Raw genomic sequence first — 184,436 nt, 5'->3', positions numbered from 1 at the left:
GCCTGGGGCCGAGAGGGGTCGGATCGGATCTGTGAGTCAGCGACCTCTCCGCAGAGCGACTGCGAAAAGGTCATCACAGCGAATCGACGTGAAAACCAGTCGAAACACCACAACGATCATATACTAGGGTCGGCCGCAGGATGCGGTCGGGGAGGGTTGGTGAAACCATGTTGGCACGGTCCATTTCTAACACTGCGAGCCCCACCCAGAGCCGGCTGCCGCCGACTCTGACCTCCCCAAAGGGGAGGTGAAATCGGCTTTATCCTCCCTCCGGGAGGGTCGACCGCAGGATGCGGTCGGGGAGGGTTGGTGAAAGCATGCTGGCACGGTCCATTTCCAATACAACGAGCCCCACCCAGAGCCGGCTGCCGCCGGCCCTGACCTCCCCAAAGGGGAGGTGAATCTAACCCACCCTCCCTCCGGGAGGGTCGGCCGCAGGATGCGGTCGGGGAGGGTTGGTGAAGCCATGCTGGCACGGTCCATTTCTAACACAACGAGCCCCACCCAGAGCCGGCTGCCGCCGACTCTGACCTCCCCAGCGGGGAGGTGAAATCTATTTCCCGCCACGCTCGAACCACAATCGCAGAAGTCGCCTGCTAGGCGGGAGCGTCGAGCTCGATTTCTACGGGGCGGAACGGGACGTGACGAATCGCGGCGCCGCCGTTGAAGAATTGCATTTGCTCGTGCTCGAAACCACCGATCAAACGATGCGTGTGACCGAACACCACACGCCGCGTCCCGCTGTCAGGCCCCAAGTCGTGCAGCTCTAGAAATCGGTTCAGTTTTCGAATCGCCATTTTGTTGCGATGTGCCAACGCCGCGGCGACTTTATGCGCCCGCGCTGCGACGATCGCATCATATCCGGCGAACCGCCATAACGCCGCTCGCTTCTTGTCGGCCCACTTCTTACGGTAGCTCTCAAAACGCTGCATTGTCCCGCGGCCTTCGATTTGATCGCCGTGCAGCATCACCGTGTCGCCGATGCGAAGCACGTCACCGGCAAACGTAAAATTCGACTCCGAGTCGGTCTGCTGTCGCAACTCTCGCAAAAACAACGGACTGGCGTCATGGTTCCCGCACAAGAAAACGAATTGCTTGTCGGGATAGTCATTTCGCCACTGCTGCAAGTAATCGAGCGAAAAGTCGACCGCCTCGATCTCGCTGGAAAAACGCGACCATCGGAAATCGAACAAATCGCCACCCCAGACCACCATCTCGTTACGCTCGATCAACGAGGCAATCTGAGTGTGATGCTGCTCTGCCGTGCTCCGCGTGCTCATCAAGTGCAAATCCGAGATAAACACCGCTTGCTTGGGCATTTGATCGCGAGGCCAAGTGTGGATCATGTTCGTTGCCTTATTTCCATTGGCGATAACGCTGGATCAATCCATTGGTGGAACTATCGTGCGACAGCGCCGCGTCAGCGGATTGCAATTCGGGCATGATCTTTTTGGCTAGCACTTTGCCAAGTTCAACACCCCATTGGTCAAACGAATCGATATCCCAAATCACGCCTTGCGTGTACGTGCTGTGTTCGTACAGTGCGATCAGTTTACCCAGCACATTGGGTGTCAACTGCTCGATAAAGATTGTGTTGGACGGACGGTTGCCTTCGAACACGCGGTGCGGCACCAATTCATCCGCCGTCCCCTCGCTCTTGACCTCTTCCGCAGTTTTGCCCATCGCCAACGCTTCGCCTTGTGCGATCACATTGGCCATCAAGATGTCTTGATGATCGCCCAGCGGATTTAGCGATTTGCAGAACGCGATGAAGTCGCAAGGGATCAAATGCGTGCCTTGATGAATCAATTGGTAAAACGAGTGCTGGCCATTGGTCCCCGGTTCCCCCCAGAAAATCGGACAGGTGTCATAGTCGACGCGGTCGCCCGAAAGCGTGGTCGATTTCCCGTTGCTCTCCATCGTCAATTGCTGCAAGTACGCGGGGAAGCGTTTTAGGTATTGATCATAGGGCAGCACCGCAACCGTTTTCACATCAAAAAAGTTGGTGTACCAAACGTTCAGCAGTCCCATCAGTGCGGGCAGGTTCTGCGCAAGTGGCGCGGTGCGAAAGTGCACGTCCATCTCATGGAACCCGCCAAGCATGTCACGAAAGTTATTGGGACCAATCGCCAGCATCGTGGACAACCCGATCGCCGAATCCATGGAATAGCGACCGCCGACCCAATCCCAAAATCCGAACATGTTTTCAGTATCGATGCCGAATTTCGCAACTTCGTCTGCGTTGGTCGAAACCGCCACAAAATGTTTCGCCACCGCCGACTCGTCACCGCCGAGTCCCGACAGCAACCAAGTGCGGGCGGTGCGGGCATTGGTCATCGTTTCTTGAGTCGTGAACGTTTTAGAGGCCACGATGAACAGCGTTTCGGACGGATCGAGATCCTGAGTCGCCTCGGCGAAATCGGTACCGTCGACGTTGGAAACGAAGCGGAAATTGAGTTCACGATTGCTGTAATAACGCAGCGCCTCGTACGCCATCACAGGGCCAAGATCGGATCCACCGATCCCGACGTTAACGACATTGCGAATTTTCTTGCCGGTGTGCCCTTTCCACTGGCCGCTGGTCACGCGGTCACAAAACGCCGCCATCTTGTCGAGTACCGCGTGCACATCGGGCACCACGTTTTCGCCTTCGAATTCGATCTTGGCATCACGTGGGGCACGCAGTGCGGTATGCAGCACCGCCCGATCCTCGGTCGTGTTGATCTTTTCGCCCGTGAACATCGCTTCGATGCGATCTTTCAAGTTCGCGGATTCCGCCAACGCAACCAACAATTGCACGGTTTGTGACGTGATTCGGTTCTTCGAGTAGTCGAGGTACAACCCGAGTGCTTCGATGCTGAGCGTCTGGGCTCGCTGAGGATCTTCGGCAAACCACTCACGGAGATGTTTGTCCTTAATTTCCGCGTGATGTGATTGCAGAGCTTGGTAGGCGTCGCGAGAAGTCAGACCGTGAGCGGCAGTGCTGGTACTCATCCCAAAAAATCCTTCGATGAATCATGTTCGTAAAGTGGTCGCCCTCATTCTCTACGAAGATTCACAGCCAGGGAACCTTGGGTACCCCCAGTTTTTTAATGTCGTTGATCGCTCCGCGATCAAAACGAGTTCATGGCCGATAAGTTAGGACGCAAAACGCCAAGATCGCGGAGCGATCAGCGACAATTAGCCAAACAAGCCTTTTCGGGGCAAAATCGAATCGGACCGGCCGAGCGACTTTTCTGATTTCTTGACCTGCTTGCGGATCGCTTTGTCGGTGGCCGCCTCGGGCACATTGGCAAACACGTCGGCGTATTCTCGCAGCGCCGCTTCGTGGTCGCCTGTGCCGGCATACGATTGAGCCAACATCAAAAACAATGCGGGTTCGTAATTCGGCGAAGGATGCCGCAGTGACTCCATCTGCTGACCGGCCGCCTTGGGTTGGCCCGCTTCTAGTAAGTTGATGGCCGCGATGCGAACGCAGGGCGGATACTCCGGATCCAGTTCGATCGCTCGTTGGAAACATTCCTCCGCCTCTGCTTTGCGTCCCTGGTTCTCGTACCATCCACCGATCCCCAATTGGACATCGATATCGTCTTGATGCGAATTCAACGTCGCCGACGCCAAATCCATCGCCTCCTCAGGCCGATTGAACACCGTCAACGTCCCCAGCAACTCGATCGCCCGCTGCGGTTCATCCGGTGCTTCGGCAAGCTTTGCCATCCCCGTATCAATCGCCTCTTCGCGAAGTTGATTCCATTGATGCAGCGGCATCACGCGGTGACGACGACAATTGGAACAGTCACCAAGAATCTGCTTCTTGCCCATCGGAATCAGCGGGATGAACAAGACGACAAAATAGTAACCGGTTTCATAATCGGTCATCTGACAATGGCTGCCACACGAATCACATCGATCATGATAGATCCGCGGATGCTTCTTTCCGTAGTATTGCGTCCCAATACCATTGATCGTGGTCGGCATAAAGAGCTTTCGGTTCAGGCCAGGGGAGAGACAAGGAGAGTGGGAAAGCGAGTTTTCGTTAATTTAGCGGGTTGATAGCACCGCCGCAAATTTTGACGGTCTGTTTTTTTGCTGCGACGAACATCACTGCGATCTGTGTTTGTTGGGCTAGGTGGCGGAGCGTGATCGTGGGTGATCATTGGGGTAGAAGAATCGATGCGGTTCGCCCCTTGGCTTATTACCGTTGGCTCCGCACCGGAGTCTGCATCCTCAACACGTGTTCACAAAGGTTTTGCTTGATGAAGATCGTCCCCACACTTGCCATGGCTGCCTTGGCCATTTGCACCACGTTTGCCGTCCCCGCCGCAGCACAGTCAACCACACGGGATCCCGTTGCCAATGCAAAAACGACGCTGGCCCCCGGCACTCAAGCCAAAGACTTTCAGTTGCACGCGATTGCTGGCGAATTGTCGGGCGACGTTCAACTGAGCCAAGTCAACGCGAACGGCCCGGTCGTCGTCGTGGTGCTGCGCGGTTTTCCCGGACGCCAGTGTCCGGCGTGTTCGGCACAGGTGGGCAACATCATCAAAAACGCGGACAAGTTTGCAGCGAAAAACGCGCGAGTGCTGTTGATTTACCCTGGTGCAAAAATGCAGCTCGGCCAGCACGCGGACGATTTCCTGCAAGGCACGAAGTTGCCCAAGCCGCTGACGATGTTGTTGGATCCCGACTACGCCTTCACGAATCTCTATGGATTACGCTGGAACGCCACCAACGAGACCGCCTATCCCACGACGTTGGTGATCGACGAATCAGGCAAAATCCGCTACACAAAGGTCAGCGAAACCCACCGCGGCCGCGCCACCAGCGAAGAAATCCTGGCAGCGCTGTAGTTGCTTTGCAACAGCTCACCGATACGGGGCATTTCTAATGTCGCCGATACTCAACGCCGCATCGTGTTCGCTTTAGCGCGGTGCGGAGCTGGTGGGAATATCAAAAGCGTTTTCATTCACCTTCTTGCCAAAGCCCCCACCAAAGTCGCTCCGCTACTTCGAGATAATCCATCGAGACAAGAAGTGTCTACGGGCGACTTGTCGCCGTCAGGCAGACAAACAACCAGGCGTATTCCATGATTTCTAAAGTGGATTCCACGGCAAGCAGATTACGAAAAATACATGAACTGAATTTTTCGGTTGTTGCGACAAGCCTCTTGAAGGTACCACCTCATTCCGGCTAGGTCGCGGACGGCTTTGACTCGGGCATCAGGGTATTCTTTGCAGAATTCGCGGTCTTTCATCCCTACCAGACGATCAACCAAACTATCGATGTCACGAATCGCGACCTCGGCGTCGAGCCAATCGTCTGCTTCATCCTCTTCATCGAACACGTACTTGCCTAGTTGGACGAGCCCCAACTTTTCAGACAGCTTGTCGAGATAAGGATAAGTCCAGGACAAGTCGGGGAACTCGGGATCACTATCAAGCCCTTCGACAGGCGGATCACACCGAAGGCAAAAGTCAGCGGACATCGTTTACGTCTCCATTTTCGTCAACGCTCTGCCGTTCATGCAGAGCAAACCACTCGGTTATTAAGCTGAGCCATTTCAAACGAACCGCAAATTGCGGCACATTGATTTTAAGTACGCTGATCGACGTCGATCATTTTCTCGGCTGATTATACAGCAGCCCCAAACGTCGACGCAAGCAATTGTGACTCAACGTCTCGCTCGTCGATGAAAAGCATGACCTCCTGCGATGCACTTCGCTTGCGACCTTCACGCACAAGTCTTGCTCCGTATCCATTACGGTTTTCTTGATGGGACCACAAATTAAGCCCCCCCTTTATGTGATCCGACGCCCGATGCAGCGAGGATGCCAGCCAAAAGAACGGAACATTTCAGCGACGATCACAAGCTAGGATCGACGATGCCTTTTTCGTGTCCCATCTTGGCAGTTGTTTTATCTATCAAGCGTGACGCGGGAAGGCGGAATTCGACGGGGGCGGGCTGGTGACGTAGACTAACGGAACCCAATGCGTAACGCGGGCCTAAGCTGTCCCAAAACACTTCCGCCGAACGCTTGACTTTAATTCTTCTTTTTACATGCAGGATGGTGTTGTGACGGACTCGGTTGACCAAGATTTACAAACGCAAACGTTTAAACAACGCGTGTCCAAATTTTGGCAATGGTATCCCACGGTCGCGGAACGTTTCTATCAAACCATCGAAGCTGGCCAATGCGGCGATCTGGTCGACGAGGTCGCCGAGTTCTGCGAAGCGACGCTGCCCGGTCTAAGCTGGGTGTTTGGCCCCGGTGAGAATGGCGGACACTCGTTCACACTCTCCGGCGAAGGCCAGGTCGCCAAACAACTGCTGGCGGAGTATTGGCGGCAATGCGCTCCGGAGATTCCCAAATGGACTTTCCATGCCTCTCGCCAAGCCACTCCCGCTGGATTCGTCAAAGGATTCGCGATCGCTGTCGACAATGGCAAGCGAGTCGACGTGGATAGCTTCCAAGTTCGCACCCAAGTCGATGACGAACGGCAAAAGATCGATATCGTCGCCTGGCATCCTGCGCTCCAGTCCGTTCCTAAAACAAAACACTTCACCATCCTGTTCCTGCTGGTCGATGAAGTGCTTGGTGAATTCGGCACCCAGATGTGGCTGGGCCAAATCAAGATCGAACCATTCACCCCGGACAGCTACACGCGGTCGCTTTCGGAGCTGCCCGAATTCATCTCACAAGTCAACACGTATCACCAGTGGGAGAAACTGCCGCCGCTTGAGACCTATACCGTTTATCAGTTGCGCGAGAACAAGCCGTCACCGCGAGGCGATACGGTGATCGGATCAAGCTTGATTCCCCAGCTGGTGTTTGACTGTATCGATAACGAGGGCAAACTTGATGAAGATCCACTGCAAAACACCGGCGCGGAACTGGTCTACGTTGCCATCGATGGCTCGATTTTCCCCGATGGCCAACAATCCGATGTTCGCGCTAACATCGAAGACATCTTGAGCGATTCGCTTCGCAAAGAACTCAGCGGTCAAACACTCGGTGGAGCGTTTGGATTGAACGAAAGCTACATCGACCTACTGCTACTTGATGGCGAAGAGAGTCGCCGGATTGTCAGCGAGACACTAGCGCTGTTGCAATTAAAAAACCGCTTCCGGATTGAATCGTTTGTCAATGACATGAGCCACCACAGCGATTGAGCTCGAAAATGGGTTTGCGGCAACGTACAAGCACGTGGGTTCGGTGACAACAAATTCGTCACCGTCTTTGCGTTCGCTGCGTCGGGGTCGCTTGATGCAACTTTGCCCCACTCGACGTCGCTGGTAACGCAATTCACGTCAACTCTTTACCGAATCTCAACCCGCTCTAGACGGCTGGTTGACTTAGTGAAGTTTCCTGCGGCAAGGGGTGTAGGATGGACTTCCTAGTCCGTCAATGGTGGATTCGACGGACTAGGAAGTCCATCGTACGACTAAAACAACAAGCCGTTGACGGGTTCCACTATAAGGGGCGCTGCCGTAACGGTTCTTGGCTGGACGGGCTTCTTGGCTGAACGGGCTTCTTCGACGCTCGACTCGTTGACTTTTCTTGGTCTTCGCAGCACGCTAGTGGCACCACGGCAGTTGACATTGTCATGGGGACCGGTTGCCGAGCGAATCAACGCATCATGATTGGTCGCTTTTGGGCGGAATACAGAACCGCCACGACGTCACTGCGGGGGGTTGCTTGTCGCCTAAAATCACAGAAGACAGTCTCACGATGATCCTGGGGCGCGAGACAAGGGCGAGAAGCGATCTCGGATATACCGGTTACATACGGGCCCTCGCCCTCCCACAACCAGCAAGATTTACTTTCAGCAAACTGGGTTTGAATGATGACAAATGCAGATAATCCGTCGCTCCAATTGGCGACCTTTGGCAATGGCTGCTTTTGGTGCACCGAAGCCATCTTTCAACGACTCGCGGGCGTCCAACAGGTGATGTCAGGCTACTCCGGTGGCGACGTCGACAATCCCACCTACAAACAGGTCTGTACCGGCACGACCGGACACGCCGAGGTCATCCAAATCCAATTTGACCCCAGCGTGATTAGCTTTGAGGAGCTATTGGAAGTGTTTTGGAAAACCCATGACCCCACGACGCTCAACCGCCAAGGCGCCGATGTCGGCACGCAGTACCGATCCGTGATTTTCTATCACAGCGAATCACAAAAACAGCAGGCGGAACACTTCAAGCAAAAACTCGACGAAGCGGGGGTCTTCTCAGCCCCGATCGTGACCGAGATCAGCGAATTCACAAAATTCTATGCCGCCGAAGCCGACCACCACAATTACTTCAACGAACACGGAAACCAAGGCTACTGCCAAGCCGTGATTCGGCCCAAGGTGGAAAAGTTCACCGAGGTATTCCGCGACAAACTGAAACAAGACTGACCTGCGACGCCCGCTCGCCTACCGCACCGCTGCCACCATGCGTTTGAATCTTCACGATCGTTTTAACAAGCAACTGACCGCTGACCCGGTGCAAACACTTTCGCGACGCCAAGTCAGCGGGGCGGCATTTTCATTTGTCACGCCACGCGTCCCTAGCAACCCACGGCTGCTGCACGTCGCCAACGACGTTGCCGAGATGCTTGGATTGTCCGCAGAAGACCGTGACAGCGACGAGTTTCGCGACGTCTTCAGCGGCGGCAAAGTCATGCCAGGAACTCGCCCTTACGCGATGTGTTATGGCGGTCACCAATTTGGCTCGTGGGCGGGACAGCTCGGCGATGGACGCGCGATCAATTTGGCCGAAGTCGAGCATGCCGGTAAACACTGGACGCTGCAGCTAAAAGGGGCTGGCGAAACCCCTTATTCACGCACTGCCGATGGGCTGGCCGTTCTTCGATCTTCGGTCCGCGAACACCTGTGCAGCGAAGCGATGCACCACCTGGGGGTTCCCACCACGCGATCGCTATGTCTATTGACCACGGGCGACCAAGTGCTGCGAGACATCATGTACGACGGGCATCCCGAAATGGAAACCGGTGCAGTGATTTGCCGCGTCGCACCAAGTTTCATTCGCTTCGGCAATTTTGAAATCTTTGCTTCGCGTCACGACTTGAAAATGCTGCGTGAACTGACCGATTACACGATCCGCCATTACTACCCGGAAATCGAAACCGGCACCCAATCCGGTTACGGCGATTTTTTTCATGAGGTTTGCCAACGCACGCTGAGAATGATGGTGCATTGGCAACGCGTCGGATTTGTGCATGGCGTGATGAATACCGACAACATGTCGATTCATGGCGACACGATCGATTACGGCCCGTACGGTTGGCTCGAAGGCTACGATCCCAACTGGACTCCCAACACAACGGACCGCATGCATCACCGCTATGCATTTGGGAACCAGCCGCAAATTGCCCTTTGGAACTTGGTTCAACTAGCCAACGCATTGTACCCCTTGGTCGGTGAAGCGAGTCCATTTGAATCCGCGTTGCAACAATACCAACATGACTTCAATCGCGAGTTCACGCGGATGCAGGCCGAAAAGATCGGGCTTACCGAAGTGATCGCCGGCGACGAAGAACTGCTTGATCAACTCGATGCCGTGCTGCAAATCACTGAAACCGACATGACAATCTTCTTTCGTTTGCTCGGCAATGTCAAAAAGTCCGAGGACGCTAGCAGCGACAGCGAATTTTTGGCGACCATTCGCGATGCCTTTTACGCTCAACAGCCACTTGGCGATGAAGTGACCGAGCAGTGGCGTGATTGGTTTTCAAAGTATTTGCAGCGACTCAACGCCAGCGATGAACCGGACGCGACACGCCGGGAGCGAATGAACCGAGTGAACCCAAAGTACGTACTGCGCAATTACATGGCTCAAACGGCGATCGACGCTGCCGAACAAGGCGACACATCGCTGATCGGCGAACTGTATGAACTATTGCGTGCCCCCTATGACGAGCAACCCGAACACGAACGGTGGTTTGCCAAACGCCCCGAGTGGGCACGTCACAAAGTGGGCTGCTCGATGTTGTCGTGCAGCTCTTAAAGGCCGTGCAGCACTCGAAGGCTGGCTCGCAGATTTTAAAAACCGACGTACCGTTCAGACCGGTTTAGTTCTGTTTTAGCTATTTCCGCAGCTTGCCTAGTGCTAGTTTCCGAAGAAAAAACTCGAAGTTGTTAATTTAGGCTGACTCGGACCTCGCGGGATCTTGCACCGCGAGGAGATTCAGCTAAACTCTATAGACTTGACCTCAGCACCTTCAAAGGACGGTGCGATCGCGATGCAGCGTGAAACCTCAGTGATTTCGGCCACCCCGTCACGTTCGGGATAAGGCTAAAATACATCCCATTGGCGGATTTCCGTTTGCGCTTTTCAACTTTTCAGGACGCCCAGCAGATGTCAACCATCGCCAAACCAACGAAACTTTCACTGCAGGGGATCGTGCCTCCGTTGGTCACGCCTCTTACCGCTCGCGACACGCTGGACCACGAAGGCTTAGAGCGGTTGTTGAGTCACGTGATCGAAGGCGGCGTATCGGCTGTGTTCATTCTGGGGACAACCGGTGAAGCCCCGAGCTTGAGCTACCGTCTGCGTCGCGAGATGATTTCCGAAACGATTCGCATCGTCGAGAGACGCATTCCGGTGTTGGTGGGGATTGCGGACACGGCGTTTGTCGAAACGGTCAACCTTGCCCGCTACGCCGCCGATTGCGGAGCGGACGCGGCCGTATTGACGACACCTTATTATTTTCCCGCCGGGCAAACCGAATTGACGTCCTATGTGCAGAACATTGCACAGCAGGTCCCATTGCCGATCATGCTGTACAACATGCCGGGATTGACGAAGGTTTGGTACGAGATCGAAACGCTGCGAACGCTCTCTAGCATTCCGTCAATCATCGGGGTCAAGGACAGCAGTGGTGACTTGGACTACTTTGGCCAAGTTTGCCAATTGAAACTCGATCGTCCCGATTGGACGGTGCTGCTAGGCCCCGAAGCCCTGTTGCAGGAGGCTCATCGATTGGGCGGCGACGGCGGCGTCAACGGCGGGGCGAACGTGATGCCGGAACTGTTTGTCCAGTGCTACAACGCGCTGCGTGACGGCGACGAAGCGACCGTGACCGAGCGGCGTGAACTGATCTTGGAGTTCCAAAAGATCTACGAGGTCGGCAAGTACGCATCCCGCCACATCAAAGCGACCAAGTCGGCTTTGTCGTTGATTGGAATCTGCAGCGACCTGCCTGCGGATCCATTCCATCCATTCCTTGCCCCTCAGCGTGAACGTGTTGCCGAGGTATTGCGAGGGGTCGGGGCTCTGTGATTGCCGCTGTTTTCTTTACCGGGGTCGACTGGTTCGTACTGCTGGGCTACTTCGTTGCCATCATGGCATTGGGGTTGTTTTTCTGGCGACGCAATAACACTGCGGACCAATTTACGGCCGGAGGGCGGACGTTGCCGGGATGGTTATGTGGCTTATCCATCTTTGCCACGTACCTAAGCAGCATCAGCTATTTGGCATTACCGGGCAAAGCGTTTGTCGACAATTGGAACGCGTTTGCCTTCTCATTGGCGCTGCCGTTTGCTGCCGCTATTGCGGTTCGATTCTTCCTGCCTTTGTATCGCCGCTCGGGCGAGGTGTCGGCCTATTCGTTGCTGGAACACCGTTTTGGTTTATGGGCACGGCTGTACGCGAGCTGCTTTTACCTGCTATTCCAGATTGCCCGCATCGGGGTGGTGATGTACTTGATGGCGCTGCCGATGGCGGTGCTGTTTGGCTGGGACATCCGCATCGTGATTGTGGTGACTGGGATTATCGTGACGATCTATTCGTTTGTTGGCGGAATCGTCGCGGTGATTTGGGCCGATGCGATTCAAGCCATCGTGTTGTTGGCCGGAGCCCTATTGGCGCTTGGCATCCTGCTGTTTGACATGCCGGGCGGGCCGAGCGAAGTGATCGAGGTGGCCAACCGTCACGATAAATTTTCACTCGGCAGCACATCGCTGTTGGCGATATCGCAACCGACGCTGTGGGTCGTATTGGCGTATGGGCTGTTCGACAACCTCCGAAACTTTGGCGTCGACCAAAGTTATGTCCAGCGTTACATCGCGGCCAGCACGGATCGTGAAGCTGCCAAAAGCGTTTGGGTCGGAGCCTTGTTGTATGTGCCCGTTAGCGCATTGTTTTTGTTTATCGGTTCGTCGCTTTTTGCTTACTACGAGAGCCACCCTGAACAAACGCAAGAAGTCCGCTTGATCGTCGCCGAACAGAAGATGATGCAGGCCGGGATCACGCCGGATGCACCGGAGTACGCTTCGCGGCTGAACGAGACGATGGACGGATTGACCGAAACCGACCTTGGCGACCGCGTTTTCCCTCATTTCATTGCCTCGAATCTGCCAATGGGAGCCCGCGGATTGTTGATCGCGGCGGTGTTTGCCGCGGCAATGAGCACCGTTTCGACGTCGCTGAACTCATCCGCAACGTTGGTGATGAGCGATTTCTACAAGCGATTGCTTCGCCCTGATTCCTCGGACACCGAACACGTCCGCGTGCTGCGTGGATCGACGATTGCATGGGGAGCGATGGGTACGATGATGGCACTGGCGCTAGTCCGGCTGACCGAAAGTGCGCTGGATATTTGGTGGATACTATCGGCGGTACTTGGGGCGGCCATCATCGGATTATTCCTACTTGGCATCATGGTCCCCAAGATTCGCGGCGGCGCGGCGGTGTTCGTGTTGCTCATCGGAATGACATTGATCGCATGGATGGCCGCATCCAAAACCGACTACTGGCCTTCGCAGTACAGCGGGCTCGCCAGCCCGTTTCATCCGCTGCTGGTGATCGTGGTCGGCCCCACCGCAATCGTCCTGCTCGGTTGGCTGGTGACAAAATTCCTCAGCAAAAAACCGAACGAAGTCACGGGCGATTAGGTTCACTGCGACGGCTACCAAGCCGAGCGTCCCACCCCAAACTCCCTATCTCTGCGGACGATGAGAGAGACAAGCTAAATGTGCCCCACCAGGACCCAAACCTTCTCCGCGATCCTCGCCTTGCTGGCGGGAATGTTGACCAGCGGAATTGATTCGCCACTGATGGCCGGAGAACGCCCGAACATCGTGTTCATCTTGGTGGACGATTTGGGTTGGTCGGACTTGGGGTGTTATGGTCACCCATGGCATGAAACACCGCACATCGATCGTCTGGCGAGCGAAGGCATGCGGTTTACGAGTGCCTATTCGCCGGCACCGATCTGCTCGGCAGCGCGGGCCAGTATCTTGACGGGTAAAGCCGTCCCGCGACTCGGTTTCGAATTTGTCACCAAGGAAGAACCAGGCCATCAGCGGATCGAAGGAGACGTCCCGCTGACAACGCCGCCGCTCACCCTGAATCTGCCGCTTGCCGAAACCACGATCGCCGAGCGAATGGCGACGCAGGGTTACCAAACCGCGTTTTTCGGCAAATGGCACGTCAGCCAGCATCATCGACGTTACCTAGGTTGGCATCCCGAGTATGGTCCTCCGAAGCAAGGTTTCGAAGTCGCGGTGGAAGACTTTGGCGACCATCCCTACGCCTGGACCAAAGCGAATCGCAAAATCGAGTCCGACGCGGGGGTCATCCCCGACGATTCGATGGTGCAAAAGGTAACCGATTTTATCCGCCGCTCTCACGACCGCCCCTACTTTTTAATGGCATCGTCGTTTTATGTTCACACGCCGGTAAAGAATCGCTGTCGTTGGCTAGTGGAAAAATACGACGCCAAGCTTCCTGCAACGATTCCACAGCGTGCGAAGCGACTGCAGTACGCAGCGTTTGTGGAAACGTTGGACCATCATGTTGGCGAGATCCTTGCTGCGATCGACGAATCGGGACAACGGGACAATACGTTGGTCGTATTTTTGTCAGACAATGGCGGTCACCCCGAATACTGTGGCAACGCTCCGCTGCGAGGATCCAAGTGGAACCTTTACGAAGGCGGCATTCGCGTGCCGATGATCGCTCGCTGGCCCACAGCCGTCACGGCGGGTGCAACCTGCGACACCGCCGTGATCGGCTACGACCTGCTGCCCACCTTTGTGGACATCAGCGGTGACGATGCCAATATCGCGACCCAAAACAATGTCGATGGTGTCAGCATCCAACCTTTGCTGGATCACCCCGAGTTACAATTGGACCGCAGCCTGATTTGGCATTTTCCGTACTATCACCCCGAGACTGGTTTTCGCGATGCCAAGGCGACGATCGGGGTGAACGATTTTGCGGTTAGCCAAACGTGTCCGCAATCAGCACTTCGCCACGGACGCTACAAAATCATTCATTTTGCGGAAAACGATCGTATCGAGTTGTACGATCTTCAAACCGATCTTGCCGAACAGCACGATATGAGTGCCTCGCATCCCGAGATCGCCGCGCAGATGCGTGTTAGACTTCAGACTCATTTGACCACGATGAACGCCCGCCGAGCCCTACCGAAAGAAAAGAAATGAAACGAACGAACTTAATTGTCTATTGTTGGATGTGCGTGATGACGCTTGGTTCCTTCGCCACGGCGGAAGAGCCTCAGTGGAAACTGCAACCATTGCAGTACAACAATCCAGGCTTGAAGGTCGATCTCGGCGTGGGGTTGTGGGCGTTTCCGCTGCCGATGGATTACGACAACGACGGCGACCTGGATCTATTGGTCAGTTGTCCGGACAAGCCTTCCAATGGCACGTATTATTTCGAGAATCCGTCACAGGATCCAAACGAGAAGATGCCGGTTTTCAAAGCAGGCGTTCGCATCGGTCATGGCAGTCATTTCATGCAAATGAGTGTGGTCGACGGTGAACCGATCTTGATGCTGCCGGCAAAAGAGTTTCGCCGTGACGCCAAAACGGGGGAATTCAATTTTTCGAAACCAACCAAGATCAACGCCCACGCCAATCCGAACCATCACACCAAAGGCAACACCCGCGCGAACATGTGGCGATACGTCGATTATGACGGCGACGGAGATCAAGACATTGTCGTCGGTAGCGGTGACTGGACCGATTACAGCTGGGATCACGCCTATGACAACCACGGCAATTGGCGAAACGGGCCACTACATGGCTATGTTTACTTGATCGAAAACGAAGGCAGCGACGACGAGCCGAAGTATTCATCGCAGCCCGAGCGACTGCAGGCCGGCGGTGGTGAGATCGATGTCTACGGATGGCCAAGCCCGAACTTTGCCGACTTTGATAACGATGGTGACTTGGACTTGTTGTGTGGTGAGTTTTTGGACGGATTCACCTATTTTCAAAACATCGGCACACGAACGCAGCCTAAATACGCAGCGGGTCAAAAATTGAATGACGTCAGCGGGGAACCGCTGGTGATGCATTTACAAATGATCACACCCACGGCGATCGATTGGGACGCCGACGGCGACCTCGATCTGATCGTCGGTGACGAAGACGGACGCGTTGCGTTGGTGGAAAACACCGGCGAGCTTCGCGACCACCAACCGGTTTTCAAAGCACCACAATACTTTCAACAGCAAGCCGATACGCTCAAGTTCGGCGCACTGGCGACTCCGTTCGCTTACGACTGGGACAACGATGGCGACGAAGACATCGTGTGCGGCAACACCGCTGGATCGATTGGTTACTTCGAGAATCTTGGCAAAGCAGAAAATGGGTTGCCCAAATGGGCTGCTCCGAAACTGCTAGAGGTCAAACAGAGCGATGGTTTCCAGAAACCGTTTCGCGTGATGGCGGGCCCAAGTGGTTCGATCCAAGGTCCGGCGGAAGCCAAGTGGGGTTACACCACGTTGTCGGTTGCCGATTGGGACGGCGATGGCGATGGCGACATCGTTTACAACTCGATTCTGTCGCAACTAGGCATGTTGATCAACGAATCCGGAACGTTGGTCGAAAAGAACTTTGACACCGGACAACGCGAAGCGCCTCCGAAATGGTATTGGTGGCAAACCTTGTCCAGCGACGCATTGACTCAGTGGCGAACCACACCGATGGCGATCGATTTCGACGGCGACAAGAAACTCGATTTGGTCATGCTGGACCAAGAAGGCTTTCTGACGCTTCGCTCCGGTGGCGGAGCCGCAGAACGGATCTTCGTTGACGAAGCCGGACAACCGCTTCAACTGAACACGGGAACATGCGGTCGATCCGGGCGAGTCAAGTTGGCTGTGGTTGATTGGGACGGCGATTCACGATTGGACGTGCTGGTGAATTCCGAAAATGCGACTTGGTACCGCAATTGTGCGGATGTCGATGGCAAGGTAATGCTGAAAAAGGTCGGCAACTTGGCCAAACGAAACGTCGCCGGACACACGTCGAGCCCCACCGTGTGCGACTTTAACAACGACGGCAAACCGGATTTGTTAGTCGGCAGCGAAAATGGCCGGATCTACCACATTGCTCACGATGATTGTGTGACCTTCAGCGATGAGGAAATGATGCCGAGCGAACCGAAACCTGCTGCCGAGCCAGCATTCCCAGGACTGATTGCGAGCGAATTCATTTTCGAAGATGCGCCATTCAAAGCGTGCCACGCGTCAACGATTTGCCAAACGTCTCGCGGGCTGGTTGTTTCTTGGTTCGGCGGATCTCGCGAAGGGAACAAGGACGTTGTGATTTGGACCAGTTTCCATGATGGATTGAAGTGGTCGCGGCCCTTGAATGTTGCCGATGGAATTCAGCACGACGGAATGCGTCATCCGTGTTGGAACCCGGTACTGTATCAACCTCCTGGCGATGCTCCGTTGTTGCTATTTTTCAAAGTCGGACCACGACCGCACAGTTGGTGGGGCGAGGTGATGACAAGCTATGACCGCGGCCGCACGTTTACCGACCGCAAACGATTGCCCGAAGGCATTGATGGTCCGGTTCGCTGCAAACCCATTTTGCTCAGCGATGGCAAAACACTGCTCTGCGGTTCATCCACCGAAAACGAAGGATGGCGAGTCCACTTTGAAAAGGTCACATTGGTCGATGGTGAACCGAGCGGCACCTGGAAACGCATCGGGCCGATCAACGACGGGACGGAATTCAAGGCGATTCAACCGACGATCTTGACGTATCCGGATGGCCGGCTTCAAGCCCTTTGCCGCACCCAAGAAAGTGTGATTGCGTCGACCGAGTCGACCGATGGCGGCGAGACATGGTCGAAATTGGTGGCAACCAACATGCCCAATCCGAACTCGGGAATTGATGTCGTGACGCTCACCGACGGTCGTCAATTGATGATCTACAACCATCTCGGATCATCCGACAATGGCTGGGGTAAACGAAGCTTATTGAACCTTGCGATTTCCGAAGACGGAATGGATTGGACCGAGGTAGGGGTGCTCGAGAAGGAAAAATCAGGTGAGTTCAGCTACCCGGCAATCATCCAAACCGATGACGGGATGGTTCACATGACCTATACCTGGAAACGGCAATTGATCAAGCACGTGGTGGTCGATCCGGCCCAACTGAAACCGACGCAGTCGAAATAAAGGAACGGTGATGAACGCAACTGCCACTGAAAAGCCGCGCGCCGTCGGCCCGGTCGCGCTCGGATTGGACTTTGGAACGGAATCGGTGCGGGCGATTTTAATCGATGCCGCGGGCAACCAACTCGGGCTGGCTTCGCGTGATTACGCCAACGGCCAAATCACTCAGACGTTGCCGGGTAGCGATGTCCTGTTACCGCCGCGGTACGCGCTGCAGGCACCTGGCGACTGGATCGCCTCGGCCGCCGAAGCGACGCAGGCTGCGATTGGCGAAGCCGGACTGGATTCCGCGACGATCGTTGGGATCGGTGTCGATTTCACCAGTTGCACGATGCTGCCAACCACGCTCGACGGCACGCCGATATGCGAGCTTGCAAAGTTTCGGTCGACTCCGTTGGCATGGCCGAAGCTTTGGAAACATCATGGTGCACTCGAGCAAACCGAGCGGATGAATACGGTGGCCCGAGCACGTGATGAAGCATTTTTAAAGCGTTACGGTGGCACGATCGGATTGGAGTGGTTCTTTCCAAAGATGCTCGAAACGATCGAAAATGCTCCGGAGGTTGCCGCAGCGGCCGAAGTTTGGCTGGAGGCCGGAGACTGGTTCGTGTGGCAGTTGGTGGGAGGGCCCGCCGACTCATTGACCCGCTCGACATGCCAAGCGGGGTACAAGGCGATGTGGTCCGCGACGGATGGCTATCCATCGAGCGAGTACTTTGCTGCGGTCCATCCGCAATTGGCCGAGGCGGCAAGACAGCGCTTGCCTGGAGTGATGCGATCACCTGGCGAACCTGCCGGAGGCTTGACTGCGGCGATGGCCAAGCGATTCGGGCTTCGCAAGAACATTCCGGTTTCGACTGCGATTATCGACGCGCATTCCGCGGTACCGGGAGTCGGCGCCGCTGACCCCGGAGCCCTTGTGATGGTGATGGGAACGAGCAGTTGTCACATGCTAAATGCCACCACCGCAGCCGAAATCCCTGGGATTGCGGGTGTGGTCGAGGGAGGCATTTTGCCAGGCATGTTTGGATACGAAACGGGTCAAGCGGCGGTCGGTGACGCGTTTGCGTGGTTGCGGCGATTGCTTGGACTCGATTCCTTTGACTCGCTGGCGGAATCAGCACTGCGATTGCCACCGGGGGCCGAAGGGGTGATGTGCATGGACTGGATGAATGGTTGCCGCACACCGTTGATGGACGGCAGCCTACGGGGTGCGTTTACCGGACTAGGCCTTGAGCACGGTCCGGAGCACTTGTATTTGGCGTTGATGGAAGCCTCGGCGTTTGGACTCCGCTGGATCGTCGAAATGCTTCGCGACGGCGGTGCCCCGATCGATCGATTGATTGCCACCGGAGGATTGCCACACCACAACCGCGCGTTCGTCGAGGTGTATGCCGACGTGTTGGGAATGAAGATTGAAATTCACCCCTCCACGCAAGGTCCGGCCGTCGGTGCGGCGGTGTTGGGAATGATTGCAGCGGGGTCGGAAGCGAGCGGTTTTTCGAGTGTCAGCGAAGCGGCGACCGCGATGGCGGGGGTTCCCGAAGGCAAACAAGACATTGTCCTGCCAAGAGAGGAACGGACCGCAGCCTATGACCGGCTGTACACCGAGTACCGCAAACTTGCTGCGATATTGGCCGAGCGCTAGGCTCTGTCTGAAAACCGTAGCGGAAGTCGCGGGCGGCTTGTTGATTTAGCGAAGTTGCCTGCGGCAAAGGGTGTATGATGGACTTCCTAGTCCGTCAATGGTGTATTCGACGGACTAGGAAGTCCATCGTACGACTAAAGCAACAAGTCGTCTCGACTTTCGGCAGCATGGCATCGCCCCATTGGGAAATCGAAATTCTTCACGAATTCCGCTACCAAGTTTCCGCCTCGGATGCGTTCTCAGACAGTGCCTAGTGCCCACCGCATCGACTTTTTTTGGGAAGTGACGGTGCGACTTGAAAGCCCGCTGTTACTTTCTAATCACAACTTTACTCTTAATTCTAATCATCACCCACTTACACCCGAGACGGGTGATTGCAGCGGCGGGAGTAAGATTAAGAGCAGAAGTTGGACTCAAGCGAAACGACGCGGATGCTTAGGCTTCGCCGTTTTCGTTTTCGTCGATTTCGATCAACGAGACTTTTAGTCCGTTACGGATGTGGGCAGCGGCAGCTTCGCGAGCGGCTTCGGCGTCATGTTTCTTGATCGCTCGAAAAATCTTCTGATGATCTTTGCACGTGCGTTTCATCGCAACGACATCATGACGGTGTCGGCGGATGGCAAACACTCGGGTTAAGACTTGCGACTGCGATGCCGTGTGAACCAGCGCTTGATTGCCGGTCGCTTCGATAATCAACATATGAAATTGATAATCGGCCTTGTCAAACTGCCCTTTGATCCGCTTGCCCGCGTACTGGGCCGAAGATTTCTCTTGCTTCGCGGTCAACTCTTCCATCCGCTTCAATTCGGCTTGAATCTTGGCGATCTGCTCGGGTGTGGCTCGCTCAGCGGCCCGTGCTGCGGTGTAGGGTTCGATGACCTCACGAACCTCGTAGATATCGATCAACGCGGATCGATCCAGCGACCGGACGATGGCACCCATGTTGGGCACCAAATCGACCAGGCCTTCGTTGGCAAGCTGACCGGCGGCTTCCCGCACCGGCGTCGCACTGACGCCGATTTCTTTGCCGATCGGACCATACAACAGACGAGCGCCCGGTTCAAATTCACCCGAGATCAACTTGTTTCGTAGATGCTGATACGCACGGCTGGCGTTTGTTTCGGTGCTCATGTTGGGAACCCAATTTACTAACAGAAAAGAATTGGTCGTTTCGACGACCTCTATTCTAACGTTTACGAATCGTTTAGCAGAGCCGAGGTAAGTCGAAAATTACGAGGCGGTTACGACATCGCCTGGGCGAGGACGATTTACCTTTGGATCTGCGAAGGTGAACCACGGCTGCGGCCAGTGGATTTACCAAAAATCAAACATACGTTCACTGGTTCGATCGTCGATTTACCGAAAACCGTGCTGGAATGATGGGACAGTGCAAGCAAGTGGAACTGGCCAAAATCGCCACGGGATCAGCAGGTCGCCGCGACGCGTTTTCCGTCAAGGGATGCTACGACGTTGTCAAGCGAACGGATCCACTTCCTCGCTTTCGGTCGACCTTGCCCAGGCTGTCGTGACGATCACGCCCCCGAAGCGAGACGAACCTTCGACGGCGAAGCACGAAACTCGGTAGACCTTCTGCTGACCTCGTTGCTCATGTGACCGACCGGAACAAGTTATCCATTTAGCGATCCCCAGTGATAGGATCTGCGACAAAACGCCTTTCTCCCCTCTGATTCGCTACACTGTTCTGCTTCGGTGACGGTGTTCGGCTCCCCCCGGCGTCGGCAGCCTGATCTCGCTTTTGATTTTTCGTCCCACCTTCGAATTGCTTTTTCTTGGAACCCGTTCGGATGCCGCATTTTCGCGTTCTTTGTACCGTTGCCGGATTCGCGGTAGCGTTGCTTGTCTATGGATTGTGTATCACCGCGTTTCAGCTTTCACATCCCGCGGCGGTCACGGCAGCCGTCACGTCGCTGTGTGGTATTTGGTGGTGCACCGAAGCGGTTCCGATCCCGGTCACGTCGCTGGTCCCGTTTGTCGTGTTTCCGTTTGCGGGGGTGTTGGACCACCGCCAACTCGCCGAAGCCTATGGAGACAAGTTTGTCTTGTTGTTCATGGCTGGATTTATGATCTCGCGAGCTGCCGAACACTCGCAAACCCATCTGCGCGTTTCGCAAGGCTTGATGAAATTGACAGGCACAAGTTCCCAGCGGCGTATCGTGCTCGGCTTCTTGGCCGCGTCGGCGTTTTCGAGCATGTGGATTTCAAACACGGCAACAGCGCTGATCATGTTGCCTGTGGCGATTGCGGTGCTGCACGAACAAAAGGATTCGCGGCTGCATGTCCCCCTATTGTTGGCGGTGGCATATGGATCGAGCATCGGCGGAATTGCGACGATTATCGGCACGGCTCCCAATGGAGTGTTTGTCTCGATTTACGAACAACAGAGCGAACGCACCATCGATTTTTTCTCGTGGCTTAAGATCGGCGTTCCGGTTGCCGCGACAATGTTATTGGCGACAGGCCTTTGGTTGACACGTGGCTTGTCACGAAGTTGTTCGATGCAGCTTGAGGACCTTGGCGTTTGGACGAGTGCTCAGCGGCGTGTGTTGGCCGTATTGTCCGTAACCGCACTGCTGTGGATCACTCGCAGCGCCCCCTTTGGTGGATGGTCAGCGTTGTTGGATGTTCCGATGGCACACGATGCAACCGTGGGCTTGGCTGCCGTGATCGCACTTTTTCTGATCCCCAGCGGAACGACGACTGTGCATCGCAGCGAAAACGGGGACGGAGACGATTGTGTTCAAGCCAACCGGTTGCTCGATTGGGAAACCGCGTCTGACATTCCATGGGGAATCCTGATTTTGTTCGGCGGCGGGTTGGCGATTGCCAAGGCCGCCGAAGTGACAGGGTTATCTGAAATCATCGGCAACCAATTTTCGCACCTCTCGGGACTCCATCCACTTTTGATCATCGCTGCCATCTGTCTGACGGTCACCTTTTTAACCGAGGTCACATCCAACACCGCCACGACGACATTGTTGATGCCAATCTTGGGCGCGGCCGCCGAGGGTGCGGGCTATGATGCTGCGTTTCTGATGCTTCCGGCAGCGTTGTCGGCAAGCTGTGCGTTCATGTTGCCGGTGGCAACGCCGCCTAATGCGATCGTGTTTGGATCGGAACATTTGACCGTCCGCGAGATGGCCAAAACCGGATTCGTACTGAATTTGATCGGGGTCGTTGTGATTTCGCTGGTGTGTTATTTCGTCGTCGACTTCCAACATGGCATTGGCCGCCCTGGTCCGGCACCGGCTATCCAAGCCGAACCGACACCGACTCGCTAAGCCGATTAGGATGAGTCATCCCCCACAACCATCCGAGCCGATGTCGCCCGCGGCGGCGAGCGTTAAGATTGCCGGGAACGTGCCGGCGGCTCACATCAAGATGGACGTTGGCCCATTTTTTATCCCGCGGGATGTCGATACGGAGCTCGATAGGGGCGCCGCAGCAACTTTGTCGCTTCCTCATCTCCGACAACGGTATTCGTCTGCGGATCAAATTCCAAGGTTCGGCCCAGCGTGAGTGCGTTGTTGGCCAGGATACACGAAGCACTGCTGATGTGCCCTTGCTCAATATCCGCGACGGGTTTCGAGCGATCATCGATGGCCTTGAGAAAGTCCCGCATGTGCCCGCGAATCGCCGACGCGACGTGCAATTCTAATTTCCATTTTTCGGCATCCGATTGATCGCTGGGATATTTGTCGAGTTCGATGACGGCGTTGCCCGATAATTTCTGGCCGCCTGAGCGTGGGATGAACTCGTACTTCTGCACACTTAGCTTCAGCGTTCCTTTGGATCCATAAATGATTCCCGCCCAAGGAAAATCGGGATCGGGTGGCGAACCCCAACTGCGGTGGGTCCAAACCACTTTGAGATCGTCAAAGTCAAACGTTGCGGTTTGCGTATCGGTGATATTGGCGATCGATTCGGTATCGACCAAGATGCCCCCGGCACTGCTGATGCGGCGAGGCCAGCCCAGGCCAAGCTGCCAGCGAACCATGTCCAACATGTGAACGCACATATCACCCACGATACCGTTGCCATATTCCATAAACGCCCGCCACGAGCGTGGATGAATCAGTTCGTTGTACGGACGCAGCGGTGCGGGCCCCGTCCAACGATCGAAATCCAACGATGGCGGTGGAGCGATGACAGGCGGATTTTTCTTGGCACGCATGTGGTAATAACAGCACACTTCCGCAAAGGCGACGTCGCCAAGCAATCCGGCGTCGACGACTTTCTGTTTCGCTTCGATCAAATGGGGCGTGCTGCGTCGCTGGGTTCCAACCTGCACCACTCGCCCCGTGCGTCGAGCGGCATCCAACATCGCTCGACTCTCGAGCACATCCACCCCGGTGGGCTTTTGCACATAAACATCAGCCCCGGCCTCGACCGCCGCAATCATCGGCAACGCATGCCAATGATCGGGCGTGGCGATCAAGACGATGTCGAGGTCTTTCTCGGCAAGCATTTCTTGGTAATCGGCATACGTCCGAGGTCGCTTTTTGGAAACTTGCCGCGATTCGATCAGCCCCGCCGCTTCCTCGAGCATCTGAGAATCCACATCACACAGCGACACCACCTCGACCGGTTCGATGTTGATCAGCTGCAGCAAATCGCATTTGCCGTACCACCCACAACCGATCAATCCGACACGACGCGGCGACGCGACAGCGTAAGCGGACTGGGCGGCCGTCGCAATCGAGGCCAACGCAGCAGTACGGGTGAGAAAGTTTCGGCGATCCATGGTGCTTCGTTTCCAAACCGAGGAGAGAGGTGTTGCTTTGACTCAAACGCAGCGATCGAACCCTTCGACGCCGTTGGCCATCTTAACACACTCGCCCGAGTAACGGCTCGCGAACCTGCGAAGTCTCCGTCGACAATCTCAGCCGCGAGCGGATCACAAAGCAGTGTCTTTTTTCTCGGGCCACAAGGCCAGGATGTTGGCCAGCAAGACGAGCGATCCGCCAATCAGCAGCGGAACACTGAATTGTTCGTTGGCATAATGGACCGCGCACCACGCGCTAAGCATCACCGGAACAAACATGGCCCACGTCGACGCAAACAGAGGCTCGCACGTGTAGATCACCGCGGCTTGTCCTGCGGTCAATCGCGGTTGGTACTTGTTCATCCAAACAAACGCGACCAACGACGGAAATAAACACAACACCCCAAGTAGCAGATAGAACCGTGGTTGAATCGCCAGCGCGGTCCAGCCCCCGGTGGCGGTCTCGGGCACCTGCAGATTCAGCCCCGCAAAAACGATCAGTGCCAACACCGCAGTGGTTCCAAACATGCTAGGTGTGAACAACACGGACTCATAGCGTTTACCAAACACGTCTACCAACAAGATTTGAGCGCTAAAGAACAGCGTCCCCAACGTGGTCAGCGAATCGCCGATGGTCCACTGCGCCAACGCATTGCTGGCGAGCGACACATGCCCTTCGTCGAACACGATCAATCCGGTCAAGACCGCCACGCCGGCCACTGCCACCAACGCGCCAAGCATCACACAAAGCCGCGGCAATTGTTTCCGCAGCACGGTGTTGATCAGCGGAGTGATGATCACCACGAGGCTAGTCAAAAATCCACTTCGTGAGGCGGGAATCGTGGCCAAGCCGATGACTTGCAACAACAGGCCCAAGAAAAACATGACCCCAATCGCCGCGCCGGCCAACAGATGAGGCGTTTGAACACGTCGCAGCGTTCCACGCAGCAAAATCGCGAACAAACCGAACGCAATGGCAAACCTTAATCCGATCAACCACGACGCCGAACTGGTCCGCAGCCAACCCGACGCGGTCCACTCGGTGACACCAAAATGATCATCGACTTGAAGGTTCAAACACTTCATGATCGGAAAGGATGCCCCCCACATCGCGTTGACCAACACCAACGCAATGATCGCTTGACGGCGTTCGTTTGGGGTGCTGCCTTGGTTCATGATGGTTTGGATTTGACCGATGAGATGTACGCTGGCCTTCCAAAGCCGTCGATTTTGTTAGCGGTACGGCGCGAGCCGTCCGGTGGTAGCGAGTAAAAAAGTTCGAATTCAACCGGGCGGCTGGCGTCGCTCCGCCACAAAAACCCCCGTTAGGGGCAAAGTGGGCCTGGCTGGGCGACGGCCTTGAAAAACCATCCAACAAGACTCCGAAACAGGCCGATGCTTCACGCGACGCAGTCCAAAGCGTATATTCCGGCACTTCGTTTGTGAATGAGCTTTCCCCCTTCTCTGTCAGGAGTCCCGTCGTGTCGACCGATCTACCCAATATCCTTGCATCGCGTTACGCAAGTGAAGCGATGGTGAAAATCTGGTCGCCCGCAAACAAGGTGGTTCTTGAACGTGAATTGTGGATTGCCGTATTGGAGGCTCAAAAGGACCTCGGGGTTCACGTCCCCGATGGGGTGATCGACGCCTACCGCTCGGTCATCGACAAGGTTGATTTGTTTGCCATCGACGCTCGCGAACGCGTTACCAAACACGATGTCAAAGCTCGTATCGAAGAATTCAACGAATTGGCGGGGCACGAGCATATTCATAAAGGAATGACATCGCGTGACTTGACCGAAAACGTCGAGCAGCTGCAAATTCGTTCCGCTCTGAATTTGGTTCGTGATCGCATTGTCACCGCACTTTCGTTGGTGGCCGAGCGAGCGGCAGAGTACAGCGAATTGGCCATTGCCGGTCGCAGCCACAATGTTCCCGCGCAGGTCACGACGGTCGGCAAACGGTTCGCCAACATCGCCGAAGAGTTGTTGGTCGCCCACGAGCGAATTGAGAACTTGTTGGTCCGCTACCCGCTGCGAGGCATCAAGGGCCCTGTGGGAACCCAGCAAGACATGCTCGATTTGTTCCAAGGCGACGCTGGCAAACTCGACCAATTGGACAGCCGGATCGCAAAATCACTGGGCTTTGAATCGTGTTTCGATTCGGTCGGGCAAGTGTATCCACGATCACTCGACTTTGATGTGATCTCGGCACTGACCCAGCTATCGTCGGCGCCAGCCAACTTTGCTCGCACATTGCGATTGATGGCGGGAGCGGAATTGGCGACCGAAGGATTCAAACCGGGCCAAGTCGGATCGTCGGCGATGCCCCACAAGATGAACGCACGCTCGGCGGAACGGATCGACGGATTCAACGTGATTTTGCGTGGTTATTTGACGATGGTTGGCGGATTGCTCGGCGATCAGTGGAACGAAGGGGACGTCAGCTGCAGTGTCGTCCGCCGCGTGGCGATTCCGGATGCGTTCTTGGCGATCGACGGACAACTTGAAACGTTCCTCACCGTGCTGGTCGATTACGGTGCATACCCGGCCGTGATCGATCGCGAATTGCGTCGCTACCTACCATTTTTGGCGACGACCAAGATCCTTGTCGCCGCCGTCAAATCGGGCGTGGGGCGTGAAACGGCACACGAAGCGATCAAAGAACACGCCGTTGCCGCGGCGCTTGCCATGCGTGAAAGCGGCCGCGATGACAACGATTTGATCGCACGCTTGGCCGCAGACGATCGCATCCCAATGGACGCCGAAGCTCTGAATGCGGCGATCGGAGACCCGAAGCAATTCATCGGCAATGCATCGACTCAGGTGCAAAACGTGATCACGCGAATCGAAGCGATCACTCGCAAAAATCCGGAAGCGGCCAGCTACCGCCCCGGCTCAATCTTGTAGCAGGCTTAATCTTGTAGCCGGCTCGATCCTGTAGACAGCTCGATCTTGAAAACGCTCGATCATCGCCCGGTGGTTCTCGGAACCCCGTGGCGATGTTAGCGACGCTTGTACTGTGATGGAGAACAGTTCATCCGCCGGCGAAAGCTGCGGCTGAAGTGAGCGTGGTCATAGAATCCGCAAGCGTGAGCGATTTCGGATACCGTTTGCTCAGTTTCTCGCAACAGCTTCGCTGCGTGCTCGACCCGCACGCGAACCAAATATTGTCGAGGCGACGCGCCAAACGCATGGCGAAAACGTCGCTCGAAATGGCTGACGGACAACCCCGCCATATCAGCAAGCTGCTGCGTGGAAAGATTGTCAGCAAAATGAGTGTGTAGATGCGCAATCACATTGGCAAACGCGTCGACGGTCCCCGAGGGCGTTTGGATCCGCTCGATCTGGCGTGAAAATCCCGCCACTCCGATCACGCGACCCCGCCGATCCCGCAGCGGAACCTTGCTGGTCATCACCAAACGAGGCGACCCGGCGTCTTCGGGTGCACTTTCGACACGATTGACGATCGCTTCACCCGATTGCATCACCGCAACATCATCGGCGCGGTACTCGTCGGCACGCGATTTGGGAAAGAAATCGTGATCCGTTTTGCCAATCGCCTCGGCTTCGCAAACCACTCCGCAATACTCACATCCGCGGCGGTTCAGCGCCATGAATCGACCGCGACGGTCTTTGACGAAAAACGACAGCCCAGGCAAATGGTCAAACAACGCGAACGCTTGGTCGCTCGGACCGAGTCGAGCAAAAAAGTCCTCTCGCATCCTGGTATTTTCCATGGCTTAATTTTACACAAGATTGAGTCTGGCGTGCAAGACAATTCGTGTTGGGAAGACCAGAATGAAGCAGCGTGAATGAGCCGAAACCTCGCCTCGACGCTATCAAAAACGTTGGTTTGAATTCCATCTTCGTCCTATCACGAGTGCTCCGCCCCTGATGTTACGCACCGCACTTTTCACGTTGCTGAGCGGCTTATCGGTCGTCTTAGCGGCCCCCGGCCTATCGGCAAAAGAGCTCGATTTCAACCGCGACATCCGTCCTATCCTGTCGGACAAATGCTATTTTTGTCACGGCCCCGACGCCAACACGCGTGAGGCGGGTTTGCGGTTGGATTCCCGCGACCAAGCGATCGACGTGATCGAATCAGGCGACCTTGTCGACCGGATTACCAGCGATGATCCCGACATGTTGATGCCGCCGCCGGGATCGAAGATCGAGTTGACGGAACAAGAAAAAGCGACGATCCAAATTTGGATCGAGCAGGGCGCTGCGTACGATCGTCACTGGGCGTTCGAGCTGTTGCCGGATGCGGTAGACGTTCCTGAGGTAGCCGAAGCGGGTTGGTGCCGAGAAACGTTGGACCGGTTTGTCTTGGCCCGCTTGGAAAGTGAGCACATGGCGCCTAGCCCCGAAGCGACACCGCTGCGTTGGCTGCGACGGGTCACGTTTGATTTGACAGGGCTGCCGCCAACGGCCGAGCAAATCACCGATTTTCAAGCCGCGTTGCAAACATCGGGTGAACAAGCGTACGAAGACGCCAGCGAATCGCTATTGAATTCGCCGGCATTTGGCGAGCACATGGCAGTCGCGTGGCTTGATGCCGCTCGCTATGCCGATTCCTACGGTTACCAATCGGACAAACTCAATACGCAGTGGCCTTATCGCGATTGGGTGGTCCAAGCATTCAACGAGAACCTTCCTTACGACCAATTTTTGACATGGCAAATTGCCGGCGATCTGCTTGAAAATCCCACTCGCCAACAACGGGTCGCCACGGCGTTTAATCGCATTCACCGGCTGAACAACGAGGGCGGTGCGGTGTTTGAAGAATGGCGAATCGAAAACGTTGCCGATCGCGTTCATACCTTCGGCACCGCGGTACTAGGATTGACGATGGAGTGTTGCCGATGCCACGACCACAAGTACGATCCGATCCCGATGCGTGACTACTATTCGATGTCGGCTTTCTTCAATTCGATTGATGAAAGCGGGGTGTATGACCGCACTGAAAAAGTTCCGTGCCCTTCGCTGCTGTTGCCAACGGATGAACAGCAGTTAGCGTTTGAGGCCACGAAACGCAACTTGGCTGAGGCCGAGCAAGCGTACCAACGTTCACTCGCCGAAGCACGCAGTCGCTGGGAATCATGGATGCCCGAGTCGATCGAGCGGCTTCAGATTCCTGATCTTCGGTTGGCCCTATCCTTTGACCGCGACTTCGACAACTCGCTCAAAACCATCTATCACCCATCGCAGTTGGACCGAGCCTGGACCACGATGCCGGAATTGGTCGAGGTCCACGATGCACCAGTCGCCCGTCTCGATCCGCATTTGGCCGCGGACACCCAGGATACCAAAACGCCACCGCCGCGACGGGCACTGAAACTCGATGGCGAGCGTGGGGTGACAACGCACGGGATCACTCCGTTTGATCGCTGGTTGCCAATGTCGGTGATCGTGACGATGCGTGAGACGAAACGCAGCCCGCTGCGGAGCTTGATCGCCCATCACACTCGCGGTACCGATTGCGGATACAACGGCTGGGATTTGACGATTGAAAACGGTCACCTCGAATCGAGGATGGCGCGAGTTTGGCCAGGAAATGCGATCAGCGTCCGCACGGTCGATCCAATCCCGCAGGATGTTTGGCACCAAGTTACCGCCACCTACGATGGATCGTCGACTGCGGCGGGACTGAAGCTATACCTCAACGGTCAACCGCTGCAGACCACGATCGTACGTGACCGCTTGAAGAAAAGCTGCAACGTAATCGTCGACCACGGCGGCGAATTTGTTGTCGGCCAACGATTTCGAGCTCGTGGTTTGGACGGTGGTTTGATCGATGATGTCCGCATTTACGACCGTGCCTTGACGGAATTGGAAATGCAAACTCTGGCTGGACAAAACGACAAAACCGACCGCGACAAACCAAGTTTTCAGTACTATGCGTCCGCGATTGACGAAGCGACCCGCGCGGCAATGCAATCGTTGACCGATGCTCGCAAGGCGTTTGTGATGGCTGAAGAGGTCATGAATGAAATTCCCATCATGGAAGAAACCGATGAACCGCGAGCGGCATACGTGCTTGCCCGTGGCGAGTATGATGCGCCGCAAACCGATGAAACGCGAGTCACCCGAGAAACACTTTCCGGGATTCCGCTGGCGTTTCCTGAGCATGCCCCACGGAACCGCTTGGGATTGGCCCGCTGGGTAACCGACCCCAAACATCCGCTCACGGCACGCGTGGCGGTCAACCGATTGTGGGGCAATTTCTTCACAGCCCCACTGGTGCGGACGCCCGAGAACTTTGGTTCCCAGGGCGATTTGCCGACGCATCCCAAACTGCTCGATTGGCTCGCACGTGACTTCATCGAGCATGGATGGGATGTCAAACGATTTTGCAAAAACATTGTACTCTCGGCCACCTATCGCCAGGATTCGGCTGCCGCGCCGGTGCAGATCGAAGCGGATCCAACGAACCAATTTCTAGCCCGCGGACCGTCCCATCGCTTGGCAGCCGAACAGATTCGCGATCTAGCGTTAACCGCTTCGGGGTTACTGAACGACGAACTTGGCGGGCCTCCGGTATCACCGTATCAACCCGGCGTGGATCTTTGGAAAGAATCCAATGGCATGTCGCCGCCGTACCAACAATCCGTTGGCAAGGCACTGTACCGCCGCTCGCTGTACTCGGTTTGGAAACGAACTGCTCCGCTGCCGAACATGATGGCGTTCGACACGACCACCCGCGAAGTGTGTACGGTAAAACGTTCGCGAACCAATACGCCGCTACAAGCACTGGTACTGCTGAACGACATCCAGTTCATCGAAGCATCGCGAGTGTTGGCTCAGCGGCTGCTCAAAGACCACGCCGACGCTCCACTAGACACGGCGTTCCTGAGATTGACGGGACGCGAACCGGATGCTCTCGAGCGAACGATTTTACAGAAACTGTACGCGGACGAGCAGCAGTTTTACCGCGAAAACCCGTCGGCCGCGACGGAATTGTTGTCGGTGGGTGAAGCCAAACTGGCGAACGACGTCGCCCCCATTCAACTCGCCGCGCTGACAAACGTATGTCAGGCAATCTTAAACCTCGATGCCACCATTTGGAAACGATAAAGCCATGTCACTGGATCCCTTGGCCGTGAACCGGCGTCATTTTTTCAAGCACAGCTGCACCGGAGTCGGGGTGGCGGCGTTGGCGAGTTTGTTAGGCCGTGAGACGCTTGCGACCGCCGCGCCGCATCGCGGTGCGACCGGCCCCCACTTTGCCCCCAAAGCGAAGCGGATCATCTATCTGTTTCAATCGGGCGGACCCGCGCAGCAGGATTTGTTCGATTACAAACCGCTGCTCAATAAAATGAATGGCCAGGAATTGCCGGCCGAAGTCCGTGGTCAACAGCGGTTAACGGGAATGTCCGTCAACCAATCGTCGCTGCCGATTGCGGGATCTCATTTCAAGTTTTCTCAGCACGGCGAAAGTGGTGCTTGGCTGAGCGATCTGCTGCCCTATCATCGTGATATCGTGGATGACGTCTGCTTCGTCAAGTCGATGCATACCGAGGCGATCAACCATGACCCGGCGATCACGATGTTTCAAACCGGTTCTCAAATCGCAGGCCGGCCATCGCTCGGATCGTGGCTGTCCTACGGATTAGGCAGCGAGAACGAGGACTTGCCCGCGTTCATCGTGTTGGTCTCGGCCAATCAGGGCGGCCAACCGCTGTACGCGCGTTTGTGGGGCAATGGATTTTTGGATTCCAAATACCAAGGCGTCCAATTTCGCGGCGGTAGCGACCCTGTGCTGTATTTATCGAATCCGTCCGGCATTCCCTCGTCCCGTCGCCGCGCCCAATTGGATGCGATTAAAACGCTAAACCAACACCAATTCGAGAAGGAATTGGATCCCGAAATCGAATCGCGAATCTCGCAGTATGAAATGGCGTTTCGAATGCAAACCAGCGTGCCCGATGCCGCCGATTTTTCGGATGAGCCCGAATCGACGTTTGAACTTTATGGCGAAGACGCCAAGAAACCGGGCACGTTTGCGGCGAACTGTTTGTTGGCAAGACGTCTAGCCCAACGTGACGTGCGATTCATCCAGTTGTACCATCAGGGCTGGGATCAACACTCGAACCTGCCGAAACAAATCAAGGACCAAGCTACGGAAACCGATCAAGCATCTGCTGCCTTGGTGAAGGACCTAAAACGGCTCGGACTGCTCGACGATACGCTGGTGATTTGGGGCGGCGAGTTCGGTCGCACCTCGTACACCCAAGGCGTACTGACCCACGACAACTATGGCCGAGACCATCATCCCCGCTGCTTTACCACGTGGTTGGCTGGCGGCGGCATCAAACCAGGAATCACGTATGGGGCAACCGATGAATTCGGCTACAACGTCGTCGAAAACGGCGTTCACGTGCATGATTTCAACGCCACGCTTTTGCATCTCATGGGCATCGACCACGAACGACTAACCTACAAATACCAGGGTCGACGTTTCCGATTGACCGACGTTCACGGTCATGTACTCGACGACATCATTGCTTGACGGTTGGTTCGGCAAGATCATCGATCGCGTACAACAGATCAATGTTGGTCCATGCCGCACCGACATGACGGAACATGTTGATCAATTGAGCACGGTGATGGGTGCCGTGCAAAGCGAGATGCGGGATGGATTCTCCGACACGAAAACGCGTGTGGGGACCACCGGCGGCGATCTCGACCACTCGCTGCGCCTCGTTGTCATCGACCGTGGCGATAAACGCGTTCCGCTGCGAGATGAATTCAGGCCATGTTTTACTTAACTCCGCCACGCTTGTGCTTTCGGGAGTGTGGGGAAACGGCCGAGGCCCTTCGTTCCAATTCGTGATCCACCATGCCTCGGCATCCATCAGGTGCAAAAGCGTCTTGCGAATCGAACCTGGGCCGATCACGAAATCACGATCGAGCTGTTCATCGGTTAGCGATGCCGCAAATTCCAACACCTTTTGAGTTGCCCAGTCGTTGTATTGAAATAGGCGAGTATTCCACTGGGCGTCCCACGGACATCCCTTGTCGCTAGGCTCAGAAACCTCTAAGCCATAGGCTCGTAAACTTGCCTCTGCTTCGGGGCTTTGAGCCACGGCATGTTTGGAAAGTCGATAGAACAGATAATCAATTCCGGCGACCACGGTACGATCGAACTGTTTCAGGTAGTTCAGCGCTTGGGCCCGGTGATGAACACCATGATTGACGACGTGAAGTAACAAATCGCTCAAGCAATGGTCATAGGGCGTTTGTTTGCTATCGCGATACTGAACACGGCGGCTCCAGCGGCTCGCACGTTCGGCGTCGATCAGTTCGCGTCGCTGCTGAGCGACCTGTTTTAGTGCGTCTGCGATCGCCGCGACGGACATTCCCTCGGGATCTTTGGGAAACGGCCGCCACGGTACACCCTGCCACCGTTCCATCCAAATCACTTCGGCGGTCAGAATATGAAACAGCGTCGCGCGAAGGGATCCAAACCCCATCTGACGTGGACTATCAAGCTGTGCATCGGAAAGGTCGCTGCAAAGTGCAATCACCTTGTCGTTTGCCCAATCGTTGTAGGCGTAAAGATCGTCCATTAATCCCGGCATAACGAGTGTCTCTGTGAAGTTAGAGTCAAACGTGGTTGAAAGCAAAAAGAATCGGTTTTGGCGATGCTGATGACATCATACTGAACCCCAAGAACAATTTGAACACGATTGACGAACGTCTTCGCCGGACATCAATTGCAAAATCGTCGATTGACATCTGCCAAGGTTGCCCTAGTCTGTGCCGCAGGTTCACACTTTGATTTGAACAGACTTGCCCAATGTGACAGGGTTGATCCCCCGTACGTTCGCGTTGTCCGCAGCCAAAACTTTGATTCATAGCGTGTCCATTCTCTGCAGCCCACGTTCAACGGAGGGATCGCTACGATGTCACTACACAACCACGCCGATTTTCGATCGGTTTTATGGGTCGCTCTCGCCATTACCTTGGTGGTGATTCAGTACAGCGATCCGAGTTGGGTGATTTATTTGAGTCCAATCAGCTGCTATCTGGCGATTGCGTGTGGGACGATCTCTCATAATCACAATCATCGCGCCACTTTCAAATCGCCGCGTTGGAATCATTTCTTTGGCCATATCCTGACCCTTTTCTATGGCTACCCGACGCTGATGTGGGTCCCGACCCACAACTTGAACCATCACCAATTCGTAAACCGTCCCGGCGATGCGACGGCGACGTGGCGTTACACCAACAAACACAGCATCTGGGTCGTCCTGAGTTATCCGTTTGTCTCCGGCTATTTTCAAAGCTTTCCGATTCGCGAGTACATCGAAAAGGTCAAAACCCGCAAACCCAAATTGTACGCCCGCATCCGTTTTCAATACGTCGTTTGGATGGGCGGTTATGTCGGGCTTGGCGTATTGGCCGCCGTGCTCTACCACAATCAACAAACGGGGCTCGGTTTGTACTTGTGGTTCTTCTCGGTGATCTTGCCGGCGATTTTGTCGAGCACGGTGATCATGTTCTTTAATTTCATCCAACATATCCACACGGATGCTTGGTCCGAACATGACCATTCGCGAAATTTCACCGGATGGTGGTTCAATTTTCTGTTCTTCAACAATGGCTACCACACCGCCCACCACGATCACCCCGGAATGCACTGGAGTGAATTACCAAGTGCACATGCCGCGATCGCGGCGACAATTAATCCTCGACTAAACGAACGAAATCTGTTCTGGTTTGTGTTTCGCCAATATGTCCTGGCGCCGCTGTTTCCCTCGCTGGGCACTCACCAAATCGGGCCCGTTCCAGGCGAAGGCCACAAGCCAAAGACGCCGCAAGTGGAGCTTCCCGAGCCGACCGCTGAGGTCGTGGGCCGTGATGCGTAAGTAATCCTTGGCCTGAAGTCCAAGGCGATCACAGAAGGCGCCTCCGGCACGAGAAAACCGGAGGGAGTGAATGTGTCAGTGACTGATTTGACGTCCCCGACAATTCCCGTAAGCAACGAAACGCTTGACGGCTTGTTGATTTAGTCGTACGACGGACTTCCTAGTCCGTCGAATACACCACTGACGGACTAGGAAGTCCATCATACGACCCTTGCCGCAGGAAACTTCACTAAATCAACAAGCCGTTGACGAGTTTCGCTGCGAGTTCGTTTACCTTAGCCGAGATGCAGTGCGGCTCGGGCTAGCTGCAGCCAACTGGTTCCTGCCACGTCGACTTCCATGTCGTAGTCTTTGGTCGGGATGTAGGCGCGGCGTTGATCGACGATACGGATTGCGATCGAACTCTGTCGCACCAGTTGATCGATCCGTTTGCGGTCGGTGTAGTGCAGCACGATGAAGCGAGCATCCGAAGTGATCGATGCAATTTGCCATGCAGCGGCATCGAGTCGCAACTCGGCAAGTTCGAGCATCCGCTTGGCGGGCTCGGGAAGCGCGCCGAATCGGTCCCGCAATTCGGTACGCACCTCTTTGATCTGCGACGCATTTTCGATCTTTGCGATGCGGCGGTACAGATCAATCTTATGACGCAAATCCGGCACATAGTCTTCGGGCAAATAGGCCTCGACCGGCAGATCGATATCAACATCGGCCGACAATTTCGGCGGTAACTTCTGTGCTTGGCGAACGGCGTCTTCGAGCAACTGGCAATACATCTCGTAACCCACCGCGGCGATATGTCCACTTTGTTGGCTACCCAACAAGTTACCGGCACCACGAATTTCAAGGTCGCGCATCGAGATCGCAAACCCAGCCCCCATGTGACTAAATTCTTCGATCGCACGAAGCCGTTTGGATGCTTCGGGGGTGAGATGTTTGTGGGGTGCGACCATCAAGTAAGCGTAGGCTTGATGTTTGTAGCGTCCCACGCGGCCTCGCAACTGATGCAGATCGCTTAAGCCGTAGCGATCAGCATCGTCGATAAAGATCGTATTCGCATTAGGAATATCGATCCCGCTTTCCACGATCGTGGTCGCCAACAGCATGTCAAATTTGTGCTCGATAAAGTCCACCATCACGCGTTCGAGTTCGCCTTCGCCCATTTGGCCGTGACCGATCCCGATACGGACTTCGGGGACGATGCGGCGGATTTTTTCCGATACCGTGTGCATGTCACCGATGCGATTGTGAATAAAGAACATCTGGCCGCCGCGATTCAACTCTCGCACGATCGCCGTGCGAATCATTTGATCTTCCCAACGGGTGACCTTGGTTTCTACCGCCATGCGTTCGGCCGGCGGGGTTTCCAAGTTGCTGATGTCTCGGACACCGACCAACGCCATATGCAGGGTTCGCGGAATCGGCGTCGCCGAAAGCGTCATCACGTCGACGTTGCTGTGCAGCGTTTTGAGTCGCTCTTTGACCGCGACCCCAAAGCGTTGTTCTTCGTCCACCACGACCAACCCGAGGTTGGCAAAGTCAACATCCTTGCTGGCCAAACGGTGGGTACCGACCACGATATCGACTTTGCCGCGGCGAATGTCTTTGACCGTTTGTCGTTGTTCAGCCGGGGTGCAAAACCGGCTCAGCTTTGCGATTTCAACGGGAAACTCGGCCATCCGTTCGCAAAAACTGTGGTAATGTTGTTCGGCCAGCACGGTGGTCGGTACCAGCACGGCGACTTGAAAACCGCTGGTGACCGCTTTGAACGCAGCCCGCATCGCCACTTCGGTCTTACCAAACCCAACGTCACCACAGATCAGCCGATCCATCGGCTTGGGGGTCTCCATATCCATTTTCGCCGCATCGATCGCGGTGACTTGGTCGTCGGTTTCGATGTAGGGAAAACTGGCGTCAAATTGGCGTTGCCAAGCGGAGTCCGAATCAAAAGCGATCCCACGGCGTGACGTTCGCTCGGCTTGCATTTCCAACAATTCGCTTGCCATGTCGGTGACAGCCGACTCAGCTGCTTTGCGTTGACGTTGCCACGCTTGGCTGCCGATTTTGGCAAGCCGCGGCTGTGTTTTGGTGCCGCCGACGTAGCGTTGGACCAAGCCAATTCGTGAGGCAGGCACATAGATTTTGCTGCCGCCATCGAATTCGATCGTCAGATGCTCGAGATGCTGCCCATTTTTTTCAATGTGCTGTAGACCGCGATACAACCCGATGCCATGCGAGAGATGAACGACCAGATCGCCCACTTCGAGTTGCAACAGATTCGCAATCGGTTTGCTGCGTGCTCGCGTTTGCCGGCGCCGAACCGGGCTACGATGAAACAGCTCGGCCCCGGTCAACACCAAGATCTCGGCGTCGGCCAAGCGGAAACCGCCGCTCAGCTCGGCGACGGTCAAATGCAAACGGCCTTGCATTTGTGCATTGGTGTCGCGAAGCAGTTCCGACAAACGCTCGCTATCGGCGGCAGTGTCGCCGACCAGAATGATGTCGTGGTTATCGGCGATCGTGTCGATTCGCTTACAAGCTTCGTCCAGCGTGACGGCGAACCCGTCGGCGCTGGACGAACGCAAATCGACGACGGCGCCGTCGACCGCCTCGTTCAACGAACTCGCCATCGCGATGGGAAACCGCTGCAGCGAGCCCATCAAATCGTCAAACGAGACAAAACGAGGATCGTCCCCTGAGCGATCAATGATCGCGTCGGCAGATTTTTTGCAGTCGTGAGGATCTACCAGCACGACGAGGGTGTCGTCGGGCAGGTAATCGGCCAGCATCCCAAACGAATTCGTTTCAGCGTCGGTCTTTTCTTCGATGTCTTCGCCGCTGATCGCGGTGATTTCGACTTCGCGGATCGATTCGATACTACGCTGGCTGGCCAGATCGAAGCGGCGGATCGATTCAATCTCGTCCCCAAACCATTCGATCCGTAGCGGATTGGGTTGATCGGCCGAAAAGACGTCCAAGATGCCGCCACGCGTGGCAAATTCACCTGGGAATTGGACGGCGGTGGTCGCGGCAAATCCGGCTTCGGCAAGCCAGCGACGAATCGTCTCGGGATTTACCTCTTCGCCTACCTTCAGCACTCGTGTTGCCGAATCGAGTCGCTCAGGCGACGGGACTCGCTGCATCGCACCGCCGATGAACGCAGTGACCAGCAGCGGATGGGGATCTTCGGCGGTTCGATCCTGCAGTCGCTGCAATACTTGCAGCCGCTCGGCAAATTCGGCGTCGCGATGATGGTGATTGCCCGAGGATTGACCACCGGAGGACAGCGGCAGCGAAATCGAATCGGTCAAACCAAACGCAATTGCGTCGCCGGCGACGATATCCGCGTCGGCCGCGTTGGGAAGCAGCACCAACACATTGGATTTGTGGCGTGCAATCGCGGCGGCTAGCAGCCCGCGAATTGAGCCCCAAACGCCGTCAAATGCCAACGACAGGTTCGTCGTACGACGCGAGGGTTTGCCCGAAGCCAGTTTTCGAGGGCGAAGTTTCTGGACATGCGCAGCGATCCCCGCCGCCTCGTCGATTAAACGGGGCAAGTCATGCAAACTCTTGGCGGTCGTGACAGCGGCGTCAGCCAAGCAGGCACCGTGATCGCAGGTGGTAAAGAAGCTATAGAAAAAGTATCGTGTGAGGGCAAATCTGGAAACACCACCAAACAAACATTCCCCCCACTACAGAAGCGAAAACAATGACGATTGGGATTGGCATTATCGGTTGCGGCATGATCGCAGGCTTTCACTCCAAAGCAATCAAGGACGCGAAAGGCGCCAAATTGGTGGGATGTGCCACTCGAAATCCGGAGCAAGCGGCTGCGTTTGCCGAGAAAAACGGCTGCAAAGCGTACGAATCGATCGAAGCAATGCTAGCCGATCCGGAGATTCAAGCGGTTTCAGTCTGCACCCCTAGCGGTGCTCACCGCGACCCCGCCGTGTTGGCCGCCCAGGCTGGCAAGCATGTGATCGTCGAAAAACCGCTCGAGATCACGGTCGAGCGTTGCGATCAAATCATCCAGGCCTGTGAAGAGGCTGGCGTTCGGCTCGCTGTGACGTTCCAAAGCCGCTTTCATGAGTCGAGCAAAATCATGAAAAAGGCGGTCGAAGAAGGTCGCTTTGGCAAGATCACGATGGGCGATTCGTACGTCAAGTGGTATCGCACCCAGGAATACTACGACAGCGGAGCATGGCGGGGCACTTGGGAACTCGATGGCGGCGGGGCGCTGATGAACCAAGCAATCCACAGTGTCGATCTGCTGCTGTGGTTGATGGGCGACGTTGTCGAGATCAGCGCGATGATGGACACGATGACTCACGAGCGAATCGAAGTCGAAGATGTGGTGGTTGCCAATTTGCGATTCGCCAATGGGGCACTTGGGGTGATCGAGGCGACGACCACTGCCTATCCCGGGGCGCTAAAACGAATCGAAATCAGCGGCAGCGAAGGCACCGCCGTCTTGGAAGAAGAAGACATCCTGGCGTGGCAATTCGCTAACGAAACGGAAGAAGATGCCGAGATTCGCAGGACGATGGCGGGCAAGACCGAAACTGGTGGCGGAGCGGCCGATCCATCGGCGATCGGGCACCATGGCCACACGATGCTGTTCGAAGAATTCGTCGCATCGATCCACGAAAATCGGCCCTGTTCGATTGACGGTCGCGAGGGTCGTCGCAGCATCGAAGTGATTCGTGCGATCTACGAAAGCGCCAAGACCGGCAAACGAGTGAAGCTGGGATCGTAGAGAAGCCAACGAAGTACGAGGGCATATCCGTAGTGGATCTTGCTAAAGATCCTCTTCACGCAGCGTCCACCGCATCGTCGCCCAGCTTTCCAAGCTGGGTGCGTTGCCATTGTCGCCCAGCTTTCCAAGCTGGCAGCGGTCGGGGGAACCTTCGGGGTGATTGGAACGCGAAGGCTTTCGCGTCGACGGTCAAGCATGACGCACGCTAACGGCTTGGAAAGCCGTGCGACTATTCGAGGCATCACACCATTGTCGCCCAGCTTTCCAAGCTGGAAGCGGTCGGGGGAACCTTCGTCGTGATTGGAACGTGAAGACTCTCGCTTCGACAATCAAACGTGACGCACGCTAACGGCTTGGAAAGCCGTGCGACACTTCGAGACATCCCGCCATTGTCGCCCAGCTTTCCAAGCTGGGAGCGGTCGGGGGAACCTTCGTCGTGATTGGAACGCGAAGACTCTCGCGTCGACAATCAAACGTGACGCACGCTGACGGCTCGGAAAGCCGTGCGACTATTCGAGGCATCACGCCATTGTCGCCCAGCTTTCCAAGCTGGAAGCGATCGGGGGAACCTTTGTCGTGATCGGAACGCGGATACTTTCGCGTCGACGGTCAAACGTGACGCACGCTAGCGGCTTGGAAAGCCGTGCGACACTTCGAGACATCACACTATTGTCGCACAGCTTTCCAAGCTGGCAGCGGTCGGGGGAACCTTCGTCGTGATTGGAACGTGAAGACTTTCGCGTCGACCGGTCAAGCGTGATGCACGCTGACGGCTTGGAAAGCCGTGCGACACTTCGAGACGTCACACCATTGTCGCCCAGCTTTCCAAGCTGGCAGCGGTCGGGGGAACCTTCGTCGTGATTGGAACGTGAAGACTCTCGCTTCGACAATCAAACGTGACGCACGCTAACGGCTTGGAAAGCCGTGCGACTATTCGAGGCATCACAACATCGTCGCCCAGCTTTCCAAGCTGGCAGCGATCGCGCGAACCTTCGTCGTGATTGGAACGTGAAGACTCTCGCTTCGACAATCAAACGTGACGCACGCTAACGGCTTGGAAAGCCGTGCGACTTTTCGTGACATCACACCATCGTCGCCCAGCTTTCCAAGCTGGCAGCGGTCGGGGGAACCTTCGTTGTGATCAGAACGTGAAGACTCTCGCCTCGACGGTCAAACGTGATGCACGCTGACGGCTTGGAAAGCCGTGCGACACTTCGTGACATCCCACCATTGTCGCCCAGCTTTCCAAGCTGGGTGCGGCGCGGGTGACGCAAACCGGCAATCAGCTGCTGCTTTTCAGATCGGCTAGCTGCTTGCGTTCGGGCATCGCTTTGTAGAACGGGTCCAGCGGGTAACATCCGCTGACGATGCCGTTTCGAGGTGCGGTCGTACAGTCACTAAACGTACGGCAGATCTTTTTTCGTGTCATCGCTTTACCATCGATCACATCGGCTGGCAAATCGGGATAGGACAACACCATGCGTCCCAAGCCGATCGAATCGGCCATCCCGGTTCGCACGACCGCCTGCGCCACGTTGGGCAACCAGTCTTGTAGGTAGCTGTATCCCGATCCCACGATCGTCAAATTGGGATGCATCCGTTTGATTTCTGCGGTCGCCTGAATTTGACGCACAACACCGACCAACGGATCCTCAGGCGGTTGATAACCGTCACTCGGCGGAAAGTATGCCGGCCTCTGGATATGGGGGTTGTAGTACGGGCTTCCCGCCGTCGAACAGACCAATTCGATCCCCAGCGATTCAAACAACGACATCAATCGCGATGGATCGCTCAGATCGATCCCGCCGCCACTGCCATCGCCACCGAACATCAAGCGAGGGTCGGCATTGGGTTCCGGAACCCCCACTCGGTCATCGCCAGGCTTGTAGGGAACAAAGTCAAAAATGCTGACCCGAACGCCGATCTCAAGCTGCGGTGCTTCCGAGCGAATGCCTGCGACAATCTCACGCAAAAAACGGGTACGGTTTTCAAACGAGCCCCCGAATTCGCCCACTCGATCGTGTCCGCCTAACAACTCGTGTCCGAGGTAGCCATGACAATGTTTTACATCGACAAAGTGATAGCCGCTCTGTTGGGCTCGCACGGCCGCCGCGATGAAATCATCAATCAATTTTTTTAGATCATCATCGCTCAGCAGTTTTGAATCGTCGGTGATAGCGAATCGTGGGTCGAGCGCGGGGTTCCGCTGAGCGATCAAGGGTTCCGCACGCGACTTGTCATTCGGACGGGCAAAACGCCCCGAATGAGTTAGCTGCAGACCGACGAGCAGATCATCACTGCGACCAAAACGTTCTTCATGAGCGTCAACCAGCTCGTGCCGCAGCGATTCGATGGACGACTGGTTTTTGTCGGTCATGACCAATTGGTTGGGATTGGCCCGCCCGTCATGTCGCACCGCAACGGCCTCGCCACCCCAGATTAGCTTAGCACCGCTGATACCGAAATTTTTCCAGCGGCGACGCGTCAGCTGCGTCGGTTTGCCATCGGCAGTACCATCCCAACCTTCCATTGGCAAGATACAAAACCGATTCCCAATCACCCCCTGATCCCGCTGGATCGGCTGTGCAAGCGGCGATTGTGCACCCTGTTCGACGGCTTCGTCACTTGGCAAGTCAAGCTCTAGTTCCGCGAGCCGGGATTTGAACTGATCGTGCGTTTTGAAACTTGCGATGCGTGGGTAAGCCATGGGTGATTTTTCTCTGAAAACAAACTGGTCGACAGTCAGCGTAACAAGATACTCGATTCATCACCCATTGTCTCGATCCAATCGGAAACCGAGTTTAGCCCCATTTACCGACAGCCATTTAAGATGGAATCAATCGACGAATGATCGATGTCGCTTCCTCTAGCTTCATCACCCGAGCATAGCGATCACGAAGCGTTGACAACGAGGCCTCGTGCAACTCAGGAGTCACCGTTGCGCAACAATCTTCGATCACCGTGACCAGATACCCTAGATCGCACGCATCGCGAACGGTGGTTTCCACACACTCGTTGGTGTAAACGCCGACGATGAACAACGATTCGATGCCCAAATTCTTCAAAACGTAATGCACGTTCGTCGACGAAAACACACCGCTGGCGGTTTTATTGATCACGATTTCATCTCGCTCTGCAAGCGGCGCGACGACTTCGAGAAAATCGGCGTCTCGGGATCCCGGTGCGGCCAACAAATTCAGTCGTTTGTGCCCTTTGCCACGGTCCCGCCCGTCTTGAGTCAACGATTGAATCCGCGTGTGAATCACCTCCAAATCATGACTACGAAATGTATCTTGCAACTTTCGCACGTTCGGCAAGACCATCGAATCGAGTCGGTTAAAATAGTACTCTTGGGCTTCGGGCGAGACGCCGCTGTTAGCAGCATCTCGAAACACTCCGTGACCGGGTGCGGCATCGAGGTATTGAAGGTCGATACACAGCAGCGCCGTGTTATGGTCCACCATGAATTCACGATGCGCCGGATTATCGATGAACGACTCGTGGTAAACGTCTTTCAGAGGATCGATGTGTTCGGTTGCGTCGCGATCGGTTGGATTGAAATTGTTCATAAATGGTTTTAGCAGAATAGGAATTCGGTAAGAGCGTTACGGAAAGAATCGATACGACGAAGTTAGCTCTGAGATAGAGACGCAAGCGTTTGCAGCATCACGTTGGCCCCCGCTTCGATATCGGACCACGCGGTCCATTCGGCGGGCGAATGGCTTTGACCATTTTTACTAGGGACAAAGACCATTCCGATCGGCACGATGCTGCCCATGATTTGTGCGTCATGCGCCGCACCGCTGGGCATGGTTTGATAGTCGAGCCCGAGCTGCTTGGCCTGGGTTTGCAATTGCTGGACCACGTCGCTGCTGCAAGCGACGGGCGCCAGGTAACTTTTTTGCTCGAATTCGAACATTAGATTTCGTCGCCGGGCAATGGCCGAGAGCGCTTTGCGAAAGGCGATCGAAAGTTCTTCCAAGACCACATCGGAAGTGTCTCGCACATCGAGAGAGAACTCAACGAGCCCGGGAACGGTGTTGGCAGCGCCGGGCAAAATCTGGGCTTTGCCAATCGTTGCACGACTGCGGTCGCTGCCATTTTCTTCCAAGATACGAGGGACTTCGTGAGCAAAATCGGCCAGTCCCATGAAGGCATCATTTCGCATGTCCATCGGCGTGGTACCTGCGTGGTTTGCTTCGCCACGCAACCAGACCGACCATGTGAACAACCCCGTGATTTCGTCAACAATGCCAATCGTTTTTTGCAAACGATCTAGCACCGGTCCCTGTTCGATGTGCAGTTCCAAGTAGTGGGCGATCGATTCAGGATCGCGGGCGGCGTCTAGCGCGGCAAACGGATCATACCCATGCCGCCGCATTTCATCGCTCAGCAGCACGCCGTCAAGGTCACTCATCGTTGCCAATCGCTCGGGATTGATTTTGCCGGCAACCGATTGCGAACCAAACATGCCACCAAATCGCCCCTCTTCATCACTAAATGCAATCAATTCAAGCGTTCGCTCGGGCACGAATTTCTCTTCGTGCATCCGGCGGAGGCATTCCAAGCCGACGACCACGCCGAGGGTTCCATCGAGCGCCCCGGCACAAGGAACCGTATCGATATGAGACCCCACCATCACTCGCGGCTTATCGGTCGATCCATTGAGCGTTCCCGAGACATTGGCTGCCCCATCGGTGCTGAGCGATAACCCCGCGTCTTCGATGCGGCCGGACAACCAACGCTTGCCCTCCATATCGGCATCGGTAAAGGCCATCCGATAGATCCCGCGGTCCTCGCGATTTTGGCCAATTTCGGCCAATGTCAAAATATCCGATTTAATCCGCTTGAGGTTAACTTTGAGGGTTGAGCAGTCGAGCATAGATAAGAAGTCGTATTCGCGTTGGTGTAGTCAGGACGTGAGCTAGATGACGTCGTGGGCATGACGAGGACGTGGTTGGGCGATTATCCCGAAATTCGAATCAGGCTAATCCAATTGGCCAAAAATTCGGTTCGAAACGCGGCCACGATGAATGCAATGAGTGGATTTGGAGCTGCGTTTGGCCGAGACCGATCGAAAACTGCCGCGTTTCCACGCATTTTCCCGCCAATATCACCGCCACAGCTCTACCTTAACACGAAAGAACTGGGGTTGGTCTAGACGGGGTGGCTGTGTTAAACGGTCAAGATGCAGCTTTAATTCCATCGGATCCAAAATCCGATCGCCTTTTACCTTTCGAGAAATTGCATGACGATCTGCAGAAAACGCATCACGTTTTCCAGTGGCATATCGTTTTTGATAGCGTCGATGCTTTGCTGCCTGGGCGGTTGCCAAGACGGGCCTCTGTACGCGCTGAAAGCGGTGAATCCCTATTTCGTCATGAAAGAATGGCGTGAGGACGACGCCTACGGGGTGACCGACCACGATCGGCGGAAGCAGCTTGCCAAGCTGGCGGATTCGATTGAATATTACGCTCCAGAACGTCAAGAGTATTGGGCCAGCCATCTTCAACAAATTCTCGAAAATGACGATAGCGCCGAGATGCGCCGTTTAGCCGTGCTGGCGAGCGGCAAAATCAATTCGAGTCGCAACTTGACGTTGATCGAAAAGGGCTTGGACGACGATAGCGTCAAGGTACGAATGGAAGCATGTCGGGCACTGAGCCGGATCGACAATGAATCATCGTCGCGATTGTTGGCGTCGATGGTGGGTAAAGAGTCCAACCAGGACGTTCGCAACGCTGCGATCCAATCGCTTGCGAAACACAAGAACGCGATCTCATTGAATTCATTGCGACTTGCGTTGTCCGATCGAAATCCCGCGACCCGAGATCTCACCATGGAATCGTTGCGGGGAGCCACCGGCAAAGATCTTGGAAACGATCCTGATGTCTGGATCGCCGAACTCGAGAAGAACGATCCCAATGAGCCAAACCAATCCGGAACGATGCTCCGCTAGCTCGCTGTCGCGTCGCATGTCGTTGCGACAGTATGTTTGGATCCCAATTTTTCTTGCCTCGCTCGTGATGGCCACGCCCACGACAGCGAGTGAACCGGTTCGCATCTGGGTTGACCAATCGGGTCTGCATGCGATCGAAGCGATGTTGATTAGCATCACCGATGAAGTGGCGTTTCTAAGACGTCCCGATGGATCAAAAGTCAAGATTGCGGTCGACCAACTAAGCCAAGCCGACCAGGACTACATTTCCAGCTGGAGCGATCGCTCTCATTTTTCGGAAAACCACCTTCGCTGGACGCCTCCGGTGCTGCCCAGATTTTCCGCGCGACCGCTGTTGGATTTACCGGCCGCGACGAGTTTATTGAACGACGGCGACGCGCTTGCGGCGGTCCGCGGGTCGCTGGCACCGCTGAAAACAACATTGCCATCGGTCTGCGTCCCCGATCCGCAGCCCTTTTCGTACAACTTGGCGTTCGGCAAGCAAACCATCGGGGACATTCAGCCCTATGACTCCGTTTCACGTCCGCTCGTCATCGCGACTGAGAGCCAAACGTTTTTAGCAGCATCGATTTCCACCGGATTGAACTCGAATCAATCCGCAACCTCTAACCGCATCGTTTGCTACGAGCCGGCGACCGGCAAAGCGTCAACGGTTTTTCAATCCAAGGTTCCAGTAACGATCCTTGACCATCACCAACCGAGCGGTCGCACGTTGGTGCTGTACGGACATCGTGTGATGGGGCATGGAGGACAGTTGGCCGTCGCCAAGGGATGGGAGGATGACCAATTAAGCATCAAGTATTTCCGGTCGCTGCCGATGATCTCGTCCTCTACCAGTGCCGTCGGCACCCAGGGCAAACAGGTGCACTGGGCGCGGTGGATCGACGATGAACACGTGGTCGCTGCCATCGATACCGAGATCGCGGTCTGGAATCTGTTCTCGGGGGAATGCGTCCATCGCATCTGCCGCATCCCATCGGCATGCGAACCGGCAATCTCGACCGGTCGACGCTACATCGCAGTGCCGCGACCCGGTGTGGTTGAACTTTACGAAACCGAAAGCGGTGCATCCTTGGGAACGATTCCAATCGAACCGGGCCAACGATCTTACGTCAGCTTCTCACCGCGTGGCGATTCCTTGGCCATTGCAACGACGTCGCGACTGCGTGTTTGGGAATTGTCGTCCGCCTCGTTGCGGGGCGAAGCGACCTCGCGGCGAAGCCTTGGCAAAGGGGCTCCGGTATGGATCGACACTGACTTGGTGTTGTCGTCCAACGGGGTGCTGTTGAGCATCTATCGAGGCGTTCCGGTTTGGCGTTACGAGTTGTCGGGATCCACGATCGCCTCGTTCGGTTTTACGACCGAACAACAGGGCGTGGGATTGGTGACGCGGCGTCCGCATGGCCAGATTGCCTATGTGGAAGTGCCTCACGAAACCGTGCAACGTGCAGTGCCGTGGGTCAACGATCGCTTGGCATCCGATGCCGACAACGTCTGGGACATCCCCGGCAAAAGTGTGCTGGGCGAATATGGATGGACCGACCGCGAATTGCGATTCACTCAGTTCGAGCAAGCATCACGCTAATCCATCGCGATCGTAGCGGCAAGCGAAGGCCGCCTTCCATTTCGCGTCGTGCTTTGGCGTCTAACTAACCGCCGCAGGAACCGATTCTGGTTCAGGTTTGGTGCGGTGACGCGTCCACAGTTTGCGAAGGGCGTTGGTGATCGGCTGCTCGATTCGATGAGTTACGATGATGGCCAACGAAAAGGAAAACGCCACTGCCATCAGAAAACTGATGTTCGACGGAATCCCCGAATGGTTCAGTCGATACATCAGGATGCAGCCCAGGTTGTTGTGACACAGATAGAGTGCGTAGGAGATCGTACTGATATAGACCAGCGGTCGAAGCCGCAGCAGCGGCATTTTGCCGTAAGCACACAAGGTCACCAGCGTGACGATCAACACGGTAGCAACGGGGTTATGTTTGCCGTGGTCGATGCTGTGGAAAACACCGCACGCAAGCAAGATACCCAGCATATTCTGCCAACGTTTTCCTGTTCCGGTTTTGATCATGTAAAGTAGAAAACCGATTGCAAAGAGCGGCACGAAATCGAGCAACATCAACAATCGCAGACTCGAGAGCAGCGAGAACCAACGTGCGTCTGCATATTGATCCGCGTAGGCATCCAACATCGGACACGCGATCAGCGACAGTGCACACAACGTTCCCCAGCCGATGAAATATCGCCGCAACGCGCCGATCTTAAACAGCACCACCAACGTGATATAGAACATCATCTCGACTTGCAGTGTCCACATCACGGGATCGACACATTCATAGCCGAGCACGCGAGGAAGCAGCGTCAAATTCGCAAAGAACTGTTCCGCGCCGAGCGGTTCGCCCGACAACGGCATCTGCCGCGTGATCCAAAGGTTTGCAACGATCACGATTAAAAAGAACGGGACGATGCGAATCATCCGAGCGGCAACGAAATCGACCGGTTTCCCCCGCCGCAGCAGCGACATGCTGTTCACAAATCCGCTGAGGATAAAGAACATCTCGACGCCGTACTTGCCAAACGGCCAGCTCCATCCAAGTGGTGAAACAAAACCGTATTTGACCGCGTACACGTACGACAGGTGAAACAGCAGCAAATTGATCGCCGCCAACGCGCGAAGCGCATCGAGTTCGACGATACGTTGATGGGGTTTCAGAATGGATTGAGTCGACTCAGACATTCGGGCGCAACAATTTCCGGGATGAAGGACAACAGCGATAACATCAATGCTGCTGTCGGTTCAATCATGGGTTGCAACGGCGAACGAGGTCGAGTTGCCCACAGAGCGACGACGAAATGGTGATCGGCGATGACAAGGTTTGACGGTCGTAGCGATTACGCCGACACGTCCGGCGTCAAGAGAGGACGCAAGCGAAGCGGCGTCCTACCCCATGAACGACGGGCAACGACGCTTGAACGTCCCAGCCGCTGGGCATCAGGAAAGCGGGGCGTTTGGGTCGACCGCCGCCCTCAGCAGCAACGCGGTGCAATCATCGCGATCGGCGCCGATATGCTGGATGTTTTCAAACAGCGAATCAATCACGTCGCGGAGCGTTCCCTGGTTACAGCGAACCGCTTTTTCAACGACATGATCAAACGATTGATAGGCCGTGTCGGGAGAAACCGAGTCAAGAATTCCGTCGGTGAACATCAACAAGGTCGATTCGGGAAACCCGCTGGCGACCTCGTGAGTGACGTAGTCCATCGTGTCAACGATCCCCAATGGCGGTTCCTTGGACGCCAAGGCACAAACCGATGCATCAGGGCTAATCACGTAGGCCGGGTGTCCCGCACTGGCATAGCGAATCGTTTTTCGTTCAGGGCAGAGAAAGCCGAGAAACATGGTCACGAAATAACGCAACTGCACATCGCGGCAAAGGATTTTATTTGCGCTACTAAGAATCGTTCCTGGATCGTCGCACATCATCGCCATCGCGCGAAGGATCGCTCGCGTTTCCATCATCACCATGGCCGGCACTAGGCCATGTCCACTGACGTCCGCGATCACAAAGGCCAAACGTCCATCGGGCAACTCCATCAAATCATAAAAATCACCTCCGGCCTGTTCGGCCGGTTCGCAACGGCCACACCACTGAACGCCGGCGAAGCAATCCGATGGATCGGGCAGCAACATTTGCTGGATACGATGGGCCAGCGCCAACTGGTTATGAAAACCGAGCAGTGACTTTTCGGCCAACCGTCGTCGACAACGTTCGATCGCCAAATCGATCGGCCGCGTCAAATGCTCGGGGCTGGCGACTTCGTCCTTCAGCACATAGTCTTCGGCCCCGCTGCGAACGGCAAGAATTGCCATCGAACGATCGGCGTGCCCACTGAAAACGACGATAGGCACATCGTTGGCCACCGCTTGAATTTGATTCAAACTTTCCAGCCCATGCGAATCGGGCAGATTTAAATCGAGCAGGATCAAATCGGGTAATCGTCCCGCTAGCACCTGGACTGCGGCGCCGAGTGTCTCAGTCACTTCTAGCTCGTAGGCCGATTCACTCTTTGCTAACCAGCGGCGGACCGCTTCGATATCGTCGAGACTGTCTTCCACCATCAAGATAAATCGGGATGGGGTATCCTTCACACCGACGACTCCTCGGCAACAGGCGATTCCTGCACATCCGAGACGCAACGTTTGATCATCGTGATCTCGTTCCCTTTTTCATTGTGCTTCACTTCATCCATGAATGTGTTGATCAACAGCAGCCCACGTCCGCCTTCTTTGTCAAGATTGCTGGGGTCGGTCGGATCGGGAACATCGTCCAAACAGAACCCAGGTCCCTCATCGCGAATCGTAAACATCACCCCTTCGCGATCGGCGACCAAGCGGAAATAGACGCGGCGATCGCCATACGGTGATTCGTTCATGCGTGCGTCGATCATGTCCAGATAGGGTTGCCCATCCTCCATCCGCCGCAGTTCCGAGTCGATTTCAAGATTCCCGTGGATCATGGCGTTGACAATCGCTTCGTCAAGCGCCATCGCAATCTGCATGTGTTGGCCAGGATCGTAGTCGGCCAACTCGTTCAGAATCGATTCGACACGGCCGATCAAATCAGGGACCAGCGATTGGTCATTGGTCAGCGCCCAGGACATCTCGGTGCGATCGAGACAACTCGCCAATAATTGGTTGGTTTGAGCTGCTTTCTGTAATTCGAGTGTCCGCCGCACGGTCGGCAGCAAGATGGTCGCCAGCGCGCTTTTGGGAACATAGCTTGCAGCACCGGCGTGCAGCGCTTGGGCCGCGATCAGTTCGCTACCGGCGGCAGTGGTCAAAATCACCGGCACCGGCAACTGCTGTGTCGTGATCTCGCGGACGAGTTCCAAACCGTCCATGTTGGGCATTTGCAAGTCGGTGACGACGAGATCGGGCATTTGCTCTTTGACCTTCGCAAGCGCCTGCACTCCGTCGGTTGCGACACTGACCTCGTAACCTGACGTTTCTAAAAGCATGCGAATTTGAATCAACTGTGTCGCGCTATCGTCGACGACAAGAATTCGGTGCTGGTCAGCCATGAACGGTCCTACAGGGAAGGGTAATCATCAAGTTTGCCGCGGATCGAGGTCACCGCTGCGATGCCATTTCGATTACTTTTTTTTCTTAAACGACAAGATTGCTTTGGGCGTCGAGTCCATGATATGCAGCAAGGTTCCGTCCAGATTAGTCACTTGAAAAGCCATTCGCACCATCGGCGTCATGTTACAAAGTCGCAACTCGCCATTTTCGCTTTGCACATAATCGCTGCAGCGCAGCATGGTGGTAATGAATTCGGATGAGATTGCTTCAACGTCTTTGAAATTGATCACCAAACGTGCGGGCTTGGTGGATTGGATAAACGCGATCAGTTCTTGTTGCGTTTGTTGGATGAGTTCACGATCAATAAATTTGCTCGACGTCAGAAAAACAACGGGCACCCCTTCGGAAGCACTTGTTCGAATGTTTTTAAAAGTCGCCATCGCTGTGTCCGTCCCAATCCGATTAAGTTGAGATGGGAGTGCGTGAGCTTGGCACTATGAAACCCGCCCAACTCCTTCCCATCAGTATAAGCGATGGCTAGGAAGCAAGGGGAACGAAGCAGACCCTTCCCTAAAAAAACCAAGCCAAAAGTCCGGCGTCCGAAAATTCACGGTGTCATCGTCCACGAACGAGACGACGACAGAAAAAGCGTTCACCCGGAAACATGCCGGTCAAACGGCGTTACAACGGAAACGCTTCGATCTCGTCGTACAGCGGCAGATAGCGATAGTAGATCTCGAGAATCATCGCCGACATCGCCGTGGTATAAAGTCGGCCGCCGACATCGCCGAATTCATCGGGGAAGTGCCAACTGCCCGCCTCGTGCCCCGCAGTGGATTGGGTTCGCACCAAATGGTCGCGAACACGAGCGTTCCAGCGGTCCCAACCGGGATGTCGCGAATGATGCAGCGCCAACGTTCCGTAATAATCATGATAGACGTTGGTCAACTTCGGCCCCCGCGACGCCATCGCTGTCAACGCCTGTTGCATCGGGGTTTCGCTAGGCGTTTTTCCCAAGTACATCAACAACGTCAAACCGATCGCCGTGTTGGTGGTATCGGGTTTCATCCCCGGTTTGTACGCAAAAGCGTAATGGGCATCGACCGACGTCGACAATACATAGTCGCGGGCATGCGGCAGCGTGTGGTAATGCAGTGGAATCTTGTTTCGTCGTGTCGCTAATAGCGACAAAACCTGCCATCCGGTAAGCGTGGTATCACCTGGTTTGCCCGGCAGGTAACCCCAGGAACCATTGGCATGCTGAGCATACGTCGTGAACGTCATCGCTTGCGTCACCAGTTCGCGGAGATCCGAATCGCCTTGCTCGTTGGCAGGATTTCGCGACATGTAAAGTGCCTCGGCGACCGCCATCAACGCGATCCCTTGGCCATACATGCTGCCTTGTTGCCAATCAACGCCAGCGTCAGCGTCGGCAGCGGCCGATCGCAAATAATACAATCCGTCGCGAACCACATCTTCATACTTACCGCCTTGGTGCGTGTAGCCGGCGCCTAGAAACGCGAGCAGCGCTAGCCCCGTCGCTCCGGTCGACGGTGTCGCGGTATCCGAGTTTTTCTTGCTGTGACGGCAGCGTCCGTTGCAAGGATCCAGTTCAAGGTTGAATGACCAAGATCCGTTAGGACGTTGATGGTTGGCAAGCCACTGCAGCGCGTTTTCGACCGCTTGTTCACTTTCGGCAGTCGCGCCAAAACGTTCCCCCAATTGTTTGCGTCCTTCGGGAGTGCGTCCCGACAAGCCGCCACCGCTGGGGATTCGGCTCAACAAGACGCGAGCGCTAGGAGCGTCGGCGGTACTTAATTGCTTGAGCGATTCATCCGGCAGCGGCGCCGAACGAGGCTCGTGGCTCACCGGCGATGCGATCTCACTCGGTTCAGCCCACGCGATTGCGACCGAGGTCGGACGCTCGGCCAGTGACGCTTCGGTCGTCCGTTGATCGTCTTGCTTTGGCAACGCTTCGAGCTTGACCACCGGGGTCGCTTCGCCTTGCCGAGCTCGAATCGAGAACGATTCCCGAACGTCCACAGGCAGCGTCAACAGCGCAAAGAGGATCAACACCACCGTGTGCAAGATCGTGCTGACCAGTCCCGGAATGACTCGTGGATCATGGGCCAGACGTTTTTTCGATTCGGGTGCGGATGTTACCGACTGTAACGAATCGTCCAGCTGCTGCGGCGGCTCGGTCTCAATCGGGGGCGCGGCGCAAATCGTCTCCGCCACCCAGTGCACCGGCGGTGCACTGGCAATCGGAGGGGTTGTGCCGGTGATGTCAGTTTCGCTTGCCAAAATGAGAGACCCTTATCTCTCGACTATAGCTCAGCCTGACCGAAAAACGTAGGAATTCTGCGGCTACTCGGCAATTTGGTAGGCTCGCGATCGGAACAGAAAATCGATCAGATTTCCTTCGTGAGGCTGCAACCAATTCAATCGATTCGTCGGAATCGGCCCGATGTTGAGTCGGTCGATGTCGGTACTATTGCCAGCCGCTTTGATCAGGTCGCCATCACGCGTGATCACGGTACCGATCAAGGTGGGACCGATCCGATTGAGCATCTCCGATTGCGGGCACTGCACCACCGAAACGAAGGGGAACATGTACTCTTTTGATGCGACTTGGCGATCGGGTGAATCGGCAAGTACGACCATCGGACGCAGGTAAGCACAATGATCTCGTTCGATCAACTTTTCGCCATATTCGGCGGTCAAATCGGTGACGCCTGATTCGGCGAGGTCTTGTTGGACCATCGCGTAGGTGCCTGTCGCCATCGCTGGCACGGTGAAGGCAGCAAGCTGTGCGTTATCGTCGGCTGGCGGCAGCACATCGACGGGACCGATTCGCTTGGCAATCGCTTCGCCGATTTCGCGAGTATGGCGGCTCGCCCAAATCCCCGAGCAATTGATACAGCTGCGTCCCGAATTGCTCAGCACGCTTTCGACCATTAGGTCCAAGTAATCTTCCCAATCATCCACGACATCGTCGCCAAGCAAGATTTTTGAGAAACCGGGGCCATGCGCTTGCACTCGAGGATTTCCGGCATGCTGAGCCAACGTTTGGGCGCTGCCGAAAATCATGCTTCGCGACGTTTTGGTCATGATCGCACCGCCAACATCATGATCGCCCGGGTACAGCGAAAATGCTTCGGCCGGGATTCCCGCTGCGATAAACGCCGAGATCATTCGGTACGGCGTCCATGGCTCTTGCGAACCTGGTTTAAGCGCCAAACCAATTTGCAACGGCACCGCAGGCAACCACAACGTATGCACGCCAGGTGAATTGTTGGGCAACACGGCACCTAGTACCGGAGTCTGCACCTGATAGCTGACGATCACGCCACGTCCCTCTTCGCCGTAACCACGCGAAAGGATGGACAGATCAAGCCCGCGAGTCAAACAATCGAGAATCTCACCCATGTTGGCGAGCACAAAACTGTTTTTAGCCATGTTCGATCGGCACATGTGCTCGGGCAATCCCGTACTTGCCGATTGCTGATGCACAAAGTCGTCGACGGTTTGCGTTGAGTCGCCGACACTCAGGTCCCCCTTCTCAAACAGCTCTGCTGCTTTTTTGCAACGCTCGATCAAATCGTCGGTTGAAAACTGCAGCAGTGCTTCGCGTGCCAAATGAGATTTTCGCATATCGCGACCGACGATACCGCCGCCAACGGTACCAACGCGAGCAATTGGCGCCCCGGTATCGAAGTGGACAACGTCTTTGAAATCGAGCGACTCGTAGGGTTTTCCCCAACGCAGTGGACTAAGCGTGATCATGAACTTGTGCTTCTTTGTGTTTCGATGGTTCTCGGGTCGTTTTGTTTCAGCCAAACATTCCCCCGAGGTCCGTAGACCTCGGATAAATGCCACTACAGTATCGCCATCCGCCAGAGTGCGGTTTTAGGCTGACTGCGGTTCTAGTAAACGCCCACGGTGGTGGCGCTGGCGAGTTCGTGGAACGGACGCACTCCGCTGACACCATCCCATGGGTACGTCTCGAATGGGGCTTCACGCTCGCCTTCGTCACGCTCCATAAACCCGGGCACAAAGAACTCATCGGTCAACGTGTAAAGCTTGACACGACCGGTTTCGCCGAACCCGACCACTTGGTTGTAATCATCAAAACGAACCACTTCGGTCGCCGCACGAGGCTGGGGGGCGTAGTAAGAGATCTTGTAACCGTCGGCTGCTGTGATCGGTTTACTACATGCCAATCCCATCAACGTATTGCCGTAGGTGGGAGTCATGTAGACGCCGCTTTCCTCCGGTGGACCGCCCAGCAACTCTTCGACACAAAAGCGTGTCCACTGTGGCGTGAATTCGGTACCACCTGAAAAAATCCCGGTGATGCCCACTTCCTGCAGACTCGTCCCTCGCTCTTCGAGTGCCTCCCCAAGCGACTCGATCAACTTTGGCGTTCCGAACATGCACTTCACATCGTGGCCAGCGGTCAAAATGGTGATCGCCTGATCGATACAGTGCTTCTTGTATTCTTCGAGATGTTCCATCCATCCCTTTTTGATCAACTTGACAACCCAGCGAGGGTCCAAGTCGATGCAGAAACAAATGCCATCGCGGTGCTGTGCGAGATGCTCCACTGCCAAACGCAAGCGACGTGGTCCGCTTGGCCCCAACATCAACCAATTCGCTCCCTTGGGAAAGTACTTCTCGGGCAGCGTGTTGCTGAACAACTCGTAATCTTTCCAGTGGTCCTCGATCACCATACGGCTCTTGGGAATCCCCGTGGTGCCTCCGGTTTCAAACACGTAAACCGGTTTCCCTGCATGCCCCTTGGGAACCCAGCGTCGAATTGGGCCGCCCCGCAACCACTCGTCTTCAAAGAGCGGGAACTTTTTCAAGTCGTCAAACGACTTCACATCCTTGAGCGGATCGAAATTCAACTCACGTTTCTTCTCGAGCCAGAAGGGGCTGCCGGTGTCGTCGCTAAAGTGCCAATGAACGGTTTTCAGCGTGTGCTCGTTCAGCTGATCGCGAGCCTCGGCGGCTTGCTTTGCCACTTGCTCGCTGATTGGTTTATCCACAGCAGACATGAAAATTCTCGCTAAAGAAGTCAAGAGGATTGGAGGTAGGATCCATACCGCCACGCTTTGCATTGGGCAACATGAGGGCGAGGGTTCAACATCATATCAACAATCGTCGATCCCGTAATCCGGTGACGATGCAAAGCAGCGGTGGGCCGGAGAAATGGTCTGACGTGGACGCGGCGGAAGCGGTCGCACGCAGCGCTGTGCAGCACACCTTGGTAGCGATCTTCGCCCCAAGGGGGTGATTGGCATTCGCGTGTCAACGACCCAAGTTTTTCCAAACTCGGGTCAGCGTTGCGGCGGATCGCAAATGCCCTCATTGGCAGGCGACACTTCCTTTATCCCGTCAGTGAGCAAGAGCGGGTGGTTGGTGAAAGGCCCACAACGGCGAAATGGCAATAAAAAAACCACGGCCGGAGCCGTGGTTTTCGTTGATTCAGTGTTCATCGCCAAGTTAAACCCGGCGGAACCTTTTCTCGCAAGCAGTTTACTGCACAGGACTGAGGGGAGTTGGGGGAGTGATCACAGGATTGTCATCATCATCAATCGAGACAGCGATCAACCCGCCGATCGCTGCGAGACCGGCAATCCCACCGAGTCCGCCGCCACCAAAACCGCCTCCTCCGCCGCCACCACCGTAGCCGCCGCCATAACCGCCACCGTAGCCGCCGTATCCTCCACCAGGAACGTAGCCACCATCGAGAGGCGTACCAAAGCCATCGACGGCGATTCCGCCATCACCAATGATTTCGCCAGGAACGCCGCAACCACAGCCGTCCACGATCGGTCCGCCATCGACGATTGCTTCGTCACAGCAGTGAATGATTTGTGGCATCGGGGCAACTTGCATTTCGAATGACGCACAGCAGTGCTTGTGGTGACCAAAGATCTTGATCAGTTTTTCCTTGTCATCGCCCACTGATTCTTTTTGAGGCTCTTCGCCGACCAATTCGAAGCCAGCCAACCCAACACCTGCCGAACCGACAGCAAGAAGCGAGTATTCGCCTGCGGGCAGTTCAGCGATTTCGAAGCTGCCTTCGCGGTCGGTGACGGCACGTGCAACGGTTTCGCCATTCTTGACCACAAACACGTTGGTAAGACCTGCGGCTTCTAAATCGCCACCGGCAAGACGAAGGCTGCCCTTCATTCCGCCTTCGCTCTGCATGACTCGAAGGTATTGGTCACCACAAACTCGTTTGGCGACTTCGCCCAATTTCTCAGTGGGCAGAACCACCGCAGCCTCTGATACTCGAGCGGGCAAATAACGAATCACCGCGGTTTTGACCAATGTATAGTCGACATTGGCCGCAGCGATTTCGACTTCGCTGGGGAAGTTTGCCTCCGCGGCTGCCTGAGGATCCAAGACATGCATCGCACAACATGCAAACACGTCTTTGGCTTTGGCCGTCACCGAGTAAATGCCGGGCTTGATGTTGGCCACCGAGAACTTACCAGCCTCATCGGAGGTGGCTCGCCACACCTTTCCATCGCTCGAGAGCAAGGTGACCTTGGCATCTGCGATGGCTTTCGCTTCTCCATTGACCGACGGTACAACCACACGTCCGGTCAACGAATCCGACGATGCCATGCTAACCCATTGGCTAATCGTCAGATGGTTGATCTCGTTTTCGGCGTGCACGCGAGGCGCTGCGACCACCATTGCGAGTAGAAGTGAAAGTGCCGTTACGTAAAGTCTCATATCGTTTGCCTTGGAGTGTGTTTTTCTTGTGTTGAGACGTAGCCGACTCGATTGCAGTATTTCAATCAAGGAAGCTTGGGCAACATATATAGTTGCAATGGTAAGTCATCCGATTGCCGTAAACAAGCCTATAATCGTTATCTTTGCTAGCACTTCTCGTCGGTATTTAGCGGCGTTCGGACTGCCGAATCGCCCGTTTCCAACAAACGTGCACAAAAAACCACCCACCCAACGTCTGATCACCAACCGTACAGGGCAGCGTCAGGCAAAATCAGGCCCGCAATGGGTCTTTTTCACAGCTGGCAATCTTCAGAGGACCGCACCCGTGATGCGAGCCGATTCGTGACCAATCCTTTTGAGCCTCCGGCAGAACTACCTACCGAACGAGGGGTGTTTGGAGACCACGCCACCTTGATCACCCGTCGGTTCCTGTACCGCGTGATTCATTATCAACGCCCGTTCACCGGGACGTTGGTCTACAGCGGCTGGTGGTTTCGCCAGAAAGTGGAGATCAACGGCGTTGTGGTTTGGTGGAAAGTCAGCTGGCTGAACATCAGCCCAAGTGTCTCGTTCACCGTTCCGGCGGAAGCCTGGCACAACTCGCAAACCACCACGCAATCCACCCAGCCTGCGACGCATGAAAACGAGGCGCTACCGAGCGAACCCATCGCTGGCCGGATCGAGATCCAATTCACACGAGGATTGAGGATCCGCCGTTTCCGCGTCTGGTTTGACCAGCAACTTGTCTACGACGAGCTTGCCTAAGCGAGCGAGTCAGTGTGCTTGGTCGAACGACTCGCTACGCAAACGTTCAACCAGGCAAACGTGCTCCGCTAGGGAATCTCAACCACCACTCCGGATGGACCTGCATTGAGCACCAGGGACGATCCGATATGCACCTGCTTGCCCCAGTCGCTGTGGATATGGCCACAGACGACCAATTTGGGTTTTCTTGCTTCGACGATATCACGAATCGCTTGGCTGCCACGGACGCGTCCCCCGGTGTCGTGATCAACGCTATCGATTGGCGGCGAATGAACCACCAAGACGCCCCCTTCGGGACATCCCTTGAGCATCTCGGCCGCCTGTTCTTCGTCAAAGTCGTAGCTCCAGGCACCAAATGGGGTCACGGGGATCCCGCCGCCGACACCCCAGAATTGGACCCCAAGGGCTTCACATCCATCGCCGTGCAAGACAGTGGCGGTTTTCCACGAGGCTGCGGCCTGCTTTAACTCTTCGGCGGTTTCTCCATTTCCGGGCACGAGAACGGATGGTTTCTCGATCGCCGCCAAGATATTCAACGTGTCGGAGATTCCACGATGCTGGTTCGCAAAGTCGCCTGCACCGATCACGACGTCGACGTTCTCGGACATCGCCACCAATTTTTCCGCGGCCGCCGTGTCACAGTGCAGATCGCTAAAGCAAAGGTATTTCATTGTTTTCTCTCGAATTACGTCGGCATTTGGCTCTCCGCGTCGACCATGACCACGGGGCGGTGGCATTGTAGCGACTCGGTCGCCGGAGTCTCAATCGGTTCCGCAAACCAAGGTTACCGTCAACGCCCCTAGTAACTAAAGTGACGGCTGACCAACCGCCAGTTTCTTGTTTTTGATTGCTGATTTCGGCATGTCCGCAACGCTCCCTCCAAATTTCCGTCGCCCACTGTTGTTGGTGCTTGCGATCGCGCTGCTGTTGGGCAGTGCGACGGCATGGTGGTTGGGCGGGGAGAGTTCGAGCAAATTCGCCGCTGCGGCGATGGGACGCATCGGGTTGGTGCTGGCCGCGTTGTGGTTGGCTTGGCCGTCACTACGTCGGCCGGCGCGATGGTTTCCGCCGGCGGTGGCAGTCATCGGAGTCGTCTCGCTAATGGTATTGGCGGCACAGCCTCGGTTGATCTTCGCCGTTGTTCCTGCGGCGGCGACGCTGATCTCGATCACGATGATGGTTCGTGGATTTCGCGGGCCTCCCAAACGCTAGCTTGTCGCAAACAAAACCGATCGCACTTGCGTGGCCCTGCGGCAGAGGGGCAGCTGACTGTGAAACATCGGTTTCACGCCGCACTTCGGTGTAAAACACAAGTTTCACGGGGCCAGCGGCACCGAATAACCGTAATCGGCGACAAAATTGGAAAAAACCTACCTAACGGACCTCCAAATGGCCGAAACAACCAACAACACCGGTCTGATCAGATCGGTCGGAGGATCAGTTACCACCGATGGTGACATCCTAAAATCCTTGTCGCACCGGGCGACTGGGCCTCCGACTGGTTATTCGCATCGGAGCGATTTAGCACTGTAGGGAGGCATTTCCATGCGACGGACGTATTTCGGATTGGCGATTGCCGCGATCGCCGCTTTAGGACCTATGCAGGTCTTTGGCGGCGACCGAGAAATCGCTCAGCAAATTATTCAACGGTTGAAAGTCAACCGTGACTCGGGAGCGTTGAAGGACTTCACGCTCGACATGAAAGTTGACAATGGCGTCGTGCTGTTCCGCGGCAACGTCAGCCAGTCGGCGCAAAAAGATCTCGTCCTGAAGACTGCTTCAGGCATCGAAGGGATCCAAAACATTGTCGACGAAGTGACGATCAACGGTCACGCCCCCGAGGCAGAAAAGGCGACCGCAGTGGTCGTCAAACCAGCAAAGAGCGTTGCGGTTGTAACCCCCGCCCCTGCGATTGAAGAATCAGTCAAACCTGCGAAAGCGGATTCGACTTCAAACGCAGTCGCGAAATCCAATCGCAACCAACCCCGTGAATCGAACTTTTCGTTCAGCCAAGCTTTGGCTGCGAAAGCCGCTGCGATTCAAAAACAAGAAGTGAAGGAAGAATCGTCATCGGTTAGCGAATCGACGATCGTTCAAGCTGCCATGCCTCACTTTGAGGCCCCTGAGGCGATGCCAGGCGAAATTCGCCCGACTGCCGCAGTGGAGCTGAACGCGTCGCCCATTCCAAGCGAAGACGAGCAAGTGGTTTCGGCCGTCGTCGGAGCTCTCGGACAAGCCCAGAAATCGGGCAAACTCCGTGGCTTTGGTGTCGATGTGACCAGCCATGGTGGTGTCGTTCACTTGAAAGGACGCGCCGCTTCGCAGAGCCAACGTGATGCGATTATTCGTATCGCCGAGTCGACTCCAGGAGTCGCAGGCGTGCGTGACACGATCGAAGTCGCTCAAGCCGAGCTGCCTCATCTGCCAAAACCGCCAGCGTTGCAAGCTGCACCGGCACCGCAGATGCAAGCTCGTATGGCGGCCAACCAAGGCCCCGCCCCAGCCATGGCGGCTCCTTACCGCATGAGCCAGCAACCACAACCGGTCCAAGCGGCCCCGGTCGGTTATGGCGGCGTGCCAGGAGCTCCTGTGATGGGACAACCTGTGCCAATGGCTCCTTACACTGGCGGTGGAGCTCCGCGGTACGATGCACCTAACTTGCCCAACTATGCTTGGCCAGGTTACGCGTCTTACCCCAACTATGCTGCTTTGACTTACCCACAGCAGTACAGCCCATCGGCATGGCCTTACATCGGCCCGTTCTATCCGTACCCACAAGTACCGCTGGGATGGCGTAAGGTTAGCCTAGAATGGGACGATGGTTGGTGGTTCTTGGACTTCACCGATCGCTAAGATGGCAACGGGTCGACGATCCGCTAGCTAATCGCTCTGAGTAACAAAGCTCGTGTAACAGTTCGCTGTTCACGAGCTTTTTTTATTGATCAAGAGCTTTTTCTATTGATCGATTGCGAATCCGCGGCACCGCGATCGCGCTACCGCCGGATCGCGAAGAAATCACCCAGCGATCCCAGAAATCGGTGGCGATCCATCGCTCGCGGATCAACACGAAATTGTCGCAGCTGCGGCGGCTGAATTGCAGACATTTTTGACTGATAACCCCGCTTCACAGTGAGGCGATGACAACGTCGCCAAAACCGTGCGACGTGGACGAAATTGCGGGTTTTAGCGAGCCGGCAACGCATTTTGGTGACGAATCGGCCGGATTCTTTTCTGCCGTTTTTCGGAACTTTCGGAATTACCCGCAAGATCCTCCCAAGTTCACACGATATTAGAACTACGCAGATCGCTGGTTGCGATCAATCGTAAAAGAAACCCCGGAAGGTTGCTCGGATGAAGACTCCTAAAACAACATGTGTACGGCCCACCAACCGCGATGGGGAAAGCACAGCATGTGTTGCCAGAAAATCGCACGCCCCGCGAATCGCATTTTGCATGATTGCAATCATGGCGATTGGTTCCACCGGATGCTACGGAATCGGAGCCTCCAACATCAACCTGGGCTTTCTAGGCTACCCCCTTCCCGTTAGCCCTTACTTCCAACACAAGCAAGAAGAAAAGTTCTGGAAGAAAGAACGCTACGACCGTGTTCCAATCTTGGGCCCCACCACGTCCGGCGGTACCGCAGTGGCACTTGACCCACCGAGCGACGACGAAGTGATGCACGCCCTCGAATCGGCTCGTCCGGTCCAAGGTGGCATTCCGTTGATTTGGGAAACGCAACGCAACAACGTGCGAATCATCAAAGAAAAGATCGCCGATTACGTTGACCCACCACGCTTTTATCCGCTGATTGGCCCTGCCCAACTGCACCACGCACACTACAAGTGCTCGATCTACTTCGACGAAAAAACCATCATCGGTTACCCCGTCCCGCACACGCTGCATGACCGCGACGCAATCGAAGTGGTTTACATTGACCACAACCACTTCCACATGGTGGGTGACGTCGAACCGTACACGACACCGAACCTGTAAAACGCTCCGCAACCAGCATCGCAATCAACCGAACGAAAGGCTAGCTCCGCAACGAGCTAGCCTTTTTTCGTTTCCGCGGGTCGATTGCATCATGGCCCATTTACAAACCCGACGGTCTCGTGAGTGGCCCGGGTGGATGGAAGACCGCTTCATCGACCTGCCGCTCTAGAAAACAACTTGTGCGAAATCTTGTCCAAGAGCCGCTACGTTGAAACGTAGTTTCGATTCCAACCGCCATTGACTTGTACCACTTGGCCGCTGAAGAACGAGTTTTCGGGATCCGACACAAATGCGATCGCTCGGGCCACATCCTCGGGGGTACCCCAGCGTTTCATCAGCGATTGATTGCGGGCGCGGCCGTCCCAGTAGTCATTCGCTGCCTGGCCCCATGAAGTTTGGATCCAGCCTGGGGCGATGACGTTCACGCGTACTCGAGGTGCCAACGTCTGAGCCAAACTGAGGGCGAATGCGGTGATCGCCGCCTTGACGGTTCCAAACATTTGCCCTGCGTCTCCCTCCATCCCAAACGCCGATTGATCCCACCCGATAAACGCCATCGACGGTGGCAACGCAAACGTCTCGCTGGTCATTCGCGGTGCGATTTGGCGAGCCAGATGGATCGTGCCGATCACATCGACCTGGATCAACTGCTGTAGCTTTGCCGTGAAATCAAGCTCGGCGAACTCGCCCGTCAACACATCCGCTCCGGCATTGTTGATCCACGTATGAATCGATCCGAGTTCACGATAACACTGCTCGGCAAACGATTCCGCGGCGGCCAGATCAGCCAAATCGGCTGCCAGCAGGAGGGGCTCGGTTCCATGTTGGCGGCACGCTTCGGCCGTCTGCTGAGCCCCTGCGACATTATGTCGATAGTGAATTACGATCCGCTTGACGCCGCGTCGAGCCAGAGCGATTGCGATCGATTGCCCAATACCGCTCGAGGCCCCCGTAACGACGGCATGCGTTCCGCGAAATTGCAACTCCACCACGTGATCCTTTTTGCTTGATTCATCCCTCGCCGGTGCTGCGTCGCCCGGCACCGTTTGCCCCATTCGCATCGCGATTGGTTGATCGGTTTCCCGCAGCGTAATGCAAACCTTTGACGGCTCGAAGAGGCAGGCTAGGGTACCGAAAAGAATCTTCTCATATTGCTGGATTCTCGCTTCCTGCAGAGTCGATCACTCCAATGGCGAATCCACGATGGACGCCTGCTTCGCGTGACCAAAATGCGTTAGAATGGAGAACGGCGAGACATACCCCATCTGGGGCATTCCCGTTCTTGTTTTTCCTAGGCATGATTGCTGCTCATCATTTGTCCACTCGCGGGGTCCCCCTTGGTTCGCTGCATGGTAAGACAATCCGCCAATAATTGCTCGCCCTTGCCGTATTTACCCTAATCCGGCTAATCTGCACGCTCAGACGAATCATAATAGACTCGCACAAAAAAACGGCCGCACAAAATTGAGTGGTGCGATTACGGGACAGCCCAGTAATAGAAAGAAGAAATTGAATATGACTGACTCAAAAACTGTCGCCCAGAACGAAGTCGATCAGCATCTTGGCGAATTGGCTCCCCCCGCAGCCGAATTGGATTTGGATGCCGCGGAAACACAAGAGTGGTTGTCGTCACTCGACTATGTGCTGAAGAGCAAAGGCCCGGATCGTGTTCGTTTCCTGATCGAACAGCTTCGCGATCGCGCTGCCGAAGAGGGGATCCAATCGGCCCAAGACACCAACACCCCCTACGTCAACACGATCCCCACCAAAGACCAACCAGCCTACCCCGGCAATCGCGAAATCGAACGCCGCATCAAATCGATCGTTCGCTGGAACGCGATGGCAATGGTCGTGCGAGCGAACAAACGTCCCGGCGGCGTCGGCGGACACATCAGCACGTTTGCATCGAGTGCGACGCTTTACGAAGTTGCCTTCAACCACTTCTTCAAGGGACGCGGCGAAGACGGTTACTCGGGCGATACGATTTACTTCCAAGGGCACGCTTCGCCGGGGATGTACAGCCGAGCGTTTGTCGAAGGCCGCTTGAGCGAAGAGAACCTCGAGAACTTTCGTCGTGAACTTGCCCCTGGCGGTGGACTGTCGAGCTACCCGCATCCATGGTTGATGCCTGATTTCTGGGAATACCCCACCGTTTCGATGGGCCTCGGTCCAATCATGGCGATCTATCAAGCTCGCTTTAACGAATACCTCCGCGACCGCGGGATCAAAGACACGTCGGGACAAAAAGTCTGGGCGTTCCTTGGTGACGGCGAATGTGACGAACCGGAAACGCTTGGCGCGATCGGACTCGCTGCCCGCGAGAAACTTGACAATCTGATCTTCGTCATCAACTGCAACTTGCAACGACTCGACGGTCCGGTTCGCGGTAACAGCAAGGTGATCCAAGAGCTTGAATCGATTTTCCGCGGTGCCGGATGGAACGTGATCAAAGTCGTCTGGGGTGACGACTGGGATCAACTGCTTGCCAAAGACACCACTGGTCTATTGGCCAAACGGATGAACGAAGTCGTCGACGGCCAGTACCAAAAGTACACCGGGATGCCGGGCAGCTACATTCGCGAACACTTCTTTGGCAAGTACCCCGAACTGCTGAAGTTGGTCGAAAACTACTCGGACGAACGACTCGAAAAAATGCGTCGCGGTGGCCACGACCCTGAAAAGGTATACGCGGCCTACAAGATGGCGACGGAACTGAAAAACGGCAAACCGACCGTCGTTTTGGCCAAGACCGTCAAAGGCTATGGACTTGGCGAAGCGGGCGAAGGCCGCAACGTCGCGCACAACCAAAAGAAAATGAACGAAGAGGAACTGCTCGAGTTCCGCACGCGGTTTGGCATCCCGATCAGCGACGAAGAGGTTGGCAAGGCACCGTTCTATACGCCGCCGGCCAATAGCCAAGAAATCAAGTACATGAAAGAACGCCGCGCCGCTCTTGGTGGCCCGGTACCTAGCCGCCCCACGACACATCCGACGATGGAAGTGCCGACGGTTGCGGACTACAAAAAATTGATCAGCCGGCTCGAAGACAAGAGCTGCAGCACGACGTTCTCGGTTGTGCAAACGTTGATCGCGTTGTGCCGTGACAAGAAGGTCGGTAAATACATGGTCCCGATCGTGCCTGATGAATCACGCACCTTTGGGATGGAAGGGATGTTCCGCGAGTTCAGCATCTACGCTCACGCCGGACAGCTGTACGAGCCGGTTGATTCGTCGCTGATCACCTACTACAAGGAATCGCAAGACGGCCAAATCCTCGAAGAAGGGATCACCGAAGCGGGATCGATGAGCAGCTTCAACGCGGCCGGAACCGCGTACAGCTCGCACGGCGTCAACATGATTCCGTTCTTTATCTACTACAGCATGTTTGGCTTCCAACGCATTGGCGACCTGATTTGGGCCGCGGCGGACATGCGAGCCAAGGGCTTTTTGATCGGCGGTACCGCTGGCCGAACCACGCTCAACGGCGAAGGACTTCAGCACCAAGACGGACACAGTTTGCTCAACGCGATCGCGTTCCCGACCGTGCGTGCTTACGATCCTGCGTTCGCGTACGAAGTCGTCGTGATCATCTTGGAAGGCCTCAAACGGATGTACCAAGATGGCGAAGAGTGCATGTATTACTTGATGAGCGAAAACGAGGAATACTTGCATCCTGCGATGCCCGAAGGTTGCGAAGAAGGCATCGTCAAAGGGATGTACAAGTTCCGCAGCCGCGACGTCGAAGGTGCCAAGGCACGCGTTCAATTGTTCGGCAGTGGAGCCATCCTCAATTGCGTCTTGAAAGCCCAAGAGATGCTTGCCGAGAAATACAACATCGCGAGCGACGCTTGGAGCGTGACCAGCTACACGCAATTGCGTCGCGAAGCCGCCGACTGCAGCCGCTGGAACATGTTGCACCCGACCGAAACGCCCCGCAAGAGCTACCTCGAAGAACAGCTCGAAGGCGTCGAAGGCCCGTTCATTTCGGCAAGCGATTACGTCCGAGCTCTTGGTGAACAACTGCAACCTTGGATCCCAGGCGACTACTTTGTACTGGGTACCGATGGCATGGGACGCAGCGAAACTCGCGAAGCCTTGCGACGACATTTCGAAGTCGATGCGGAATGCGTTACCTACGCAACGCTCACCCGGTTGGCCAAAACAGGCCTATTCACCGCCGCGGAACTGGCCGATGCGATCAAAGATCTTGGCATCGACCCTGACAAACCCAATCCGTACTTTGCCTAGTTCGAGGCCAATGTCCGAGACGCCTGTGTTGAAGGCGTCTCCTTGCCTGAGACAACGTACGTTACAAACATCCCACTGAAATCTGCTTACCAGAAACTCTTTTATGGCAACTGAAGTAAAGCTTCCCGAATTGGGCGACGGCATCGAATCTGGTGACGTTCTGGAAATTTTTGTGTCGGTCGGCGACGTGATTAGCAAAGGCCAAGACATCGTCGAAATGGAAACCGACAAAGCGACCGTGCCGGTCCCGGCATCGGTCGGTGGAAAGGTCACCAAGATCCTTGTCAGCGAAGGCGACTCGGTAGCCATCGGTGGCGTGATCCTGGAAGTCGAAGCGGAAGCGGCCGCTCCGGCTGCAGACCCTAAACCCGAAGCCCCCGCTGAACCCAAGGCCGAGTCCAAGCCAGAAGCCAAGCCCGAAGCTCCAGCGGCTCCCGCAGCTGCGGCGCCATCGCCGGCTCCGGCAGCACCAGCACCGGCCACTCCCGCTCCGGCACCTCCGGCTGCCGCCGCACCGCCACCGCCTCAAGCGGCTCCCGCACCGGCGCAACCCGCTGCAGCTCCCGTCGCGACCACGACCGCACCGGGTCAAGTGATCCCGGCTGGGCCTGCGATTCGCCGCTTTGCCCGCGAAGTCGGCGTCGATTTATCGTCCGTTCAAGGCACCGGTGAATCAGGCCGAATCACTCGCGACGACGTCTTGGCGGTCGTGCGAACGGCAAACCAGGCGGCACGAAACAGCGGCGCCGCAGCCACTACGACCTCGCCCACCGCCGCCAGTGCGCCAAGCCAAGCGGCAGCCCGCGTGTCGTCGGCACCCGGCACCGCCAGCAGCGATGAATTCGGCAGCGTGCATGTCGAACGCATGAGCAAGATTCGCAAAACGATCTCAAAACAGATGCACGCCAGTTGGTCGACCGTTCCTCGCGTGACCAATTTTGATGACGCCGACATCACCGACCTCGAACGGCTTCGCCAATCGAGCAAAGATGATTACGCGGCGCAAGGGCTGAAGTTGACCACGATGCCGTTCTTGATCAAAGCGGTTGCCACGGCACTGCGACATCACCCCAGCATCAATGCGGTGATCGACGAGCAAAACGAACAAGTCATCTACAAAGACTACGTCAATGTCGGCATCGCCGTGGATACCGATCGCGGCTTGGTCGTACCGGTGATGCAGAACACCGATCAACGCGGCATCCCTGAAATCGCTCGCGGATTGGCCGAAATGGCGGGCAAGGTCCGCGGTGGCCAGTTCGCTGTCAGCGATTTGAAGGGCGGCACGTTTACAATCAGCAACCTCGGAGCGATCGGCGGCCAATACTCGACGCCCATCGTCAACGTACCCGAAGTAGCCATTTTGTTGGTTGGCCGTAGCCGCAAACTGCCCGTCGTGATGCCTGACGACAGCATCCAACCTCGTTTGATGATGCCGCTAAGCCTGTCCTACGACCACCGCTTGGTCGATGGCGGAACCGCGGCACGCTTCCTAAACGATGTGATCGGCTACCTCGAAGCACCAAGCCGACTGCTGTTGGCGCTGTAGTCAAACCTGCGAGACTTCATTCGCAATACAAGAAACCGTCGCCTCTCGTTCTGTGCGAAAGGCGACTTGATCGCATCTTTTAGAAACCCTCCGGTGACGCGTGGGCCGTTCCGCCAGAGCGTTACTAGGATGGGAGTTGGTCGCCGTCAGCTTCGGAGGTAGTGGACGAGGCAACGAGTCCAGCGACTTCGTGGCGCGACGGGACTCGTTGCCTCGTCCACTACAGAGAAAACCCTTCAGCCGCGTGATCCTCCCATGTTTGCATTAGCAATGCAGTGGGGCGTGTCGAGCCGGACAAGAACAACGAAAAAGGGCCACACTCGGTGAGTGCGGCCCTTTTTTTCGTTTGCTATTTTGGCCGGACATGGATTCGCCGGCCATGGATCCGCCGGCAACCGGATCGCTCAGCCACCTAGCCGACTACTCATTTGCGACGTTGACAAAGACCTTTAAGGCGTCTTTGTCTTCGACCAACAACCGCATCATCTCTTTGTAGTTGTCCAGACCATCGACGGGATGCGTCAAGATTTTCTCGAGCACGCCGGGGTACATCATCTCGCCCAATGCGAGGTCGCGAATCCCCATTTCAAAGTGATTGCGGTTTGCATTCACACTGCCGAGCAGCAGTTTGTTGCCGAGCACGAATTGCAAGTTGATGCTATCCGAGGGAACTTCGGTGACCTTGTCGCCTCCGGTGATTCCGGTCCAAACGACAACGCCGTTGTGCCCCAAGTGCTGCATCGACTCGAACGCCAATTGGCTGCTACCGGTTGCATCGACGATCAAATCCGGCTTGCCAGTAATTTTGACAAGCTCGGCCATCGACGTTTCTCGAGTGCTGATGTAATTCGCTTCGAGTCCCGTGACGATCTCGGCTTTTAAGTTCGGCGCCTCACCCCGAGCGAGCGTGTAGACCTCCAGACCGCGAAGCTTCAAGATCAACGTGGTCAGCAAACCGATCTGCCCGGCCCCCAGTACGTAGGCGACGCTGGGACGCCACACCTTCATGCGGTGCTGGGCTTCATAGGCTTGGTGCACTGCCTTTGCAGCACAGCTCATCGGCTCCTGCAAGACGTGCAAGTGTTTCAGCCCCTCGGGGACGCGAACAATATACTCTTCTTCGTCAACGAAATATTCGGTCAAAAAACCGTGCCGCAGATTGATGCCGCGCTCGTAGTACTCTTCCTCGCTGGTCATATCGTTGGTGCCGATCATGTCATAGATCGACCCACCAGGACGGCGAACGGTTGCCGTGACATAGTCACCCGGTTTGACGCGGCGAACGTTGTCTCCCACCGCTTCGACGATGCCAAAGCACTCGTGTCCGATGACCAGATGCTTGTCTCCGGTCGGCGCATTTCCGTACAAAGCGTCATTGATTTCACGATCGGTGGCGTCCACTCCGACCTTCAACACTTTGACCAAGACCCCGTTGCCGTTGGGAACTTGGTCCAGGGTTGGCTTGGCAATTTCTTCGAGATGGACGCTATTAGGGGTGCCTGGCGTAACGGCGACGGCCTTCATAATTGACTCGATCAGCGGTTAGGGGGGTGGAGGGTATGCGACGGTTCAAAGCATGAGTATGTTGTTACTCGACAAACCACAAGAGCGGCAAATGATAACAATTCATCCGCATGCTGCTCAGGGGGACTCTGTGCTCCGGCGGCGAGACTCTACTCAAATCATGCGGTCGCCTTGGCGGCATCTATTGCCCACTCTAGGGGCCTCAAACCGGCGTTGATGTGCCCATGATCGCCATTGAACGCATTTTTGACAACAGCGGTTGTCAAAAATAGGTTTGCTCCCAATAATGACTGTGTTGCGTTGGTATTTTTGCTGATCGCACGCTTTTCGTTACGTTTTTTCGTTACGTCCAACCAAGTTGTCCATGACGTCGTCTTCAGTCCCATCTGCTGCCATTGATGAACTCCGGTCGGTTGATCGCGAATTATTGATGGCAATGCGTAGCGGGGACGCGTTTGGCATTGGGGATTTGACGGAACAGCTCGGAGTGACGGCGACTGCAATTCGCCAGCGGATTGAGCGGTTGCTTGAATCAGGGCTGATTGAACGCGAGAAGATTGTTGCCGGACGTGGCCGACCGACATTCCAGTATCGATTGACAGTGCGAGGACATCGACGTGCCGGGGCGAACCCCGCCGAGTTGGCCGAGGCAATGTGGCAAGAGATATTGGCGATCCCGGATCCCAAAATTCGCCAACAGTTACTTAGTTCGGTGGCAAACCGGTTAGGACGTCAGTTTGCGACTCAGGTCGATCGCGAAGTCGATCAGGACCAATCGTTTGAGTCACGGATGATCAAATTGTCGGAAATGTTGACCGATCGTCACATCACGACAGAGATTTCCCATGCGGGAGACTTGCCCGTGCTTGATATCTGCGCGTGCCCGTACCCATCGCTCACGGACACATCGGACGAACGTGCGATGTGTCGACTCGAAGAAGAAATGATATCCGAGGCGCTTGGTCGCCCGGTCCACCTCAGCAGTTGTCGACTCGATGGAGACCACTGTTGCCAATTTGCTGCGACGGGTGAGCCGTCGGACTCAGCAAATTAAACGACATGGTGCTCTCGATACAACTTACAACGATTCCCTTCCTTTTGAATTTTTGCAATCAAGCATGACACACGTACTGCAGATCAAGAACCTTCACGTTTCGGTTGGCGACAAGCCAATCCTTCGCGGCGTCAACTTGACGCTCAACCATGGTGAGACGCACGCCTTGATGGGTCCCAATGGTAGCGGCAAAAGCACGCTTGGCTTGGCGATCATGGGTCATCCGGGCTACGAAGTCACCGACGGATCGATCACGCTTGATGGCGAAGATGTGTTGGCCATGTCGCCCGATGAACGTGCTCGCGCGGGAATCTTCATGGCGTTCCAACGACCGATGGCGGTCCCCGGTGTGAAGATGGCGGACTTCCTTCGCCATGCAACCACCAACGTTCGTCGCCCCGACCGAAAGGAAGGCGAGGAATTGATCCCGATGCGTGAGTTCCGTAAGGAATTGAAGGAAAAGATGGCACATTTGCGAATGGACGAAGAATTCGCACGCCGCTATGTCAACGACGGCTTTTCCGGTGGCGAAATGAAACGCGCCGAGATCCTGCAACTTGCCATGCTGCAGCCCAAGTTTGCGGTTCTCGATGAAACCGACAGCGGTTTGGATGCCGACGCAGTGCGTTTGGCGAGCGAATCGATTGCGGAAATCGGACACCAGAAAATGGGTCTGCTGATCATCACGCACCACGACAAACTGCTCGAACACAATCCACCTCAATACACCCACGTCATGTTGGGTGGCCGATTGGTGGAAACCGGTGGCTCGGAGTTGGCCGAAGAACTACATCGCCACGGTTACGACCGCATCCGCAAAGCGTACCCCGAAGCGGAAGCGGCCAACCAAGAGATGCTGGCCGAAGAAGCCGCGGTGTAACCGCGACCTTTGCAAGGCTAGTGAGAAACGGAAGGCTCGTGAGCAATCACGGGTTCGCAAGAATCGGCAAGCGTCGCCATCGCTTCACTTGGCTTGCTTTTGAAGCTTGCTTGCGAGGCGACCGAGGATGAGAGGCTAGCTGAACTTTGGCTGGGCAACCTTGCCTAAACGCAGGCGTTGCCTAAACGGGCCTACCCCAAAGGGTCCTGCCTGACGGCGGGCTAGGGTCCGAGAAACGAATAAAACTGCACTTTGAAATTTGAATACGTTAGGAAATACGATGTCCACTGATGTGACCGAAAAGTCTGACATTGGCGAAATTAACAAGTACAACTTCCGCACGGAAACCACCGGCGTCTTTCGTGCTGAAAAAGGCTTGAATAAGGATGTCGTGAATCAAATTTCCGACATCAAAAACGAACCCGACTGGATGCGAGAATTCCGGCTCAAGTCGCTGGAAATCTTTGAATCCCGACCGATGCCAAAATGGGGCGGGGCAATTGATATCGATTTTCAAGATATCTATTACTACCTCAAACCGACCGATCATCAGGGCAAGACCTGGGACGACGTCCCCCAAGAAATCAAGGACACGTTTGACAAGTTGGGCATTCCCGAGGCTGAGAAGAAATTCTTGGCGGGGGTAAAGGCTCAATTTGAAAGCGAAGTGGTTTATGGATCGCTCGAAGAAGACCTCGCCAAACAAGGCGTGATCTTTACCGATACCGACACCGCGGTTCGCGAGCATCCTGATTTGCTGCGTGAACACTTTGGCAAAATCATTCCGCCGGAAGACAACAAATTCGCAGCGCTCAACAGCGCCGTGTGGTCCGGCGGATCGTTCATCTACATTCCCAAGGGAGTTCACATTGACTTCCCACTGCAGGCGTATTTCCGCATCAACGCCGAAAGCATGGGGCAGTTTGAACGAACGCTGATCATCGTCGATGAAGGGGCCAGCGTGCATTATGTCGAAGGCTGTACCGCACCGATGTACAGCACCGAAAGCCTGCACAGTGCAGTCGTCGAAGTGGTCGTCAAACGCAACGCACGTTGCCGCTACACGACGATCCAAAACTGGGCGAACAACATTTACAACCTAGTCACCAAGCGTGCGTACGCTTACGGCGACGCGACGATGGAATGGGTCGACGGCAACCTCGGCAGCAAGTTGACGATGAAGTACCCCGCGGTCCACATGATGGAACCGGGTGCTCGCGGTGAAATCTTGTCGATCGCATTCTCGAGTGCCGGCCAGCACCAAGACGCCGGTGCCAAGCTGGTCCATTGTGCTCCGAACACGACCGGTCAAATCATTAGCAAGAGCATCAGCAAGAACGGCGGCCGCAGCAGTTACCGTGGCTTGGTCCGCGTCGAGCCCGGTGCTCATAACAGCAAAAACAATGTTGTCTGTGACGCATTGATCTTGGACCCTGAAAGCCGCAGTGACACTTACCCCTATATCGAGATTGCCGAACAAGACGTTCAGATTGGTCACGAGGCGAGTGTGTCGCGCATCGGCGAAGAACAAATGTTCTATCTGCTCAGCCGCGGGCTTACCGAACAAGAAGCGAGCACGATGATCGTCAACGGTTTCATCGAGCCTCTCGTCAAAGAGTTGCCAATGGAATACGCGATCGAAATGAATCGCTTGATTCAGCTGCAAATGGAAGGCAGCGTCGGCTAAGCCGCCTACCCGCCTTTCCTTTAGTCGTAGCCAAATCACGTCACCTGATCGGGCGATTGCACCCGCCCGATCGTTCGCGCCGGCGACCTTGGCTACCATGCCTCTCATTCCTCCACGTGGCACGCGTGTCTGCTTGCCGCTTCAAGCTAACTAAATTCAGATGACGCAAACGACAACTTTAACGTTCGATCAAGCCGGTTTCGATTCATTTTTGGCGGCCCAAAGCGAACCCGATTGGCTGACCCAACTTCGCCGTGATGCTTGGCAGCACTTCGAAAAAATGGGCTGGCCCGATCGACGTCACGAAGAGTGGATCCGCACCGATATCCGCGCCTTCCAATTGGGCAAGTTCGGAATTCCAGCGACCGAATCACGCGACGCTCCGACCAAGGCACAGCTTCGCAAAGGCGTCGAGCTTGGCGGTTCGATTGAAACCGTCGATAGCTACGTTGTTGGCGAAACGCTTGATGAAGAGCTGGCCGCCAAGGGAGTTGTGTTCGGCAGCTTGTCGCGAATGTGTGCCGAGCATCCTGAATTGGTTCGGCCTCATTTATTCACCGCATTTGATCCCGACTACGACAAATTCGCGGCACTGCATGCGGCGTTTTGGGCGGGCGGTCAATTCTTGTACGTCCCACGTGGTGTCGTACTCGACAAACCGCTACACATCGGTTCGATGATGACCGATGGCGGCACCGATACGACCCATACGTTGATCGTGTTGGATGAAGGCGCCGAAGCAACCGTGCTGCACGAATCCAATGGCGTCGGCGAACAGAGCAAAGGTCTGCATGTTGGTGCGGTCGAAGTGGTGCAAAAGGCCAACTCGCATCTTCGCTATGTCAACTTGCAAGAATGGGGCTACGGCACCTACCAATTTGCTCATCAAAAAGCATTGGTCGGCAAAGACTCGACCCTGCAATGGACGATCGCGGCGATGGGTTCATTGCTATCCAAAGTCAACCAATCGGTTGATTTGGTCGGCCCTGGGGCCGACAGCCAAGTCAACGGCGTGATGTTCACCGAAGGTCGCCAACACCTCGCTTACCACACGCTGCAGCATCACCGGGCTCCGAGCTGCCACAGTGACTTTTTGTACAAGTCGGCTCAACAAGACAAGAGCCGCACCGTTTGGCGTGGCATGATCAAAGTCGATCCGATCGCCCAGAAAACCGATGGCTATCAACGCAACGACAACCTTGTGTTGTCCGAATCATCGCGAGCCGACTCGATCCCTGGATTGGAGATCGAAGCGGACGACGTGCGTTGCACGCACGGCAGCACGACGGCGAAGGTGGACGAAGAGCAGATTTTCTACGCCCGCTGCCGTGGCTTCACTCGCAAAGAAGCCACTCGAATGATCGTCAGCGGCTTCTTTCAACAGATTTTCGATCGCATCACGATCGAAAGTGTTCGCGACGCGCTTGGTGCGGCGATCGCCCGCCAAGTTCGCGAGTACGAATAGTCTACAAAAGCCCAGCTATTTGGTACAATCGACAAGACTCGCGACAACGTGAGTCTTTGTTTCCGTTCACTGATCACTTATTCCACCCCCCGTCCGATAGGTAGCGATCACCATGGCACTTGCTGAAGACAAAGTCCGTGAAGCGCTCAAGCAGGTCATCGATCCTGAGCTTTATGTCAACATTGTCGATCTCGGATTGGTTTATGAAATCCGGATCAACGAGGAACAGGAAGACGGTCGTCACAACGTGGAAATCGACATGACGATGACCAGCCCAATGTGTCCCGCTGGTCCTCAATTGGTTGCCGGAACCAAGGGGGCTGCCGAAGGACTTGACGAAGTCAACACGGCCGAAGTCAAAGTGGTCATGGACCCGCCGTGGTCTCCCGATAAGATGACGGACGAAGCCCGCGACCATTTGGGCATTTTTTAGTCGCCGATTGACGGCATGACGACGGCGGTCTTCGGACCACCGAGTAAGCGGTGCAGGCAACCGAGCCCAACATTCACTGTGGTCGGTTTCGAAACCGTTTTTCTAGGCATCTCCATCCATTGCAATCGACCAACCCGGTTGCATATTGAATGATAGACAGCTCATCGACCGGCTCGTTTTGTGAACGACACGTCGAAAGCTTACCCACCATTTATCAGGCTCACAGCAAGCCATATTAGCGGATCGAATTCATGCGTATCTTTGTCGGCGAGTACGTCTGTGGTGGCGGCCATTCAGAGAAAGAACTGAACACGATCCCCGATTCGCTGCGAGACGAAGGTGCGGCAATGTTGCGGGCCATCGTGAGCGATTTGTCGGAATTTGCCACGGTCACGGTGCCATTGGATCCGCGGCTGAACATCGAGGTTGATGCAGCGGAAATCGTTCCAGTGCATGCCAATGATTCCATCTACGGACAATGGGTTGCAGCGGCGAAGAACTGTGACGCCGCGTTGATCGTGGCCCCCGAAAGCAACGGCATCCTGGCCAAATCGGTGGCCATGCTGCGAGCCGGCGGAGTGGATGTGATCGCAGGCAGCGGCGATTTTCTTCGTGTGGCAAGCGACAAGATGCAAACGGCCAAATGTTTGCATTCCGCAGGCGTTGCCCACCCGCTGTTTGTCACGCTCGCGGATGATCGCTACGAGCAAGAGATCCAGAACTTCAAACGCTTTGTGATGAAGCCACGCGACGGATGTGGCACCCAGGAAATCCGGACCTTCGACTCCTATGCCGAAGCCAAATCGCTGTTGACCGACGATCTGATCCTGCAGCCTTGGATGCCGGGGCTGGCGATCTCGATTGCTTTGATTGCCTCGGGCACCAATTTGACGTTGTTGCCGGCAGTGCGACAAGAACTCCAGGATCAATCTTGCGAATATGCCGGAGGGCAAGGCCCGTTGGATGATGAAGCCCAACGTCGCGCCGCCGTGTTGGCGTCGCGAGCGATCGCGGCGATGCCGCCGACCGCTCGCGGGTTTGTTGGAATCGACATGCTGCTGGGCGATTGTTCAAGCGAAGACTACGTGATCGAAATCAACCCCCGGCTGACGACGTCGTACGTTGGACTTCGTCAAATGATCCATGGCAATTTGGCCGCTCGGCTGTTTGACCTGGAAACCGGACCGGTCTCGTGTAATGCCGCAGTCGACTCGGTGCGATGGACTCCCTCGGGAACCGTTTGGATCAACGATACAGTGATGCAGTCGACGTGATAGTCGGAATCGATATCGGTGGCGCCAACCTAAAGTTTGCTAGCGAGTCGAAGCAGGCGCACTCTTGTTTTTTTCCGATGTGGCGTCAACCGGAAACGCTCAAGGATTCGCTCTGTAGCGCGCTTGGCATGTATCAAGACGTCACGGCAATCGCCGTCGTCATGACCGGCGAACTTGCCGACTGCTTTATCGACCGATCCGAAGGGGTCTTTCACATCGTCGACCACACCCGGCGGGCCGCAGCCGAACTCGGTATTAACGCCTGCTACTTCTATGGTGTCGATGGTTTGTTTCGCGAGCACGTGGTGGCCGACGACGTCGACCGGATTGCCGCAGCAAACTGGCATGCACTTGGAAGCTATGTCAGCCAATCCATTGCCCCCAATGCCTTGCTGATCGATATCGGATCGACCACGACCGACATCATCCCGATTCGCAATGGAAAAGTGGCGACCAAAGCACAAACCGACTATGACCGTCTCTGCGAAGGTTCGCTGGTGTACGTCGGCTGCCAACGGACCCCGGTCTGTGGGCTTTGTTCGTGGATGACGTATCAAGGCAATCGCATCCCGGTGATGAACGAATTTTTTGCCACCATCGACGACGCTCGAGTGATGCTTGGATTTGTTCCAGAGGACGCTAATGATTTTGAAACCGCCGACGGAAAGGCTCGCACCAAAGAATTTGCATCCAACCGTTTAGCAAGAATGATCGGCTTGGACCGCCGCAATGTGTCGCTTGACCAAGCAACTCGAATTGCCGAACAAGTTGTCAGCGCGGCGCAACAACAGATCGCTTATTCGGTGCAACGGCTGCTGTCCAAAACAGCCTTCAAACCGACCATCTACGTGATAAGCGGCCACGGAAACGATCTGTTGAAAATCCCACGCGAAGTGGAAGTGATCACGATGACCAAACAGATGGGGGACGAAGCGGCACGTGGCGCCCCATCGTACGCGGCTGCAAAACAACTACGACGATTTCTCGAGTCGAATTCCAACCATGGGCTCTAACACTCCATTGCGATTGCCGATCCAACCAAATGCCAAGCGTTGTCTTGCGGCCCTCGTGATGCTGTCATGGTTCGGACGGAACTAATGCGGCGAGTCATTAAAATTGGCGGCAGTCTGATGTCACGCCCCGACCTGCCTAGCTGTCTACCCAAGCTGCTAGACGCGATCGCGGCCCCAGACCAGCCCGCGACATTGTCGCCCGAGACTGTATTGCCAGAGACATTGTCGCCTGAAACGTTGGTGATTGTCGGCGGCGGTGAGCTCGTCGATTCGCTGCGAAGTTGGGACCAACTTCGGTCGCTCGATCCTGTGAAAACGCATTGGCAATGTATCGATTTGCTGCAGTATACTTTCGAGGTGATCAGCGATTGGTTTCCTGCGTGGCACCGAGTCGACACGGCGGCCTCGCTTCAGCAATCGATGACACAAGGATTCTCGACGACGGTCCCGAATCTAATCGCGGTGCGATGTTTCTATGACCGTGGCAACCAAGGCAACCTGCCACACGATTGGCGAACCACCAGCGATTCGTTAGCCGCTAAATTGTGCAGCGACACCGACGCCGATGAATTGGTTCTACTGAAATCATGTGAGGTCGATCCATCTTGGGACCGGCAAAGCTTGATTTCGCGTGGTGTGATTGACGAGGCGTTCGCTGCATTTGATCATGCCGATTGGAAGTTACGCATTGTTTCGGCCAATGCCGTCGCGTGACCGCAACATCGATTTGCCCAGCGATTCGCCCCGTTACCTTAGCCCGATCAACAATCTCTATATCCCTCAGCCTCTGAATACACGGAGTTTCCGATGCCAGAATTCAACAAACTCACCCCTGACGAAGCCCGCGTTTTGCTAGAAAAAGGGACCGAGCGTCCTGGGACCGGTGCGCTGTTAGACAACGAAGCGGAAGGCGTCTATCTGTGCCGCCGCTGTAACGCCCAACTCTATCGTTCGCAGGACAAATTCCACTCTGGATGTGGTTGGCCCAGTTTTGATGACGAGATCGAAGGGGCCGTTCGCCACGAAATCGATGCGGATGGACGCCGCGTCGAAATCTTGTGCGAAAACTGTGGCGGCCACCTAGGACATGTTTTCAAAGGCGAGCGGCTGACCGAGAAGAACACCCGCCACTGCGTCAATTCGCTATCGATGCGTTTCATCCCGGCCGGTCAAGAAATTCCGGCCGTCATCAAACCCGACGCCTAACTCGAGTGCGGCAACCGACCTCAGTCGGATTCGGATTTTTGAATCAAACGAGCGCGGATTCGATTGCCGTGTTCCTGGATGTCGCCCGTGTGCTTGTAAAGCTCAACGGCTTGATCATCCTTTTCAAGATGTTCAATCGTGCGACCCAGGTTATAGCGAGCGGCAGGGGACCAATGTGATAGTTGAGAATCGTCGAGCACTCGTTTACGGAACCACGTTTCCGCAGTGTCGTAACGCCCATCGTCGTATTGAATCAAACTAAGCCAATAGGTTGCGGTTTGTTTACCGAGCCGGATCATCGCTTGAGCCTGCTGGACTTGACGATCATACACTTCGGGTGCCATTCCTAATTCGCGTCGGATCCCGTAAGCCTTTTGCAGATCGACATCGATACGAAGATCGGCAATCTCGAATTCAGGTTTACGCTGGCTCAGGTAAAGCGGCCGAGCCCCTTTTTGACTCGCTTCGTCATCATTGTCAAATTGGCCGTGCAAATGTCGCCATCGCGCTAAGGAAAACAGTCGCGACGATTCAACGTCGGCATCCATGATCGCCCATCGCGAGAAATACCAAAACCCAAGCAGTGGATCTCGCTGGGCCGCTTGCTCGAGCGCCGCATGGTAGACCTCGGCTAAAATCGGCACCTCCCAAATACGAACGCCGGCAATCCCAGCCGCCGCATCCAGCCGCTCTGCGACTTGATCCACATCGGTATAGACTGTCATTCGACGATCGCCTGCCAACCTGGATTCCAAATGTCGCATGCGTGAACTGATCCCGACCGGCAACACATTCAACAACGCAATGTTCTGCTGAACGTCTTGCTTGCTGAAGGGATAGTCGTAGAAGCCGGGGATATTCAGCCGACGCATCACGGCCGCGTCGGTGCGAGCCTGGGCCAACGTGGCGATCCCGATTTGATCGGGGCCAGGAACAAAAATGCCCAACGCGGGTTCGAACAAGTAGACATTCTCACCGACCAAAACGCCGACGGCCCACGGTTTCAATTGGCCGGTTTCCGTCGACTGGATCGCCAACATGGCTGCGGTGATTCCGGCCTGGCGACACAATTGCGTGAACACGCCGGTTCGCTGCAGTGCGTCGCCCGTCCCCCGCCAAACACTCTCGTAATCGGTTTGTCGATAACCGGCGCCTTGGAAAACCATGCCCAGCGGCAATTCAGGTGGCGTGATCTGTAACGCAGGCGGAGCCACAAATGGTTCGAGCGCCACATTGCGAATCGTCCAATCAAAGAAGCGACATGCCGTCCGCAGCCGGTTCGCTTCGTCTGCACCTAATTTCTGCTCTTGATCGGCCAACCATGTCGTCAACAGCGGATCGTCGCTTTGCGGTGAATCGACCCATTTAGCGATCGCCCCAAACAGGTAGGCATCACGCAGATGGCTGACGTCGGAGCGTTGAAATCGGTCTCCGAGCACAAGTTCGTCGACGCGTTCGCTGGGCAACAAATCCGAAATGGTTTTCAACAACTCCGGCTTCGCAGCGTTGTCGGACATCGGAACCGATTCGAGCCAACGGTTCAGATGATAGGTGATTTGCCGACGTGATTCGTCCTGATTCAACTCGATCAAACGAGTTAGCAAGCTGTGGACTTCACCCAAATGGTCCTGTTTTGTCTCGGTTTGTAGCCGTGCTTGACGTTGAACCTGGATTTTTTGCACAACGCTCGCGTCGTCACTACAACCGATCACCGCCAGCAGCAACAGTGGGGCAATCGCGAAACGGACGATGCGAAGCGGCGAAACGAAAGTTCGATATCGCTTGAACGAGCGAGTTTGTGAGGCCATAGGTGGTTTTGAACAGGGGATGCTTTAGGCCGAGATTTCAGCACAGGCCGCGCGGAGCCTGAGCAAACGATCCATCATCGGTCCAAACGCGTCCAATGGAATCATATTGGGCCCGTCGCTGGGAGAGGTCTCAGGATCTGGATGCGTTTCAAAAAAGACGGCGTCGATACCGATTGCTACGGCAGCCCGTGCCAAAGGTTCGACCATTTCTCGATTTCCCCCTGTAGCGCCGCCCAGACCACCAGGCCGCTGGACGCTGTGCGTGGCGTCAAAAACCACCGGCACGCCGAGCGACCGCATGATCGGCAGCGACTGCATGTCATTGACCAACCGTCCGTAGCCAAAAAAGGTGCCGCGTTCGCACAGCATCACGCCCCCATCACCGCTGGCGTGAACCTTTTCGACGACATACCGCATGTCCTCAGGAGCCATAAACTGCCCCTTTTTCACATTCAGCGGGCGGCCGGTTTTGGCAGCCGCGACGACAAGATCGGTTTGCCGAGCTAGAAAAGCGGGGATTTGCAGCAGCGCACACACCTCGGCCACCGCGTCGACTTGATCGGGCAAATGGACGTCCGTGGTCACCGGCAGCCCGCAATGCTGATGGACTTGTTCGAGCATCCGCAGCCCTTCGTCGATGCCCGGACCGCGTTTTGCATTAACGCTGGTCCGATTCGCCTTGTCAAAGGAAGCCTTGAAAACCACGTTGACGTCGGCACGCTGCTGCAGCGCCGCCAACTCATCCGCGATCGAAAACGCAAGCTCTTTGGTCTGCAGGACGCAGGGCCCCGCGATCAACAGAAGGGGTTGGCCCGGCCCGCATTGGTAAGGACCGACCGATACAGAGGCGACAGGGTTGTTTGGGGATAAGTTGCTCATGCCTGTATCATCGGCAATCACGCTGGTTTCGACAATCGCCCCGAAAAATCGGCGGTGACGGGCATTCGCAAGCAAACACGGCCTGGCAGCGTCCTGATTTCCAGCGGTAAACGACCGACATAGTCTCCATCCAATTGGTAAGCCACCCGCGATTTCGATGTCATCACCACACGACGGGCTCGTTGGCGTCGGACGTCCGCGAAACCGAGATGGCGACCTGTGAAAATTCCCGCAACGTAGCGTAATCCGCTCAGAATCGTCCCCTGATAAAACGTGATCACGTCGAGCAAGCAATCATTCTCGATCGCATCGGGTTCGATGCGAAGCCCGCCGCCATAACAAGGAATGTTGAACACCATCGCCCAACAAGGTTGCCACGACAAATTGGGCTCAGAAGAATCGGGCCCAGAGGAATCGGGGGCAGACGACTCAGGCTCAGAGGTGGATGCCGGCGAATCTGCCGCCGCGGCATCCGTCACCGGAGCGACCGGCATTGGTACCGCCGGTTCAGCAGCTGGCTTGATGGCGTCGCGGTGCGATTCGCCAGCGTCATTCGAGACGTTCTCATCGGACTCGATCCGCAAATCAATTTTCGGAAATCGGTAACGTGACATCGCGCGAAGGATCGGACGCAGGTAGCTCAGCCGTTGGATGTGGCCTCGCCGTCGCAAATGGACATCTCGGACGACCTCGGCGTCGAAGCCGCACGAGGCCATCACCAAGAACAACCGACCGTTGGCCGAGCCCGCGTCGATGCGAAAGTCATGCCCTTGGAGAATTGTTTGGACCACGTCATCCGCATTGCCGGAAAACCCGAAATGCCGGGCCAACAGGTTCTCGGTTCCCATCGGCATTGGCACGATCGGGATTTCCGGTGTGGCCAAATCGGCTAACAAACTGATGGTGCCATCCCCCCCACAAGCGACCAAGATCAGCGAATGATCCGAGTTCGACTGGAACCGCAAAATGTGCTGGCGTATCACTTCAATCGAATCGGTCGCGATCGCTTTGATGCCATGTTCGTTCAAGCTCGCAACCAGCTTGGGAATTTCCTCGCGTCCTTGCCCTCGGCCTGCTTTGGGGCTGGCGCAAACGAGCACCGTGACGGGTTTGATCGCATCGGACTTATTCACAGCGTCGGCGGCAGGAGGGGGCGGCGCGGTCATTTTTTTGACAATTGCGTGTAGAGCACTATTTCTAACCTATCGTTTTAATGATCGTGCGATGATTCGGTGTGACGGAGAACCCGAGACACCGAACAAGCCGCACGATCGTTCAAAACGTTAAGAGCCCACCGAATCCACGATCATACGCGATCGCGATCCCGGCGAAGGGCAAAACGGGGTAGATCATTTCCGTCGATTCAATAGTGCAAGAGAACTAGGCCGTGAGCTTCTTTCGTCGATACTGGGCAGCCGCGTTGATCTTAGCCATTGTCGTCGTCCATGCGGCGGTGATCGGCTATGTCCGTAGCCGAGTCGCGCGGTTGCAAAACATCGAATCGAACACGTTCGATATGGGGCGTTACCGTTTCCAAAACGTATCGGATCCCTCCCGAGTCTATCAGTTTCAGCTGCATGCAGTGCTTGATCCCTCGCGCCGCCACGTCGGTCGCGAACTGCTTTCGCAACAAACCATGGAAATCCACGAGGAAGCCGAACATCTATTGCGTCAAGTCGACACGACGTGGCTGCGAGACCCCGAGCAGAGCGAACTTCGTGATCGGATGATGGAAATTATCGGCAAACACCTCGAAGAACCGATCGTACAGCGTTTGTTGATCACCGATTGGTTAGAACTTCCCGTGCCTGAATCTCGTGTCGATCTGCGACCGTCTACCGGCAATCAGATCACGCTGAATCCTTGATGGACGGTCATGCGGATGGACGGGCTCACGCTTGATGGACTCACACTGAATCCACTGCATCGGGCCGTCTTGGGGCCAACATTGCGTCCATCGAGACGGAGTCGATCGATCCTCCGCCGCCGCGTCCATCGCATCGCCACCTTGAGCTATCGCGAAAAACGCGGCACACTTTTGTATTCGTGATCGAACTGATCGAGCTGACGATTGATCGATCGATGCATATCGCCTGTCCCTTTGCTCTCTCTCCCTATTTTTTCTCATGTTGCTGATCGCGGTGGACGAGGCCGGGTACGGTCCGAAACTAGGCCCGCTGGTGGTGACAGCGACGGCATGGCAATTGCTTGATGGCGTGATCGATCCCGACCGATCACTCGCGTCGACCGACGCGGCGATCGCCGCCTTTTTTGCTCCGCTGTCGGATCCCGTCCGTTTCGGCGACCTGAAACTTGTCGTCGACGATTCCAAGAAACTGTTTCAATCGCGTAGCCATGATCCATTGGCGGTCTTACACGCGGTCGTCAGTGTTTGTAAAGCTTGGTGCGGTGATGGCGAGCTGAAGCTAAAACCGTGGCTAAAAAAGATCGCCACTCGCGAGGGGACCGCGTTAAAACACCCCGCTTGGCTGCGGAATCTGCAATCGGCTCCGTTTGTTTCTCGCAGCGACGCGCAACCGGTCATCGATCACTGGCAAAAAAACGGTGCCTTGTTGACCCAGGTCGCAACGCGGATTGTCACGGCTGAAAAATTCAACCAAATCATTGACCGCGGATTCAACAAATCGGATCTACTCTCGGACACCAGTCTTCGGTTGATCGCCGATCTTATCGACCCGCCGCTGGACACATCCGTCCGCTCGGATCCCAGCGATGCTGAACCGAACATCCTTGTCTATTGCGATCGGCACGGCGGACGTCAATTTTACGGGGCGGTGTTACAGCATATTTGGCCGGACGCTGCGCTTCGCATCATCAGCGAATCGCGACGCGAAAGCATCTATGAATTGGTTTCGGATCACCGCACAATCCAGATTCGCTTTACGGTCAAAGGCGACTCGTTTCCGCCGGTCGCCATGTCGTCGATTCATGCGAAATACCTGCGGGAACTATGCATGAATGCCTTCAATTGCTATTTCCAAAAACACGCAACCGAAGGACAAATCCTGCGTCCGACCGCGGGTTATCCCGTCGATGCGGAACGTTTTCTCGGCGACGCGGCCGCCACGATTCAGCGACTCGAAATTGATCGCAGTCGCTTGGTTCGCAGCCGCTAAGAATAGGGGCAGACTGCCGTTGGGCAGTGGAATTGAGTTCTTGTCGCCATTTCCCAGTTCTAAAGCTGCGGCACGGATTCGAACCAGTTAAAATGAGGGCCTACTCATTCCCAAACAGGCTGCAATATGAATGACCATGCCCTTCGGTCCGCGACGGCACTAGAGCCGTTTGATCCTTCGGTTCGAGCGATCATGGACCGAGTTTCGGATGTGGTGTGGTCCTCGACCGTCGATGGCAATCTGCTGCTCTATTTGAACCGGGCTGCCGAAAAAGTCTTCAATATTTCCTACCAGCCGTCCAAGCCGATCGAACTGCGGCAGCGTGCGATTTACACCGAAGATCGAATCGAAGTCCGCCGCAACATGGTCAACGTGCTCGAAGAGGGCACGCTGCGGCATAAATATCGTGTGGTCGACTCGTTAGGCGAGATCACTTGGCTTGACGAGCAATTGACCGTGGCCAACAACGCCGATGGTCATCCCACGCGAATTGATGCCATCGCGCAGATCATTTCGCCCAAAGATTTCTCGCTGCCCACCTCATTGGAATCCGTCAGCAAACACCAAACGTTACGCGAGCATGTGCAACTGAACGTCACTCGCAAGGACAAACGGGGACGGATTCAATATGCCAACGAAAACTTTTGCAGGACGCTCGGCAAAACGCTCGAGGAGATCGTGGGTAAAACCGATTTCGATCTCTACCCCGCCGAACTGGCAAAATCGTATGTGGACAATGACCAAGCGGTAATGGAGAGCGGCAAACCCGAACACTTGGTCGAAGAGAATCGCACCGCCGATGGTAGCACCGTTTACGTCGAGGTCCTCAAATTACCCACCCTCAACTCCAAAGGAGCGGTGGTGGGGATCCAGGTGATTTTCTGGGACGTCAGCAGCCAAAAAGCAACCGAGTTTGAACTTCAACAAACACGGTTCCTGATGGACACGTTGCTGGAAAATGTTCCCGATGCAATTTACTTTAAAGACAAGCAAAGCCGGTTTATCCGCATCAGTCGTGCTCATGCCCAATTGTTCCAACTAGCCGATCCAGCCGAAGCGATTGGAAAATCGGACGCCGACTTCTTTGGAATCGAACATGCCCGTAATGCCTTGGCGGACGAACGGCATATCATGAAGACCGGCGAGGCGATGGTTGCCAAAGTCGAACGTGAAACGTGGCCGGACCGTGAGGATACATGGTGCTCGACCACCAAATTGCCGCTACGAAACCCGAACGGAGAAATCATCGGGACATTCGGCATATCGCGGGATGTGACGCAACAAATGCGAGCGGAATTGGAATTGGCACGCGAGCGAGATCTGTTGAAAACGATCACCAACAACATTCCCGATTTGATCTATGTCAAAGACCGCTTCGGACGCTTCGTCACCGGCAACACGGCGCTAGTGAAAATGCTGAATCTGAACAGCGTCGAAGAGGTTGTCGGCAAAACCGATTACGATTTCCTGCCGCCTGAATTGGCCTGCAATTACGTTACCGATGACCAAAACGTGGTCCGCTCGGGCATTCCGTTGATTGATCAAGAAGAGTCATCGCTGGATGCCGAAGGAAACAAGCGTTGGTTGTTGACGACCAAGGTTCCGCTGCGTGACGAAAACGGCGACATCGCTGGCATCGTCGGAATCGGACGTGACATCACCGCACGGAAAATCGCCTCCGAAGAACTGCGAACCGCCATGGAAACGGCCGATGCAGCCAATCGGGCCAAAAGCGATTTCCTGGCCAACATGAGCCACGAGATCCGCACGCCGATGAACGCGATCATCGGCATGACCGAACTATTGCTCGATACCAAGCTGGATGCAACCCAGCGTGGCTATTTGAAAATGGTTGGCGAATCCGGCGATTCGTTGCTGGCGATCATCAACGACGTTCTTGATTTCTCAAAGATCGAAGCGGGCATGCTCGATATCGACAGCATGCCGTTTGATCTGCGTGAAACGCTCGGCGACACGATGAAAACGTTGGCCGTTCGCGCGCACTCCAAAGGACTCGAACTTGCATTTCGTGTCGCTCCCGAAATCCCTCCCTACGTCGTCGGTGACGCGGGACGCATTCGCCAAGTGTTGATCAATCTAGTAGGAAATTCGATCAAGTTCACCGAACACGGCGAAGTCGTGGTGGACGTTGAACTGAAATCAAAAACCGACGACGAGATTGAATTGTGCGTCTGTGTTCGTGATACCGGAATCGGCATCCCCGAGCACAAGTGCGAATCCGTGTTCAACGAATTTGAACAAGTCGATACGTCGACGACACGGCGTTATGGCGGCACCGGGTTGGGGCTCGCGATCTCTTCGAAACTTGTGGCCATGATGGGAGGCACCATTTGGGTCGAAAGCGAAGTCGGCGTGGGCAGCCAATTCTTCTTTACCATCCGACTGGAAATCGCCGACGAAGATGTGCAAACGATGAACCAACGTGGCATGGTCGTCGTTGGCGGCACCCGTGTCCTTGTCGTCGATGACAACGAAACCAATCGCTTGATCTTGCACGAAATGCTGACCAATTGGGGCATGCATCCGACATTGGCCAGCGGCACCGAAGAAGCCATCACGGAAATCAAAGCAGCAATCGATACTGAGGCCCCATTTGGATTGACCATCGCCGACGTCAACATGCCCGAACAAGATGGGTTCGAATTTGCCAAACGCGTTCGCAATGAACAGGGCATTGATGACATGCCGATCATCATGCTGACATCCGGCGGACGACTCGGCGACAAAAAACGGCGAAGCGAATATCGAGTCACCGACCGCTTGATGAAACCGGTCAAACAATCCGAACTGTTCGATTCGGTCGTCCGCGCCCTTGGCGTCAATGTGACCGAAGATCATCACGAACAACATCGCGGCGAAGTGTTTGACCTGCGTCCGCTGAATATCCTGCTCGCCGAAGACAATGTCGTGAACCAAAAACTGGCCGTCGGCGTGCTGACAAAATACAACCACAAGGTCACCGTCGTGGGTGACGGACAACAAGCGGTCGATGCGGTCCGCAAAAACACCTATGACGTTGTCTTGATGGATGTACAGATGCCTGAGATGGATGGATTGACGGCGGCAAAGAAAATCCGCGAAGCCGAACAGTCAACCGGGGCCCATGTTCCGATCATTGCCATGACCGCGCATGCGATGAAGGGAGATCGCGAAGGTTGTCTCGAAGCGGGGATGGACGAGTATGTTCCCAAACCCATTCGGATCGCCAATCTGTTCGAAAAACTCGCGCTCGTTCTAAACCGAACGGATTTCCAAATTCCTCCCGACGAAGCCGAGTCTTCAAATCAAGAGATTTGTGAACAAGCACAGCAAGCCGAACAAGCACAACAATCTCAGCAATCCGACGGCGAAAACACAGCCGATTCGAGAGCCGCTTACGATGACGCGGCAGCCACGGATACCACGCCAGCCACCGAAACCGCGTTAGCCACCGAAACCGCGGCGGACGATGACAGCGAAACGCAAACCGATTCGGCCACTTGGATTGATTGGGACAAACTCTACAACACGATTGGAAACAACCCGCCACTGATTGCCGAATTGTTCAAAGCGTTTGCTGAAGAAAGCGAAACGTTGATCGAGCAAATTGACAAAGCGATCAACGATCGCAATGTCGACTTGCTGAAAAGTTCAACACACACACTCAAAGGGGCTTCGATGGCGATTGGTGCCACTCAATTGTCCGAGTGCACGATGGAAATCGAAAAGGCAGCGAAAAACAACCAATTCGATAACGTCGATGCCGATCAGCAGCGGCTTCATCAATTGCTCCGAGACACCCTTGGCGAAACCAACGAGTTTCTCAGCAACGCAGTCAAATAACACTTCAAATCGCACGTTGGGAAGATTGCAAACGAAGCAGAGGTAGCGTGGATGTCGCCGGGATTTTCGATTGCGAACTATCTTGGCTCGTCTTGTGCCTTTACAATTTCCAGTACTGCGGCGGTAAACCAAACACCCCGACAAGGCCCTAAATTATGGAAAGCACGATGTCGCGTGTTCTATTAGCAGAAGACAGCCCCACTCAAGTCATCATGCTGCGTGCTCTTCTCGAAGAAGACTCACATGAAGTGATAGTGGCCACCGACGGTGCCAAGGCGCTCGCGATGATGAGCGAGCAACTTCCGGACATTGTTGTCACCGACATGCAGATGCCCAACATGAACGGGCTTGAACTGGTCCAGGCCATTCGCGCCCAATATGCATCGGTCCCCGTGATCTTGATCACAGGTCAAGGTAGTGAAGAACTTGCCGCCCAAGCGTTGCTTGATGGCGCCGCCGCCTACCTTCCCAAGTCGGTTGTCGATGAGCAATTGCTGGGATCGATTGAGCACGTGCTCGGATTGCTTGACACTTCGATGAGCTACCAGCACCTTATCGATCGCCTGGACTACAACCAATTTCAATTCACCCTCGAAAACAATCCCGACTTGGTGCCGCCGCTGGTCAATCTGATGCAACAAATGGTCGGCGGCATCCACCTTTGTGACAAAGTGACGCGTGCTCGGATCGGCATGGCGATTGAACAAGCGATACTGAATGCCATGATCCGAGGCAATCTAGAGATCAGTCACGAGGAACAATTGCAGGACGAAGAACTGCACGTTGCAAATGAGTTAACCTTTATCGAAAAAAGACGCTCGGAGTCGCCCTACGGTGATCGCCGCGTGATTTTCCGGGCTCACCTAGGCCGCGAACAACTCGCCTTTATCGTCAGCGACGAGGGCAAGGGATTTGATACCGAGTCGTATCTCGAAAACCATACCGATGATGTGACCGATGCCAAAGAGGGACGTGGGCTGGTTCTAATCCGATCGTTCATGGACGAAGTTCGTTTCAACGAATCGGGAAACGAAATTGTCATGATCAAAAACATCCAAGTGGGCGAAGGTTGACCCCGCTTGGTGCTGCGGCCCCCCGCCGATGAATTTTCCTTGTGACCACGTAACGCGTCATCATCAAATCATCAGCTCGACGTGCTTGGGCATCGACGACGTTTCGCAGGGATCGCCCGCCGGTTTACGCCACGCTTGCCACGATCGCAGCGGATGCAAAACGAGTCCCGGTGCCACGGTGATGGCCATCATCAACCAAGTCAATCCCATCACGACACCCGCCAACGAACGGCGGTAGACGGCTCGACCAAAAACGTCGCACTCTCCCACCGCCGGATGGACCGCCGGTGCGATCGGCATCGCATATTGCTCGGCAATCGATTTAGCGTCGACGACATTGATCACGGGCACGTTCTTGGCCAACATTCGCGCTGCAACACAGTTCGGCAGCGGTTGGTCGTCCGCGACGTCGGTGTGCACGCCAGGTGCCCATCGTTCGTTGCCCTCGGTGCCACCAATCGACGCCGATCCGCCACCAATGTTCACGTAGGCCGCATACGAGTCGGATTGGATTTCCGATTCATACAACGCCATCCGTTCATCGATCAAATCCCGCAAACCGGTGGACGACAGCATTGGAACCCCGTTGCGTTCCATTGCATCGGCGAGCAATTGTCGCGTCTGCTCGGGCATTCCCGAAGCCCGATCATACAACCCGCCGTAGGTCCCTGCTTTTGCACGGAACGAAATCAGGTTGGCGTCATGCAAATGTTTTTCCATATCGACCCACATCATTTCCGGCCGGTTCGCACCGTACTGGCTCGAGGCTGCCGACAAGATGATGGTCGGTTTTAACTGCAACGTCTCGGCGGCCGCATAGACCGCGATATTCAGTGCCGGCCACGAACCGCTTGCACCGATCGCCACCCGATCGCCCGGCTTGACGCCGGCCTCTTCAAACCATTTCACCACCACGGCGGCAAAATTGGGATTGATCGATGTCTGTTTCGACTCGAGCGAGCCTAGTTTGCTGGTCACAAGCGTCATCGAAGGACCGATCAAGTGCGATCGTTGCGGATCCAACTTGGCGACCGCCGGAAGCCCTTGCTGTTGATGGACGTCGGAGATCACTTTCAGTGCCGATTCGGCTTTTGACGCTGCGGCAATCAAGGGTTCGCGATGTTCCGGTGAAACCTTTGCCGGCCAAAATTGCACCAGTGCCATCCCTGAGAGCGACACGATCATGCCGGCCCACAATCCCGCACGCGAAAGCCGTTTGGGCCGCCAATACATCACTTGAAACGGAGTTTTACTCGCTTCGGAATTTTGGTTGTGCTCGTTCATCCAATGACCTCCACGCCAACAAGAATCAAGGTCAAACGCACCAGGACCGCCGATGACATCATCGGCGACAATGTTTCAATGAACCCTTGGCGTTCAAACCACAATGCGATTAAACCGGGAATGATAAATCCAATCATCACGATCGGACTGACGACGTCGTCGCCTGCGTCGCCCACCGTCGCGATCGATAGCGCGTTGGCGGCTAAACGAATTGCCATCCCCACCGCAAAACCGAACATCACCGTCAACACCACGCGGCGACGACCAAACAAGATCGCCCATTGGGACACCATCCGTACGATCCCCCAAGTGATCAACGCTGCGAGAATCGTCAATATGACTGCCACCGGCTGATGCAGCGACAATGCGATGTACCCCGGCACGATCATCCCGCCGACACTCAGCCCTAGCAACTCGGTGACCACCAAACTGATCAACAAACCAATCGCGATGGCAAGCAAGGTGACGTCAATATCCATCAAACTCATCAGGCCGCTCCTACGGGAATGTGATCCGCAAACTGAAGACGTTGCATTTGATCCGCCTTGCGAAAATAGTCCAATAAATCCATCCCAGGACCGGCGATATTTCCCATCCCCATCACCATCGATGAACGTCCCGATTGGTCTCGCAACAGGTTGACCAACTGCGTTGCCGGTTGGGATTCGGCACAGGTCAATCGGTCTCGCGACAAGCCGCTCTGAATCACACGTCGTGCGAACACCTCGGTCCCCGTGCCGGATAACACGTAGTGATCCGCCGGATGCCATCGCATGCAGGCTTCGGCCAATTGCAACGAACGATCGACTCGGTCTTCACGACAATTGAAAAGTGCGATCCGTCGCTCGACCCCTTCATACCGCTGGACCAGAGTATTCCAGCTGTGCCCGGTCGACTCGGGATCGTTTGCGGCAAAGGCATTCACGAACACCATTTCTTGGTTTTGTTCGGCGATCCGGAACAAACGCATCACACCGGGATCCGCGTCGGCCGCCCACATGCCCTGCAGCGCAACATGCCGCGGAACCCCTAGGTCGCGACAAATTTGCAGTGCTAAAGCTAAGTTGTCAGGATGTTCGATATGCGAAAAACCAGCCAGTTCTTCCCAGGTCACCTCACGTACGGCATCGTCAAGAATCGATACCACCTCGCTTCGGCGATCGTTTGCCGCATCAGCAATCACTTGCAACGTTTCGGGACGTTGTTCGGCCGTATACACCTTTCCGTCGACTGGAACCGTGCCGCATAACGCCTTGGCGACGCCGACTACATCCGGCCCCATCACGTCCAAGTGATCAGCGCGAGCATTGGTGATCACCCCGTGGGTCGACTTGACCAATTTCAGTTCGCAAATCGATTGAAGCTGAGGCTGAAGCGCCATGCACTCAATCACAAGCGCTTCGGCTTTCAATTGAACGGCCGCATGCACCACGCGTCGCTGTTCCATGATGTTCGCTCGCGACGGACGAAACACCGAAGCTTCACTGCCATCGGGAAAGATCATGCGGGGTACCGTACCGGTGGTCTTTGCACACGTACGTATCCCGCCCGCTCGCAATCCCGCTGCAATTAAACGCGTTACACTTGATTTGCCTCGAGTCCCATTAACGTGGATCCTAATGGGGATCTTCGAGAGATTACGTTGATGCCATAGCGACTCAGCAATTCCAACCGCTGACAACGCGAGTGCACCGCCACTAACCAGCAGAGTCCCGTACATGAACCCTCCATTCTTTTTCAGCTTCGGTTTCAGAAACGACAGATATTAGGACGCGAGAAAAGTAAGATCAAAAAATAGACCGGTAGCCATGCAAACCATGAAGCGTTTGTAAAAATGACTCGAGTGTTGGTAAGCGTTACAAAATAAAACGTCGCCTACCAACCGCCACACACCATCATTGGTCACAAAACTGAGTGAACAAAATCATCCCGGTCGAACAGGATGAATCAAGAAAAGAGCAAAAGACGTGTTCACTTTCCTTTCGGGAAATGACTGAACCGTCAGACTAGAACCTCACCATACACAAATGCCGTGCCCGCAATCAAGAGCGTTCCCAAAGGGACGTCGACATTCAACCTCGTCGGGTAGCCGACGCCCGGATTGTTGCATTTTTTGCCTCCGTGCATACGCCCCCCGCTATCCTTCTATCGCCGTTTTTTGGGTTTCGCGGAAGGAATTAGAGTGTTTTTCTAAAACATCGTTGGCAGCGATTACGCGAAGAGGAAACGCGGTTCCCAAATCTTCCGCGTTAGCATCGATTTTGCCGGGTCAAAGCAGTTTTCAAACCCGCAAATCGTCTCGAGTGCCGCAATCGAAACGGCATCGTCAAGGAAGCATTCGACGCCACAAAGCGTCACTTAGGGCGGACTGCCCCGCATGCAGGAACGTCAAACTCAAGTGTAAATTTTTGATAAATCAACCATGTGTTTGATCTTATTCACTGGACACTTAACTCGCGCGTTACGGATAACCGAACACCGCCCCCGCTGATTGGGCCGGTCGATTAACGCAGTGGGATGGCGAGTGCGACTGGGCCAAGTAAGCTGCTCGTTTTAAGCAGCGACTCGACGCATCCCCCGCTGCCTTACCGCCCGCGGCTCACCACGCCACGATCAGTTCGTAGGCTGATCAAACCCGAATGAGCGTTCTCAAACCGACATCGGCAGAGACCGACGCTTGCCGTTGGACTTCAAACGCGAATCGCCCGCGACCGAGCGGATGCTCTGTCTGCGGGCGACGTGGTCGGCCTGTTACAAGGGCGCGTTACTTCAACTTGTAACACATCAATTTATCTTGCTCGCGAAGGTACAACTTGCCATCGGCGATCACGGGGTGCGCCCAAGTTTTTCCCTTCTGGAACGCGGGCTTGATCACACTAACGACATCAAACTTCTCCGGCGTTGCTTTGGTCAGCAGGATTGTGCCGTCTTCGCGTCGATAAAGGATGTGGCCATCGGCATAAACCAAGCTGGTTTCCCCTTTGCCTGCGGCGCGTTCGGGTCCCCAAGCGATTTCGCCTGTCGCCATCTCGACGCAGATGGGCATCCCGTTGCCGTTGCCATGGCCGCAATAGATGTAACCATCAACCAGCGTCATCCCGCCATGTTTGTTCTGGAGTTCACGTCCGTCGAGCCAATACTGCTCGCTTGCCTTGACACCGCCACGTCCATCGGATGTCAGCTTCAGGAGCGCCGAACCGGTACCATACCCCGTGCTGGTAAAGACATAGTCGCCATCGACAATCGCAGTGGGAATGTTGGCGGTGGTGTTGGCCACTCGATTGTATTGCCACAACAATTTACCATCGCTTGCACGAACTCCGATCAACCCGCGGCCGACCAATTGGATGTACTGTTTCACCCCACCGCCATGCGAGATCACGGGCGACGAATAGCCAGCACCGTCCTTGACATCCTTTCCACCGGTGTCTCGCTGATCCGCAGCGAGTGTGCATGCCCAGATTTCATCGCCATTGTTTTTGTTCAACGCGACAACCAAACCCGACGATCCACCAGGGGTGCAAACCACGCGGTCACCATCGACGAGCGGCGATTCACTGAATCCCCAACCGCTCATCATTTTGCCATTCCAATCTTTGAAGTCGCGACTCCAAACTTCGGAGCCATCTTTTGCATTGAGACAAACGATGCGGCCGTCGCTGCTGACCATATACAAACGATTGCCGTCAACCGTGGGCGTGGTCCGACTTCCCTCGTAGCCATGTTTTGGTGGCCCGCTTGCAATCGCCTGTTTCCAAAGGATGTCGCCGGTGTTTGCATCGATCGCGACCGCCGATTGGCTGTCGTCAAAATTCCCAGTGGTGTAGATTCGATCTCCAGCCACCGAGACGCTGGCATACCCCTCACCGATCCCTTCGGCCATCCACTGCAGTGACGGCCCGTTGGTTCCCCACGACTTGAACAAACCGGTTTCGGACGAACGGTTGGCTCGATCGGCACCACGCCACTGCGGCCAATCCTCTGCAAGGGAAATGGAAAAGCTAAATACGATGGTGAACACCACGGGCAAACTGGCCCGAAACGACATCAATGGCATGAATCGATCCTGAAATTGCTGGAAGGAAAGGTTGGGTTCTCAAAAAGGTAGGCCGTCGGGACGCTCTGCGAAACACGCGTTGCGAAACCCCTCCGATTGTACGCCGACGGGATCGCAAAGTATGCAGTGGAACGCGATATCTCGGTTGGTCCGTCGAAAAATACAACGTCCCCCCCTCACTCGATTTTTCGCAGACTAACTGGGCAGACCTCGCACCTTCAAAAAGGCCGAAATTGCCACAATCACACAGGCCAACACGACAACCACTTTAAGCCATTTCGCTCGATTGTTCCGCATGCCCTCGAACTTTGGACTTCGTCCGACCAACACCGACGCAATGAAAAAGATGACAAAGGCGAGGATCATCTTGGTGCCGACCATGCCGTGGTAGAGACCATCGCCTTTGTGCCCCGGAATCGCTTGCATGTAGTTGTAGATGCCGCTGGCCAGCAGCAGCAGAATCCCAATGTGGACAAAACGCTTCCAGCGTCCCAAGACCGCCTTGCTGAGCGATTGTCGCGGCAGCTCGTCGAGCCCCTGAGACGACGGCAACAACACAAACAACAAAAACATCGTTCCGCCGACCATCGTGATTGCAGTGCCCACATGGGCAAATCGAGACAGCACATCAAGAAAAAACATTAGCCCATCGCTCCTAAATACACGTGATAGTTTTAGACGCGATTAGAAGTCATCCGGAGGTGTTGACCAAGCCCACGGCCGATGCCGAGAGCTAACTTAAACGCCCATCGCGAGACGGCGTTTCCTCCCACGCGGCGGCCGGTCAACCGGCACAATGATTGACACGCAAAACCCTACAAACGGTACAATCCAACAAAGACCTACAGTCGACGCGACCTCACCAATCGCCCCCAAGTCCATCTAGTTTACTGAAATTGGCGAGAGGCAGACCGCCTGGGTCGGGATTGTGAACTAGCCTCGGATCTTGCGACGCGACCAACGAGTAACGACGAAGTCAAGCATTGGTTATTAGACACCGCGATTAGGCACTGCGTTGAACGCCCCTTCCACCCGTAACCCTCAGCGACCATCCTCAACCCTCGGCGAACGTCTTCGTGACGATGATCCGAGGTCGCTGCTGACGTCGATCGCTAAACGCTGCAGCGATCGCAACGAATTTATTCGCCAATTGGCTCAGCACTTGCAAAGCGAATTCGCGGTGGGGATCGTCGCGGTCGTCGCGTTAGACCACGACCACCCAATGATGTTGGTCGCCGATGAGCCGCTCGGCAGCCGCATTGATCGCGGATCGGTACGCCAAAATCTCGAAATGGCCACTCCGACACCGACCGCCAGCGACGTCGCCTTGCTCGAATCAGGGAAGAACCGTCAAACCGTTTGCGAGGAAACGGCTGCGGGGCCTGCTTCCGAGAAAAACGAGCTGTCGGAAACGGTTCGCGGGTTCCGCGTGGAATTGATGTCGGCGCCTCATCGTTTAGCCGTCTTAATCGTTCACCGTATCGGGCAGCGTCCTACAGCCGCCCAGCAACTCGAAACGCTTCGCCGACTGAACGCCTACGTCGAATCAGTCGGCCCGTTTGATCGAACGGGTAACACTTGGCAGCGATCCAATGTTAACAGCGAGATTCAGTCCCCGCAGGGTGAGACGTCGACTCGATCGGCGTCGGAATCGTTTGCCAATACCAACACGTCGCCGAGCATCACGCGGATGCAACTTGCCGGCAACGAGACTCGCGCGCAACGTGCCGCCTTGCTGCATCTGCATCGCAGCCTATCGATCCCGCGGACCGCATCGGCCATCGCCAACGAAAGCCGACGCTTGATCGGTTGCGATCGAGTCGCGGTGCTTACCCGACGTGGCAAACATTTCCGAGTTCAAGCGATCAGTGGGGTCGCGGTGGTCGATAAACGCAGCAACGCGACTCGCAGCATCGAACGATTGGTCCAACGTGCCGTCGTTTTACCAGGCCCGGCAATGCTTCCCGGCTCGGAAACCCTGCCGCCGCAAATCCAAGCCCCACTGGACGAATACCTCGATCAATGCGGAACCACATCGGCGGCTTTGTTACCGCTGCGGGTTGTCGACGAGCCATCGGACGGTTTTTCGTCCGACGATCCAGTGGATGATCCTACCTCGTCTCGCGGCGAAATCGTTGGCGTCCTATTGGCTGAGTATTTCAGCGGAGAGGGCCCTGAAACGATCACTGCATCCATGCAGATGGTCGTAGGCGACTCGGCCGTGGCCCTGCGAAATGCAATCGAGCACGACAGCATTTTTGCATTGACGCTTTGGAAATCGATCGGACGCGTGAAACGCACGGGCAAGTGGGTCTGGGGAATCACTGCCATCGCGATCGCCATGATGCTCGGCATCGCCTCGCTATTCATCCAAGTCGACCACTATGTGATTGCGACCGGTTCGCTCGAACCGACACAGCGACGCCACGTGTTTGCATCTGTCGACGGAGTCGTCAAAACGCTGCATGTCGTCGATGGACAGTCCGTCACCGCCGAGTTACCGCTACTGGAACTTGAAAACGCCGACCTGCAGCGGAACAGCGAAACCATTGCAGGGCAAATTCAGACGACGTTGCAGCGTTTGGCGTCGATCAAAGCGGTTCGACTGAGCGGCGATGCGAAACAAAATCCTTCGGACCGTATGGCTGTCGAACAGCAGCAACTTGAAACCGAACTAGCCAACTTGCGATCTCAACAAGCGATCATCGAGGCTCAGCAAGCGGACTTGATCGTAAAAAGCCCAATCCAGGGAACGGTGGTTGGATGGCAGCTCGAACAGCGACTCGCCCGCCGTCCGGTGTCGCGAGGCAATCTACTACTCAGTGTGGTCGATGAAACTGGCCCCTGGGAACTGAAACTTCAAATTCCGGATCGCGATGCCGGGGCGATGCTCGAATCGTTTGAACAAACCTCTGCACTGCCAGTGACGTTTGTCGTGGCAACCCAGCCCGATCGGTCTTACGCCGCAGTGTTACTCAGCGTTGCAACTGCCGCGCGCATCGACGAACGACAAAATGCAGTGATCGACGCAACCGCCCGCGTCCAACGATCGAACCGTCAACAATCCGGTACCGATGTTTTTGATCCTCAGGATGTCCGTATCGGGGCGGATGTCACTGCACGCGTCTATTGCGGCCACCGCACATTATTGCGAAGTTGGTTCAGCGACGTTTTTGACTTCGTCAACCGCAACGTGTGGTTCTATTTCCGCTAACGATCTCGTCTATTCGCACCGCCACATCAACCGATGTCATCCATCACCCGTTCATCGAGTAACGCGATCGGCGTTCGCATCCGCCCGGATGTGATTGCAGTGCAAACGCTGCATCAGAACGAGTCGGCCTATGTGATCAAAGATCCGATCTCGATGACGTACCATCGGCTTCGCGCGGATGAGTATTTCGTTTTAGAGCGTCTTGACGGCCGCTGCAGTCTCGACGACTTGCAACGCGAGTACGAAACCAAGTTTCATCCACAAAGGGTATCGCACCGTCAATTGAATCAACTGTTGTTCCGATTCCACCAGAGCGGGTTGACGGTTTCCGATGCTGCCAATCAAGCGATCCCGCTGGAACATCGCGGACGCCAGGAACAGCGACAAAAGTGGCTGCAACAACTCAGCAGCTTATTATTCATCCGCTTTCCCGGTGTCGATCCCGAACCGTTTCTCCGCCGCACCTACCCGTGGATCCGTCCACTACTGAGTCTGCCGGCAATCACGATCGCGGCGTTCCTATGCGTTTCTGCCGCCATCGCTTTCGTCACCCGCTGGGATACATTCGCTGCAGAATTTCCCACCATCGGGGTTTGGCTAAGGTTCGAGTCGCTACTAATGCTCGCTGCCGTGATCGGCGGCACCAAGGTTTTGCACGAACTTGGCCATGCCTTTGTTTGCAAACATTTTGGCGGCGAGTGCCATCAAATCGGGCCGATGCTATTGGTGTTTACCCCGGCGTTATACTGTGACACCTCGGATTCGTGGATGCTCCCGAATCGCTTTCAGCGAGCGGCGGTGGGACTTGCCGGAGTTGCGACCGAGATCGTTCTGGCAGCCGCGGCAACATGGATTTGGATCGTCACGGCTGAGGGGATGGTGCATTCGATTGCCATGAATGTCATGCTTGTCTGTGGCATCAGCACCGTTGTGTTCAATGCCAACCCGCTGCTGCGTTACGATGGCTACTATGTCCTTTCGGATCTCTGCGACACGCCCAACTTGGCCGAGCGATCACGACGATTGTTGTTTGCTCATCTAAACCGAATCGTGTTGGGAGTGGACGAACTTCCTTACGAAACAATCACCGCATTTGGTCGATTTTGGATGATCGCCTACGCTGCCTTGGCCACGGTTTATCGCTGGACGCTCACGCTACTGATTCTGTGGTTCGTCTCACTGATGCTTCGCCCCTACGGCCTCGAATCGATCGGACGCACGCTGTGTTTGTTCGCAATCGCCGGAATGGTCTATAGCCTTGCACAAATCCCCATGCGTTTCCTTAAAAACCCAGTTCGACGAAGCCAGGTCCGATGGGGACGTTTGCTTCGCTTTGGCTGCACTTGCGCAATTTTGGCGGGCTTGATGATGTGGCCTCTGCCGTCATCGATCTCGACGACAGGCCGATTCACACCTCGCAAACAGACCCCGGTCTACATTTCGACTCCCGGTATCCTGCAGCGACTCGGTGCGTCCCCCGGCGACTCGGTTCGTAAAGGCGACACGATCGCCACGCTCGTCAATCCGGACGTGCAGTATGAATACGTCAAAGCACTCGGGCGAGTGGAAATCCAAGCCGCCCTCGTACAATCGCTTCGTCAACGTCGCTACCAAACTCCGGAAACCGGCGACGAACTTCCGGCGGCCGAGGCTTTACTGGCGGATTTGAATGAACAATTAGAAACACGCCGTGAACGCCGTGACGCCCTGGTCATTCATGCGGCCGCCAGCGGAAAGTTGCTCGAGGGCTCGCGGCGACCGACCGCCACGTCCTATGGAAACGATGACGCGTTCCAGCTTGTGAATTGGTCGGGCTATCCGACGGACCCTGAGAACGGCAAAGGCTATTTTCAATCCGGCACCGAACTGATGTCGATTGTCGAGGGCGAAGACTGGGACGTCGAAATTGTGATGTCGCAATCCGATGTTCAACGAATTGCTTTCGGATCGAAAGTCAAACTTGCGTTGCGATCGGATCCCGGAAATGTTTTTTCGGGGGTCGTCACCGACATCTCGCGTGCCCAGTGGACGCCGGAATTGAACACGCCTCGATGGGACGATGTGAACGCCACACGCCAACAGGCTCCGGCCGCCACGTCGTACGTGGTACGCGTCGCGGCGAAACTTCCCGATTCAATCCATTTTCGAGCCGGATCCACTACCATTAGCCGCATCGAAGCCGCCCCGATCTCGATCGCCGGCCGCATCCTTCGATCGCTCAATGGACTGCTGCGATTCCGCTAACAAGGTGTTCCTGAGACTCGCGGCTTCGACTTGATGCGACCCCAACGGCGATGTAACAGGCTTGTCCCCTGCAGATCAAATATCGAAACCGCTCTCGGAGATTGCGATGCCCAAAGAACGGCAAGTATTCGATCAGCTCTCCATCGACACGCCACAGACGTTTCCACTGTCATCGAATTCAACGCTAATGACGTAATTGGTTACGTCGTCCGGCAAGGTGAAGTCGAAGGTGTCGATCCCGTCATCGTCCTCCTCGCTCCAATGAGATTGCAAAACAAGAATCTCGAGAACTTGTGCCGGTTCTGGCCGCGGAACACCGCAGTGTTTCAGCCAGAACTCCTCACCGAGCTCGTCAAGGTGGTGCGAAACGAAAAGCGTCACGCCATCTTCGTCCGCAGCGGTTCCGTGGACACGGCGAATCGCCTCGATTGCAGCGTTGCAGCGACGTTGGACCTCATCAGAAGATGCAGCCATAAAAGGATTTCCAATCGAGTAAACTTTGTCAAACAACAGTGATTTTGAACGGTGATATTGAACGCCTGTTCGATTTCGATAATCCGTTCGACAACGTCGAGGCCTTCGCCCATCGCCAAACAGCAAAAACGTTCGCCGGTTTGCACTCGAGTTGCACTCCACCGAAGCGATTGAACCTTGCCCACCGAACGTTTCGCCAGCGACGACCGCCGCAACCTTGCGTAAAGACCATATCATCCGCCCCCTACTCCAGATAGAATTTTAGAGCAGCCAGCCGTATCTGGGTTTCACGTCTAATAACGAAGTCAACGATTGGCTTGATGATGAAGGCGAGAAATCGAGGTTTTGCCTCAAAGTAATAGCGATACGTCACACGGACCACATTGCTTTCAATCTGCTTCTGGCGAATTGAAGCGGCGAAATTGCGAAGGAAGAAGGGGGCACGCGTCATTGAGACAGCAGCGACGGATGGACGCAAAAAGGATATGTATTCGGTATCCATTGCAAGCCCACCGACGGCATTGCGCGCGACGCACCTAGAAACGACGCCAACGTCTGCCCTTCTCGCTCCGTTCAAAAGAGTTGCCTCGCGGAGAAACGGGTCCCACTCAAGGCGACAAGAATAGTCGTGGATCAAGTCGAATATCACCGCAGAGTCGGCACCAATGTTAATTTCTACAGATGTTGCAGGCATTGAGATGCCTCCAGATGACAAACCGCAAAGACTCAAACTTGTTAACCGCTGAGTCGCACAACGAGTTTTTCGGTCGACGCCACCCCTGATCGATGCGAAAGACGTTGGCCAGCTAAATGATTATACAACGAGAGTCCGCCTGGAATGAAGAAAGAAAGGCGTTTGCGGCATGAACGCCGCAAACTCAGCGACCACAAATCGTTAGGTGCCACCCAAGCCAGCTTCCGCGAACAACCGTTCGCTCAAGTATGCGGCAAACGACGCTTGAAACTGAGTTAGGCCCTTGATGGCACGATGAAGCTGAGGGATCACGTCATGCGTCACTGCCGCATACGCGGTCCCATCGACAGGTGAGTTGCACCAAATTCCGACGGGCACACCAGAAGATTGGACGGCAGCGATGTATCGCTGAGCGTCTGGATCGGATGGGACTTCCTGCTCGTTCACGGTAGACGTTGGGAACGCCAAAAACGTCCAGTGACAGGCACCGTTGGCGGCGAGCGAGTCGAGGTCGATCAACGTATCGAGGTCGATTGATCCAGAATACTTCATAGAAGCACCCACGACCTGTGGCAAATAACGGACGTATGTATGACTCGGTGTCGTATCTTTATGGGAAGGAGACTCCACGCTGGAGACTCGCTTCTAATCGCCCCGATTCTATTCCATTGTTGCTGGCAAGACACTGTGGATGGCTAATCAGTTCAGTGTGTTGGAATTGACCTTGTGAAGCATCGCTTGATCAATCAAGCAAAGGTGAATTTACAGGAAGATGAAGGACAGAAAAATGGTCAGCCCCCAACTTACAGAATCATCATTTTCCTGTCACCCATTTTCCTGTTTCCTTCTGAACACGAGACAATTCGGACCTCAACAAAGAAGCTCATCGAAATGCTCTGACTACATCATCGCAACTCTACGCTATAATGCCGGAGACGAGAACCAACCTGGCCCAAACGCCCAGCCGCATCCTCGCCACAAAGCGACTCGTCCGGAACAGGGACCGAGAGGAGCGACCACCGGCCGACGTGATCATGCGATCGTTGCAAAAACATGAAATCTCGATCAGTGTCCATTCGTCGAGACTAGTGTTCAGCGCAGCCAAAGCAGAGGGAGCACTAATCGGCAATATGTATCACTAGTAGGAACGGCGAGTCCTACCAAAACTTGAGTCGCCCAATGGCTGGCATGCCCGTCACCGCCCGCGCCGTGTTAATGAGAAAGGATCGCTCAAGCACTGGTTTTCATCATGTCAAAACATCCACTCGATGTGCCATACTCCAATCGGTCGCCGGCGTGCGTGAAAACGAGGATTGATCTCTCGTGAACCTATGCCCCGTCGTTGTCGCCGTTACCAAAACGCACGACCTTAAGTTACCAATAATTGCAGTGAACCGGACGTAGTCAATAGACCGAAACGGCGAATGCGAAGCATCCTTGCCGACATGTTTTGTTGTGTGCCACTCAATCGTCAGTCATTGATTCCAAGATTTCCGAAGCCTCATTTCGTATCCATTCGTTATCCGATTGGGTCGCTCGCTTAAGTGCCTTTCTTGCAAGTGAGTTATCCGCTCCAATCGACGCGAGTGCCTCCATGAAAATTGGCACGTCGAATTCATCTTGGTGTGGATCTTCGATCAGGTCGACTAGTTCAGGGATTCCGCAAACAGCATTCGGTCCAATCTGGCCTAAAGCGGTTGCCGCCTCTGTTCTTACTTCGTTGTCAGCGTCGTTTAGGTAAACGCGAATGGATTCAATCTGGGACTGATCGCCTCCATCGATCTTGTAAATCGCAAAATGCGCCCAAACGCGTACTCGATGGTCCTCATCGTCGAGTGCGGTCCGAAGCGGCTCAATCGTATTGGAACCATTCACTCCAAAATCTGCCAAAAGTTTTGCGGCGTGCATTCGCTCGGAAGCCAAACGGTACGAACCGAATTTCGTGAGTGCCTCAATGTAGCTGTTAACCGCGTTCCCGTTGTCGTCGGATTGCAGTAAATCTAACTCATCGAGGACGCCAGTGGCGAAGTAGAATGCGCTCGTTTCTTCTGACTCAGTGATGGGTTCTCGGTCTGTCCATAAGGCGCATTCTTGCTGAAGCTCAGGAGTAAACAGCTCGCCGAATCGACGGGCGTCATCCATTTTGACTTGATCCGACCGGGCAACTTCTAGGCGAGCAAGGATCTCTTCGTTGCCAATTGCCGTCCATCGTTCGACATACGGCACAAGAGGACGCAGAAATCCGGGGACCTTGCTGATATCCATGGCACATAACGGAGTGTTATAAAACAATGAGTCCTACTTTAGGATCGCGAGGCTCCACGCTGGAAACTCGCAGAATGAACTTATTATTTTAGTCGATATTTTTTGACGAGTCACAGTAGGTTGCTGTAAAGTTCAGTCGTACAAGAATCGGCTTCGCGATCCGCTGCTTCCTTCATCCGTCAAGCGAAGGTGAATCCACAGAAAGATTAACGCGACAGAAAGATGGTCAGACCTAAATTGCAGTATCATCATTTTCCTGTCGCTCATTTCCCTATTTTCACCTGAATGCGTCTGAGAGCTGTTTTCAATGCAGCACCTCAACTTGGATCTCTGAATGCATGGGGGGGGCCATGCCCTTTTCAAGTTCGGTCACGTCAATGGAAGTAGCTTTAACGATCCAGCCGCCTCCGCCACGAAGCGGATCGCCTTGAACATGGGTTTGGGATCAGGCTCGTCCCTCGCTGCCCCCAAATCCGAAGAAGTTAGGTGACGCGGGAATCTTCGAGATAGTGATGCTCCACATGCCCGCTGTGGATGTCCACGCTCCCGGAGTCAGGATTGACGTAGATTTGGTGCAACATATAGCCAGCGGACGAGAATGCCCAACGAAACCAGCCGGCCCCACGGTGATTGTCGGGTAGAAAATCGGCGATCGGCGAGGTGTAGAAGACAGGCGAAAGGTCGTCGACAGCACAGCCGATGCCACCATACAGCCGGTTGGGTAACGCCAGAATTTCAGAGTGAGTTAGGTCAAACAGCGACGAAACATTTGGAACCGAACAGCAAACGCCAGATTCGCGGACCAAACGTGAATACAAGGTCCAGTCAGTCGCGGAAATCGCAACGGGTTGGTAGTAGACGTCGATCCGTTTGGCGTCAACGAACGATTGCAGGTCGCGGAACCCATCGAGGATAACGTAGTCGCGAACGGTTGCATGGGTGACATTGAGCGTGATGCGTGAGTTGCCAGCAAGTTCAAGCTCGCAGCCAGAGGGAGCGTCGTGAATAGCTACAAGTTTGAATGGCATGGACTGCCCCTGAGACGACTAGCGTCACCTAACCGGTTGTGTGGCCGACGCCGCCCTAGACAAAGTGAGCGATGCATGAACTACGAAGAATTGTATCAAGGCCAGGGCCCGTTGCCAAAAGGCCAACGTGTGCCCGAAGGCCCTCAGCGTAAAACCATGTTGTCGGTCACCCGAACTTGATGTTTTTCGCTGGATCGTCGGTAAACGTGACCTCGCCTTCGGGTGACAACCTGCGAACGATGTCCCAACACATTGAAGCATGGCCGCCAGACGTAACACGAAACCGTTTGTTGTGCCGTGGTTCAGTACAATCGTCGGCATCGAGCGCGAAGATGTCCGTTGAACCGCATTCGAGACAACGAGCAGGCGATTCGCGATGAGACCGCCAAGAGCGGCGTATCGGTAGGGTAATCCGTTCGCGATCAAGCGCGGCCCGACCAAAGCCCACCAACAGGATGTGGTTGGGATCGTCGAGATCAGCAATGCGCGCATCCAATGCCGCAAGAGATGGCACGTGTTCGGCGGCAACGACCATCGAGCAATCGTAACACCACGCTCCGGTCTGCTCGACAGAGAGCGAAACGCCGTCGTCGAGTTGGTATTTGCAGTCCCAATGCAGGTAGACGTCTGCGGGATCGCGTTCATTGATGATGTATTCGGTGAATGACGCCATCTGTGACCGACAACGGAAGGTTCATACGATACCGTCCTAGACGAAGCGAGTGACTGTGTGGAAGTGAGATTGTACCAATGCCATCGCTCGTTGCCAAAGAGCGAAGGTGCTCGCGATGCGACTCTGCGTAAAAACCGTGTTGCACGACTTACACGCGGCCCCGATTGTTTAGCCCGTGCCTCACGGCTTCGATACGTGATTGAACCCAATCGTCATTTGTGGCGTCATACTTGTCGAGGTGTAAAGAGATGTATTCGACAATAGATGACATTGTGCGACGCAATGACTCAGTGAGATCGCAGCGATTGCAGACACATGAGACCGATGTAAGTACACCTGACGCAAATTCCCAGTCATTGACGGAGTCGGAACTCTGCAAATATTTCAACGCAGCTGGAAGGTAATAATCGAGTGCGAAGATGGACATGTAAGAGATGTCTTCGGTTATGTAGCCGCCGCCGTCGGCGAAAATCCGATACGCGTCCTCGACGCTCTTTCCGAGAAAGTGTTCAATTACATATCGCTCATCCAATCCGTCACCGTCAACCAGCTGCTTTTTCGATGGGATGGCCATGTTGGTCATGCAACGGAACGTTTTTACAACAGCGTCCTGAACGAAGCAGACGATGTCTGAACTGCAAGAAATTGTACCAAGGGCATGGTCCGTTGCCAAAGAGCCAAGGTGTGCCGAAGGGCCTGAGCGTAAAAACCATGTTATCCGCCCGCTTCAACGTCCATCTCGTCAATGTCGCTGATTTCGTTGGGGTAGTCTTCGTATCCAGGTTCCGGTTTCCATGTAAAGCGACCAAAGACGGCCCACATGAATCCGGGGTAGCCGAACACGATCAGGCCCATCAACGCGTTGAAGGCGGTTGAGGATGATTGGCGACCATCACCAAACCACTGGCCCTCGGCGATCATTGCGATGAGGTAGGCCAAGTAGCCACCAGCGATGATGCCGCCAACCGCGCGCCAGCACCACCAAAAACGTTCTGCATTCCAAAGGCCGATGAGAACGAAAAGGCTGAGCAGCACGAATGCGGCAAGGATTCCCCAACCAGTTGGCTCCGGTGGTCGAGCAAGCAGCGGAAGAAGGACGATCGTCGCCACCAGAAATGGCGAGGTGCACCAGAACATGAAACGTGACGGCGGGGGAAGGTCTTGCACTTGCATCGGAACGAATAACGGAGTTGTGGACGACTTGATGTCGTACTTTAACGGGAGGAGACTCCACGCTGGAGACTCGCTTCAAATTACCCCGATTCTATTCCATGGTTGCTGGCAAGACACTGTGGCTTGCGAATCAGATCAGTCTGTAGGAATTGACCTTGCGAAGCATCGCATGATCGATCAATCAAGCAAAGCTGAATTTACAGGAAGATGAAGGACAGAAAAATGGTCAGCCCCAAATTGCCGCATCTTTATTTTTCTGTCACCCATTTTCCTGTATTCCTCTGATTGCAGGACATCATCAGGGGCAAGGCGATGCATCGAACTGCACTCCCCACTAGCGTTTGGTAGTGACAAACGACGTCGCTTTAACAATCCAACCACCTCGCGCCGCGAAGCGGCTCGCTTTGAACATCGGCTTTGGGATCAGGCTTGTCCCTCGCTGACCCCAAGCCGTAAGAAGTTGTGCGTCCGTCAGGAAGTGGTGATAGGACGAACAAACCGATGGGCATAGGTGACACAACGGAAGGGTTTTACGACACCGCCCTAAACGAAGCGAGCGTTGCCTGAACTATCGGAAATTTTACCAAGGCCAGCTCGCGTGACCAACCAAGGAAGGTGTGCCGAAGGCCTAGCGTAAAAAACATGTTGTGCGACCGGTCGGCCTGCGTTTGATGTTCTATGTGAACCAGTGCCGAAGGAACCACAGAGGAGCACGAAGGATGTCAGTCCATTTGAAATCAAGCTTGATGTAGTCAAAGCGGATAGCTGCACGGTTCGTCTCGGCGTCGTAGTGGCCGAACGTGTCCACAACGAAGTCTGGATAAAGGATATTGCGAATGCGATGGCAGCCAGGATGCCAGAAACCTTCGGTTTGTGTGATCGCGTGCCCGTCCAGTGGCGTGACAATGTAGGCGGTCCAGAACATGTCGGCGAACTGCGGGTCCGTCAGTGTTGCCAACGGTTCGTCGCGTACGGAAAGCACGTGCCAGCCAAAGTCACGCCCGTAGCTGGCGTCGGCGATAGCGATGCGATCAGAAAGTGTTAGCTGCGCTGGTTCCACGATTTCGCTAGGTCGCCCAACGGGTTGTGTGGCCGACGCCGCCCCTGATCGAAGCGAAAAAACGTCGGCCGACTAGAAGATTATACAACGAGCGCCCGCGTGGAATGAAGAAGGAAGGCGTTTACGGCATGGATGCCGCAACTCAGCGGCCACACATTGTTGTCGGACCGGACCATCACCGAACGATTTGATGCTGGAGAACTTCGGCATCGGTCTTTGGATCGTAGTCAGACATGTAGCTCACGCCCTTGAGATTGTGAACGATACTCCAGACAAGATTGTCAGTGTCATCGGGGTTACGTCCGTCGATCCCAAGATCAGGGCAAATCCGTAAACAGTCATAGAGCAACGCGGTGATATACGAGCGATCGCAGGGCAATGGAAGTGTGTGGCAATCACAAGCGAACAGGCATGCAACAACATCGTACCAGTGTCTTGTGAGCGAACTGTCACGGAGAACATCTAGCATCGCGTTCAGGACCGGCTGCCACCCCACATCGGACGCAAGGGACGCGACGGCATCGCTGAGATCGTCATCCACAAAGTCGTCGTGGAAGTGTGGATCGGCGAGAAGTGCTAGGATTTGCTGGTACACGGTCGGCACGATCGTTGACCTAGGTCCGACAACGGGTTGTGTGGCCGACGCCGCCCCCGATCGAAGCGAAAGACGTTGGCCATCGGGACGATTATACAACGAGAGCCCGCGTGGAATGAAGAAGGAAGGCGTTTGCGGCATGGATGCCGCAACTCAGCGGCCACACAGTGTTGGCCGCCGCTACGGGCGATGTGGAAATTGCCCAATGGGATTGACCGCAACAGCAATGTCAGGATCCGGTCCCCAAGCGGCGTTGATGTAGCGGACCGGATCGGCCGCAAATTGCGCCCAACTTAGATTGGGATACATCACGAGAGATTCGTGATCACAGTCGAATGAAGCATAGGTGGCCAGTTTCGGCACAAAAACGAATAGGCCTTCTGGATCATAGCCATCGCAGTCAGCAAGCAAATCGAAAGCATCCACAATGTAATGGCCCTCGCCATTGTGCGGATCGTCAGCGATCCAGTCGTCGCCGTGCGTGCTGAGTAGAAGTTCGATCGTGCGGACATCGGCTAGACGATGGAACGAGAAACGCCCGATCTCGCAATCGGACGAATCGTAATCGAGATGGTGATCACCCGAAAGAAACGTGAGCAAATCAGCGGGCAGTTCGTGGTGAGTCATTGCCAATTTCGAGCGGCCAACGGAAGGTTTTTACGACATCGCCGCAACTGAAGCGAAGATGTTCTGAATCTGATTTGATTGTATAATGGAGCCGCGGCCAAAACCACGCCGAAGATGTCCCCGAAGGGGCCTTACACAAAAACAATGTTCTACGACCAACATCGCTGCCGAGCCAGTCAAAATTGAGATAGTCATGACAGCAGAGATCCCAAGCGATTTAGTCCCCTTTGTTCAACGAATGGTCTCCGAAAAGAGATTCCTGAACGAATCCGATGTACTTGCGGAAGGGTTGCGTTTGTTGCAGGCAAGGGAAACGCTTCACGCTGAAGTACGAAAGGGATTCGATCAGTTGGACGCCGGGAAAGGTATTCCGGCCGAAGATGTCTACCGACGTGCGGAAGAGCGTATTCGAGAAATTGAGAACGGTAAAGGCTAATGGCGAACGTCATCTATGCACCGGAGGCAGACGACGACTTATTCGGCATTGTTGAATCTATTGCGAGGGACAAGCCGGAGGCGGCACGTGAATGGTTACGCAAGATTCGGGAGACGTGCGAAACGATTGCGACCCAGCCTGAAATGGGCGAATTGCGGCCAGGATTTGGAGTGCCATTGGAGCGCCAGGGGCCCGTTCATTCAGCGTCGGCAATTACGTGATCTTCTTCCGCGCGACCGAACGCGGCATCGAGGTGTCTCGCGTCATTCACGGCAGTCGTGACATGCGAAACATATAGGACGCCTAACGGAGTTATGTACGACGCGGTGTTGTACTTGACAGAGGCGAGACTCTACGTTTGAAGGCTCGCGTTTGATTACCCCGATTCTATTCCATTGTTGCTGGCAAGGTATTGTGGGTTGTTAATAAGTTCAGTGTGTAGGAATTGACATCGCGAAGCATCGCTTCATTGATCAATCAAGCAAAGCTGAATTTACAGGAAGATGAGGGACAGAAAAATGGGCAGCCCCAATATGCAGCATCTTCATTTTCCTGTCACCCATTTTCCTGTATTCCTTCTGAATGCCACACGCCATCCATGGCACTGCGATACATCGTGCTGCACTCCCACTAGCGTTTCGTAATGCCACACGACGTCGCTTTAACAATCCAACCACCTCGCGCCGCGATGCGGCTTGCCTTGAACATTGGCTTTGGGATCAAGCTTGTCCCTGGCTGACCCCAAGCCGTAAGAAGTTGTGCGTCCGTCAGGAAGTGGTGATAGGACGAACAAACCGATGGGCATAGGTGACACAACGGAAGGGTTTTACGACACCGCCCTAAACGAAGCGAGCGACGTGTGAACTACGAGAGATTGTACCAATGCCATGGCCCGTTGCCAAAGAGCCAAGTCGTGCCCGAAGGGCCTCGGCGTAAAAACCATGTTGTACGGCCCGGTTGCGCTACAGGGCGACTATACGATGGGATTGCCCCGTGACTGATGTAATGTTGGCGGCAACCTCAGCGACGATTCTGGCAGCGGTATCCTCGTCAATGCCGTCGCCCTCGAAGCACACCTGAAAGCCGGGATCTTCGTCCGAGAACGAGATATCGGTGTCACCGATGCGGATGCGATGCGTGCCCCACCCGTCCACTACCGAGAAGTCAAAGGTCGACGGATGCAGCATCTCGGGAATCTGGTCGTAGTGGAAGTCGAACCATTGCCCATCATCGCGGAGGATCAGGAATTCAATCATCGCTAGGTCGTACTACGGAAGATTTTTACGACACCGCCCTAAACGAAGCAAGTGATGTCTGAACTACGAGAGATTGTACGAATGCCAGCCCGCGTTGGCAAAGTTGGAAGGTGTGCCCGAAGGCCTCAGCGTAAAAAACATGTTGTGCGACCGTTGCACTACGCTGCGGCCAAATACAGGGATTCGTCATCAGCAAGACGGTCGAGGTGCTCAGAAAGCAGATCAAGGCCCGTACCGCTGACAGCGAGACCGGCGGTGTGGCCGCCCGGAACATTGTCAATTTCGCGTTGATACCAATGAACGATTACGAGCGTAAGAGAAACGGTAGCCACAGCACCAAGGTCCGTCGATGTCCACGTCGTCCGGTCATTCAGCCGGGTCTTCCCAATCAATGTGAAAACGGAACCGACAGGTATGTCGGTATTCTCGTTGCGTCCGAGTATCAGCGATGACTCATTGATTGAATCGACGAAGAATCTCATTGGATGAGGTCGCACAACGGAAGGGTTTTACGAAACCGCCCTAAACGAAGCGAGCGTTGCCTGAACTGTCGGAAATTTTACCAAGGCCAGCTCGCGTGACCAACCAAGGAAGGTGTGCCGAAGGCCTAGCGTAAAAACCATGTTGTTTGCCGCTACTTGCGAGTTCGGCCGTACTCCACGTGCGGCGAGACATCGCTCCAGAGTTCCATGAGTTCTGCGCGGGGGACAGTCATCGTCGCAATAAACCGATCGAGAATTTGGGACGGAGTGAATGCGGTATGATTGCCATGGAAACGCAATTCCCAGTCCCATTGGTCGTTGGCGTAACCAACCATCATGCGAAACAGAAGCGCACCATCGGCCCATAGAGTTACGTAGAGGTGTCCGCCGAAAGAATCTGCCGCCGCGAGTAGCCATTCACCGTCATGATCAACAAGCGATCGCGTGATCGTCCAATGCGAGTATTGCTTGATACGGCGTGAATTTTCACAGAACGTCTCAGCGACGCTCATAAGTTTCGGGTCGCCGAAGTGAGTTAAAATTGCCATTTCGATCGACTGCTGCGGACAACGGGTTGTGTGGCCGACGCCGCCCCTGATCGAAGCGAAAAAACGTTGGCCAACGAGAAGATTATACGACGAGAGCCCGCGCGGAATGAAGAAAGAAGGCGTTTGCGGCATGGATGCCGCAACTCAGCGGCCACACATTGTTGTGTGCCACTTGGCCGTGCTTAGTCCGTGTCTTCATGGTATCGGAACGCATTACATTCGGCACATCGAAATCCATAGTAAGTCAATGAGCCGTAGTCATGGTGAGCGACAGAAGACCAATCGGGACACCTGAACCACGCGGCGATGTGGGCACTTGGCGATTCGGCTGCAGGGGAGACCGCAGTCGCTGGAAGCCTGCCCAGAAACACACACGGGCGTCTACAGCAGAATTGCCAGTGTTCTCCTTGCCATGCTAGATATGTCGGCGTTCGCACCAGTTCAAGAAGGAACTCGGTCTCAATGCGAACGTGAAACCACGTTTCTTCTGGGAACTTCGGATCGACTGGATGAGGAATCAACTCGTAGTCACTGAGGATTGACGGATCGCTGAGTGGAATTCCGTGTGTGAGGCCTTTTTGCGCGTCTTCAACGCGAACCATTCCAAATTCGGTATCAACAGTGTGTTCGACGCCACCATTACGAAAGCATTTGTAGCACGCACCGGAAAAACGAACTGATGCAGGTCGTCCACACATCTCGCAAGAACCCGCGTCGTCAACCGCCGCGTGAGCGACAGGAGCGAGAAAGAGTGGAAAGGGCATCCCAAGATCGTCGAACGTATTCATAAACGATGAACCTGTGGCACACAACGGGAAGATTGTCTGTCGCCGCACGCCACCGAAGCGAACGGCGCTGAACTACGAATGATTGTAGCAAATCGGACAGCGTTTGAATTGATAAGCGGCGATCGCGCAGCGACCATGCAGACAATCTGTGTTGGTTGTTGGCACGGTTACCTACTCGTCGTATACGGAGTACGTACCGTCACCTAGTCGAATCTCCGTCGATTTGCCGACTCTTTTTGCACGAAGCACTGACCGAATGATGGCGAGTGCCTTATCGGGATCAGTGATCGTAAAACTGATGTCGAAGTAAGGCCGCTCGCCAAGCCCCGTGCCAGCACCGGTCCATTCACCAACCCCGTCTCTTGACAGGGCATCCACTAACGCGTCCTCGACTTCTGATCGATCATCGTAGGGAAAGTCGTCACGGTAGAGAACGATGAAGACTTGATCGTCTTGATTCTCGACCTGTCTGAGCAACTCTTCTTTGTCGATTTCGACCCACTCACCAGCCTTGACCCCGTGCTCGGCTAGTTCGCTCTCGTCACGACGCCCAGCCTCAACGTCTTCAGCAAGACGCATGATCTCGTGTTTGGATAGCTTTGGATCAGGAGTCACGTTTGGATCCTCGGTCGAGCAGGAAGAAAGGAATAATACGCAAACGGCAATCGCAAGCGCGGTCACGCTGATAATTGACGAGTTAACCGTTTGAGGACGAGACACTGAGAGCAACCAACGGAAGGTTTTTACGACACCGCCCTGGACGAAGCGAACGACGTCTGAAGTGCGAGAGATTGAACCAAGGCCATGGCCCGTTGTCAAAGAGCGAAGGTGTGCCCGGAGGGCCTCAGCGTAAAAACCATGTTGTGCGACCGGGGGACGCGTTAAAGCTGTCCATCTGAAACAGCGTGAAACCAGTCATTCATGGCCGCAACCACTTGCTCGCGGTCTTTCGTGCGAATTTCATGCAATAATTCGCCATGAAAGTCGCCAGCGTACAGAACGAGTTTGAATGCGCCGTTGTCCCAATCGCCTTCCGGCGTCCAGCCGAGGTCAACCAACCGATCGTAGCGCTGGTGGCGCGCTTGGTACATGTCCTGTTTGAACCACAATGAGAGATTGTCAGCAAAGAGCTCAGGCGTCGGATCGACAGCATGAAATTGATGGTAGCCGACGGCCCAACCGGATGTAACGATCAGGTCTTGGAGCGGGAAGGTCACAGTACGGTAGGCCGCCCAACGGAAGGTTTTTACGACACCGCCCTAAACGAAGCGAACGATGTCGGAACTGAGGAAATTGTACCAAGGCCAAGGCCCGTTGCCAAAGAGCCAAGGTGTGCCGAAGGCCCTTGCTTAAAAACCATGTTGTCGGGCACTTGAAGCGAGATAAACCGCCGCCATCGCGCAAGGCGTGTTAATACACCAGCAACCGCATCAGATTGAAGCGGACTGCAAGAATGCGACCCGTGCAATGTACAGCAAGAGTATGGAACCGCAGAACAGCCAGATCGTGCGCCGCTGCACCAGTTTAAACTCGTCACTCCGGTTAGCGGTCGAAAAAAGTAATGTGACCGAGGTAAAGAACGGGTCAGAGCGTTCAGTGTCTGTTGGCTCGGCGATGCGTTTGAGCGAAGCAAGTGATCGCACGCCCGCGACAAACAACCCAATGGCAATCAGTGTGAGAACGGCTGGCATCACGAATGACTAGTGCCCGACAACGGAAGTTTTTTACGACACCGCCCTAAACAAAGCGAGCGATGTTTGAACTACGAGAGATTGTACCAAGGCCAAGGCTCGTTGCCAAAGAGCCAAGGTGCGCCGAAGGCCTAGCGTAAAAACCATGTTGTGCGACCGGCAATCTACGGTTGAGGCCCGCCATATCGTGAACGGTACCAAGAGTCTAAGCGAAGAGCGACCAACACGGGCCAGCAGAAAAAGCCAAACACCCAAACGATCGGATCACGCCATGAGTAGCCGGGATTGCCGAAGTCGGGCAGTTCACTCTCGTCGATGGGTGGAACGTGCAAGTGATCGTTGCGATGCACAAACCATCCGCCGATAGAGAGAACGCAGAGCGAGCCCCAAAGGCAGATGAGCCCGACAACGAAGAGCGCAATGATGTGCGGCAGAATATGTATCGCATCGCCTCACGGTAGGTCGCGTAACGGGTTGTGTGGCCGACGCCGCCCCTGATCGAAGCGAAAGACGTTGACCAACGAACGGATTATACAACGCAAGCCCCGTTTGAGTGAAGAAGGAAGGCGTTTGCGGCATGGATGCCGCAACTCTGCGGCCACACATTGTTGTCCGCAGCTAGCCCCGCGATTGATTCTCCACATCGAGGTCAAGAGCACCGGGATATGCAGCACGGAAAGCCTCCGAGACGGAAGCACCAGCACCAATCATCAGTGTTGCGGACGAATCCCAGCACACGATCTCGAATTCAGCGCCCGGAAACTGCGGTTTGGGCGCCCCGTGCCAGAAATCTGGATTTCCGTCGGCGCTGGGTACAGAATCGAGCATGGTGGGGTCGAAGTCCGCGTCGGCAGGCAACGCGGACAGTACCGACCAAACAAACTGCGGGCGCCCAACTGCGAAGTCGTAAAGCGTGTCACCATCAATCAGGTAGCGGCCGTACACATTGTCGGGAACGGGTAGTTTTCTGTTGATCTCAACGTCAGTCCAAAGCCACCGACGACTGCGAATCGTCGATTCAACCATCGAAAAGAAGGGAAACAGGTCGGAGTACCAGTTAATCGTCGGCGATGTTTCGATGATTAAGTTTGCCATCGTTTGACCTGCGGCGGACAACGGAGTTATGTACGACTCGGTGTCGTACTTGATGGGGAGGAGACTCCACGCTGGAGTCTCGTTTTCGATTTCCTTGATTTTAATCCATTTTTGATGACGAGGTACTGCTGGTTGCTGCAAATTTCGTTCGGCTTGTGGAATGGATTTCCAGTTCCCCGTTGCCCTCGTTGCGAAACCGCAGCCAGCTTGTATGCGATCACGACGGTCTTTTCCGAAGCTTGCCGTTGCAACAATCAGCAACCGCTTACTTCGGTGGCGAGCGTTGGGGGAGCTTCAAATACCGACCGGTGATATGCATTTGTAGCATTGTGAAAAATTCTGCGGTGGCAAACCGCTCTTGCTGTTCTCTTGTGAGCCAGCGAAGTGAGTCGCTCCACTGCTCCTCCGGCGGAATCGATAGCGTCACAAATCCTGGTCGCTTCATCGTCGAGGTGATACCGGGGCTCGAGATCTTGGGACTGTAACTGTTGCTCTTGATCCGGTTTGAGCAAGCTTCGCTTGATCGGCAGACATTCGAGGGAAGTTTAGGGTTAAGAAACGAGGCGAATTGCGATGGGGGTTGAGCGTCGACGGGTAACGCTGCTGACTTGCGTTCGCCTGGGCACGCGGATTGTTGCATTCGATGCGGCAGTGCGAGTGGTGGATTGCTCGCCGTTGGTGCACGTGTGGTTGCAATGAACGACTGCCGATGAAGCGGTTTTGCTGCGAGTGAAGGAACGCAATCGGCTTGGAAAGCCGAGCGACAATGAGTTACGCAAGTCTGGTTGCGATAGCGATGCCCGCAAGTCTTGTTCGCTGCTGCCGTCGCTATCGCGACTGAGATCGTGGGAAAGGACAGGGAGAGGCGAATCGTTGCTCTGGATTGATTCGTTTGTCCTGCTCGCAATCATGAAACTAACGGCGGAGTGCCGATCAAGCGGTTTGCTGCGAGTGAATAAACGCAATCGGCATGGAAAGCCGAGCGACAATGAGGTGCCCAAGTCTTGTTGCGATAGCGAGGCCCGCAAGACGTTTCTGCGGGCTGACGCCCGCAGCTAGGTACTTTCGTCGCTATCGCGACTGAGATCGTGGGTAAGGACAGGAAGAGTCGAATCGATGCTCTGGATTGATTTGTTTGTCCTGCTCGCAATCATGAAACTAACGGCAGAGTGCCGATCAAGCGGTTTGCTGCGAGTGAATGATCGCAATCGGCTTGGAAAGCCGAGCGACAATGGGCTGATCAGGGAGATTCGCTGACGTTACTTTTTTGTTAGCGTTAGGGTGTACTCGACGAGGTTGACCAGCTGATCGGCGGTCATCAATCGCTGCAGATCTTGGGGCATCAACGACTTGGATTGCTTTTGAAAGATTTCAATTTCATCCTTGCTGACCGTTTGATCGATCCCCTCGGCGTTGCGTAGTGTGACCGATTCCGCGGTATCGCTGACCAACAATCCGGTGATCGCCGAACCGTCGTCAGTGAGCAGGCTGTAGGTTTCGAAGTTGTGACTGACCGCCGCGCTGGGGTCCAGAATCGAAACGTACATCGCTTCCCGCGATAACTTGCTGCCGATCTCGGACAAATCCGGCCCGACTTCCTTTCCTTCGCCATTCACTTTGTGACAGTTGATGCACGTCCCTGTTTTTCGGAACACCTCGGCGCCGGCAGCCACGTCACCTCGTCGCTTGACAAGCGTTCCTAGCGGCGGCAACGGTTGGCTGTCGGCGGTCGCAGGAAGCTCTAGATATTTCGCCGCTTCGTTGCGAATCGCTTCCTCTTCGGTCGATAACAGCACGTTCGCGGCTGCAAACCTTAAGTCATCTGGCAATTTTCGAGTGACGACCAAGTCGAGCAGTCTTTTGCGACCGTTGGGACGTCGCGAGATTCCCTCTAGCGCCGCGACACGCACTTCGTTGGGCAAACCATCCGTCGTAACCAGCGGCAACAACAACGAGACGGCTTGATTGCGTCCCGCATGCCCCACCAACGTCACCGCCGCAACACGCCGCTTGATGTCATCGCTTTGCATTGCATCGAGCAGCAACGATTGACGATCCATCGAAAACAAGATCTCCGCGGCACGGACACCGCTGGTTTGGTCGTGGTGCGTCAGACTGAACTCGACCAAGTCGTCCGCCATTTCGCTGAATTTGAAACGCCTTAACAAATCGAAATACGCGTCCGTTCCAGGCTGGGCACGCAAATAGCGCAGTACCGAATGTTTCGCTGGACCGCTACCTTCAAAGTCGAAATCACCAAGTCGCAAAACCGCTTCGACCACCAACTTGTCTTTCTGGTTTCCCGCGGCAACGGTGGAACTCGCGGCTGAAATGACCAAACGTTTCAGCGACTCCTCTTTCTCCGTTGCCTCATGGAAATCCAGTGCGCGAAGGTAACGTGCTTGATCTGCTTCGCTGGTGGCTGGATCTTGCAAAAGTTTCGCCAGATAGGCAGGTGCCAATGCGGATCGACTTCGCCAAACGATGTCACGTCCTGCACGCGAATCCCAATGCTCACCCACCTTTTCGAGCCAAGCGGCGAAACAGGCGTCCGCGTCAGTATCGGATGCCAATCCAAGTGCTTCGAGGTACCAGCGGTCGTGGCCGTCATGTTGCAGCGCCAGCTCGGCCCACCAATTTGCCTTTTGAGCCGCGTTGGTATGGCGAAGCGCGACCAACAATTCACGACGTACTTGAGATGAATCGTCCTTGATCAACCGGGGAACGTAGTCACTAACATCGTGATTCAATTGACGCGCTAAGCGGACGCCGACGATGCGAATATTGGGATCATCGTCCGCGATCGCTGCGGAAACGGTTTTCTCACCACGCCCCTCGATCTTGCCCAGCAACCAAAACGCGCGAGCACGATAGATCGGATTTTTTGACGACGCCAGCTTCGCGAGTGCCGATTCGGCATCCGCTCCTCGCTTGTGCAGCGATTGCCAAGCCATCGCGCGAACCGCGTAGTTCGGGTTCTTGAGTCCCTCGATGGCCCCGTCGATGTTGGTGAAATCAAACTTTGGCGTTTGGTATTTGCCGTCGTGATCACTCGGCACGATTCGGAACAAGCGACCTCGATCGAGATCCCCCATCCCGTGGCCGCCGACGCCAGGATCGTACCAATCGGCGATCACTAACGATCCATCGGGAGCCACCTTTACATCGGACGGGCGAAACCATTTGTCGCGTGTACCGGTCAAGATGTCACGGATTTCGGCCCGATAACCAGCGCCGTCATTTTCCAGTAGGTAACCGCGGCAGACATTGGGTCCCGCGTCACAGTGAATCAAATCGCCTCGAAACATCGGCAACAAATCACCTTCGTAAACCGTGATCCCGGTGGGCGATCCTGCGCCGGTCAACAGCAGGTTCGGAACAACGCCTGGATCGTTCAAATGCCAGTGCTGTTCGGGAATCGCGGTGCTCATCCCCGTCCGAGGTGAGCGCCATCCAGCACCTGTCTTTTCGTCTTTGTAACCGTAGTTCCCAAATTCCATCACGTAATTGATTCGCACGCCTTTGTTGCCATCGTCATCGTTATCGGATTGCCAAATGGATCCGTACGAGTCGACGGTGACCATCCAGTTGTTACGAAAGTTCCAGCCGAGCGTTTCAAATTCGCTGCCATCAAGATTGCAGCGGAACACCATCCCCTCTTGATAGGGTTGCCGTTTCGCAGCGACTTCGTTTCCGGCGGCATCGATGATCGGATTGCCGTCTTTGTCTTTGATTTGGTTTCCAGCATTCCCAAAGTTGAAATACAACTTGCCGTCGGGTCCAAACGTAAACGCATGGATGCCGTGGTCGTGTTGGGTTCCGGAAATGCCGCTGAACAAGACCTGCTTGTCGTCCGGTTTGTCGTCACCGTCCGAATCGGTAAACAGCAGAACTTTGTCACCCGCCGACACGATGACTTTATCGCCGAGCACACAAACCCCATGAGGCGAATCGATATCGGTGCCTTGGTAGAACACCGTTTCCGTATCGGCTTGCCCATCGCCGTCGGAATCTTCGAGAATCAAGATCCGGTCTCCTTCGGCACGTTTTCCTTTGTGACGACGGTAGTTAACGATTTCACAAACCCAAACGCGGCCGCGATGATCGATGTCGATGTTCGATGGGCTTAGCAGTTGTGGTTCGGCCGCGAACAACGTCGCCGCCAAACCATCGCCGACATCCAAACCGTCCAGGGCGTCGGCCACCTCATGCGATCCTGACGCTTCGTTACGCCCCTTGGTCGGCAGTGCCGGCTTGGCGGTGTAGACGAGAAATTCAACTTCCGCAGCGTCGCCACCACTTTGATCGGTTCCACCGTTGTCCAACCCGCCTGTGGCAACGAAGCGGTCGTAGCCCTCGGGCAGATCAAACGCGATCAGCGAATTGGCGTGGGTGCCGATCCCATAGGTGACCGCATTACCCGCGATCTTTAGCGGTCCGCCGCCTGCGTTTTTATTGACGCGGACCTTGCCCCACTGAGCCGATGCGTCTTTCCACTGCAGATCGGTTAATTTCTTTTCACCCTTCGGTCCGACCAAGCGGGGTTCGGCCCAGTCCGCCCAGTCACAAGAGAATCCATTTCCAGCGTCGGTAACGACAAGGTACAGCTGTTTCGCGGCACCGAGAGGGACATCGATCGCAACGGCATGTCCCGGAGTCCGTTTCGAAACCGGTGAGCTTTTGAAGATCGGTTTTACAGAACGGCTGGCTACCGCGTTGGCTTGCGATCGTTTGATCGCGGCTGGCCTGTCAGACTTTTTTTTTTCGTCTTGGCGTCGGCTTTTGCGGCCGGCTTTGGCTCGTCTTGGTTCGCTTCGAGCTCGTCCTGCGACGGGTTGCTGGTGGTGACACCGTGTTCGGGCACTTCGCCGTGTGCGGTCCAGACGATCGCGTTGAGCATCACTTTGCGAAAGCTCTCGTCGCCCCAATTCCAGTGAAAATGGCCTCCGGTAAAACCGAATCCGCGGCCGCCGCCGTCACGTTCGGCAGCCCACGCCATATGCTGGACTTCCTTGTTTGCGATCGCTTTGCGAACCGCGGGATTACCGCTGTGGGGTCCGTCAGGGCGGCGAAGTGTGTCTTCGGGCGGCAGCGCCGACAAAATCGGGGTGACGCCTTTCATCCCCTCGCGAAACCGCATGTGATAGTACCATTCATCATTGATCGCAAACGGTTTGACACCGCGGCTGATCGGATGGTCCGGAAACGTTTCGTATTTGGCAACCCAGTGCGGATTGACCGACCAACCCGCTTCAAAATAGCCACCGATCCAATCCAAGAATGCGTCTCCGGTCTTTCCGGCGGGTGTCTCGACGCCGTAGTGAACACAAACGAGGCCTACCCCCTTTTTCATCAGCGGGTCAAGTTCGTCGATGTGCGGATTCAACAAATGACGTTTACCACCGTCGCAATAGACAACGATCGTGTCGGCCCCTTCGAGTGCTTTGACGCCTTCGCTGGGCCATCCGTGCTTGATGACTTCGACATCAAAATTTGGCATCGCCTCTTTGAGCGTATTGGCAAGCAACAGAGATCCCGCGTAGTGCTCGTGCGCCCCATAGCCATGGCTCGGCGGTCCTGAAATGAAGACCACTTTTTTTCGATCTGACGAGCTGGAGTTGGATTCAGCGCGAACTTGGCTCATCGGGAGCATCAAGCTGGTCAAGAAACAGATCAGGCTCAGCATTCGCATCAGAAGTACCTATCAGAGGGAGAGAGAGTGAGTCAGAGCACGAGGGCAGGGAAAACGCGGCAGAACTTGCTTGATATCCGCCGGCCACTTGTCGGTCCCGAGTGATTGGGGTGGTCATGGACAGCTTAGACAGTGGCAAGATCGGTCACGTGCCGGGTGGCAGGCGGGAGAACAGCACGCTCAGAAAGCGTAATCGATCGGAAATCGCCGGTCAACTTTCCCGCAATAGACGCCCGCCAACACAGCCTTCGCCCCCATTGCGCCGACGCGGCTATTTAGCCATCGTCTGGCGTAAAACCTGGCACATTGCATCGTCGCGCTGCAGTTGTTCACCATGCTGAGGGCAAAAGACGGAAACCGGATCGAAGTACCGCCGCTGGATCGCCAGCGACAGCAGGTCTTCGGCCGAAAGCGTCTGCCGGCCGGCCCGCTTGGTCAAGGTGAACACCATGCCCCCGATCCCTTCAAACGCCCGATACACGACTTCGGTGCAAACCAATCGGTCCGACCGAGTAAAGTCGAAATCAAAATCGTAGGGTTTTCCTACATGAGCCTTCGCTCGTTCGATCCCTTTGGCAATGATCGCCGGATCGAGCTGAGGACGAATGACCGCGACGGCATCGTTGCCAAACGGCGAAATCATCGATCGTACTCGCACGCCGTCTTTGAGCGACTCGATCACTTGGTCGTCACCGATATAGAACGCGGCGTGCGGCCAATATCCTGGCAGGAAATAATTCGTCAGCGCGGTGTCTTTGCGAGTGACGAAGATGTCGCCTGGACGCAGCAACGTCGACAACTCAGCCGAAATCAACGCGGGCAGTTGAGGAATGTGGCTTGGGTTCGTGCTAATCGCACTGACGGCGAGCGATCCCCACTGCTGCACGGTGTAAATCAGTTGTCGCAAACTTCCTGCCAAAATACGTTCGCGAAAATCGCGTCGACGTTCGGCAATTCGCGAGCGAATGTATTGTCGAGGTCCGACTTGCACTCGCTGCAAACGAGTGTCAATCACGCTTTGGACTTCCTGCAGATCAGGGTGGCCGGCAGCCGTCTCAGCAAGCGAATCGTGATGGTCGATGTAAAAATGATTCGCTCGGTTCAGTTGTGTCGCATTGGATGGCGACGTCAACGTCAATTGAATCGCGTCAAAGCTGCCTGCGGGAATTCCGTACGCATCAAACGACTCGTTTAGCTTGCGACGCACGAGCGCGTTATTCGAGAAAAGATCTCGCAAACATCGCGCGGCATCCACCAGCACAACGGCGGCTGCGTAGGCACACAAAAATTCGCCGGGATGATCCTCGACGTCCCTACCAACCGATTGGCGAGTTGAGTGAATCAATTCCAACAGCGCGTTACGAGCCTTATGATAGGACACCCACAGGTGCGTCACCTGATCATCCTCGCTGGGTGTGAAGTACCCGCGACTAAGCGTCGTGCAAGTCTGCTGGAATTGGACCGCTTCGCCTCGTAGTCGCGTCATGTGCTGAGACAAATGAACGACGGTTTGGCAAGCGGCCTGGAGTTCGAAAGGTTGCATCCCGGCATTTTAGCCGATCCGAGACGCGTCATTGCATCACAATGACTTTAAATATTCGATTAGGTCGGCTGCCTCTTGTTCGGTTAGCTCCGCTTCGCCGTTGACCTTTTCGGGACTGTGCAGATCCGTGATGACCCGCTCGAGCGTTTTAGCTCGGCCGCTATGCAACCATCGCACTTTGCGGTAGGTCCCTCGCAGCGACGGCGTGTTGTAGCCTTCGTAAAAGTCGTCTTTGGAATTAAGGCCGACATCGTGAATTTCGTTGTCCGTCAAATGGGGGCCGAGGTGACAATCAGCACACGCCGCCTCGGAGCTGAAAAAGACTTGGCGTCCACGGGCGGCCGATTCCGACAATTCGCCATTGGGGTTCCGATATGGATTGGGGGGCAATTCGAGCGAGGCGAGATAGGCACGCACGGCCTTTGTCTCGCTTGCCGACGGCGGCTTGCCGATCATCGTAGACGTGAACGAATTGGCAATTGAATCATCCAAGCTCTGCTGCCAACCATGCCATGTGTACGGCTTTGTCTGCTGGACGCCAAACAGCGGCAACACGGTTTTGACCGTCAACTCGGTACCATCGTTCATGGTATCCATCGGCAATGCATTGGAACCGCCCTCTTGGTGACACGAATGACAGCTATACCACTGGTCCAAGCTTCGCGTCGCGTCGTGAAAGATCGACATTCCTTGGCGAGCAAGTGACATCGAATCGGAGCCTCCCAAATCGATTTCGTGCAGCAATTTCCGCTCGACCAAATCAACCACTTGCACCGAGTTGTTCAAATAGTTGGCAATGTAAGCAGTGCGATCATCGCTTGCGATTTTGATTCCAAGCGGACGTCCGCCGAGCGGAATTCGGTCGAAACGTTTTCGATCATACTGCAGTTCACGCTCGATCAAATCGCCGGGGCCACCGGCACCGATGAAGGGCAAGTCGGGCAATCGATAGAACAGCAATTCGTGAGTCCCACCTGCGGTGACAACCATTTGTTGCTCATCAGACGTGATCGCGATTCCATACGGATCGCCAATCGCCAACTCAGGCACGTCCAACGAAATCGCTTCACGATAGGCAGGCCCATCCAACCGGACTCGTCCAATCCGACTGGCCAACACCCAGCCTCGTTTGATGTTGCCAATGGTGATCGGATTCGAGCGATAGACCATCCACGGAAAATAGACTTGGCTGCCGTCCCGCGAGGCAACCATGTGCCCGAGATTGATCCCGCCCACGAGAGGCTCGTCATACAGTTGTTCAAACGACGCGGTGTCGACGACGACGATTTTGCCTTCGCCGCTACAACCGACCGCCAACCGTTTTCCGTCGGGCGAAATCGCAAGGTTTTTGGGCCAATGCCCGACATCCAATCGACGCGAGATCTTATTTTCGACCAAGTCGACTTCGACCAATTCCCCCGATGCAACCAGTCCAACGTAGGCGACCGAAGCGTCTGGTGACAACGCGACCCCCGCGGGTTCGAACCCCAATTGGATCCGTGCAACTTCCTGGATCGCTGCCGACCGCGAAGCCTTCTCAGCAAGCGATGATGAACCAGCGGGAATGTCGGATTCCCGAGTGTCCAGCGGAATGAGTCGATAGACGACCAATTCGCCGGACCACGCACAGGTCACGACGAAACGGTCATCGTCGTTAGTAAAAACAATGTCGGTGGGATGGTCTCCGCAAACAACTTCGTCCACGACGCCGCGGGATTCGGTTGAAACCAGCGAAATCGAATCCGAGGTCTGATTGACGGTCACAATCCATTGGCCTGCGGGCCACGTGGCAGCCGGATTGATCGCCAAATCAACGGGCGACCGGTCGATTTTGGAGTCGATTGTCACGTTTTCGGAGGACAATCGAGTGAGGTTTGTTGGATTTTTCGCGTTCGCTGGCGAATCCGCCCACGCTGGGATCGACGCGCAGCACCACAAAACCGCAACGAAACACACTCGAAACGGCAAATCCATGGACTTTGTCGCCATCACGCTCATGCGGGTCACGCGGAACCTTGTCACACGCGGCAAGCCGTTTTTCGCTGAGTATTTTGCCACCGTTGAATCCTAATTTCGTTGAATTGGCCTAAATCGGTTCGCTTATCTTATCCACCCCGTCGCCCTCGTATCAGCCCGGCAGGCCCCGCATCAGCCCGGAGGCAGCAAGGACGGAAGTCGATTGTCGGGAGAACGAGTCTGCAGATGTCCACTAAAAATGTGCATTCGATTTGCATGTCCCACTACCCCCGTGGGACTTTTCTGTCCGCTATAATACCGCCTTGCCTGCGATTCGGTGATCCCGAAGCGTTGCCTAAGCCCACTTCAACTCGTAGCATGCGAGAGTCATCCCTCCTGCCAAAGACGCTTTGATGGATCGCCACCGCGTGGATCCCGAAGCGAAAAAATTTTAGACGACCAACAAAACGGTGGCGGATAAGTCACCCCGATCGTCATTGCTTGGACAGCAGTCTGTGATGACGACCACTTTTAGATGATCCAATTTGCGGAAGATTCAAAACTGTTGAAACCATGCCGAGTGAGCATGGCGACAATGCCCCCCTTTTGATGAGGATATAGAATGAAGAACTTTTTAGTGCTCGGTTTGGCTTTGGCTCTCGTCTCGGCGACCACCGCAACTGCGGAACAGCCAGCGAAGAAAGGTGGATTGAAGAGCGGTTTGCAACCGGGTGAAAAGGTAGGTCCGTTCTACGTCACCAAATGTGCAGGCGCTGAAGACGACGGTGTCGCCGAAGGCAAAAACTTGTGCTACCGCTGCCGCAACGGCTCGAAGCCCCAAGTCATGGTTTTCACTCGCAGCAACGACCCGAAGGTTGCTGAGTTGGTCAAGAAGCTTGACGAAGCAGTAGCGTCGAACGAAGAATCCAAACTTCGCGTTTTCGTTAACGTTTTGAACGAAGACAAAGACGATGCATCGGATATCGCCAAGAAGTTTGTTTCGACCACCAGCGTCAAGAACATTCCTTTTGTCGTTCCTAACGAAAACGCAAACGGCCCTGACAACTACGGCATCAACCCCAAAGCCGACGTCACGGTCGTGATGGCAAACGAAGGCAACGTGAAAGCGAACTACGCCGTCGCTAGCGCCAAGAAGCTAAACGTTGACGCTGTTATCGCCGACCTGAACAAGATTCTTGATTAAGAATCATTGGGCTAGGTAGTAACAAAAAACAGAACGACGACGGTAAATGCCGTCGTCGTTTTTTTGTGGATAGAGTGATAGAGATGGCAACGTACAAGCACCGTGCCACCAGCCCTCGCCGAAAATCTCGCTGAAAGTTCGATTCTCGCCCCTCTCAACGCAAGTTGGCAGGATTAATCAATTTGTTGCAACTGCCTATCTAAAAACGGACGCGTCATTCGCAACGGCACCACTGATCTAATAGAGAGCTCTAATAGAGAGCTTTGATCGCTAATTGGCTCCACGTTTCCAATTGCTCGATGTCCGCTTTCAACTCGTCGATGCTGACGAAACCGCCTTCGGCTAGATCCGCTTCATTGCTTTGCACCTCAGGCGATTCCAGGACAAAACGATGAACGACGCCCAAGTGGACCTTGCCCACTTCGTTGGATGGGTCGTAGATCAAACCTTCTTGCGTCTCCTGGTAGTGAGAGCGAAGCTGGATCTCTTCTTCGATCTCGCGATGCATCCCGGTGGTATACGGATTGGCTCCGTCGGCGGCATCTTCGCGGCTGATGTGGCCTCCGATCCCAACGCTGCGTTTGGCATGCAAGCGTTTTTCTCCGCCGCCACCGCCGCGAGTGTAGGTGAACAATTTCTTCGTCCCGTCGCTCTCGGTCCATTCCAGCAGCACGTACGGAATCAACTGTTTAAAGCTAGGGTCGGTCTCCATCGGCGTCCGCGGTTGGAACGACAATTGGTCGCTGGCAAGAATGGGCAGCAAGAAGCGATCGACATCCGATTCAAAACCGTCAATCACGCCGATTGAGTTGATCACTGACTCGGGGATCACCAGGATGTGTTCTTCAGTAGACATAAATAGCGGGTCGCGATTTGCGGAAAAGAGTAAGCCATGGCAGCGCGACAATGAACGTCGCTCATGACGTTTGAACAATCAGCGGTCTAGACTAACGCTGCGAAGCATTTTTTTCGTAGTTACCTTCGCCAGAAGGTGGTAACCCGTATTCGCTGGCAACCATCCACGCTCTGGCGAGCGTAGCTACGAAACGCAAATGCCGCAATTCGCCGTCTCTGAAGACCTCACAACGTTTGGTCTAGACGATCAACATGGCGTCACCGTAGCTAAAGAAGCGATATTCGCTTTCGATGGCTTTTTGATACGCCTCCATAATCAATTCGCGTCCCGCAAACGCGCTGACCAAAACCAGCAAACTGCTGCGAGGCAGATGAAAATTGGTCATCAACGCGTCGACGACTTTGAATTGAAACGGCGGCTTGATGAACAGGTCCGTCGCGCCGGTCCAAGGCTCGAGTTTTCCTTCGGCGTTTCTCGCTGCACTTTCGAGCACGCGGACGCTGGTGGTGCCGACGGCGATGCAGCGACCATGCGCTCGGCGGGCGCGAATCGTCTCGGCGGTGGCCGCATCAATTTGGCCCCACTCGCTGTGCATCGTGTGCTCGTCGAGCCGATCGACGGCGATCGGACGAAACGTGCCGATCCCAACGTGCAGCGTCACTTCTTGGATATCGGTGCCACCGGTGCGGATGTACTCGAGCAGTTTGTCGGTGAAGTGTAATCCGGCTGTCGGGGCCGCCACACTGCCGCGATGCTCGGCGAAAACGGTTTGATAATTTTTCACGTCGGCGTCGACCATTTGGCCATCGCGGATGTAGGGCGGCAGCGGGATTCGGCCGTAACGTTCAAGCCAATCGGCCGGTTCGCGAGGCCACTCGGATTCGTCTCGGCCAGGCAATCGCGGCGTCACCAACAAGTGCCCATCGTCGGTCCGCGAGACCACCACCAACTGCATGCTGGGACGACCTTCGCGGTCTTTGATCGTGATCGCTTCGCCTGGGCGGAGCGTGCCGCGAGTTTTGGTCAGCACTTCCCAAACCCCGGTCGCCGCATCGGCTCGCAAAAACAGCCCCTGCCACTGGCCGCTCGTTTCGGCGCGATAACCGACCAACTTCGCTGGAATCACACGTGTGTTGTTGAGCACCAATGTGTCATCGGCTTTCAGCAGCTCGGGCAAATCGCGAACGTAGTGATGATCAATCGTGCCCGCTTTGCGATCCACCAGCATCAATCGAGCATCGCTGCGAGTCGCCAATGGTTCTTGGGCAATTCGCTCGCGAGGCAGGTCGTAGTCGTATAGTTCTATATCGCTCATCGCGGACAGTGTAGTTTTTGTCGAGCGTGCGCGGCAGCCCCCAAAGCGACTTTGAAAAAGCGGGGGGGGATGTCGAAAGCCTCGACGGCTTGTTGATTTAGTGAAGGTTCCTGCGGCACGGGGTGTAGGATGGACTTCCTAGTCCGTCAATGGTGGATTCGACGGACTAGGAAGTCCATCGTACGACTAAATCAACAAGCCGCCCGCGAATTCCGCTGCGGAAAGGAGGACTTCCGCTGCGGAAAGATTGGGCGACTGACGAAACTCTTGGCGAGTTTCGCTACGGGAACAATCACAGCACGTTAGGCGCTGGCGTCGGGCCGCTTGACCTTCATGTGCTCCCACGCTTTGTGGGTTGCCATCCGCCCACGACGTGTTCGCACGATCATCTCGGTGCGGAGCAAGAACGGCTCGACTTCGTCTTCGAGCGTGTCGCTGCTGACGTTCATCGTATGGGCGATCGCCTCGAGTCCCGCCGGGCCTCCCAAAAAGACCCGCATCAACGTATCGAGGTAGCCGCGGTCTTGCTTGTCCAGCCCCAACGTATCGATCCCGATCATATCGAGCGCCGCGGCGGTGACCGCCGCATCGACCTTCCCATTGGCTTTGCTTTGAGCGTAATCGCGGACCCACAGCAAGCGATTGTTCGCCAACCGCGGCGTGCTGCGACTTCGCGCGGCAATCACGCCTGCGGAACCATCGTCGATGGCGATTTTCAGCTTATTGGAATTGCGTTGCACGATCTCGCACAACTCCGATTGATTGTACCAACCGAGATGTTCGCGAATTTGAAAACGGTCTCTCAGCGGAGCACTCAACATCCCCGCCCGCGTCGTTGCTCCGATCAACGTGAACGGTCGCAATTCGTAATTCAGCGTCCGCGCGCTGACGCCTTCGCCAAGGATGATGTCGATGCGAAAATCTTCCATCGCCGTGTACAAATACTCTTCGACCGATTTAGGAATCCGGTGAATTTCATCGATGAATAGCACAGCGCCGGCGGAGAGATTCGTCAGATAGGGCAGCAGATCCTTGGGGGCTCGCAACCCCGCACCATTGGCCATTTCGACCGTCGTCCCCATCTCGGCGGGAATCACGGTGGCGAACGTCGTCTTACCGAGTCCCGGCGGGCCATCAAACAAGATATGACCGAGCGGTTCGCCGCGGCCCTGGGCAGCGTCGATTGCGATCTTCAACCGTTCGATGACGTCCTGCTGGCCGACCATTTCGTCCATCCGCCGAGGGCGCAGCGAATTGTCCTGCTCTTTCGGCATCAACGCTTCGGTTTCCGACTCAGGTTCGGTTTGTTGGTAGACTGCTTCTCTGGCCATGCATTACACTCCCTTGGTTGACTTAGCCCTCCTACTTTAACGATATCCCGTGGTTTGGCGTACCGCAAATTCTCTCGACTCTCGCGATGACTTCACGAATCACTGATAAACCACCGCAATTTCTCGGCAATCCCCCACTCACGCTCGAAAAAACCAGCGTCGCTGCCCCCCCCGAAAGCCAAAATTTTCATTGGCACGGGTTCACTCAGATGGCCGATTTCCAGAATATCGTCATCGATCACGCCGAGGGATGCTGGCTGACGACGACCTCTGGACAGCGACTTTTTGACGGTGTCGCCAGCCTGTGGTGCAACGTCCATGGCCACCGTCATCCGAAAATGGATGACGCGATCCGAACTCAGCTCGATCGTGTCAGCCATATCACCACGCTGGGCATGTCGGCCGATATCACCGAGCGGTTGGCCGAGCGATTGGCCGAAGTCACCCCCGGCGATTTGAAACACGTTTTCTTTAGCAGCGATGGGTCCTCGGCCGTCGAGGCGGCGCTAAAGATGGCGTTGCAGTATTGGCATTTGAAACACTCCACCACGACGCCCGCTTCGGAGCCATCCTCGACGACAAGCTCTACCTCGACCTCCAAAACTCGCTACTTGGCACTGTCGTCGGCCTACCATGGCGACACGACCGGGGCAGTCTCGCTGGGCGGAATCAAGTACTTTCACCAACTGTTTGCCCCGATCGTTTTCACCCCGGTTCGAGGGCCATTGCCGTGCAGCTATCGGTTGCCCGATGGCGTTCGCTGCGACGATGCTTGTGATTTTTACGCGGGCAAGATTGAATCGCTACTAAAGCAACACCACACCGAACTTGCCGCCGTCGTGATGGAACCGTTGGTCCAGGGGGCGGCGGGAATGATCACGCATCCACCTGGCTTGCTCGCTCGCGTGCGTGAGCTTTGCGATCAATGCGACGTGCTGCTGATCGTGGACGAAGTTGCCACCGGATTCGGCCGTACCGGACGCATGTTCGCGTGTGACCATGAAGGGGTCACGCCAGATATCCTGTGCATGGGCAAGGGGATCACCGGCGGGTACCTGCCGATGGCCGCGACGATCGCGCGGCCTCATGTGTTTGAGGCGTTTCTAGGAAAGTCATCCGAGCGGAAACAGTTCTACCACGGCCACACGTTCGGCGGAAACCCGCTTGCCGCCGCGGCCGCCATGGCGTCGTTGGATCTGTTCCGCGAGACGAACTTGACCGCCACCATCGACGCCAAAAGCCGATTTCTACGCGGTTGTTTGGCTCCGCTGGCCGACCATCCTCATGTCGGGGATGTGCGTGGCCGCGGTTTGATGGTCGGAATCGAATTGGTGGCCGATCGCGAAAGCAAAACCCCGTTTGACAGCGACCAACTCATCGGACGCAAGGTGTGTGAGCGTGCGACTGAACTCGGCGTCTGGATCCGTCCGCTCGGGGACGTCATCGTGCTGATGCCGCCGTTGGTCGCATCGGACGACGAACTGCGTTTTCTGGCAAAAACCGTCACCCAAGCCATCGAAGAAGTGCTCGCAGAGATCGGCTAAAATATGCGGCGGATCAACCGCAAGTTAGCACGCGAGCCATGTTTTGCGTTGCGGCTGCGTGCCACGCTCCCCGAGAACCCAACACTGTGATGCCAGACTCATCGATGCCGGACTCATCGGACTCCGCAGACCAAACACCGATCGACACCTCCGATCCGGCGATCGTCGCTCGCTATGAACCGTACCTTCGCATGCTTGCGCGAGTGCAGATGCGGCGGGCGCTGCAGGCCAAAATCGGGGAATCCGACATTGTCCAGCAAACGATGCTGCAAGCGGTCCAGGCAATCGATCAATTCCGAGGCACCGGCGAAGCAGAGTTTCGCGGCTGGCTTCGACAAATCCTTGCCCGTCACCTTTGCCATCTCGATCGTGATTTCCATCGCGACAAACGAGACGTTCGACGCGAACAATCGATGCAGCAACAATTGGCCAAGTCATCGATGCGGCTCGAAGCACTGTTGGCAGGCGACGGTCCCACGCCGAGCCAGAATGTGGCATTCGGTGAAAACGTGGTAAGAATCGCCGTGGCGATCGAGCAGCTGCCCGAGGCTCAACGCGAAGCCATCCGATTGCACTACATCGAAGGCATGAAATTGAGCGAGGTGGCCGCGCAGCTGGACAAGTCCAGCGGCGCAATCGCAGGTCTGCTGCACCGAGGCATGAAGGCGTTGCGTGAACAACTCGGCGAGTCATAAACTCGGCTCATACGGCGACCACGTCCCCTCCCACCGACACCGCCCTCGCAGCGCCGCTGGCACCCCCAGGCAAGTCAAACATTCATCGCATCTTCTTGGATTGGTCCCTGCTTCTGAACATCCGGCTCCTATAACTCGGCCCGCGAAGGAGTTTTTTGTTAGTCGCAATGTCGCGGCCCCCTTTGCGTCAAGAGCTGTCTGGACCAGGAACACGATGAATGTTGAGTTGCATGTCAAATAAGAATCGCCGCCGCGGGTTTACGCTGGTGGAACTATTGGTGGTTATCGCCATCATTGGCGTTTTAGTCGGATTACTGCTGCCCGCCGTGCAAGCCGCACGCGAAGCGGCGAGAAGAATGAGTTGTGGGAATAACTTCAAACAACTTGGCTTGGGGATTCACAATTACCACGCCGCGTACAACCAATTACCGACACACAAAACGGGGACGGGGTTGGCAATGGCGACCGGGTGGGACCAATCCAACCTAAACGGCAATTGCCAAGAACTCAGCATGTTGGTGGCGCTAACCCCGTTTGTCGAAGCCCAGGCGTTGTGGGAACAAATCAGTAATCCTATGCCTGGTTTCCAGAGCATGGGGCCAACACCGGACGTCACGACGTATTCGCCGTGGGTGACCGAATTGCCCACGCTGCGTTGCCCCAGTGATCCGGGTGTCGGTAGCCCCGGCCTTGCCCGCACGAACTACGCCGCGTGTTTGGGTGACAGTGCTTATTCGATGACGCATGGGCCTCGATCCAATTTACTGACACTCAGCAGCACTGCTGCGGGTGCGGCTCGAGCAAACCAACGAGGCGTGTTCGTTCCGCGTGACAAAGCGGCATTCCGAGACATCCTAGACGGATTGGCCAACACGATCATGATGGGTGAAATCGCAACCGATCTTGGAGATCGCGACACGCGCACCGCGGCCAAGGCGGCTGGCGCCCTGGTCGGTGGACTCGGGATAAATCCAGCCGATTGCAGCACGGGCAAAGACAACAATCGCCCGCAATTTTGGGCGTCGGGCACTGCCACGATCCTAGACGGTGGAAACGCTGCGTTTGGTCGCGGCTTTCGCTGGGCCGATGGCAACCCCGTCTACTCGACGATGCAAACGATCTCGCCACCGAACTCGCCCGCATGTTCGACAAACCAAGGCATCATTGACGGCTCGGGCGCGCTAACGTCCTCAGCGACCGCTGATAAAAACTATGGTTTGATGCCCGCTGGCAGCCGACACCAAGGCGGTTGCCACGTCTTGATGGGCGATGGATCGGTCAAATTCATTACCGATTCGATTGAAGCCGGCAGCCAATCGACTCGCATGGTCAGCAACATCGAAGGAAACGCTGGTCCGCCATCGACGTTGCCTGGATCCGCAAGCCCTTACGGTTTGTGGGGTGCATTGGGAACGCGTGCTGGCAAGGAAGTCGTTTCCGGCGACTTCTAGACAAATCGATCAAATCAATTCCCACGTTCATCCGCGCCGTGTTTGCTAAGGCAAATGCGGCGTTTTTCGTTGACACGTTCAGCGCGTACAACGTGCCGCCACAAGCATGCTAATATGCTTTGCACCGCCAAAGCGTTGCAGATTGGTGATTCGTCCACTACGCAGGGAACTCGATTCATGCTCGCGGAAATCCAACGTCGGCTGATCTTCATCATTTGTTTGGTCATGTTGGTTCCAACGACAGCCCTGGTCGCGGAGGAACTAGACCCTCAGGTCGCGACCTCCGTCATCGAGGGCTTCACGCCGATTGAAACGGTCAACCGTCCCGCGACGTGGAATCGATTTCGCATCTTCGTATGGCAGTTTCATACGGATGCTACAAAAGACCACAAGCTCTACGAGCAGGTCGGGTTGAATGCATTTCACCTAGACCGAGGCGAGGGAAAACAATCGATCACCCGTTGGTCCAACGAACATAAATGGCCTTACTACGTCGATCATGCCGCTGGCAAAGGGGTGTTGCATCTGACCAACGCGACGGGGTTGTCGAACCTAAAAACCGATGGTTCGTTGCAACCACGACCGCAGAGCTTGATCACAGCGAAATCGATCGATTCATTGTGCCGAACGCTTGATGTGAATCTCGCGGTTGCGAACCAAGGACAGATCGCGGCGGTCGCACTGGACGACGAAATCAGTTTGGCGTCGTTTAACAATCCGGTCGAAGTCGATGCCTCTGCCGAATCGATCAATCTTTTTCAAACCTGGCTCGAGTCGAAATATGGCTCCATTTCAAAGCTGAACCGGCAATGGAATTCCGATTGGAAACATTTTTCTGAAATTCAACCGACGTCCTTTGAAACCATCCGCCCATCACTAGAAACCACCGCATTTGCCGATTGGAATCTTAGTCCTTGGATCGATTGGCGCACTTACATGGATGACCAATTTAGCAGTGCGATTGCTCGTTTGGTCCGGCATGGCTCGGAACGCTCCGCCGGCGTGCCGGTCGGAATCGTGGGCGGGCAACAACCAAGTCCCTTCGGCGGCTACGACTACAGCAAAATCACCAACGCGGTGCAGTGGATCGAATCGTATGACATCGGCGGCACCAATGAATTGCTAACCTCATTTTGGAGCGAATCGCGCAAACCGATCGTGCAAACCTTTTTTGCCACTGGCGATATCGCAACCGACCAATGGATGCTGTGGTACTACTTGGCTCATGGCAACGCGGGCGCCATCGCATGGCCTGACATCAAGGGGCGACCATGGTTCGGTGCCGGATCGATTCACCCTGCGGTCAAAGCACTGCAGTCGACATTTCGTGAAGTCCAAGCTCCAAAACTTGCGTTTCTAACCGATCCTAAAACTCGCCGCATTCACGACCGAGTGGCAATGGTGTATTCGCACGAGAGCGTTCAAGCATCGTGGGCCGCCGACGCATTGGTACACGGCAAAACGTGGCCGCGACGATCATCGAGCCTCGACAATGCCTGCTCAAGTGCGGGCAAGAACCGTGTGGCGTGGAACAAATTGCTCGAGGATCTCGGCATTCAAGCACAATGGATCCGAGTGGACGACCTCGAAAACGGAATGCTGGACCGCTCGGATTTTGACGTCGTGGTCCTACCACGAACGATGGCGATCAGTGATGCGGCCTGTAATCGCATCCAAGCCTTTGTCGATGGCGGCGGCTTCGCGATTGCCGACTACTGGACCGCGATTTTGGATTCGCATGGAAAAGCGAGAGTCGACCCCAAAGGCCGATTGCACGGCAAACTTGATCATTTGTTTGGCATCCAACGCGATGAGTCCCGTGGCTACTTTGATGGCCACACCGTCAGCGAAATCAACGGCGAAAAGTACAACCAGCCCTTCCTCGAGCGATTGCCCGCGGACGCTGAAAAGCAGGCGGGCGGCATGATCGTCGAACGAGGGACCTCAGCCAACATCAACTCACCCCACGCCGACCTGGATAATCCAACCAAGCCCCCCATCACGTTTTATGCAAAGCAACGTGGTCGTGGTCGCACTCTGTATATGAATTTGTCGTTGCTCGCCTATTTTGACAACACGTACCGAATATCGAGCGAAGGCGACCAATTGAGGAAAGCGATGGCAAACGCGATCGGCAATCGACTTCGCATCAAAGCCACATTGCAATCAAGCGAGTCCGCCGCGATGGCAGAGATCCTTCATTGGCGGCGTGGCGACGAAGACTACCTGGTCATCATTGGCAATCCGTCTCGCCAAGCGAGTGTCAACGACGCGGGATCGACGAAATTGGTGTTTCGTCCCCAGCGAGTCACGCTGAAGCCTCATTTTTCTTATACACGTGCAATCGATATTCGCAGCGGCAACGAGTACGATCCAGGGCAACCGATCCTATTTGATTGGCATCCCGAGTCCGCCACGGTATTGCGGTTCACGGGAATGCAGTCACGCTAACCGCCCTAGTTCATCGTATGTTAAAGAATGTTTCCTTACCGAGTTTCCGTGATGAGTTGCCTGCCGACGAACATTTCGAATTGATTGAAGAAGCGAACTCGCGAGTGGATGCATTCACCCGAAATCGCCGAGACACGATTCACAACTTTGTCGTATCGGATTTCGAATTGGTCGGTGCCGCCATCCGCTGGTTGGTTGAAAACCGACTCGCTTGCGGCGAATCATTTTTGGAATGGGGCAGCGGTTTTGGTGTCGTCACGATGTTGGCGGCGATCGAGGGTATGGACGCAGTGGGAATCGAAGTCGAGCAGGACTTGATTGATCAATCGCGGCGTCTTGCGGACGACTTTGACATTGACGCCGAATTTGTCGAGGGCAGCTTTTTGCCCGAGGACCGCAGCATCATCGAATCGATCATCCACGATTTTGAAAACGTCGATATCGACAGCCCGAGTGCCTACGAGAGGTTGGGAAAGTCCATCGACGAGTTCGATTTGATTTTCGCCTTTCCATGGCCGGGCGAGCAGCAGTATTTCGCAGCCATCTTTGACCAATTTGCCGCCGACGGTGCGTTGCTGCTAACGTACGACGGACGCAACCAATTGCGACTTCAGCGACGCGAATAAAGGACGCGAACGGTGAAACCGGTGACTGTCATTCGGCTTCCGATACGGCGGGCGTTTCGCTGTTTTGGTGACACGTCAACACGATGCGAATCGCCTCGTAAGAGACCTTGCCTTCAAAAAATTCGAACATCGGTTTGATTCGTCCTTCTGCGACCAATGGCAAATTGGCGAGAATCGAATCACGCGTTGACTTGTCCACCCAAGGCGATGGGTCCGTGATTTTTTCTTGACGCAAAAAATCCTGCAGATACCCCACCACGGTCGAAACCGCTCTCCCCAATTTTTCAGCGACCTCTTCGATCGACTCGCCACGGCGGAAATGATCGAATGCCGAAATCGAATTTGCGTTGGGCAAGACCGCGCGAGGTGCAGTGGCCAATGGGGCGGGAACGGTTTTCACATCCATTTCGAGCTGGTGCGTTTCACTGTACGCACGAATCGGCTCGAGAAACGTTTCGCCAAAATCGGCCAATTTGCGATCGCCCACGCCTTTGATCTTGCCAAACGCCTCGAGCGTTGTCGGACGAACGCGAGCAAGTTCACGCAGCGTGGCATCACCAAAGACGATGTAGGCGGGCACGTTATTTTCCGACGCGATCGCACTTCGCTTACTCCGCAATGCTTCGAACAACCCGCGATCCACTCCGTCCCACGAATCGACCGACACGGCGCGGCTGCGTGAGCGTTTGGCTTTACCAGGGACACTCAATCGTGGATTCCCATCGCGGTGCAGCAACCGACGACCGGATTCGGAAAGTGAAACAAGTTGGTATTCCCCGGTGCGCTGCAAATACGATTGTTGGACCAATTGATCAATCCACATCCGTACCGCGTCCAATCCGTCGTCGGCCAACAACCCATGGGTGCTGAGTTTATCGTGACCGAGCTGGACGATCCGCTGTTCCGTGGATCCGACGAGGACCTTGGCAACATGTGAAGCGCCGAAGCGTTCTTTCACTCGCAACACACACGACAATATTTTTTGGCTCAAGGTGATGGGATCGTCAACGAGTTGAATCTCATCAAGACAAACGTCACAAGCCCCGCAATTTTCGTGCGGATAAGGCTGGCCAAAATACTCAACCAAAGCTTTGTGGCGGCACACCGGGCTACCGCACAACTGATTGATCGCTTCGAGCGATTGTAGCGCGCCGCCCGCGGTCGCTTGAGCATCGCCCTGCATGATCTTTTTCCACGTGACGACGTCGCCACCGGAGTAGATTAAAACGCATTCGGATTCCAAACCATCTCGCCCGGCACGACCGCTTTCTTGTTGGTAATGCTCGATCGACTTTGGCATCCCCGCGTGGACCACAAATCGGACGTTGGATTTATCGATCCCCATCCCAAAAGCAACCGTGGCGACGATCACATCGCACGTTTCTTTGATGAATGCGTCTTGGCTTTGTTTGCGATCCTCGTCACTCATGCCGGCATGGTAGGGCAGGGCAACGGTGCCCAATTGATTCAGCGCTGCTGCGGTTCGCTCGACCTCTTTGCGGCTAATGCAATACACGATTCCGGATTCGCCGCGATGCCGCTCGATCACGTCGACGACCTGCTGCAACCGTCCGTTTGCACGCAGCATGCGATAGGTCAAATTAGGACGATCAAAATCGCCCACCAAGACCTCTGCATTCTCAAGCCCCAATTGGTTGACGATATCGTCTCGCACCGGTTGCGAAGCGGTTGCGGTGTAAGCGTGCACTGCGGCCGCAGGAAATTGTTCTTTTAGAACACGCAGCCCGCGATATTCGGGACGAAAGTCATGCCCCCAATTGCTGATACAGTGCGCTTCGTCGATCGCGAAAAACGAAATCGTCGTCTGGTGCAAAAAATCGAGCATCCGGCTCGATAGCAATCGTTCCGGAGCGACATACAGCAGTTTGGTTTTACCCGCACGGATCTGTTCGGCAACGGATTGTTTCTCTGCCTGCGTCAGCGAGCTATTGATAAATGCCGCAGCGACCCCACACGCACGCAGCGCGTCGACTTGATCCTTCATCAACGAAATCAGCGGCGAAACGACGACCGCCATTCCATCCATACAAAGCGCTGGCGACTGGAAACAAAGCGATTTCCCGCCGCCGGTCGGCAACACCGTCAAACTATCACGGCGGTCCAACACGCTGCGAATCGATGCTTCCTGCAGCGGTCGAAACGAGTCGTACCCCCAGACGTCCTGCAAAACTTGACGAACCGGCCCCATCACGCCGGCGCCGCTCGGTGAAACTGCGGTGGAAGCGTCCTGAGTCATCATCATCTTTCCTGCGAGTGGATCGTCACTGCGTCCGCTACCTATCCGGCCACTAACCGAGGAACGCATCTTCTCGATCCTAACACTTTGCGACCGAACCGCAAACGAATAGCGGCGGCGCATTGCCGCAAAATCGGATCGTCGTCGCGCCGCATCACGGATTGGAATTCGCTTGCTGAATCGTTTGCATCGCGGCGGCATAACGCTGTCCCAACAACCACTGGCTCGCAGCGTCAAAGTGCGTTCCTTCGTCCCATGTGGAAGTGCCATCGGAGGTGACCAACCCGAACCCCGGACCGCGATTGCCGATCGCTCGAATCGCGGCACGGACATTATCGCGTTTCCCGTTGTCGAACACCTCCCCAACGACCACGGGAAGCTCCGGCACCTCGATATCTTGGCGAAGACGATGGACAAACTGTAGGAATCGTTCTTGATACGCCTCGGTCGTGAGCTTTGAATCCGATTCTCCTTGATGCCACAACAACCCACGAATCGTAAAGGAATCCCCCCGCTGATTCAGCTCCTTTGTCGCCATCTGAATGGTCTCGACAAAATCGCGATAGCGAGGCCCTTGAGTTTCGGGGTCACCGCTGATCCCGGGATTCCAATCCGATCGCAAATTGGTGCCCCCTTTGGAACCTTTGATCAGTGCCAATCGACGACTCGGCTGTGTCTTTAACATTTCATGAGCAAAGCCCAATTCAGGACCAAACGTGGGCGACGGCACATCGCCTTTGTACTTTGGCGCGATGCTAAATCCAGGCCCAAGCGGTTGCCATCCGTTGCTCGACTTTGGCGGATTTCGATAGTAGATGATGGCATGATCCCGCGGTTGACGCTGCTCCGCGGTCAACTCACTCGCTTGCCCACGTCCGTCCATATTTGATTGGCCCGCCAACAGATACACGTCGTAATCGGCCGCACGTAACCATGCCGGGGTGGCTGCGATCAACACGAACAAGCAAACGATACTCGCGGGTTTCCATTTCATCATGGCTAATCTCATTCAAAGTTCCTCGTCTTGGAAATTTCTCAGGATGTGGGGGAATCGGCAGCGGTGACCGACTTTATTGTTATAGCGGGATTGGCTGTATCGGAACCGCGTTGGCACTCGCTGACTCTCGTTTCGCTCGATGAAGGTTCGCGAAGTTGATGTTCGAGCGAGTAATTGTTCAAGAAATGGGACAATTCTAGACAAACGCCTAAAGCTTGGCCTGTGATTTGCCTTCGGAACCCTTTGTGCAAACCGAATCAGCCCCACAGCCAACTCGAACCGCGGCCGGGGATGTTCGTTTCTCGATTCCCGGGCGTTCTGTGGCGACGCCTTTACAGGTCAGCCGAATTCGTGCCGATAGGTTTAAAAGGAGGCTTCTGCCGAAGGGGGCCTCGATCGCAGCGTAGAGAATGCAGTGAGCTGTGAAGATGCTTTGAGCAGTAAAAACAAGATTCTGCGTGCGGTTTGGCCTAAAATGGATCATCACTGCTCACCCCGAAACCTATCGATAATAAAAGAGATTCAATCATGCGAGTCTTTGTGACGGGCGGAACCGGTTTGCTTGGAAATACCGTGCTCCGGCAGTTGGAAGCTGCGGGACACGAAACGGTTGCGTTGGTGCGTGGCGAACCCGATCGAGAAATCTTCTCGGGACTAAACTCACGATTTCTGCATGGCGACATTCGCGACGCCGACACGATCCAGCAAGGGGTGGCTCAGTGTGATGCCGTCATTCACTCGGCCGGTCTGATCCATCTTGGATGGACGCGGCTGCACGAATCGATGCAGATCAATCGTGATGGAACCCGCGTGATTGCCGAAGCATGCCGGCAATATGACCGCAAACTGGTTCACGTCGGAACCGTCGACACGTTGGCGATTGGGTCACGAAAGACCAACGTGGACGAATCGACTCCGATCACGACTGCGAATGACCAAATTCCCTGCAGCTATGTGCAGAGTAAACGTGCCGGCGTCGAGGAAGTGCTGGCGCAAGTCGAGCTGGGGCTGCGTGCGGCGATCGTGCACCCCGGGTTTATGCTCGGCCCGTGGGACTGGAAACCGAGTAGCGGCCGGATGATGATCGAAGTGGGACGTGCGTGGCGTCCGTTGGCACCGCCCGGCGGATGCAGTCTGTGCGATTCACGCGACGTGGCATCCGGAACCATCGCCGCAATCGAACGTGGCGGCGACAACGGGCGACAATTCATCCTGGCCGGAGAAAACGTCACCTATTTCGAACTCTGGAAAGAGATCGCCGAACGGATGAATTCCCGAGCGCCGCTGATGCCCACCGGTCCTGCCGGATTGTGGATCGCGGGGAAATTGGGCGATGCGTTCTCGTTGTTCTCAGGCAAAGAAGGCGATTTGAATAGCGCCGTCATCCAAATGAGCCGGATGTTTCATTGGTACGACAGCTCTCGAGCGAAAAACGAATTGGGGTACACGATTCGTAACCTGAACGAAACGCTTGACGATGCAGCCAAATGGATCCAAACGCATCATCAATCTTCTCAGCGGATCCCAGCCTAATCTCCCGCGGGACTCTTGCTGCCGCCCCGCTGGACTTTCCCATCCGCCCCACCGGTGATGCACTGCTTGGCCGTTCGCCTGCGCATCACCTCGCAGGCAATACCACTCCCGAACTCTGTCCGCACGGGTCCAACGACAAAAAAGGACCTGTTTTTACGGTCCAGCGACGTTTGGAGAGTGTGGTTGGATCCCGATCTCAACTGCGGTTTTGCTGGATCGGCAGGGCTGCGGAGGTGGGAAAAAGCGTGTTTACTGTGCAAATCACGGCATTTCTGCGATCGATCGAGCTCGTGATTTCAGCACAACCGATCGAATCGGATTGTGCGCAAACTTGACCATTCGCTTGGCACGCGGCAGCAAAATAGTAGCAAACCGCTTCTGTGACGGCCGTCGCCGCTCGATTTCAAAAACTTTTAAGGGAAACGTGAGCGCCCTTGCGAAAGACTGGAACCGATTTTTTACGGGAATCAGAGACACGAGATTAACGAAACCCCACAAATTGGGTGGATTCTCGACAAATCAGCGAATTGACAAACGGCCGCTCACGCGATCAATCTGTTGCGATCAATTCGACGTGATTGATCCGACCACCTTGCCCAACCCTAGATGGTTCCGATCGATCATTCCCGATTCCCTTGCCGCTTCGGTAAGAATGGAATCGCAAGAAGCGAATCGCCGATGGAAGGTGATGTCGAACCCTGACACGTTTGCGAGAAAGTGAATGACCCGAGCGAAGCTCGATACGATCCGAGACGCGGCGCCGGCAGTATTGCCGAGCATGCTGATTTGTGACTTTGGTGATTTACGATCCGAAGTGGCTCGATTGGCGGACGCGGGGACGAAAGTATTGCACTTGGATGTGATGGACGGGCACTTCGTCCCGAACCTGACCTACGGGATGCCTATCATTGAAGGTTTGCGTCGGCATACGGATTTGCCGTTGGACGTGCATCTGATGATCAGCGACCCGCTAAAGTACGCACGACCGATGGTCGAAGCGGGGGCGGACATGCTGACGTTTCACGTCGAAGCCGTCGAAGATGCGGTCCATACCGCACGAGAAATCAAAAAATTGGGTGTAGGCGTCGGAGTGGCGTTGAATCCGGACACACCGATCCGAGACCTCGATTCGTGCGTAGAAGAGGTCGACATGGTGTTGGTAATGAGTGTGAACGCAGGTTTTGGCGGCCAATCATTCAATCCCGTGGCGCTCGACAAATTGAAGCTGCTGCGTGAGAGCCACCCTGATTTGCTGCTTGAAATCGATGGCGGGATCAACGAGGAAACGATTGGTCAAGCTCGCGAGGCGGGTTGCGATCTGTTTGTCGTGGGTTCGGGGATCTTCCGTGCCGACGATTACGGGGTCGCGATCTCGGAATTGGATGCGGCGATTGCCGCGGCCGATAGGCCAATCCGCAACGGGCTAAAAGGAGCAGATTCATGATCACGCTTCGCATGCCAGTGATGTCACGAGTGTTGGTCGTCCGTCCCGGCGCGACCAAATTCGATGACGAGCAACGAATCAAAGGTTCGCTCGATATGCCAATGAGCGACCGTGGGACGGTACAAGCCAATCTGTTGGCTGCCGAACTTGCGGAGGTTCGTTTCAAGACGATCTACACCTCGCCCTGCGAATCGGCGCGTGAAACGGCCGCTCGTTTGGCGAAGGGACGTGACATTCGGATCAAAGTCGTCGACGTGTTTCGCAACATCGACCACGGGCTGTGGCACGGCAAATTGATCGAAGAAGTGCGTCGGAACCAGCCGCGTGTGTATCGCACCGGGCTCGAATCCCCCGACGACATTTGTCCGCCAGGCGGAGAAACGATTCGCGAGGCGCGGTCGCGTGTCCTAAAAGCGGTCCGCAAAGCAGCCAAGAAAAGCCGCGATGAAATTGTCGCCATCGTCGCTCCCGACCCGATGGCAACCATCATCCAAAGCTTGTTAAGCGGCGAGCCGCTGCCCAATCTTTGGCAATCCGAAACCGATTCAGGAACCTGGAATCTAATCGAATCCGAGGTGGTGTGATCCAACGCGTGGATCGACATCGTTGATCCGATTGCTTGATCCGATTGCTTGATCGGATTGCTTGAGCCGATCCTTTGCTCGAATTGTTTGATCCATTCTTATTGCCGGGGCGGCGACGAATTCCCCCATTCCGTCGCCCCCGCCGGATCGATTGTCGCGTGATGCGACCGCGGTCGGGTCTCGTCATCAGATGGTCGCCCCCCCGATTGTGCGACTTCGAGCGATGCCATGGATTGACCGTGGTGGGCCTTCAGACTGCAATTTCGTTAGAAAAAGGTCACTTTTTCACTCTCAAGACGATCTCGGCGCGTTTCCATCTTTGTGAGCCGCGAATTTCGCTAATAGAATAGGGGTTGTGCCCGAGCGAGCGAGTACATCTCGGATTGCTCGACGTTACTACATTGTCACCCTGGAAATGCATCACACCGTCGCGGTCGTTGTTCACACAAGACCTCGCGTTACCATCGCCATCTCCGCCTGTTTTGACCTTCTCGTGCAATCAAGACCTTGGCGAGTGCAACTTGATTTTGCGATTTTTGTGCAAAACGAAGTGCACGCCCCTGCTGCGGGGCAAAGGAGATGGCCCTGTGCTTGGACTTCCACATTGGGGGGTGACTGCAATTCACCATGCCTAGCGGAAAACCTGCAATGATGCGAGCGACACAGCGACACCGAATGACAAATGGCTTCATCGGGATGGTTTTAATCACCGCGACGATGAGCATGTCGTGGGCGACGGTTTCGGCCGCCGACAGTGTCCCTAGCCAAGTAGCGTTGATCAACGATGCGATCGAACAAGGGTGGCGTGATTACGAGATTCGCCCCGCTCCGGAAGTCGACGATGCCACTTGGTGTCGCCGTGTTTACTTGGACGTGATCGGCCGTATCCCGACGCTCGAAGAGTTGAAAACCTTCCTCGATAGCAAGGGAAACGACAAGCGAGCGAAACTGGTCGATCAACTGCTGTATGACGACAAGTACACCGAAGAATACGCGAATCATTGGGGGTCGATTTGGACCAACGTGCTGATCGGCCGCTCCGGTGGAACCGATCGACGATCGATGACCAGCCGCGATGGGATGCAAAAATACCTTCGCGATTCCTTTGCGACGAACAAACCGTACAACACGATGGTTTACGAATTGGTCACGGCCGAAGGCACGACCAAACCAGGAACCGACAAATTCAACGGAGCGGTCAACTTTCTGGTCGACAAGGTCAACGACGAAAACGGGGTATTGGCAACCAGCAGCACCTCTCGAATTTTCCTCGGCCAACAAGTCCAGTGCACTCAGTGTCACAACCACCCGTTCAACCAGTGGAAACAACAAAAGTTCTGGGAATTCAATTCGTTCTTTCGGCAAACACGTTCGCTGCGACGGTTCGTTGACGGCACACGAGACATCGACCACGCTGAATTGGTAAGCGAAGACTTCGCCGGTGAAGCCGGGGACCCCAATGATGCATTGGTGTTCTACGAACTGCGTAATGGATTGACCAAGGTTGCGTACCCGGTATTCACCGACGGCACCGAGATTGCCAAGAGCGGGTATGTGAGCGAGGTGAATCGCCGCCAAGAACTTGGCCGCTTGATGTTGGAAAGCGAATTCCTAGACAAGATGGCGGTCAATCGAATTTGGTCGCATTTCCTTGGCTTTGGCTTCACCAAACCGATTGATGATCTAGGGCCGCACAACCCAGCATCGCATCCCGCATTGTTAGAGGATTTGGCAAAAGAGTTCCGCAAAAACAGTTACGACACCAAGCAGCTGATCACTTGGATCACGCTCAGCCGCCCCTACCAATTGAAGGCGTTGTTGGGACCGGCCAACGAGATCGACGATCCGAGCATTGGCGAGATGCCAAAATTCTCGCGTTTCTACCTTCGTCAAATGAGTGCCGAACAGCTCTACCAATCGTTGGTCAGTTCGACCAATGCCGGAGGTGGCGGCAGCTATGAAGAACAAGAGCGTCAACGTCGCGAATGGATGCAACAATTTGTTGTCGCGTTTGGAACGGACGAAGGCGACGAAGCGACGACGTTTAACGGATCGATCCCGCAAGCATTGATGTTGTTCAACGGCGACTTGGTCAAAAACGCGACCAGCATCAAACCCGGCAGCTTCTTGGATCAACTTTCGCAAAGTGGGCGGTCGCCCCGAGATCGTTTGACCGATTTGTTCATGGCCGGTTTGGCGCGGCGTCCCAACAAAAACGAGATGACGATTGCGGGCAAACTGATGGTGGCCCGCAAAGGAAACGAAAAAGAGATGTTGCAAGACATGTGGTGGGCGATTTTGAACACCAACGAATTTATCATGCAGCACTAGGTTTGCGTCATTCCGTTCCCTTGGACCGCTAGTCACCTGAATCCCTAGTCACTTGTATCCCCAACCCCAAAGTTTTCGGCTTCCTATTAGAGGCAATTGAAAGGCACGTTTGAGATGATGAATCAATGGTACACCCCAGCGGGGATGACTCGGCGTCACTTCATGAGCCACCTAGCCGGCTCGTCGGCCGCTGCGGCAGCCGCGTTCACGATGGGAGGCTCGATCTACGCCAACAGCGACGAACTGAAAAAGAAACGGCGTTCGGCAATCATGTTATGGATGGGGGGCGGCCCGTCGACGATCGATATTTGGGACTTGAAACCAGGGGCCAGCACCGGAGGCCCGTTTCGCCCGATCTCGACCACGGGCGACATGCAAATTTGCGAGCACATGCCCTTGATGGCTCAGCAAATGAAACACATGTCGATCGTTCGCAGCATGTCGACGCGTGAAGCGGATCACAATCGCGGCCGCTACTACATGCACACCGGATACGTTCCCAATCCGAACATCGAACACCCCAGCTATGGATCGGTGTTGTCGCACGAATTGATTGACCAACGGCCCGAACTCGAGATCCCGCCGTTCGTTTCGATCGGTGGTGCCAGCACCGGGCCTGGATTCTTGGGGATGGCATGGTCGCCGTTTTCAGTGACCAGCAACGGCCGAATTCGCAATCTCGAGATGAGCATGGAGAATTCTCGCTTGATGCAGCGGATGGCGGCGCTCAACATGATCGAGCAAGATTTTGCCAAACGGACGCGAGATTTGCCCGCCACCGAGCATTCGAAAGTCCTCAAAAAGACGTTCGATTTGATGACCAGCGAACAAATGAAGGCGTTCAAAGTCGCCGAGGAACCCGAAGAGGTCAAAGAACGTTACGGGACCAATGGATTTGGCCAAGGTTGTTTGTTGGCCCGCCGGTTGGTCGAAGCGGGAGTGCCGTTTATCGAAGTCGATCTTGGCGGCTGGGATAACCACGGCGATATTCATGCTACACTGAAAGACAACAAACTGCCGATCCTCGACAAAGCGATGAGCGCGTTGGTCGAAGACTTGGATCAACGTGGATTGCTGCAAGACACCGTGGTGATGTGGATGGGTGAGTTTGGACGCACGCCGAACATCAATGCCGGAGCCGGACGCGATCACTTTGCACGTGCTTGGTCCTGCGTTGTGGGTGGCGCCGATATCAAGGGCGGTTTGGCGGTTGGCGAGACCAGCCGCGATGGGTCGGCGGTAGAGACCGAGCCTTACAGTTCCGAAGACCTGATGACCACCGTGGTCAAGGGACTCGGAATTTCTACCGAAAAAACCTTTACCAGCAAGAATGGTCGACCGATGAAAATTGCTGGTGGCGGCAAGATCATTCGCGAACTTGTGTAACGAACGCAGTGCCAAAGTCGGATGGATCGCAACGTAAACCACTCAGTTCCGCAGCGGATGCAAGTCATCAAAGCGATGCGGACGTGGGGCTGCGCGGCTCCACCACGAACTCGAGTGTTTGCGATCCTCACGTCGATCTCGAGCCCGCGGAACTGATCGAGCGCCACCAACGAGGCGTTTGGCGGTACTTGCGGATGCTCGGTTGCGACAGCTCTACGGCGGACGACCTGACTCAAGAAACGTTTTTACGTGTCTTGCGGCAGGGCAATTTCACGCAGCACAATGATGCCGCGACCGCCGGTTATCTAAGACGCACCGCGTACAACTTGCTGGTTTCGCGGCATCGCAAACACGGCCGGGTGCAAACCGTGGCCGAGCCAGCGGTGCTGGACGAAATCTGGAATCGCTGGGCGGGCAAGGATTTGACGGGCGATATTGCCATCGATGCGCTAAGAAATTGCATGGAATTGCTAACCGAGCGAGCACAATCGGCACTGCAAATGCGTTTTAGAGATGACATCAGCCGAGTTGAGATCGGTGCTGCACTTGGAATTTCCGATCATGGTGCACGAAATTTGATGCAACGAGCAAAGCAGCAACTCCGAGATTGTGTCGAGGAGAAGCTGCACGCTAAGAATAGATAAGATGAACCGAAAAATTTCCCCTCACGAAGAACAAGCGATTGACGCGATGTTGGCCGAATTACACGGCCGACCCGCTCCCGATTTGTCTCAACAAATCCTGCGGCGATTGCGTGAAACCCCTGTTCAGGGCGAGCAATGTGCCGAATCCTTGACTTCATCGGGGTCGCTGCGGGTCGAGGTAGAAGCGACACGTCGGCGTACCGTTGCCGACAAACCTGACACACTTTCCCCGTGGAAAATTGCGACTGCGATCGCCGCGATTGCTGCGGCACTCCTGTTGGTCGTGTGGATTGCCCGTGACGCCAACGATGTCAATCCTCCGCTGACAGCCCAAGATGCAAATCAGCTCGATTCACTGCCCGGTGTGTCCGACCGCGCGCTGCGATCGCACGAACTTGCGCATGATGGCACAGCCCCCCGTTCGGCCGAGACCACGTCGCAAAAGAATGTGGCTTCCGAATCAGTAGACCGAAAACCGCTAAAGGGGATTCCGTTAGCGATGGAATCCTCGGCCGCCGATCCGCTAACCGAGATCGAGCAACCGAAAACCCAGCCACGCGTGGTTCCATCAGCCACGCTCAAGACGCCAACGATTGCACCGGAAAACCGCAAGGCCGTGACGTTGGTCGCAACAGAGATCGACACCAACCTGCACGATTACTGGTCATCGCTTGGCATCCAAGCGGCGGAAGAAGCGGCTGTGGCTGAAATCGCAGCACGATTGTCGAACGTATTGGGAACCGAGGTCCCCGAACAAGCGATCGAATCGGTAACCGCATTCGAAACGTTCCTTGCCAACCCCGAGGTGGCTCGCAGCGCCGCACAGCAATTCTTGAACGTGGTCACCGATGGTGGGTTTGGAAAACTTGATTCCGACAGTCAGACTTCGTTATTGAGCGAGCTAGCGAACTGTTTTGGTTCGCAGCAACCCTTTGATGAAACGCTGACTGCTTGGATCAGCGGTGACAGCCAAAACTCGCTGCACTGGTACTCGGCGAACGCCACCGATGGCATTCATCCTTTGGCTCGCCGCTTTGCCACGCTGACGATGAATGTCGACGTTCGCTGTATCAAATGTCACGATTCGGTGATCGAAAGCCGCGGCACGCAGAGCGAATATTGGGCATTTGCAGGATTGTTGGAGCGAAGCGTCAATCGAAAAAACAAAAAAGTTCTGTCCGTCAAAACGGACCGAGCCTCGGATGAGCTCGTTTTCTTTGAAACGCTTGATGGCCGCCAGAAAGTGGTCGAAGCAGGAGTGCCAGCCAGCTGGATCGCAGGTTCAGGCGACACCGCAGCGATGGACTTGAAACAATGGTCACAACGGGTCACGGGGTCTCGCGAACTTGCTCGCGGCGTTGTCAATTCGATGTGGCGTATGGTTCACGGGCGTCCGTTACGCGGTTCGGTTGTCGATTTGTCGACGCCTCCGCATACCGAATCACTCGGTTCGCTCGAGCGACGATTGGTCGACGATTTGATCGATTCACGTTTTGACATTGCCCGCACCTTGGCGTTGATTGTGTCCACCTCGACCACACGACGATCGGTTCCGGCAGCCCTGCGAGCTGATCAAATTGCGATGGCCAGCCAAGCGGATATCGACCATGGCAACATGTTGGTCGGGGCGTTTGCGGCGGCACCGCCCCAGCACGCCTCGTTGCCAGTTTCCAAACGCGTTCAGTTTGCCAGTCGCTCCGTTGGCGTCAGCCTCGACGCGATTCAGAAAGAAACCATGCTGTTGGCGCAGACGCTTGATTCGGCGAACCGTGCATTCCAGCCGAAACGTTCAGAGGGAGCGGCTGCGAAGAAAGCCAATGTCACGATCGAGCAGTTTCCAGGTAAAGCAGTCGGACCTCCGGTTCAATGGCTGACCTTGATCGACGGTTTAGACGAAAAGGTGAACCATCTAGCCTACCTTGTCCCGATGCAAAAGGTTCCCCAACCGGTCGACGACGTCGTCGACAAAATGGTCGCGGAAAAGAATCCCGAACCATTGATCCTGCACCGTGTGTGGTGGATGATCCATCCCTAGAAAAACACCCCACGCCCTTTGGTGACGACGAAACCCTTGGTTCGGGGCATGATCGGATGGCTCGCGGCACCGCGTTTGTTCTTCGCAAAGCCCCGCGTCTTGGATGATTCGATTATGATAGAGATCCAACGATTCATTGTCGTTGGGGATTCTCTTCCATCTAGTCGAGCGAGGCCGAGGGACTGACATGGGCATCCGGTTCGCCTGCCATGTTTGCAACAAGCAACTGAATATCAAGCGTGAACTCGCGGGCCGCCGCGGGGTGTGCCCATCGTGTGCGTCACGATTCCGTATTCCGTTGCACGACACCGCTAAATCCACTCCGGTCGAAGTGCGGACCGCCCCCGTCGCCGCTGAATCCCAAGCGGGTGCTCCGCAGCCACAAGCTGAGTCTCGCCAACCGAGTTCGGTCGCGACGGCATCAGATTCTTCGGGTGAGGACATCGCTGCGAACGTCGATGTTGCTCCGGCAGCTCGCACGATTGAGCGTCCCAAGTCATCCAGTGCATTGTTTGACGGCGAGTCCACGTGGTACGTTCGCCCACCCAGTGGTGGTCAATACGGACCGGCCAGCGAAGAGGTGTTTCGTGAATGGATCACCGAAGGCCGTGTCGCAGCGACGGCGCTGGTGTGGCGCGACGGCTGGGCCGAGTGGCGGGATGCGATCGACGTATTGCCCGAGCTTTCCGGCCGTGCCGCTGTGGTTACCCCGGTAGCCAAGCGAAACAATCATTTTGGTGACACCGCTGAAAAATTCGCGTTTGATTCGGCGGCGCTGACCCCATCGTCCGGAGACATGTCACCCGCGGCAACCGAAGTGTATGGAAATCGACAAATCGGAGCGATCAAGCGAAAGCGATTCCTGCAACGCGCCGTCACGATTACCGTCCTTTCTCTTGTCGCAATTGGGTTGGTCGCCGCCCTGTTGGCGGTGGCGGGGCGGTAGGGCCGATCTCGCATTACGGGCGAAAGCGTTTTCGCCCCGCTTGTTTTCGACGGGGCTGATTTTACAGCCTCGTTTGCAGTGGGCCCTCGTTTTTGGCGGCGGGGGCGGCATAAGTGCACACAAGCTCACAACTGGAACGAGATTTAGCTTCGCCTCGACGTAACGGCGGCGGACCGATACCGGACGGTGGACCGATGTACTACAGTATCGGGTAGCTGCTGGCGCAATCGGCCCTTCAAAAACCGATCCCCTGCCAGCCATTGATGTAGACGACAAGTGAAGCCCCGACTCACCCAGAATCTCCCCAGGAGCCAGAACGATGACGACTGCGCAACGACTAAGCACCCTTTGCCTTGCCACCCTTTTTGCTGTGGTCACGCCCCATTCCTTTGCCGCCGATGCTGCGGATACGTCCGACAAAGCCGAAGCAAAGACGGTCAGCGTGTTTGGCGAGGCCGACTTGAAGGTGCCTGCTGAATTCAAAGCGACGAAGCCGCAATCGGGAATCATCGAGCATGAATTTGTTGCCAAGTCGGAAAAGAACGAAGAGGCAACGGCACGCGTGACGTTCATGGCAGCTGGTGGTGATGTTCAAGCGAACATTTCTCGTTGGAAAGGTCAATTCAGCGGCGGTGATCCCGAAGCTCAGAAAACCAAAGAGATGAAAGTCGGTAAGTGGAACGTTCACATCGTTGACGTCAGCGGAAAGTTCCAAGAACGGATGGGCGGAGGTCCCTTTTTCGGTGGCAAGACGGTCGAGCGTGAAAACTATGCCATGACCGGCGCGATCATCGTCCATCCCGAAGGCCGCAAGTACTTTGTCAAAATGGTCGGTCCTGCCGAAGTGGTTTCCGAAAACCGCGATGCTTTCGTCGAGATGATCAAAAGCATCGAAAAGTAAGGATGACACGAGGGTGGAAAAACCCTCCGCGAGTCAACCGCCGCTAATTCTCTGACGCGAATCGTTTTTTAACACAGGCCCTTTTGTAAGCATTCCGCGATGAACATCCAAAGTTTTCTTGAACATCATGGCATCCTCCGCAACCCTTTTGCTGAGGAAGATGCGCAAACGGACCCGGTGTTCAAAGAGCACTGCATCAGCAACGCGTATCACCCGATTTGGGACAAGGTCTACGGTGATCCAAGCGATCCGTCGACCTCGATCATCTTCGGGCCCAAGGGATCGGGAAAGACTGCGATGCGGTTACAGATTGACCGTCACTTGGCGCGTTACAACCACGAGAATTCCGAGCGGCGCGTTTACGTCATTCACTACGATGACTTCAATCCGTTCCTGGATCATTTCAGCGAACGGCTCAGTCGCCGCGTCAGCAAGAAGCCTGAAAAGGTGTTGGATGCGTGGCGATTGTGGGACCATGTCGACGCGATTCTTTGCATCGGCGTCACCGATTTGGTCGACCGCATGTTGGGGATCAACTCGACGGGCAAGGCCGATGCGATCGATGACGCTTCGATCCGATCATTGGATCGCACGTCAGCACGAGATTTGTTGTTGCTGGCGGCCTGCTATGACCAATCGACCGATTCAACCTTCATGTCGCGTTGGAACTCGCTGCGAAAACACCTGCGATATGGAAACATGTCGTCCAAAACGACCTTGTTCGGTGCGATTGTTTGGTCGATCTTGGCGATCATTTTTGTTGGCTGGCTGTTCCCGCCCACCACGCTTGCTGAGGGTGGCCGCGACTTGACCGCACTTTGGTTGTTGCCGCTGTTGTTGGTGATCGGTTGGTTGCCGCATTGGATCCGGGTGATCAAGTGCCAAATTGCCGCGTTGGGCATGCACCGACACATGCGAGTCGGAAAACGCGAAACCGGATCGATGCGAAAGGTGCTGCAGAGCATCCCCAAATCGGAGTTGGCCAGCCAACCGCTGCCTCGCTACGATCGCACCGACGATCGTTATGAATTGCTGCACAAGTTCCAAGGCATCCTTCGCAAACTTGGCTACACCGGAATCATCGTGTTGATGGACCGTGTCGACGAACCGCACATGACGGGCGGAAAACCCGAATTGATGCAGCGTTTTGTCTGGCCAATGTTGGACAACAAACTGCTAAAACATCCTGGCATGGGATTCAAAATGATGCTGCCTCAAGAATTGCATCGAGAAATTGAGCGTGAGACTCGAGAATTTCACGAGCGAGCAAGGTTGGACAAACAGAATGTGATCCCCGCGTTTCAGTGGACCGGCGAGGCCCTTTATGATCTGGCTCGGGCTCGCATGATGGCTTGTGCAGGCGACAACCAAACGCCTGAACCCAAAGATTTGTTTGAGGACGACGTCAGCTACCAACGGATGCTCTCGGCGTTCCAGTCGCTGCGGGTACCACGCCACCTGTTCCGGTTCCTGTACCGAGTGCTGGTGGATCACTGCAATCACTACACCGATTCGCAGCCCGAATTCAAAATCAAGGCAGAAACATTTGAATCCGCATTGGCGGTTTACGGTCGCGACAACGACCCCACGTTCACTTAGACGACGCTGACCAGGAAAATCGCCTTGTCAACCGCAGCGGACTGGGCGACGCTGCGGAGCATTTGCAGGCGGAAAATTGCGGCAAAGGCGTTCCCATCGCTACGCTCGCCAGAGCGCGGGTGGAGGCCGTCCGTTGCGAATCACCACCTTCTGGCGACGGTAGCTACCCGAAAACGCTTCGCAACGTCGCGGAATGAGGCTAGGGCTTGGTCATTAGCAATGGTTTTGGTAGGCTGTGCCTTGCGGCGACGCGTTTAAACTTAAAAATTAATTCAATCTGCGTTGGTAATGGCTTTCCATACCAACCCAATCGCAATGGAGAACGAACTAGGTGGGTACGAAACGAACGGGCAAAGGACGACGAAAAGTTGGACGTAAGAAACGCCGCATGCGAGCGAAAATTCGTCACCGCAAGAAATAATTCTCGCTGTTTTCATTAGGGCATGGCGAATGTGGGCAGCTTTACTGTCACCGCCCCCCTCTCTCTTACCCATCCGACGGACACGCTTGTCCGTCGCCGGGGCCAGCAGAGTCCTTTAGTGGACTCTTTTTTTATGCCCCTACAGTGCCTGCGGGACCAACCGCGTGGTTTTTAGCGCGGAGCGGGACGAGCTGCTCATTAAATTTCGAACGTTTTACTCGCCGCAACCGGGCGGCTTGCGCCGCACCGCTACCCAGGCAAATCGCAACAGGCCCTCCGATCTTTGCCACGCAATCGCTACGGCGACGCAGTTAGGCATCGTCGTCTAACTGTGCCAATGCGTCCTCGTACCGTTTGCGAACTTGGTCGAGATCGACGTCGACCTCCGGAAACTGAGGATCCATCTCTTCGAGCGTTTGGCAGACGATGGCGGAAACGGCGGCGTTGCGGTACCACTTTTTGTCGGCCGGGATCACGAACCAGGGGGCCGCCTTGGTACTGCATTTTTCGAATGCGGTTTCGTAGGCCTCGCGGTACGCATCCCATTGCTGACGCGCGTCATAGTCGCCCAGATTCAGTTTCCAGTGCTTCTCAGGACGATCCAGCCGCTCCTTGAAACGCTCTAGTTGCTCGGCTGGACTGATGTGCAAGTAGAACTTGACGATGCGAGTCCCATTTTCGGCAAGCAACAACTCGAACTGGTTGATCATCTCGTAGCGTTTGCTCCAAACGCGTTTGGGCACCAAGTCCTCGACTCGCACGACCAACACGTCTTCATAGTGCGATCGATTGAAGATTGACACCTGGCCGGCCGCGGGCGTGCACTGATGAATCCGCCACAGAAAGTCATGCGATCGTTCGATCTCGGTGGGCACTTTGAAGGGGAACGTACGAACGCCTTGCGCGTTGAGGTGCCCGAACACCTTGCGAATCACACCGTCCTTGCCTGCGGCATCAGGAGCCTGCAGCACAATCAGCAACGACTGTTTACCCTCGACGTACAAGCGATACTGCAAGTCTCGCATCTTGGCGATGGTATCGGCAGTAAAGTCGTAGGCGTCTTGTTTATCGTCAAAGGGGCCGTCCGGTTCGGTAGCGATCTTTTTCAAACGGACCGTCGTACCGGGTTCAACGATATGTTTTTTGACAAAATCCATCTGAAAAACCTCGTTGAATTGGACTGGAATCGCGGATCATTCAAACACGCAAGTTAGCCTCGACGTATCTCGGACCCTTTAAAGCGGATGGCGATACGAAAGACTTTTTTCTGGCGGCAATGCACCTCGCCCGTTGTCAAATCCACTCGCACCGGAATCTCATCGCGGTGCAAATCGACGCTGGCGTGAAAACCACGCTCTGAGAACACGTCAATCAGCATTTTAAGCGCGATGGGGTTCTCGAGGATCGAATTTTCAGTATTGATACTACAGTATCCTGAAATGGCATGCCGAATCACGATCGGCATCATCTTTGATTCGATCAACTCAATCACTTGATGAAACAGTTCGGTCTGCTGCATCTCGTAGGCATCAAGCCGGACGACCAGATCCCGGCGGGCATGCATGATGATGTCACTGGCGACCGGAAGATGGTTCAGCGCGTGAAAGGTTCGCGGATCGAGTTCGAGTGAACTTTGGTATTCCAATTCGCGCAGAATGTTTTCTTGCACCACCTCGAGCGGAGCTTGTGCGTTGATGAAATGGAAGTGAAAGATCTGCTTCAACGAGACGAGGGCATCGTACGTCTGTTCTTTGAACACCCGGTACCGGTTGCGAGCCAGATCGACGTTGAAATCAGTAGGCCGCTCTTCCCATAGCGTTCCGATCCCGGTGCGTTTGACCTCTTCGTTGTGCGAGATGACTTGACGGCCGCGATGCAATTGTCGCTCGATGCTCTCGGACTCTTCGACAAACAGCACCATGATGTGAAATTGTGGCTGTTTGAAATGGACGACGTGAGGCGTATCCGCGAACTCACGCCGCAACGCCTTCATTTCGTCGTACAGCATCTTCAAACATTCGACCTGCACTTTGGTTCGCGGGTAGCCATCCAAAATGGCGCCGGTGCGATGTTCGGGCTTCAGCAATTCGCGAAATAGAATGCCGACGACCTCGCGATCCCCCACCATCCCGCCTCGCGCTTTGATCGCTTCCGCTTCGGGGCTGCTTAACAGTTGGCTAACGACGATCGGCTCGGACGAAATGTCGCGAACTTTGCGGATAAAGTCCGAGTTGGTTCCCTTGCCCGCGCCGGGGGCACCGCCAAGCAGAATCAGTTCGCGGGGAAAATGCAGGTTTTCACGACCATATTCGGCCTCCAACCGCTTCCATACCGAGTTAAAAATTAACTGGGCATCTTTGACTTCCAAGTCCGTGGTCTTGATCTTTGGGTCGAGTTTTTCGGGCAAGGAAGCGCTCACAATTCGATTCAATAAAAAAATGCAGAACGGGACGATGGCCCTAGGATAACCAGTTTACCAGAACGGTCACGGCCCCTCTGCGTTGAATCGTTTTGGGCGAGAATCAGCGACGATAGATCGATTCTGCGTTGATTTGGATCATATTGATCGCCTCTTGATACTCGGCAACTCCTTTGACGACCACCGTATCCCCCTTTTTGACCCCCAGCATCGTTTGTGCGTCACGGGCAATCAATTCACCGGACTCGTCCACAAAACGCACCACCACTTTGGGTGCGTTCTTCAATTTCCGCTTGCAAAATGGACAATTGTTCGCGTGATCGGGATCGCCGGCCGCATGTTCAGCATCGGGCAATTCGGACAACACAAAGGTGGCCTTGCCCGGTTCAAACGGATCCAGATCACCGGCGTCAATTTTACCCGCCAACACGACTTCGCTAGCCGCTGCGATGTCGCCCGCCGCGTCGTTTGCCACTGAATCGCCGCTCGTTACTTCATCTGCCGCTGAATCCCCTTTGTCCGAATCGCCTGCGTCCGCATCCGCCGCCGCTTGCTGTTTGCCGCTGATGGCTTCCTTGAACTCGGTCGGGGTGATCGCCCCCGGCGGTTCGCTAGAGACCAAGAAAGGCGACGAAACCGATTCCGAATTGGAAACCGGCGAGTCGCCACACCCCACCAAGGTCAGAGCCAGGCAGACGGAGAGTGACGCGGTCAATTTGGCAAAAAGTGTCATGGATCGATTCGAAGTCAAAGTGATGACGAACGTTTAATGCTGGAGGAAGCTTGTTGGCGGAACTATTTCTTGGTCGCATCGACCAAGTCGGTAAGGGTTTTGATCGATGCATCCACCGATTCTGCGACCTCACTGTATTCTTTCCCCGCTTTTCCCTGTTTGTCGTGGACGCGTTCATCCACGGTGCCAAACGTATCAAAGAGAGACTCGATCGCCTCGGCGGCTTGTTTCTTTTGCTCGTCCGAAAGCGACGATTGATTGACCTGCGTTTCGATGTGCTCAAGCAGATGCCCAACCTCGTGTAGCGGCCCATCCGCCTGCTCGACATTCCCGGCAGCGAATCCATCGCGAATTTTGTCTCGCATCTCGGAAAGCAATTTCACGCTCTCAGCATAGCTGTCAGGCATCTCGGCTTCGTCCAAATGCACCAATGCATCGGCGTCCAACCCCGCCTTGTCCGCATCGATCACTTTGACAGCCCCATGGTCGTGACCATGATCATGACTGTGATCGTGTCCGTGGTCATGATCGTGCCCATGATCATCATGATCATGATCGTGATCGTGGTCGTCATGCCCTTGGGGATCCACCACCGCGGTTGGCGTGTCGTCGGTTGCCGGCTTGCTGCATCCCGAAACAAATGCAAGGTAACCAACGGCGACCACAGCAACGGTTAATTTGGCAACGTGTCTCATGAGTGCGTCTTTGACTTTGGAAGGTAGTTTGGGTGTGTTGTGTTTTCAGCAGGAAGCGAAAGAGGCGGCGAGGGAGGGCAGACGATTCGTTCTTGCGAAACTTCCATCCCTGAGCCGCCAAGGTAATACAGCCCACTCTGTACGATTCTCAGCGGCAATGAGTTCACCGCTCACGTCATCCCCCGCTTAGACCGTTTTCTTGCGTCGCAATCGGAGGTTGGCGAGGAACGAGGGGTGCCTCGCCACACGGTCACGGTTCATCGGAGTTGGCCGGCGTTTTCTCAGGCGAATCCTCCGTCGCCGGGGCGTCATCGGCAGCCGGTTCAGCCGTCAATTCGTCGAGAAACCGCTGCAATCGAGGCTTGTGGCTTTCTTCGGCCAATTCAATCGCTTCGGTTTGGGTCGCAATCGCAGCCGCCTTGTCACCTAACGCGAGTTGCAGATGAGCGATCGTATCCATCACAAACGGTTTCAATTCGCCTGCATTCGGCAAAATTGACTGTGTTTTCTGTAAGGTCGCACGAACCGTTTCTTGATCGTTGATTTTCCCGGCGGCGGCATAGCGTGCGACCGTCCACCCCAAACGATTGACCGCTTCTGCGTCGAGCGATTCATCATCGAGCCATTGAGTGACGTGAGCGGTCAATTCGTCCGCTCGTGATTCATCACTTGCCAACACTTGTAATTTGACCATTTTCATCTGCGACACGCGGTTGGCAAGTTTGCCGTCGGCAATGTAACCATCCAATAGCTTGAGCGCCTTGTTGGGTTTGTTGCTCCGCATCGCTTTGACGAATTCCTTGAAAACCATGTCGGCGCGCTGTTCTTCTTTGAATTCTTCGGCAAACGCTTGGCGATCCCAATCGTCGTTGACCACCTTGGCCAACGGCTCGTCCATCGACATCGGGTGACCGATCCATTCGATAAGCCCGCTTTTTCCCACGATGAAGGCGCAGGGAATCCCGCTTTGGCCGGCCGCTTCCATATACGATTTAGAGGTCGAGCGATCGGGATCGGTGGTTAGGCAATAACTGCGAGTCAGATCCTCGAACGTTTGGGCCGAGTCGTCGCTTGCCTTGGCTCCAGACACCTCGCGCTCGAGAAACTTTTCAATGGTTTCGACGGGCTCGCTACTGACGCTGACGATTTGAACCCCACGATCGGCAAATTCCTTTTGCAGGCCAACGACATGAGGCATGGCTGAGATACAAGGTCCACACCAAGTCGCCCAGAACTCCACCACATAGACCTTGTTCTTTTCGAACGTGGTCACCTCCGAAAACGCTCCATCACCATCGTGAATCCAGTACTCGATGTCCAAAGCGGGGGCTTCCGAACCGATTGTCAGCGGCTCGATCGTCGGCTCTTGGACTGTGCTCTTTTCGTCCGCGTGCTTTTCGTCTGCCTGCGTTTCTTCGAGCTGCGGCTTGCTGTCGCTGTTGTCCGTGGTTTTGCCAGCATTCTCGTTCGCCGTCTGTGCTGACACGACCGGCATGGTTGTCAATGTCAGGGGCAAACAAACGAGAAGGTTCAACAGAATCAATCGTTTCATGAAATTTCGCATCGCTCGAGGAGGGGTGGAAAATGGTGGAAGTGACGACCATCGGCGCTGGACCGAGATCGGATCCGGACCGAAATTATAGCGGCGGATTCCCAAAGTCGATGGCATCGAGCGTCGGCGGCCGAAAGGGTGACCAACGCTGCGGGGCTGGGCACCGTCCTCTCGGCAATCGCCCGCCCCCCGCTTTTGCAGCCGCATTCGGACGGCGCCGGATTCCCCGACTGTCCAACTCGAAAGCGTTAAAACCATTAGCAAGAACCTTTTTGGTCCTTTTGTGCGGATTATGCCATTTGGTTCAAGAATAGCGGTTCGCCAGACCGATGATGCTTGTGAGACAACCTGTGAACTGAATCGTTTACTGAGAAACACGCCCGAGTATCTTGACGGCGTGCTATCGAGGACTTAGACTCCAAAAGCGTTTAAGTTGAAACTAGCAAAGGGTTTAGAGCGATTACCGGAAACGGGATCGTGTTCTCAGGGAGTCACGTGTGACCAAGAAAGATATCGTGCGAACGATCTCGGAAGAGGTAGGACTGACTCAACAGCAGACGAAGGAAATTGTACAAAAGACCTTTGACGCCATTGTTGATTGCTTGGTACGAGAGCGGAGGATTGAGCTTCGAAACTTTGGAGTTTTTGAAGTCAAACCGCGAGCCGCTCGCAAAGCCCGCAATCCACGTACTGGCCAACAGGTCGAAGTTCCCAGCAAGCACGTCGTGACGTTCAAGCCGGGAAAGTACATGGAACTGAAAGTCCGCGACCTGGATGAGGAAGAAATCCGAAAAACCGAATCCGCGAGAACGGATGATCCCGCACGCCACGAAGTTCCTCTCAATCACACCGACCAAAAACCTGCCGTCAAACCAGATGCCCCGACCGGCAGCTGGGGCGAAGGCTAACTGAAAAACGCACACGAATATCTGACTTAGACCGTTCATGGAGGAACGTTCGATGCGACGAATCTTGCAACTCACCGTGCTGGCTGTAGTTTTGACCACCACGGTCGGCTGCTTTGTGCCGATCTACTCCGCTCGGCCAGAACGCCGTGTACAACAATTGCTGTACACCTCCGAAGACTTGCGTTCGCTCGTCGACGAATGGGAACGATTCTGGTTCCTCGAGTCGCCCAGCCATATGACGCCCATCCGGACGCATGGCGGGATTATGTAATCCCTTTTGCTTGATGGCTCACGCCGCTATCATTGCCGGCATGAGAAACACCAGCAAACTGCAATCGAAATTCGCGCCCCACTGCGGCGTTTCCCGGTCGCCGATCGAGGCAATCGCGATCGGCTTGATGGCGATCACGCTGTTGATCGCCGGTTGCGGAAAATCCGCCACGGATTCCGTTGAACCTGCCGCAGGGAACTCATCCGCGGTCGCGACGTCGGAGGCTGCCGAAGCAGACACCATCGAGGTTACGGTGGTGATCCAAGGCAAAGACGCAACAAAAGAGTTCACGCGCACGGACATTCCCGCCGGGGCGACCGTCGAACAAGTGATGCGTTCCATCGATGAAATCCCCATCACGATCACCGGATCCGGGGTCACCGCATTCGTCAGTGAAATCGATGGCGTTTCAACGACAGCCACCGAAGGCTGGAAATACAAGATCGATGGCGTTCATGCAGAAAAAGGTGTCGGCAGCACCGAACTTGATGCTGCGGCAACCATCACATGGGCCTTTGGTTCCTACGAAGACGAATAACCAAAGACGCGTCTCGCAATCCGCATCCGTGACGGTTACGACCGAAGTTTGCTTCGCAATTCGGGGATGATCTTTAGCGGAACAAACTTGGCCAATTGCTCGTCATCATCGCTCAGTTTTGCGATCTGTTTCAGCAGCGAACTGCTGATGTGAGCAAACCGCTCGTCCGCCATCAAGAACACGGTTTCGATGCTGGGATCTAATTGGTGATTGGCCATCATCATCGTGAATTCGCCAGCCGTGTCGGTCAGGGGGCGGATTCCACGCACCATGATGTTGGCATCGACGCTGCGAACAAAATCGACCGCCAACCCGCTAAAGACCTCGACACAAACATTCGAGAAGTCATGCGTGACATTCTCTAATAACGCCACACGCTCTTGAGGATCAAACAGTGGCGTTTTGTCGGCGTTGATTCCGATGCCGATGATCAATTTGTCAAACAAACGCGATGCCCGCTCAATCACGTGCAAGTGCCCCAACGTGACCGGGTCAAACGATCCGGTGTAAACGGCGGTATGTGGTTGTGGCATCGGTTGCTGCTTTCGGTGGTTTCAAAAGATTCAATGGAGGCGGAGAGATTTTTCCAGCAAGGTCGTTTAGCCAGTTCGATGTTTAGCCTGTTCGCTGCTTAGCCGGTTCGATGCTTAGCCAACACGTCGCTTAGCAAAACGAACGCACGACCGTGACCAATCGCTGAAGATCTTCTTCGTTATTGTAGGCATGAATACTGGCGCGAACCCCGTTGCCACGGCAACTCAGCACGACATCCTGCTCTAATCCGCGACTACGAATCGCCGCGGGTTCAGCACCGGCCACGGAAAAGTTAACAATGCCGCTGCGGTTTTTCGGATCCTCGGCAAGCGAGCTCTGGACTCCCAACTCGCGAAGCAATCCGTCCAACCGGGTTGCCAGAGTGACGACCCGATCACCAATCGCTTGATCGCCGTGACACCGCCGTACCGCCAAGAACATTTCTAAACTTGCCGACAATCCGCCCAGCCCGACCATGTTGGCCGAACCGGCTTCGAATCGCGCCGCCTCGTCACGCAATTCAAGCTTGGGGTCATTGTAATTGTACGAGTTCTTGACGCTGCCCCAGCCGACATTGCCGACGCGAATTTTCAACAAATGTTCACTGCGAATCATGGCGATTCCCGCGCCCTCGGGACCTAGCAACCATTTGTGTCCGTCGGCCGCAAGAAAATCGACAGGCACTTTTTCGAGATCCAAGGGGAACATCCCCAATCCTTGGATCGCGTCAAGAAAAACCAAAATGCCTCGCTGATGGGCCTGGGCCACCAACTCGTCAATGTCCAGCCGAAATCCGCTAGCGTAGCCAACCCAGCTGACCGCAATCATTCGCGTCGATTGATCCGCCGCTTCAATCAGATCGCTGATCCGGACCTCGCCGTTGTGACGCGGTACGATCCGCACCTCGACACCACGCGACTGCTGGTTCAACCACGGGAACAAATTGCTCGGAAACTCGCCGTCGGGAATGACGACGCTGTCGCCCGGTTGCCATGGCCAGCCCTCGGCGACGATGTTGATGCCGGTCGATGTATTTGGGACCAAACAGATTTCGCGAGGGGAACAATGGAGCAGTTCGGCCGAATCTTGCCTTAATTTCTCGTTCCGGGCCGCCCATGTGGGCCAAACAGTGTCGCCCAGTTGTGAGGCTTGGGCCAGGAAATTCGACATCGCGGCAAAGGCCGCTTGGCTGAGTGGCCCCACGGCGGCATGGTCAAAATAGGCGAATTTTGCGGTGATTGGCATCTGGCTCCGCCACCACGCCCACGGGTCCGATTGGATGGCATCGAGCCACGCCGAGGAGGAAGCGTTGTCACAATCGGACCCGATCTGCAAATTTCTTCCCTGACTTCCTGTGTTTTTTGTCGCCATTGTCCCACTCCTCGAATTAACCTGCAAAGATCATTTTTGATTTCAGAAACATCAATTTAGCTAGCAGGCCCCGGTCTGGGGAACACGGCCAAGAGTAACTATACTCTGTGTCATTCCCAGAAGCCCCCGTTTATCCCATCACGCTGCTCCATGCTCCATACACGAGGTTATTGATGCCAAAGGCGCTCTGTTTGATCAGCCTTGTGGCATCGATCCTGATTCTAGTTCTGTTTCTAGCAGATGCCGTGATGGGGCTAATAGGGATGCATGAAGTTGCTCCCATGCGATCCGCTAGCCTGCTGATGGACATCACCTTCGTCGTCATCGGCGGTGTGATGGTCTACCTGAGCTGGACCACCTATCGCGAACAGCGATAACGAGCGGCCGTCCGCCGACGCAGCAATCGATAGGGCTGCATTTCGCGGATCCCCCCAAGACCAAGCCGTTGGGGGCTGATCTCATCTACTTTGGGGAGCGCTGCGGTATCTGCGCAGTGCCGGTTAGGGTCGCGATGCTTTTTGCCGAGTAACATCGATACAGGGTTCCCCCTTATTCGCATGTCCCTTATTCGCATGGACTGTGCGGCAAATCGGTCGACACGGATCCCCCGAGGCAGCAATCCTAGAAATGCTTGCGGATCCTTCACAAAACGTTCATGTCGATCCGCTAAGATAGCCGTCATCGAGATGATCTCGTTCCATTGACCCCATTCAATGACGTCCTGCCTCGCATCCTCCGTTTCCCTGCTCAAAGTCCAACCGCTATGCGTTCACGCTTGATCCCGTTGTTTGTTTTCGTCGCTTCCGTTTCTCTGTCGCAATTGGCGTTTTCACAGATGATTGTCGCCCACCGTGGCGCGTCGCATGACGCCCCCGAAAACACCTTGTCAGCCTTTCGACTCGCTTGGAAGCAAAACGCCGACGGTGTCGAGGGAGATTTTTATCTGACGGCCGATTCAAAAATCGTGTGCATTCACGACAAAGACACCAAGCGAACGGCGGGCAAGAAAATCGTCGTCCAAGACTCGACGCTCGCCGAACTTCGCCAACTCGATGCCGGCAAGTGGAAAGACGCGAAATGGGCGAACGAGCCCATCCCAACCTTTGCCGAAGTCCTGCAAACGGTGCCCGAGGGTCGCACCTTTGTGATCGAAATCAAGAGCGACGAACGCATCGTCCCCGTTTTGAAATCGGAACTGGACCGCTTGGATCACGCGAACATCAACCTGTTGATCATCAGTTTCAATGACAAGGTGATCGCCGACTGCAAACGTTTGCTTCCGAACGTGAAATCGCATTGGTTGACCAGTTTCAAACAGAACAAGGCCACCGGCAAATGGACTCCGACCGCAGACCAGATCGCCAAGACCGTCAAAAAATCGGGCGCCAGCGGCGTGGGCATGCATGGAAACACCCAAGTCATCGATGCGGCCTTCATCGCGGCGATGAAGCAGGGCGGGTGTGACGAATTCCACGTTTGGACGGTCGATTCGCCCGCCGACGCCAACTACTTTTCCAAGCTGGGCGCCTTTGGCATCACCACCAATCGACCGGCGTTCATTCGCGAAGCTCTGGAAACAAAAACAGCAGCGAACTAGCAGGCCCCCCAACGAGCCGAACCGTGAAGACGCGGACTGCGACGAAACGCTTCGCGAGCTTCGCAGTGCCTTAATTCGCGGCGTTTTCGTTTCGCGATGCTAGATTCATCGGTTGATGGCCGCGCAGGAATTCCTCGGCGGCCATCTCGCGTTTTCCCGCCGGTTGTAAACGCACGATTTGCACCCAATCGTCTTGCGAGGCGACCTTGAAACGTCCTTCGCCGTCCACTTCGACGGTGCCCGGGGATACCCCGGCGGGCACGGCGTCGAGCCGCTGGACCTGTTTGATGGCGACGCGAATCGGTTCGTCTTTTCCGGCCACGGGAACAAAACAGAATGCGATCGGCCAAGGCTGCATGCCGCGAACATGGCAATCGATCATCCGAGCTGGTTGGTTCCAATTGATTTCCGCTTCCGCTTTGGATAACCGAGCGGCGCGGGTGACTTTGGTTTTGTCTTGCGGCGTACCAATCGGGCTGGATCGATCCCACGTTGACAACAATTCAACCGCCTCGAGTGTCGCCTGGACACCGATTTTCGCGAGTCGGTCCTCAAGTTCGCCGGCAGTCTCATCGTCCGCGATCGGCGTCTGACGCGTGGCCAAGATCGGACCTCCGTCGAGCCGCGGCGTCATATGAATCACCGAAACGCCCGTCACCGCATCACCGCTAAGCAGGGCACGCTGGACGGGCGCCGCGCCGCGATAGGCGGGCAACAGCGACCCATGCAAATTGATCCCTCCAAGCGGAGCGGTCGCCAATGCCGCCGGCTTCAAGATTTGCCCATAATCACAGACGACCAACAAATCGGCAGCGACGCGGTTCAGCCGCTCGACTGCGGATTCGTCATTGATGCAGGGCGGATCAAACAACGGCAAATTGTTTTCGGTTGCCCATTGCCGCACAGGCGACGGCGGAGCCCCCTTGCGACTTTTGACGGGCGGTTGTGGGCGAGTGACCACCAAGACGAACTCGTGACCGGCGGCCCGCAACGCTTCCAAGGACGGAACCGCAAACGGACCGGTCCCCATCGCAATGATTCGCAGCTTGTCCGAATCAGGCATATCGCTCTCTCCATTGGTCCAAACGTGCCAACAGATCGGCATCCGACGGGATCGCGCCGGCCGATTGCTTGGACCGGAAATCGGTTTCCAGTTCGTCCAACGCGCCGGCGAACTCGTTGCGTCCTTCGTCACTCATCCGATCAAAAAACAGCACCCCATCAAGGTGGTCGTTTTCGTGTTGCAAGACACGTGCGAGGAACCCGTCGACGTTGCGTTCGATGGAATTCCCATTGATGTCATACGCACTCAACCGGATCGCCTTGGGACGCTTCACTTGGCCGTAGATTCCCGGCAAACTGAGACACCCTTCCTGTTCGGATTCGTTCCCCCGCGGCATCTGCAGTTCGGGATTGATCAGCACCAATTCCTCGCCTTCGCCTTTGACGCCCGACGCATTGACGACAAACATGCGTAGCGGCAGATCGACTTGGTTGGCGGCTAATCCCACGCCCTGAGCCGCATACATCAAATCGAGCATTTCGTTGGCCAAGTCCTTCAGCGCCTGGTCGACGCGTCGGATGGGAGAGCTTTTCACACGCAACGTAGGGTGCGGGTAGGGGATGATGCTGAGCGACATGAGCAGATTAGGGGGGACGCGAAGGAAGCCGATACCTTTGAAATTGATCGCTAATTGGCAGTAGCGCAAGGGTAAAGCATGATCGAAAAGGCTCACTTTGGGCAGGGGACTTTGCAAAACCAGGGCGAAACGCCGACTAGACAAACCGCATCGATTGGGGGACCATTTGCCCATGCTAAACCAACGAACCAGCGAACTATTCATGCAACTCGCAGCCGACGCATCGTCGCTGCAGTGCGTGGTTTCGGAGATTGGCGGCGGATCGGTCCTGGACGCCGGCATTCATACTCGCGGTTCACTTGGCGCCGGAATCAACCTCGCGCGATTGTGTATGGCTGGGAAGGCCGAAATTATGATCGCTCCGTGCGACGCCGCGGTGTTGGGCAGCAACAATGCCGTTTTTGTCTGCACCGACGAACCCGTCAAAGCATGTTTGGCAGCCCAATATGCCGGATGGCCTGTGCAAACGGATCACTATTTCGCGATGGGCAGCGGTCCAATGCGAGCGGCGCGAGGCCGTGAAGCAACGCTATTGGAACTGGATTTGGTCGAATCCACCGACACCGTGGTCGGAGTCCTCGAGTCGGACCAATTGCCCGACGCCGAAGTGATCGCAATGATCGCGGAACAGTGCAGCGTCGCCGCCAACCAAGTCCGTTTGGCAGTCGCACCGAGCAGCTCGCTCGCAGGCAGTGTGCAAGTCGTCGCGCGTGCCATTGAAACCGCAATGCACAAGTTGCATGAACTAAAGTTTGACGTCACCAAAATTGTCTCGGCCACCGGCCATGCTCCGCTGCCACCTCCGGCAAAACCAGGCGACATGGTTACCGGGATCGGGCGGACCAACGACGCCATCCTGTATGGAGCCACGGTTTCGCTGTGGGTCGACTGTGACGATGACGCTGTCGAAGCGATCGCAGCCAAAGTGCCGAGTCACACGTCGGGCGATCACGGGAAACCGTTTGCCGAAACGTTCAAACAATACAACTACGACTTTTACAAAGTCGACCCAATGTTGTTCAGCCCCGCTGTGGTAACGATCCATAACCTGCAAAGCGGTCGAAGTTGGAATCACGGCAAAATTGCCACCGCAGTGCTTCGTCAATCGTTTTCATCATGACGGGCAAGCGATTTCTAGTGCTTGGGTGCGGCCAGGGTTGGCATGCGAACCAACTGCGAAACGCCGCCGCCCAACTCGGTTGCGAGCTTCACGGATGTGACTATGAATCGCTGTTTGCTTCGATCCATCACGCGGCCTCGCCCGACCGCAATGCGGTCGATCTCGGTGCGGATGGATTTACTGCTACCGCAGTTTCGATCGACCAATACGATGCTGTCTTGGCCCGTACGATGCCGGCGGGCTCCCTCGAAAAGATCACCTTTCGACTTGCCATCCTGCATGCGTTAGCAAGCGATTGCGACCCGAGCAAACGTCCCGCTTCAGTGGTCAATTCACCACGAGGCCTCGAGATCGCGATCGATAAATTTGCCACGCTCGCTCATGTTCGCCGGCTTGGTTATCGAGTCCCTGAAACCATCGTGGTGCAGTCGCGGCCCGAAGCGATCGCAGCATTCGAGCGACTCGGCGGCGATTGCGTGGTCAAGCCGCTGTTTGGCGGCGAAGGACGCGGAGTGATGCGAATCCAAGACCCGCAGTTGGCGTGGTACACATTTTCGACACTCCAACAACTCGATGCCGTGTTTTACATCCAGGCGTTTGTTCCCCCTGGTGGACGCGACACCCGGTTATTGGTGATCGGAGATCATGTCATCGCCGCCCGCCGTGAGAACCTTGGCGATTTCCGCACCAATCATTCCCATGGCGCGACGACGACGCGAATCCACCCCAGTTGCGAACAGATCGCGATGGCCAAACAAATCACTGCGTCGATGGGATTGAGCTTTGCCGCGGTCGATCTGATCGATTGTGACGACGGCCAGCCGCGAGTGTTGGAAGTGAACGCGGTTCCCGGATGGAAGGGACTGCAACAAGTCTGCAGCGAGAATATCGCCACGCTGGTGATTCAAACGCTGATCGATGCGTGCCAGGATGCTCCGCACGAATCGACGAGTGAACTGACGATCAAGAGAACCCTACCGACGCCTGATCCCCATGAGGCCACGTCATGACCAGCCAAGTCAAAGATGGTAACGTCGCCGCCCGTTTGCGAATCATCCGCAGCTTGTCACCAGGCGGGATTGCGATTGCCGAACCAAGCGGGCCTCCGCGATCCGATGGATTGCGTCAGTATGAACTGACGACTTTCGAGAACCTCGACCAACGCAGTGACGAAATCGCTCGCGGGCTAATCGCTTGGGGCGTCAAACCGGGCATGCGATTGGCGATGCTGGTCCCGTTCGGCGGCCAGTTTATCGAACTTGTCTTTGCGTTGTTGAAAGCCGGCGTGGTCGCGATCTTGATCGATCCCGGTATCGGCCGCAAACATTTGGTGAAATGTCTCAGCGAGTCTCGTCCCGATGGGTTTGTCGGCATCCCCAAAGCCCAAGCGATTCGCAGCGTGCTACGCAGCCGTTTCCCGCAAGCCAAATGGAACGTCACGGTCGGCAAACGCTGGCTGTGGGGCGGACAAACGCTTGATCAAATTGCCAAGCGAGGCCGAGAAGCGTCCGGCGACATCCTGCCGACAGTCGAGCGAACCGACGCGGCGGCAATCATCTTTACCACCGGCAGCACCGGGCCGCCCAAAGGGGTGTTGTACACCCACGGTACGTTTCATGCACAAATCGACCGGATTCGCGAGCGCTATGACATTCATCGCGGTTCACGGGACTTGGCCTGTTTTCCACTGTTCGGATTGTTCGATGCAGTGATGGGGGTGACCACGATTATCCCCGACATGGATCCCACACGCCCCGCTGATGTGAATCCGCAACGGCTCATTGAAGCTGCGACGCAGTGGGAAGTCGACCAAGCGTTTGGATCGCCCGCCCTTTGGAACACGGTCGTCCGTTGGTGCGAAGCCAACAAAGTCGAGCAACCGTTTCCAACGCTTCGGCGTGTGTTGTCGGCCGGAGCCCCGGTTCCCGCCGCAACGCTGACCAAGCTTCGCAGTTTGCTCGATCCCGAAGTCAATATTGTCACCCCTTATGGGGCGACCGAAGCGCTTCCAATCGCCTCGATCGAATCACGCGAAGTGATTGCCGAAACGGGACCTGCTGCGGCCAAAGGCAAAGGGGTTTGCGTCGGCACCCGATTTGAAGGAGTCCAGTGGCGTGTGATCAAAATCAATGACGGTCCGATGACTCAGATCGACGAGACCGAAGAAATGCCGCAGGGCAAAATTGGTGAACTGATGGTTTCCGGGCCAATGGTGACCACCGAGTACGTCGTCCGATCCGATCAAAATGTGATGCACAAAATTCACGATGGCGACCGCGTTTGGCATCGTATGGGCGACGTCGGCTACTTGGACTCGCGAGATCGATTCTGGTTCTGTGGCCGCAAAGCCCATCGGATCGAAGCGGGTAATCGCACGCTGTTCACGATCCCCTGCGAATCGATCTTCAACTCGCATCCTCGCGTTTACCGTTCGGCGCTCGTCGCCCGCGGCGAACGTCCCAACCAAACGCCGGTGGTGATGATTGAGACCATAGATTGCCGGCAAAACAACGGCAAACCGATTGCCGACGCGGAAAGTCTTCGCAAGGAACTACTCGAATTAGCCGCTCGCAATCCGATCACACGCCGGATCGAAGAGATCATCATTCGCCGCACGCCATTGCCGGTCGATATCCGGCACAACAGCAAGATTTTCCGCGAACGATTGGCCGAGGAATTGCAAGCCGAAAGACGATAATCGGAGTCACAATTTCGCAAGCGATAGCGTGGTTCCGTTTTGGCGGCAACGATGATCGAGAGCTCTGCTTCGGTCGCCGGATCTGCGTCACCATTGCGACTTGGTCCGGCCGATAAAATCACATCGCCCTTGCATCAAGGGTCAAATTTGATGCTCGCAATCGGCTTGGAAAGCCGAGCGACAATCGTGGGCGGCATCGCCTATTCGTTGGTTTCGGGACGCAGGACCGGGAACAGGATCACGTCGCGAATCGAGCGTTGTCCGGTCAACAACATCACCAAACGGTCGATGCCGATGCCAAGCCCGCCCGCGGGCGGCATGGCGTAACGCAGCGCACGGACGAAATCGTGGTCCATCTTCGCCATCGAATCCTCTTCCTCTTGCCCCTGCAATTGAGTCTCGAATAGCTCTTGTTGCAAATCAGGATCATTCAGCTCGGTGTAAGCGTTGGCAACTTCCATCCCCAACACAAACAATTCAAATCGCTCGGCAATCTCGGGATTGTCTCGTTTGCGTTTGGTGAGCGGGCAGATGCTGGCCGGATAATCGATCACAAAGATCGGACCTTCGAGCGAATCTTCGACCTTCTCTTCAAAGATTTCGTTGCGAATCACGTCAGAGTGCTTGTTCGCAGTTTCCAGCTTTAACTTCTTGGCGTATGCCATCACGCCTTCGTCGTCGGTGGGATCGATGCCGGTCGCTTTTTGGAACAATTCGGCATAGGTCGCACGCTGGAACGGCGGGGTAAAGTCGACCATCTTGCCATCGAATTCACGCTTGTAATCGCCTCCGGTGGCTTGGATTGCATCGCCAATAATTTGCTCGGTCAAATCCATCATCGACTCGTAGTCGCCGTACGCTTGGTACAGTTCCAACATCGTGAACTCAGGATTATGTCGCGGGCTGAGGCCTTCGTTGCGATACACTCGCCCGAGTTCATAGACACGTTCCATGCCGCCGACCATCAAACGCTTCAAGTGCAATTCGAGCGCGATCCGCATGTACAATTTCATGTCCAACGCATTGTGATGCGTCATAAAGGGACGTGCCGCTGCGCCACCGGGAATCGTGTGCAGCGTCGGTCCTTCGACTTCACAGAACCCATCATTGTCGAGCGTCTGCCGGATCGACTTGACAATCCGCGTGCGATTCAAAAACGTGTCGATCACGCCATCATTGAACGCGAGGTCGGCGTAACGCATCCGCTGACGCAGATCCGGATTGGTCAAACCGGCATGCTTTTCCGGTGCCGGCTCGAGCATTTTGGTCAAGAAGAACAATTTCTCTGCGAACACGGTCAATTCACCCGTGTTGGTTCGGCCCAGTCGTCCTTCGGCCCCCACGAGGTCACCGAGGTCAAAGAGTTTGGCGAGGTCGAAATCCTCTTCGCCCACCTGGTTCTTGCCGATGAAGATTTGGATGTTTCCGGTCCAATCCTTCAGATTCAGAAAGATCAGCTTTCCGGTGGGCCGAGCCAGCATGATCCGGCCAGCGACTCGCACCTTCGGGCCGACTTCTTCGCCCGGTCCGTTGTCGGTTTTCCATTGACGGTAATCGACATCCCCCGCGTCGAAATCGGGCAGATCGAGGGTCTTGCCGTCCTTGGTCACAAATTTGACCTGATCGGCCAGTTCACGGCACTGGGAAATCAATTTTCGATCGTCAAATCGACTGCCGTACGGATCGATGCCTCGCTCGACGAGCTGATTCAATTTGTTTCGGCGAGCCACGCGTGGGTCGGTAGCGTCTTCGCCGGAAGCATTCGGTGCGGGATCGGGTGTTTGATTCATCAGTGGTTCAAAGTGGACAGGACAGAAAGGGTCGGAAGATCAAGCGAGCTGATCTTCGCTTTTGAAAGGAATCGACAGTCATCGACTTGGCGAGAATTGTCGGTACGAATCGGGTTTTACGCAACCACGATAGCGATCTTGATTCGCAGAACCCAATCTCGGTATTGCTAAGGCATGACGAACGCTCACTAATCTCTCGCTTTCCACCCATCCGAGTGCCCCATGCACGGCCCCGATTTTCGCCACGACTCGCCCGCCGAAGCATCCAAAAAACAAGCTTCGATCGTCGTGGTCGACCCCAGCCCGCTGTCGTTAATCGCCACTGCAGGGGTGATGCATTCGCGTGGCTACCAGTGCATTTGTGCCCGGACCGCCGATTCGGCGATCGAAGCATTGAAGATGGGGAATCAGGATTTGGTGCTGTGGGACGTCGCCGATGATGCCGCCGCGGTACTGGAATCGATCGAAAGCATGCGGCAAATCCCAGGCTACGACGCACTATCGGTGGTCATGATCGCCGAAAACCGCTGGGCGGGACTCGAGAAAAAAGCCGAAGCGATGAAGGTCCCCACGCGATGTCTGTTTAAACCGATCGACCCCAACGCCTTGCTAGCGGTGGTCGATCACCTGCTGTGGATGCCGTCGCTGATTGCCGCCCATCGCCGCCGCGGCAGCAAACCGAGCCGATTGGGATGGATCACGCTGTAGGCAACAATCAGCCCCCACAGTCAACGTTCACTCCGTCGACGAACCTCCAATGCCATCTCCTTTGGGTAGCGTTTGCGACGCGTGGCCCGTCTGGTTGCGGCGAGTGAAGTAAAACGTTCGATTTTGACCGGGCGGCTCGCGCCGCTCCGCTATAAAAAACACCCGGCTGGCGCCCGAATCAATGGCATCGGGCGAACCTAGTCAATAATTCTGGACTTGCGATCCGCCGGCTCGTTCTGCTATCTGCGAGTGTGGATTTTGCCCGCGGGCGTTTCCACCGTGACATTAAGCTTCCTTCCTCGCGAGAACCACCATGTTGGCACGTGCATTCGTCATCAGTCTGGAACGGGCCACGACTCGGTTTGAGCATGCGAAATCATTGCTAAGTCAATTGCCGATGGAGGCAGAGATTCTGCCGGCGGTTGATGGCAGCCAAATGAGCGACGCCGAAGTGGCCGCCTGTTACCAACGCCATGTTCACCAGCCCCGCTATCCCTTTGCCCTGCGTCGAGGCGAAATTGGCTGTTTCTTAAGCCACCGCAACGCTTGGCAAAAAATTCTCGATAGCGAACTCGACGCGGCGCTAATTCTCGAGGACGACGTGCTAGTCGACGGCGATCAGTTTCAAAGTGCGATTGAATTTGTTCGCGGCCACGCACCGAAGGACTCGTACGTTCAGCTTCCCGTGCGAAAAGTGCCTCGTGATGTGATCTCGCTGTCATCCCGCGGACCTCACCGCATGTTACTGCCCACGGTGACCCCACTCCGCACGTCGGGGCAATGGGTCACCCGCTTGGCAGCTAAAAAGCTACTGCGAGCGACCGAGACGTTCGACCGACCGGTCGACACAACGTTACAGATGCACTGGATTACCGACGTCCGTTTGTTGACGCTTGATCCATCGGGAATCCGCGACTTGACGACCGAACTTGGTGGCAGCACGATCGGCGTCGGAAAGAAGCGAAGTTTGACGCTTGAAAAAGTCTCGCGTGAATTCAATCGCGCGATGTACCGAGCAAAGATCGCCCGTTTGTCCAGCAAAGCGTGTGCTTAGCGAACGATCACAAGCACGCGGCCGATGATGTCGGACGATGTCGACGCTGAACCGCTTTCGTCGACGCTGCCCGCCACCGCCATGTTCGCGGTTGCCGAATTGAGTCGAACATACGGGCGATCGCTCAAGTGGCTTGCCAACGCATTGTTCCCGTTGACTCCCGCATCCAATTGCCACGATGTCGAATGCGTGACCGTCGTTGGATCGACGTCACGAAGCGATTGGATCATCGCGACCAACGGAGGATCGTTGGCGATCGTCATGCTGACCGATTCGATCCCTTGTTCATCGGCAATCAAACGCAGAATGAATTGATCGAGCTGCTTTGCGGGCGCTTCCAAGTACAACACGCTCGCGGAACTTGCACTCTCGTCATCCGCTTGGTTCTCTTTGGCAAAACGAACGACTTTCTCGCCAACCGCTTTACGGCTAGCCGAATCGATCCCAGTCAACTCCATCGCCGTTTCAACCGCACGCGTATTGCGGCCGTCCATCGTGCGGCGAACATCGAGCACCAACATCGCTTTGATCGCGACCACATCGGCGGTCGCGGGTTTGTCGTCGTGACGTTTGATCGCAGCTTCGGAGTCCATCGAATCTGGATTCGGGGTGACCGAAGCAATTTTCATTTCCGTCTGTTTGATCACAGCATCGTTGCTACTCGAATCGTGGTCGGATTCTTTGATCGCGACGCTACCGGGATCCGTGGATGCAATCGTCGCCGGCGCGTTGTCCGATGACACGGCATCCATGGTCGTTTCCGGCTTGATTTTGTTGTCGCCGGATGCATCGGCAATCATCGAATCAGGGTTCGCTGCAATCTCGGGACTCGGGCTCGGGCTCAAATCCTCTGCGGTCGCGACCTGGTCAATTTCGGGGTCAATCAACGCCACCGGGTCGACATCGACACCAGGACGGGTCGCAAAAAATGCAATCGCAAGCGAGGCGGCAATCGCCGCAAGCGGTGCCACGATTCGCCATACCGAAGCGCGTTCACGTGTGACCATCGGACTGGGTTGCTCGGACAATCGCATCACCGGGTGGTCATCACTTAGACCTTCGGCGCGACCACGAGCGACTGTCGCCTCGATCACCGATTGGGCAAAATTCGCTGGCAACGTGACATTGCGATCTTCGTCGCGGATCTGACGCAGCGATTCACGCAGCTGGATCAATTGCTCGAGTTCACTGGCGACGTTCGGATCATCACGCAGCATCTGCTGGACGCGTGCGCGTTCGTCAGCACTCAGCGCGTCATCCATGTAGGCGCTCAGCAGTGAATCGAGGATATCTTTGGGTACAGACATAGTTCTTTAGACCATAAATCTTTGCAGGCTCTGAAAGTCGTCCTGGCTTTCCATATCCGATCCGATGCTGTATCAGCAAGCAAAGTTCCCTGTTTCGCAACAGAAACCTACCAGAATCGATCTGACGATGCACCAAAAGCACGTGTATTTCGTCTTTTTAGCGAAATTTTGCTGAGTACGTCTGCCCTGGAACTGCGTTCGGATTCCTCACTGTCCGAAAGGGGAAATGGACCAGACGGGCTGGTAATACGACCCAGCCCCCCCACGAATGACCAAGACGCCTCCCTCCGCTGCTGCACCGCGGGTTTGTCACACAACGCTAGTAGCGGCATACGAATGCATCGCTTAGACGGCGTCCGCGGAGCGAGCCGTCCGGTTGCAGCGGGAAAAAACGTTCGAAATTTACCGGATCACCTGCCACTCTCGGCTATGAAAACCATCCGTACGGTGCCAATCTAGCTGGCATTGGGCGTCAGCCCTCGTTTTCCAATTTCCCCCCCAAAACGCTTTAAATGAACCACGACGAGATCCTGCGTGCCAACCGCAAGACTTATGACGCGATGGCGGACGCGAGAAACCCGCTTTGCCAGCCCGCTAAAGACAGCGAATTGGCCGATCCCCTCAAGACGCTCGATCCGCTCGGATGGCTCGGAAAATCAATCAAAGGGTTGCGTGTGCTGTGTTTGGCAGCGGGCGGTGGCAGGCAAAGTTCGCTGTACGCGGCTGCCGGAGCCGAGGTGACGGTCGTCGACCTCAGCCCCGCCATGCTGGAGCTGGATCGCCAAGTCGCTGCCGCACGCAGCCTTTCGCTGCGTATTTTGGAAACGACGATGGAAGATCTGTCGATGCTAAGACCGGCAGAATTTGACATCGTCGCTCAACCAGTCAGCACCTGTTACGTCCGCAACATCGGCGTTGTGTTCGAGCAAGTTGCCCGCGTGCTGCGTCCTGGCGGCCTGTACATTAGCCAGCACAAGAATCCCGTCTCGCTGCAGGCGAGTCCCGAGGCGACCGCCAACGGGTCGTATTGCTTCGAACACACCTATTACCGCGACACGCCGGTGCCGCCACCCAAAAACGCTTCGGCAACCGCAAATCGATTACGCGAAAGCGGAGCCGTTGAGTTCCTGCACCGCTGGGAACAGATCATTGGCGGCATGTGTCGCGCCGGATTTTCGGTCGAGGATTTGGTCGAACCCGTTCATGCCAAACGCGATGCGGCGGCGGGCTCGTTCGCACACCGCGCCCAATTCATCGCTCCCTACGTTCGCATCAAGGCGCGTCGTCAAACGGCGGGCGGCCAAGCCGTCTCGGATGTTAGCGGCAGCAAACTCTGGATTCCGGATTGATTCATTTTTACCCCCTGAGGAGCTTGCATATTGTGTCCGCGCACGAAAAAACGCAAGACGAAATCGTCTCGCGTTGTTGCGTTATTCACTGAGGAATCTCGACCGTTTAGCTAGGGTCGTCCGCCAGCGAGGCGTCGGCATCACTTTGTTTTGCGTATTCGTCGTTGCTGCTAACGATCCGATCGATCTCTTGCACCACCAGCATCGCGGTCTTCAATTCAAACGGCGAGAACCAGCGAATCGTACCGGTGTACTTGCTTTCGACGCGATTTTTCTGTGCCAATTGGGCCCATGACATGTTGTCCGTCAAATGCCAAGCGGCTGCTTGAGCGGTGTTCTGAGTGACCAAGCCGTTGCCGAGTGCTTCACAGACCAAACGCACCTTCGGGCTGTCGGTGAACTGTTCGATGGGAACGATTTTGTAAGCCATCTTTGGATTCGGGTCGGGCTTGCCATGTTCGAGACAGACGGTCACGACAGAGAGTTTTTTGACACGTTCGGGGGCAATGCGTTGGAAGCCGCCCATGCCGCCCATGCCGCCGCCTCCCATACCACCCATGCCGCCGCCACCCATACCGCCGCCGCCCATGCCGCCGCCCATGGCTTGACCACCGCCGCCCCCCATGCCGCCGCCCATGCCACCCCCCATGCCGCCCATGCCACCGCCGCCCATGCCACCCATGCCGCCACCAAATTGGGCAAGCACAGGCACGCCAGCGAACGCAGCGGGCAACTTGAGGTTCATCGGTTTGTCAGTCAAATTCTTGACCAACACATTGGCCTTGGTTGCATTGATCGGAATGAATTTGACGTCGATCTGTCCAGCATCCATTGCGGCGAACATCTCCGCTTGGATCGCCTCGTCGGCAACCGGCAAATCGTCTGCACGCAGCGATGCCGTCGTCACGACCAACAACATCAGCAAACAACCAGGCAACGCCAGCACGCTCGGACAATGAGAAGATTTGATCACGCTTAGGTTCCTATTCATCGATTCGCCTCATTGAAAATGAGGTGGGTAGACCGGGGGTGTGTCGACAGGCTATGTCGAGAAAAGCAGCATGTCGTTCGACAAATCGAGGCCAAGCGAATCATGCGATGATCGCAGTAGGACCTGAATTCCGAACGGTCACGAACGAGTTCTTGCCAAACAGACGCGTATTATCATAGTCGCATTTGCTGGTCGCACCAAATAAAAATCAGCGAACCACGAGCAAGAATCGAGCGGAATCAGCCAACGAATCCGCATGCGACCGCGTAAACCGAACAATCCTCGAAATCGGAAGTTTTTCGCAGGAATAGGGCCGACATTCCTTAAATCGGTTGGCTTTTCCTCGATGGCAATTAGGATGGCGGTTTGTTCGCTAGCTCGAAACGGATCCAGCTTTGGCAGTCCCAGCCGACTCGATCGGTTTGACTTGCGACCACGAAACAGCCTCGGCCCCCCCCCCCTTTCCGGAGACTGCTGATTCCGTACGACATCACCGCGGTCAGATTAGCCGTTTGGGTAATCGCCCGGCTCGGTGGTGTCGAAACCGTGGCTACCGCCAAAACGGTTCACGAAATCAGTCATCTCTACCCGCCAGAGGAATAGCCTGTTTCGAACTGTCATCGCTGGACGAGCCAGCGTGACGACAGACGAGCGAACATTGGCTCGTCTAACGGTCCCCCCATTCGTTTTCAGCAACGCATCACCCCCCCCTCAAGCTTTACTTCACGAAGGATCCTGTAACCGATGAAACGCAAGACCACCCTTTATTCCATGCTCTTCGCCGCGACTGCCCTAGGCATGTTGGTGGCTCCGATTCAGCATGGTACCGCCCAAGACAAAGCTGCCGAAAAAGCAGCCGAAGCCACCGAAGCTGCAACCGAAGCGGTAGCGGATCAGGAAAAGCCAAAGGCTGATAAACCCAAGGCCGACAAGAAAAAGGCAGACGCAGCGGCTAAAAAGGCGGCAGCCGAGAAAAAAGCAGCTCAAAAGAAGGCTGCTGAAGCAAAAGCAGCTGAGAAAAAAGCAGCCGAAGCCAAGGCAGCTGCGGAAAAGGAAGCTGCGATGAAGGCTGAAGCCGAAAAGAAAGCGGCTGCAGAAAAGAAAGCTGCCGCCGAGAAAAAGGCCGCTGCTGAGAAGAAAGCGGCTGCAGAAAAGGCTGCTGCCGAGAAGAAAGCCGCTGCCGAGAAAAAGGCTGCGATGGAAGCTGCTGCCGCCAAGGCCGCTGCTAAGATCGAAGCAGAAAAAGCGGCTGCTGCCGCTGCAGCTGCGGCAACCCCGGTCGCAACGCCCGCTGCTCCCGAAGCCGCACCAGCTCCGGCTCCAGAACCGATGGTCGAAGAAGCAGCCCCGGTGGCTCCCGAAGCTGCCGCTGCTCCCGAAGCCGTCGTGGCTCCGGTTGTGACCGAGCCCGCTCCGATCGTTTACGAGGAAACCGCAGGCTGCTGTGGCGAAGTGATCGTCGAACCAGCTGGTTGCTGTGAGCCCGCCCCAGTAGTTTGCTGCGAGCCAGCCCCTGTCTGCTGTGAGCCTGCACCGGTTTGCTGCGAGCCAGCTCCGGTTTGCTGCCCACCCGCTCGCAAACATTGCGGATTGCTGCACCACGTTTTTGGTATCTTCAACTAAGTCGTTGACGACATCGAATCGTTCCAAAAAAGAAACGGCCTGCGATGAATTCATCGCAGGCCGTTTTTTTATGAGAGGGATCGCATTTGGACGCACGCTCGCGGTCATGATGTGCCGCGTGATCGCGACGGAACTTAGACCGCTCCGGATTCCAGTGACGCGGCAAACGCCTTCTTCAGCCGCTCGGTCGCCACATCCGCCTTCTCGGTGGCAATCACCGCATTGACCTGCAGTTCGCTGGTTCCAATCATCTCGATGTTGATCCCTAGATCCGCAAGCTGTTTAAACAGAATGGTGCCCACATGCGTGTGGCTACGCAGTCCAATACCGCTGACCGTGATTTTCGAAATGTTGGTACCGCTCTGGATATCACGCATCCCATGCTTCTTGCAAATCTCGGTGGCAACTTTGACACCTGCGTCGATCGCATCGTCGTTGATGGTAAAGCTGACGCTGGTCGAGCCATCTTCGCCGTCATAGCCTTGCACGATCATGTCGACAAAGATTCCCGCTTCGCCGATGGTTTCGAACATGTCGGCCGCGATGCCTGGTTTGTCCGGAACACCATGCAGCGTCACGCGAGCCTGCTCTTTGGTCAATGAAATCCCGGTCAGCGTCAACGCCTCGAGCGCGTCCGCCTGCAACCGGCTGATCAGCGAATCGACATCGGCACGATTGCCTCGCTCGGATCGAATTTGGTGCCACGATTTCGCATCATCGGGTTTCTGATGAAGCGAGAATGCTTGATGCACCGCCCGCAGCGCCGCAGAGGCTTGCGAACGTGGAACCAGCGTCGAGATCTTGATCTCGCTGGTCGTGATCATTTGGATGTTCACATCGGCATCGGCCAACGCGCGAAACATCGTCGATGCCACGTTGGTTTGCTTGGCCATGTTTACCCCGACCACCGAAACCTTCGAGACTTGGTCGTCGTAGGTGACCGCATCCGCGCCGACTTCGGGCAGCACGCCTTCGAGCGTTTTCAGGGTCGTCTGCAGGTCTTCTTGACGAACGGTAAACGAGATATCAGCGCGGCCTTGAAGTCCCACGTTTTGCACGACCATGTCGACGGCAATCTTTTTAGCCGCGATCGCCGAGAACACTTGCAAACTTTTCCCGGGCACATCAGGCACGCCGAGCACGGTCACGCGAGCTTCGCTGGGGGTCATCGCGGCACCACAAACCGAAGCGGTTTGCGACTCGGTTTCCGCGACAATCATCGTTCCTTCGGCGTCCGAAAAACTGCTGCGAACATGGATCGGAACATTGAACTTCTTGGCGAATTCGATGCTGCGATTGTGCATCACGCCGGCCCCAAGACTGGCCAATTCGAGCATTTCGTCATAGCTGATCACGTCAACCCGGCGAGCTTCGGGCAACAACCGTGGGTCGGTGGTGTAGACGCCATCGACGTCGGTATAGATTTCGCAAGCGTCCGCGCCGAGCACCGAAGCCAATGCCACGGCGGTCGTGTCGCTGCCGCCGCGGCCGAGCGTGGTGATGTTCAAATCATCATCGATGCCTTGGAAACCGGCAGCCACCACGATGTTTCCTTCGTCCAACAAACGTTCGATTCGCTCGGTTGAAATCGACTGGATCCGCGCCTTGCTGAAACTGTCGTCGGTCTTCATCCCGATTTGCCCCCCGGTCAAACTGACCGCTTTGGCTCCGAGTGCATCGATCGCCATCGCGACGAGCGCCACACTGACTTGTTCGCCGGTGCTGACCAGCATGTCCATTTCACGCGCCGGCGGATGGGGGCTGACGTCACTGGCCAACTTCAACAACACGTCGGTGTTCTTGCCCATCGCGCTGACGACCATCACGACGCGGTTGCCTTGCTGTTGGGCGCGAATCGCCTTGCGTGCCGCCGCGCGGATTTTTTCGACATCAGCGACGCTGGTACCGCCAAACTTTTGAACGATCAGTGACATGGGAAGAAGTGTGAATTTGAAAGGGAAGTGAAGGGTGGAAAACGAACGAGGCAGGGGGAATTGTCGGCACTTGCCCGCTATGACTTGATGAATGCGTCCATCAAATCCCAGCCATGGTCGAAGCGGCGACCGCTGGCCCCGGCTGCGATCTCGTCATAGGTCGATTGCGAATCCGGCTGGACGCCGGTTCCCGAGATCAACAGCGGCACCATTCCGTGCGTGTGCTTTTTGGTGCTGCAGAACGTCGGGTGGTCAGGAGTCACCAAAATACGGTAGTCGCCGTGTTTCTGCAGCGCTTCGTAAAGTGGGGCAACAATCGATTGGTCGATGCTTTCGAGTGCCTTGATTTTCTCGTCAGCACGACCTTCGTGCGACGCTTCGTCGGGAGCTTCGATGTGCACGCAGACGACATCGTATTTGTCGAGCGCTTCGACCGCGGCACGGCCTTTGGCTGCGTAGTCGGTGTCGAGATAGCCCGTGGCCCCCGCCACTTCGATTCGTGGCCAACCAACCAGTGCGGCGATGCCTCGCAGCAAATCGACCGCGGTGATCATCACGCCGCTTAGCCCGTATCGCTCTTGGAAACTAGGCAGCTTGGGTGCCCCGCCGAGTCCCCACAACCAAACGTTGGTCGCGGGCCGCTTGCCCTCGGCGATCCGTTTCTGATTGACGGGATGCGACGCGAACAGCTCGGCAGATTCGCTCATCAAGCGAACCAGTAGATCGCTGCCGGGACCGCGAGGAAATTCATCCGCCACCGACAAATCGGTCAAATCGTGAGGTGCTCGCGAGCGTGTGTCGCTTGAAAACGGAGCGGGGGTGGACGCGTCGCCTCGATAAATCAGCAGATTTCGGTAGCTAACGCCTGGCACAAACTCCAATCGCGATGCGATCGGGTCGCCCTCGGCGGCGGCTTTGGCCAACAATTCGGCCTGGGCCGATCGCAGCAGCTCGGCACCTTCTTCGTTGGAAATGTGGTCGGCGGTAAAGTCGACCATGGTTTGGTCTTCGATCGTGACCAAATTACAGCGGACCGCCCAATCGTGTTCGCCGAGCGCGATTCCTTGAGCGGCAGCTTCTAACGGTGCGCGGCCAGTGAAGTAGACGTCCGGGTCGTAGCCGAGCAAACAGAGGTTCGCGACTTCGCTGCCCGCCGGCAAATGGTCGGGCGTGTTGTTGGCCAATCCTAGCGAACCCTCGGCGGCGAGCCGATCCATCGTGGGCAAATTGGCAGCTTGCAGCGGGGTGCGGCCGCCGAGCGAATCGATCGGTTCATCCGCACAGCCGTCGGGAATAATAATGACATATTTCATGGCGAATCCTCCGCCCACGCGGATTTTCAGTAAAAAGAACGAGAATGGGGCAGTTTCCAATAGTCCCGGAATCCGCGAAAGGGGGCGTTTACCGGATCATTCGGTTAAACTAGGCCGCTTGGAAACCGAGGGCTCGCGTGATGAAGCGGTTCCTCTTTGAAAAATCCTTCCCCACGATCCTTCCCCCTTCCACTTTCCCTTCCTCCCATCAAGACACGCTATGAAGTCACCCATCTCTCGACGTGATGCCCTGAAAACCACGGCCGCAGCTGCTGCCGGAATCGCCATTTATCACGGTGCCTCGGCACGCCGGATCTCGGCCGCCGAAAGCCCCAACGAGAAATTGAACCTCGCCTGTATCGGTGTCGGCGGCCGCGGGGCTGCCAATGTCGGTGGCGTCAACTCTCAGAATCTGATCGCGTTGGTCGACGTCGATGAGAAACGAGCCGAAGGTGCGTTCAAAAAATATTCGTCGGCCGAGCGTTTCAGCGACTATCGCAAGATGCTCGACAAGCTCGGCAAGGATCTTGATGGCGTCGTGATCAGCACCCCCGATCATACGCACTTTCATCCTGCCTACGCCTCGATGCAGTTGGGGCTGCACACCTATCTGGAAAAACCGCTTGCTCACAACGTTTGGGAAACCCGCACGTTGACCGACTATGCTCGCGAAAACAAACTCGCGACTCAGCTTGGAAACCAACGTCACGCGATGCCCAACATGCACCGCGTCGTCGAGCTGATTCAAAGCGGAGCGATTGGCAAGGTCAACGAGGTGCACTGCTGGGTCGGCGGCAGTCGCGGCATGCCAGCGGTTCCCAAAGACACACCGCCGATTCCCGCGGGATTGGACTATGAACTGTGGGTCGGCCCCGCAGAGAAACGTCCCTATCACCCGTCGTTCTGTCCCTACGGATGGCGTTTTTGGTGGGACTACGGAACCGGCGAAACCGGCAATTGGGGCTGCCACATCTTGGACATCCCCTACTGGTCGCTAGGACTACGCTACCCGAGTCATGTCGACGCAAGCGGTCCCGAGGTGGATGCCGAGCGAACGCCCAAATCGATGCACGTTACCTATCGCTTTGACCAAACCAACCAAAACAGTCCGCTGGATCTGCATTGGTATCACGGCACTCCCGCAATCCTGGCTGAGCGTGGGCTCTCGGGCAAAGGCCACAACACGCTGTTCATTGGCGAAGACGGCATGTTGTTATCCGGATTTGACAAGCACGAGTTGTTGCCCGAGGAAAAGTTCGCGGACTTCAAACGGCCCGAAAAATTTGTGCCCGACTCGCCTGGTTTCCACAAAGAGTGGATCGCCGCGTGCAAAGGGGGCGAGGCGGCCACGTGTAATTTCGATTACACCGGCCCGATGGCCGAGGCCGTCTTGCTCGGCAACGTGGCCTACCGCACCGGTGGATTCGACTGGAACGCCAAAACGTTGTCCACCGGCAACAACACCAAGGCTCAATCGTTGATCCAAACCGCCTACCGCAAAGGCTGGGAAATCGACTAGCCCAATGTGGGATAGGCTTCCAGCCTGTCATCCAATAACGCGATCAACTTTAGTCGCGGCATGACGCAAAGCGATTGTTGATTCGGGGTGCCGCTCGCGAGGTCGAGTGGCACGCATTACCCGGTGCCTTACGGCCCGCTCCCCACTCTCCCACTCTCCCACTCTCCATCATGAAACAAATCCTCGCCTTCACGCTCTTCCTGCTCCTTCCCACTCCGCTGGTCTCCGCAGCGGAACTAAAGCTCGCATCGGTGTTCTCGGACCACATGGTGCTGCAACGCGAACAGAGCGTTCCGGTTTGGGGCGTTGCGACCGCTGGTGAATCGATCACGGTCAAGTTCGCAAACCAAACCAAGACCACCACGGCCGACGAAAGCGGCAAGTGGAAGGTTGAACTGGATTCGATGAAGGCCAATGCCGAACCTCAATCGTTGATCGTCGAATCCGGCAAAGAACCAAGCCGCCTCGAGTTAACCGATGTCTTGGTGGGCGAAGTTTGGTTGGCGTCGGGGCAATCGAACATGGAATGGGAAATGCAAATGAAGGCAGACTCCAAAGCCGACATTCCCAACTCGACGCATTCGAACCTTCGGCTGTTCGCGGTCCCGCTGACCACCGCACTGACGCCGCAAGACGATGTCGATGCAAACTGGACGCGGAGTTCCCCGGAGACCTCGGCTAGTTTCTCGGCGATCGGCTACTACTTTGGTTTGCGATTGCACGAGGAACTTGGTGTTCCGGTGGGGATGATCCAAAGTGCCTGGGGTGGAACACGGATCGAGCCATGGACCAGCGTCGATGGATTCGAAGCCGTCCCCGCGCTGTCAAGTGAAGCCGATCGCATTCGCTCGCAAACTCCCGGAACGCCTGAGTACCGCAAATCGCAGGAAGCGCATTTACAACAAATCCAACAGTGGACCGAATCGTTAAAAACAGCGCTCGCACAAAACCAAGCGGCGCCTCCGCTGCCAGCCCAGCCGGCAACGCTGGCCAAGAGCCATGGCACGCCGACGGCGCTTTACAACGCGATGATCCATCCGCTTGTTCCAATGGCGATTCGCGGGGCGATTTGGTACCAAGGCGAATCGAATCATGGTGAGGGACTGGGCTATATCGACAAGAAAAAGGCCTTACTCGCATCCTGGCGAAATGCATTCAAGCAGCCTGAACTGCCCTTCTATTTCGTCCAAATCGCACCCTATCAATATGGCGAAGAGGATCCTGAAATCCTGGCTCGTTTCTGGGTCGCTCAGCGTGAATGCATGAAAATCCCCAATACGGGCATGGCGGTGATCACGGACATCGCCGAGCTCAAAGACATTCATCCGCAACACAAAAAGGAAGTCGCACGGCGGTTGTCGCTGTGGGCATTGGCGGACACCTATGGTCAAGCCGACATCGACCCCAGCGGTCCTCTCTACTTGAACCACAAAGTCGATGGCGAAGCGATCCGTGTGATGTTCCGCAACGCCGAGTCGGGACTCGCGTCTCGTGACGGTAAACCTCTAACTGATTTCGAGATCGCCGGAATCGATGGCAACTTCCATCCTGCGACCGCGACGATCGACGGCAACCAAGTCGTCGTCCAATCGCCGAACGTGCCTAAACCAAAACAGGTGCGATTTGGTTGGAATAAATTGGCGATGCCGAACTTGATGGACAATGACGGACTGCCTGCGTGTTCGTTCCACACGCATTGGCCTATCGATCCATCTCTCGGCTACAACCTTGCACTGGGATGCACTTGGGAATCGAGCGACCCGAACGCGTGGGGATGGAACAGCGGGTTGACCGACGGCGTCTGGGGCAATCGCAACCCGCAGTGTTTTGCCACCGGCGTCAGCGACGAATTTCCAAAATCGGTCACCATCGATTTGAAAAAGACGCAAACGATCAACCTGGTCCGCTTTGGTGTTCCCGATGTGGGATCGACCAAAACCGTGGCAATCTCACTCAGCGAGAATGGGAAAACGTTTCAGGAAGTCGGAACGCATTCGTTTGGGCAAGGCAAAGCCGAGCGAGCCGTGATTGAGTTTGACGACACCACGGCAAGATTTGTTCGGCTCACCTACGTCGACCATCATTCCGGCTTGGCTGGCGGCTACAACAACACGTTCGCCTTCACCAGCGAAGTGGAAGTCTATCGAGCGAAATAGAGCGATTTAACAAATGGCGTGGGATTCATGTCGTAGCTGCGTTCGCCA

At 55.5% G+C, this 184,436-nt stretch carries 146 protein-coding genes; 73 read left to right on the top strand and 73 right to left on the bottom strand.

Features of this window, described 5'->3' with window-relative positions; all coding sequences use genetic code 11:
- Positions 1–596 precede the first annotated feature (596 nt).
- The 3 genes from ABEA92_RS20480 to ABEA92_RS20470 all read right to left on the bottom strand — a co-directional run bounded on the left by ABEA92_RS20480 (position 597) and on the right by ABEA92_RS20470 (position 3,978).
- Positions 597–1,346 (bottom strand): metallophosphoesterase, encoded by a 750-nt coding sequence (locus tag ABEA92_RS20480; RefSeq protein WP_345685710.1) that lies wholly within the window; start codon positions 1,344–1,346, stop codon positions 597–599.
- A 10-nt stretch (positions 1,347–1,356) separates the two neighbouring features.
- Complete coding sequence (pgi, locus tag ABEA92_RS20475) at positions 1,357–2,994, bottom strand: glucose-6-phosphate isomerase (RefSeq protein ID WP_345685709.1); 1,638 nt, start codon at positions 2,992–2,994, stop codon at positions 1,357–1,359.
- 186 nt (positions 2,995–3,180) lie between these two features.
- Entirely contained in the window at positions 3,181–3,978 is a 798-nt protein-coding gene (locus ABEA92_RS20470) for a tetratricopeptide repeat protein (RefSeq protein ID WP_345685708.1), read from the bottom strand.
- 278 nt (positions 3,979–4,256) lie between these two features.
- Here ABEA92_RS20470 and ABEA92_RS20465 point away from each other — a divergent pair, with 278 nt between their 5' ends.
- The gene (locus tag ABEA92_RS20465) at positions 4,257–4,850 is read left to right on the top strand and encodes a redoxin family protein (RefSeq protein ID WP_345685707.1); all 594 of its coding nucleotides are present in this window, start codon (positions 4,257–4,259) and stop codon (positions 4,848–4,850) included.
- A gap of 269 nt (positions 4,851–5,119) precedes the next feature.
- On the opposite strand, the gene ABEA92_RS20460 is transcribed toward ABEA92_RS20465, so the two are convergent.
- Complete coding sequence (locus tag ABEA92_RS20460) at positions 5,120–5,485, bottom strand: hypothetical protein (protein ID WP_345685706.1); 366 nt, start codon at positions 5,483–5,485, stop codon at positions 5,120–5,122.
- Between the two features lie 588 nt (positions 5,486–6,073).
- Here ABEA92_RS20460 and ABEA92_RS20455 point away from each other — a divergent pair.
- The 8 genes from ABEA92_RS20455 (at position 6,074) to ABEA92_RS20420 (ending at position 19,098) form a co-directional block, all read left to right on the top strand.
- Entirely contained in the window at positions 6,074–7,171 is a 1,098-nt protein-coding gene (locus ABEA92_RS20455) for a hypothetical protein (protein ID WP_345685705.1), read from the top strand.
- A 671-nt stretch (positions 7,172–7,842) separates the two neighbouring features.
- Positions 7,843–8,403 (top strand): peptide-methionine (S)-S-oxide reductase MsrA, encoded by a 561-nt coding sequence (gene msrA / locus ABEA92_RS20450; RefSeq protein ID WP_345685704.1) that lies wholly within the window; start codon positions 7,843–7,845, stop codon positions 8,401–8,403.
- A 37-nt stretch (positions 8,404–8,440) separates the two neighbouring features.
- Positions 8,441–10,015 (top strand): protein adenylyltransferase SelO, encoded by a 1,575-nt coding sequence (locus tag ABEA92_RS20445; protein ID WP_345685703.1) that lies wholly within the window; start codon positions 8,441–8,443, stop codon positions 10,013–10,015.
- Between the two features lie 351 nt (positions 10,016–10,366).
- A complete protein-coding gene (locus ABEA92_RS20440) occupies positions 10,367–11,290 on the top strand; it encodes a dihydrodipicolinate synthase family protein (protein ID WP_345685702.1) in 924 nt (307 codons plus the stop codon).
- Entirely contained in the window at positions 11,287–12,903 is a 1,617-nt protein-coding gene (locus ABEA92_RS20435; RefSeq protein WP_345685701.1) for a sodium:solute symporter family protein, read from the top strand. The genes ABEA92_RS20440 and ABEA92_RS20435 overlap by 4 nt, the downstream gene beginning before the upstream one ends.
- 78 nt (positions 12,904–12,981) lie before the next feature.
- The gene (locus tag ABEA92_RS20430; protein WP_345685700.1) at positions 12,982–14,457 is read left to right on the top strand and encodes a sulfatase; all 1,476 of its coding nucleotides are present in this window, start codon (positions 12,982–12,984) and stop codon (positions 14,455–14,457) included.
- 29 nt (positions 14,458–14,486) lie between these two features.
- Positions 14,487–17,453 carry an exo-alpha-sialidase gene (locus tag ABEA92_RS20425; RefSeq protein WP_345685721.1) on the top strand — a complete coding sequence of 989 codons (2,967 nt, stop codon included), beginning with the start codon at positions 14,487–14,489 and terminating at the stop codon, positions 17,451–17,453.
- 10 nt (positions 17,454–17,463) lie between these two features.
- Entirely contained in the window at positions 17,464–19,098 is a 1,635-nt protein-coding gene (locus tag ABEA92_RS20420; RefSeq protein ID WP_345685699.1) for a ribulokinase, read from the top strand.
- A 435-nt stretch (positions 19,099–19,533) separates the two neighbouring features.
- Here ABEA92_RS20420 and ABEA92_RS20415 read toward each other — a convergent pair whose 3' ends face one another.
- Positions 19,534–20,229: a GntR family transcriptional regulator gene (locus tag ABEA92_RS20415; RefSeq protein ID WP_345685698.1), complete on the bottom strand. Its 696-nt coding sequence runs from the start codon at positions 20,227–20,229 to the stop codon at positions 19,534–19,536.
- A gap of 674 nt (positions 20,230–20,903) precedes the next feature.
- Here ABEA92_RS20415 and ABEA92_RS20410 point away from each other — a divergent pair.
- Positions 20,904–22,397 carry an SLC13 family permease gene (locus ABEA92_RS20410; protein WP_345685697.1) on the top strand — a complete coding sequence of 498 codons (1,494 nt, stop codon included), beginning with the start codon at positions 20,904–20,906 and terminating at the stop codon, positions 22,395–22,397.
- Between the two features lie 119 nt (positions 22,398–22,516).
- Here the strand turns inward: ABEA92_RS20410 and ABEA92_RS20405 are convergent, their stop codons facing one another.
- A complete protein-coding gene (locus tag ABEA92_RS20405) occupies positions 22,517–23,860 on the bottom strand; it encodes a Gfo/Idh/MocA family protein (protein ID WP_345685696.1) in 1,344 nt (447 codons plus the stop codon).
- A 153-nt stretch (positions 23,861–24,013) separates the two neighbouring features.
- Complete coding sequence (locus tag ABEA92_RS20400) at positions 24,014–25,057, bottom strand: DMT family transporter (protein ID WP_345685695.1); 1,044 nt, start codon at positions 25,055–25,057, stop codon at positions 24,014–24,016.
- 305 nt (positions 25,058–25,362) lie between these two features.
- Between ABEA92_RS20400 and purB the strand changes: the two genes are divergently transcribed.
- On the top strand, positions 25,363–26,790 hold the full coding sequence (gene purB / locus ABEA92_RS20395) for an adenylosuccinate lyase (RefSeq protein ID WP_345685694.1): 1,428 nt from the start codon (positions 25,363–25,365) through the stop codon (positions 26,788–26,790).
- Positions 26,791–26,885: 95 nt separating this feature from the next.
- Here purB and ABEA92_RS20390 read toward each other — a convergent pair whose 3' ends face one another.
- Positions 26,886–27,620, bottom strand: a complete 735-nt coding sequence (locus tag ABEA92_RS20390) for an AraC family transcriptional regulator (protein ID WP_345685693.1) — start codon at positions 27,618–27,620, stop codon at positions 26,886–26,888.
- Positions 27,621–27,777: 157 nt separating this feature from the next.
- Between ABEA92_RS20390 and ABEA92_RS20385 the strand changes: the two genes are divergently transcribed.
- Both ABEA92_RS20385 and ABEA92_RS20380 read left to right on the top strand, forming a co-directional pair.
- Positions 27,778–30,960 carry a DUF1553 domain-containing protein gene (locus ABEA92_RS20385; protein WP_345685692.1) on the top strand — a complete coding sequence of 1,061 codons (3,183 nt, stop codon included), beginning with the start codon at positions 27,778–27,780 and terminating at the stop codon, positions 30,958–30,960.
- A gap of 4 nt (positions 30,961–30,964) precedes the next feature.
- The gene (locus ABEA92_RS20380; protein WP_345685691.1) at positions 30,965–32,395 is read left to right on the top strand and encodes a DUF1501 domain-containing protein; all 1,431 of its coding nucleotides are present in this window, start codon (positions 30,965–30,967) and stop codon (positions 32,393–32,395) included.
- Here the strand turns inward: ABEA92_RS20380 and ABEA92_RS20375 are convergent.
- Positions 32,385–33,467 carry a DinB family protein gene (locus ABEA92_RS20375; protein WP_345685690.1) on the bottom strand — a complete coding sequence of 361 codons (1,083 nt, stop codon included), beginning with the start codon at positions 33,465–33,467 and terminating at the stop codon, positions 32,385–32,387. The genes ABEA92_RS20380 and ABEA92_RS20375 overlap by 11 nt on opposite strands.
- A 324-nt stretch (positions 33,468–33,791) precedes the next feature.
- Between ABEA92_RS20375 and ABEA92_RS20370 the strand changes: the two genes are divergently transcribed.
- Positions 33,792–34,757 carry a fatty acid desaturase family protein gene (locus ABEA92_RS20370; RefSeq protein ID WP_345685689.1) on the top strand — a complete coding sequence of 322 codons (966 nt, stop codon included), beginning with the start codon at positions 33,792–33,794 and terminating at the stop codon, positions 34,755–34,757.
- Between the two features lie 275 nt (positions 34,758–35,032).
- Here ABEA92_RS20370 and mfd read toward each other — a convergent pair whose 3' ends face one another.
- Positions 35,033–38,353: a transcription-repair coupling factor gene (gene mfd / locus ABEA92_RS20365; RefSeq protein WP_345685688.1), complete on the bottom strand. Its 3,321-nt coding sequence runs from the start codon at positions 38,351–38,353 to the stop codon at positions 35,033–35,035.
- 110 nt (positions 38,354–38,463) lie between these two features.
- Here mfd and ABEA92_RS20360 point away from each other — a divergent pair, with 110 nt between their 5' ends.
- The gene (locus ABEA92_RS20360) at positions 38,464–39,510 is read left to right on the top strand and encodes a Gfo/Idh/MocA family protein (protein WP_345685687.1); all 1,047 of its coding nucleotides are present in this window, start codon (positions 38,464–38,466) and stop codon (positions 39,508–39,510) included.
- A gap of 1,282 nt (positions 39,511–40,792) precedes the next feature.
- On the opposite strand, the gene ABEA92_RS20355 is transcribed toward ABEA92_RS20360, so the two are convergent.
- The 3 genes from ABEA92_RS20355 to ABEA92_RS20345 form a co-directional block, all read right to left on the bottom strand.
- Positions 40,793–42,217, bottom strand: a complete 1,425-nt coding sequence (locus ABEA92_RS20355) for an oxidoreductase (RefSeq protein ID WP_345685686.1) — start codon at positions 42,215–42,217, stop codon at positions 40,793–40,795.
- Between the two features lie 118 nt (positions 42,218–42,335).
- Complete coding sequence (locus tag ABEA92_RS20350; RefSeq protein ID WP_345685685.1) at positions 42,336–43,079, bottom strand: cysteine hydrolase family protein; 744 nt, start codon at positions 43,077–43,079, stop codon at positions 42,336–42,338.
- Positions 43,080–43,141: 62 nt separating this feature from the next.
- Positions 43,142–44,392 carry a Zn-dependent hydrolase gene (locus ABEA92_RS20345; RefSeq protein WP_345685684.1) on the bottom strand — a complete coding sequence of 417 codons (1,251 nt, stop codon included), beginning with the start codon at positions 44,390–44,392 and terminating at the stop codon, positions 43,142–43,144.
- A gap of 366 nt (positions 44,393–44,758) precedes the next feature.
- Between ABEA92_RS20345 and ABEA92_RS20340 the strand changes: the two genes are divergently transcribed.
- Together ABEA92_RS20340 and ABEA92_RS20335 are read left to right on the top strand one after the other, a co-directional pair.
- Positions 44,759–45,469 (top strand): HEAT repeat domain-containing protein, encoded by a 711-nt coding sequence (locus ABEA92_RS20340; RefSeq protein WP_345685683.1) that lies wholly within the window; start codon positions 44,759–44,761, stop codon positions 45,467–45,469.
- Positions 45,435–47,054 carry an SHD1 domain-containing protein gene (locus ABEA92_RS20335; RefSeq protein ID WP_345685682.1) on the top strand — a complete coding sequence of 540 codons (1,620 nt, stop codon included), beginning with the start codon at positions 45,435–45,437 and terminating at the stop codon, positions 47,052–47,054. Before ABEA92_RS20340 ends, ABEA92_RS20335 begins: the two co-directional genes overlap by 35 nt.
- Before the next feature lie 60 nt (positions 47,055–47,114).
- Here the strand turns inward: ABEA92_RS20335 and ABEA92_RS20330 are convergent, their stop codons facing one another.
- The 8 genes from ABEA92_RS20330 to ABEA92_RS20295 form a co-directional block, all read right to left on the bottom strand.
- Positions 47,115–48,209, bottom strand: a complete 1,095-nt coding sequence (locus tag ABEA92_RS20330; RefSeq protein WP_345685681.1) for an acyltransferase family protein — start codon at positions 48,207–48,209, stop codon at positions 47,115–47,117.
- 255 nt (positions 48,210–48,464) lie between these two features.
- Positions 48,465–49,622, bottom strand: coding sequence for a PP2C family protein-serine/threonine phosphatase (locus ABEA92_RS20325; RefSeq protein WP_345685680.1), 1,158 nt, complete (start codon positions 49,620–49,622; stop codon positions 48,465–48,467).
- Positions 49,619–50,554: a response regulator gene (locus ABEA92_RS20320; RefSeq protein ID WP_345685679.1), complete on the bottom strand. Its 936-nt coding sequence runs from the start codon at positions 50,552–50,554 to the stop codon at positions 49,619–49,621. Before ABEA92_RS20320 ends, ABEA92_RS20325 begins: the two co-directional genes overlap by 4 nt.
- A gap of 72 nt (positions 50,555–50,626) precedes the next feature.
- Positions 50,627–50,995, bottom strand: coding sequence for an STAS domain-containing protein (locus tag ABEA92_RS20315; protein WP_345685678.1), 369 nt, complete (start codon positions 50,993–50,995; stop codon positions 50,627–50,629).
- A 241-nt stretch (positions 50,996–51,236) separates the two neighbouring features.
- Entirely contained in the window at positions 51,237–52,859 is a 1,623-nt protein-coding gene (locus ABEA92_RS20310; RefSeq protein ID WP_345685677.1) for a prenyltransferase/squalene oxidase repeat-containing protein, read from the bottom strand.
- A gap of 63 nt (positions 52,860–52,922) precedes the next feature.
- Positions 52,923–54,341 (bottom strand): aldehyde dehydrogenase family protein, encoded by a 1,419-nt coding sequence (locus ABEA92_RS20305; RefSeq protein ID WP_345685676.1) that lies wholly within the window; start codon positions 54,339–54,341, stop codon positions 52,923–52,925.
- 140 nt (positions 54,342–54,481) lie between these two features.
- On the bottom strand, positions 54,482–55,615 hold the full coding sequence (locus ABEA92_RS20300; RefSeq protein ID WP_345685675.1) for a hypothetical protein: 1,134 nt from the start codon (positions 55,613–55,615) through the stop codon (positions 54,482–54,484).
- Positions 55,616–56,096: 481 nt separating this feature from the next.
- Positions 56,097–57,308 (bottom strand): carboxypeptidase-like regulatory domain-containing protein, encoded by a 1,212-nt coding sequence (locus tag ABEA92_RS20295; protein WP_345685674.1) that lies wholly within the window; start codon positions 57,306–57,308, stop codon positions 56,097–56,099.
- Positions 57,309–57,650: 342 nt separating this feature from the next.
- On the opposite strand from ABEA92_RS20295, the gene ABEA92_RS20290 reads away from it, so the two are divergent.
- Positions 57,651–58,073 (top strand): hypothetical protein, encoded by a 423-nt coding sequence (locus ABEA92_RS20290; RefSeq protein ID WP_345685673.1) that lies wholly within the window; start codon positions 57,651–57,653, stop codon positions 58,071–58,073.
- Between the two features lie 68 nt (positions 58,074–58,141).
- Here ABEA92_RS20290 and ABEA92_RS20285 read toward each other — a convergent pair whose 3' ends face one another.
- Positions 58,142–58,744: a metallophosphoesterase family protein gene (locus ABEA92_RS20285; protein ID WP_345685672.1), complete on the bottom strand. Its 603-nt coding sequence runs from the start codon at positions 58,742–58,744 to the stop codon at positions 58,142–58,144.
- Positions 58,745–58,934: 190 nt separating this feature from the next.
- Here ABEA92_RS20285 and ABEA92_RS20280 point away from each other — a divergent pair, with 190 nt between their 5' ends.
- The 3 genes from ABEA92_RS20280 (at position 58,935) to ABEA92_RS20270 (ending at position 62,069) form a co-directional block, all read left to right on the top strand.
- Positions 58,935–59,285, top strand: coding sequence for a hypothetical protein (locus ABEA92_RS20280; protein WP_345685671.1), 351 nt, complete (start codon positions 58,935–58,937; stop codon positions 59,283–59,285).
- A gap of 333 nt (positions 59,286–59,618) precedes the next feature.
- Entirely contained in the window at positions 59,619–60,926 is a 1,308-nt protein-coding gene (locus tag ABEA92_RS20275) for a BON domain-containing protein (RefSeq protein WP_345685670.1), read from the top strand.
- A gap of 600 nt (positions 60,927–61,526) precedes the next feature.
- Positions 61,527–62,069: a hypothetical protein gene (locus ABEA92_RS20270; protein WP_425572470.1), complete on the top strand. Its 543-nt coding sequence runs from the start codon at positions 61,527–61,529 to the stop codon at positions 62,067–62,069.
- Positions 62,070–62,272: 203 nt separating this feature from the next.
- Here ABEA92_RS20270 and ABEA92_RS20265 read toward each other — a convergent pair whose 3' ends face one another.
- Complete coding sequence (locus tag ABEA92_RS20265; protein WP_345685668.1) at positions 62,273–63,130, bottom strand: SDR family NAD(P)-dependent oxidoreductase; 858 nt, start codon at positions 63,128–63,130, stop codon at positions 62,273–62,275.
- A gap of 454 nt (positions 63,131–63,584) precedes the next feature.
- Here ABEA92_RS20265 and aceE point away from each other — a divergent pair, with 454 nt between their 5' ends.
- Together aceE and ABEA92_RS20255 are read left to right on the top strand one after the other, a co-directional pair.
- Positions 63,585–66,317: a pyruvate dehydrogenase (acetyl-transferring), homodimeric type gene (gene aceE / locus ABEA92_RS20260; RefSeq protein ID WP_345685667.1), complete on the top strand. Its 2,733-nt coding sequence runs from the start codon at positions 63,585–63,587 to the stop codon at positions 66,315–66,317.
- Positions 66,318–66,420: 103 nt separating this feature from the next.
- Entirely contained in the window at positions 66,421–67,866 is a 1,446-nt protein-coding gene (locus ABEA92_RS20255) for a 2-oxo acid dehydrogenase subunit E2 (RefSeq protein WP_345685666.1), read from the top strand.
- 420 nt (positions 67,867–68,286) lie between these two features.
- Here the strand turns inward: ABEA92_RS20255 and ABEA92_RS20250 are convergent, their stop codons facing one another.
- Positions 68,287–69,402 carry a glucose 1-dehydrogenase gene (locus tag ABEA92_RS20250; protein ID WP_345685720.1) on the bottom strand — a complete coding sequence of 372 codons (1,116 nt, stop codon included), beginning with the start codon at positions 69,400–69,402 and terminating at the stop codon, positions 68,287–68,289.
- A 352-nt stretch (positions 69,403–69,754) separates the two neighbouring features.
- Here ABEA92_RS20250 and ABEA92_RS20245 point away from each other — a divergent pair, with 352 nt between their 5' ends.
- The 9 genes from ABEA92_RS20245 (at position 69,755) to ABEA92_RS20205 (ending at position 78,402) form a co-directional block, all read left to right on the top strand.
- Positions 69,755–70,444: a helix-turn-helix transcriptional regulator gene (locus ABEA92_RS20245; protein WP_345685665.1), complete on the top strand. Its 690-nt coding sequence runs from the start codon at positions 69,755–69,757 to the stop codon at positions 70,442–70,444.
- A gap of 64 nt (positions 70,445–70,508) precedes the next feature.
- Positions 70,509–71,324 (top strand): Fe-S cluster assembly ATPase SufC, encoded by an 816-nt coding sequence (gene sufC / locus ABEA92_RS20240; RefSeq protein ID WP_008700831.1) that lies wholly within the window; start codon positions 70,509–70,511, stop codon positions 71,322–71,324.
- 280 nt (positions 71,325–71,604) lie between these two features.
- Positions 71,605–73,011: a Fe-S cluster assembly protein SufB gene (gene sufB, locus ABEA92_RS20235; protein WP_345685664.1), complete on the top strand. Its 1,407-nt coding sequence runs from the start codon at positions 71,605–71,607 to the stop codon at positions 73,009–73,011.
- Between the two features lie 160 nt (positions 73,012–73,171).
- Positions 73,172–74,476: a Fe-S cluster assembly protein SufD gene (gene sufD, locus ABEA92_RS20230; protein ID WP_345685663.1), complete on the top strand. Its 1,305-nt coding sequence runs from the start codon at positions 73,172–73,174 to the stop codon at positions 74,474–74,476.
- 112 nt (positions 74,477–74,588) lie between these two features.
- The gene (locus tag ABEA92_RS20225) at positions 74,589–74,909 is read left to right on the top strand and encodes a metal-sulfur cluster assembly factor (protein ID WP_345685662.1); all 321 of its coding nucleotides are present in this window, start codon (positions 74,589–74,591) and stop codon (positions 74,907–74,909) included.
- A 251-nt stretch (positions 74,910–75,160) separates the two neighbouring features.
- Positions 75,161–76,183, top strand: a complete 1,023-nt coding sequence (locus ABEA92_RS20220; protein ID WP_345685661.1) for an ATP-grasp domain-containing protein — start codon at positions 75,161–75,163, stop codon at positions 76,181–76,183.
- Positions 76,129–77,196, top strand: coding sequence for a hydantoinase/oxoprolinase family protein (locus ABEA92_RS20215; RefSeq protein ID WP_345685660.1), 1,068 nt, complete (start codon positions 76,129–76,131; stop codon positions 77,194–77,196). The genes ABEA92_RS20220 and ABEA92_RS20215 overlap by 55 nt, the downstream gene beginning before the upstream one ends.
- Positions 77,197–77,262: 66 nt before the next feature.
- A complete protein-coding gene (locus ABEA92_RS20210; protein WP_345685659.1) occupies positions 77,263–77,910 on the top strand; it encodes an amino acid kinase family protein in 648 nt (215 codons plus the stop codon).
- A gap of 93 nt (positions 77,911–78,003) precedes the next feature.
- Positions 78,004–78,402, top strand: coding sequence for a methionine-R-sulfoxide reductase (locus ABEA92_RS20205; RefSeq protein ID WP_345685658.1), 399 nt, complete (start codon positions 78,004–78,006; stop codon positions 78,400–78,402).
- 20 nt (positions 78,403–78,422) lie between these two features.
- Here ABEA92_RS20205 and ABEA92_RS20200 read toward each other — a convergent pair whose 3' ends face one another.
- Genes ABEA92_RS20200 through ABEA92_RS20190 form a run of 3 tightly spaced genes read right to left on the bottom strand, consistent with a single transcriptional unit; the run spans position 78,423 to position 82,222 of the window.
- Positions 78,423–80,210 carry a tetratricopeptide repeat protein gene (locus ABEA92_RS20200; protein WP_345685657.1) on the bottom strand — a complete coding sequence of 596 codons (1,788 nt, stop codon included), beginning with the start codon at positions 80,208–80,210 and terminating at the stop codon, positions 78,423–78,425.
- Between the two features lie 24 nt (positions 80,211–80,234).
- Complete coding sequence (gene kdsA / locus ABEA92_RS20195; RefSeq protein WP_345685656.1) at positions 80,235–81,089, bottom strand: 3-deoxy-8-phosphooctulonate synthase; 855 nt, start codon at positions 81,087–81,089, stop codon at positions 80,235–80,237.
- 17 nt (positions 81,090–81,106) lie between these two features.
- Complete coding sequence (locus ABEA92_RS20190) at positions 81,107–82,222, bottom strand: diacylglycerol/lipid kinase family protein (protein ID WP_345685655.1); 1,116 nt, start codon at positions 82,220–82,222, stop codon at positions 81,107–81,109.
- Between the two features lie 254 nt (positions 82,223–82,476).
- Here ABEA92_RS20190 and ABEA92_RS20185 point away from each other — a divergent pair, with 254 nt between their 5' ends.
- The 4 genes from ABEA92_RS20185 to ABEA92_RS20170 all read left to right on the top strand — a co-directional run bounded on the left by ABEA92_RS20185 (position 82,477) and on the right by ABEA92_RS20170 (position 89,142).
- The gene (locus ABEA92_RS20185) at positions 82,477–82,956 is read left to right on the top strand and encodes a hypothetical protein (RefSeq protein ID WP_345685654.1); all 480 of its coding nucleotides are present in this window, start codon (positions 82,477–82,479) and stop codon (positions 82,954–82,956) included.
- 259 nt (positions 82,957–83,215) lie between these two features.
- Positions 83,216–84,226, top strand: coding sequence for a hypothetical protein (locus ABEA92_RS20180; protein ID WP_345685653.1), 1,011 nt, complete (start codon positions 83,216–83,218; stop codon positions 84,224–84,226).
- 126 nt (positions 84,227–84,352) lie between these two features.
- Positions 84,353–88,069: a PAS domain-containing protein gene (locus ABEA92_RS20175; protein ID WP_345685652.1), complete on the top strand. Its 3,717-nt coding sequence runs from the start codon at positions 84,353–84,355 to the stop codon at positions 88,067–88,069.
- 167 nt (positions 88,070–88,236) lie between these two features.
- Entirely contained in the window at positions 88,237–89,142 is a 906-nt protein-coding gene (locus tag ABEA92_RS20170) for a response regulator (RefSeq protein ID WP_345685651.1), read from the top strand.
- A gap of 63 nt (positions 89,143–89,205) precedes the next feature.
- On the opposite strand, the gene pgsW is transcribed toward ABEA92_RS20170, so the two are convergent.
- The 5 genes from pgsW to ABEA92_RS20145 all read right to left on the bottom strand — a co-directional run bounded on the left by pgsW (position 89,206) and on the right by ABEA92_RS20145 (position 95,125).
- Entirely contained in the window at positions 89,206–90,426 is a 1,221-nt protein-coding gene (gene pgsW, locus ABEA92_RS20165; RefSeq protein WP_345685650.1) for a poly-gamma-glutamate system protein, read from the bottom strand.
- Positions 90,423–90,914 (bottom strand): poly-gamma-glutamate biosynthesis protein PgsC, encoded by a 492-nt coding sequence (gene pgsC, locus ABEA92_RS20160; protein WP_345685649.1) that lies wholly within the window; start codon positions 90,912–90,914, stop codon positions 90,423–90,425. Before pgsC ends, pgsW begins: the two co-directional genes overlap by 4 nt.
- A complete protein-coding gene (gene pgsB, locus ABEA92_RS20155) occupies positions 90,914–92,146 on the bottom strand; it encodes a poly-gamma-glutamate synthase PgsB (RefSeq protein ID WP_345685648.1) in 1,233 nt (410 codons plus the stop codon). The genes pgsC and pgsB overlap by 1 nt, the downstream gene beginning before the upstream one ends.
- A 1,044-nt stretch (positions 92,147–93,190) precedes the next feature.
- Positions 93,191–94,483 carry a PQQ-binding-like beta-propeller repeat protein gene (locus ABEA92_RS20150; protein ID WP_345685647.1) on the bottom strand — a complete coding sequence of 431 codons (1,293 nt, stop codon included), beginning with the start codon at positions 94,481–94,483 and terminating at the stop codon, positions 93,191–93,193.
- A 195-nt stretch (positions 94,484–94,678) separates the two neighbouring features.
- Positions 94,679–95,125, bottom strand: coding sequence for a hypothetical protein (locus ABEA92_RS20145; RefSeq protein ID WP_345685646.1), 447 nt, complete (start codon positions 95,123–95,125; stop codon positions 94,679–94,681).
- Between the two features lie 373 nt (positions 95,126–95,498).
- On the opposite strand from ABEA92_RS20145, the gene ABEA92_RS20140 reads away from it, so the two are divergent.
- The gene (locus ABEA92_RS20140; protein WP_345685645.1) at positions 95,499–97,697 is read left to right on the top strand and encodes an efflux RND transporter periplasmic adaptor subunit; all 2,199 of its coding nucleotides are present in this window, start codon (positions 95,499–95,501) and stop codon (positions 97,695–97,697) included.
- 33 nt (positions 97,698–97,730) lie between these two features.
- Positions 97,731–99,941: an HlyD family efflux transporter periplasmic adaptor subunit gene (locus ABEA92_RS20135; RefSeq protein ID WP_345685644.1), complete on the top strand. Its 2,211-nt coding sequence runs from the start codon at positions 97,731–97,733 to the stop codon at positions 99,939–99,941.
- Positions 99,942–100,073: 132 nt separating this feature from the next.
- On the opposite strand, the gene ABEA92_RS20130 is transcribed toward ABEA92_RS20135, so the two are convergent.
- The 11 genes from ABEA92_RS20130 to ABEA92_RS20080 form a co-directional block, all read right to left on the bottom strand.
- Positions 100,074–100,415, bottom strand: a complete 342-nt coding sequence (locus ABEA92_RS20130) for a DUF2004 domain-containing protein (protein ID WP_345685643.1) — start codon at positions 100,413–100,415, stop codon at positions 100,074–100,076.
- A gap of 244 nt (positions 100,416–100,659) precedes the next feature.
- A complete protein-coding gene (locus tag ABEA92_RS20125) occupies positions 100,660–101,109 on the bottom strand; it encodes an SRPBCC family protein (protein WP_345685642.1) in 450 nt (149 codons plus the stop codon).
- A gap of 201 nt (positions 101,110–101,310) precedes the next feature.
- Positions 101,311–101,661: a hypothetical protein gene (locus tag ABEA92_RS20120; RefSeq protein ID WP_345685641.1), complete on the bottom strand. Its 351-nt coding sequence runs from the start codon at positions 101,659–101,661 to the stop codon at positions 101,311–101,313.
- A 912-nt stretch (positions 101,662–102,573) separates the two neighbouring features.
- On the bottom strand, positions 102,574–103,251 hold the full coding sequence (locus tag ABEA92_RS20115; protein WP_345685640.1) for a HEAT repeat domain-containing protein: 678 nt from the start codon (positions 103,249–103,251) through the stop codon (positions 102,574–102,576).
- A 605-nt stretch (positions 103,252–103,856) separates the two neighbouring features.
- A complete protein-coding gene (locus ABEA92_RS20110) occupies positions 103,857–104,402 on the bottom strand; it encodes a hypothetical protein (RefSeq protein WP_345685639.1) in 546 nt (181 codons plus the stop codon).
- A 166-nt stretch (positions 104,403–104,568) separates the two neighbouring features.
- The gene (locus ABEA92_RS20105) at positions 104,569–105,075 is read right to left on the bottom strand and encodes a hypothetical protein (protein WP_345685638.1); all 507 of its coding nucleotides are present in this window, start codon (positions 105,073–105,075) and stop codon (positions 104,569–104,571) included.
- 148 nt (positions 105,076–105,223) lie between these two features.
- Positions 105,224–105,658 carry a hypothetical protein gene (locus ABEA92_RS20100; RefSeq protein WP_345685637.1) on the bottom strand — a complete coding sequence of 145 codons (435 nt, stop codon included), beginning with the start codon at positions 105,656–105,658 and terminating at the stop codon, positions 105,224–105,226.
- A gap of 131 nt (positions 105,659–105,789) precedes the next feature.
- Positions 105,790–106,242, bottom strand: a complete 453-nt coding sequence (locus ABEA92_RS20095; protein ID WP_345685636.1) for a hypothetical protein — start codon at positions 106,240–106,242, stop codon at positions 105,790–105,792.
- 682 nt (positions 106,243–106,924) lie between these two features.
- Positions 106,925–107,308 carry a hypothetical protein gene (locus ABEA92_RS20090; RefSeq protein ID WP_345685635.1) on the bottom strand — a complete coding sequence of 128 codons (384 nt, stop codon included), beginning with the start codon at positions 107,306–107,308 and terminating at the stop codon, positions 106,925–106,927.
- 175 nt (positions 107,309–107,483) lie between these two features.
- Positions 107,484–107,912: a hypothetical protein gene (locus ABEA92_RS20085; protein ID WP_345685634.1), complete on the bottom strand. Its 429-nt coding sequence runs from the start codon at positions 107,910–107,912 to the stop codon at positions 107,484–107,486.
- A gap of 171 nt (positions 107,913–108,083) precedes the next feature.
- On the bottom strand, positions 108,084–108,530 hold the full coding sequence (locus tag ABEA92_RS20080; protein ID WP_345685633.1) for a hypothetical protein: 447 nt from the start codon (positions 108,528–108,530) through the stop codon (positions 108,084–108,086).
- A 193-nt stretch (positions 108,531–108,723) separates the two neighbouring features.
- Here ABEA92_RS20080 and ABEA92_RS20075 point away from each other — a divergent pair, with 193 nt between their 5' ends.
- From ABEA92_RS20075 to ABEA92_RS31405, 3 genes are read left to right on the top strand one after another with little or no spacing between them, the layout of a single operon-like run.
- Positions 108,724–108,966, top strand: coding sequence for a ribbon-helix-helix domain-containing protein (locus ABEA92_RS20075; protein WP_345685632.1), 243 nt, complete (start codon positions 108,724–108,726; stop codon positions 108,964–108,966).
- Positions 108,966–109,187 (top strand): type II toxin-antitoxin system RelE/ParE family toxin, encoded by a 222-nt coding sequence (locus ABEA92_RS31410; RefSeq protein WP_425572469.1) that lies wholly within the window; start codon positions 108,966–108,968, stop codon positions 109,185–109,187. Before ABEA92_RS20075 ends, ABEA92_RS31410 begins: the two co-directional genes overlap by 1 nt.
- On the top strand, positions 109,184–109,264 hold the full coding sequence (locus ABEA92_RS31405; RefSeq protein WP_425572472.1) for a hypothetical protein: 81 nt from the start codon (positions 109,184–109,186) through the stop codon (positions 109,262–109,264). The genes ABEA92_RS31410 and ABEA92_RS31405 overlap by 4 nt, the downstream gene beginning before the upstream one ends.
- 664 nt (positions 109,265–109,928) lie before the next feature.
- Here ABEA92_RS31405 and ABEA92_RS20070 read toward each other — a convergent pair.
- From ABEA92_RS20070 to ABEA92_RS20045, 7 genes are all read right to left on the bottom strand, one after another.
- Entirely contained in the window at positions 109,929–110,222 is a 294-nt protein-coding gene (locus ABEA92_RS20070; protein WP_345685631.1) for a hypothetical protein, read from the bottom strand.
- A 158-nt stretch (positions 110,223–110,380) separates the two neighbouring features.
- A complete protein-coding gene (locus ABEA92_RS20065) occupies positions 110,381–110,704 on the bottom strand; it encodes a hypothetical protein (protein ID WP_345685630.1) in 324 nt (107 codons plus the stop codon).
- A gap of 152 nt (positions 110,705–110,856) precedes the next feature.
- Entirely contained in the window at positions 110,857–111,384 is a 528-nt protein-coding gene (locus ABEA92_RS20060; protein WP_345685629.1) for a hypothetical protein, read from the bottom strand.
- 50 nt (positions 111,385–111,434) lie between these two features.
- The gene (locus tag ABEA92_RS31400) at positions 111,435–112,016 is read right to left on the bottom strand and encodes a CbrC family protein (protein WP_425572471.1); all 582 of its coding nucleotides are present in this window, start codon (positions 112,014–112,016) and stop codon (positions 111,435–111,437) included.
- A gap of 195 nt (positions 112,017–112,211) precedes the next feature.
- The gene (locus tag ABEA92_RS20055; protein WP_345685628.1) at positions 112,212–112,655 is read right to left on the bottom strand and encodes a hypothetical protein; all 444 of its coding nucleotides are present in this window, start codon (positions 112,653–112,655) and stop codon (positions 112,212–112,214) included.
- Positions 112,656–112,921: 266 nt separating this feature from the next.
- Positions 112,922–113,257 carry a hypothetical protein gene (locus ABEA92_RS20050; protein ID WP_345685627.1) on the bottom strand — a complete coding sequence of 112 codons (336 nt, stop codon included), beginning with the start codon at positions 113,255–113,257 and terminating at the stop codon, positions 112,922–112,924.
- 1,092 nt (positions 113,258–114,349) lie between these two features.
- Complete coding sequence (locus ABEA92_RS20045; RefSeq protein ID WP_345685626.1) at positions 114,350–115,087, bottom strand: hypothetical protein; 738 nt, start codon at positions 115,085–115,087, stop codon at positions 114,350–114,352.
- A 612-nt stretch (positions 115,088–115,699) separates the two neighbouring features.
- Between ABEA92_RS20045 and ABEA92_RS20040 the strand changes: the two genes are divergently transcribed.
- Together ABEA92_RS20040 and ABEA92_RS20035 are read left to right on the top strand one after the other, a co-directional pair.
- On the top strand, positions 115,700–115,885 hold the full coding sequence (locus ABEA92_RS20040) for a hypothetical protein (protein ID WP_345685625.1): 186 nt from the start codon (positions 115,700–115,702) through the stop codon (positions 115,883–115,885).
- Positions 115,886–115,942: 57 nt separating this feature from the next.
- The gene (locus ABEA92_RS20035; protein ID WP_345685624.1) at positions 115,943–116,083 is read left to right on the top strand and encodes a hypothetical protein; all 141 of its coding nucleotides are present in this window, start codon (positions 115,943–115,945) and stop codon (positions 116,081–116,083) included.
- A 2-nt stretch (positions 116,084–116,085) separates the two neighbouring features.
- Here ABEA92_RS20035 and ABEA92_RS20030 read toward each other — a convergent pair whose 3' ends face one another.
- The 4 genes from ABEA92_RS20030 to ABEA92_RS20015 all read right to left on the bottom strand — a co-directional run bounded on the left by ABEA92_RS20030 (position 116,086) and on the right by ABEA92_RS20015 (position 123,909).
- Complete coding sequence (locus ABEA92_RS20030) at positions 116,086–119,364, bottom strand: PVC-type heme-binding CxxCH protein (RefSeq protein ID WP_345685719.1); 3,279 nt, start codon at positions 119,362–119,364, stop codon at positions 116,086–116,088.
- Positions 119,365–119,534: 170 nt separating this feature from the next.
- Positions 119,535–120,518 carry a ThuA domain-containing protein gene (locus ABEA92_RS20025; RefSeq protein WP_345685623.1) on the bottom strand — a complete coding sequence of 328 codons (984 nt, stop codon included), beginning with the start codon at positions 120,516–120,518 and terminating at the stop codon, positions 119,535–119,537.
- Between the two features lie 271 nt (positions 120,519–120,789).
- Complete coding sequence (locus ABEA92_RS20020) at positions 120,790–122,061, bottom strand: YiiX/YebB-like N1pC/P60 family cysteine hydrolase (RefSeq protein ID WP_345685622.1); 1,272 nt, start codon at positions 122,059–122,061, stop codon at positions 120,790–120,792.
- 36 nt (positions 122,062–122,097) lie between these two features.
- Positions 122,098–123,909: a hypothetical protein gene (locus tag ABEA92_RS20015; protein ID WP_345685621.1), complete on the bottom strand. Its 1,812-nt coding sequence runs from the start codon at positions 123,907–123,909 to the stop codon at positions 122,098–122,100.
- 730 nt (positions 123,910–124,639) lie between these two features.
- On the opposite strand from ABEA92_RS20015, the gene ABEA92_RS20010 reads away from it, so the two are divergent.
- Complete coding sequence (locus ABEA92_RS20010) at positions 124,640–125,221, top strand: hypothetical protein (protein ID WP_345685620.1); 582 nt, start codon at positions 124,640–124,642, stop codon at positions 125,219–125,221.
- 250 nt (positions 125,222–125,471) lie between these two features.
- On the opposite strand, the gene ABEA92_RS20005 is transcribed toward ABEA92_RS20010, so the two are convergent.
- The 3 genes from ABEA92_RS20005 to ruvB form a co-directional block, all read right to left on the bottom strand.
- A complete protein-coding gene (locus ABEA92_RS20005) occupies positions 125,472–126,077 on the bottom strand; it encodes a phosphoesterase (protein ID WP_345685619.1) in 606 nt (201 codons plus the stop codon).
- Between the two features lie 238 nt (positions 126,078–126,315).
- Positions 126,316–127,392 carry a tRNA preQ1(34) S-adenosylmethionine ribosyltransferase-isomerase QueA gene (gene queA / locus ABEA92_RS20000; protein WP_345685618.1) on the bottom strand — a complete coding sequence of 359 codons (1,077 nt, stop codon included), beginning with the start codon at positions 127,390–127,392 and terminating at the stop codon, positions 126,316–126,318.
- 302 nt (positions 127,393–127,694) lie between these two features.
- Positions 127,695–128,666, bottom strand: coding sequence for a Holliday junction branch migration DNA helicase RuvB (gene ruvB / locus ABEA92_RS19995; protein WP_345685718.1), 972 nt, complete (start codon positions 128,664–128,666; stop codon positions 127,695–127,697).
- Positions 128,667–128,809: 143 nt separating this feature from the next.
- On the opposite strand from ruvB, the gene bioA reads away from it, so the two are divergent.
- The 5 genes from bioA to ABEA92_RS19970 all read left to right on the top strand — a co-directional run bounded on the left by bioA (position 128,810) and on the right by ABEA92_RS19970 (position 135,490).
- A complete protein-coding gene (bioA, locus tag ABEA92_RS19990) occupies positions 128,810–130,267 on the top strand; it encodes an adenosylmethionine--8-amino-7-oxononanoate transaminase (protein ID WP_345685617.1) in 1,458 nt (485 codons plus the stop codon).
- Positions 130,268–130,356: 89 nt separating this feature from the next.
- Entirely contained in the window at positions 130,357–130,962 is a 606-nt protein-coding gene (locus tag ABEA92_RS19985; RefSeq protein WP_425572468.1) for a sigma-70 family RNA polymerase sigma factor, read from the top strand.
- Positions 130,963–131,192: 230 nt separating this feature from the next.
- Positions 131,193–132,413, top strand: coding sequence for a DUF1559 family PulG-like putative transporter (locus ABEA92_RS19980; protein ID WP_345685616.1), 1,221 nt, complete (start codon positions 131,193–131,195; stop codon positions 132,411–132,413).
- 177 nt (positions 132,414–132,590) lie between these two features.
- On the top strand, positions 132,591–134,864 hold the full coding sequence (locus ABEA92_RS19975; RefSeq protein WP_345685615.1) for a beta-galactosidase trimerization domain-containing protein: 2,274 nt from the start codon (positions 132,591–132,593) through the stop codon (positions 134,862–134,864).
- Between the two features lie 17 nt (positions 134,865–134,881).
- The gene (locus tag ABEA92_RS19970) at positions 134,882–135,490 is read left to right on the top strand and encodes a class I SAM-dependent methyltransferase (protein WP_345685614.1); all 609 of its coding nucleotides are present in this window, start codon (positions 134,882–134,884) and stop codon (positions 135,488–135,490) included.
- 28 nt (positions 135,491–135,518) lie between these two features.
- On the opposite strand, the gene recQ is transcribed toward ABEA92_RS19970, so the two are convergent.
- Both recQ and ABEA92_RS19960 read right to left on the bottom strand, forming a co-directional pair.
- Positions 135,519–137,816 (bottom strand): DNA helicase RecQ, encoded by a 2,298-nt coding sequence (gene recQ, locus ABEA92_RS19965; protein ID WP_345685613.1) that lies wholly within the window; start codon positions 137,814–137,816, stop codon positions 135,519–135,521.
- Positions 137,817–137,901: 85 nt separating this feature from the next.
- A complete protein-coding gene (locus tag ABEA92_RS19960) occupies positions 137,902–138,744 on the bottom strand; it encodes a sialate O-acetylesterase (protein ID WP_345685612.1) in 843 nt (280 codons plus the stop codon).
- A 528-nt stretch (positions 138,745–139,272) separates the two neighbouring features.
- On the opposite strand from ABEA92_RS19960, the gene ABEA92_RS19955 reads away from it, so the two are divergent.
- From ABEA92_RS19955 to ABEA92_RS19910, 10 genes are all read left to right on the top strand, one after another.
- Complete coding sequence (locus ABEA92_RS19955) at positions 139,273–140,277, top strand: NAD-dependent epimerase/dehydratase family protein (protein ID WP_345685611.1); 1,005 nt, start codon at positions 139,273–139,275, stop codon at positions 140,275–140,277.
- Positions 140,278–140,998: 721 nt separating this feature from the next.
- A complete protein-coding gene (gene rpe / locus ABEA92_RS19950; RefSeq protein WP_345685610.1) occupies positions 140,999–141,721 on the top strand; it encodes a ribulose-phosphate 3-epimerase in 723 nt (240 codons plus the stop codon).
- A complete protein-coding gene (locus ABEA92_RS19945; RefSeq protein ID WP_345685609.1) occupies positions 141,718–142,305 on the top strand; it encodes a histidine phosphatase family protein in 588 nt (195 codons plus the stop codon). Before rpe ends, ABEA92_RS19945 begins: the two co-directional genes overlap by 4 nt.
- A gap of 723 nt (positions 142,306–143,028) precedes the next feature.
- Positions 143,029–144,636, top strand: coding sequence for a DUF1549 domain-containing protein (locus ABEA92_RS19940; RefSeq protein ID WP_345685716.1), 1,608 nt, complete (start codon positions 143,029–143,031; stop codon positions 144,634–144,636).
- Between the two features lie 114 nt (positions 144,637–144,750).
- On the top strand, positions 144,751–146,022 hold the full coding sequence (locus ABEA92_RS19935) for a DUF1501 domain-containing protein (RefSeq protein ID WP_345685608.1): 1,272 nt from the start codon (positions 144,751–144,753) through the stop codon (positions 146,020–146,022).
- Between the two features lie 8 nt (positions 146,023–146,030).
- The gene (locus tag ABEA92_RS19930; RefSeq protein ID WP_345685607.1) at positions 146,031–146,666 is read left to right on the top strand and encodes an RNA polymerase sigma factor; all 636 of its coding nucleotides are present in this window, start codon (positions 146,031–146,033) and stop codon (positions 146,664–146,666) included.
- Position 146,667: 1 nt separating this feature from the next.
- Positions 146,668–148,701, top strand: a complete 2,034-nt coding sequence (locus tag ABEA92_RS19925; protein WP_345685606.1) for a hypothetical protein — start codon at positions 146,668–146,670, stop codon at positions 148,699–148,701.
- A 187-nt stretch (positions 148,702–148,888) separates the two neighbouring features.
- Complete coding sequence (locus tag ABEA92_RS19920; protein ID WP_345685605.1) at positions 148,889–149,647, top strand: DUF4339 domain-containing protein; 759 nt, start codon at positions 148,889–148,891, stop codon at positions 149,645–149,647.
- Positions 149,648–149,966: 319 nt separating this feature from the next.
- Positions 149,967–150,548: a hypothetical protein gene (locus ABEA92_RS19915; RefSeq protein WP_345685604.1), complete on the top strand. Its 582-nt coding sequence runs from the start codon at positions 149,967–149,969 to the stop codon at positions 150,546–150,548.
- A 99-nt stretch (positions 150,549–150,647) separates the two neighbouring features.
- On the top strand, positions 150,648–152,147 hold the full coding sequence (locus ABEA92_RS19910; RefSeq protein WP_345685603.1) for a hypothetical protein: 1,500 nt from the start codon (positions 150,648–150,650) through the stop codon (positions 152,145–152,147).
- A 732-nt stretch (positions 152,148–152,879) separates the two neighbouring features.
- Here the strand turns inward: ABEA92_RS19910 and ABEA92_RS19905 are convergent.
- The 5 genes from ABEA92_RS19905 to ABEA92_RS19885 form a co-directional block, all read right to left on the bottom strand.
- Positions 152,880–153,725 (bottom strand): polyphosphate kinase 2 family protein, encoded by an 846-nt coding sequence (locus tag ABEA92_RS19905; protein ID WP_345685602.1) that lies wholly within the window; start codon positions 153,723–153,725, stop codon positions 152,880–152,882.
- A gap of 53 nt (positions 153,726–153,778) precedes the next feature.
- A complete protein-coding gene (locus ABEA92_RS19900; RefSeq protein ID WP_345685601.1) occupies positions 153,779–154,987 on the bottom strand; it encodes a nucleoside monophosphate kinase in 1,209 nt (402 codons plus the stop codon).
- Positions 154,988–155,090: 103 nt separating this feature from the next.
- Positions 155,091–155,720 (bottom strand): hypothetical protein, encoded by a 630-nt coding sequence (locus tag ABEA92_RS19895; protein WP_345685600.1) that lies wholly within the window; start codon positions 155,718–155,720, stop codon positions 155,091–155,093.
- A gap of 62 nt (positions 155,721–155,782) precedes the next feature.
- A complete protein-coding gene (locus ABEA92_RS19890) occupies positions 155,783–156,415 on the bottom strand; it encodes a hypothetical protein (RefSeq protein ID WP_345685599.1) in 633 nt (210 codons plus the stop codon).
- A gap of 250 nt (positions 156,416–156,665) precedes the next feature.
- Positions 156,666–157,967, bottom strand: coding sequence for a redoxin domain-containing protein (locus ABEA92_RS19885; RefSeq protein WP_345685598.1), 1,302 nt, complete (start codon positions 157,965–157,967; stop codon positions 156,666–156,668).
- A 497-nt stretch (positions 157,968–158,464) separates the two neighbouring features.
- Between ABEA92_RS19885 and ABEA92_RS19880 the strand changes: the two genes are divergently transcribed.
- From ABEA92_RS19880 to ABEA92_RS19870, 3 genes are read left to right on the top strand one after another with little or no spacing between them, the layout of a single operon-like run.
- Entirely contained in the window at positions 158,465–158,875 is a 411-nt protein-coding gene (locus ABEA92_RS19880) for an HU family DNA-binding protein (RefSeq protein ID WP_425572467.1), read from the top strand.
- A gap of 52 nt (positions 158,876–158,927) precedes the next feature.
- Positions 158,928–159,146 (top strand): hypothetical protein, encoded by a 219-nt coding sequence (locus tag ABEA92_RS19875; protein ID WP_040771334.1) that lies wholly within the window; start codon positions 158,928–158,930, stop codon positions 159,144–159,146.
- 13 nt (positions 159,147–159,159) lie between these two features.
- Positions 159,160–159,684, top strand: a complete 525-nt coding sequence (locus ABEA92_RS19870; RefSeq protein WP_345685597.1) for a DUF4430 domain-containing protein — start codon at positions 159,160–159,162, stop codon at positions 159,682–159,684.
- Positions 159,685–159,719: 35 nt separating this feature from the next.
- Here the strand turns inward: ABEA92_RS19870 and coaD are convergent, their stop codons facing one another.
- The gene (coaD, locus tag ABEA92_RS19865) at positions 159,720–160,217 is read right to left on the bottom strand and encodes a pantetheine-phosphate adenylyltransferase (RefSeq protein WP_345685596.1); all 498 of its coding nucleotides are present in this window, start codon (positions 160,215–160,217) and stop codon (positions 159,720–159,722) included.
- 130 nt (positions 160,218–160,347) lie between these two features.
- On the bottom strand, positions 160,348–161,589 hold the full coding sequence (locus tag ABEA92_RS19860) for an aminotransferase class V-fold PLP-dependent enzyme (protein WP_345685595.1): 1,242 nt from the start codon (positions 161,587–161,589) through the stop codon (positions 160,348–160,350).
- 173 nt (positions 161,590–161,762) lie between these two features.
- Between ABEA92_RS19860 and ABEA92_RS19855 the strand changes: the two genes are divergently transcribed.
- On the top strand, positions 161,763–161,966 hold the full coding sequence (locus tag ABEA92_RS19855; protein WP_345685594.1) for a hypothetical protein: 204 nt from the start codon (positions 161,763–161,765) through the stop codon (positions 161,964–161,966).
- Positions 161,967–162,352: 386 nt separating this feature from the next.
- Positions 162,353–163,186: a glycerophosphodiester phosphodiesterase gene (locus ABEA92_RS19850; RefSeq protein WP_345685593.1), complete on the top strand. Its 834-nt coding sequence runs from the start codon at positions 162,353–162,355 to the stop codon at positions 163,184–163,186.
- 70 nt (positions 163,187–163,256) lie between these two features.
- Here ABEA92_RS19850 and fmt read toward each other — a convergent pair whose 3' ends face one another.
- Positions 163,257–164,249 (bottom strand): methionyl-tRNA formyltransferase, encoded by a 993-nt coding sequence (gene fmt, locus ABEA92_RS19845; RefSeq protein ID WP_345685592.1) that lies wholly within the window; start codon positions 164,247–164,249, stop codon positions 163,257–163,259.
- Positions 164,242–164,826, bottom strand: a complete 585-nt coding sequence (gene def / locus ABEA92_RS19840) for a peptide deformylase (RefSeq protein ID WP_345685591.1) — start codon at positions 164,824–164,826, stop codon at positions 164,242–164,244. Before def ends, fmt begins: the two co-directional genes overlap by 8 nt.
- A gap of 172 nt (positions 164,827–164,998) precedes the next feature.
- Between def and mch the strand changes: the two genes are divergently transcribed.
- Genes mch through ABEA92_RS19825 form a run of 3 tightly spaced genes read left to right on the top strand, consistent with a single transcriptional unit; the run spans position 164,999 to position 168,644 of the window.
- Positions 164,999–165,946, top strand: coding sequence for a methenyltetrahydromethanopterin cyclohydrolase (gene mch / locus ABEA92_RS19835; RefSeq protein WP_345685590.1), 948 nt, complete (start codon positions 164,999–165,001; stop codon positions 165,944–165,946).
- A complete protein-coding gene (locus tag ABEA92_RS19830; protein WP_345685589.1) occupies positions 165,943–166,956 on the top strand; it encodes an ATP-grasp domain-containing protein in 1,014 nt (337 codons plus the stop codon). The genes mch and ABEA92_RS19830 overlap by 4 nt, the downstream gene beginning before the upstream one ends.
- Positions 166,953–168,644: a fatty acid CoA ligase family protein gene (locus ABEA92_RS19825; protein WP_345685588.1), complete on the top strand. Its 1,692-nt coding sequence runs from the start codon at positions 166,953–166,955 to the stop codon at positions 168,642–168,644. The genes ABEA92_RS19830 and ABEA92_RS19825 overlap by 4 nt, the downstream gene beginning before the upstream one ends.
- Positions 168,645–168,844: 200 nt before the next feature.
- Here ABEA92_RS19825 and lysS read toward each other — a convergent pair whose 3' ends face one another.
- Positions 168,845–170,434 (bottom strand): lysine--tRNA ligase, encoded by a 1,590-nt coding sequence (lysS, locus tag ABEA92_RS19820; protein WP_345685587.1) that lies wholly within the window; start codon positions 170,432–170,434, stop codon positions 168,845–168,847.
- Positions 170,435–170,656: 222 nt separating this feature from the next.
- On the opposite strand from lysS, the gene ABEA92_RS19815 reads away from it, so the two are divergent.
- Both ABEA92_RS19815 and ABEA92_RS19810 read left to right on the top strand, forming a co-directional pair.
- Positions 170,657–171,142 (top strand): response regulator, encoded by a 486-nt coding sequence (locus ABEA92_RS19815; protein WP_345685586.1) that lies wholly within the window; start codon positions 170,657–170,659, stop codon positions 171,140–171,142.
- Between the two features lie 313 nt (positions 171,143–171,455).
- Positions 171,456–172,196 (top strand): glycosyltransferase family 25 protein, encoded by a 741-nt coding sequence (locus ABEA92_RS19810; RefSeq protein ID WP_345685585.1) that lies wholly within the window; start codon positions 171,456–171,458, stop codon positions 172,194–172,196.
- Here ABEA92_RS19810 and ABEA92_RS19805 read toward each other — a convergent pair.
- Positions 172,193–173,503, bottom strand: a complete 1,311-nt coding sequence (locus ABEA92_RS19805) for an anti-sigma factor family protein (RefSeq protein ID WP_345685584.1) — start codon at positions 173,501–173,503, stop codon at positions 172,193–172,195. The genes ABEA92_RS19810 and ABEA92_RS19805 overlap by 4 nt on opposite strands.
- A gap of 512 nt (positions 173,504–174,015) precedes the next feature.
- On the opposite strand from ABEA92_RS19805, the gene ABEA92_RS19800 reads away from it, so the two are divergent.
- Positions 174,016–174,852, top strand: a complete 837-nt coding sequence (locus tag ABEA92_RS19800; protein ID WP_345685583.1) for a class I SAM-dependent methyltransferase — start codon at positions 174,016–174,018, stop codon at positions 174,850–174,852.
- A 106-nt stretch (positions 174,853–174,958) separates the two neighbouring features.
- Here ABEA92_RS19800 and ABEA92_RS19795 read toward each other — a convergent pair whose 3' ends face one another.
- Complete coding sequence (locus ABEA92_RS19795; RefSeq protein WP_345685582.1) at positions 174,959–175,843, bottom strand: hypothetical protein; 885 nt, start codon at positions 175,841–175,843, stop codon at positions 174,959–174,961.
- A 744-nt stretch (positions 175,844–176,587) separates the two neighbouring features.
- Between ABEA92_RS19795 and ABEA92_RS19790 the strand changes: the two genes are divergently transcribed.
- Entirely contained in the window at positions 176,588–177,466 is an 879-nt protein-coding gene (locus ABEA92_RS19790; RefSeq protein WP_345685581.1) for a hypothetical protein, read from the top strand.
- Positions 177,467–177,600: 134 nt separating this feature from the next.
- Here ABEA92_RS19790 and ABEA92_RS19785 read toward each other — a convergent pair whose 3' ends face one another.
- A complete protein-coding gene (locus ABEA92_RS19785; RefSeq protein ID WP_345685580.1) occupies positions 177,601–179,400 on the bottom strand; it encodes an aspartate kinase in 1,800 nt (599 codons plus the stop codon).
- 77 nt (positions 179,401–179,477) lie between these two features.
- Positions 179,478–180,713, bottom strand: coding sequence for a cofactor-independent phosphoglycerate mutase (locus ABEA92_RS19780; protein WP_345685579.1), 1,236 nt, complete (start codon positions 180,711–180,713; stop codon positions 179,478–179,480).
- A gap of 220 nt (positions 180,714–180,933) precedes the next feature.
- Here ABEA92_RS19780 and ABEA92_RS19775 point away from each other — a divergent pair, with 220 nt between their 5' ends.
- On the top strand, positions 180,934–182,232 hold the full coding sequence (locus ABEA92_RS19775) for a Gfo/Idh/MocA family protein (protein ID WP_345685578.1): 1,299 nt from the start codon (positions 180,934–180,936) through the stop codon (positions 182,230–182,232).
- Positions 182,233–182,402: 170 nt separating this feature from the next.
- The gene (locus ABEA92_RS19770) at positions 182,403–184,388 is read left to right on the top strand and encodes a sialate O-acetylesterase (RefSeq protein ID WP_345685577.1); all 1,986 of its coding nucleotides are present in this window, start codon (positions 182,403–182,405) and stop codon (positions 184,386–184,388) included.
- Positions 184,389–184,436 lie beyond the last annotated feature (48 nt).

This window comes from Novipirellula caenicola (assembly GCF_039545035.1).
In the GTDB taxonomy this organism is placed as follows: Bacteria; Planctomycetota; Planctomycetia; order Pirellulales; family Pirellulaceae; genus Novipirellula; species Novipirellula caenicola.
The sequence above is the reverse complement of the archived record's forward strand: the minus strand, read 5'-3'. Positions and strand labels throughout refer to the sequence as shown.

Bases quoted from the DNA above. Each gene is read 5' to 3' on its own strand.
- ABEA92_RS20480 (WP_345685710.1), bottom strand. From the start codon at position 1,346: ATGATCCACACTTGGCCTCGCGATCAAATGCCCAAGCAAGCGGTGTTT.
- pgi (WP_345685709.1), bottom strand. From the start codon at position 2,994: ATGAGTACCAGCACTGCCGCTCACGGTCTGACTTCTCGCGACGCCTAC.
- ABEA92_RS20470 (WP_345685708.1), bottom strand. From the start codon at position 3,978: ATGCCGACCACGATCAATGGTATTGGGACGCAATACTACGGAAAGAAG.
- ABEA92_RS20465 (WP_345685707.1), top strand. From the start codon at position 4,257: ATGAAGATCGTCCCCACACTTGCCATGGCTGCCTTGGCCATTTGCACC.
- ABEA92_RS20460 (WP_345685706.1), bottom strand. From the start codon at position 5,485: ATGTCCGCTGACTTTTGCCTTCGGTGTGATCCGCCTGTCGAAGGGCTT.
- msrA (WP_345685704.1), top strand. From the start codon at position 7,843: ATGATGACAAATGCAGATAATCCGTCGCTCCAATTGGCGACCTTTGGC.
- ABEA92_RS20445 (WP_345685703.1), top strand. From the start codon at position 8,441: ATGCGTTTGAATCTTCACGATCGTTTTAACAAGCAACTGACCGCTGAC.
- ABEA92_RS20440 (WP_345685702.1), top strand. From the start codon at position 10,367: ATGTCAACCATCGCCAAACCAACGAAACTTTCACTGCAGGGGATCGTG.
- ABEA92_RS20430 (WP_345685700.1), top strand. From the start codon at position 12,982: ATGTGCCCCACCAGGACCCAAACCTTCTCCGCGATCCTCGCCTTGCTG.
- ABEA92_RS20425 (WP_345685721.1), top strand. From the start codon at position 14,487: ATGTGCGTGATGACGCTTGGTTCCTTCGCCACGGCGGAAGAGCCTCAG.
- ABEA92_RS20420 (WP_345685699.1), top strand. From the start codon at position 17,464: ATGAACGCAACTGCCACTGAAAAGCCGCGCGCCGTCGGCCCGGTCGCG.
- ABEA92_RS20415 (WP_345685698.1), bottom strand. From the start codon at position 20,229: ATGAGCACCGAAACAAACGCCAGCCGTGCGTATCAGCATCTACGAAAC.
- ABEA92_RS20410 (WP_345685697.1), top strand. From the start codon at position 20,904: ATGCCGCATTTTCGCGTTCTTTGTACCGTTGCCGGATTCGCGGTAGCG.
- ABEA92_RS20405 (WP_345685696.1), bottom strand. From the start codon at position 23,860: ATGGATCGCCGAAACTTTCTCACCCGTACTGCTGCGTTGGCCTCGATT.
- ABEA92_RS20400 (WP_345685695.1), bottom strand. From the start codon at position 25,057: ATGAACCAAGGCAGCACCCCAAACGAACGCCGTCAAGCGATCATTGCG.
- ABEA92_RS20390 (WP_345685693.1), bottom strand. From the start codon at position 27,620: ATGGAAAATACCAGGATGCGAGAGGACTTTTTTGCTCGACTCGGTCCG.
- ABEA92_RS20385 (WP_345685692.1), top strand. From the start codon at position 27,778: ATGTTACGCACCGCACTTTTCACGTTGCTGAGCGGCTTATCGGTCGTC.
- ABEA92_RS20380 (WP_345685691.1), top strand. From the start codon at position 30,965: ATGTCACTGGATCCCTTGGCCGTGAACCGGCGTCATTTTTTCAAGCAC.
- ABEA92_RS20375 (WP_345685690.1), bottom strand. From the start codon at position 33,467: ATGCCGGGATTAATGGACGATCTTTACGCCTACAACGATTGGGCAAAC.
- ABEA92_RS20370 (WP_345685689.1), top strand. From the start codon at position 33,792: ATGTCACTACACAACCACGCCGATTTTCGATCGGTTTTATGGGTCGCT.
- ABEA92_RS20360 (WP_345685687.1), top strand. From the start codon at position 38,464: ATGACGATTGGGATTGGCATTATCGGTTGCGGCATGATCGCAGGCTTT.
- ABEA92_RS20355 (WP_345685686.1), bottom strand. From the start codon at position 42,217: ATGGCTTACCCACGCATCGCAAGTTTCAAAACGCACGATCAGTTCAAA.
- ABEA92_RS20350 (WP_345685685.1), bottom strand. From the start codon at position 43,079: ATGAACAATTTCAATCCAACCGATCGCGACGCAACCGAACACATCGAT.
- ABEA92_RS20345 (WP_345685684.1), bottom strand. From the start codon at position 44,392: ATGCTCGACTGCTCAACCCTCAAAGTTAACCTCAAGCGGATTAAATCG.
- ABEA92_RS20340 (WP_345685683.1), top strand. From the start codon at position 44,759: ATGACGATCTGCAGAAAACGCATCACGTTTTCCAGTGGCATATCGTTT.
- ABEA92_RS20335 (WP_345685682.1), top strand. From the start codon at position 45,435: ATGAGCCAAACCAATCCGGAACGATGCTCCGCTAGCTCGCTGTCGCGT.
- ABEA92_RS20330 (WP_345685681.1), bottom strand. From the start codon at position 48,209: ATGTCTGAGTCGACTCAATCCATTCTGAAACCCCATCAACGTATCGTC.
- ABEA92_RS20320 (WP_345685679.1), bottom strand. From the start codon at position 50,554: ATGGCTGACCAGCACCGAATTCTTGTCGTCGACGATAGCGCGACACAG.
- ABEA92_RS20315 (WP_345685678.1), bottom strand. From the start codon at position 50,995: ATGGCGACTTTTAAAAACATTCGAACAAGTGCTTCCGAAGGGGTGCCC.
- ABEA92_RS20305 (WP_345685676.1), bottom strand. From the start codon at position 54,341: ATGATCACGCTTAGTCCACTGCGTTGGGGAAAACCCTACGAGTCGCTC.
- ABEA92_RS20300 (WP_345685675.1), bottom strand. From the start codon at position 55,615: ATGTCTGCTGTGGATAAACCAATCAGCGAGCAAGTGGCAAAGCAAGCC.
- ABEA92_RS20295 (WP_345685674.1), bottom strand. From the start codon at position 57,308: ATGAGACTTTACGTAACGGCACTTTCACTTCTACTCGCAATGGTGGTC.
- ABEA92_RS20285 (WP_345685672.1), bottom strand. From the start codon at position 58,744: ATGAAATACCTTTGCTTTAGCGATCTGCACTGTGACACGGCGGCCGCG.
- ABEA92_RS20280 (WP_345685671.1), top strand. From the start codon at position 58,935: ATGTCCGCAACGCTCCCTCCAAATTTCCGTCGCCCACTGTTGTTGGTG.
- ABEA92_RS20275 (WP_345685670.1), top strand. From the start codon at position 59,619: ATGCGACGGACGTATTTCGGATTGGCGATTGCCGCGATCGCCGCTTTA.
- ABEA92_RS20270 (WP_425572470.1), top strand. From the start codon at position 61,527: ATGATTGCAATCATGGCGATTGGTTCCACCGGATGCTACGGAATCGGA.
- ABEA92_RS20265 (WP_345685668.1), bottom strand. From the start codon at position 63,130: ATGCGAATGGGGCAAACGGTGCCGGGCGACGCAGCACCGGCGAGGGAT.
- aceE (WP_345685667.1), top strand. From the start codon at position 63,585: ATGACTGACTCAAAAACTGTCGCCCAGAACGAAGTCGATCAGCATCTT.
- ABEA92_RS20255 (WP_345685666.1), top strand. From the start codon at position 66,421: ATGGCAACTGAAGTAAAGCTTCCCGAATTGGGCGACGGCATCGAATCT.
- ABEA92_RS20245 (WP_345685665.1), top strand. From the start codon at position 69,755: ATGACGTCGTCTTCAGTCCCATCTGCTGCCATTGATGAACTCCGGTCG.
- sufC (WP_008700831.1), top strand. From the start codon at position 70,509: ATGACACACGTACTGCAGATCAAGAACCTTCACGTTTCGGTTGGCGAC.
- sufB (WP_345685664.1), top strand. From the start codon at position 71,605: ATGTCCACTGATGTGACCGAAAAGTCTGACATTGGCGAAATTAACAAG.
- sufD (WP_345685663.1), top strand. From the start codon at position 73,172: ATGACGCAAACGACAACTTTAACGTTCGATCAAGCCGGTTTCGATTCA.
- ABEA92_RS20225 (WP_345685662.1), top strand. From the start codon at position 74,589: ATGGCACTTGCTGAAGACAAAGTCCGTGAAGCGCTCAAGCAGGTCATC.
- ABEA92_RS20220 (WP_345685661.1), top strand. From the start codon at position 75,161: ATGCGTATCTTTGTCGGCGAGTACGTCTGTGGTGGCGGCCATTCAGAG.
- ABEA92_RS20215 (WP_345685660.1), top strand. From the start codon at position 76,129: ATGGACTCCCTCGGGAACCGTTTGGATCAACGATACAGTGATGCAGTC.
- ABEA92_RS20210 (WP_345685659.1), top strand. From the start codon at position 77,263: ATGGTTCGGACGGAACTAATGCGGCGAGTCATTAAAATTGGCGGCAGT.
- ABEA92_RS20205 (WP_345685658.1), top strand. From the start codon at position 78,004: ATGCCAGAATTCAACAAACTCACCCCTGACGAAGCCCGCGTTTTGCTA.
- ABEA92_RS20200 (WP_345685657.1), bottom strand. From the start codon at position 80,210: ATGGCCTCACAAACTCGCTCGTTCAAGCGATATCGAACTTTCGTTTCG.
- kdsA (WP_345685656.1), bottom strand. From the start codon at position 81,089: ATGAGCAACTTATCCCCAAACAACCCTGTCGCCTCTGTATCGGTCGGT.
- ABEA92_RS20180 (WP_345685653.1), top strand. From the start codon at position 83,216: ATGTTGCTGATCGCGGTGGACGAGGCCGGGTACGGTCCGAAACTAGGC.
- ABEA92_RS20175 (WP_345685652.1), top strand. From the start codon at position 84,353: ATGAATGACCATGCCCTTCGGTCCGCGACGGCACTAGAGCCGTTTGAT.
- ABEA92_RS20170 (WP_345685651.1), top strand. From the start codon at position 88,237: ATGTCGCGTGTTCTATTAGCAGAAGACAGCCCCACTCAAGTCATCATG.
- pgsW (WP_345685650.1), bottom strand. From the start codon at position 90,426: ATGAACGAGCACAACCAAAATTCCGAAGCGAGTAAAACTCCGTTTCAA.
- pgsC (WP_345685649.1), bottom strand. From the start codon at position 90,914: ATGAGTTTGATGGATATTGACGTCACCTTGCTTGCCATCGCGATTGGT.
- pgsB (WP_345685648.1), bottom strand. From the start codon at position 92,146: ATGTACGGGACTCTGCTGGTTAGTGGCGGTGCACTCGCGTTGTCAGCG.
- ABEA92_RS20150 (WP_345685647.1), bottom strand. From the start codon at position 94,483: ATGCCATTGATGTCGTTTCGGGCCAGTTTGCCCGTGGTGTTCACCATC.
- ABEA92_RS20145 (WP_345685646.1), bottom strand. From the start codon at position 95,125: ATGTTTTTTCTTGATGTGCTGTCTCGATTTGCCCATGTGGGCACTGCA.
- ABEA92_RS20135 (WP_345685644.1), top strand. From the start codon at position 97,731: ATGTCATCCATCACCCGTTCATCGAGTAACGCGATCGGCGTTCGCATC.
- ABEA92_RS20130 (WP_345685643.1), bottom strand. From the start codon at position 100,415: ATGGCTGCATCTTCTGATGAGGTCCAACGTCGCTGCAACGCTGCAATC.
- ABEA92_RS20125 (WP_345685642.1), bottom strand. From the start codon at position 101,109: ATGCCTGCAACATCTGTAGAAATTAACATTGGTGCCGACTCTGCGGTG.
- ABEA92_RS20120 (WP_345685641.1), bottom strand. From the start codon at position 101,661: ATGAAGTATTCTGGATCAATCGACCTCGATACGTTGATCGACCTCGAC.
- ABEA92_RS20115 (WP_345685640.1), bottom strand. From the start codon at position 103,251: ATGGATGACGCCCGTCGATTCGGCGAGCTGTTTACTCCTGAGCTTCAG.
- ABEA92_RS20110 (WP_345685639.1), bottom strand. From the start codon at position 104,402: ATGCCATTCAAACTTGTAGCTATTCACGACGCTCCCTCTGGCTGCGAG.
- ABEA92_RS20105 (WP_345685638.1), bottom strand. From the start codon at position 105,075: ATGGCGTCATTCACCGAATACATCATCAATGAACGCGATCCCGCAGAC.
- ABEA92_RS20100 (WP_345685637.1), bottom strand. From the start codon at position 105,658: ATGACCAACATGGCCATCCCATCGAAAAAGCAGCTGGTTGACGGTGAC.
- ABEA92_RS20080 (WP_345685633.1), bottom strand. From the start codon at position 108,530: ATGACTCACCACGAACTGCCCGCTGATTTGCTCACGTTTCTTTCGGGT.
- ABEA92_RS20075 (WP_345685632.1), top strand. From the start codon at position 108,724: ATGACAGCAGAGATCCCAAGCGATTTAGTCCCCTTTGTTCAACGAATG.
- ABEA92_RS31410 (WP_425572469.1), top strand. From the start codon at position 108,966: ATGGCGAACGTCATCTATGCACCGGAGGCAGACGACGACTTATTCGGC.
- ABEA92_RS20070 (WP_345685631.1), bottom strand. From the start codon at position 110,222: ATGATTGAATTCCTGATCCTCCGCGATGATGGGCAATGGTTCGACTTC.
- ABEA92_RS20065 (WP_345685630.1), bottom strand. From the start codon at position 110,704: ATGAGATTCTTCGTCGATTCAATCAATGAGTCATCGCTGATACTCGGA.
- ABEA92_RS20060 (WP_345685629.1), bottom strand. From the start codon at position 111,384: ATGCCGCAAACGCCTTCTTTCTTCATTCCGCGCGGGCTCTCGTCGTAT.
- ABEA92_RS31400 (WP_425572471.1), bottom strand. From the start codon at position 112,016: ATGCCCTTTCCACTCTTTCTCGCTCCTGTCGCTCACGCGGCGGTTGAC.
- ABEA92_RS20035 (WP_345685624.1), top strand. From the start codon at position 115,943: ATGCTCTGGATTGATTTGTTTGTCCTGCTCGCAATCATGAAACTAACG.
- ABEA92_RS20025 (WP_345685623.1), bottom strand. From the start codon at position 120,518: ATGCGAATGCTGAGCCTGATCTGTTTCTTGACCAGCTTGATGCTCCCG.
- ABEA92_RS20020 (WP_345685622.1), bottom strand. From the start codon at position 122,061: ATGCAACCTTTCGAACTCCAGGCCGCTTGCCAAACCGTCGTTCATTTG.
- ABEA92_RS20010 (WP_345685620.1), top strand. From the start codon at position 124,640: ATGAAGAACTTTTTAGTGCTCGGTTTGGCTTTGGCTCTCGTCTCGGCG.
- ABEA92_RS20005 (WP_345685619.1), bottom strand. From the start codon at position 126,077: ATGTCTACTGAAGAACACATCCTGGTGATCCCCGAGTCAGTGATCAAC.
- queA (WP_345685618.1), bottom strand. From the start codon at position 127,392: ATGAGCGATATAGAACTATACGACTACGACCTGCCTCGCGAGCGAATT.
- ruvB (WP_345685718.1), bottom strand. From the start codon at position 128,666: ATGCCGAAAGAGCAGGACAATTCGCTGCGCCCTCGGCGGATGGACGAA.
- bioA (WP_345685617.1), top strand. From the start codon at position 128,810: ATGACTTCACGAATCACTGATAAACCACCGCAATTTCTCGGCAATCCC.
- ABEA92_RS19985 (WP_425572468.1), top strand. From the start codon at position 130,357: ATGCCAGACTCATCGATGCCGGACTCATCGGACTCCGCAGACCAAACA.
- ABEA92_RS19980 (WP_345685616.1), top strand. From the start codon at position 131,193: ATGTCAAATAAGAATCGCCGCCGCGGGTTTACGCTGGTGGAACTATTG.
- ABEA92_RS19975 (WP_345685615.1), top strand. From the start codon at position 132,591: ATGCTCGCGGAAATCCAACGTCGGCTGATCTTCATCATTTGTTTGGTC.
- ABEA92_RS19970 (WP_345685614.1), top strand. From the start codon at position 134,882: ATGTTAAAGAATGTTTCCTTACCGAGTTTCCGTGATGAGTTGCCTGCC.
- recQ (WP_345685613.1), bottom strand. From the start codon at position 137,816: ATGCGTTCCTCGGTTAGTGGCCGGATAGGTAGCGGACGCAGTGACGAT.
- ABEA92_RS19960 (WP_345685612.1), bottom strand. From the start codon at position 138,744: ATGATGAAATGGAAACCCGCGAGTATCGTTTGCTTGTTCGTGTTGATC.
- ABEA92_RS19955 (WP_345685611.1), top strand. From the start codon at position 139,273: ATGCGAGTCTTTGTGACGGGCGGAACCGGTTTGCTTGGAAATACCGTG.
- rpe (WP_345685610.1), top strand. From the start codon at position 140,999: ATGACCCGAGCGAAGCTCGATACGATCCGAGACGCGGCGCCGGCAGTA.
- ABEA92_RS19945 (WP_345685609.1), top strand. From the start codon at position 141,718: ATGATCACGCTTCGCATGCCAGTGATGTCACGAGTGTTGGTCGTCCGT.
- ABEA92_RS19940 (WP_345685716.1), top strand. From the start codon at position 143,029: ATGTCGTGGGCGACGGTTTCGGCCGCCGACAGTGTCCCTAGCCAAGTA.
- ABEA92_RS19935 (WP_345685608.1), top strand. From the start codon at position 144,751: ATGATGAATCAATGGTACACCCCAGCGGGGATGACTCGGCGTCACTTC.
- ABEA92_RS19925 (WP_345685606.1), top strand. From the start codon at position 146,668: ATGAACCGAAAAATTTCCCCTCACGAAGAACAAGCGATTGACGCGATG.
- ABEA92_RS19920 (WP_345685605.1), top strand. From the start codon at position 148,889: ATGGGCATCCGGTTCGCCTGCCATGTTTGCAACAAGCAACTGAATATC.
- ABEA92_RS19915 (WP_345685604.1), top strand. From the start codon at position 149,967: ATGACGACTGCGCAACGACTAAGCACCCTTTGCCTTGCCACCCTTTTT.
- ABEA92_RS19910 (WP_345685603.1), top strand. From the start codon at position 150,648: ATGAACATCCAAAGTTTTCTTGAACATCATGGCATCCTCCGCAACCCT.
- ABEA92_RS19905 (WP_345685602.1), bottom strand. From the start codon at position 153,725: ATGGATTTTGTCAAAAAACATATCGTTGAACCCGGTACGACGGTCCGT.
- ABEA92_RS19895 (WP_345685600.1), bottom strand. From the start codon at position 155,720: ATGACACTTTTTGCCAAATTGACCGCGTCACTCTCCGTCTGCCTGGCT.
- ABEA92_RS19890 (WP_345685599.1), bottom strand. From the start codon at position 156,415: ATGAGACACGTTGCCAAATTAACCGTTGCTGTGGTCGCCGTTGGTTAC.
- ABEA92_RS19885 (WP_345685598.1), bottom strand. From the start codon at position 157,967: ATGAAACGATTGATTCTGTTGAACCTTCTCGTTTGTTTGCCCCTGACA.
- ABEA92_RS19875 (WP_040771334.1), top strand. From the start codon at position 158,928: ATGCGACGAATCTTGCAACTCACCGTGCTGGCTGTAGTTTTGACCACC.
- ABEA92_RS19870 (WP_345685597.1), top strand. From the start codon at position 159,160: ATGGCTCACGCCGCTATCATTGCCGGCATGAGAAACACCAGCAAACTG.
- coaD (WP_345685596.1), bottom strand. From the start codon at position 160,217: ATGCCACAACCACATACCGCCGTTTACACCGGATCGTTTGACCCGGTC.
- ABEA92_RS19860 (WP_345685595.1), bottom strand. From the start codon at position 161,589: ATGGCGACAAAAAACACAGGAAGTCAGGGAAGAAATTTGCAGATCGGG.
- ABEA92_RS19855 (WP_345685594.1), top strand. From the start codon at position 161,763: ATGCCAAAGGCGCTCTGTTTGATCAGCCTTGTGGCATCGATCCTGATT.
- ABEA92_RS19850 (WP_345685593.1), top strand. From the start codon at position 162,353: ATGCGTTCACGCTTGATCCCGTTGTTTGTTTTCGTCGCTTCCGTTTCT.
- fmt (WP_345685592.1), bottom strand. From the start codon at position 164,249: ATGCCTGATTCGGACAAGCTGCGAATCATTGCGATGGGGACCGGTCCG.
- def (WP_345685591.1), bottom strand. From the start codon at position 164,826: ATGTCGCTCAGCATCATCCCCTACCCGCACCCTACGTTGCGTGTGAAA.
- mch (WP_345685590.1), top strand. From the start codon at position 164,999: ATGCTAAACCAACGAACCAGCGAACTATTCATGCAACTCGCAGCCGAC.
- ABEA92_RS19830 (WP_345685589.1), top strand. From the start codon at position 165,943: ATGACGGGCAAGCGATTTCTAGTGCTTGGGTGCGGCCAGGGTTGGCAT.
- ABEA92_RS19825 (WP_345685588.1), top strand. From the start codon at position 166,953: ATGACCAGCCAAGTCAAAGATGGTAACGTCGCCGCCCGTTTGCGAATC.
- lysS (WP_345685587.1), bottom strand. From the start codon at position 170,434: ATGAATCAAACACCCGATCCCGCACCGAATGCTTCCGGCGAAGACGCT.
- ABEA92_RS19815 (WP_345685586.1), top strand. From the start codon at position 170,657: ATGCACGGCCCCGATTTTCGCCACGACTCGCCCGCCGAAGCATCCAAA.
- ABEA92_RS19810 (WP_345685585.1), top strand. From the start codon at position 171,456: ATGTTGGCACGTGCATTCGTCATCAGTCTGGAACGGGCCACGACTCGG.
- ABEA92_RS19805 (WP_345685584.1), bottom strand. From the start codon at position 173,503: ATGTCTGTACCCAAAGATATCCTCGATTCACTGCTGAGCGCCTACATG.
- ABEA92_RS19800 (WP_345685583.1), top strand. From the start codon at position 174,016: ATGAACCACGACGAGATCCTGCGTGCCAACCGCAAGACTTATGACGCG.
- ABEA92_RS19795 (WP_345685582.1), bottom strand. From the start codon at position 175,843: ATGAATAGGAACCTAAGCGTGATCAAATCTTCTCATTGTCCGAGCGTG.
- ABEA92_RS19790 (WP_345685581.1), top strand. From the start codon at position 176,588: ATGAAACGCAAGACCACCCTTTATTCCATGCTCTTCGCCGCGACTGCC.
- ABEA92_RS19785 (WP_345685580.1), bottom strand. From the start codon at position 179,400: ATGTCACTGATCGTTCAAAAGTTTGGCGGTACCAGCGTCGCTGATGTC.
- ABEA92_RS19780 (WP_345685579.1), bottom strand. From the start codon at position 180,713: ATGAAATATGTCATTATTATTCCCGACGGCTGTGCGGATGAACCGATC.
- ABEA92_RS19775 (WP_345685578.1), top strand. From the start codon at position 180,934: ATGAAGTCACCCATCTCTCGACGTGATGCCCTGAAAACCACGGCCGCA.
- ABEA92_RS19770 (WP_345685577.1), top strand. From the start codon at position 182,403: ATGAAACAAATCCTCGCCTTCACGCTCTTCCTGCTCCTTCCCACTCCG.